Here is a 209,441-nt window from a genome sequence, read left to right on the forward strand (position 1 = left end):
TTATCGGCTGGATCGTCGACCTGTTCCTGATTCCGGCGATGGATCGCGAGGCCGACCTGCGTTTTACCGCGGGCGACACCGACTACAACGTGGCCTGGATTCTGCTGACCTTCCTCGGCATTTTCGGTGTACACCGCATGTACCAGGGCAAGTGGATCACCGGAATCCTCTACCTGTTTACCGGCGGCCTGTTCCTGCTCGGCGTGCTGTATGACTTCTGGACGCTGAACTCTCAGGTATCGATCAAGAACGCTGAACGCGCCTGAATCTCAGGCACGAAAAAGCCCGCTTAATTGCGGGCTTTTTGGTTTCTGGCTGATCCTAGAACCTGTTTTTAACGACGCAGGGCCGACGCGCAGCAGATCGTAAGCAGGTTCTCAGGCCTGGTAGCTGATATGCCCGTCTACCAGGGTGTAGCGCACGGCGCTGGGCAGGCAGTGACCGATAAACGGGCAGTTGGCCCCTTTCGAGTACCAGCTTTCACCGGCCAGGGTCGAAGCCTGCGGATCAAACAGCAGCAGGTCGGCGGGCGCGCCTACGCTCAGGGTGCCGGCAGACAGGCGCAGCGCTTGCGCCGGGCCGCTGCTCAGGCGCGCGAGCAGGGTGGGTAGGTCGAGCAAGCCATCTTGCACCAGGCTCATGGCCAGCGGCAGCAGCAGTTGCACGCTGCTGATGCCCGGCTCGGTGGCACCGAAGGGTGCCAGCTTGGCGTCACGCTCATGGGGCTGGTGGTGGCTGGAGATGGCCGAGATCACCCCGCTTTTTACCGCCGCGCGCAGGCCGTCGCGGTCGGCAGCGGTACGCAGCGGCGGCTGCACGTGATAGAGGCTGGAGAAGTCGATCAGCGCCTCGTCGGTGAGGATCAGCTGATACAGGGCCACATCGGCGGTTACCGGCAGGCCGCGGGCCTGGGCACTGGCGATCAGCTGGGCACCGCGGGCGCTGGTCAGCTGGCTGAAGTGCGCGCGCACGCCGGTCTGCTCGACCAGCAGCAGGTCACGGGCCAGGGCCACGGTTTCGGCGCTTTCCGGAATGCCCGGCAGGCCGAGGAAGCTGGCGGTGGCACCTTCATGGGCCAGGCCGCCTTCGGCCAGATCAAAGTCCTGGGAGTGGAAAATCACCGTCAGATCGAAGGTGGCTGCGTATTCCAGGGCGCGGCGCAGGGTGCGGTTATTGCGAAAGCTGTCCAGGCCGTTGCCGAAGGCCACGCAGCCGGCGTCGCGCAGGGCCACCAGTTCGGCCAGCTGCTCGCCTTCCAGGCCTTTGCTCAGTGCGCCAATCGGGAACACCTTGGTATGCCCGGCTTCGCGGGCGCGGTCGAGAATCAGCTCGGCCACCGCCGGGGTGTCCAGCACCGGTTTGGTAAAGGGTGGGCAGCACAGGCTGGTGACGCCGCCGGCCGCTGCCGCCAGGGTTTCCGTGGCGATGCTGCCCTTGCGGCTGTAACCCGGCTCGCGCAGGGCAACGTTAAGGTCGACCAGGCCGGGTGCGGCGACCAGGCCTTGGGCGTTGATGCTCTGTTCGGCGACGAAGCCGGCCGGAGCCTGGCCGATGGCGACAATCTTGCCGCCTTCGCTATAGATATCGGCGAGCTGATCGAAACCGCTGCTGGGGTCGATGACACGGGCACCGAGGATTGCGATACGCATCAGTTCTGCTCCTCGGCGTCGAGTTGGCGTTGGGCGTTCTGCCCGCTCATGGCCATGGACAGCACCGCCATGCGCACGGCGATGCCGTAGGTGACCTGGTTGAGAATTACCGACTGCGGGCCGTCGGCCACTGCCGATTCGATCTCCACGCCGCGGTTGATCGGGCCCGGGTGCATCACCAGGGCATCCGGCTTGGCCAGCTTGAGGCGCTGTTCGGTCAGGCCGAACAGGCGATAGAACTCGCCCTCACTGGGTAGCAGGCCACCGGTCATGCGCTCGCGCTGCAGGCGCAACATGATCACCACGTCGACATCCTTGAGGCCCGCGGTCATGTCGCTGTAGACCGTCACGCCGTACTGCTCGATACCCACCGGCAGCAGGGTTTTCGGCGCGATCACGCGGATATCCGGGCAGCCCAGGGTTTTCAGCGCGAGCATGTTCGAACGTGCTACTCGTGAATGCAGGATATCGCCGACGATCGCCACCGATAGGTTCTCGAAGCTGCCTTTGTGCCGGCGAATCGTCAGCATATCGAGCATGCCCTGGGTCGGGTGGGCATGACGGCCGTCGCCGCCGTTGATAATTGCCAGGTTCGGGCAGACGTGCTCGGCGATAAAGTGCGCGGCACCGGAGTCGGCATGGCGCACGACGAAGATATCGGCGGCCATGGCTTCGAGGTTGCGCAGGGTGTCGAACAGGGTCTCGCCCTTGCTGGTGGAGCTGGTCGACACGTTGAGGGTGATCACGTCCGCCGACAGGCGCTGGGCCGCCAGCTCGAAGGTGGTGCGGGTGCGTGTGGAATTCTCGAAGAACACGTTGCACACGGTCTTGCCGCGCAGCAGCGGGACTTTTTTCACCGCCCGTGCGCCGACCTCAAGGAAGGAGTCGGCGGTGTCGAGGATTTCCGTCAGCAACTCGCGGGGCAGGCCGTCGAGGGACAGAAAGTGGCGCAGTTGGCCTTGGTCATTCAGCTGCAGCGGGCGCTTGGCGGCTATGGTCGTCATCTGGCGAGTCTCAGTGGGCAAGCGTCTGGAGTTCGAGGGTCAACGGCGTGGGGCCGGACAATTTTACCCGCTGCTCGCCGTCCAGCGACAGGGTCGCACCGACCACGTCCGGGCGGATTGGCAGTTCGCGGGCGTTGAGGTCGAGCAGGCTGACCAGGGTTACGCTGGCCGGGCGGCCGTAATCGAACAGTTCATTGAGGGCGGCACGGATGGTGCGGCCGCTCATCAGCACATCATCGATCAGCACCAGGTGCTGGCCTTCGATCTCGAATGGCAGCTCGGACGGTTGCACCTGCGGGTGCAGGCCGTTCTGGGTGAAGTCGTCACGGTAGAAGGACACATCGAGAATGCCCAGTGCGTCGTCGCGGCCCAGGGCTTCGAGCAGCGCCTGGGCGACCCAGACGCCGCCAGTGCGGATGCCGATAAAGCGCGGTTCGCTGATCTGCCGCTGGTTCAAGTGGCGGGTCAGGGCGGCGGCCATTTGTGGTAGCAGTTCGGCCGGGTTGGGTAAGCTCATGGCAACACTCCAGATGCGGACTCGCGGGCGTTCAGCCCGAACAATTTTCTTCTAGCCAACCCTGTAGCAGGAGAGCCGCGGCCAAAGCGTCGACCGGGCGCTCGCGGTAGCCGCTGTTCTGCCCTTGTTGCAGGCGCTGGCCTTTGGCCTCGTAGGTGGTCAGGCGTTCGTCGTGCGTGTGCACGGGCAGGTTGAAGCGGCCGTTAAGGCGACGGGCGAATTTTTCCGCGCGTTCGCTCATCTCGCTTTTCGTGCCGTCCATATTCAGCGGCAGGCCGACGACTATGGCGTCCGGTTGCCATTCCTTGATCAGCGCTTCGACCTTCTGCCAGTCCGGCACGCCGTTCTGCGCCTTGAGGATGCACAGCTCGCGAGCCTGGCCGGTGATCACCTGGCCGACCGCAACGCCGATCTGTTTGCTGCCGTAGTCGAAGCCCAGCAGTAGGCGCGGCGGTTTTGCTTCGCCCATCAGGCGTGCCCGGCTTGTGAGGTGAGCAGGCTGAGATTGATGCCCAGGCGTGCGGCGGCGGCATTCAGGCGCTGGTCGAAGGGCAGGTCGAAGAGGATGGCGTTGTCCGCCGGGCAGGTCAGCCAGGCGTTGTCGGCCAGTTCGGCCTCCAGCTGACCGGCTTCCCAGCCGGCATAGCCGAGGGTGATCAGGTATTTCTCCGGGCCGCTACCATCGGCGATGGCGAACAGCACATCCTGGGAGGTCGACAGGCCCAGTTCGCCCAGCTCCAGGGTGGCCTGGAACTGCGGACCGCTGGGGTGCAGAACGAAGCCTCGGTCACTCTGTACCGGGCCGCCGGAAAAGATCGGCAGGCTTTGGCACAGCGCCGGCGGCTCTTCGTCCGGGCGCAGCTGCTCTAGCACGTCGGCCAGGTTGAGGCCGTTGGGTTTGTTGATGACCAGGCCCATGGCACCGTGTTCGTTGTGGTCGATCAGGTAGGTCACGGTCTGGGCAAAATGCGGATCGGCCATGTGTGGCATGGCGATCAGGAGGTGATGCTTGAGGTAACTCGGGCTGGCGTCTTTCATGGCGTTAGTTTCAGGCTTCGCGGCAGTCGCTTCAAGCACCACGCGCACGGCGCTAGAAAAAACGCGGGTGCTTCAGTTGCTGGAAAGGCGGTCACCACGCTCGAAGCGCCAGGTGCGAATGATTTCCAGGCGGTCGACATCGGCCAGGTCGCCGGTAAAGGGGGCGAACGGTGCGGCCAGGCGCACGATGCGCTGGGCGGCCTGATCGAGCAGGCGCTGGCCCGAAGATTCCAGCACCAGCACCTCGTAGAGGGTGCCGTCGCGGTTGATCGACACCAGCAGGCGCAGGTTGCCGTAGATACCCTGGCGGCGTGCTTCGTCCGGGTAGTTGAGGTTGCCGATGCGTTCGACCTTCTTGCGCCACTCATCCTTGTACCAGGCACCCTTGTCGCGCATGGTCGAGGCGGCGTTGAGGCGGTGGATCTTCGGGCGTTTGGCGTACTGCTGGACTTCCATGGCCAGCTCGGCTTCCAGGCTGGCGATCTCCGATGACAGTTGTGCGCTGTCGAATACCGGTGCCGGACGGGTCTGCGGCGTTGGTTTGACCTCCTCGCGCTTGACCGGGGTCTTCTGCTGCTGCGGGGCGCGGGTGGCGACTGCGGCTTTCGGTGCTTGCTGGCGTACGGCCGGCTGCTGGGGGGCGGCGGGTGGGGTGACGCGCTTGACTTCGGTGTCCTGAAACAGTGCCTGCTCGGTGGTCTTGGGTGCGGCTTTGTGTTCCAGGGTGCCGCTGCCCTGCTGATTGTCCTGGGCGAGGAAGTCGGCCTCCTTGGGCTTTTCTTCGCTCTTGAAAGTCGACAGGGTGATTTCCAGGGTCTTGCTGATCTGGTTGGGTTCGCTGAGGGTGAAGCCCAGGCCGAGGATCAGCGCGGCATGCAGGGCCGCGGCGAGAAACAGGGTGAAGCCCAGCCGGTCCGCCGGACGTACGCCGGCGCTGGAGAGTTCAGGTGGGTGGGCTGCTGCGTTCATCGTGTTTCAGGTCTGCTGGGGTTGCGCGCAGTCTGACGGTTTGGGGCCGCCAGCTGCAAGCGACAAGCTCGAAGCTGTTACGTGCTTCAAGCTTTCGCCTTGGCCTGCAACTTGCCTTCGATGGCATCCATCAGGCGCTCGCCAATACGGGTGTCGTAGGCTGCGTCGATCTCGCGGATACAGGTCGGGCTGGTGACGTTGATCTCGGTCAGGTGCTCGCCGATCACGTCCAGACCGACGAACAGCAGGCCTTTCTCGCGCAGGGTCGGGCCCACTGCGGCGGCGATTTCGCGGTCGCGCTCGCTTAGCGGGCGGGCTTCGCCGCGACCGCCGGCGGCCAGGTTGCCGCGGGTTTCGCCGGCGGCCGGTATGCGCGCCAGGCAGTAGGGTACCGGTTCGCCGTCGATCATCAGGATGCGCTTGTCGCCATCCTTGATCCCCGGCAGATAACCCTGGGCCATGATCTGCTGCTGGCCATGGTTGGTCAGGGCCTCGAGGATCACCGACAGGTTGGGGTCGCCTTCGCGGTGGCGAAAGATCATCGAACCGCCCATGCCATCGAGGGGTTTGAGAATGATGTCACGGTGCTCCTGGGCAAACTCGCGCAGAATGTCGGCCCGGCGACTGACCAGGGTCGGCGGTGTGTACTGGGGAAACTGGGTGGCAAAGTATTTTTCATTGCAGTCGCGCAGGCTCTGTGGGCGGTTGACCACCAAGACGCCAGCCTGTTCGGCTTGTTCCAACAAGTAGGTCGAGTACACGAACTCGTTGTCGAAGGGTGGATCCTTGCGCATCAGGATCACATCGAGCTCGGCGAGGGGCAGATCCTGCTCCGTGCCCAGTTCGAACCAGCGCTGCGGGTCGTTGAATACACTAAGCTGTGAGAGGCGCGCGCGCGCTTCACCTTTTTTCTGGTAAAGATCCTTCTGCTCCATATAGAAGAGCGACCAGCCGCGCGCTTGGGCAGCCAGCAGCATGGCCAGCGAACTGTCCTTCTTGAAGGCGATCTGGCTGATGGGGTCCATGACTATGCCGAGGCGGACGCTCATGGCAGTGTTCTCCGTAAAATGGCAGCGAATAACGTGATGTGGCGTCAGGGTGGCGCTGACAAGTCGGGTGGTCAAGGAAAAAACCTTGGCCCCGAGCGGCTTATAGATTGCATCTGGAGAGTGTGCTAAAAAGGCCCGACGATTGGGTTGTAGCCCGTCGGTGACAGGGCCTCAGGCGCACTGATATAACGCAAAATAACGACTCACCGAGGCGATGGTAGGGCAATCATGGAACAGCATTCCGAGGGTTTGAGGGTGATGGTGATCGACGATTCGAAAACGATTCGTCGTACCGCGGAAACCCTGCTGAAAAAGGTGGGCTGCGAGGTAATTACCGCAGTTGACGGCTTCGATGCCTTGGCAAAGATCGCCGATACCCATCCGAATATCATTTTTGTCGACATTATGATGCCGCGGCTCGATGGCTATCAGACCTGTGCCTTGATCAAGAACAACAGCGCTTTCAAATCCACCCCGGTGATCATGCTGTCCTCCAAGGACGGTCTGTTCGACAAGGCCAAAGGCCGCATCGTCGGCTCCGATCAGTACCTGACCAAGCCCTTCAGCAAAGAAGAGTTGCTCGGTGCGATCAAGGCTCACGTACCGGACTTTATCCCGGTGGAGCAAGCCTCCTGACGTCTGCGGCATCGCCCCGGACGCCTATTTAAAGTATTAGGAAACACCATGGCTCGAATTCTGATTGTTGATGACTCGCCGACCGAAATGTACAAGCTGACCGCCATGCTGGAAAAGCACGGGCATCAGGTACTCAAGGCGGAAAACGGTGCGGACGGCGTGGCGCTTGCTCGCCAGGAAAAACCGGACGCGGTGCTGATGGATATCGTCATGCCGGGCCTCAATGGTTTCCAGGCGACCCGCCAGCTGACCAAGGATGCCGAGACCAGCCATATTCCGGTGATCATCGTCACCACCAAGGATCAGGAAACCGACAAGGTCTGGGGCAAGCGCCAGGGCGCGAAGGATTATCTGACCACGCCGGTCGACGAAGACACCCTGGTGAAAACCCTGAATGCGGTATTGGCCGGCTAAACACCGTGTCAGTCCGCAATTAAAAAAGAATAAGGCCGCAACAGGCATGTCGGACGCGCAAACACCTTTCCAAACCCTTCTCGATATCGACCAGCTCTGTCGCGCGCTGGCGGCCGGGCTGCCTTCGCAGCAGGCGCTGGTGCAGACCTGGAGCGGTATCGGTTTTCGTATGGGCGAGCGGTTCTTCGTCGCGCCCATGGGCGAAGTCGGCGAAGTGCTGCACGAGCCGCGTTATACCCTGTTGCCCGGCGTGAAGAGCTGGGTCAAGGGCGTGGCCAACGTGCGCGGCCGCCTGTTGCCGGTCATGGATCTATGCGGCTTCTTCGGCCATGAACTGTCACCGCTGCGCAAGAAGCGGCGGGTACTGGTGGTCGATCACCAGGATGTCTTCGCCGGCCTTACGGTCGACGAAGTGTTCGGCATGCAGCATTTTCCAGTGGATACCTTCTCCGAGCGGCTGCCACCGCTGGAGGCATCCATCTCTCCTTTCATTCATGGAGTCTTCCAACGTGAACAGCCCTGGTTGGTGTTCAGCCCACACGCGCTGGCCCAGAACCCGGGTTTTCTCGATGTGGCGTATTAACAGTTTATCGGTGGGGTCGGCATTGCCGGCCTTTTGGCGTTACATGGGAACCGTAGTGCGGTCGGTCCAGGCGGGGGCCAGTAAATGAAAAAACTAAACACAGGTAATTTGTTAGCGGGTGCGCGTAGCAGCACGTTGATTGCAGGGCTGTTTATTGTCCTGATCGTTTCGATCGTGTTGTTGTTTGCCAACTTCGCCTATATCAACACCCAGTCCAACTACGACACGGAATATATTGGTCACGCCGGTGAGCTGCGTGTTCTGTCCCAGCGTATTGCGAAAAACTCCACGGAAGCGGCGGCCGGTACGGCCGAGGCGTTCGCCTTGTTGCGTGATGCCCGTAACGACTTCCAGACCCGTTGGGGCTACCTGACCGACGGCAGCGAGGAAAGTGGCCTGCCACCGGCACCCGAATCCCTGCAGCCGCAGATGAACGCGGTGCAGAAGGACTGGGACACGCTGCGGCAGAACACTGACGCCATCCTGGCCAACGAACAGACCGTACTGTCGCTGCACCAGGTAGCCGCCACCCTGGCGGAAACCATTCCGCAGCTGCAGGTCGAGTATGAGGAAGTGGTCGACATCCTGCTGGAAAGCGGTGCGCCGGCGGCCCAGGTTTCGGTAGCCCAGCGCCAGTCGCTGCTGGCCGAACGTATCCTCGGTTCGGTGAACAAGGTACTGGCCGGTGACCAGGACTCGGTGCAAGCCGCCGACATGTTCGGTCGCGACGCCAGCCTGTTCGGTCGCGTACTCAACGCCATGCTCGAAGGCAACGCCGCCATGGAAATCAGCCAGGTGAGCGATGCCGAAGCCCTTGAGCGTCTGGCGGAGATTTCCGAACTGTTCGAGTTCGTTTCCGGTTCGGTGGACGAGATTCTCGAAACCTCGCCTGAACTGTTCCAGGTGCGCGAGTCGGCCAACGTCATCTTTACCGTGTCGCAGACGCTGCTGGACCAGGCCTCGGGACTGGCCTCCGGCTTCGATGACCTGGCCGCCGGTCGGGCGTTGAATACCCTGATCGGTTATGTGCTGGGTGCGCTGGCCCTGGGTTCGATCATCCTCATCGGTCTGGTGATGGTGCGGGAAACCAACCGCCGCCTGGGCGAGACCGCCGAGAAGAACGAACGTAACCAGACTGCGATTCTGCGTCTGCTCGATGAAATCGCCGACCTCGCCGACGGTGACCTGACGGTAGCCGCGACCGTAACCGAAGACTTTACCGGTGCCATCGCCGACTCCATCAACTACTCCATCGACCAGCTGCGCGACCTGGTAGCCACCATCAACCTGACCGCCGTTCAGGTAGCCGGTGCGGCCCAGGAAACCCAGGCCACGGCGATGCACCTGGCTGAGGCTTCCGAGCACCAGGCCCAGGAAATTGCCGGTGCTTCTGCGGCGATCAACGAAATGGCCGTGTCGATTGACCAGGTATCGGCGAACGCCTCGGAGTCCTCCGCGGTAGCGGAGCGTTCCGTAGCCATCGCCAACAAGGGCAACGAAGTGGTGCACAACACCATCACCGGCATGGATAACATCCGTGAGCAGATCCAGGACACCTCGAAGCGGATCAAGCGCCTCGGTGAGTCGTCCCAGGAGATCGGTGACATCGTTAGCCTGATTAACGACATTGCCGACCAGACCAACATCCTCGCCCTGAACGCCGCGATCCAGGCCTCCATGGCCGGTGACGCGGGTCGAGGCTTCGCCGTGGTAGCGGACGAAGTACAACGCCTCGCGGAACGTTCTTCTGCTGCAACCAAGCAGATTGAAGCGCTGGTTAAAACGATTCAGACCGACACCAACGAAGCCGTTATCTCCATGGAGCAGACGACTTCCGAAGTGGTACGCGGTGCCCGCCTGGCGCAGGACGCCGGGGTGGCACTGGAAGAGATCGAGAAGGTATCCAAGACCCTCGCGGCCCTGATCCAGAACATCTCCAACGCTGCCCGTCAGCAGGCTTCGTCGGCCGGCCATATTTCCAACACCATGAACGTGATCCAGGAGATCACCTCGCAGACCTCGTCCGGTACCACGGCTACCGCCAAGAGCATTGGTAACCTGGCCAAGATGGCCAGCGAGATGCGCAAGTCGGTGTCCGGCTTTACCCTGCCGGGCGGAGAACAGGCCTAAGCCGGCGCTGTGCCGCGGCCTGAAAGGGCCAAGGCACGCCGCCCATGGCCGTCAGCGAGGGGCACGACATGCAGTCAGGCGTCTGGGCCTTGCAACAGCTGGTAGACATGTCCGCCACGGAGTTTCGTGACTGGCAGCAGTTGCTCGAGGAGCGTACCGGAGTCGTGCTCAACGAGCGGCGGCGGGCGTTTCTGCAGACCAATCTGACCGCGCGGATGCGTGAGCTGGGCGTAAGCGATTACGCCAGCTACTACCGCCAGGTGACCGATGGTCCCCGCGGTGCGGTGGAATGGTCGACCCTGCTGGACCGCCTGACCGTGCAGGAAACCCGCTTCTTTCGTCATCGACCCTCGTTCGAGGTGCTTGAGCGCTATCTGGCCGAGCGTCTGCAGCAAGGGTTGGGCAAACCCTGGGAAATGTGGAGCGTGGGTTGCTCCAGCGGTGAAGAGCCCTATTCGATGGCGATCAGCGCCGCCGAGGTACTGCGCGACACCGATAAACCCGAACACTATGCGGTAACCGGTACCGATATCAGTCTTAACGCCCTGAGCAAGGCGCGCGATGGCCAATATGGCGCGCGACGGCTGGAACAAATGGATGCAGACCTGTGTCAGCGTTATTTCCTGGCCCAGGCGGACGGTCGTTTCAAAGTGGTAGCGAGTCTGGCAGCACGGGTATGTTGCGCCAGGCTCAATGTGCTGGAGTTGGCGAAAGCGCCGATGTCCGGCATGGACGTTATTTTTTGTCAGAACTTGTTGATCTATTTTCGTCGCTGGCGTCGCCGCGAGATCCTCAACCGCCTGGCCGAGCGCCTGGCACCGGGTGGTCTGCTGGTGGTGGGAGTAGGCGAGATAGCGGGTTGGCAGCATCCGGAGTTGATCCCGGTGGCCGACGAGCGAGTGCTGGCGTTTACCCGCAAGGGATAAGGCAGAGCCAAGTTTATGAGTGGAGTGGCTATGGGTGATCGGCACGATTATGTCGCCCTGGAATGGGTCAAGGGCGAGATCGCGGAAACCCTGAAACAGGCGCGACAGGCTCTGGAGGCGTTCGTCGAGAACCCCCAGGACGCCACGCGCATGCGTTTCTGCCAGACCTATGTGCATCAGGTGCTGGGCACCCTGCAGATGGTCGAGTTTTTCGGCGCGGCTCTGCTCGCCGAGGAAATGGAGCAGCTGACCCAGGCCCTGATCGACGGCCGGGTGACCAACCAGGGTGAAGCCCTGGAAGTGCTGATGCAGGCGATCCTGCAGCTGCCGGTCTACCTCGACCGCATCCAGACCGCGCGCCGCGACCTGCCGATGGTGGTGTTGCCGCTGCTCAACGACCTGCGCGCCGCCCGTGGCGAGAAACTGCTCTCGGAAACCAGCCTGTTCGCCCCGGATATGTCCGGGCGCACGCCGGCGCTGTCCAATGAATCGATCGACCAACTGCGTACCGCCGAGTTGCCGGTACTGCTGCGCAAACTGCGGCAGATGCTGCAGATGGCCCTGGTTGGGGTAATCCGCAACCAGGATCTGCCGACCAACCTGGGCTATATGGCGCGAGTCTTCGCCCGTCTGGAAAACCTCTGCAAGGACTCCCCGCTTGGCCCGCTGTGGCAGATCGCCTCCGGCCTGGTCGAGGGTCTGGCCAATGGCAGTGTGGCCAACGGCAGCTCGGTGCGCACCCTGCTGCGCCAGGTCGATAAAGAACTCAAGCGTCTGCTGGAGCAGGGGGCCGATGGCCTCAACCAGCCGGCTCCCGATGAGCTGAGCAAGAACCTGCTGTTCTATGTAGCCAAGTCGTCGGCTCTGTCGCCACGTGTGCGCGGCTTGAAGGACCAGTACCGTCTCGACGATGCCCTGCCTGACAACGATGTGGTCGACGAAGAGCGCGCCCGCCTGGCCGGTCCCGATCGCGATGCCATGCGTTCGGTGGTTGCCGCCCTGTGCGAGGAGCTGGTGCGGGTCAAGGACAGTCTCGACCTGTTTGTGCGCAGCGATCGCTCCAACGTCGCCGACCTCGACAGCCTGGCCGCGCCGCTCAAGCAGATCGCCGATACCCTGGCGGTGCTGGGCTTCGCTCAGCCGCGCAAGGTAATCGTTGATCAGCTGGACGTGGTCAACGGCCTGGCCAAGGGCCAGGGCGAGCCGAGCGATGCGGTATTGATGGATGTCGCCGGTGCTCTGTTGTATGTCGAGGCGACCCTGGCCGGCATGGTCGGCCCCGCTCAGGACGGCGGCCGCGAAGAGAGTCATCTGCCGACCACCGACGTGGCGCAGATTCACCAGCTGGTTATTAAAGAAGCGCGCAACGGCCTGGAGCAGGCCAAAGACGCGATCATCGAATTTATTGCCTCGCAGTGGAACCACGAACACCTGGCCCGCGTGCCCGAGCTGCTGACCCAGGTTCGCGGCGGTCTGGCGATGATCCCGCTGCAGCGCGCCGCCGATCTGCTCAATGCCTGTAACCGCTATATCCAGGAACAGCTGCTGGCGCGCAAGGCCGTGCCCAACTGGCAGAACCTCGATACCCTGGCCGATGCCATTACCAGCGTCGAGTACTACCTCGAGCGCCTGGCCGAGGACCATGCCACCCAGGGTGACCTGATTCTCGACGTGGCCGAGGAAAGCCTGGAAAGCCTCGGCTACCCCCTGAAGGAAAAGCCGTCGATCCTTGACCGGGTCGAGCCGCCAGTGGAGGGCTTTGCCCCCTTGGCCGACCCGCTCGCCGAGATGGAAGTTCTTGCGGATGAGCCCGAGCTGGTACCGGAATCCGAGCCCGAGCCCGAGCTGATCTCGTTCGAAGAACTGTCGCTCGAATCGCCGCAGGAGTTGGACGAGGGTTTGAGCCTTGAGCTTGAAGACGACTTCAACCCGGCCTTTGCCGAACTGGAGTCGAGCGCCACCGCCGAGGAGCCGGCGGCTCCTGAAGTCGAGCTGGAACTGCTCGACTTCAGCACCACGGTAGAGCCCGAGGCGCTGCCGCTGCTGGAACTGCAGGATGAGCCTGGCCAGCCGGTCAGCACCGACGAGCTGCAGCTGGAGGCCCTGGAGTTCGACCTTGCGGACAACCCGGCCGAGTGGGACGAAGCTGAGCTGGCCAGCCTGGAACTGCCCGAAGTGGACCTGCCGAGCGCACCGCTTGAGGTCGAGGCGTTGCCGGCCGAGGCCGAGCCAGCCCTGTCGATGGCCGATGTAATGGCCGCGCCGGTGCAGGCGATCAATCCGCCCGCCCACGATGTGCCGCCGAGCCTGCTGCCGCCCCCGGCCGATGAAGAGCCTGTCGACGAAGAGTTGATGGAGGTCTTTATCGAGGAAGTCGGCGAGGTGCTGGAAACCATCGCCGAGTACTTCCCGCAGTGGTGCGCCGATAGCGAGAACAAGGAAGCCCTGGCGGAAATCCGCCGTGCGTTCCACACCCTCAAGGGCAGCGGCCGTATGGTTCGGGCGCTGGTGATCGGCGAGCTGGGCTGGTCGATCGAGAACCTGCTCAACCGCGTGCTCGATCGCAGCATCAAACCGGGTGCCGAGGTGCAGCAGGTGATCGCCGATGTGGTGGCCCTGATGCCGGCCCTGGTCGATGAGTTCGCCAACAAGGCCCAGCGTCAGCGCGACGATGTCGACCTGTTGGCCGCTACCGCCCATGCCCTGGCCAAGGGGCAGAACCTCCCAAAAACTGACGCCCCGGTTGCGCAGGTAGCCGAGCCCGAGGGCGACGTCGTAGCTGCCGAAATCGTAGATGCCGAGGTGCAAGGGCACGATAGTGAGCCCCTCGACGGCGAGCCCCTCAATGGTGAGCCTCTCGACCCACAATTGCTGGAGATCTTCCGCAATGAAGCGGAGATGCACCTCGACACCCTGGTGAGCTTCCTTGCCGATTGCGCCCAGGAACTGCCGCAGCCGGTGACCGATGACCTGCAGCGCGCCCTGCATACCCTCAAGGGCAGCGCGTCCATGGCCGGAATCGTGCCGGTGGCGGAAATCGCCTCGCCGCTGGAAAAGCTGGTCAAGGAATTCAAAAGCAACCTGCTGCCCATGGATCTGGCCGAAGCCGAGCTGCTCAGCAGCGCGGAAAAACTCTTCCGCCAGGGCCTGGAACAGCTGGAAAGCCGGCCCCTGGCGGTATTGCCAGGAGCGGCAGCGTTTCTCGAACGTGTGCAGAGGCTACACGACGAACGTCTGGAGAATGCGACTGCCAACCGCCAGGGCGAGCAGGGTGAAAAGCGCGATCCGCAAATGATCAGCATCTTCCTCGCCGAAGGCATGGATATCCTGCTGGATGCCGAGGATCTGCTGCGCAAGTGGCGCGAGCACCCGTCCGAGCGACAGGAACTCAGCGCTCTGCTGGACGAGCTGACGACCCTGGGGCGCGGCGCGGAAATGGCCGAGCTGCCGCAGATCGATGAGCTCTGCGAAGCCCTGCTCGACCTATACAGTGCGGTGGAAGAGGGCCGTCTGGCGGTAAGCGAACGCTTCTTCAATGTGGCCGAACAGGCCCATGAAGTCCTGATCGGCATGATGGATCAGGTTGCCGCCGGCCTGCAGGTCAGTGCCCAGCCCGAAGCCGTAGCTGCTGTGCGCGGCCTTATCGATGAGGCGCTGGACCCACGCACCCTGGCGCTGCTGTCCAGCGATGGTGCGGGGATCGAGATTGTTGAACTGGATGCGGCCACCGCCGCCCTGGAGCTGGCCGAGCCTGCCGATGTCGGTTTCGACGCCGAACTTGAGCTTGAGCCGCAGCCGACGGAAAGCGAGCCGGCCTTGGCGGAGACGCACGCTGCCGATAGCGAATCGGTGCCGCCGCTGGCGAGCGAGGGCAATGTCTATGCAGGCCTGGACGAGGACATGGTGTCGATCTTCCTCGAAGAGGCGGTCGATATCCTCGAGAGTGCCGGCCAGGCCCTGGAACGCTGGCTGGTCGAGCCGGACAACAAGGCTGCGCTGTCCTCCCTGCAACGGGATCTGCATACCCTCAAGGGTGGCGCGCGGATGGCCGAGATCCGCCCGATTGGCGATCTCGCCCACGAACTGGAATCCCTTTACGAAGGCCTGGTGGATCGCCGCTACAGCTTTTCCACTGAGCTGGGCAGCTTGTTGCAGCAGAGCCACGATTGCCTGGCGCGCCTGCTTGAGCAGTTGCAGAGCCGGGCCCCGATGCAGCAACCGCTGGAGCTGATCGAGAGCATTCGTGCCTTTCGTCAGCGCGGCGGGCAAAGCTTGCCGGTTATTCCGGCGGCCGCTGAAACTGATTTCGAAGCCGAAGCCGAAGCCGAAGCCGAAGCCGAAGCCGAAGCCGAAGCCGAAGCCGAAGCCGAAGCCGAAGCCGAAGCCGAAGCCGAAGCCGAAGCCGAAGCCGAGCCGGACGATAGGCAGGCGGACACGGATGGCGAGCTGCCCCTGGTAGATTTTGACGCGCCGCTCGACGAGTCTGCGCTGCTGGAAGATCTGCAGCTGGAGCCCGAAGCGGAGCTGGCTGACACTCTTGCCGAAGCCGAAGCCGAAGCCGAAGCCGAAGCCGAAGCCGAAGCCGAAGCCGAAGCCGTACCCGAACCGGTCGATCCGCCTGCGCCCCTTGCCGCCGCGCCGGTGGCTCCGGTGGATGAGCGCGATCCCGAACTGGTGGAAATCTTCCTTGAGGAAGGTTTCGACATTATCGACAGTGCCGGCGCGGCCTTGCTTCGCTGGATGGACGACACCGATAACAGCCTGGAGCTGGAATCCCTGCAGCGCGACCTGCACACCCTCAAGGGTGGTGCGCGGATGGCCGAGATCCGCGAGATCGGCGACCTGGCCCATGAGCTGGAGTTTCTCTACGAAGGCCTGGGCGATGGCCGGCTGCGCGCCAGCGCGGATCTGTTCAGCCTGCTGCAGAGCTGCCATGACAGCCTGGCGGAAATGCTCGAAGCGGTGCGCGACCAGCGTCCAGTGGCCGATGGTCAGGCGCTGATTGCCACCATCAAGCGCTTTCGGGCCAACCCCGATGAGCAGCTGAGCATACCGTCGGCGGTGCAGCTCAAGGCGGCTGAAGCCGCCCAGGATGACGACACCGAGTCGGATATCCTCGATATCTTCCTGGAAGAAGGCGATGACCTGCTGGAGGCCATGGAGGTCGCCATTGGCCGCTGGGAGGCCGACCGCGACAACGGGGCCTCCATCGACGACCTGCTGCGCATTCTCCATACCCTCAAGGGCGGTGCCCGGCTGGCCGGGCAGAAACGCCTGGGCGACCTGACCCACAATCTCGAACAGCATTTGACCGAGGCGCAGCAGCACGGCGCGCCCTGGCCGCAGAGCTTGTTCGTCGACCTGCAGTCCGGTTTCGAGGGTCTGCAGCTGGAGCTCGATGGCCTGCGCCAGCGCCTGAGCGACAGTCTCGCTGCCGATACGGCTAGTCCCGAGCCGGCGGCCAGCAGTGCGCCAGCGGCAGTACAGCGGGCTCCGGCGCTAAGTTCGCCAATTGTCGCGGCCAGCAGCATGCCGGCCCAGGAACTGGTGGCCAAGGTGCTACCGTTCGTCCGCCGCGCCGAAGAAGCCGCCCAGGAGGCCGCCTCGCGGCGCGCGCCGCAGGAGCTGGTCAAGGTGCCGGCCGAACTGCTCGAAGGCCTGGTCAACCTGGCCGGCGAGACGTCGATCTTCCGCGGCCGGGTCGAGCAACAGGTCAGCGACTTCGGTTTCACCCTGAGCGAGATGGAAGCCACCATCGACCGCGTGCGCGATCAATTGCGCCGCCTCGATACCGAAACCCAGGCGCAGATCCTCAGCCGTATTCAGGCCGAGGCCGAACGCGTCGGTTATGAAGATTTCGATCCCCTGGAAATGGACCGTCACTCGCAGTTGCAGCAGCTCTCGCGCGCACTGTTCGAGTCGGCGTCCGACTTGCTCGACCTGAAGGAAACCCTGGCCGCGCGTAACCGCGATGCGGAAACCCTGTTGCTGCAGCAGGCACGGGTCAACTCCGAACTGCAGGAAGGCCTGATGCGTACCCGCATGGTGCCTTTCGACCGGCTGGTGCCGCGTCTGCGTCGTATCGTCCGGCAGATTTCCGGCGAGCTGGGCAAGCAGGTGGAATTCGTCGTCGGCAACGCCGAAGGCGAAATGGACCGTACCGTACTGGAGCGTATCGTCGCGCCGCTGGAGCATATGCTGCGCAACGCCGTCGACCACGGTATCGAGAGCGGCGAGGCACGTCGTGCCGCCGGCAAGCCGGAGCAGGGCACCATTCGCCTGAACCTCGGCCGTGAGGGCGGTGATATCGTCCTCACCCTGTCAGACGATGGCGGCGGTATTCGTCTCGAAGCGGTCAAGCGCAAGGCCATCGAGCGCGGCCTGATGGACACCGACTCCGACCTCAGCGACTACGAGATTCTGCAGTTTATTCTCGAGGCCGGTTTCTCCACCGCCGAGAAGGTCACGCAGATCTCCGGCCGTGGTGTTGGCATGGACGTGGTGCACTCCGAGGTCAAGCAGCTCGGCGGTTCGATGAGCATCGAATCGCTGCCCGGCAGCGGCACCACCTTCACCATTCGCCTGCCGTTTACCGTATCGGTCAACCGCGCGCTGATGGTGCTGTCCGGCGAAGACCTCTACGCCATTCCGCTAAACACCATCGAAGGTATCGTGCGGGTCTCCCCGTACGAACTGGAAGCCTACTACGCCCCCGACGCGCCGCGTTTCGAGTACGCCGGGCAGGCCTACGAGCTACGTTACCTGGGCGACCTGCTGAACAACGGTCAGCAACCCAAACTGGTTGGTCAAAGCCTGCCGCTGCCGGTGATCCTGGTGCGTTCCAAGGAGCACGCTGTAGCCGTGCAGGTCGACTCCCTGGCCGGTTCGCGGGAAATCGTGGTGAAGAGCCTCGGTCCGCAGTTTGCCGGGGTGCACGGCATTTCCGGTGCGACCATCCTCGGTGACGGTCGCGTGGTGGTGATTCTCGACCTGCTGGCGACCATCCGCGTGCTGCACGCGCATCTGCTCAACCAGCTGCAACCGCGTCTGCTCAAGCAGTCGGCCACCGCTGCCGAGATCGAGGCGGACCGTCCGACCCTGGTGATGGTGGTGGACGACTCGGTCACCGTGCGCAAGGTCACCAGCCGTCTGCTCGAACGCAACGGGATGAACGTGATGACCGCCAAGGATGGTGTGGATGCCATCTCCCAGCTGCAGGAGCGGCGTCCCGACATCATGCTGCTGGACATCGAAATGCCGCGCATGGACGGCTTCGAGGTGGCGACCCTGGTGCGCCACGACGAGGGCCTGAAGGATCTGCCGATCATCATGATCACCTCGCGTACCGGTGAAAAACACCGCGAGCGGGCCATGGGCATCGGCGTCAACGAGTATCTCGGCAAACCTTATCAAGAGTCCTTGCTGCTTGAAACCATTCAGCAACTGGTGGGCCGCCACCCGGTAAACCGTCCATGACTGAGAAAACTGCAGCACGTATTGCGGTCATCGCCGACACCTCCCTGCAGCGCCATGTACTGCAGCAGGCCTTGACCGGCAGCGGCTATCAGGTGGTGATGAACAGCGACCCAGCGCGTCTGGACGAAGGCATGCTGGGGGCCTGCGAGACCGACCTGTGGCTGGTGGACCTGGCCCAGTCGGACGACCTGCCGCTGGTCGACAGCCTGATGGAGAGCGCCTCGGCCCCGGTGTTGTTTGGCGAAGGCCATGCCCCCGAGCGCCATTCGGAGAATTACCCGCGCTGGGAGCGGCGTCTGTTCGGCAAGCTGAAGAAGCTGGTCGGCGACCCCTCCGCGGCGGTCGGCCCCAGCCTCGAAGCCCTGCTGGCCGAAGCCCAGCGGCCGTCGCGCCTGGACCTGCCGGCGGCCCTGGCCGATACCCCACTGGTGGCCGGCGAACCGGCCCGTCAGGTGTGGTTGCTGGCGGCATCCATGGGTGGCCCGGCGGCGGTGAAAGCCTTCCTCGATGCCTTGCCGGGCGGTTTGCCGGTGGGCTTCGTCTATGCCCAGCATATCGACGCCAGCTTCGAAACGGCCCTGCCGCAGGCGGTTGGCCGGCACAGCCAGTGGCATGTCAATCCGGCCCGGCATGGCGATGCAGTGCGCTGCGGCGAAGTGGTGGTGGTGCCGATCAGTCATGAACTGGGTTTCAGCGATGACGGCCAGATGCAGATATCCGGGCGTGGCTGGCCGGAACCCTACAGCCCGTCCATCGACCAGATGATGCTCAACCTGGCCCAGCATTTTGGCGCGCTCAGCGGCGTAATCGTCTTTAGTGGTATGGGCAGTGACGGCAGTGCCGCCGCCGCCTATGTGCGCCGCCAGGGTGGCTTGATCTGGACCCAGCGCAGCGACAGTTGCGCCTGCCCGAGCATGCCTGACAGCCTGCGCGAAGCTGGCTACAGCAGCCTCAGCGGTGATCCGCGTGAGCTGGCTGAAGCCCTGGTCAATCACCTGGCCGAGCAGTGCCGTTAATCCGGGGCAGTGCCCTGTACAGGATATTTTTATGAGCCAAGCCGTAGTCAGCGAAAATAGCGTCAGCAGCCTGACCGGGCTGCTGATGCCGTTGGCCGATCGTATTCTGCTGCTGCCCAACGTGGCGGTTGCCGAACTGATTCCCTACCGTGCGCCGCAGGTCAGCGAAGGCATGCCGGACTGGTTTCTCGGCCAGATCGCCTGGCGCGACCTGCGCTTGCCCCTGCTGTCCTTTGAGGCGGCCTCGGGTGGCCAGGCGCAGATTGGCGCAGGAGCCCGGGTCGCGGTGATCAACGCCCTGGGCGGGCGGCCGGCGGTGAAGTTTATTGCCCTGCTGGTGCAGGGTATTCCACGTTCGATCAAATTCGGCCCCGAACTGGCCCGTGCCAGTGTGCCGCTGGCACCGCTGGAACTGGATGCGGTCAGCCTGGGCGACGCGGTGCTGAAAGTGCCTGACCTGATTGGTCTCGAGCAGAAGCTGGCGGACGCTGGCCTGATCTAACCCTCTTAGGGTGACACGGGGCCGCCTAGGCACCGGCAAGTCGCCGGCTGCGAACGATCAGGCACGCTCGGCACCTACCTTAAAAATCCCCCCACAGCTGCTGCGCCACGCTGAGTGCCACCACCGGCGCGGTTTCGGTGCGCAGCACCCGTGGGCCCAGGCGGGCGGCGTGAAAGCCGCGGGCCATGGCCTGTTGCACTTCGTCCTCGCTGAGACCGCCCTCGGGGCCGATCAGCATGGCCAGGGAGGCGGGCTGCGGGTGGCTGGCCCAAGGCTCGGCCACCGGATGCAGCACCAGCTTGAGGTCGGCCTCGACCTGTTCGAGCCATTGCTCAAGGGTGATCGGCGGGTTGATCTGCGGCAGTGACGAGCGGCCGCATTGCTCACAGGCGCTGATCGCGATCTGTCGCCAGTGGGCCATGCGCTTGTCGGCGCGTTCGTCCTTGAGGCGCACCTCGCAGCGGGCGCTGACAATCGGGCTGATCTGGCTGGCCCCCAGTTCCGTGGCTTTCTGGATCGCCCAGTCCATGCGCTCGCCGCGGGACAGGCCCTGGCCCAGGTGAATGCTCAGGGGCGACTCGGCCATGCCGGCCAGGGTCTCGCGCAATTCGACCCGCACGTTCTTCTTGCCCACCTCGATCAGCTCGCCCAGGTACTCCTGGCCGCTGCCGTCGAACAGTTGCACCGCATCGCCGACGGCATGCCGCAGCACGCGGCCGATATAGTGGGCCTGGGCCTCCGGCAACTCATGCTGGCCGAGGGACAGGGGGGCATCGATAAAGAAGCGGGATAGGCGCATGGGAGGCAAACCTGGAGCAAAGGCGCAAATTCTAGCTGTAGGGTGCGTTGTGCGCACCGATATCTGTAGGGGGGATGACGTTTTCCCCCGACGGAATATCGCGATTGTGGATGGGTGAAGCGTCAGCTACGCGCCCCGATCCACCCTACATCAGCCCGGGTCGCGAAAACCCGGGTACTGGGTATTACCCTGAGTCACGCTGACCGAGGTGCGGGTGGCGATATCGATGCCTTCGCTGGCCACTTCGGCGAGAAAGTCGATCTGTTCGAGGCTGATCACATAAGGTGGCAACAGATACACCACGCTACCCAGGGGGCGCAGCAGGGCACCGCGTTGCAGGGCATGCTGGTAGACCTTGAGGCCACGGCGCTCCTGCCAGGGATAGGCGGTCTTGCTTGCCTTGTCCTGGACCATCTCGATAGCCAGGGCCATACCGGTCTGCCGAACCTCAGCGACATGGGGGTGGTCGGCCAGATGCGCGGTGGCGCTGGCCATTCGCGCGGACAAGGCCTTGTTGGCCTCGATCACATCGTCCTGCTCGAAGATATCCAGGGTCGCCAGGGCCGCAGCGCAGGCCAGCGGATTGCCGGTGTAGCTGTGCGAGTGGAGAAAGGCGCGCAGGGTGTTGTAGTCGTCGTAGAACGCCTGGTACACCTCGTCGGTGGTCAGGCAGGCGGCCAGCGGCAGATAGCCGCCGGTCAGGGCCTTGGACAGGCAGAGGAAATCCGGACGGATGCCGGCCTGCTCGCAGGCGAACATCGTCCCGGTGCGGCCGAAGCCGACGGCGATCTCGTCGTGGATCAGATGCGCGCCATAGCGATCGCAGGCCTCGCGCAGCAGCCTGAGATAGACCGGGTGGTACATGCGCATGCCGCCGGCACCCTGGATCAGCGGTTCGACTATTACCGCCGCGACTTCATGGCCGTGCTCGGCCAGGGTCTGTTCCATGGCAGCGAACATATTGCGCGAATGTTCTTCCCAGCTTATGCCGTCGGGGCGGAAATAGCAGTCCGGGCTGGGCACCTTGATAGTGTCCAGCAGCAGCGCCTTGTAGGTGTCGGTGAACAGGCCGACATCGCCCACCGACATGGCCGCGATGGTTTCGCCGTGGTAACTGTTGGTCAGGGTGACGAAGCGCTTCTTCGCCGGCTTGCCGACGTTGAGCCAGTAGTGAAAGCTCATCTTCAGCGCGACTTCGATGCAGGACGAGCCGTTGTCGGCGTAGAACACCCGGTCCAGACCCGCCGGGGTCAGCTTGACCAGGCGTTCGGACAGCTCGATCACCGGTTGATGGCTGAAGCCGGCGAGGATCACGTGTTCAAGCTGGTCGACCTGATCCTTGATGCGCTGGTTGATCCGCGGGTTGGCGTGGCCGAACACGTTGACCCACCAGGAGCTGACCGCGTCGAGGTAGCGTTTGCCGTCGAAGTCCTCCAGCCATACCCCTTCGCCGCGCTTGATCGGCACCAGGGGCAATTGCTCGTGGTCCTTCATTTGCGTACAGGGGTGCCAGAGCACCTTCAGGTCACGCTGCATCCACTGGTCGTTCAGGCTCATCGCTCTAGTCATCCCCCGGTTCTCGATCGTCAGCGCCAAGCCTATCAGATGCCCCCAGGCCCATGTACGCCACAGGTGATCGGCTCGCGGGCGCGGAGAAACCGTTTATCCGCTCCGGCAGGCCTGGCCTGAACTTCCTGCGGGTCGGGTGCACTAATTTCGTCGGGATAAAATCAAGGCCACAAACATCGTATTTCCCGATATTTCAAAGTGAAAATTTCCGCTTTTAATCGATAGTTTTGTTGCTAATCTTGCCCGACTTCTGCTCGACCCCTCTCATTTCACGGACAGTTCTTGATGCAATGGCGTAATTCCCCTTCTCGCTACGGTCTGGTCAGCATCCTGATGCACTGGCTGGTGGCGCTGGCCGTATTCGGCCTGTTCGGCCTGGGTTACTGGATGGTGGGGCTGGACTACTACAGCAGCTGGTACAAGACCGCGCCGGATCTGCACAAGAGCATTGGCCTGGTGTTGTTAGCCTTGATGCTGGTGCGCCTGCTGTGGCGCTGGCTGAGCCCGCCACCTCCGGCTTTACCGGATCACGGGCGGATGACTCGCCTGGCCAGCAAGCTGGGCCATGGCTTTCTGTACCTGGGCCTGCTGCTGCTGATGCTGTCCGGCTACCTGATATCCACCGCCGATGGCCGCGCCATCGAGGTGTTCGGCCTGTTCTCGGTGCCGGCCACCCTGACCGCTATCCCGAATCAGGAGGATGTGGCCGGGCTGGTGCACGAGTACCTGGCCTGGGCCCTGGTGATCTTTGCCGGCATCCATGCCCTGGCGGCTCTGAAACACCACTTTATCGACCGTGACCGCACCCTGGTGCGCATGTTCGGCCGCTGACCCGGCCCCGCTTCAGCTCGTGTGGAATGGTCCACGCGGGCACCTGTACAACCTCACAAGGAGTATGCCCATGTTGAAGAACACCCTCGCGGCCCTGGCCCTCGGTACCGCACTGATCGGCGCAGGCCAGGCCATGGCGGCCGACTACGCCATCGACAAGCAAGGCCAGCACGCCTTCGTCAATTTCAAGATCAGCCACCTGGGCTACAGCTGGCTGTACGGCACCTTCAAGGACTTCGACGGCAGCTTCAGCTTTGACGAGAAGAACCCGGAAGCGAGCAAGGTCAGCGTGACCCTGAACACCGCCAGCGTCGACACCAACCATGCCGAGCGCGACAAGCATATCCGTAGCGATGATTTCCTCAGCGTCGGCAAGCACCCGACTGCGACCTTCGAGTCGACCGCAGTCAAGAGCACCGGTGAAGGCGCAGCCGATATTACCGGCAACCTGACCCTCAATGGCGTGACCAAGCCGGTGGTGATCGCGGCCAAGTTTATCGGCCAGGGCACCGACCCATGGGGCGGCTACCGTGCCGGTTTCGAAGGCAGCACCACCCTGCAGCTGAAGGACTTCGGCATCACCAAGGACCTCGGCCCGGCTTCGGAAAGCGTCGAGCTGATCATCTCGGTTGAAGGTGTACGCCAGTAGGATGGGTTAGCTGCGCAGCGGCGTAACCCATCGCCGCTGCAGATGCTGCACCCACAAAAACGCCGCCCATTGGGCGGCGTTTTTGTGTGCGGCTAGCTGACTATGACTCTTCGCGGTTACGCGTCAGCAGGGCCGGCTTCTCGCCCCGCGGACGGGCACTCGCCAGTTCGTCGAGTTGCTCCGGGGTGGGCAAACGATCCAGGCGCGAGCCCTTGTGCACGATCACCGGTTGCTTGTCCCGCGGGCTCTTCACCGCCGCTTCCTGGCGCGGCAGTTCGTCGCGATTCAGCGAGGTGGTGCGAGTGTCACGCGGCGGCCGCGCACGGCCGGAGCCATTACGCCCCTGACCGCCTTGGCCGCCAGACCCAGCGCCCTGACGACGGCCTTGGCCGCCGGCAGCGCCGGCACCTGCACCATTGCTGCGTGGAGGCTTGGCTGGGCGTGCGCCCTGGCCGACACCATTGCTGGCGCTCGGGCCGCTGGCCACTGCAGGCGCACCGGGCCGACGGCCACGGTTCTGCTGCTTGTTCTGGTGCGGGCTTACATAGTCGACACGGTTGCCGAAATTATCGATTTCATCGTCGCGGAACTCGTCCGGCGCGCGGTCCGGAGGTAACGCGGGTACTGCGGGCGCGGCGGCGCGAGCCGAACCGCGTGGCTGTTGGCTGCGGCCGCCCTGGGGTTTGGCGGCGCGGCTGCTGTGTTCCTTGCCGCTGTCCTTGCCCTTGTCCTTGCGCCCGCCGCCGTGGCGTTCGCCGTCCGGCTTGGCCCCGCGGGGTTGCCGCGGCTTCTGCGGCTCGCGCACTTCCGGGCGCTCGGCCTCGACGGTGCTGGCATCGAAGCCAAGCAGGTCGCCGTCACCGATCTTCTGCTTGGTCATCCGCTCGATGCCCTTGAGCAGCTTCTCTTCATCCGGTGCAACCAGGGAGATCGCTTCGCCGCTACGGCCCGCACGGCCGGTACGGCCGATACGGTGTACGTAGTCTTCTTCGATATTCGGCAGTTCGAAGTTGACCACATGGGGCAGCTGGTCGATATCCAGGCCGCGGGCGGCGATATCGGTGGCGACCAGGATGCGCATCTTGCCGGCCTTGAAGTCGGCCAGGGCTTTGGTGCGGGCGTTCTGGCTCTTGTTGCCGTGGATCGCCACGGCCGGCAGGCTGTGCTTGTCGAGGTATTCGGCCAGACGGTTGGCACCGTGCTTGGTACGGGTGAACACCAGCACCTGTTCCCAGGCCCCGGCGGTGATCAGGTGGGCGAGCAGGGCGCGCTTGTGGCTGGCCTGGATGCGGAATACCCGTTGCTCGATGCGCTCGACCGTGGTGTTCGGCGGCGTCACTTCGATGCGCTCGGGGTTGTGCAGCAGCTTGCCGGCCAGGTCAGTGATGTCCTTGGAGAAGGTCGCCGAGAACAGCAGGTTCTGGCGCTTAGCCGGCAGCTTGGCGAGGACCTTCTTGACGTCATGCACGAAGCCCATGTCGAGCATGCGGTCGGCTTCGTCCAGGACCAGGATTTCAACGTGGGACAGATCCACGGCGCGCTGCCCGACCAGGTCGAGCAAGCGGCCCGGGCAGGCCACCAGGACGTCGACGCCCTTGGCCATGGCCTGCACCTGGGGGTTCATGCCGACACCGCCGAAGATGCAGGTGCTGACGAATTTCAGGTCGCGGGCATACAGCTTGAAGCTCTCATGCACCTGGGCGGCCAGTTCGCGGGTTGGAGTCAATACCAGCACGCGGGGCTGTTTCGGGCCGTGACGCTGCTCGCGATCCGGATGGCCGTTGGGGAACAGCCGCTCGAGGATCGGCAGGGCGAAACCGCCTGTCTTACCTGTACCCGTCTGGGCAGCAACCATCAGGTCACGGCCTTGCAACACGGCGGGGATAGCCCGCTGTTGCACCGGAGTGGGTTGGGTGTAGCCGGCGGATTCGACCGCACGGACTAATGCCTCGGAGAGACCGAGGGAGGCAAAGGACATGTGTAATCCTGTCTAGTGAGGGCGTCGCCCTATGGGGTGTATTGCCTGGCTTGAATCACGCTTGGGGGGCGCAATCCCGTCCGGTACTGCTGGCCTCTGGGGGCTAGCATCCGGGCGCAAGCCTGGCGGGAAGGCCCGAGTATAACAGAGCCGTCCGTCTGTGCGAGTTTCCGCCTGCTCGGCGGTCGCGGGCCGGCCTGAAGCCTGTTGGCCGGTCCGCGCGGGTCGTTGCTCAGCCAGCGACCCGGTAGCAGGGCATATAGGCACTGTTGCCGGGCAGCTTCATGCGGTGCTGGTCGACGAAGGCCTGCAGCAGCTGACCCAGGGGCTGGAGAATCTCGGAATCGCCGGTGATCTCGTAGGGGCCGTGCTTTTCAATGCGACGGATGCCCTGATCCTTGACGTTGCCCGCAACAATGCCGGAGAACGCCCGGCGCAGCTGGGCCGCCAGCTCATGCACCGGCTGCTGGCGGGTCAGTTTGAGGCTGGCCATATTCTCGTGGGTCGGCTCGAAGGGGTGCTGGAAGCTCTCGTCGATCTTCAGCAGCCAGTTGAAGTGGAAGGCGTCGTTGTGCTCGCGGCGGAACTGGGTGACTGCCTTGATGCCTGCGGCCATCTCCCGTGCTACCTGGCTGGGGTCGTTGAGAATGATCTTGCAGCGCTGCTGGGCCTGCTCGCCCAAAGTGGCCCCGACAAAGTCGTGCAGCTGCTGGAGGTAGGGCGCGGCGCTTTTCGGGCCGGTCAGCAGCAGCGGGAAGGGGATGTGCTGGTTGTCCGGGTGCATCAGAATGCCGAGGAAATACAGCAGCTCCTCGGCCGTGCCAGCACCGCCGGGGAAGATGATGATGCCGTGGCCGACACGGACGAAGGCCTCCAGGCGCTTCTCGATATCCGGCAGGATCACCAGTTCGTTGACGATCGGGTTGGGCGCTTCGGCGGCAATGATGCCCGGCTCGGTCAAGCCCAGGTAACGCCCGCCGGTATTACGCTGCTTGGCATGGGAGATGGTCGCACCCTTCATCGGCCCCTTCATCACTCCGGGGCCGCAGCCGGTGCAGATATCCAGGCCGCGCAGGCCCAGTTCATGGCCGACCACCTTGGTGTATTTGTACTCTTCGGTGCTGATCGAGTGGCCGCCCCAGCACACCACCATCTTCGGCTCGACACCGGCGCGCAGGGTGCGGGCGTTGCGCAGCAGATGGAAAACGTAGTCGGTGATGCCCTGGGAACTGCTGAAATCCACGCGCTGGTTTTCCAGCTCGCTCTGGGTGTAGACGATATCGCGCAGGGCGCTGAACAGCATCTCGCGGGTGCTGGCGATCATCTCGCCATCGACGAAGGCGTCGGCCGGCGCGTTGAACAGCTCCAGGCGGATGCCGCGATCCTGCTGCAGGATGCGGATCTCGAAGTCCGGGTAGGCTTCCAGAATGGTCTTGGCGTTATCGCTGTGCGAACCGGTGTTGAGGATGGCCAGGGCACACTGGCGAAACAGTGCATAGACGCTGCCGGAGCCGGTCTCGCGCAGCTGCTGCACTTCGCGCTGGGAGAGGGTTTCCAGGCTGCCCTTGGGGGTCACGGTGGCGTTGGTGGTTTTACGTGTGGCCATTGCGGCGCTCCATGGTTGTGTTGCCAGCCATACATGGCTAAGCGCTTGAGCAAATTATCGACGTGGCGCGTTCGCTTGGTGTCTGTCGAGTTCAGGCGGGCGTAGCAAAAATGCCAGGGGCTGAGAGGGTTATATCAAGCAAATGAGGCCAGCAGTCGGCCGATGTAAGCAGTTTGAGTGGAGACCGGTCAATCGCCACGATCTGGCACAGAGGAATGCTGTCAGCGAAAAAGCGCTCCCGGATTGCAATCGGGCTACCAGAGCGGGGCGCTTGCGCCTTGCTCTGCCGTTGTAGCCCGGATGCAGTCAGGGGCGTCCAGCGCAAGCATCCACCAATAAGCGTTGTTGCTTAGCGTGGCAGCTTGAGGTTGTTCCAGATCGCCAGGCTCGGCTCTACCAGGTTCATGCTGTAGAAGTGCAGCCCCGGTGCACCGCCCTGCAGCAGGCGTTCGCACATCTCGCTGACCACTTGCTCGCCGTAGGCGCGGATGCTGTCGCTGTCGTCGCCATAGGCTTCCAGCTGCTTGCGCACCCAGCGTGGGATCTCGGCACCACAGGCATCGGAGAAACGTGCCAGCTTGCTGTAGTTGGTGATCGGCATGATGCCTGGCACCACCGGGATATCCACGCCCAGCTTGCGCACGCGCTCGACGAAGTAGAAGTAGCTGTCGGCGTTGAAGAAGTACTGGGTGATGGCGCTGCTGGCACCGGCCTTGGCCTTGCGTACGAAGTTGGCGATATCGTCCTCGAAGTTGCGCGCCTGCGGATGCATCTCCGGGTAGGCGGCGATTTCGATATGGAAGTGGTCGCCAGTCTCTTCGCGGATAAAGCTGACCAGCTCGTTGGCGTAGCGCAGTTCGCCGCTGGCCATGCCCATGCCGGACGGCAGATCGCCACGCAGCGCGACGATGCGGTTGATCCCGGCGTTCTGGTACAGGTTGAGCAGCTCGCGCAGCTCGGCCTTGGAATCGCCAACGCAGGACAGGTGCGGCGCAGTGCTCACACCGATATCGTTATTCAGCTGCAACACGGTGTTCAGGGTGCGATCACGGGTGGAGCCGCCGGCACCGTAGGTGCAGGAAAAGAAGTCCGGCTTGTAGGTCGCCAGCTGGCGCGCCACATTCATCAGTTTTTCGTGCCCGGCTTCGGTCTTGGTGGGGAAGAATTCGAAGCTGTAACGGCGTTCTTGGCTCATAAAGCGTTTCCAGGTGTGTAGGGTGGGTTAGCGACGCTGGCCGCTGCGGCAATGTGCACAACGGTCATTGCGCGGCGCGTAACCCACCGAGCGGTAGCCGGGCCGACGGTAAACGTCTGTCGGCATCGATGGTGGGTTACGCCGCTGCGCGGCTAACCCACCCTACGGTCTGTGCTTAGTAGCGGTAAGCGTGCGGCTTGAACGGGCCTTCGACGGTCACACCGATGTAGTCGGCCTGGGTCTTGGTCAGCTGGGTGACGACGCCGCCGAAGCCTTTGACCATTTCCAGGGCCACTTCTTCGTCGAGCTTCTTCGGCAGCACTTCCACGGTCAGGCGCTCGGCTTTCTGCGCGGCAGGCAGGTCAGCGTACTTCTGGCCGAACAGGAAGATCTGCGCCAGCACCTGGTTGGCGAACGAACCGTCCATGATCCGGCTTGGGTGGCCAGTGGCGTTGCCCAGGTTAACCAGGCGGCCTTCGGCCAGCAGGATCAGGTAGTCATCGTTGTGCGGATCGAAGCTGCCGGCACCGGTGCGGTGGATCTTGTGCACCTGTGGCTTCACTTCTTCCCACGCCCAGTTCTTGCGCATGAAAGCGGTGTCGATTTCGTTGTCGAAGTGACCGATGTTGCACACCACGGCGCGCTTTTTCAGGGCCTTGAGCATGTTGGCGTCGCAGACGTTGACGTTACCGGTAGTGGTGACGATCAGGTCGATCTTGCCCAGCAGCTGGGTGTCGATGCTGGCGGTGGTGCCGTCGTTGATACCGTCCTTGAACGGCGAAACCACTTCGTAGCCGTCCATGCAGGCCTGCATGGCGCAGATTGGGTCAACTTCGGTCACGCGTACGATCATGCCTTCCTGACGCAGCGACTGCGCCGAGCCCTTGCCCACGTCGCCGTAGCCGATAACCAGCGCTTGCTTGCCGGACAGCAGGTGGTCGGTGCCGCGCTTGATGGCGTCGCTCAGGCTGTGACGGCAGCCGTACTTGTTGTCGTTCTTGCTCTTGGTCACCGAGTCGTTGACGTTGATCGCCGGGATCTTCAGTTCGCCCTTGGCCAGCATGTCCAGCAGGCGGTGTACACCGGTGGTGGTTTCTTCGGTGACGCCGTGGATGCGCTCGAGCATCTGCGGGTATTTCTTGTGCAGGATCTCGGTCAGGTCGCCGCCGTCGTCGAGGATCATGTTGGCGTCCCACGGCTTACCGTCCTTGAGGATGGTCTGCTCAATGCACCACTCGTACTCTTCTTCGGTCTCGCCCTTCCAGGCGAATACCGGGATACCGGCGGCAGCGATGGCAGCAGCGGCCTGATCCTGGGTCGAGAAGATGTTGCACGACGACCAGCGCACTTCGGCACCCAGGGCGGTCAGGGTTTCGATCAGCACGGCGGTCTGGATGGTCATGTGGATGCAGCCGATGATCTTCGCGCCCTTGAGCGGCTGCTCGCCGGCGTATTTGCGGCGCAGACCCATCAGGGCTGGCATTTCGGATTCGGCAATGATGGTTTCGCGACGGCCCCAGGCAGCCAGGGAAATGTCGGCGACTTTGAAGTCGGTGAAATCGGCAGGCGTCAGTACAGCGCTCATAAATGAGTTCTCCATTCGTTTGTGTCGAATGGGCGCCGTTGATGCGTATGGTTAACGCCCCATCCGAGCCTGACAAAACTCCGGTCTTCAGAGTTTGCTGCAGCGCCCCTCGGACAGGTGGCGGGAGCGACCGGGCGGTGCCGGTCGAGTGAAACGGGGGTGATTATAGCCGTGCTGGCGCTTAAGCCAAAGGCTTTCCGTCGCCCCATGCGGGCGCTGGTGGTAGCCTTGCGGCATCGCCCCGTCACGGACCCGCCATGGCCAATCACAAAATCGAGATTCGCCGACGCAATGTCGAGAAAATCCTCCTGTCCGCCGAGAAGGTGTTCGCCGAGAAGGGTTATGGCGGCACGTCCATGGGCGATATCGCCGAAGAAGTCGAGTTGCCGCGCTCCAACCTGCACTACTACTTCAACACCAAGGACGACCTCTACCGTGCGGTATTGCTCGACCTGCTCGAGGTGTGGAAGCAGGACGCCCTGTGTTTCGAGATGTACGACGATCCGCGAGTGGTGCTCAGCACCTATATCCGCGCCAAGATGAACCATTCGCGCAGCCGTCCGCACGGCTCCAAGGTCTGGGCCGACGAGATCATCCATGGTGCGCCGATGCTCGGCGCAAGCCTCGACGATAGCCTCTACAGCTGGGCCAAGATGAAGGAGGCGAAGATCCGCCAGTGGATCGAGGACAAACGTATCCTCGCCGTCGAGCCATCCGCCTTGCTGTATATGATCTGGGCCTCGACTCAGCACTACGCCGATTTCAGCCATCAGGTGGCGATTCTCAATGATCACCAGGCGCTGTCCGAACTGCAGTTCGAGCGGGCGGTGCAGACGGTGACCAGTGTGATATTGCGTGGGATTGGGTTGGAGCCCTGAAAGCCTGATCGCGGGCAAGCCCGCTCCTACAACAACTCTGCACCTGTAGGAGCGGCGGTGACGCCTAGTTCTTGCCAGTGATAGATTCCGGCGAATTGCCGGGCTAGGACGCTACGCGATACGGATTGCGCGGGTCGTGGTTCCAGTCGAGGAAGGGCTTGCCGGTGTCCTGGGGCACCATTTCGATGCAGTTCTCTACCGGGCAGGTGATCTGGCACAGGTTGCAGCCCACGCACTCTTCGTCGATCACCTCGTACTTATGGGTGCCGTCGGCCTGGGTCAGGCTGGCGATGGCCTGGTGCGAGGTGTCTTCGCAGGCGATATGGCAGCGGCCGCAGCCGATGCAGGCGTCCTGGTCGATCTTGGCGATCACCTGATAGTTGATATCCAGGTACTTCCAGTCGGTGGTATTGCCCACCGCTTTGCCTGAGAAGTCCGCGAGGCTCTGGTAGCCCTGACTGTCCATCCAGCGCGACAGGCCGTCCTTCATCTCTTCGACGATGCGAAAGCCATGCAGCATGGCCGCCGTGCACACCTGCACCGCGCCGCAACCCAGCGCGACGAATTCTGCCGCGTCGCGCCAACTGCCGATGCCGCCGATGCCGCAGATCGGCAGGCCACGGGTTTCGGGGTCGCGAGCGATCTCGGCGACCATGTTCAGGGCGATGGGTTTGACCGCCGAGCCGCAATAACCGCCGTGGGTGCTTTGATTGCCGACTATGGGGTGGGCGACCATGCGATCGAGGTTGACGCTGGTTATCGAGTTGATGGTGTTGATCAGCGACACCGCATCGGCTCCGCCGCGATGGGCGGCGCGGGCGGACAAGCGTACGTCGGTGATGTTCGGCGTGAGTTTGACGATCACCGGCAGCGAGCAGTAGGTCTTGCACCAGCGGGTGACCATCTCCACGTATTCCGGCACCTGGCCGACCGCCGCGCCCATGCCGCGTTCGGGCATGCCGTGGGGGCAGCCGAAGTTCAGCTCGATACCGTCGCAACCGGTGGCCTCCACCAGCGGCAGGATGGCTTTCCAGGACTCTTCGACGCAGGGCACCATCAAGGAAACGATCATTGCGCGGTCCGGCCAGTCCTTCTTCACCTGGGTGATTTCGCGCAGGTTGATTTCCAGTGAGCGGTCGGTGATCAGCTCAATGTTGTTGATGCCCTGGACCTGGCGGTTGGGGCCGAAGTGCGCGGAATAGCGCGACGACACGTTGACCGCCGCCGGGTCTTCGCCAAGGGTCTTCCAGACCACCCCGCCCCAGCCGGCCTCGAAGGCGCGGACCACGTTGTAGGCCTTGTCGGTGGGCGGCGCGCTGGCCAGCCAGAAGGGGTTGGGTGCCTTGATACCGGCGAATTCGATGGATAGATCGGCCATTTATGCGGCCTCCACGTTGAGCATCAGATGAGAGTGGATGGCCTCGGCGGCCAGCTTGCCGTGCTGCACGGCCTGCACGGTGAGGTCCTGGCCCAGGGCCGTGCAGTCGCCGCCGGCATACACGCCGGGCACGCTGGTCTGCAGCTGGGCGTCGACCCAGATGCGTTCGCCTTCGCGCTTCAGTTCACTGGCCAGTGGGTCGCTCAGGGCCTGGCCGTCGAAGGCCTGGCCGATGGCGCTGAAGATGGCGTCGGCGGCCAGCTCGAAGGTCTGCCCGGTGCTCTGCAGGCGGCCGTTTTCCACGCGGGTGCGGGCGAAGCGCATGCCGCGCACCTGGCCCAGGTCATCGAGCAGCACGGCGTCCGGCTGCGCCCAGGTCAGCAGGCGTACCTGATTGGCCTTGGCGATGTCCTGTTCATGTTCGGTGGCACCCATTTCCTCGAAGCCACGGCGATAGACCAGGTTGACGTCGCGGGCACCGAGCTTGCTCATCTGCACGGCCATGTCGATGGCGGTATTGCCGGCACCGAGGACGATGCAGCGCTCGGCCACGGGCAGCTGGGTCAGGTCGTCGCTCTGCCGTAGCTCGCGGATGTAATCAGTGGCAGGCAGCAGCCCCGGTGCCTCTTCGCCCGGCAGGCCGAGGCGCTTGCTGGCAGCCAGGCCGATGCCGAGGAACACCGCGTCGAACTGCTGGTGCAGCTCGCTCAGGCTGAGGTCGTCACCCAGCTTGTGGCCGTGGCGGATCTCGATGCCGCCGATCTGCAGCAGAAAATCCACTTCGCGTTGGGCGAAATCGTCGACCAGCTTGTAGGCGGCGATGCCGTATTCATTAAGGCCGCCGGCTTTCTCGCGGGCCTCGAAGATCACCACCTCGTGACCATGCATGGCCAGGCGATGGGCGCAGGACAGCCCCGCCGGGCCGGCACCGACCACGGCGATGCGTTTGCCGCTGGCCGGGGGGCGTTTAAAGGGGTGCTCGCTGAACTGCGCGTTATCGATGGCATGGCGCTGCAGCAGGCCGATCAGCACTGGCGCGCACTCCTGCGCGTTGTTACGCACGCAGGCTTGCTGGCAGAGGATTTCGGTGGGGCAAACGCGGGCGCAGCTGCCGCCGAGTATGTTCGCTGAGAGAATGGTCTGCGCCGCGCCCTGAAGGTTCTCATGGCTGATATTGCGGATAAACGAGGGGATGTCGATCTCGCTGGGGCAGGCGTTGACGCAGGGTGCGTCGTAGCAATACAGGCAGCGCGCGCTTTCCAGGGCGGCCTGGCGGGCGGTGAGTGGCGGGGCCAGATCGCTGAAACGATCGGCCAGTTCGGCTGCGCCGGCATCCGGTCGCGGCAAATGGCTGAGGGTGTCTATCACGGTTATTGCCTCACGGTTTTGTGGCTTTTATTGGGCAGTTAACAGCGGATAAGCGGCCGTCCGGCCTCTGTGGGCCGGTGCGGCTAAGTCATGCGTGGTGCCTGTGCGCGGGTTTAGCGCTCGACGGCCGTCGGCCGGTTCTGTTCGGCGCGTTTGCTCAGCAGGTCGAACACCGCCGGGTAGGCCGGTCGCTCGACGTAGCGGCCGGCCCCGCGCTCGGCGCGCAGCTCGCCGTCGGCCCAGACCAGCTTGCCCTGGCTGATGGTGTGGCTGGGCACGCCGCGCACCGTCTTGCCTTCGAAGATGTTGAAGTCGACCTGCTGGTGATGCGTTTTGGCCGAGATGGTCCTTGTGCCCTGCGGGTCCCAGAGCACCAGGTCGGCATCGGCCCCGGCGCGCAGCGCGCCCTTGCGCGGGAACAGGTTGAAGATCTTCGCGGTGTTGGTGCTGGTCAGGGCGACGAAGTCATTGATCGACAGCTTGCCGCTGTTGACCCCTTCGTCCCACAGCACGGCCATGCGGTCTTCGATGCCTGCCGTGCCGTTGGGGATCTTGCTGAAGTCGTCGCGGCCGGCGGCTTTCTGTTCGGCGCAGAAGCAGCAGTGGTCGGTGGCGGTGGTGTGCAGGTTGCCCGACTGCAGGCCGCGCCACAGCGCGTCCTGATGGCCGCGCGGGCGGAACGGCGGGCTCATCACGTAACCGGCGGCGGTCTGCCAGTCCGGGTGGCGGTAGACGCTGTCATCCAGCAGCAGATGGCCGGCCAGCACCTCGCCGTACACCGGCTGGCCCTTGGCCCGGGCGTAGGTGATCTCATCCAGGGCCTCTTGGGTCGAGACATGCACCAGGTACAGCGGCGTGCCCAGGGTTTCGGCAATACGAATGGCGCGGCTGGCGGCTTCGCCTTCAACCTGGGAGGGGCGCGACAGCGGGTGCGCTTCCGGCCCGGTCAGGCCCTGAGCCAGGAGTTTCTGTTGCAGGTGATAGACCAGCTCGCCATTTTCCGCGTGCACGGTGGGTACCGCGCCCAGCTGCAGGCAGCGCTCGAAGCTGGCCACCAGGGTGTCGTCGGCGGCCATGATGGCGTTCTTGTAGGCCATGAAGTGCTTGAAGCTGTTGATGCCGTACTTGGCCACCAGCTCGCCCATTTCGGCGGCGACCTGCTCGCTCCACCAGGTGATGGCGACGTGGAAGCCATAGTCGGAGGCGGATTTTTCCGCCCAACCGCGCCAGGTATGGAAGGCTTCGAGCAGCGACTGCTGCGGGTTGGGGATGACGAAGTCGATGATCGAGGTGGTGCCGCCGGCCAGGCCAGCGGCGGTGCCGCTGAAGAAGTCCTCGCTGGCCACCGTGCCCATAAAGGGCAATTGCATATGGGTGTGCGGGTCGATGCCGCCGGGCATCAGGTACTGGCCGCTGCCGTCGAGCACCTGACAGCCCGCGGGGGCGTCGAGGTTGTCGCCGATGGCCTGGATCAGGCCGTCTGCACAGAGCAGATCGGCGCGGTAGCTTTCCTCATGGGTGACCAGGGTGGCACCACGGATCAACAGCGACATAGCGAGTTCCTCTCAGGCTGACCGGTGCGTGCCGGTTCTTGGTGTTATGGCCTGTCAGGCGAGGGGCTGTATTCCTGTCATGCCTGACAGGAATTGAATCTAGTCGCTGCTTGTAGATTGATCAAGATTATTTTTTAGCGGCTATTTGTGTTTATAAGTTGTTGAAATTAAACATAAAAAACTAAAAATCTGCAAAATGGTGCAGGCCCTCACCATTTTGACGCACTTGACAAGAACCAAATATGGTCAAGATTTCCTATGCAAAATCAGGCGTTTGAACCAGGTGGCGAGCAGGCGGTGGCGGTAGAAAAAATAGTGGCCTGCACCACTTTGAATCCTGACTGGGTAGACAGGCTTGCGTGCTGGGTCGAGATCGACCCGGCAGAGCAGGTGATGCAAACCCGCTTGGTTTATTGAAAGCCTTATAAAACAATGGATTAGCCGTTTTTATTATGCGTAACAGATAAGTTGAACAGGATCCCGGCACGCTTATTGATAGCCGTCGCTACCAAGCTGGCCGGTCCTGAGATGGAAATGTACTCCGGCCATCGCGAACGGCCGTTTGGCAGTGCAACCACTGCCCGGCGGCGGTTAATCCCGATGAGCGAATAATCAGAACAATGACTGGAGAGGCCCATGCAACAGAGCAGATCGCAAGTGACCGAGCGCGATGGCTTGTACGAACTGGCCGCTGGCCCCGACGTACTCGACAGCCCGCGCTATAACCACGACATCGCCCCGACCAAGGTGCATGAGCGCACCTGGAACAAGTGGCATATCACCGCGCTGTGGGTCGGCATGTCGATCTGCGTGCCGACCTACACCCTGGGCGGCGTACTCACTGCCTACTTCGGCCTGTCGGTGGGCGAGGCGCTGCTGGCGATTCTGCTGGCCAATATCGTGGTGCTGGTGCCGCTGACGCTGAACGCCTTCCCCGGCACCAAGTACGGCATCCCCTTTCCGGTGCTGCTGCGCTCCTCGTTCGGCGTGATCGGCTCCAATGTGCCCTGCCTGATCCGGGCGGTGGTCGCCTGCGGCTGGTTCGGCATCCAGACCATGTTCGGCGGCCTGGCCATCCACCTGCTGCTCGGCTCGATCTTCGAGGGCTGGAAGAGCCTGGGCGGTACCGGCGAGGTGATCGGTTTCATGATTTTCTGGACCCTCAACCTGTGGGTGGTGCTGCGCGGTGCCGAGTCGATCAAGTGGTTGGAAACCCTCTCCGCGCCGCTGCTGGTGCTGGTCGGTGCCGGCCTGCTGGTGTGGGCGCTGCCCAATGTGTCGATGAGCGAATTGCTGGCGCAGCCGGCCAATCGCCCCGAGGGTGCCAGCGTCACCGGTTACTTTCTCGCCGGCCTGACTGCCATGGTTGGCTTCTGGGCCACCTTGTCGCTGAACATCCCCGACTTCAGCCGCTACGCGAAAAGTCAGAAGGACCAGATCATCGGCCAGGTGATTGGCCTGCCGCTGACCATGTTCCTGTTCGCCGCCCTCGGCGTGGTGATGACCGCTGCCTCGGCCTCCCTGGTGGGGCAGACGGTGTCCGATCCGGTCAGCCTGATCGGCCATATCCAGAGCCCCGGCTGGGTCGCTCTGGCCATGGCGCTGATCATCGTCGCCACGCTGTCGACCAACACCGCAGCGAATATCGTCTCGCCCACCAATGACTTCCAGAACATCGCGCCCAAGCTGATCAACCGCACCAAGGCGGTGCTGCTCACCGGTCTGATCGGTCTCGGCCTGATGGGCCATGAGCTGCTGAAGAAACTCGGTCTGCTGGTCTCTGACCTGAGCCTGGAAAGCGTCTATTCCAACTGGTTGCTGGGTTATTCCAGCCTGCTCGGACCGATTGCCGGGATCATGGTGGTGGACTACTTCCTGATCAAGAAACAGCGCCTCGACCTGGCCGGCCTGTACCGCGATGACGTCTACCCGGCGTGGAACTGGATCGGTTTTGCCGCCTTCGCCGTGCCGGTGGCGCTGACCCTGCTGTCGCTCGGCAGCAGCGCCTTTAGCTGGTTCTACGACTACGGCTGGTTTACCGGCTCCTTCCTGGGCGGGCTGATCTATTTCGGTCTGTGCAGCCTGCGTAGCGCCCAGCCTGTGGCGGCCAAGGCACCGGTTTAAGGCAAAGCCCGTACCTGTAGGAGCGGGCTTGCCCGCGATGCGATCAGCAGACGCGCCCCGATGCCGCGGGCGTGTCACAGACAACTAGAAAGGCCCAAGGAGATCACCATGAACACTGCCGTTGACGTCCTGCAATCCAGCCAGCCACACATCAACAGCGAGCGCCTGTGGCAATCGCTGATGGAGATGGCGCAGCTCGGGGCCACCGTCAAAGGCGGGGTCTGCCGCCTGGCGTTGACCGACCTCGACCGCCAGGCCCGCGACCTGTTCGTGCGCTGGTGCGAGGAGGCCGGCTGCACCGTGACGGTCGATGGCGTCGGCAATATCTTTGCCCGCCGTCCAGGGCGTAACGCCGCGTTGCCGCCGGTGATGACCGGCAGCCATATCGACACCCAGCCCACCGGCGGCAAGTTCGACGGCTGCTTCGGCGTGCTGGCCGGCGTCGAGGTACTGCGCACCCTCAATGACCTGGGCGTGCAGACCGAGGCACCGCTGGAAGTGGTGGTGTGGACCAACGAGGAGGGCTCGCGCTTCGCTCCCTGCATGATGGGTTCCGGGGTATTCGCCGAGAAATTCACCCTGGAGGAAACCCTGGCCAAGCGCGACGCCGAGGGTGTCAGCGTCGGTGAGGCGTTGAATGCCATCGGCTACGCCGGCACTCGCGCGGTGACCGGCCATGCGGTGGGTGCCTATTTCGAGGCGCATATCGAGCAGGGGCCAATTCTCGAAGACCAGGGCAAGACCATTGGCGTGGTGCTCGGTGCGCTCGGGCAGAAGTGGTTCGATCTGAATCTCAAGGGCGTCGAGGCCCATGCCGGGCCGACGCCGATGCACCTGCGCAAGGATGCCCTGGTCGGTGCCGCGGCCGTGGTCGCGGCGGTCAATCGGGTTGCGCTGGAGCACCAGCCCCACGCCTGTGGCACGGTCGGTTGCCTGCAGGCCTATCCCGGCTCGCGCAACGTGATACCGGGCGAGGTGCGCATGACCCTGGACTTCCGTCATCTCGAGCCGGCGCGGCTGGATTCGATGATCAAAGAGGTGCGCGGGGTGATCGAGGCGACCTGCGCCCAGCATGGCCTGAGTTTCGAGCTGACACCGACCGCGGATTTCCCGCCGCTGTATTTCGATCAGGGCTGCGTCGAAGCGGTGCGTGGCGCGGCAGCGGGGCTGGGGCTGTCGCATATGGACATCGTCAGCGGTGCCGGGCATGACGCGATCTTCCTCGCCGAGCTGGGCCCGGCGGGGATGATCTTCGTGCCCTGCGAGGGCGGCATCAGCCACAACGAGATCGAGAATGCTGCGCCGGATGATCTCGCCGCCGGCTGTGCAGTGCTGCTGCGGGCGATGCTGGCGGCCAGTGCGGCGTTGGCCAAGGGAAAACTGGCGGCATGATTGGCAGAATCGCCGCCGCATTGCCGGCGACAGTCATGGACGTGGGCTAAGGTGGCAGGCCAAGCTTCGGCTTCTTTGTCCAAACCTCGGGAGTTGCCATGACTGTTGCCTACTGGTGTGTGTTGATCGCGCTGTTTCTGCCTTACCTGTCCACTGCCACCGCCAAGGCTGTCAGCGGCGGTTTCAGCCCGCGGCACAACCACGATCCGCGGGCGCTACTGGATAACCTCAGTGGCTTTGGCCGACGCGCCAACAATGCCCAGCTCAACAGCTTCGAAGTTACTCCGGCATTCTCCGCCGCGGTGATCATCGCCCACCTGGCCGGCGGGGCCGAGCAGTCGCTGATCGATCAACTGGCGATGGCCTTTGTCGTCAGCCGTATCCTCTATCTCATCTGCTACCTGGCCGACTGGGCGACGCTGCGGTCCCTGGTGTGGTTCGTCAATATGGGCCTGATTATCAGTCTGTTTGTAGTCTCCGCATAACGTCTGCGCTGCATAGCCCGCACAGGTTCTGTTCTCTGCGGCAAAACACCACGCTTGGCCGCAGGGCAGCGGGTGACGATACTGTCGCTCGTTATCCACCCGGTTGTTGGCTCTGAAGGTGTTATGAAGTTTAAAACCCTATCCCTCGTTGTGCTGGTGCTGGCCGTAAGTGGCTGTGGCGGCGTTGACCCTAATTCGCCGCAAGGCCAGCGTCAGGCCATCTTCAAGCAGATGCTCAAGGTCAGCGAAGACCTCGGCGGCATGCTGCGCGGGCGGATTGCCTTCAAGGCGCAAGCCTTTGTCGATGGTGCTGCCGAGCTCGATCAATTGACCCGCACGCCCTGGCAGCACTTCCCCCAGGTGCGTGAATACGGTGATGAAAGCCGCGCCAAGGATGACGTCTGGCAGCGCCAGGCGCGTTTTCAGGAGCTGGCCCAGGCGATGGAAGCCAGCACCGCTGCGCTGGTGGCAGCCACTGCCGTGCAACCCTTGACCCCCGAGGCGCTGGCCGCGCCGATGCAACGGGTCGAGGACAGCTGCAAGGCCTGCCATGAAGAGTTTCGCGCGTTTTAGGCGCTTGCTGGGTTGCGCCTCATGGGCACGGTGAGGGGCTAAGGCCTCCTCACAAAGCTGCCCAGTGATTGAGCGGGGCTGTGCCTTTCTGTCGCTTAGATGAGGCGGTGTGGCAGGCGCTTCGGGATATCTCAGGGACGCTCAAGCGACTTCATATAGTCGGTATATTGCGGCAGAACCTGCCGTGTTGTGCTGTCCCGTATTTCGCCAATTCTCGTCCAGAGCCTGTCGGCCAGTTCAGGATGCTCGGCGACAAACCCGTGGCTGAGCATCAAGAAATATCTTTTGGTGCTAAGTGGCGGGTAGATCTTTTCAACCTGCTGCATGCCCGTGGCTTCCAGGTAGAGGTCGGCGACCAGATCCTGGTGGGCAACTGCCGTAATCCGGCCCAGTTTAAGTTTGCTGAAATTCTGTTCTGTGGTGCGTGCCTCTTCGACCGCTACGCCCATTTTTCTCAGGTCATTGGCTATGGAGTAGCCATTGTTGGCTCCAATGAAGAGGTCGGTGCCGCTGAGGCGATGGCCATCCCAGTGCAGGTCGGCCCCTTTACGTCGGTAGAGGAAATAACTCAAGACGGCGATTCGCTTCTCCTCATCCAGCTCGCCATCCTTCATCGGATACTGGCCGTTGGGCATGCGTTCGGTATTAAACGAAAACATGAAGGCACCGTCGATTTCGCCAAGCTTGAGATTTTCCATTACACGTCGATTGGGCATGCGCAGAAATTCAAGGTTGATGCCGATGTCTGTAGCGGCCTGGCGAATAATGTCCATGGCAACACCAGAGGGCTGTGTGTCATGCCGAATCAGGTAGGGCGGTGCCTCTGCGTCGGAGTAACCCAGGCGCATGGTCATGCTCTCAGCGTGAGCGCTGGCTGCGTACAGGGCGGCAATGAGCATAATCCAAGGAGTTCTGGCTCTTGGCATATCAGGTCATGCACCACGCGTGGTTATGTCTCATCAAGGCTTAGTCGCTGAGCTGAAGGTAGCGCTGGCTGAGATCGGTCTCTTGGCGCAAGCGTTGGTCGCGTAATGCCTGCCAGAAGCGTTGTGCCTGCTGCGGGTATTGGCGGGTGAACTGATGTGATAACGGCAGATACCAGTCGGCTTGCAGTAAAGGCAATGGCAGCATCTTCAGGTCGGACTGCAGCCCCAGCTTGCGGATGTGTGTATTGCCGATATGGCGCTCGATCACATAGCCATCCAGGCGTCCAAGAGTCACCAGCTGCAAGGCTTTTTCCGCGCTGGGATTGACCTTGGCCTGCACGCCAAGGGCTCGCAGGCGCTGGCTGGCGATATAGCCAAGGGGGGCGCTCAGGCCATACTGCAAGCCCTTGAACTGCTGGCCATTCCACTGCAATAGGCTGTCGGTACTGATGATGATCGGATAGTCGACTTGCCAGAGCCGATAATCACGATCCACGGCTTCTTGGCGCTCAGGGTCGCGACCAGGAAACTGACCCCAGACATCGCGATCCGCCTGCCAGATGGCGGCAAAAATGCCATCGCTCTGGCCGCTTTGCAGCTGCAGGATGCAGCGTTTCCAGGGGCGGCGTTGAAGCTCTAGACGCAGGCCAGCCTGCTGAGCGGCCGATTGGACCAGCTCCACGATCAAGCCAGGTTTGGCTTGCTTGTAATCGGACCAGAAGGGCGTGGAGTCTTCGTTCTCGTAGCAGATACGCAGCAACGATTGCTCGGCCAAGACGAACGTCGGCATGAGGGTCAGAAACAAGGTCGGCAGCAATGATAGGCGCATGGCTTTGCTCTGCAGGTGCTCGGTCGACAGCCGAGGATGTTTCTGTTGATCATTTAATCAGTCTATCCGGCGTTGGCGCGAGCGTCTGCCCGCACGTCATATATATCCTGAGCGTTTTAAAAGGCATTCTTGATGCCAGCACGTCACGGTGGCGGAGAAATACCTGCAACGCTGAGCGCGACGGGTGCTGACCCCGCTTGCTGCAGGTCGAGGCATACGCCACAGCTGCGATCCACCCAGTGCGCCCTTCGGTACTTCTCTTACACTGCGCCATAAAAAAGCCCCGCACGAGGCGAGGCTTTGGGTCTTGCGACGGGGAATTACAGGCCGGCGGCGGCGCGCAGGTCGGCGACCTTGTCGGTCTTTTCCCAGGTGAAGGTGGTGAAGCTGTCGTCGCCGACAGTCTTCTGCTCCGGGGTGCGGCCGAAATGGCCGTAGGCCGCGGTTTCCTGGTACATCGGGTGGAGCAGGTCGAGCATCTTGGTGATGGCGTACGGGCGCAGGTCAAACACCTCGCGCACCAGCTTGATGATCTTGTCTTCGGCGATCTTGTGGGTGCCGAAGGTGTTGATCGAGATCGAGGTCGGCTGGGCCACGCCGATGGCGTAGGACACCTGGATTTCGCAACGCTCGGCCAGGCCGGCGGCCACGATGTTCTTCGCCACATAACGACCGGCATAGGCGGCCGAACGGTCAACCTTGGATGGGTCCTTGCCGGAGAACGCGCCGCCACCGTGGCGGGCCATGCCGCCGTAGCTGTCGACGATGATCTTGCGCCCGGTCAGGCCGCAGTCGCCCACGGGGCCGCCGATCACGAAGTTGCCGGTCGGGTTGATGTGGTACTGGGTGCCTTTGTGCAGCAGATCGGCCGGCAGGGCGTGCTTGATGATCAGCTCCATCACCCCTTCACGCAGATCAGCCAGCGACACTTCCGGATTGTGCTGAGTGGACAGCACCACGGCGTCGATGCCGACCACCTTGCCGTTCTCATACTGGCAGGTGACCTGGGATTTCGCGTCCGGGCGCAGCCACGGCAGCAGGCCGGACTTGCGCGCTTCGGCCTGGCGCTGCACCAGCGCGTGGGAGAAGCGGATCGGTGCCGGCATCAGCACGTCGGTTTCGTTGCTGGCGTAGCCGAACATCAGGCCCTGGTCGCCCGCACCCTGGTCTTCCGGCTTGGCGCGGTCGACGCCCTGGTTGATGTCCGGGGACTGCTTGCCAATGATGTTCAGCACGCCGCAGGTGGCACCGTCGAAGCCGACGTCGGAGTTGGTGTAGCCGATGTCGCAGATCACGTCGCGGACGATCTGTTCAAGGTCGACCCAGGCGCTGGTGGTGACTTCACCGGCAACGATGGCCACGCCAGTCTTGACCAGGGTTTCCACGGCCACGCGGGCGTGCTTGTCCTGGGCGATGATGGCGTCCAGCACCGCATCGGAGATCTGGTCGGCAATCTTGTCCGGATGGCCTTCGGAGACGGACTCGGAGGTAAAGAGGGAGTATTCGCTCATCGATCGGTTTTCCTATTGTGTACCGCTGACGGTGGCCCTCAGGCCGCTGTTTTCATGGGGGTTGGCAAAGTGCCGTACCTGAATCTGGAAGCCGTTGCGCAGGCCGACATACAGGCTCTCGCTCGGCGTGAGGCCCGCGGCGACCGCCCAGCGGGCCAGGTCGTCCTGTTCGAAGCCCAGCCACAGGTCGCCGCAGGCCTGCTTGGCCCAGCTCTGGTTGTGGCTGCATAAATCGGTGATCAGCAGGCTGCCGCCCGGTTTGACCCGCCGGGCCAGCTGCTTCAGCGCCTCGGCCGGGGCGGCGAAATGGTGCAGGACCATATTCAGCACCAGGCAGTCGGCGGCTGGATAGTCATCATGTAAGGCGTCGGCCAAGTGCAATTCGACATTGTCCAGGCCGTCCTGCTGGCAGCGCTGGCGGGTCAGTTCGAGCATCGCCGGGCTGTTGTCCAGGGCGGTGACGTGGCTGAAGCGCCTGGCCAGCTCGGGCAGAAAGCCGCCGTCGCCGGGGCCGATTTCCAGGGCCGTGGCGCTGGCGGCAAAGTTCAGCGAGTCGAGCAGGCTGAGCAGACTGTCACGGTACTGCGGCAGGCCGGCGATCAGGTCCTGCTGAGCCTGGAAGCTGGCCGCGCAACGGGCGAAGAAGTCCTGGCTGGCAGCGGCGCGCTGGCTGTGCACCTCGGCAATCCGCCCGCGCACCTCGGTGGGCAGAGGCAGGCGGTCCACTTCTTCGAGCAGGGCCGCGTGCAGGCTGCCGCCGAGCTGCTCGTTATGGGCCAGGGCGCGGCGGTAGAAAATCGCATTGCCTTCGCGCCGGGTGGCCACCAGGCCGGCCTGGGCAAGTACCTTGAGGTGATGGCTGATGCCTGATTGACCAATGGCAAAGATCTGCGCCAGTTCCAGCACGCCGAAGGAGTCGTTGCTCAGTGCGCGCAGCACATTCAGGCGCAGCGAATCGCCGCCGGCCTTGCACAGAGCGGCGAGGGCGTCGACGGGTTCGAAGGTCGGAAGGGTGGCGCGCATATTCATAGGCTGGGCAGTCTAGTCGGTCATTTTTCATCCAGCAATACCAATATCAAAAAGTTTTGATATTGGTATTGCTGGGCCGAAGGCCAGAAAACCTTGGCTCTGCGACTATCTGTCATTGCCCCAATGGGCTCCGCTGGGCGAAAATGGCCGCCTTTTTCGACCCCCAGTTGCCCAAGCAGCCCGTAGGAGATTCAGTGATGCCCAGCCGTCGTGAGCGAGCCAATGCCATTCGTGCCCTGAGCATGGATGCCGTGCAGAAAGCCAACAGCGGCCACCCCGGAGCCCCGATGGGCATGGCGGATATCGCCGAAGTCCTGTGGCGCGACTACCTCAAGCACAATCCGAGCAACCCGAGTTTTGCCGACCGCGACCGCTTTGTGCTGTCCAACGGCCACGGCTCGATGCTGATCTACTCGCTGCTGCACCTCACCGGCTATGACCTGGGCATCGAAGACCTGAAAAACTTCCGCCAACTGCACAGCCGCACCCCGGGCCACCCGGAATACGGCTACACCCCGGGCGTGGAAACCACCACCGGTCCGCTCGGCCAGGGTATCGCCAACGCCGTGGGCTTTGCCCTGGCGGAGAAGGTGCTGGGCGCGCAGTTCAACCGCGACGGCCACCAGATCGTTGACCACTTCACCTACGCCTTCCTCGGCGACGGTTGCATGATGGAAGGCATCAGCCATGAAGTCTGCTCCCTGGCCGGCACCCTGGGCCTGGGCAAGCTGATCGCCTTCTATGACGACAACGGCATCTCCATCGACGGCGAAGTCGAGGGCTGGTTTACCGATGACACGCCGAAACGCTTCGAGGCCTACGGCTGGCAGGTGATCCGCAATGTCGACGGCCATGACGCCGAAGAACTCAAGATCGCCATCGACACCGCGCGCAAGACCAGCGACCAGCCGACCCTGATCTGCTGCAAGACCACCATCGGTTTCGGTTCGCCGAACAAGCAAGGCAAGGAAGAGTGCCACGGCGCGCCGCTGGGCAATGACGAAATCGCCCTGACCCGCGCCACCCTGGGCTGGAACTATGGCCCCTTCGAAATCCCCGCTGAGATCTACGCCGAGTGGGACGCCAAGGCCGCCGGTGCCGCTGCCGAAGCCGAGTGGGACCAGCGCTTCGCCGCCTACGCCGCCGCATACCCCACGCTTGCCAGCGAGTTCAAACGCCGCATCGCTGGTGAGCTGCCGGCCGATTTCGCCGAGAAAGCCGCCGCCTATATCCAGGAAGTCGCCGAGAAGGGCGAAACCATTGCCAGCCGCAAGGCCAGCCAGAACACTCTGAACGCTTTCGGCCCGCTGCTGCCGGAATTCCTGGGCGGCTCGGCGGACCTGGCCGGTTCCAACCTGACCCTGTGGAAAGGCTGCAAGGGCGTATCGGCCGAAGATGCTTCCGGCAACTATATGTTCTACGGCGTGCGCGAGTTCGGCATGAGCGCGATCATGAACGGCGTGGCCCTGCATGGCGGCTTCGTGCCCTACGGCGCGACCTTCCTGATCTTCATGGAATACGCGCGCAATGCCGTGCGCATGTCCGCGTTGATGAAAAAGCGCGTGCTCTATGTATTCACCCACGACTCCATCGGCCTCGGTGAAGACGGCCCGACCCACCAGCCGATCGAGCAACTGGCCAGCCTGCGTGGCACGCCGAACCTCGACACCTGGCGCCCATGCGACGCCGTGGAATCGGCGGTGGCCTGGAAATACGCGATCGAGCGCAACGACGGCCCGTCCGCGCTGGTGTTCAGCCGGCAGAACCTGCCGCACCAGTCGCGTGATGCCCAGCAGCTGGCCGATGTGGCTCGCGGCGGCTACGTGCTCAAGGACTGCAATGGCGAGCCGGAACTGATCCTGATCGCCACCGGTTCGGAAATCGGCCTGGCCGTAGCGGCCTACGACAAGTTGACCGCTGAAGGCCGCCAGGTGCGTGTGGTCTCGATGCCGTCCACCAGCGTGTTCGACCAGCAGGACGCCGGCTACAAGCAGGCCGTGCTGCCGGTGCAAGTGGGTGCGCGGATCGCCATCGAAGCCTCCCATGCCGACTACTGGTACAAGTACGTCGGTCTGGAAGGCCGCATCATCGGCATGACCACCTTCGGCGAGTCGGCCCCGGCCCCGGCGCTGTTCGAGGAATTCGGCTTTACCGTTGAAAACATCCTGGAAACCGCCGCCGAATTGTTGGACGCCTGACTCCGTAGGATGGTGTTGAGCGAAGCGATACCCATCAATCGGCTGTGATGGGTATCGCAAAGCTCCACCCATCCTACGACCGTTACCCATCGAGATCGCCATGTCCAAGCGCCCCTACAGAATCGCCCTCAACGGTTACGGCCGTATCGGCCGCTGCGTGCTACGTGCGCTGCATGAGCGCGGTGCCGGAGCGAGCCTGGAAATCGTTGCGCTGAATGATCTGGCCGACCAGGCCAGCATCGAATACCTGACCCGCTTCGACTCCACCCACGGGCGTTTTCCCGGCGAGGTGCGGGTCGACGGCGATTGCCTGCATATCAATGGTGACTGCGTAAAGGTGCTGCGCCAGGCCACGCCGGAAGCCATCGACTGGGCCGCGCTGGATATCGACCTGCTGCTCGAATGCTCCGGCCAGTACACCAGCCGCGCCGATGCCCGGCGCTTTATCGATGCCGGCGCACCGCGACTATTGCTGTCGCAACCTATGGCCAGCGAGGCGGATATCGACGCCACCGTGGTTTACGGGGTCAATCAGGATTGCCTGAGCGGCCGCGAGCTGCTGGTGTCCAACGCCTCCTGCACCACCAATTGCGGCGTGCCGTTGCTCAAGTTGCTGAATGAGACAGTGGGGATCGACTACGTGTCGATCACCACCATCCACTCGGCGATGAACGATCAGCCGGTGATCGATGCCTATCACCATGAGGATTTGCGCCGTACGCGTTCGGCCTTCCAGTCGGTGATTCCGGTGTCCACTGGTCTGGCCCGCGGTATCGAACGCCTGTTGCCGGAACTAAGCGGGCGTATCCAGGCCAAAGCTATTCGCGTGCCGACGGTAAATGTCTCGTGCCTGGATATCACCCTGCAGACCGCCCGCGATACGTCGGCGGCCGAGATCAATGCGGTGCTGCGCCAGGCGGCCGAGAGCGGCCCGCTTAAAGGTCTGCTGGCTTACACCGAGCTGCCCCACGCCAGCTGCGATTTCAACCACGACCCGCATTCGGCGATTGTCGATGGCAGCCAGACCCGGGTTTCCGGGCCGCGCCTGGTCAACCTGCTGGCCTGGTTCGACAATGAGTGGGGCTTTGCCAACCGCATGCTCGATGTGGCCGAACACTTTCTTTCCCTGACTACTTCTGCTGCCGTGAAGGACTGATTTAATGACCGTTCTGAAGATGACCGACCTCGACCTCGCCGGTAAGCGCGTGCTGATCCGCGAAGACCTCAACGTGCCGGTAAAAGACGGCGTGGTGAAGAGCGACGCGCGCATCCTCGCCTCCCTGCCGACCATCAAGCTGGCGTTGGAAAAGGGCGCAGCCGTAATGGTCTGTTCGCACCTGGGTCGCCCGAGCGAAGGCGAATTCAGCGCAGAGAACAGCCTCAAGCCGGTGGCCGACTACCTGAGCAAGGCCCTGGGCCGCGACGTACCGCTGGTAGCGGATTACCTGAGCGGCGTTGAGCTCAAGGCCGGTGAGATCGTGCTGTTCGAGAACGTGCGCTTTAACAAGGGCGAGAAGAAAAACAGCGATGAGCTGGCCCAGCAATACGCCGCCCTGTGCGACGTGTTCGTCATGGACGCCTTCGGCACCGCCCACCGCGCCGAGGGTTCGACCCATGGCGTGGCCAAGTTCGCCAAAGTCGCCTGCGCAGGCCCGCTGCTGGCGGCCGAGCTGGACGCCCTGGGCAAGGCCCTGGGTAACCCGGCCAAGCCAATGGCCGCGATCGTCGCCGGCTCCAAGGTGTCGACCAAGCTCGACGTACTCAACAGCCTGAGCCAGATCTGCGACCAGCTGATCGTCGGCGGCGGCATCGCCAACACCTTCCTCGCCGCCGCCGGCTTCCCGGTGGGCAAGTCGCTGTACGAAGCCGATCTGCTCGACACCGCCAAGGCCATAGCGGCCAAGGTCAGCGTGCCGTTGCCGGTCGATGTGGTTGTCGCCAAAGCCTTCGCTGAAGACGCCGAAGCCACCGTCAAGCTGGTAGCCGATGTGGCTGAAGACGACATGATCCTGGATATCGGCCCGCAGACCGCCGCGCAGTTCGCCGAGTTGCTGAAATCCTCGAAGACCATTCTGTGGAACGGTCCGGTCGGCGTGTTCGAATTCGACCAGTTCGGCAACGGCACCAAGGTGCTGGCTCAGGCCATCGCCGAAAGCCCGGCGTTCTCCATCGCCGGCGGTGGCGACACCCTGGCGGCCATCGACAAATACGCCGTGGCCGACAAGATTTCCTATATATCCACCGGTGGTGGCGCGTTCCTCGAATTCGTCGAAGGCAAGGTGCTGCCGGCTGTGGAAGTGCTGGAACAGCGCGCCAAGGTGTAGGGTGGGTTAGTCGCGTAGCGGCGTAACCCGCCACTGGATATTAAGGCCACCCGGATTTCATCCGGGCTACGGGTTGAATACAGGCCGGGTTCACCCCCGGTCTGAATGACTTGAATAGCGCCTGCCCCTGCGGCAGGCTTGCACGATTAACGAGCCCCACCGGGAGAAAGAACACCATGGCACTTATCAGCATGCGCCAGATGCTCGACCACGCCGCCGAATTCGGCTACGGCGTGCCGGCCTTCAACGTCAACAACCTCGAGCAGATGCGCGCGATCATGGAAGCGGCCGACAAGACCGATTCTCCGGTGATCGTCCAGGCTTCCGCCGGTGCCCGCAAGTACGCCGGCGCACCCTTCCTGCGTCACCTGATCCTGGCGGCCATCGAAGAATTCCCGCATATCCCGGTGTGCATGCACCAGGACCACGGCACCAGCCCTGACGTCTGCCAGCGCTCGATCCAGCTGGGCTTCAGCTCGGTGATGATGGACGGCTCGCTGAAAGAAGACGGCAAGACCCCGGCCGACTACGATTACAACGTCGCCGTGACCCAGCAGACCGTGGCCTTCGCCCACGCCTGCGGCGTGTCCGTGGAAGGTGAGCTGGGTTGCCTGGGCAGCCTGGAAACCGGCATGGCCGGCGAAGAAGACGGTGTTGGCGCGGAAGGCGTGCTGGATCACAGCCAGATGCTGACCGACCCGGAAGAAGCCGCCGACTTCGTCAAGCGTACTCAGGTGGATGCCCTGGCCATTGCCATCGGCACCAGCCACGGTGCCTACAAGTTCACCAAGCCACCCACCGGTGACATCCTCGCCATCGACCGCATCAAGGAAATCCACAAGCGCATCCCCAATACCCACCTGGTGATGCACGGTTCTTCTTCGGTGCCGCAAGAGTGGCTGGCGATCATCAACCAGTACGGCGGTGACATCAAAGAAACCTACGGCGTGCCGGTTGAGGAAATCGTCGAAGGCATCAAGTACGGCGTGCGCAAGGTCAACATCGATACCGACCTGCGTCTGGCGTCCACCGGTGCCATGCGCCGCCTGATGGCCACCAACCCGAGCGAGTTCGACCCGCGCAAGTTCTTCGGTGCCACCGTTACCGCCATGCGCGACATCTGCATCGCCCGTTACGAAGCCTTCGGCACCGCCGGCAACGCCTCGAAGATCAAGCCGATCTCCCTGGAAGGCATGTTCCAGCGTTATGCCAAGGGTGAGCTGGCCGCCAAGGTCAACTGATCCCGGCGCAGCACCTGCACGTCTCAAGAAAACGCCGCGTCTCCTCCAGGGGACGCGGCGTTTTTCTGTCTGTGGCAGCGCCTCAGGGCACGGTGCTGAGCAGGGGGCGGTGCTCGATGCTCAGTTTGTCGAAATGCGCCGCGCCGGCTTCGGTTTCATAGCCGCTGTTGTCCTGGGGGTAGACCCCGGCCTTGAAATACAGCGGTTTGCTCGCCCAGGCCGAGTCGAGCCGGGTGCTCCACTTGACCCCGTTGAGGTTGATTGCCAGGGTTCCTTTAGGCGTCAGATGCAGGACGTAGGTGAAGCGCTGGTTCAGCGAGATGCCGCTGGCCAGGGTCACGACCTGGATCGTTGCCTCGGGACTGAGACGCACCTTGGCGACGATATTGCCGCTGGCGGAATAGTCCTTGTACTGATACTCCAGCTTGACCAGTGGCTTGGAGCTTTTGTAAGCGTGGATCTGGCCAATCACCAGTTTGCCGGTGGAGGGCACCTGGCTGACGATCAGCGCGGCGCGCAGGAAATGATCCGCGCTGGGGTAGATCCAGTTGCGCAGGCTGCCGTCGGGGTACGTTTCGCGCAGCTCGCTGCGGGGGTACTTCGCGGTTTCGGTGGTGCTGCCGTTGACAGGGGCCCAGAAGAAGATCGCGCCGTTCTTGGACTGGAAATAGTGATCCTGGTAACCGCCGACCAGCAATGGGGTTTCGATGGTGGTGGCGGGAACGCCGACGGGGATGCTCAGATTCCACGTGTCGAGGTCGATCATGCTTGATGCTCCTGAAAGGCAGAGGCTTCAGTCAGTCGAGGGCACAACTCATCCGGGAGTTAGTAAGGGCTACTTGGCGTTCCAGCGGGTGACACAGGCGAACTAGAAGGGGGCAGGTGTTGCCCTTGTCGGGAGGCGGGGCTGCCTTCGCGACACCTGTATAACGGCAGAAGTTCAGAATGGATGACAACCGTTCGTCGTGTAATTGACGCCAATATTTTGTCTTTGCGGTGTTCGAGCCATTCTGTCGCCCAAAATCGTCGGTGCCAGGCCGCCGATCATGGCCCACGAATCCCAGCAGGCGCTGCGGGAGGGGCCCCAGGGGCACCAGGTAAAACCCTGTAAAACACCCAGGCCACGCTGGCCGACGGGCTGCGCCATACTCGCTGCACTGTCGTCCCGGGAAACCTCCACCCATGTCCAGCAAGCCACGCCTGTTGCTCGCCTTCGTCCTCGCTGTATTGTTGGCCACTCTGCTTGCTTCGATCTTTCAGACTCAGAGCAACCTCGCCGCCCTGCAGGCGCTTGGCGCGCCCATGCCGCTGGGCGTGCGCCTGGCTACCACCTGCCTGGACCTGTTCGGCTTCGCTCCGACCTTCGCCCTGCTGGCCGCCTTTGGTTTCGTCTTCGCCCTACCGTTGGCGGCGTGGAGCGCGCGCCGTCTGCCGTCCCTGCGCTGGGCGATCTTCGTTCTGGCCGGTGCCGCGGCGATCTGGACGGCACTGGCCCTGGCCAATGCGCTGGCACCGATGCCGACGCTGATCGCCGCCGACCGCAACCTGTTCGGCACCCTGGGGCTGATGGCCAGTGGCAGCGCAGGCGCGCTGCTGTTCGGTCTGCTCGGCCGGCGGGTGCGTTATCGAGCGCAATCGACGCCTTCCGCCTCCCTATGACAAGGCCCTGCCCATGTTGAGAACCACCCTGGTGCTGCTTGGCACCCTGGCCGCCAGCGCGCTGGCGCTGGCCCAGGATTACCGTATCGAAACTGTCACCGCCGGCCTCGAACACCCCTGGTCCCTGGCCTTTTTGCCGGACGGGCGGATGCTGGTGACTGAACGAGTCGGTCGCCTGCGGATTATCGCCAAGGACGGCAGCCTCGATCCCGAGCCGGTCGCCGGCGTGCCCGAGGCGTTCGTGGCTGCCCAGGCGGGGCTGATGGAGGTGCTGCTCGATCCCGATTTCGCCGGTAATCAATGGGTTTATCTGAGCTACGCTTATGGCACCGAGCAGGCCAACAACACCCGTCTGGCCCGCGGTCGTCTGGTGGAGGGGCGCTTACAGGACGTCGAGGTGCTGTTTAGCGCCCTGCCGGCCAAGGCCGGGGCGGCTCACTATGGTGGGCGCATGGCCTTTCTCCCGGACCAGACCCTGGTGCTGACCCTGGGCGATGGCTTCGACTGGCGCGAGCAGGCGCAGAACCCGGCCAACCACCTGGGCAAGATCGTGCGGCTCCATCGCGACGGCAGCGTGCCGGCGGACAACCCTCTGGTCGGGCAGGCCGGGGCGGCAGCGGAGATCTACAGCCTGGGCCATCGCAATGTCCAGGGCATCTACTACGATGCCCGCCTGCAGCGGCTCTACAGTCACGAGCATGGCCCCCGCGGCGGCGACGAGCTGAACCTGATCGAGCCCGGCCACAACTATGGCTGGCCGCTGATCACCTATGGGGTTGATTACACCGGCGCGCAGATTTCGCCCTATACCGAGCTGCCCGGCCTGCAGCAGCCGCTGCTGCACTGGACGCCTTCGGTGGCCCCGTCGAGCCTGACCCAGTACCGCGGCGCGCTGTTCCCGGAATGGCAGGGCGACCTGTTTGCCTCGACTCTGGCCGAACGCAGCGTACGGCGCATTCGCATGTTGGATGGCAAGCTGGCGGGCGAGGAGGTGCTGTTCGAAGAGCTGGATGAGCGGATTCGCGATGTGCGCAGCGGCCCGGACGGTGCGCTCTATCTGCTCACCGACAATGCTGAGGGGCGGGTGCTGCGGGTAGTGCCGGCCGATTAGATTGGCCATACTCTGCGCCCCCAGGATTTGCCCCTAGACACCATGACTCCGCTGAAATACCTGCAAGGCTACCCCGTCGAACTTCAGGACAAGATCCGTCAGCTGATTGCCGAACAGCGCCTGGGCGATTACCTGGCGCGTTCCTACGGCGGCAAGCATGACATCCAGAGCGACAAGGCCCTGTATGCCTATATCCAGGGCCTCAAGCAGGAGCACCTGCGCAATGCCCCGGCCATCGACAAGGTGCTGTATGACAACCGTCTCGACCTGACCCACCGCGCCCTCGGCCTGCATACGGCGATCTCGCGGGTGCAGGGCGGCAAGCTCAAGGCGAAGAAGGAGATTCGCGTCGCCTCGCTGTTTCGCGAGGCCGCGCCGGAGTTTCTGCAGATGATCGTGGTGCACGAGCTGGCGCATTTGAAAGAGGCCGAACACAACAAGGCCTTCTACAAACTCTGCGAATACATGCTGCCGGGCTACCACCAGCTGGAATTCGACCTGCGCGTCTACCTGACCTGGCGCGAGCTGCCCTAGGGGGCGGTGTCGATCATTCGGCACTTCGTAGGGTGCGCCGTGCGCACCGCCCAGGCTGAAGGTTATTGGTGCACAACGCGCAGACTGCGGGCCCCTGGTGCGCACAGCGCACCCTACGGTGAGGCGCACCGGCAGCCGGTGCGCGGGCGCTTAGTCGCGCAGCAGCAGGTTGAGCTGGTCAACCACCTCGGCCCAGTCCGCGTCCTCGAGAATTTCCTCGCGCAGAAAGTCTGCCTGGGGCTTGTCCCAGAAGGGCGCGTCGGCCAGTTGGCAGCCTTGCGGCAGCGGCGAATGCTGTTTGATAAAGCGATCGATGGCGGCCGGGTCGTCGGTCAGGCCGAGTTGCTTGAACAGTGCGGACAGGCTGTGGGTGGGCGCTTGCATGCTGGTCTCCCTGGATAAGTCGGGGATGATTCCCTGAGCCTTAACTGATAACACCTTTAGTCGACCGACAGAAGCTCGAACAGTTGCACGCCGCTGGCGATCTGCAGGGTTACCTGGTCGCCGCAGCCCTTGCCGAGCAGGGCGCGGCCCAGGGGTGCCAGTGGGCCGATGACCTGCACGCTGTGGCCGTCCTGCTGCAGTTTTATCGCTGCGCCGTCCGGGCCAAGGAACAGGCACTGGCGCTTGTCGTCTTCGTCGGCCAGCCAGACCAGTGCGCCGAGCTGTACGCCCAGGCGCTCGTCGAAGGGGCGCAGGACCAGCTGCTTCCAGGTACTCAGAGTGTGGCGGATGGCCTGCGCGCGGCGGGCCTGGCCGGTGGCCAGGTAGGAGGCCTCCAGGCCCAGGGTGTCGTACTTGTTCTCGGCGATGTTTTCTTCATCGGTGGCCGCCTCGTAGGCGGTCTGGGCCGCCTGCTGCGCCTGGCTCAGGGCGGTTTCGAGATGGGCGATGACCTGATGCAGCAACTGCGCTTTGTTTAGGGTCGGCATGTTCTTGGCTGAGGCTGGGTGAAGGGGCGAGATTAGCGGAAAAGCGCCCCCTCGGGTGGTTACGCGATGCCCGAGTAGGATGGCGTTGAGTGTAGCGATACCCATCGACGGGCATGGCTGCTCTCAGGCCTGCCCATCTTTGCGCAAGTGGGCGGCCAGGGTGCGCAGCGGCCCGAGCTGACGACAGATCAGCGCCAGCTGGGTCTGCACCAGGCGCTGCTGGTCGTCCAGGCTGTCGTCGGGCTGCTCCAGGCGACTGGCCAGCTGCTCTTCCGCATCGCTGTGAATCGCCACCGGGCGTCCTTCGTTCAGGCACTGGGCGATCTCGTCGAGGCTGGCGGCCAGGTGCCCGGCCCCTAGTAGCAGTGGGTTGTCGCTGCCTTCCAGACGGGTTTCGCCGCGGTGCGCGCCGAGCCCGGAGAGATAACTCAGGAGGGTGTGCGACAGCACCAGAAAACGGAAACCGATATCGGCCTCCTTACGGAAGTGCCCGGGCTCCATCAGCATATTGCCCAGGGTGGTCGACAGGGTCGCATCGGCGTTGTGCGCGTTGCGCCGCGCCAGGCGATAGGCCAGGTCGTCGCGTTTGCCGCTGGCGTACTGGGCGATGATCTGCTGCAGGTAGCGGCTGTTGCAGCTCAGGGTATTGGCCAGCAGGCGGTTGAGTCGGCGGCCCTGCCAGTCCGGCAGGATCAGGAATACCGCCAGGCCGGCGATCAGGCTGCCCAGCAGGGTATCCACCAGGCGCGGAATAAACAGGCCGTAACCGTCGCCCACCTGGTTGAAGCAGAACAGCACCAGCAGGGTGATGGCCGCCGTGGCCAGGGTGTAACGGCTGCTGCGCAGGGCGAAGAAGGCCACCCCGGCCACCACCGCGAACAAGGCCTGCACCAGCGGGTTGGGGAACAGGTCGAACAGCGCCCAGCCGAGCAGCAGGCCAAGCACCGTGCCGCTGATCCGTTGCACCAGCTTGAGTCGGGTCGCGCCGTAGTTCGGCTGACAGACGAACAGGGTGGTCAGCAGGATCCAGTAGCCCTGGGTCGGGTGGATCCAGTGCAGCAGGCCGTAGCCGAGGGTCAGGGCGCAGGACAGGCGCAGGGCATGGCGGAACAGCAGTGAGGTCGGCGTCAGTTGCAGGCGCAGCCGCTCCCAGACGTCCTTGAGCGATTGCGGCTCGCGGTCGAGCAGGCTGCTGTCCTGCTCCTCGGCCAGGGCATCGGGGCTGCTGGCGTTGCTCAGCAGCCCATCGAGGCTGCGCAGGTTGCCGGCCAGGGCCGCGAGGGAGCGCAGCAGGTGCCGCCAGGCCGGGTTGCTTTGCACCCGCAGGTGCTCCAGGGAGTCGTGCAGGTCGATGAGGGCCTGGCTGCACAGCGAGCGGTATTCGAACGGCTGGCGCAGTTCGATGGCCTGGGCCAGCCGTTGGCAGGCCTGGCCGTGCAGGCGCAGCAGGCGCTGGCAGCGGAACAGCACATCGCTGTGGAAGAAGGCTTCGGCCAGTTCGTTGTAGGGGTAGTGCGAGGAGCTGGCGCGCTCGTGCAGATCCTGGGCGAGGAAATACAGCTTGAGGTAGCGGCTGACCTTGGGCCCGGGGCGACCATTGCCGACCCGGTGCAGGATCACCTCCTTGCAGGCATTGAGCGCGGCGACGACCCGGCCGTTCTGCCTGGCCAGGGCCAGTCGCCGTTCCTCCACATCCAGCTGGCGCAGCGGCTCGAACAGCGCGGCCTTGAGCTTGAGGTACAGGCCCAGCTCGCGAAACAGCCGGGCCAGGCTGTGCTGCACCGGCTGGTTGGCGAACAGCGCATTCCAGATCACCGACAGCAGGCCGTACCAGGCCGCACCCGCCACCAGCAGCAGGGGTTCCAGCCAGAGTCCGGCACTGCCGCCGCGCTGCTCCACGCCGATCATGCTGTACACCGCCAGGATCAGGGTCGCCGAACCCAGGGTGGCGTAGCGTTCGCCCAAGGCCCCGAGCATGGTCAGGGAAAAGCTGGCCAGGGCCAGGGCACTGACGAACAACCAGGGGTAGGGGAACAGGAACTCCACCGCATAGGCCGCGGCGCTGAAACAGCCCAGGGTGACCAGTAGTGCCACTAGGCGGCCCTGCCAGCTGTCGTCGGTCTCGGCCAGGGCGCTGGCGATAACCCCGAGGAACAGCGGAATCAGGGCATGCATCCAGCCTTGCGCCCAGCACAGCAACAGCGCGCCACTGAGGGCGATAAACACCCGCAGGCTGTAGCTGAACTTGTCCAGGGCCCAGAGGCGGCGCAGGGAGTGGCTGAGGGGGCTGGACGGCATGGGCTGGGGTCTTGTTCAGCGGGAATAGCCAGCAGCCTAACGGACTCCGCGTGGTGGCGGCAGCCCCCGCTGACGCTGTCGGACAAATTTGGTCGCCAGGGGCCATGGTCTATCCTCTTAACAGGTAGCCGGATCGCAGTCTGTGCACGTCGACCATCCCGGCTGCCGGGAGCGCCTCGTGAAACAGGTTCTACGCTGTTGTGCGCTGGTTCTGGCCGGGCTGCTGAGCCCGGGCGCTGGGCTGGCGTCTCCGGCACCGGTGCTGGAGTTGCGGGTCGAGGGAGCCATCGGGCCGGCCAGCGCCGACTATGTGGTGCGTGGCCTGGCCCGTGCCCAGGAGCGGGGCGCGCAGCTGGTAGTGCTGAACATGGACACCCCCGGTGGCCTGGATACCTCCATGCGCGCGATCATCAAGGCGATCCTCGCCAGCCCGGTGCCGGTGGCCAGCTATGTCGCCCCCAGCGGGGCCCGGGCCGCCAGTGCCGGGACCTATATCCTCTATGCCAGTCATATCGCCGCCATGGCTCCGGGTACCAACCTGGGCGCGGCCACCCCGGTGGCCATTGGCATGCCGGGCGCGCCGAGCGGAAAACCCGCCGACGAGGGCAAGAAGCCGCAGGAGGAGGGCAAGCAGGAGAGCCCGGCGGACGCCATGAGTGCCAAGCAGATCAACGATGCCTCGGCCTATATCCGTGGCCTGGCGCAACTGCGCGGCCGCAATGTCGAATGGGCCGAGCAGGCGGTGCGCCAGGCGAGCAGCCTGTCCGCCGAGGAGGCGCTGCAGCGCAAGGTGGTCGACTACCTGGCCAGCGACCTGGCCGACCTGCTGCGTCAGCTGCAGGGCAAGAACTTCCAGGCGGCCAATATGGACGTGCGCCTGGAAACCGTCGGTGCCCCGCTGATCAGCCTCGAGCCGGACTGGCGCACCCGCCTGCTGGCGGTGATCACCAACCCCAGCGTGGCATTGATCCTGATGATGATCGGGGTCTACGGGCTGATCTTCGAATTCTCCAACCCGGGTAGCGGAGTCGGCGGCGTGCTGGGCGGCATCAGCCTGATTCTCGGCCTCTATGCCCTGCAGCTGCTGCCGGTGAACTATGCCGGGGCCGCGCTGATTCTGCTCGGCATCGGCTTTATGGCGGCGGAGGCCTTCCTGCCCAGTTTCGGCATCTTGGGCATCGGCGGGGTGGCGGCCTTCGTCTTCGGCGCGCTGATCCTGATCGACACCGATGTGCCGGGCTTCGGCATTCCCCTGGCGCTGATCATCGGCCTGGCCCTGAGCAGCGTGCTGTTGATCGGGCTGATCGTTGGCATGGCCCTGCGTGCCCGTGGGCGACTGCAGGTCAGTGGCGATCAGCCGCTGCTGGGCAGCCGGACCGCGATCCTGGCGGTGCAGGCGGACGACCCCTGCGGTGGCTGGGTGCTGCTGCAGGGCGAGCGCTGGCAGGTACAGAGCGACACGCCGCTGGTGCCCGGCCAGCAGGTGCAGGTACAGGCGCGCAACGGCGTACGACTGGACGTGACCGCGGCTGATCGGCCGCCGCGGCAAGGAGAGTAATCATGGCTTACGAATTGGGTTTTCTACCGCTGCTGGTCATCCTGATGGCCCTGCTGGTTTCGGCGTTCCGCATCCTGCGCGAGTACGAGCGTGGCGTGGTGTTCCAGCTCGGTCGCTTCTGGAAGGTCAAGGGCCCGGGGCTGATCCTGGTGATCCCCGGCATTCAGCAGATGGTGCGGGTGGATCTGCGCACCATAGTGCTGGACGTGCCGACCCAGGACGTGATTTCCCGCGACAACGTCTCGGTCAAGGTCAATGCGGTGGTCTACTTCCGCGTGCTCGACCCGCAGAAGGCCATTATTCAGGTCGAGGACTACCACAGCGCCACCAGCCAGCTGGCCCAGACCACATTGCGCGCGGTGCTCGGCAAGCATGAGCTGGACGAGATGCTGGCCGAGCGCGAGCGCCTCAATGTCGATATCCAGCAGGTGCTGGACGCGCAGACCGACGCCTGGGGCATCAAGGTGGCCAATGTCGAGATCAAGCATGTCGATCTGGACGAATCGATGATCCGTGCCATCGCCAAGCAGGCCGAGGCCGAACGCGAGCGGCGGGCCAAGGTGATCCATGCCGAGGGCGAGCTGCAGGCCTCGGAAAAACTGATGCAGGCCGCCGAGATGCTCGGCCGCCAGTCCGGGGCCATGCAACTGCGCTATATGCAGACCCTGAGCAATATCGCCGGCGACAAGAGCTCGACCATCGTCTTTCCGCTGCCGATTGAACTGCTGCAGGGCATTGCCGAGGTGAAGAAGTAGGCGGCCAAGTGTTGCATGCGACTAGGGTGCGCCGCGCGCACCGCTGCTGATCACGGACTCGTGGCAATGCTCTATATCTGGGATCAGGGGTTGTGCCAGCGTAACCGGCCCCGCCGGTCTGCTGCGAAACGGCGGCTTTCAGTTGAATTCCCTGAAAGCCGTAGCCAATTCAGGTCGGTTTGCGCCGCAGGTTTTCTAGACTTCCAGATAAATCCGTTTGATGGAGGTGGTTATGCGCATTGGTGTACCCAAGGAAATCAAGAATCACGAATACCGCGTTGGCCTGACCCCGCAATCGGTGGTCGAACTGGCTGCCCTGGGGCATCAGGTCTGGGTCGAGACCCTGGCCGGCGCGGCCATCGGCTTCAGCGACGGCGACTACCAGCAGGCGGGCGCGCAGATCGCCCGGGATGCCGCCGAGGTATTTGCCGAAGCCGAACTGATCGTCAAGGTCAAGGAACCCCTGGCGGTCGAGCGCGCCCGGCTGCGTCCCGAACATTGTCTGTTCACCTACCTGCACCTGGCCCCGGACCGGGCCCAGACCGAGGAGCTAATGGCCAGCGGAGCCCTCTGCATCGCCTATGAGACGGTCACCGATGGTCACGGCCGGCTGCCACTGTTGGCCCCGATGTCCGAGGTGGCCGGGCGCATGTCGATCCAGGCCGGTGCCGGTTGTCTGGAAAAGGCCCGCGGCGGCCGTGGCGTGCTGCTTGGCGGGGTGCCCGGGGTGGCACCGGGCAAGGTGGTGATACTCGGCGGCGGGGTGGTCGGCAGCAATGCCCTGGCCATGGCGGTTGGCCTGGGGGCCGATGTCAGGGTGCTGGACAAGAACGTCGATGCCCTGCGTCGTCTGGATGCCCAGTACGGCAACCGCATCACCACCCTTTATTCGACACGCGCGGCGCTGCGTGAGCAGGTGCTGGCCGCCGATCTGGTGATCGGCGGGGTGCTGATCCCCGGAGCCGCTGCACCCAAGCTGATCAGTGCCGAAATGATCCGGCAGATGCAACCCGGCGCGGTGCTGGTGGACGTGGCGATCGACCAGGGCGGTTGCGCCGAAACCTCGAAAGCCACTACCCATGCCGACCCCACCTATGTGGTCGACGAGGTGGTGCATTACTGCGTGGCCAATATGCCCGGTGCGGTGGCGCGCACCTCGACCCTGGCGCTGAACAACGCCACCCTGCCGTTCGTTATCGCCCTGGCCGGGAAGGGCCCTCGGCGCGCCCTGGAGGAGGACCCGCACCTGCTGGCGGGGCTGAATGTGGCCCGCGGTGCGATCACCTGCGCCAGCGTGGCCGAAGCCCATGGCCTGGCCTATCAGCCTGCGAGTGGGGTGCTGGCGAGTCTCTAGCAAGACGGCGTGCTGCTCGAGTACGCCCTACACGCTGCCCCGCAGGGTGAGCCGCGCGCACCGGTCGCTCTGGGTGGGCTAGGCTGTAGACACCCACAGTCGAGCCGGGAGGCCCCATGCGCAAGTCGTCTATCAGTCGTCGCCAGCTGCTGGTCGGACTCGGCGGCACGACCCTGCTGCTGAGTTCGCCGCTGCTTCTGGCCCAGCGCTTGCTGACCCCGCCGCAGGCCCTGGGGCCCTTCTACCCGGATCAGTTACCGCTGGACCGCGACAACGACCTGTTGCAGGTCGAGGGCCATGCCGAGCTGGCCGAGGGTATTCGTGTGCAGCTGCACGGGCAGATTCTCGATGCCCGTGGCGCGCCGCTCGAGGGCGCGCTGGTGGAGATCTGGCAGGTCGATGCCCGCGGCATCTACCTGCACAGCCGTGGTGGCGACCGGGCGCGGCGTGACAGTAATTTCCAGGGCTATGGTCGCTTCACCACCGGCCGTGATGGCCGTTACCGCTTTCGCACCATTCGCCCGGTGGCCTATCCGGGGCGCACGCCACATATCCACTTCGCCGTGACCCTGCCGGGGCAGCCGCGCTTTGCCACTCAGTGCTATATCCGCGGCGAGCCGCGCAACCAGCGTGACGGCGTGCTCAACGCCATCCGCGAGCCGGCCCTGCGTGAGCTGCTGGTGGTGCCCTTTGTCCCGGTTACGGGGGCGCGTAAGCCCGAGCAGGTGGCGCGTTTCGATATCGTCCTGGGGCTGACACCGGCCTCCTGATAGCGCCCATGGTACTTGCGCCTCAGGCCGACTACGCTGAAGGAACATCCCCCTGCCATGAGGCATCTCCCGTGACTGCAGTCAAGTTTCGCGGGTGGCTCTGTCTGCTGCTGGTTTGCTGCCTGCCCCAGCAGCTCTCGGCCCAGCCCCAGCCTCTGCACCTGTACACCGAAGAGTACCCGCCAATCAATTTCAGCCTGAATGGCCAGCCCACCGGCCTGGCCACCGAGATGGTGCGCGCGATCATGCGCCGCACCGGACAGAATGCGCCGATCAGCCTGGTGCCCTGGGCTCGCGGTTACCAGCTGGCGCTGACCCGGCCCAATACCGGGTTGTTCGTGACCATGCGCACCTCGGAGCGCGAACGGCTGTTCAAATGGGTCGGCCCGCTGACGCGCAATGTCACCGGCTTCTATGCCCTGCGCAGCGCCGGGCTGAGTATCGAGCGCCTGGAGCAGGCCCGCGAGCTTGGCGAGATCGCCGTACCGCGTGACTGGTACAGCCATCAGCGCTTGCAGGCCGAGGGCTTCCGTAACCTGACCCCGGTCACTGGGGCGAGCCAGGTGGTGAGCATGCTCAAGCGTGGCCGGGTCAAGCTGATGGTGCTGGACAACCTCAGCCTCAGCACCTTGCTGGCTCAGGGCGATATCCGTGCCGATGAGGTGCAGTTGCTGTTTACCCTGATGTACAGCGACAGTTATATCGCCTTCTCGATGCAGACCGATGCGGCGCTGATAAGGCGCTGGCAACGCGAGCTGGACGGGATGAAGGCCGACGGCAGCTTTGCCGCCATCTACCGCAAATGGCTACCTGGCGAACCGCTGCCGGACAGCGTCGAGCCCTAGGGTCTGTTGCCGTTTGCTCGGGGTACGGCGGTATCAAACCCCTGAGGTCGCAGCCTTGCCTGGCGCGGCCACTCGTCGCTTGCGGCGTCAGTGGCTAGACGTATTGCGCCGCCGCATAGCCCGAGGCCCAGGCCCACTGGAAGTTGAAGCCGCCCAGATGGCCGGTTACATCCAGCACCTCGCCGACGAAATACAGCCCCGGGGATTTCAGCGATTCCATGGTCTTGGATGACACCTCGCGGGTGTCCACCCCGCCCAGGGTCACCTCGGCGGTGCGGTAGCCCTCGGTGCCGGCCGGCACCAGTTGCCAGTCGGACAGCTGTTCGGCAATCGCCTTGAGCTCGCCGGGCGTGTACTGCTTGATCGGCTTGTTGACGAACCAGCCGTCGGCCAGCAATCCGGCCATCTTCTTGGTAAACAGCTCCGCCAGCAGGGTTTTCAGCTCGCTGTTAGGTCGCTCGCGCTGCTGTTCGGCCAGCCACTCGGGCAGGTCGATATGCGGCAGCAGGTCGATATGCACTGTGTCGCCGGGCTGCCAGAACGAGGAGATCTGCAGGATCGCCGGACCCGACAGGCCGCGGTGGGTGAACAGGATATTCTCGCGGAAGCTCTGGCCGTTGCAGCTGACCAGGCAGTCCTCCACCGAGGTGCCGGACAGCTCGCTGCACAGCGCCTTGAGTTGCGGGTCGGTAATGCTGAACGGCACCAGGCCGGCACGGGTCGGCAGCAGCTGGTGGCCGAACTGCCTGGCCACCTGATAGCCGAAGCCGGTCGCACCCAGGGTCGGGATCGACAGGCCGCCGGTGGCGATCACCAGCGACTCGCAGCGCACCGCGCCGGCGCTGGTCTGCAGCTGGTAGCCGCTGTCCAGTTTGCCGATCTCGCTGACCGAGGTGTCCAGACGCAGCTCGACGCCGGCCTGCGCGCATTCGCTCAGCAGCATTTCGAGGATGTCGCTGGCCTTGTTATCGCAGAACAGCTGGCCGAGCTTTTTCTCGTGATAAGGCACGCCGTGCTTGCCCACCAGGCCGATAAAGTCCCACTGGGTATAACGGGCCAGGGCGGATTTGCAGAAATGCGGGTTTTCCGAGAGAAAATTGCTCGGCTCGCAGTACATATTGGTGAAATTGCAGCGCCCACCGCCGGACATCAGGATCTTCTTGCCGGCCTTGTTGGCGTGATCCAGCAGCAGCACCCGGCGGCCACGCCCGGCGGCGGTCAGTGCACACATCAAACCGGCCGCGCCGGCACCGATAATCACAACCTGCGTCACAAGCACAGCATTTTCCTCTGAACACCACAGGCCGCCGCGGGGGCTGCCAGACAGCGCGCATCTTACCTGAAGGGGCCGGGTGACGGCGTGGCAGGCCGCCAGGCAATTTCGCTGCGAGGCCCGCCACCACTGTCTTGTCGGCCAATAAGCGCGCACACTGCGCCGGTAGCCAATACTAATTCGAACAAAAGGGCCCTACCCGATGACACTTGCACTGACCCCCCTGATTTCCCTGATTGCCGGCATCCTGATCCTGGTCATGCCACGGCTGTTGAACTACATCGTGGCCATCTACCTGATCATGATCGGCCTGGTTGGCATTTTTGGTGGCAACCTCAACCTGACTCTCTAACAGGCTGTTGAAAAACCACCTGCGTTGCCGGTAGGGCATTAGCAACAGAGTCGGACGATAAAACCGCTTTATTGAATGGGTTTGGCCTGGGCGTTCCGCCTGGGTTTTCCACGATTCTGTACCCGTGAACCGCGCGCAACAAAGCCCAACAGGCAGTGGCATGCCGGGTTGGGCTTTGTCGTTTTTAGCGGCCGGTAACCGCTTACTGCCAGCAGTTGCGCCCGCGCCCGGCCTTTTTGGCCTGGTACAGGCGCATGTCGGCCTGGTGCAGGGCGCTTTCCAGATCGTTCGGCGCGCCCTGGAAGATCCCGGCGCTAAAGGACAGCGGCGGTGCGCCCGTGGCGTATTTCAGGCCGGCACACTGGCTGCGCAGCTGATCCAGGGTGGCGCTCAGGGCGGCATCGTCCTGCTGGCTGAGCAGGGCGAACTCCTCGCCGCCCAGGCGGCCGAGCAGGGCGTCGGGAAAGGCCGCGGAGAAGGCCCGGGCGAAGGCGATCAGCGCCGCGTCGCCGCTGCCGTGGCCGTGCTCGTCGTTGATCCGCTTGAAGTGATCCAGGTCGATCATCGCCACGCTGAGGTCGCGCCCACCGCTTCTGGCCTGAGCGAACAGCTGCTGGCCGTGTTCGTAGAAGGCGCGGCGGTTGTTCAATCCGGTGAGGGCATCGAACTGCGCGGCCTGGCGCAGGGCCAGCAGCAGGTCGCGGCGCTCCAGGGTCGACATCACCCGGCAGTTGAGTTCTTCCGGGCAGAAGGGCTTGCGCAGGAAATCGTCGGCACCGTGCTTGATAAACATGGCGCTGAGCGAGCCCTTGGTGTCAGCCGAGAGGCCGAGAATGATCAGCTCGTGGCGCTTCATCTTCTGCCGCAGCAGCTTGACCAGCTCGAAGCCGCTCATGCCCGGCATACTGTGGTCCACCAGCAGCAGGTCGATATCCGGCTGCTCCTTGAGAATGCGCAGGGCCTCGTCACCGTCGCAGGCGTCGATGATCTGGTAGCGGTGCGGGGTCAGCACGTTGCGGATGTAATGGCGGGTGGCTTCGCTGTCCTCGGCGATGAGGATCTTCACCTGGCTGTTGTTTTCCAGGCGGTGCAGCAGGCGGAAGGCGTATTCGTAGGAGTGCTGGCTTTCCTTGAGCACATAGTCGACCACGCCCTTGAGCAGCATCTGGTCGCGGCGCTGTTCGTTGTAGCTGCCGCTCAGCACGATGCAGGGCAGGTGATAGCTCATGACCAGGTCGACGATCTCGCCGTCGGGTGCGTCCGGCAGATTGAGGTCGACGATGGCGGCGAAGAACAGCCCGGCCGAGGTCTCCAGCATCACCCGGGCTTCGTCCAGGCTGGCGCAGAAGATCGGCTGCAGGCCGCTTTCCTTGCGGAACAGGTGCTCGAGGATCTTCAGCACAAGGGGGCTGTCTTCGACCACCAGAATATTGCGCACGGGCTGCTCCTCTATGCGGGCCGCGCTGGGGGCGGCCGTCCCGTCTGAACTATAGGGTACGAATGCGCAGCGAACGGCCCTTGACCTTGCCTTCACTGAGGCACTTGAGCGCCTGCATGGCCACGCTGCGCTCAACGGCTACATAGGCCTGAAAGTCGAAGATGGCGATCTTGCCGACCTGCGCGCCGGTGATGCCGGCCTCGCCAGTCAGGGCACCGAGGATATCGCCGGGGCGCAGTTTGTCCTTACGCCCGGCCCCGATGCACAGGGTGATCATCGGCGGCTGCAACGGCGCGCCGCCCTTGGCCTTGAGGCTGCTCAGCGGATGCCAGTTGAGCGGAGCCCTTTGCAGGGTTTCGATGGCCTGGGCGCGATGGCCTTCGGCCGGGGCCACCAGGCTCATGGCCAGGCCTTTTTCGCCGGCACGACCGGTACGGCCGACGCGGTGAATATGGATTTCCGAATCCCGCGCCAGTTCGACGTTGATCACCATGTCCAGGGCGTCGATGTCCAGGCCGCGGGCGGCCACATCGGTGGCCACCAGCACCGACAGGCTGCGGTTGGCGAACATCGCCAGCACCTGATCACGGTCGCGTTGTTCCAGGTCACCGTTCAGCGCGGCGGCCGAGATGCCTTTGGCGGTCAGGTGGTCGACCACTTCCTGGCATTGTTGCTTGGTAAAGCAGAAGGCCACGCAGGACTGCGGGCGGTAGCAGTTGAGCAGCTTGACCACCGCGTCCATGCGCTCTTCCGGGGCGATCTCGTAGAAGCGCTGCTCGATCTGCGTATCGTCGTGCATGGCCTCGGCTTTGACCTGCTGCGGGTCGCGCATAAAGCTGGCGCTGAGCTGCTTGATCCCGGCCGGGTAGGTGGCGGAGAACAGCAGGGTCTGCCGGCGGCTTGGGGTCTGGCCGATGATCTCGGCGATGCTGTCGTAGAAGCCCATGTCGAGCATGCGGTCGGCTTCGTCGAGCACCAGGGTGTTGAGGCCGTCGAGCTTCAGGGTGCCCTTGCTCAGGTGCTGCTGGATGCGCCCCGGGGTGCCGACGATGATCTGCGCGCCGTGTTCCAGCGAGCCGATCTGCGGGCCGAAGGGCACGCCGCCACACAGGGTAAGAATCTTGATGTTGTCAGCCGAGCGGGCCAGACGGCGCAGCTCCTTGGCCACCTGGTCAGCCAGTTCGCGGGTCGGGCAGATGACCAGCGCCTGGCAGCCGAAGTAACGCGGATTGAGCGGATTGAGCAGGCCGATACCGAAGGCCGCGGTCTTGCCGCTGCCGGTCTTGGCCTGGGCGATCAGGTCCATGCCCTTGAGCATCACCGGCAGGCTCTGGGCCTGGATCGGGGTCATCTCCGTGTAGCCGAGGGACTCGAGATTGGCCAGCATGGCGGCGGAAAGCGGCAGAGAGGAGAACGCGGTGTTGGTCACGGTACAGGCCTGATAAGCAAAATGGCGCGCAGTGTAGCAGGCGCGCGGCCCATACAGGCGTTACTGCGACCGGGGGCTGGCCAGTTGCCCTGGGGGCGCATGGCACCCCCGCTGTTTATCCACCTAGCCCGCGCGTTGCGCCGTGCCGCGGACCGGCGCGCCGCCGGCCACGTAGTAGGGCGCGGTGCTGCGCGGCAGGGGCGCACGGCCGCGGATTTTGTCGGCGATCTTCTCGGCCATCATTATGGTTGGCGCGTTCAGGTTGCCGGTGGTGATCAGCGGCATGATCGACGCGTCGACCACCCGCAGCCCCTGCATACCATGGACCCGGCCCTGGCCATCGACCACCGCCATGTCGTCCTCGCCCATCTTGCACGAGCAGGAGGGGTGGAAGGCGGTTTCCGCATGCTCGCGAATAAAGTTGTCCAGCTCGGCGTCACTCTGCACCTCCTTGCCCGGGCTGAGTTCGCGGCCGCGGAACGGATCGAGGGCCGACTGCGCCATGATCTCGCGGGTGATGCGGATACCGTCGCGGAATTCCTGCCAGTCCTGGGCATGGCTCATATAGTTGAACAGGATGCTCGGGTGCTGGCGTGGGTCCTTCGATTTGACCTGGACGCGGCCGCGGCTGGGCGAACGCATGGAGCCCATATGTGCCTGGAAGCCGTGTTCCTTGACCGCGTTGCTGCCGTTGTAATTGATCGCCACCGGCAGGAAGTGGTACTGGATATTCGGCCATTCGAACTCGGCGCGGGTGCGGATAAAGCCGCCGGCCTCGAACTGGTTGCTGGCCCCCAGGCCCTTGCCGCGAAACAGCCAGTTGGCCCCGATGGCCGGCTGGTTCCACCATTGCAGGGCCGGGTAGAGCGACACCGGCTGCTTGCAGGCGTACTGCAGGTACAGCTCCAGGTGGTCCTGCAGGTTCTGGCCGACGCCGGGCAGTTCGTGCACCAGGGGGATGTCCAGCTCGCGCAGCAGGGCGGCCGGACCAACGCCGGAGCGCTGGAGGATCTGCGGCGAGGCGATCGCGCCGCTGCACAGCAGCACTTCGCGGCGGGCGTTGACGATCACCGGGGTGTCGTCCTCGCCCTGCAGGTAGGCCACGCCGATGGCGCGCTTGCCGCTGAACAGGATGCGGTCGGTGAGGGCGTGGGTGACGATGGTCAGGTTCGGTCGGCCACGGGCCTGGTCGAGGTAGCCGCGGGCGGTGCTGGAGCGCCGACCCTGGGGCGTGACGGTGCGGTCCATGGGGCCGAAGCCTTCCTGTTGGTAACCGTTGAGGTCATCGGTGCGCGGATAACCGGCCTGCACGCCGGCCTCGACCATGGCGTGGAACAGCGGGTTATTGCCGTTCTTCGGCGTGGTGACCGACACCGGGCCCTCGCCGCCGTGGTAGGCATTGGCCCCGATGTCGCGGGTCTCTGCCTTTCTGAAATAGGGCAGGCAGTCCAGATAGCTCCAGTCTTCCAGGCCCTTTTCCTTGGCCCAGCCGTCGTAGTCCATGGCGTTGCCGCGGATATAGCACATGCCGTTGATCAGCGACGAGCCGCCCAGGCCCTTGCCACGCCCGCATTCCATGCGGCGGTTGTTCATATGGGGCTCGGGGTCGGTCTCGTAGGCCCAGTTGTAGCGCCGGCCCTGCAGCGGGTAGGCCAGGGCGGCGGGCATCTGGGTGCGAAAATCGAGGCGGTAGTCCGGGCCGCCGGCTTCCAGCAGCAGCACGCTGACGCCTTCGTCCTCGGTCAGGCGGGTGGCCAGCACGTTACCGGCCGAGCCGGCACCGATGATGATGTAATCGAATTCTTGGGGCATAAAAGCTCCTGTAGCCCGGAGGCAATCCGGGAAAAACGCGGTGACTGTTCCCGGATTGCATCCGGGCTACGGGGCGGCAGATTTTGTAGGAGCGGGCCATGCCCGCGATAGCGTTTCGCGGGCATGGCCCGCTCCTACGTACGTCGAGGCTCAGAAACCCGAGGTGTAACCGCCCAGTTCGACCTGTACCGACTTGATACGGGTGTAATGCGCCAGGGTGGTCAGGCCGTTTTCGCGGCCGACGCCGGATTGCTTGTAGCCGCCCACCGGCATTTCCGCCGGCGATTCACCCCAGGTGTTGATCCAGCAGATGCCGGCTTCCAGCTGGTGGATGACCCGGTGCGCGCGAGCCAGGTCGCGGGTCACCACGCCAGCCGCCAGGCCGTAGTCGGTGTCGTTGGCGCGGCGGATCACTTCCTCTTCGCTGTCGTAGACCAGGATGCTCATCACCGGGCCGAAGATCTCTTCGCGAACGATGGTCATCTGATCCGTGCAGTCGGTGAATACGGTCGGGGCGACATAGGCACCCTTGGCGTACGTGCCCTCGGTCACGCGCTGGCCGCCGATCAGCAGGCGTGCACCTTCCGTGCGGCCCTTGTCGATATAGCCGAGCACGCTGTCCATATGGGCGAAGCTGGTTAGCGGACCGAAGTTGGTGGCCTCGTCCTCGGGGTTGCCCAGGCGGATGCGCTTGACCCGCTCCAGCACCTTGGTCTCGAAGCGCGCCTGCAGCATGCGCGGGATAAAGACCCGGGTGCCGTTGGTGCAGACCTGGCCCGAGCTGTAGAAGTTGGCCATCACCGCGATATCGGCGGCGCGGTCGAGGTCGGCGTCTTCGAAGATGATCAGCGGCGACTTGCCGCCCAGCTCCATGGTCACTTCCTTGAGGCTGGAGCTGGAGGCGCTGGCCATGACCTTCTTGCCGGTGGTGGTGCCGCCGGTAAAGGAGATCTTCTCGATGCCCGGATGCTCGGTCAGCCAATGGCCGACCTCACGGCCGCTGCCGGTGAGCACGTTGAACACGCCATCGGGCAGGCCGGCCTCGGTGTAGATCTCGGCCAGCTTCAAGGTGGTCAGCGAGGTGACTTCGCTGGGCTTGAAGATCATCGCGTTGCCGGCGGCCAGGGCCGGGGCGGACTTCCACAGGGCGATCTGGATCGGATAATTCCACGCGCCGATACCGGCGACCACGCCCAGGGGCTCGCGGCGGGTGTAGACGAAGCTGGTGTCGCGCAGCGGGATCTGCTCGCCTTCGATGGCCGGGATCAGGCCGGCGTAGTACTCCAGCACGTCGGCCCCGGTGACGATATCGACATAGCGGGTCTCCGACAGCGGCTTGCCGGTGTCGAGGGTTTCCAGCGCGGCCAGCTCATCGTTGCGCTCACGCAGGATGTCGACCGCCTTGCGCAGGATGCGCGAGCGCTGCATGGCGGTCATCGCTGCCCAGACCTTCTGCCCGGCGGCGGCGCTGCTCACGGCCAGTTCGACATCGGCCTGGCTGGCGCGCTGCAGGGTGGCCAGGACTTCGCCGTTGGCCGGATTGATCGACTCGAAGGTGCCGCTGCTGCTGGCTGCCACATAGCGGCCGCCAATATAGAGCTTCTGTTCGCCGAATCGGGCCATGGAGAGTTCCTCGTCTGTGATGGTCGACGCGAGCCGCTTGGCGCGGGTCGTCGGTGGAGGCAATTATAGACGCCAGGCTAAATTATCTTAGTTGAACGTTCAATCAATAAAAACGACAGGGCGCAGCCAAACACGACATCGACTGCATCTCAGCGAGGTGAAAGGTTGAGCCGGCGAATGCCTTTTCTGGCAGATCAGCGGTGGAAAGGAGTCATGAGGGCACAGGCTGCGTGCCTCTCCTAGGGTGCGCCGTGCGCACCGGGCATTCGACTGGGTAACGGGCTAACCAAGGCGTTCGGTGGTGGACAAGCCCCGCGTTGTCCACCCTGGGAGGTCAGCCCGCCTTGGCCAACTGCAGGTCGAGGTATTCGTAGGCGATCTGCAGGGCCTGACGGGTGTCGAAGCCTTCCCCGGACAGCGCCCCGCGCAGCCACAGGCCGTCGATCAGTGCGGCCAGGCCACGGGCGGCGGTACGCGCCTGTTCCTGCGGCAACACTCGGTGGAGCTGCCCGCACAGGTTGGAATACAGGCGATGGTCGTTGACCCGCTGCAGGCGGCGCAGCGTCGGCTGGTGCATGCTGGTTGCCCAGAAGGCCAGCCAGGTCTTCATCGCCGGGCCGCTGACCTGGCTGTCGTCGAAGTTGCCTTCGATAATCGCCCGCAGATGGGCCCGCGGATTGTCATCCGTGAGGGCAGCGCGACGTTGCCGTACCGCGTCGCTGAGGGCCTGCATCAGATGACGCATGGTGGCGTCGAGCAGGCCGTTCTTGTCCTTGAAATAGTGGCTGATGATGCCGTTGGACACCCCGGCAATCCGCGCGATATAGGCGATGCTGGCATCGCCCATGCCAACCTGGTCGACCGCTTCGAGGGTGGCCGCGATCAATTGTGAGCGGCGGATCGGTTGCATTCCGACCTTGGGCATCTGCTTCTCCGTCGATTAGGGGTAACCCCTGGGTGGGCGCAGTCTAGGCCGATCTTTATTGATCGATCAAACAAACATGGCCTGGTACTCACCACCAGCCGTTGTCGCCCAGCACCTTGTTCTTGTAGAAATCGAGGTTGGCGCGCACCGCGAAGACCGCGCTGACGCCATAGCCGAGGGCGTTGGCGATCCGGCTGTAGCCGAAATAGTCGAGACCCATGCCCAGCCCTATCACCACCACGGCGCAGGCCAGAAACAGGCTCAGGCCCTTCTTCCACATGCCTTTGATGGCGTAGTAGATCGGCCCGAAAAAGAACCCGTAGACGTTGAAACCTGAGGCTTTGCGCCGTTCCTTGGGCTCCAGCTGCTTGAGCTTGTCGAGCTTGACCCCGCCGGCATGGTGGATGGCCTTGAAGCGTGCCTTCCAGGTGTCGGAGACGTCCAGGGCGTCGATCGCCTCGTCGCTGACGTCTTCTTCCAGGGTGCCGATGGCGGCGTTGGGCGTGGCATAGGGGTTGTGTGGGGGCATGCGGGTAACTTCCATGTAGTTAAAGTCGGGCGGGTCCGTGGAGCGACGCTATCCACTTTCTCCCCGGCTGTCCATGCGACGCCCCGGGATCTTCACCGAGTCTCCATGTTCGCTCCATAAAGCCACCACCTGCGCCGCCCAGACTCTGCCTACCTAAACCGTAGCGGAGAGTTGCCTGATGAATCGCATTCTGGGTTTCAAGCTGGGTGCTATCGCCCTGCTGATTGTGTTGTTGCTGGTGCCGCTGTCGATGATCGGCGGGCTGGTGAGCGAGCGGCAGTATCAGCGCGCCGAGGTGCTGCAGGACATCGCGCGCAGTTCCAGTTACCGCCAGCAGCTCACCGGACCGATCCTGGTGCTGCCCTACACCAAGGTGTGGAACCAGTGGAAAACCCACGCCAAGACCGGTGAGCGTTACCTGGAAGAGCAGAAGAGTCGCGGCCGTCTGTACTTTCTGCCGGAGCGTTTTGTGCTCAACGGCCAGGTCGCCACAGAGGAGCGGTCGCGCGGTATCTACAAGGCGCTGCTGTACCGCAGCGATAACCAGATCAGTGGCGCATTCAAGTTGCCGGCGCGCCTGGGGCTGGGCGAAGAGCTGGGTCTGTACCGGTTCGAGCGGCCCTTTCTCTCGGTCGGTATCAGCGATATCCGCGGCATCAGCAATGACCTGCAGCTGCGCTTCAACGGCATGAACCTGAGCTTTGCCCCCGGCAGCGCCGAGGAGCGCTTCGGTGCAGGCGTGCATGCACCGCTGCCGGCGCTGGATACCCAGGGCGGGCAAAGCCTGGAGTTCGCCTTCGACCTCAAACTGCAGGGCACCGAGCAGCTCAGCATCACCCCGGTGGGCCGCGACAGCCGGGTCGAGCTGAGCTCCGGCTGGCCGCACCCGAGCTTTGTCGGCGAATACCTGCCGAGCAGCCGTGAGGTCACGGCCAAGGGCTTCAAGGCGCAGTGGCAGACCAGCTTCTTCGCCACCAACCTGGAGGAGGCGCTGGCCGCTTGCGTGGCTGGGGACAGCTGCAATGCGCTGACGGCGCGCAACTTCGGCGTGAGCTTTGTCGACCCGGTGGACCAGTACCTGAAAACCGAGCGGGCGATCAAATATGCCCTGCTGTTTATCGGCCTGACCTTCGCCGTATTCTTCCTCTTCGAAGTGCTCAAGCGCATGGCCGTGCACCCGGTGCAGTACGCCCTGGTGGGCATGTCGCTGGCGCTGTTCTACCTGTTGCTGCTGTCGCTGTCCGAGCACCTGAGCTTTGCCCTGGCCTACGCCATAGCGGCGACCGCCTGCGTGCTGCTGATCGGTTTCTACGTCAGTTACGTGCTGCACAGCGCCCTGCGCGGCGCGGCCTTCGCCACCTTGCTGGCGCTGCTCTACGCGATGTTGTTCGGCCTGCTCGGGGCCGAGGACTACGCCCTGCTGATGGGCTCGGTGCTGGTGTTCGGGGTGCTCGCCGGGGTGATGGTGCTGACCCGCAAACTCGACTGGTACGGCGTCGGCCGTCTGCCGCTGGCCAACCCGGCCAGCGCCCTTTGACGGACAGCGGCGCAGGCTCGGCCTGCGCCGCGTGGGGAGATAAAGATGATGCGTGTACTTATGCAGTTCTCGGCCTGTTTCGCCCTGGGCCTGGCGGTGGCCTTTATGGTGCTGCTGGGACTGATGTTCTGCGCTCAGTTCGACCTGATCCAGGGCCTGCAACTGACCGGCCAGCCCCTGGCGCAACTGAGCCTGGCACTGCTGCCGGAGGCCTTCTGGGAAAGCCTGACCGGGTTGGCCGATGCGGCGCAAAACCGCCATGTGCAGTCCTTTCTCAGCCTGTGCATGGCCCTTGGGCAGGTCGGCTTACTGTTGGCCGCCGGCTTCTTCCGCCTGTGGTATGGGCGATGAGTGGGCATGTCGGTTTGCGCGAGGATGCGCAGGCGGGGCACAAGCTGGCGTTGCTGATCGCGGCGTTGTTTCCGCGGGGTACCGCCCCGCAGCAGCCGGCCGCAGGGTGTCGCGGGGCCGCCTGGGCTGTGCGCACGACCGGTAAGCGGGGGCTGTTTCCGGTGCATGGGGCAGCGGACGGCCGAAGCCCCGGTTGAACACCAGGCGCGCCATCGGCGAGCGCAGGTGTGGTGCGCACGGTGTTCAGCGGAATGCGATACCAGGCCCTGTATTCGGGGTCGACGCCGGCCGCCGCCAGGGGCTGATCCCAGCGGGTGCCGTCGCGTACGCCGGTACACTGCGGGTGTTCCACAGGTGCAGGCCCCAGCCCACGTAGGCGTTGTCATTGCGTTGGTAATACAGCAGGGCCTCGTCGGGGCCGGGTTCGAGCGGCTCGGCAGCGGCCGTGCTGGCCAGGCCTCCGAGCAGCAGGGTGAGCAGATAGCGCGGCACTCCGGCTCTGTGCATGGCGTGTCCTGAGTTTTTTGTTGTCAGGCGATGCCGTGCGTGGCAAGTGCCGCGGCACATTCTCTGCGTGGCCATTTCCGGGGGGCGTAGAGCTGCGCAGGAGAGGGGCTTAATGGCGGTTTGCCCTGGCTAATACCGCCTTGGGCGAGTCGTCGAGGCCGCTCGTGGCATCTCGCGCCGGCACCCGGCGGCTTCTTAGACTAAAGTCATCTCGCTTTCGGCCAGTTGCTGGTGGGCTTGCAAGTGCCTGTCAGCGCGACATAAAGAAGGTCGCGTGAAGCGCTGTCAGATGGCTAAGACCAAGGTCTAGCTGTCGATTCGGGTGGCCTGCTGCTAGCTTGAAGGTGCATGAGAATAACAATAACCGGAGGAGTTTATGACTTCTGATCAAGCTAACGCTGCAGCGTACTGGAAGGCGAATGTTCGGCTGATTACCTGGAGCCTGATTGTCTGGGCCCTGGTGTCTTACGGCTTCGCCATACTTCTTCGACCGATGCTGGCAGGTATTTCTGTCGGCGGTACCGACCTTGGCTTCTGGTTCGCCCAGCAAGGTTCGATCATCACCTTTGTCGTGATCATTTTCTTCTACGCCTGGAAAATGAACAGACTCGATAAAAAATTCGGTGTCGAGGAATAATCCATGAGCCAGTTTGTAATCAATATGCTGTTCGTGGGCGCGTCCTTCGCGCTCTACTTCGGCATCGCTGTCTGGGCCCGTGCAGGCTCGACCAAAGAGTTCTACGTCGCTGGCGGTGGTGTTCACCCGGTCACCAACGGTATGGCCACTGCAGCCGACTGGATGTCCGCGGCTTCTTTTATTTCCATGGCCGGTCTGATCGCTGCCGGTGGTTATGCCAACTCAACCTTCCTGATGGGCTGGACCGGCGGCTATGTGCTGCTGGCCATGCTGCTGGCACCGTACCTGCGCAAATTCGGCAAGTTCACTGTGCCGGACTTTATCGGTGATCGCTTCTACAGCAACGGTGCACGTCTGGCTGCAGTGGTCTGCCTGATCATCATCTGCGTCACCTACGTGATCGGTCAGATGGCCGGTGCTGGTGTGGCGTTCTCGCGCTTCCTCGAAGTGAGCAACTCTACCGGTATCTGGATCGCTGCTGGCGTGGTGTTCTGCTACGCGGTGTTCGGCGGGATGAAGGGCATTACCTACACCCAGGTTGCTCAGTACGTGGTGTTGATCATCGCTTACACCATTCCGGCGGTATTTATCTCCCTGCAACTGACCGGCAACCCGATTCCGATGTTCGGCATGTTCAGCGAGCACACTGAGTCAGGTGTACCGCTGCTGCAGAAACTCAATGAAGTCGTAGCGGGCCTGGGCTTTACCGACTACACCGCCGATGTCAGCAACAAGCTGAACATGGTGCTCTTCACCCTGTCGCTGATGATTGGTACGGCCGGTCTGCCGCACGTAATCATTCGCTTCTTCACCGTGCCGAAAGTCGCCGACGCTCGTTGGTCGGCTGGCTGGACTCTGGTGTTTATCTCCCTGCTCTATCTCACCGCGCCTGCTGTGGCGTCCATGGCGCGTCTGAACCTGCTGACCACTGTCTATCCGCAGGGTGCCGAGGCTCCAGCGCTGGCGTATGAAGAGCGTCCGGAGTGGGTGAAGACCTGGGAAACCACCGGTCTGATCAAGTGGGAAGACAAGAACACTGACGGTCGCATCCAGCTGTATAACGATGTCGCCCCTGCCTTCACTCCGACCGCCGAAGCTCGTGGCTGGAAGGGCAACGAGTTGACCGTTAACAACGACATTCTGGTACTGGCCAACCCGGAAATTGCCAACCTGCCGAGCTGGGTTATTGGTCTGATTGCGGCGGGTGCCATTGCTGCGGCGCTGTCCACTGCTGCCGGTCTGTTGCTGGCTATTTCCTCGGCGGTGAGTCATGACCTGATCAAGAACATGATCAATCCCAAGATCAGCGAGAAGGGGGAAATGCGCGCTGCGCGGATTTCCATGGCTATTGCCATCCTGCTGGCCACCTGGCTGGGGCTCAATCCACCAGGCTTTGCGGCGCAGGTGGTGGCGTTGGCCTTCGGTATTGCCGCGGCCACGCTGTTCCCGGCGCTGATGATGGGGATCTTCTCCAAGCGGGTAAACGACAAGGGCGCGATTGCCGGCATGCTGGTCGGCCTGGTGTTCACCGTCGTCTACATCTTCCTGTACCTGGGCTGGTTCTTCATTCCGGGCACCGCGACCTTCGCCAACACCCCGGACAACTGGATGTTCGGCATCTCGCCGCTGTCCATCGGTACCGTCGGTGCTGTGATCAACTTCGCGGTCGCCTATGCCGTGTCGCTGGTCAGCGTCGCGCCGCCGAAGGAGATTCAGGACCTGGTGGAAAGCGTACGTACTCCCAAAGGTGCTGGTGGCGCGTTGAGCCACTGAGCATAATCACCCCCGGTCATCTTTGATCAGGGTCTTGCCAGCGGGCCTCCTTGGGAGGCCCGTTTTATTTTCAGCTACCCATGGCACCCTCCTTTCCGGCGTGTCGCGGGCTGCGTTATCAACTGCGCCACGCAGTTTTTATTATCGGGAGTCAGTACATGTTGTGGACAATACTTGCCATCGTGGTATCGGGGCTGGGGGCGGCTGGTATTGCCATGCTGCTGCGCAAACTGACGGGCAACCGCTTGCCGAAGTGGATCATTCCCGCGTTTGGCGGTTTGGGCATGCTGAGCTATCAGATTTACTATGAGTACTCCTGGTTCGAACACCAGCTGCAGCGTCAGCCGGCTGAGTCGGTGCTGGTGGCCAGTGAAACCGGTGAGGTGTTCTGGCGACCCTGGACGTTCTACTGGCCGATGACCAAGGCCTTTACCGTGCTCGATAGCAAGAGTCTGCAGCGCCAGGAAGCGGACGGTAGTGTGATCGTCGCCTTCAACCTGTACCGCTTTGAAAAGCAGCATGTCGATCGTGTCACCCATCAGCCCCATCTGCTTAATTGCGCCACGGCGGAGCTGCTGCCTCTGGATGCAGAGAAAAAGCCGCTGCTGGATCAGCTGAAGCGCATTGCCAAGGATGATGAGCTCTACCGGCAGGTTTGCCAGTAGCCAATGAATTGAGATGGAACCCTGATCCGCAGTGCGGATTCAGGGTTTTGCCATAACAGCCTGCCTCCACTTGAAGTCGCAGGCGCTGGCATAGACCCAGATCAATGCGCCCGCCCGGCCGGCTCTCTAGAATCCCATCCCCCTTGGATTTCCGAGCCCGCGGTTTATGGCCACCTCCACCTATAGTCCCCCCGAACTGCTGTCCCCTGCCGGCACCCTGAAGAACATGCGCTACGCCTTCGCCTATGGCGCGGATGCCGTGTATGCCGGGCAGCCGCGTTACAGTCTGCGGGTACGCAACAACGAATTCGACCACGCCAACCTGGAAGCGGGTATCCGCGAGGCCCACGCCCAGGGCAAGCAGTTCTATGTGGTGGTCAATATCGCGCCGCATAACGCCAAGCTGAAGACCTTTCTGCGTGACCTGCTGCCCGTGGTGCTGATGGGCCCGGATGCGCTGATCATGTCCGATCCAGGCTTGATCATGCTGGTGCGCGAGCACTTCCCGCAGATGCCGATTCATCTGTCGGTGCAGGCCAACGCGGTGAACTGGGCCAGTGTCAAGTTCTGGCAGCAGCAGGGCTTGAGCCGAGTGATCCTGTCGCGCGAATTGTCCCTGGAGGAGATCGCCGAGATCCGCAGCGAAGTGCCGGGTATGGAGCTGGAGGTCTTCGTCCACGGCGCGCTGTGCATGGCCTATTCCGGGCGCTGCCTGCTGTCGGGCTATATCAACAAGCGCGATCCCAACCAGGGCAGCTGCACCAATGCCTGTCGCTGGCAGTACCAGGCCGAGGCGGGCCGCGAGAACGAGCTGGGTGAGATCGTGCAGATTGTCGAGCCGACCCTGGGCGTTGGCGCGCCCACCGAGCAGGTCTTTCTGCTGGAGGACGCCAGTCGCCCCGGCGAGCAGATGGCCGCCTACGAGGACGAGCACGGCACCTACATCATGAACTCCAAGGACCTGCGCGCGGTGCAGCATGTCGAGCGGTTGGTGAAGATGGGGGTGCACTCGCTGAAGATCGAGGGGCGCACCAAATCCCACTACTACGTGGCGCGCACCGCCCAGGTGTACCGCAAGGCCATCGACGATGCCGTGGCCGGCAGGCCGTTCGACAAGAGCCTGATGAACACCCTGGAGTCCCTGGCCCACCGAGGCTACACCGAGGGCTTTCTACGCCGCCATGTGCACGACGAATATCAGAACTATGAGCGCGGCAGCTCGGTTTCCGAACAGCAGCAGTTTGTCGGCGAGCTGACCGGCGAACGCCGCGGTGAACTGGCCGAGGTGCGGGTGAAGAACCGCTTCGCCGTCGGCGATGGCCTGGAGCTGATGACGCCCCAGGGCAATCTGCGCTTTACCCTCGCGCAGCTGGAAAACCGTCAGGGCCAGGCCATGCCGGTAGCCCCCGGCGACGGCCATGTGCTGTACCTGCCGGTGCCGGCGGATGTGCAGCTGGAATATGGTCTGCTGATGCGGGATTTGTAGCCGCCCGCTGCGGCGCTGCTATTGCGCTGTTGTAGGAGCACGCCATGCGTGCGATTTTTTCGCGGGCATGGCCCGCTCCTACGGGAGGCTTGTTAAGCAGGACTCTTACATCGAATGGGCGAGCTGGCGCCGCCGGCTGTTGAGCTGTTGCAGCAGCGCCGGCAGGCTATCGAGGCCCTGCTGGCGGGCCTTGCTGAACAGGATCCGGGCCAGCTCGGCGGTGGCCAGGGCGTCGGCGCTGGCCCGGTGGCCTTCACGCTGCAGACTGCGCTCATCGAACTCGGCCGGCTCGCTGAGCAGGCGCAGGCGTTCCATAGGCCAGGTGGGCAGTATCCATCTGATTGAGCGGCGCAAACTTCTGCAGGAACTCCATGGTGCCGTGGATGTTCTGCAATACGGCCGTTTTACCTGCCTGGGCGAATGCGTCCGCTATGCTCATGTGCAGCTTGGACGGTTCACTGGAGGGGTATGGGCGGCCTAGGCCGTGCGGATTCCCATTGAACGTAAGTCTAGGCGTTCTCCTCGGCAACGTATTTGGCTGACTTTGGTGACGCAATCCCTGTCGCCAATCATGGCGAAGTGCTTTCCCCGTCACCTGCTAGAGTTATCTGCAGCACAACTGGAGACGCGCATGTATTCCGCTATCTTGCTCGCGTTGCTGTTGAGCGCTGCAGCGTACACCTATGCCGAAGACCCGCTGCAGTCCGCCTTGAGCGAGCTGCAACCCAGCTCTTTGTCGGCCAGTGAACAGCGTGCCGAGCTGGCCTGGTTCGTCGAAGCGAGCAAACCCTTTCAGGGTGTGCAGGTGCGGGTGATTGCCGAGCGCATCCATACCCATTGGTACGAAGCCAACGTCTTGGCACCGCTGTTCAGCCAGCTCACCGGTATCCGTGTGATCCATGAGATCAGCGACGAAGACGATGTGGTGAACAAGCTGCGCACCCAGCAGGCAACCGGCCTGGCGCTGTACGACGCCTATGTCAGTGACAGCGATCTGCTCGGCCAGCATTTTCGCGACAACCGGGTGTTGGTGCTCAGCGACTTTATGGTCGGCGAAGGTGCCAGCGTGACCCTGCCGACGCTTGATCTTGCGGACTTTATTGGCCTGCCCTTCGTTACCGCGCCGGACGGTAAGCTCTATCAACTGCCCGATCAGCAATTCGCCAACCTCTATTGGTACCGTCAGGATTGGTTCGCCCGCCCGGAACTGCGCAAGGCCTTCCGCGAGCGCTACGGCTATGAGCTGGACGTGCCGCAGAACTGGTCCGCTTACGAGGACATCGCCGCGTTCTTTAGCGAGCAGGTCAAGGAAATCGACGGTCAGCGGGTTTACGGTCATATGGATTACGGCGGCTTCGACCCCTCGCTCGGCTGGCGCCTGTCGGACGCGTGGCTGGGCATGGCCGGCGTCGGCGACATCGGCCTGCCCAACGGTCTGCCGGTTGACGACTGGGGCATCCGCGTCGAGGATTGCCGCCCGGTCGGCGCGAGTATGGCCCGCGGCGGCGCTCTCGACAGTCCGGCGGCGGTCTATGCGCTGCAACACTACATCGATTGGCTGCAACGCTACGCCCCCGCCGATGCCAGGCAAATGAGTTTCAACCAGCACACCAATGTCGCGGCGCAAGGCCATATTGCCCAGCAGATCTTCTGGTACACCGCCTTTATCGCCGATTACGCCCGGGCGGGCTCGGCGGTGGTGGATGGCGACGGTAAGCCGAAGTGGCGGGTCGCGCCTTCGCCGCGCGGTGCCTATTGGCGCGAGGGGATGAAATCCGGCTACCAGGATGTCGGTGCCTGGACCCTGTTCAAGGCGACGCCGCTGCGCCAACGTCAGGCCGCCTGGCTGTATGCGCAGTTCGTGGTGTCGAAGAGCGTGTCGCTGCGCAAGACTCTGGTCGGCCTGACGCCGATCCGCCACTCCGATATCGAGTCGCCGGCCCTGCTCGCCGCCGCGCCCCGGCTCGGCGGGCTGATCGAGTTCTACCGCAGCTCCGCCGCCCAGCGCTGGACGCCGACCGGTGCCAATGTGCCGGACTACAGCGGCATGGCCAACCAATGGTGGCGCCAGTTGCACCCTGCGGTGGCCGGCCAGCTAAGCGCGGCTCAGGCCCTGCAGAACCTGGCGGCCGCCTTCGACCGCCATTTGCAGCAGATCGGCCAACGCCAGCAGCATATCTGCGCACCGAGGCTGAATCCGCCGCGCGCGCCCATCGAGTGGTTGCAACAGGCTGGCGCGCCCTGGCCGGCCTTGACCGACGAAAGGCCCGCTGGGCGGACCCTGCCCTATGAGGAGGCCCTGCGTGCCTGGGACTAGCGGCTGCTTCGCACTACTGCGGGCGCGCAGCGTCCTGGCCTGGCTCTGGGGCGGGCTATTGCTGGCGCTGCTGTGCAGCTTGCCGTTGCGTGCCGAAGTACAGCTGTACGCCTGGGAACGTCCGCCCTTGGTCCAGCAAACCGCCTCGGGTAAGGCCGAGGGCCTGGTGCCCGAGTTGGCCGAAGAGCTGTTCCGCCGCGCGCAAACCCCTTATCTGCTGCGTTTCATGCCGTTGCAGCGGGCGTTGCGCCAGGTGCAGCAGCAACCGGACAGCTGCGTGCTGCTAGTCGAACGCCAGCAGGAGCGCGAGCCGGGCTACGTCTGGATAGGTCCGGTACTGATTTCGCGCCTCGGCCTCTATGCCCGCGCCGATGACGACTTGCAGTTGTTCAGCCTGGAGCAGGCGCGCGGCCTGAGCATCCTCAGCCACCAGGGCTCGGGGGCGGGCAAGTACCTGCAAGGCATCGGCCTCGATGTGCACTATTCGAATAACGAAGCGCTCAATCTGCGCATGCTGCAGCGTCAGCGTTCGCGCTTATGGGCCACCAGCTCGGCGGTGGTGCGCGCCCAGCGGGATGGCCCCGCGCCGCGTGAGGTATTGCCTTTTTTGACCTTGATGGAAGACATCGCCTGCCATCCGCAGCTCGACCCGGCGCTGTTGCGGCACCTGCAAGCCGAACTGCGACAGATGTATGGCGACGGTTGGGTACAGGCATTGTACGGGCGCTATGGCATGCAGTTGGACTGACGCCTAGGCCGGTAACGGCGCGGCGAACTGGTCGAAGTGCGGGTAAAGAACCGCTTTGCCGTCGGCGATGGCCTGGAGCTGATGACGCCCCAAGGCAATCTGCGCTTTACCCTCGCACAGCTGGAAAACCGCCAGGGCCAGGCCATGCCGGTAGCCCCCGGCGACGGCCATGTGCTGTACCTGCCGGTGCTGGCGGATGTGCAGCTGGAATATGGGCTGCTGATGCGGGATTTGTAGGAGCACGCTGCAGCGCTCCGGCGATGCTTTTGAGCTGTTGTAGGAGCACGCCATGCGAGCGATTTTTTTTCGCGGGCATGGCCCGCTCCTACGGGAGGCTTGTTAAGCAGGACTCTTATATCGAATGGGCGAGCTGGCGCCGCCGGCTATTGAGCTGTTGCAGCAGCGCCGGCAGGCTATCGAGGCCCTGCTGACGGGCCTTGCTGAACAGGATCAGGGCCAGTTCGGCGGTGGCCAGGGCGTCGGCGCTGGCGTGGTGGCGTTGTTGCACCTGCAGGCCGAAATACTGGGTCCAGTCGTCCAGGCCGGCGTGGTTCAGCTTGGCCTGGGGACAGACCAGTGGGGCGATCTCGGCGACATCGAAGAAGGCATGGCGCAGGCGGTAGCCCAGGCTCTGCTTGAGCGCGCGGGCCAGCATGCGCTGGTCGAATTCGGCGTGGAAGGCCAGCAGCGGGCTGTCGCCGACAAACTCCATAAAACTCAGCAGGGCCTCGACCGGTTCGATGCCGTTAGCGATCTCGCTGGGGGCGATGCCATGGATCAGGGTGCTGGCGCTGGCCCGGTGGCCGTCACGTTGCAGGGTGCACTCGAACTGCCGGCTAAGGTCGATGCCGCCATTCTCGATCACCACCGCGCCGATCGACAGCACCTGGTCGCGGCGCATGTTCAGGCCGCTGGTCTCCAGGTCGAGGACGACGAAGCGTTGCTGGCGCAGGCTGCGTTCATCGAACTCGGCTGGCTCGCTGAGCAGGCGCAGGCGTTCCAGTTGGCTGTGGCTCAGGGCCGGGCCGCGCCCGGTAAACCAGGTGAACTTGCTCATAGCTGATACCTCAGCGCCAGGCTGCTTTGCAGGCGCTGTGCCTGGCGGAAGGATTCACGCAGGATACGCCGGTCCAGATGATTGAGATGATCCGGATCGACGCGGTTGGAATAGGGTTGGCCATCGCGTGCCTGCAGCTGATGCTGCTGCATGCGCGCCTGCTGGATGTAGTGGTAGGCCTCTTCGTAGGCCGCGCCGTCCTGGGCTTCGATCACGCCCTGGCTGCTCAGTGCACGCAGGCGCTCCAGGGTGTTGCAGGCTTCCACGCCATGGGCCAGGGCCAGCAGGCGGGCACCGTCGACAAAGGGCGTGAGGCCCTGCACCTTGAGGTCCAGGGTGTCTTTCTCGGCCCCTTTGCGGGCCACCACGAAATCGCGAAACATGCCGACCGGCGGGCGCTGGCGCAGGGCGTTCTCGGCCATCATGCGCTGGAACAGGATATTACCGGCCACCTGCTGGAGCAGACCCTGGCGCAATTGCTCGCAGCCCTGGGGTTCACCCCAGACCGCGCGCAGGTCGAAGTAGATGCAGGAGCTGAGCAGGTTTTCCGGCGTGGCTTCATGGACAAAGCTGCTGAAGCGTTTCGCCCACTCCTGGCGCGACAGGCACAGCTCTGGGTTGCCGGCCATGATATTGCCCTTGCACAGGGTAAAGTCGCACTGCGCCAGGCGCAGGTTGATCTCATGGGCCAGCGGCAGCAGGCGGCCGCGAATGGCGGCGGCCTCGGCGGCGTCGGCCGCTTCGAAGAGGATGCCGTTGTCCTGATCGGTGTACAGGGTTTGCTCGCTGCGCCCTTCGCTGCCGAATACCAGCCAGGTAAACGGCACGCCCGGGTCGCCCAGGTCTTCCAGGGTCAGCTCGATCACCCGGCACACGGTGTGATCGTTGAGCAGGGTAATCAGTTGGGTGATCTGCGTTGAGCTGGCTCCGTGGGCAAGCATGCTGTCGACCAGTTGGCGCACATCGCTGCGCAGCGCCGCCAGGGTCTCGACCCGGCCGGCGTGGCGAATGGTGCGCGCCAGGTGCACCAGATCGACGCGCTGCAGGCTGAACAGATCACGCTCGGAAATCACCCCGCACAGCTGGTCATGCTCGACCAGGCAGACGTGGGCGATATGCCGCTCGGTCATGGCCATCGCCGCATCGAAGGCGCTGGCATCCGGCGGCAGATGGAAGGGTGACTGGGTCATCAGACGGTCGATGGGCTGGGTCAGGTCGACGCCGTCTGCTACCACGCGGCGCAGGTCGCGCAGGGTAAATATGCCGAGCGGTTTCAGCTTGGGGTCAACGATCACGATGCTGCCGACCTGCTGCTCGTGCATCAACTTGACCGCATCGCGCAGCGGCATGTCCGGGCCGCAGCTGATCGGGTTGCGCATCGCCAGCACGCCCAGGCGGGTGTCCAGGGAGTATTGCGCGCCGAGGGTTTCCACCGCGCGCATCTGCACCTGTTGGTTGACCTGGTCGAGCAGGCTGCTGACCCCGCGCAGGGCGAAGTCGCGCAGCGGGTTGGACAGGGAGAACAGCTTGATAAATGCGGCTTTGCCCAGCAGCAGGCAGAAGGTGTCTTCGGCGGCCAGGTGCTCGGTGCGGGTGGCGCGTTCGCCGATCAGCGCGGCCAGGGGGAAGCATTCGCCGCTGGTGATCTCGAAGGTGGTCTCGGTGCCACGGCGTGCAGAGTGCGGGCGTTCGCCATGCACGCGACCCTGTTTGACGATATAGAAGTGCTCGACCGGGCCGTCGCTCGGCTTGATGATGGTTTCACCTTCGCCATAGAAGCGCAGCTGGCAGTTCTCCACCAGATAGGCCAGATGGGCAGTGTCCATCTGATTGAACGGCGGAAACTTCTGCAGGAACTCCATGGTGCCATGGATGTTCTGCAATACGGCCGTTTTACCTGCCTGGGCGAATGCGTCCGCTGTGCTCATGTGCGGTCTCGGGAGTTTGCTGTATAGGAATAATCGGCCGCTTCTGTCACCTGGGCCATTGGACATAAGTCTAGCCGCGGGCGCAGCACGATTTTGTAGTGTGTGCTGCGCGCACCAGCAATTTGCTGCCGGAGTTGGTGCGCACAGCTCACCCTACACCTTGCGGCCATTTGCTATGGGCTTATCGGCATAAAAAACCGCCCCGAAGGGCGGTTTTCTGTGTGGCTACAGCTGCGAATTACAGGCCGTTGGCGGCCTTGAATTCGCGGCGGCGGCGATGCAGGACTGGCTCGGTGTAGCCGTTCGGCTGCTTGGTACCTTCGACGACCAGTTCCAGGGCGGCCTGGAAGGCGATGTTGCTGTCGAAGTTCGGTGCCAGCGGACGGTACAGCGGGTCGCTGGCGTTCTGACGATCCACTACCGGGGCCATGCGCTTGAGGCTGGCAACGATCTGCTCTTCAGTGGCGATGCCATGACGCAACCAGTTGGCCAGCAGCTGGCTGGAAATGCGCAGGGTGGCGCGGTCTTCCATCAGGCCGACGTCGTTGATGTCCGGCACCTTGGAGCAGCCAACGCCCTGGTCAATCCAGCGCACCACGTAACCGAGGATGCCCTGGGAGTTGTTGTCCAGTTCGTTCTGGATTTCCTCGGCCGACCAGTTGGTGTCTTGAGCCAGCGGAATGCTCAGGATGTCGTCGACAGAGGCCGGCACGCGCTTGGCCAGTTCGGCCTGACGGGCGAACACATCAACCTTGTGGTAATGCAGGGCGTGCAGCGCGGCGGCGGTCGGCGAGGGTACCCAGGCGGTGTTGGCACCGGCCAGCGGGTGAGCGATCTTCTGCTCAACCATTGCCGCCATCAGGTCAGGCATGGCCCACATGCCCTTGCCGATTTGTGCACGGCCCTGCAGGCCAGTGGCCAGGCCGACGTCGACGTTGTTGTTCTCGTAAGCGCCGATCCACTTTTCGCTCTTCATGGCAGCCTTGCGCACCATGGCACCGGCTTCCATGGAGGTGTGGATCTCGTCACCGGTACGGTCGAGGAAGCCGGTATTGATAAACACCACGCGCTCGCTGGCGGCCTTGATGCAGGCTTTCAGGTTGACGGTGGTGCGGCGCTCTTCGTCCATGATGCCGACTTTCAGGGTGTTGCGTGGCAGGCCCAGGACGTCTTCGACGCGGCCGAAGATCTCGGTGGTGAAGGCGACTTCTTCCGGACCGTGCATCTTCGGTTTAACGATGTAGACCGAGCCGGTGCGGGTGTTCTTGCGGCTGGTGTTGCCATTGAGGTTGTGCACGGCGATCAGGCTGGTAAACAGGGCGTCCTGGATGCCTTCTGGAATCTCGTTGCCCTGGGCATCGAGGATCGCCGGGTTGGTCATCAGGTGACCGACGTTGCGAATGAACAGCAGGCTGCGCCCGTGCAGGGTCAGCTCAGAACCGTCCGCTTTGGTGTAGACGCGGTCCGGGTTCATGGTGCGGGTAAAGGTGCTGCCGCCCTTGGCCACTTCTTCGGCGAGGTCGCCTTTCATCAGGCCAAGCCAGTTCTTGTACACCACCACTTTGTCGTCGGCATCGACGGCGGCGACCGAGTCTTCGCAGTCCATGATGGTGGTCAGCGCAGCTTCCATCAGCACGTCTTTAACACCGGCGGCGTCGGTCTGGCCGACCGGGGTGCTGGCGTCGATCTGAATTTCGAAATGCAGGCCGTTGTGCTTGAGCAGCACAGCGATAGGCGCGTCGCTTGCGCCCTGGAAGCCCACCAGTTGCGCGTCGTCACGCAGGCCGCTGTTGCTGCCGCCTTTGAGGCTGACAACCAGCTTGCCGGCTTCGATGCGGTAAGCGGTGGAGTCGACGTGGGAGCCGGCTGCCAGCGGCGCGGCTTCGTCGAGGAAGGCGCGGGCGAAGGCAATCACCTTGTCGCCGCGAACCTTGTTGTAGCCACGGCCTTTCTCGGCACCGCCTTCTTCGCTGATCACGTCGGTGCCGTACAGGGCATCGTACAGCGAGCCCCAGCGGGCGTTGGAGGCGTTGAGGGCGAAACGCGCGTTCATCACAGGCACAACCAGCTGTGGGCCGGCCAGACGGGCGATTTCTTCGTCGACGTTCTGCGTGGTGGCCTGGAAGTCAGCAGGCTCCGGCAGCAGGTAACCGATTTCTGCAAGGAAGGCCTTGTAGGCGACCGGGTCATGGGCCTGGCCTTGACGCGCCTGGTGCCAGGCGTCGATCTGCGCCTGGAGCTGGTCGCGCTTGGCGAGCAGGGCACGGTTTTTCGGGGCCAGGTCATTGATGACCGCCTCGGCACCCTCCCAGAATTTCTCGGCAGCGATGCCGGTACCGGGGATGGCTTCGTTGTTCACGAAGTCGAACAGTACTTTGGCAACCTGCAGGCTGCCTACTTGAACGCGTTCAGTCATCACTTGCCTCACTCTGCTCAGCTCTACTCAATAGCCGCGTCGGACATGGGAATTAAGTCATGTAGTCCGAGGCGCGGCATACTACATCAAGATCCGGGGAAAATCAGTGGGTGCGCGTCGCTCGGCGACCAAGAAGTGCTTTGCGGTCACTACATGCAGTGATTTGTCGCGTTAAATTTCGAATATTGTTTCATATAAGTTAAAAAACAGTACACAACTTATTGTCGGGTGCGTTCGGCTCCAGCCTCGGGCGCTCTGGCTATACTGCTGCGGCCCTTCTCTGGAGTGCTGACCCATGCCCATACAGGCGGCCACTGCGGCCGATCTCGACGAACTGGCCGCGCTGTTTACCGGTTATCTCACCTTCTATGAGGTGGCCAAGCCCCTGACGGCGGTACGGGACTTTCTCGCCGCCCGTCTGCGTTGCGGCGACTCGACCCTTCTGCTGGCCCGGGATGACCAGGGCGTGGCCTGCGGCTTCGTCCAGCTCTACCCGTTTTATTCCTCCCTGGCGCTGGAACCGGCCTGGTTGTTGAGCGATCTTTATGTGAGCGAGGCGGCGCGTCGCCAGGGTGTCGGCGAGGCGCTGATGAATGCCGCCCGGGCGCATGCCGAGGCCAGCGGTGCCTGCGGTTTGCAGTTGGAGACGGCAAAGAGCAATCTGCCAGGACAGGCCCTCTACGAACGCCTCGGTTATATCCGCGATCAGGCGTTTTACACCTACTGGCTAGGCTTGCCCTGAGCGGCCAGCGAACAAGGAGTTGCATATGGATCATCTGGTATTGACGGTAATCGCCCAGGATCAGCCCGGCCTGGTCGAGCGTATCGCCCAGTGCATCAGCGAGCACGGCGGTAACTGGCTGGAAAGCCGCATGTCGCGCATGGCCGGGCAGTTCGCCGGGATCCTGCGGGTCGATGTGCCGCTGGATGCGCACTCCGGGTTGGTCACGGCGCTGGAGGAGTTGCAGGCCCATGGCATCCGTGTGCAGATCGCTGCAGGCGGTACCGCGCCGGCGACCGTCTGGCAGGCCATTCGCCTGGAGCTGGTGGGCAATGACCGTCCGGGCATCGTGCGCGACATCACCCGTCTGCTCAGTAGCCATGGGGTCAACCTGGAAAGCCTGAACACCGAAGTGGTCCCCGCACCCATGAGCGGCGAGCTGCTGTTCCAGGCCCAGGCTGTGCTGGGCGTACCGCAGAGCCTGAGCCTGGAGCAGCTGCAGACGCACCTGGAAACCCTGGCCGATGACCTGATGGTGGAGTTAAAGCTGCAGACCGAGGACTAACATCGAGTGTTATCCACGCTCCATGTGGATAACTCTGTGGGTAGCATGAGGAGCCCCGGAGCACGACCTAGTGCCCCGGGGCTTTTTGCTAAGTGCTTATTTTTTAAGCACTTAGCAACTGGTTGTGCACAGAGGCCGGGGATGCTTCTGTGGATAAGCCGGGGGCAACTGGCTGCAGCGCAGGCGCTGCGCCCGCTGCATGGGATTGGTTGTTTTTTAGGCGATGCCCTGATGCCCTTGGCTCGCCGCTAAGGGTGGATGGCCGGACTTTGTAGGGTGCGCCGTGCGCACCGAGAATCCGCCGCTGAAGTTGAAGTTCGACCCAGAGTTGGTGCGCACGGCGCACCCTACCCATGCCCCTGATACCGCCATACGGCATTCCGCCGTTTTTATACCGCCTGACGTTTGCGTAGGCTGAGCCAGGCATCCAGGCTGTAGAGCGCCAGGCCGGCCCAGATGCAGATAAAGGCCAGCAGGGTGCTGGGGGCGAAATGCTCGTCGAACAGGAAGATCGCCTGCAGCAGTACCAGGGTCGGCGCGAGGTACTGCAGAAAGCCCAGGGTGGTGTAGGGCAGATGGCGGGCGGCGGCGTTGAAGCACACCAGCGGCACCAGGGTGATCGGCCCGGCGGCGATCAACCAGAGCGCCTCCGGGGTGCTCCAGAAGTCGGCCTGGGTGCTCATCGCCGCGGGGTTCAGCAGCAACCAGCCAAGTGCCAGCGGCAGCAACAGCCAGGTTTCCACCACCAGGCCGGGCAGGGCGGCGACCGGTGCCTGTTTACGGATCAGTCCATAGAAACCGAAGGTCAGCGCCAGCACCAGGGACACCCAGGGCAGGCTGCCCAGTTGCCACACCTGCTGCGCCACGCCAAGGGCGGCCAGGCCTACCGCCAGCCATTGCAGGCGGCGCAGGCGCTCGCCGAGAATCAGCATGCCCAGCAGCACATTGACCAGCGGGTTGATGTAGTAGCCCAGGCTGGCTTCGAGCATGCGCTCGTTATTCACCGCCCACACATACACCAGCCAGTTGCTGGCGATCAGCACACCGCTCAGGGCCAGCACGGCGAAGCGCCTGGGGTTGCTCCGTAGTTCGCGCAGCCAGCCGGGATGCTTCCATACCAGTAGCAACAGCGCGCCGAACAGCGCCGACCAGAGTGCGCGATGGACGATGATTTCCAGCGCCGGCACGCCCTGAATGGCTTTGAAATAGAGCGGGAACAGGCCCCAGATAATGTAGGCGGTCAGGCCGAGAATATACCCGCGGCGCGGGTTGGCGGTGGCCATGGAGGGTCCTTGCTTAGGCTGCTAACTAAAGACCTAGGATTCTAGTCGGGGCGGCGCGGGCTTGTCTGGGCGGGCAGGTTTTTCTTCAATGCCATAAGCCAGTTAGCTGTAACAAAGACGTTACGGCTAAACGGGCAACTGTAGTGCTCAGCCCTGTAGCCCGGACTGCGCTGCGCCTATCCAGGCTACGGAGTGCATGGGCCTAGGGCTTTTGGTGCGCGCGGCGCACCCTACACGTCAGGCCTGTAGCCCGGATGCAATCCGGGGCACCATTCGCGGATTGCCTCCGGGCTACCCAGGGTGTGTCAAAACAGCCTTAGCGGCTCTTCATCCAGGGCCGACAGTTGCTCGCGCAGGATCAGGATCTGCTCGCCCCAGTAACGCTCGCTGCCGAACCAGGGAAAGCTGATGGGGAACGCCGGATCGTCCCAGCGCCGCGCCAGCCAAGCGCTGTAATGCATCAGGCGCAGGCTGCGCAGGCCTTCGATCAGTGGCAGTTCGCGTGGGTTGAAGTCGTGAAATTCCTGGTAACCGTCCATCAGCTCGGATAGTTGGCCGAGACGCTCGTGGCGCTCGCCCGCCAGCATCATCCACAGGTCCTGCACCGCCGGGCCCATGCGGCAATCATCGAGGTCGACCATATGGAAGGTGTCGTCGCGGCATAGCAGGTTGCCGGGGTGGCAGTCGCCATGCAGGCGGATGGCTTTTACCGGGTTGGCGGCGAACAGCGCATCCAGGCGTTTGAGCAGGTCGCGGGCCACCGATTCGTAGGCCGGCAGCAGGCTGCGTGGAATAAAGTTGCCATCGAGCAGGGTGGCCAGGGATTCGTGGCCAAAGTTACTGACCTGCAAGGCTTCGCGATGGGCGAAGGGGCGCAGCGAGCCCACCGCATGCAGACGGCCGAGCAGCTGGCCGAGGCGATACAGTTGGTCGAGGTTGCCCGGCTCCGGTGCGCGGCCGCCACGGCGGGGGAACAGGGCGAAGCGAAAGCCGGCGTGCTCGAACAGGGTTTCGCCATCGCGCACCAGGGGCGCGACCACCGGCACTTCGCACTCGGCCAGTTCGAAGGTGAAACTGTGCTCTTCGCGAATCGCCGCGTCAGACCAGCGATCCGGGCGGTAGAACTTGGCGATCAGCGGCGTCTCATCCTCGATGCCCACCTGATAGACGCGGTTCTCGTAACTGTTGAGGGCCAGCACGCGGGCGTCGCTGAGGTAGCCGATGCTCTCCACGGCATCCAGCACCAGGTCGGGTGTGAGTGCGGCAAAGGGATGGGACATGGGCGACTCCGGAACAATTGGCCGCAGAGTGTAGCGCTTCTGCATGGCCGGGCGGGATTTGGGCGTGCCGTAGGATGCGGTTGAGCGTAGCGATACCCATCACCGCGAATCGGGGTGTCAGTCACCTGGCTTTGGCGTGCGCGCCAGGCAGTACACATCGACCCGGGCCGCGCCGGCTTTGTTTAATAGACGCGCCAGGCTCTCGGCGGTTGCACCGGTGGTCAGCACATCATCGACCAGGGCTATATGCCGGCCGGCGACTGCGCTTTCCGATGCCAGGGCAAAAGCCTTGCGCAGGTTGCGTTTGCGCGTGGCGGCATCCAGTTGCTGCTGCGCCGGCGTATCGAGCACCCGCTGCAGCCAGGCGTCCTGTCTGGGCAGTTGCAGGGCGGTGCTCAGCCATTGGCCGAGCATCGCCGCCTGGTTAAAGCCGCGCTGGCGTTGCCTGCGGCTTGCCAGGGGCACGGGCAGCAATAGGTCGGGGCGCGGCAGCCCCTCATCGAAGGCGTGCACTAAATGCTGTGACAAAAGCTCGCCGAGCAGACGTCCCAATGGCCACCTGGCCTGGTGCTTGAATCGGGTTATCAGGCTGTCGATGGGAAATGCGTAGCGCCAGGGCACCTCGACCTTGCTAAAGCTCGGTGGCTTCTTCAGGCAGGCTCCGCACACCAGACCGTGGCTGGGTAGCGGCAGGGCGCAGACCTGACAATGCCCGCCCAGCCAGGGCAGCTCGGCCTCGCAGCTGGTGCAGATGGCCAGCGCGCCGTCTGCGGCTTCGTCGCAGAGCAGGCAGTGCTGTTTGTTTTTTAACCAGTTGTAAACCTGGTTGGTCTTGCTGGGTTGACAGCGCATAAGCCTTCCATAACTATGCCGAACATCCGTGTGCGTCTGCTGAATCTAGCAGGGCGCAGCCAACAATAAGGAATTACCGATGAGCGCAACCACCGCCGCCAACCTGCGTCACGACTGGACCCTCGCCGAGGTCAAGGCGCTCTTCGAGCAACCCTTCAACGACCTGCTGTTCCAGGCGCAGACCGTGCACCGTGCGCACTTCGATGCCAACCGCGTACAGGTCTCGACCCTGCTGTCGATCAAGACCGGTGCCTGCCCGGAAGACTGCAAGTACTGCCCGCAATCCGGCCACTACAACACCGGTCTGGAAAAGGAAAAACTGCTGGAAGTGCAGAAGGTGCTGGAGGCGGCCGCCGAGGCCAAGGCCATCGGTTCCACCCGTTTCTGCATGGGCGCGGCGTGGAAGCATCCCTCGGCCAAGGACATGCCCTATGTGCTGAAGATGGTCGAAGGGGTCAAGGCCCTGGGCCTGGAAACCTGCATGACCCTGGGCAAGCTCGATAAGGAGCAGACCGCGGCCCTGGCTGCCGCCGGTCTGGACTACTACAACCACAACCTGGACACCTCGCCGGAGTTCTACGGCAATATCATCACCACCCGCACCTACGCTGACCGCCTGGAAACCCTGGCCTATGTGCGTGACTCGGGGATGAAGATCTGCTCCGGCGGCATCCTCGGCATGGGCGAGTCGCTGGACGACCGCGCCGGCCTGCTGATCCAACTGGCCAACCTGCCAGAGCATCCGGAGTCGGTGCCGATCAACATGCTGGTGAAAGTGCAGGGCACACCGCTGGCCGACGAGCAGGATGTCGATCCGTTCGACTTTATCCGCATGCTCGCCGTGGCACGAATTATGATGCCGCAGTCCCACGTGCGCCTGTCCGCTGGCCGTGAGGCGATGAACGAGCAGATGCAGGCCCTGGCGTTCTTTGCCGGTGCCAACTCGATCTTCTACGGCGAGAAACTGCTGACCACCGCCAATCCGCAAGCCAATCAGGACATGCAACTGTTCGCCCGCCTCGGTATCAAGCCGGAAGAGCGCCAGGAGCATGCCGACGAAGTGCACCAGGCCGCCATCGAGCAGGCCCTGGTCGAACAGCGCGATTCCAAGCTGTTCTATAACGCCGCGGTCTGATTTCCCCAGGTAGGAGCGGGCCATGCCCGCGAAGGCTGCGAGCACTTCGCGGGAATGGAACTAGGCGTCCCCTCCCTCGCTCCTACATCGCTGCTTTTTCCGAGGCTTGCATGCCCTTCGATCTTGCCACTCGCCTCGCCGAGCGCCGCGCCGCCAACCTCTATCGCCAACGCCCCCTGCTTGAATCACCGCAGGGGCCGCTGGTTCAGGTCGATGGCCGGCAGCTGCTGGCCTTCTGTTCCAACGACTACCTGGGCCTGGCCAATCACCCCCAGGTGATCGAGGCCTGGCGCGCCGGTGCGCAGAAATGGGGTGTGGGCGGCGGCGCATCGCATCTGGTGATCGGCCACAGCACCCCGCATCACCAGTTGGAAGAAGCCCTCGCCGAATTTACCGGGCGGCCACGCGCGCTGCTGTTTTCCACCGGCTATATGGCCAACCTCGGCGCGGTCACCGCGCTGGTCGGGCAGGGCGATAGCGTGCTGGAGGACCGGCTTAACCACGCCTCCCTGCTGGACGCCGGCCTGCTCAGCGGCGCGCGCTTTTCCCGCTATCTGCATAACGATGCGGTCAGCCTGGCCAACCGCCTGCGCAAAGTGACTGGAAACACTCTGATCGTTACTGATGGCGTATTCAGCATGGATGGCGATCTGGCCGATCTGCCGGCGCTGTGCGCCGAAGCGCGCCGCGCCAATGCCTGGGTGATGGTCGACGACGCCCACGGTTTCGGCCCGCTGGGTGCTACCGGCGGCGGCATCGTCGAGCACTTCGGCCTGGGCGTCGACGATGTGCAGGTGCTGGTCGGCACCCTGGGCAAGGCCTTCGGCACCGCCGGGGCCTTTGTCGCCGGTAGCGAGGAACTGATCGAGACCCTGGTGCAGTTCGCCCGGCCCTATATCTACACCACCAGCCAGCCGCCGGCCCTGGCCTGCGCCACCCTGAAGAGCCTGGAACTGCTGCGCAGCGAGCACTGGCGGCGCGAACATCTAGATGCCCTGATCAAGCGCTTCCGCGAAGGCGCTCAGGCGATCGGCTTGGAGTTGATGGACAGCGCCACGCCGATCCAGCCGATCCTGATCGGCGACAGCGGTCGCGCCATGCAGCTGTCGCAAATGCTGCGTGAACGCGGCCTGCTGGTCACCGCGATTCGTCCGCCCACCGTGCCGGCTGGTAGCGCCCGCCTGCGGGTGACCCTGTCCGCTGCCCATAGCCTGGAGCAGTTGGAATCGCTGCTGGAAGCCCTGGCCGAGTGCTGGCCGTTGCTGGCTGACGAGGGCGCAGGTCATGCGTGATCGGCTGATTCTGCTGCCCGGTTGGGGCCTCGGCACCGTTCCTCTTGAGCCTCTGGCAGGTGCCTTGCGCGGCCTCGATCCACGTCTGCAGGTGCAGATCGAACCGCTGCCCTTATTGGATTCCAGTGATCCGGTCGACTGGCTGGATGAGCTGGACGCCAACCTGCCACAGGACGCCTGGTTTGGCGGTTGGTCCCTCGGTGGCATGTTGGCGGCCGAACTGGCGGCGCGCCGGGGCGAACGTTGCAGCGGCTTGCTGACGCTGGCCAGCAATCTGCGTTTTGTCGCCGAGCCAGGCTGGCCCGCAGCCATGCCAGCAGAGACCTTTAAGGCCTTCCGTCAGGGCTGCGCCGCCGATGCGGCCGCGACCCTGAAGCGTTTTGCCCTGCTCTGCGCCCAGGGTGCGGCGGATGCCCGCGGCCTGTCGCGGCAGTTGCTCGGCGCGGCTCCGCTGGCGCAATCCGAGACTCTGCTGGCCGGGCTGGATCTGCTCGCTGTCCTGGATACCCGGGCTGCAGTGCAGGCCTTTGCCGGCCCGCAGCTGCATCTGTTTGCAGGTGCCGATGCCCTGGTTCCTGCGGGGGCCGCGCCGGCGCTGCTCGAACTGTTGCCCGATGTGGAAATTGGCTTAATTGATCACGCCAGCCACGCCTTCGCCCTGGAGCGCCCCCATGAAGTGGCGGCGGCGATCCAGGCCTTTCTGCATGAGGCTGGCGATGATTGAGACGATTCGTAGGGTGTGCCGTGCGCACCGCATCAATCTCCGTTATGGCAGCACCCTGCGTGCGTGGTGGATCTATGGTGCGCACGGCGCACCCTACGTCGAGGCCAGCCAATGAGTGAAGCCTTCCAGGCTGGCGGCCTGCCGGACAAACGCCAGGTGGCCGCCTCGTTCTCCCGCGCGGCGCAAAGCTATGACAGTGTCGCGGCCTTGCAGCGCAGTGTCGGCCAGCAGTTGCTGGCCCGGTTGCCCGCTGCCATTACTCCTGAGCGTTGGCTGGATCTGGGCTGCGGCACTGGCCATTTCAGCCGCGCCCTGGGTGAACGTTTTCCGGCCAGCCAGGGCGTGGCCCTGGATATCGCCGAAGGCATGCTGCGCCACGCCCGGCCACTGGGCGGCGCGCAACAGTTTATTGCCGGCGATGCCGAGCGCCTGCCGCTGCGCGATGCATCCTGCGACCTGCTGTTTTCCAGCCTGGCCTTGCAGTGGTGTGCAGATTTTTCCGCCGTACTGAGCGAATCCGAACGCGTGCTCAAGCCGGGTGGCGTGCTGGCCTTTAGCAGTCTGTGTGTCGGCACCCTGCAGGAGCTGCGTGACAGCTGGCAGGCGGTGGATGGCTTTGTTCACGTCAATCGCTTTCGCCACTTCGAGGATTATCAGCGCCTGTGCGACGGCAGCGGCCTGACGCGTTTGAGTCTGCAGACCGCCCCGGAAACCCTGTACTACCCGGACGTACGCAGCCTGACCCATGAGCTGAAAGCCCTGGGTGCCCACAACCTCAACCCCGGCCGGCCGGGTGGTTTGACCGGGCGCGCGCGGATGCTGGCGCTGCTCAATGCCTATGAGCGGTTCCGCCAGCCCCGAGGCCTGCCGGCGACCTATCAGGTGGTCTACGGCGTACTGCGTAAGGACATTTCCTAGATGAACACTGCTTTTTTCGTTACCGGTATCGATACCCCTATCCTGGCTACAGCGCCGGCAAAACCTGTCGCGATGGAGTTGCTATGAGCGCAGCCTTTTTCGTCACCGGTACCGATACGGAAATCGGTAAAACCACCATCGCCGCCGGCCTGCTGCATGCGGCGCGGCTGGCCGGGCTGTCCACAGCGGCGGCCAAACCGGTGGCTTCCGGCTGCGTGCGCACGGCGGATGGCCTGCGCAATGATGATGCCCTGGCGCTGCTGGGCGAATGCACCCTGGCGCTGCGTTATGAAGAGGTCAATCCGCTGGCATTCGAGCCAGCCATCGCTCCGCACCTGGCCGCCCGCGAAGCCGGTGTATTGCTGGATGTTGCGGCGCTGCACGGGCCGGTGCAGGCGATTCTGGGCAAACATGCGGACCTGACCCTGGTCGAAGGTGCGGGCGGCTGGCGGGTGCCCCTGGCCGGGCAGGCGACACTCTCGGACCTGGCGATAGCGCTGCAGTTGCCGGTGATTCTGGTGGTCGGGGTGCGTCTGGGCTGCATCAATCAGGCTGTGCTCACGGCCGAAGCCATTATCCGTGATGGTCTGCCCCTGGCCGGCTGGGTGGCCAATCTGGTCGACCCGCACACCTCGCGGCTACACGACAATCTGGCGACTCTGGCCGAGCGCCTGCCGGCACCCTGTCTGGGCTATGTACCGCGCCTGGAGCAGGCCACGCCGGCCGCGGTTTCCGACTATCTGAACCTGGACATTCTGGACCTCGCGCTATAAGCGGGCTTACTGCCATAGCCTTTTGCTTGTACGTTTTTCCAGCCGCATCTGCTTCAATGCAGAATGTCAGTGTGTTGTGATCGCAGGAGTCTGGGCATGGAAATTTCGGGGAACGCCTTCAATTCGGGCATCAGTACCATTCAATCTGGCCAGCGCCGGGTCGACCAGGCCGCGGCCGATATTGCCAGCAATGCCGCCACGCCACCGCTGCAGCCAAGCTCCACGCCGCCGGCCAATCAGGTCAACCCCGCGCCCAGCTCGGCCGAGCAGTCGCGTCCCGATCTGGCGGAAAGCCTGGTGGCGCTGCGTCAGGGCCAGAACGAGGCAGCCGCCGGGGCCAAGCTGGTGAAAACGGCCGATGAAGTGCTGGGCACCCTGATCGATACCAGCGCCTGAGTCACTTGCCTCGGCCGGTTCAGGGCAATCCTGTTGATCGGTGCGTGGGGCGAGGAGTGATACATGCAGATTGGCGGCGCATCGTCCTATTTCGCGCCAGCAGCAGCCCCCCTGCCGGCCGGCCCTGCCACGCCCGCGGGTCCTCCCGATACCGCCACTGATAGCAGCCGCGCCGCCCAGGCACAGGTAAACGCTGCTCAGCCCCTGGCCGATGAGCAATCGGCATCTGCCCGTGAAGAAGCCGATAAGCCCGCCGACTCCGCGGCCAATGCCGATAAAGGCAAAAGCCGCGCAGGTGAACCCAGCCCGCAGCAGGAGCGCCTCGAGCAACTGGAAATTGCCAAGCTGGTGGGCCGCGACCAGGAGGTGCGCGCCCATGAACAGGCCCACTCGGCCGTGGGCGGAAGCTACGCTGGTGCGCCGACCTACACCTTTACGCGTGGCCCGGATGGCAAACGCTATGCCGTGGGCGGCGAAGTCAGCATCGATGTGGGCGCGGTGCCGAACAATCCCGAAGCCACCCTGCGCAAGATGGAAATCGTTCTGCGCGCCGCCCTGGCCCCGGCGGAGCCTTCCGCCCAGGATCTGCGCGTTGCCTCCCAGGCCCAGGCGCAGATGACCCAGGCCCGTGTCGAACTGGCCGAGCAGCGCCGCACTGAAGCACAGTCAGCTCGCGAGTCCAGCGCCGAGGACGCAGAGCCGGGCGAGGAGGCGGTCGACCGGGAGGAATCCGCCGCATCGTCCCGGCAAGAACGGCCAGCGCCACCTAGTCTTGATCTGTATCGGCAACTCGGCGGCTTGGGCGAAGCGACCCCGGCGATAGATCTGCTTGCATAATCGAAGGGCGGGGTGCTTGACATTAAATAGGCATAAACGTATGTTTCAAACGCTTGTTTGATTCGCTCGATTGCCAAGGGGCATGCGAGCGCCGGGATTGCTCCCGAAAACGACCGAATATCCGGTCACCTACACACTAAGAATCCACCGCAGAGGTTAACCGCTATGCCTGATTACAAGGCCCCCTTGCGCGATATCCGTTTCGTACGCGACGAACTGCTCGGCTACGAAGCGCATTATCAGAGCCTGCCTGGCTGCCAGGACGCTACTCCGGACATGGTCAGCGCCATCCTTGAGGAAGGTGCCAAGTTCTGTGAGCAGGTGCTGTCGCCGCTGAACCGTGTAGGTGACACTGAAGGTTGCACCTGGTCCCCGGAAGGCGTGAAAACCCCTACCGGCTTCAAAGAAGCCTATCAGCAGTACGTTGAAGGTGGCTGGCCGAGCCTGGCCCACGACGTTGACCATGGCGGCCAGGGCCTGCCCGAGTCCCTGGGTCTGGTGCTGAGCGAAATGGTTGGCTCCTCCAACTGGTCCTGGGGCATGTACCCGGGCCTGTCGCACGGTGCGATGAACACCATCGCCGAGCACGGCACCGACGAGCAGAAGCACACCTACCTGACCAAGCTGGTATCCGGCGAGTGGACCGGCACCATGTGCCTGACCGAACCGCATTGCGGCACCGACCTGGGCATGCTGCGTACCAAGGCCGAGCCTCAGGCTGATGGTTCGTACAAGGTTTCCGGTACCAAGATCTTTATCTCCGCTGGTGAACACGACATGGCCGATAACATCGTCCACATCGTGCTGGCCCGCCTGCCCGACGCGCCGCAAGGCACCAAAGGCATCTCGCTGTTTATCGTGCCGAAGTTCTCGGTCAACGCTGACGGCAACATCGGTGCGCGCAACGCCGTTTCCTGTGGCTCGCTCGAGCACAAGATGGGTATCCACGGTAATGCCACCTGCGTGATGAACTTCGACGGTGCTACCGGTTACCTGATCGGCCCGGCCAACAAAGGTCTGAACTGCATGTTCACCTTTATGAACACGGCTCGCCTGGGTACTGCACTGCAAGGTCTGGCTCACGCCGAAATCGGTTTCCAGGGTGGTCTGAAGTACGCTCGCGAGCGTCTGCAGATGCGTTCCCTGACTGGCCCGAAAGCCCCGGACAAAGCGGCCGACCCGATCATCGTCCACCCGGACGTGCGTCGCATGTTGCTGACCATGAAGGCCTTCGCCGAAGGCAACCGCGCGATGGTGTACTTCACCGCCAAGCAGGTCGACATCGTCAAGTACAGCAAAGACGAAGCCGAAAAGAAGCAAGCCGACGCGCTGCTGGCTTTCCTCACTCCGATCGCCAAAGCCTTCATGACCGAAGTTGGCTTCGAAGCCGCCAACCACGGCGTACAGATCTATGGCGGCCACGGCTTTATCGCCGAGTGGGGCATGGAGCAGAACGTTCGCGACAGCCGTATCTCCATGCTGTACGAAGGCACCACCGGTATCCAGGCACTCGACCTGCTGGGCCGTAAAGTGCTGCAGACTCAAGGCGAAGCGCTGAAAGGCTTCACCAAGATCGTGCACAAGTTCTGCCAGGCCAACGAAGGTAACGACGCTGTCAAAGCGCTGGTTGCACCGCTGGCCAAGCTGAACAAGGAGTGGGGCGACATCACCATGAAAGTGGGCATGGCTGCCATGAAGGACCGTGAAGAAGTCGGTGCCGCTTCGGTGGATTACCTGATGTACTCCGGTTACGTCTGCCTGGCTTACTTCTGGGCTGACATGGCTCGCCTGGCTGCCGAGAAGATCGCTGCTGGCGCTGAAGACGAGGCTTTCTACAAGGCCAAGCTGCAGACCGCCAACTTCTACTTCGCGCGCATCCTGCCGCGCACCCGTGCGCACGTTGAAGCCATGCTGTCTGGTGCCAACAACCTGATGGACATGGCCGAAGAAGACTTCGCCCTGGGCTACTAAGCCTTAGTCCTTTCCAGGTCTGAAAAACCGCTGCCCCTTGGGGTGGCGGTTTTTTTATGCCCGCCATCCCTGGCGGTCACCCTTCGGGCCGTCGCTGCGCGACGTTAAAAAACTGTTGCAGACAGTTTTTTATTTGGGCACATAAACAGTCTTAAACAGCTTGTCGATTTGCCTGCGAGGTACCGTGCGCAACGCGCTCGTTACAGGCAAACTGCGTGGCGTTATCCACTTTTCGCCGCCGAGCGGAGCCCGTCTTGTCGCGTTTTGCTGCTGTGCGCTTTGGCCATTTTCTGCCTTCGCTGCTGCTTCTGTTCGGCGGCTTGCTGTTGGCGCGCCTGGCGGTGCTGAGCGAGTTCTTCACCTCGCTGTTCAATGTGCTGCCCACCCTGCTGCTGTTGCTCGGTGGCGCGTTCTGTTTGGTGTATGGCCGTCAGCGCGAGGTGTTTCTGCTGCTGACGCTGTACCTCGGCTACTTTCTGCTGGATACCCAGGTCGATCATTTCCGCGCCACGGGGCAGGTGCGCAGCGATGCGGCGCTGATCTTCCATCTGTGCAGCCTGTTGCTGCCGCTGCTCTATAGCCTGTATGCAGCCTGGCAGGAACGCACCCATCTGCTGCAGGACCTGATCGCCCGTGCCGCCGTTCTGCTGGCGGTCGGTGCGGTGGCGGTGGGCCTGGCGCAGCGCTTTCCCGAGGCGTTGCTGCACTGGTTGTCGCTGGTGCGCTGGCCGGCGTTGCAGGTCGAGTGGCTGGCGTTGATCCAGCTGGCCTATCCGGTATTTGTCCTCGGTCTGATTCTGCTGGCAGTGCAGTACCTGCGCGCGCCACGGCCGCTGCACGCGGCGCAGCTGTTGGGGCTGTGCGGGCTGCTGTGGATGCTGCCGAACACCTTTATCCTGCCCAATGCGCTGAATGTGATGAGCAGCCAGATCATGTTGATCCTGGTCGCCGCGGTGGCGCATGAGGCTTATCAGATGGCCTTCCGTGACGAACTCACCGGCCTGCCGGGGCGGCGCGCCTTGAATGAACGCCTGCAGCGCCTGGGTCGCAGCTATGTGATCGCCATGGCCGACGTCGATCACTTCAAGAAATTCAACGACACCCACGGTCACGATGTCGGCGATCAGGTGCTGCGCCTGGTCGCCGCTCAGCTGCGCAAGATCGGCGGCGGGGGCAAGGCCTACCGCTATGGCGGCGAGGAATTCACCCTGGTATTTCCCGGCAAGACCCTCGACGAGTGCCTGCCGCACCTTGAGGTGGTGCGCCAGGTCATCGAGACCTATCGCATCCAGCTGCGCGACAAGCAGCAGCGCCCGCAGGACGACAAGCAGGGCCGGACGCGGCGGGCCGGCGGCGCGGCCAGTCAGGTGTCGGTGACGGTCAGCATGGGCGTGGCCGAGCGCGGGCTGGAACAGCGCAGCCCGGAAGAGGTGCTCAAGGCTGCCGACCAGGCGCTGTATAACGCCAAGAGTGCCGGGCGTAACTGCGTGCGCAGTCATGGCCAGCGGCGCGGGGCGGTCAGGTTGGAAGCTTCGCGCAACTGAGGCTGCCGGCTAATGACAGTGTATTCAGCATCTGCACTGTGATTGTTGGTGCGCTGTATCAGCCGTAGCGTAGAGGGCTAATCCACGCTCTAGCTGACGGAGATGCCAGCATGCCCGAGTACAAAGCCCCCCTGCGCGATATGCACTTTCTGATCGACGAGGTCTTCGACTTTCATGCCGGCTACGCCGCGATGGGGGCCAGCGACGCCACCCCGGATATGGTCAGCGCAATCCTCGCCGAGGGTGCGAAGTTCTGTGAGCAGGTGCTGGCCCCGTTGAATCGCTCCGGCGATGAAGAGGAGTGCCAGATCAACGACGGCGTGGTGACTACACCCAAGGGCTTCAAGGAAGCCTTTGCCCAGTACGTTGAGGGCGGCTGGAATGGCCTGGCGGCGGACCCGGCCTACGGCGGCCAGGGTCTGCCGCATTCCCTTGGTCTGCTGATCAGCGAAATGGTCGGCGCGAGCAACACCTCCTGGGGCATGTACCCCGGCCTGACCCACGGCGCGATGTCGGCGATTCACGCCCACGGCACGCAAGCGCAGAAGCAGACCTACCTGAGCAAGCTCACCGAAGGTCGCTGGACCGGCACCATGTGCCTGACCGAAGCCCACTGCGGCACTGACCTGGGCCTGATCAAGACCCGCGCCGTGCCCCAGGCCGACGGCAGCTACGCGGTCAGCGGCAGCAAGATCTTTATCTCCGCCGGCGAGCACGATATGAGCGAGAACATCGTGCATCTGGTGCTGGCCAAGCTGCCCGACGCGCCGGCCGGCACCAAGGGCATCTCGCTGTTTATCGTGCCCAAGTTCCTGCCCAACGCTGAAGGTCAGGCCGGCGCACGCAATGGCGTCAGCTGCGGCTCGATCGAACACAAGATGGGCATCAAGGCCTCGGCCACCTGCGTGATGAATTTCGACAGCGCCACCGGCTACCTGATCGGCGAGGCCAACAAGGGCCTCAACTGCATGTTCACCATGATGAACCACGCACGCCTGGGCACCGGCATGCAGGGCCTGTGTCTGGGTGAAACCAGCTTCCAGGGTGCGATCAAGTACGCCACCGAGCGCCTGCAGATGCGCGCGCTGACCGGGCCGAAGGCACCGGATAAAGTTGCTGACCCGATCATCGTGCACCCTGATGTGCGGCGCATGCTGCTGACCATGAAGGCGTTTAACGAAGGCAACCGTGCCCTGGCCTATTTCACCGCGCAGCTGATCGATCAGGCGCACCGCGGTGACAGCGCCGAGCAGCGTGAAGAGGCCGAGAACCTGCTGGCCTTCCTCACGCCGATCTGCAAAGCCTTTATGACCGAGACCGGCCTGGAGGTGACCAACCATGGCATGCAGGTATTCGGCGGCCACGGTTTTATCCGCGAGTGGGGCATGGAGCAGCTGGTCCGTGACTGCCGCATTGCGCCTATCTATGAAGGCACCAACGGCATCCAGGCCCTCGACCTGCTCGGGCGCAAGGTGCTCGGCAGCCAGGGCAAGCTGCTGCGCGGCTTTACCAAGATCGTCCACAAGTTCTGTGAGGCCCAGGCCGAGCACCCGCAGCTCAAGGGCTATGTCGCTCAACTGGCGACGCTGAATCAGCAGTGGGGCGCGCTGACCCAGAAGATCGGCATGGCGGCGATGAAGAACCCGGATGAAGTCGGTGCGGCGTCGATGGATTACCTGATGTACTCCGGTTACGTCATCCTGGCGTACTTCTGGCTGCGCATGGCCCTGGTGGCCGAGCAGAAGCTGGCGGCGGGCGCGGCTGATGCTGCGTTCTACCAGGCCAAGCTGGCCACCTGCGAGTTCTACTTCAAGCGCCTGTTGCCGCGCACCGCCACCCACCTGGCCGGTGCCGAGGCAGGCAGCGAATGCCTGATGCGTTTGCCGGCCGAACACTTCGCCCTCTGACAGGCGGTTGTAACCCAGGCAAAGCCCGCCATCCGGCGGGTTTTGCCGTTATTAAGGCGCTCGTTAGCCTAACAAACGAATGGTGACCTTCTGGTCACTACGCGACGCTATGTGTCTAAAAAGTTGTTCGGTTAGACTCGGCGCACATCTCTACACCTACTGCTTCACATCTGCTGCTCGTTCGAGGAATTGCCCCATGGCTGACTACAAAGCTCCCCTGCGCGATATGCGCTTCGTGCTCAATGAAGTGTTTGAAGTTTCCAAGCTGTGGGCCCAGTTGCCGGCCCTGGCTGAAGTGGTCGATGAAGACACTGCAGCGGCCATTCTCGAAGAAGCCGGCAAGGTCACCGGCGGCGTGATCGCCCCGCTGAACCGCAGCGGCGACGAAGAAGGCTGCTCCTGGGAAGGTGGCGCGGTGAAAACCCCGGCCGGCTTCCCGGATGCCTACAAAACCTACGCCGAAGGTGGCTGGGTGGGCGTCGGTGGTGATCCGGTATTTGGCGGCATGGGCATGCCCAAGGCGATCTCGGCTCAGGTCGAGGAAATGGTCAACTCGGCCAACCTGTCGTTCGGTCTGTACCCGATGCTGACCGCCGGTGCCTGCCTGTCGATCAACGCCCACGCCAGCGAAGAGCTGAAAGAAAAATACCTGCCGAACATGTACTCGGGCGTCTGGGCCGGTTCCATGTGCCTGACCGAGCCGCACGCCGGCACCGACTTAGGGATTATCCGCACCAAGGCCGAGCCCCAGGCCGATGGCAGCTTCAAGATTTCCGGTACCAAGATCTTCATCACCGGTGGTGAGCACGACCTCACCGAAAACATCATCCACCTGGTACTGGCCAAGCTGCCGGACGCCCCGGCGGGCCCGAAAGGCATCTCGCTGTTCCTGGTGCCGAAGATCATGGTCAACGCCGACGGTTCCCTGGGCGAGAAGAACAGCCTGTCCTGCGGTTCCATCGAGCACAAGATGGGCATCAAGGCCTCGGCCACCTGCGTGATGAACTTCGACGGTGCCACCGGCTGGATCGTCGATGCGCCGAACAAGGGCCTCGCCGCCATGTTCACCATGATGAACTACGAGCGTCTGGGCGTTGGCATCCAGGGCCTGTCCCTGGGCGAGCGCAGCTACCAGAACGCCGTGGAATACGCCCGCGACCGTATCCAGAGCCGTGCGCCGACCGGCCCGGTGGCCAAGGACAAGGCCGCTGACCCGATCATCGTGCACCCGGACGTGCGCCGCATGCTGCTGACCATGAAAGCGCTGAACGAGGGCGGTCGTGCCTTCTCCAGCTACGTGGCCATGCAGCTCGACACCGCCAAGTACAGTGAAGACGCCGCTACCCGCAAGCGCGCGGAAGAGCTGGTGGCCCTGCTGACGCCGGTGGCCAAGGCCTTCCTCACCGATATGGCGCTGGAAACCACCGTACATGGCCAGCAGATCTTCGGCGGCCACGGCTTTATCCGCGAGTGGGGCCAGGAGCAGCTGATCCGCGACTGCCGCATCACCCAGATCTACGAAGGCACCAACGGTATCCAGGCGCTCGATCTGGTCGGCCGTAAAGTGGTTGGCAGCGGCGGTGCGTTCTACAAGCACTTCGCCGAAGAGATCAAGGCCTTCACCGATTCCGCCGACAGTAGCCTGGCCGAATTTATCGAGCCGCTGAAAGGTGCCATCGCCAACCTGGAACTGATGACCAGCGATCTGCTGGAACGCGCCAAGGCCAACCCGAACGAAGTCGGTGCCGCCTCGGTCGAGTACCTGCAGGTGTTCGGTTACACCGCCTACGCCTACATGTGGGCCTTGATGGCACGCACCGCACTGGCCAAGCAGGATCAGGACGAGTTCTACGTGAGCAAACTGGGCACCGCGCGTTTCTTCTTCGCCCGCCTGCTGCCGCGTATTCACTCGCTGACTGCATCGGTCAAGGCTGGTAGCGAGTCGCTGTACCTGCTGGACGCCGCGCAGTTCTAACGGCGTTTGCAGTAAACAAAGCCCCGGCCTAAACAGCCGGGGCTTTTTTGTGCCGCCCCGGTTCTGAAGGCGCGCAAACCTGCTGTTGTAGGGGGCACCGTGCGCACCAGGGTCCCTTAGGCTGCTGCGGTGCGCACGGCGCACCCTACAAATCTCGCCAATGCTTATACGCCAGTCGGAAGGTTCCAGGCCCGTGCCGTGTGGCTGTTGATAATACGGATGCTCATCCAGTTTGTTATTTATGTATATACATTTGTGCGTTATGTCTGCACACAGGCTGTGAGCCGAGCTTTGCCGTTCGTCTGCTGCTGGGCTTTGCTGTTGACCAGCATGCGCCGCCTATCTCGGTGGTTTATGTGTCTATGCCTTAGCGCGGGCATATGACGCTAATAGAGCGGCAGTGATTTTTGGCTGACGAACGGGGTTGACGACTGCATGGTCGAATTCTATTGTATATACAAGTCCGCTCAAGGAGAGCCTCATGTCCCTGTCCGCCCCGCGCCTGCTTTGGCGCGAGCTCTGTCTTTTTGATGGCCTGACCACGCTGGCCGAGCCGATCAATCTGCTGGTGGCGGATGGCAAGGTGGCGGGCTTGTGGCCGACCCGCGCGTTTCCCGAGGCGTTGGCCGAGGGGGCCATTGAGGCCGGGCGCGGCGGGGTGATGACCCCGGGGCTGGTGGATTGCCACAGCCACCTAGTGTACGCCGGCAACCGCGCCGGCGAGTTCGAGCAGCGCCTCGAGGGTGCCAGCTACGCCGAGATCGCCAAGGCCGGCGGCGGCATTCTCAGTACCGTGCGCGCCACCCGTGCCGCCAGCGAGGATGAGCTGCTGGCGCAGAGCCTGCCGCGCTTGCAGGCGTTGCTGGACGATGGCGTCACCACCCTGGAAATCAAATCCGGCTACGGCCTGAGCACCGCCGATGAATTGAAGATGCTGCGCGTTGCGCGCCGCCTTGGCGAGTTGCTGCCGTTGCGCACCACCACCACCCTGCTCGGTGCCCATGCCTTGCCGCCGGAGTTCGCCGGCGACAGCGATGGCTATATCGCCCTGGTCTGCAACGAGATGATCCCGGCGGCCGTTGCCGAAGGTCTGGTCGATGCGGTGGACGTGTTCTGCGAAAACATCGCCTTCAGCCCGGCGCAGTGCGAGCTGGTATTTAAGGCTGCGCAACGCCACGGCCTGCCGATCAAGGTGCACGCCGAGCAGCTGTCCAATCAGGGGGGCAGCACCCTGGCCGCACGCTATCGGGGCCTCTCGGCCGACCATATCGAGTTTCTCGACGAGCCAGGGGTGCAAGCCATGGCCGCCGCCGGCACGGTCGCCGTGCTGCTGCCCGGGGCCTTTTATACCCTGCGTGAAACCCAGTTGCCGCCCATCGCACTGCTGCGTCAGCACAAAGTGCCGATGGCCCTGGCCAGCGATGCCAACCCCGGCACCTCGCCGATCTGCTTTCCGACCCTGATCCTTAACCAGGCCTGCACCCTGTTCCGTTTGACCCCGCGCGAAGCCCTGGCCGGGATGACCGCCCATGCCGCCCGAGCGCTCGGCCGCCCGGATCTCGGCCGGGTCGAGGCTGGGGCACCCGCCGACCTGTGCCTGTGGGATGTACAGCAACCCGCCGAGCTGGCCTATGCGATACAGCCGGGGCGGCTGCGTCAGCGCATCTTCAACGGCGTCATTAGTTACAGCAAAGAGGCCTATACCCATGCACGCTGATCGCAACTCCATGGAGCTCTGGCAGGGCCGCGTCGACCCGGAAGCCGGCAGCCCGCGCTGGCACCAGCGCATTCAGGCGCTCAGTGCCGACAGCCAGCCCGGCGTGGCCCTGCTCGGTTTCGCCAGCGACGAAGGGGTGCGGCGCAACCATGGCCGCGTCGGCGCGGTAAATGGTCCGCTGGCGATGCGCAAGGCGTTGGCCAACCTGGCCTGGCATCGCCAGGGCGCGGCCTATGACGCCGGTGATGTGCTGTGCGCCGATGGCGATCTGGAGAGCGCCCAGGCGCGCCTCGGCCATAACGTCTGCGCGCTGCTGGATGCCGGGCACCTGCCCATCGTGCTGGGCGGCGGCCATGAAGTGGCCTTCGGCAGCTGGCAGGGTATCGCCGAGCATCTGGCCGGCGCTGCTGCGCCGCGGATGGCCGCCCCACGGATGGCCGCCCCGCGTATAGGCATTATCAATTTCGACGCGCACTTCGATCTGCGCGACCCGGCTCACGCCCGTTCTTCCGGCACGCCGTTCGCCCAGATCGCCGAGCAGTGCGCCGCCCGTGGCTGGCCGTTCACCTATGCCTGCCTGGGCGTCAGTCGCGCCAGCAACACCCGCGCGTTGTTCCAGCGCGCCGCCGAGTTGAACGTGCTGGTGCGTGAAGACCGCGAGATCAGGGAAGGCAGTTTGCCGGCCATCAGCGCCGAACTGTCGGCCTTTATCGCCGGTTGCGACGCGATCTATCTGACCATCGATATCGACGTGCTGCCGGCCTGCGAAGCCCCCGGCGTCAGCGCCCCGGCAGCGCGAGGCGTGCCGCTGGCGCTGCTCGAACCGCTGCTGGAGACCGTGCGCGACAGCGGCAAGTTGCGCCTGATGGACCTGGCCGAACTCAATCCTGAATACGACATCGACAGCCGCACCGCCAAGGTCGCGGCGCGGTTGATTCATCTGCTGACCCTGACCTCCTGAATTTATCCAGAACCTCATACCTAACAAAAATAGGAGGCCAGTAATGAGCCTTTTCCGTGACACCGAAATCCGCGCCGCCCGTGGCACCACGCTGACCGCCAAGAGCTGGCTGACCGAAGCGCCGCTGCGCATGCTGATGAACAACCTCGACCCGGAAGTGGCCGAGAACCCCAAGGAACTGGTGGTGTATGGCGGCATCGGCCGCGCCGCGCGCAACTGGGAGTGCTACGACAAGATCGTCGAAGTGCTGACCCGCCTGGAAGACAACCAGACCCTGCTGATCCAGTCCGGCAAGCCGGTCGGCGTGTTCGAGACCCATAAGGACGCGCCGCGGGTGCTGCTGGCCAACTCCAACCTGGTGCCGCACTGGGCCACCTGGGAGCACTTCAACGAACTGGATGCCAAGGGCCTGGCCATGTACGGCCAGATGACCGCAGGCTCCTGGATCTATATCGGCAGCCAGGGCATCGTCCAGGGCACCTATGAAACCTTCGTCGAGGCCGGTCGCCAGCATTACGGCGGCAACCTCAAAGGTAAGTGGGTGCTGACCGCGGGTCTCGGCGGCATGGGCGGCGCGCAGCCTCTGGCGGCGACCCTGGCCGGTGCCTGCTCGCTGAATATCGAGTGTCAGCAGAGCCGTATCGATTTCCGCCTGAAGACCCGTTACGTCGACGAGCAGGCCAGCGATCTGGACGACGCCCTGGTGCGTATCGACAAGTACTGCCGTGAAGGCAAGGCGGTGTCCATCGCCCTGTGTGGCAACGCCGCCGAAATACTGCCGGAGCTGGTCAAGCGCGGCGTGCGCCCGGACATGGTCACCGACCAGACCAGCGCCCACGACCCGCGCCACGGCTACCTGCCGATTGGCTGGAGCTGGGACGAATACGTGGCCCGCGGCAAGACCGAGGAAGCGGTGGTGGTCAAGGCCGCCAAGCAGTCCATGGCCGTACACGTGCGCGCCATGCTGGCCTTCCAGCAGATGGGCGTGCCGACCTTCGACTACGGCAACAATATCCGCCAGATGGCGAAGGAGGAGGGCGTCGATAACGCCTTCGACTTCCCCGGTTTCGTTCCGGCCTATATCCGTCCACTGTTCTGCCAGGGCATCGGCCCGTTCCGCTGGGTGGCGCTGTCCGGCGACCCCGAGGACATCTACAAGACCGACGCCAAGGTCAAGGAACTGATCCCGGGCGACGCCCACCTGCACAACTGGCTGGACATGGCCCGTGAGCGCATCAGCTTCCAGGGCCTGCCGGCGCGGATCTGCTGGGTTGGCCTGAAAGACCGCGCACGCCTGGCTCAAGCCTTCAACGACATGGTCGCCAGCGGCGAGTTGAAGGCACCGATCGTGATCGGTCGCGATCATCTGGACTCCGGCTCGGTGGCCAGCCCCAACCGTGAAACCGAGGCCATGCAGGACGGCTCCGACGCCGTGTCCGACTGGCCGCTGCTGAATGCTTTGCTGAACACCGCCGGCGGCGCGACCTGGGTGTCGCTGCACCACGGCGGCGGCGTCGGGATGGGTTACTCGCAGCACTCCGGCGTGGTGATCGTCGCCGACGGCACGCCAGAAGCCCGCGCCCGTCTCGGCCGCGTGCTGCGCAACGACCCGGGCACTGGGGTGATGCGTCATGCCGATGCCGGTTATGAAATTGCTATCGACTGCGCCGAAGAGCAAGGTCTCGACCTGCCGATGATCGCCGCTAGCCAAGGAGCCAACGCATGAGCCTGTTTACCCTGACCCCCGGTCAACTGACCCTGGCCCAGCTGCGCGCCGCCTATCAGGCTCCGCTGCAGTTACAGCTGGACGCCAGCGCCCACGCCGCCATCGAGGCCAGTGTGGCCTGCGTCAACGGCATCATTGCCGAAGGCCGTACCGCCTATGGCATCAACACCGGCTTCGGCCTGCTGGCCTCGACCCGCATCGCCAACGAGGATCTGGAAAAACTCCAGCGCTCCCTGGTGCTGTCCCATGCTGCCGGTATCGGTGCGCCGCTGGACGACGCCATGGTGCGCCTGATCATGCTGCTCAAGGTCAACAGCCTGTCGCGCGGCTTCTCGGGCATTCGCCGGCAGGTGATCGAGGCGCTGATCGCTCTGATCAACGCCGAGGTCTATCCGCATATTCCGCTCAAGGGTTCGGTCGGTGCCTCCGGCGACCTCGCGCCGCTGGCGCATATGTCGCTGGTGCTGCTCGGTGAAAGCCAGGCGCGTTATCGCGGTGAGTGGCTGCCGGCAACCGAGGCGCTGGCCATCGCTGGTTTGCAGCCGATGACCCTGGCGGCCAAGGAAGGACTGGCCCTGCTCAACGGCACCCAGGTGTCCACGGCCTACGCCTTGCGCGGCTTGTTCGAGGCCGAGGACCTGTTTGCGGCGGCCAGCGTTTGCGGCGGCCTGACCGTCGAGGCGGCGCTGGGCTCGCGTGCGCCCTTTGATGCGCGCATCCATGCTGCGCGTGGTCAGCGTGGGCAGATTGATGCCTCCGCTATCTATCGTCACCTGCTCGGCGACAGCAGCGAAGTGGGGCGTTCCCACGAAGCCTGCGACAAGGTGCAGGACCCGTATTCGCTGCGCTGCCAGCCACAGGTGATGGGTGCCTGCCTGACTCAGCTGCGTCAGGCCGCCGAGGTACTGGCGTTGGAAGCCAACGCGGTCTCCGACAATCCGCTGGTGTTCGCCGCTGAGGGCGATGTGATTTCCGGCGGCAACTTCCACGCCGAGCCGGTGGCCATGGCTGCCGACAACATCGCCCTGGCCATCGCCGAAATCGGCGCGCTGAGCGAGCGTCGCACCTCGTTGATGATGGACAAGCATATGTCGCAGCTGCCGCCGTTTCTGGTGGCCATTGGCGGGGTCAACTCCGGCTTTATGATCGCCCAGGTCACCGCCGCCGCATTGGCCAGCGAGAACAAGGCCCTGGCCCATCCGCACAGCGTCGACAGCCTGCCGACCTCGGCCAATCAGGAAGACCACGTGTCCATGGCCCCGGCCGCCGGCAAGCGCCTGTGGGAAATGGCCGCCAACACCCGCGGCGTGCTGGCCATCGAATGGCTGGGGGCCTGCCAGGGCCTGGACTTTCGCGAAGGTCTGAAAAGCTCGCCGCTGCTGGAACAGGCCCGTCAGGCCCTGCGTGCGCAGGTGCCCTACTACGTGGAAGACCGCTTCTTCGCCCCGGATATCGAGGCCGCCAATGCTCTGCTCGCCGAGCGCGTGCTGAGTCCGTTGTTGCCGAACGGCATGTTGCCGTCGTTGGGGTGAGTGGCGTCCTTTGCCGTCTGTGGATGGGCTATTCGTAGGGTGGAAAACCGCGCAGCGTTTCCCACCGGGAACTGGTGGACAAGCTTCGCGTTGTCCACCCTACGGTTGAAGGCAGCATCGGCTGTACCCTGCGCAACGCCGCTCTGACGGGGCGGTGCGCACGGCGCACCCTACGCGGCAAGGCTGATGCCGGCTATCATCCGCCCACGGGTTTATATCCAAGGAGCCGCAGTGAGCAGTACAACCCCGCGCTACAAGGCGATTGAAGAGTTTCTGCTGGAGCGCATCCACAGTGGCGCGTACCCGGTCAATCACCAGATCCCGGCCGAAGAGCAGCTGGCGCGGGATTTCTCTGTCAGCCGGATGACCGCCAACAAGGCCATCCGCGACCTGGTGCAGAAAGGCTATCTGATACGCCAGGCGGGGCTGGGCACCTTTGTCACCGACCGCAAGGCCGAGTCCTCGCTGCATGAGGTGCTCAATATCGCCACGGAAGTGCGTGGCCGTGGCCATGCCTACAGCAATGACGTGATTCGCTGCGAGGCCCTGGCGGCGGATGACGAGGTGGCGTTGCGCCTGGGGTTGCGTCTGGGTGCCGAGGTGTTCCACAGCATCCTGGTGCACCGCGAGGATGGCGTGCCGATCCAGCTGGAAGACCGCTTCGTCAACCCGCGCTGGGTGCCGCATTACCTGGACAGTGATTTTTCCCGGCAGACCCCCAACGAGGTGCTGGTCAGCAGCTGCCCGATTTCCGATGTCGAGCATGTGGTGGAGGCGGTGCAGGTGGACGCACAGGTGGCTGCCTGGCTGGAGATAGACCGCGCCGCGCCTTGTCTGAGCGTAATCCGCCGCACCTGGTCGGATGAGCATCTGATCAGCTACGCCCGGCTGATTCACCCGGGCGATCGTTACAAGCTGCGCTCGACCCTTAATCGTCGCCGCTGATTTTTCGGCTCAGTTGCCGTTAAGCTGCTCGGCCAGGCTAGGGTCGTCGATATAGCGGTTGCGCGTGCCTTGCAGCGACTCGATCCGGTCGTTGCGGGCGCGCTCTTCGGCATCCGGCGGGTCCATCTGGTGCCACTTCTTGTACATCTGCAGCTGGCCGACGATGGGCAGGCCGTACTCGCTATGCATATAGAAGATTGCCCGGGCGATATTGCCCTTGGCTTCATCGCGCGGCTCCACCAGCTGGAAGCTGGTTTTCATGTCGCAGCCAATATCGGCGAACTTGCTCGGCAGGCTGTCGTCCAGTTCACCGAACTGCGCATTGCGCCGCGCCAGCTCGACGGGGCTCAGGGCCGGGTAGAGGTTGTGCAGGTCGGCGGCAATATAGACGTAGCGCGGGTTCATGATCTTGCACTGGCGGTCGGTGATGCAGCGCAGGGCGCTTTTCAGTTGTTTAGTGCTGTAGATCGGACTGGCCTTGAACTGGCCGCTTTCGCCGGCGAAGGCTTGACCGCAATACAGCGAGGTGCCGCCTTGGCTGTAGAGCTGGTTCCAGAAGATCCGGGTGGCCGCCTTGGTCCCGGCAATCTGGTTCTGGCCGTTGGCCAGGGTGGGTAGGCTGAAGAGGGTTGCCAGGCAACCGAGGGCAATAATAACTGCACGCATACTGTGGCCCCATTGGTCGTTTTCTAGAACGGTCTGTTGTTTTTGTCAGACAATTTCAGTCTAGCAAGACCTGCGTCACAAAACATAGCCAACCCTAGACTGGGAAAGCTTATGTGTAAGCCATGGCTTACACATGCTGCCGTTTATCGCCACTGTTGGTACGTTGGTACAAAGGACTAATCTGCTGCCCATGGACGTCGCGCAGGAAGCGCAGATTAGCCAACAGGGACACGCTGGAAGCTGCCAGGATGGCCGGCGGATCATGGATGTCAGGACTCAAGTCTGCAAAGCCCCGCAATCGCGGGGTTTTCTTTTTTCTGCGCCCGGCAGACGGCTTAGCTGCCGGTCGACACGCTGAATACCGCACTGGCGCGGGCGATACGTTCGCCCGCCACGGCAAAGTAGCAATTGGCGAAGGCCAGGCGCTTGCCGACCTTCTGCACCTCGGTTGCAACCTCTATCCAGTCACCCAGACGTGCCGCGCCGGCGTAATCGATGCTCAGGCTGGCAGTGACCATTGGCGTGGGCGGGTCTTCGGCGAACGCCGTGTTGTAGCCTAGGGGCCTGTCGGGCTTGACCGTTCGTAGCGAGGGAAAGTCCGGTTCGAGTCAGTTTTGTTGGTCTTTCGAGGCGAATAGCGAGCTATTTAACGAGAAAGAGCAGCAAAAATGGCCGAGTCCGGCTTTTCCGCAGTAGAGCAGCGTTAAGCCCGACAGGCTCCTATGGCAATGTCGGCCAGGCTGCTCAGTACGCCGCCATGCACCAGGCCGCGGGCGTTGCAGTGCTTGGCCTCGGCGCGCAGGCCGATGACCAGGCCGGCATCGGTCTGCTGGTTATGGATTGGCCCCAGCAGGTCGAGAAAGGGACTGCTTCTGAACAGTGGGGTAAAGCCTGGCGGGATCATGCTCATCGATCAATGCTCCTCTGGCTCTGGCGCAGGCAGCTCTTGCGCTATGAAGTGGCTGTGCTCAGGCGACCTGGTGCTGCGCCGGCAACTGGGCGAACCAGTCCAGGGTTTCATCCCACAACTGCTGCGCGGCCGGGCGGAAGTAACCCATATGCCCGATGGCCCCCAGGCCGCTGGCATGGGAATCGATGGTTCGGGCCTGGTAGGGCGCGCCGCGGTAGGCGGCCATAAAGGCATCGCGCGAGGCCGGCGGTGCCCACAGGTCGTCGAGGGCGTTGGCGGCGATGATCGGCGTGCCGACCTGGGCGAAGCGCTCGGCCAGGCCGGGCATCTGCGGGTCTTCGAAGAAGTAGCGTGGGTAGCGGCACCAGCGTTTCCACTGCCGGTACACCCCCAGCGGCAGGTCTTCGCCCATGCCCAGACGACTCCAGCCCAGATAGCCCTGAACACGGGTCATCAGCGGGCCGATCAGCCGCCACATGGCCAGCACCCTGATCTGTTCGGCCCTGGGCATCCAGCCATGCCAGCCGGCACCGGTGCCGAAGGTGTAGAAACCCTGTACCCGCGCGTGGTTGGGCAGCAGGCCGAAGGCATGCCCACCGAAGGAATGACCGACCATATACAGCGGGCGCTGGGGGTGGCTGTGCTGATCGACGGCGGCGGCCAGATCGAGGTGGGCCCAGTCCAGGTAGTCCATGTCGAAGCCGCGCAGGCTGGCCGGTTTCGATTGGCCGACGCCGCGGTAGTCCAGAGTCAGGGTGCTGTAGCCGCGCTGCGCGGCGTATTCGGCGAAGCGTCGATAGAACCCCTGGGGCACGCCGGTGGCACCGGCGATCAGCAGCTGCGCGACCGGCTCGGGAGCGTGATAGAGGGTGGCGGTTAGCGGGTAGCCGTCCAGTGCCGGCAGTTCCAGGGTTTCGCTGAGAATGCTGGGAGTACTCATGCGCGGGCTCCTTGCGGGTGCTGGCTGCGGGTCAGATTGAACAGGGCTTCGGCGGCGCGCTTGAGAGGTTCGCTGCTGCCGGCGACGCGGGCCTGGAGCAGGCCTCCTTCGTAGAGGGCGACGAACAGCGCGGCGAGGTTATCGGCCTGCTCGCTGGGGTAACCGTATTGATGCAATTGCTGGCTCAAGGCTTGGCGCACCTTGGCGAAGCTGCGCTGCAGGGCGGCGCGAATCTCCACATCCTCGGGGCCGCTCTCCAGGGCGATGGTGGCCAGCGGGCAGCCGCGTTCGAACTGGCTGTTTTCCAGCTGCTGCAGCGCCCCCTGCAACCAGTGATGCAACGCCTTGAGCGGATCGGCCTGCTGGCTAAAGAGCTGGGCGAACAGGCCGTCGATGCGCTGGCTGATATGTTCGATGGCCGCCACCGCCAGCTCGCTCTTGCCGCCGGGGAAGTGGTGGTAGAGGCTGCCCTTGGGCGCGCCGGCCTGCGCCAGCAGTTCATTCAGGCCAACGCCGTGCAAGCCCTTGCGTTGCAGGGCATCGGCCATGGCGGTGATCAGTTTGTCGCGGGTCGAGATCTTTTTCATGGGCGAATATATAGACCGGTCGGTCTATTCTGCCAAGGGTTTTTTTGCCCCATCAGTCTGCTGGATAAGTCGTTATGGCCCCGCACGCGTCTGCGTCCTGGTTATTCGCCGAGTGACCGGCTGTCGCGGCGTTGCCGGCCTGGCCGCAGCGACCGCCATTTGCGCCACTGGACATTCCCCGCGCGGGTTTTCCGCTACCATCGATTTATCTCCCAGATGCCGATAAGGATTTCCCCATGTCCGTCTCCGCCCTGATTGTCCTGGCCGTTGTGGTTGCCCTGATCTTTTATGTGATCGGCGTCTACAACCAGCTGGTGGCGCTGCGCAATCGCTTCCAGAACGGCTTCGCGCAGATCGAGGTGCAGCTCAAGCGCCGCCATGACCTGATCCCCAACCTGGTGGAAACCGCCAAGGGCTATATGGCCCACGAGCGCGAGACCCTGGAAGCGGTGATTGCCGCGCGCAACAATGCGGTCAGCGGACTCAAGGCTGCCGCGGCGCAACCCGGCAATGCCCAGCGCATGGCGCAGCTGGGCGGCGCGGAAGGCTTGCTGAACAGCGCCCTGGGCCGCCTCAACGTGACCCTGGAGGCCTACCCGGAGCTCAAGGCCTCGGCCAATATGCAGCAGCTCAGCGAAGAGCTGAGCAGCACCGAGAACAAGGTGGCCTTCGCCCGCCAGGCCTTCAACGATGCGGTGATGGCCTACAACACTTACAAGCAGGCATTCCCCCCGGTGCTGCTGGCGGCCACCTTCGGTCACGGTCAGGACGCCAGTCTGCTGGAGTTCGCCGATAGCGCGGCGATTCAGGAAGCGCCCAAGGTGGCGTTCTAGCGTCGCTGCCCCGCGCCTCAGTCAATGGATCGCGCGATGAATTTCTTCGAACAACAGGATCGGGCCCGGCGCATCAGCGGCCGTCTGCTGCTTCTGCTGGTGCTGGCGGTGGCCAGCCTGATTGCCCTGACCAGCCTGGTGCTGGGGGCGATCTGGCAGCTGTTCGGGCAGAACCACAGTGCCAGTCTGCTCAATGGCCCGGGCAGCCTGTTGCCCAGTGGTCCGCTGGTGGCCATGGTGGCCGTGGCGGTGATCGCCGTGGTGCTGCTTGGCAGCCTGTACAAGAGCCTGCAGCTGAACCGTGGCGGCCAGGCCGTCGCCGAGCGCCTGGGCGGGCGGCTGATCAACCTGGCCCCGCAGAACTTCGAGGAGCGTCGCCTGCTCAATGTGGTCGAGGAAATGGCCATCGCCTCGGGCACCCCGGTGCCGCCGGTGTATGTGCTCGACGATGCCGGGATCAATGCCTTCGCCGCCGGGCTGACACCCCAGGATGCGGTGATCGGGATTACCCGCGGGGCCATCAGCCTGCTGTCGCGCGAGGAGTTGCAGGGAGTGATTGCCCACGAATTCAGCCATGTCTTTCATGGCGATATGCGCCTCAACACGCGCCTGGTGGCCGTGCTGCACGGCATCCTCCTGCTCGGCCTGATCGGTGGTTTTCTGCTGCGCAGCAGCGGCCGCTCGCGGAGCCGGTCGAGCCGCGACAATTCAGTGGCGCTGGTCCTCGCCGTCGGCGCGAGCCTGTGGCTGCTGGGCTATGCGGGGACCTTCTTCGGCAACCTGATCAAGGCCGCAGTCAGCCGCCAGCGCGAGTTTCTCGCCGATGCCTCGGCGGTGCAGTTCACCCGCAACCCGGACGGCATCGCCGGGGCGCTGAAGAAGATCGGCGGCAACCTGTATGGCTCGCAGTTGCAGGCCGGGCACGCCGCCGAGTTTAGCCATATGTATTTCGCCGCCGGCATCAGCCAGGCGCTGGAGGGGCTGCTCGCCACCCATCCGCCGCTGGACGAGCGGATTCGCCGCGTCAGCCCAGGCTGGGACGGCCGCTATCCGCAGGTCGATGCGCTCAGCCTGGCGGGCTCCACGGCCACCCCGGACCAGGTCGCGGCCGCACAGGGTTGGAATGAGGCCTTGCAGCGACTGAGCCCCGCAGGCGCGGCGTTCGCCCCGGCTGCGGCGGCGCAGGCGATAAGCGCCATCGGCGATCCCCGAGGCCCCCACCTGAGCCAGGCCCGGGACGTACTGCAGCGTCTCGACCCCTTGCTGAGCCAGGCCGCGCACAGTTGCTGCTCGGCCCAGGCGCTGATCTACGGTCTGCTGCTGGACCACGACAGCGCCGCCTGCGCGCGCCAGCTGCAGCTGTTGCAGCCACATATCGCCGCGGAAGTGGAGGCGGCGCTGCAGACCCTGCGTAAGCCGTTGCAGCATCTGCAACCGGGATTGCGCCTGCCTCTGCTGGACCTGGCCATGCCGGCACTCAAACAGTTGGGTAAGGAGGCCTTCGCCGCGTTCAAGGGCAATCTGGCGCTGCTGATCCGGGCCGATGGCAAGGTCGCGCTGCTGGAGTGGAGTCTGCTGCGGATTATCGAACGCAATGTCGAGGCCGGGCGGACCCAGGTCGGCCGTTATCACCTGGCCGACCTGGCCGATGAGACCGCGGTGCTGCTGTCTTGCCTGGCCCGCGCCGGCGAGGTGGATGCTGCCGCGGCGGCTGCCGCTTTCGCCCACGCCTACGCAGGGTTGCCGTTCGCACCAGTGCCGTTGCTGGCGGCCGAGCGCAGTGATCTCAAGGCGCTGGAAGCAGCCCTCGGCCGCCTGAGTCAGCTGTGGCCGCTGCAGAAGCCGCAACTGCTCAAGGCCATGGCCCGGGGGATCGAACACGACGGCCGGATCACTGCCGAGGAGGCTGAGTTGATGCGCGCGGTGGCCGATATTCTCGACTGTCCGATGCCGCCGCTGCTAAGCCAGGGCTGACCGTCCGGCGGCCGATGGCTTGACCCGCCCCGGCAATCGGCGGACTGTTAAGCCCGTCAGCTGACGCTAGCCCCCCGTAGGGTGCGCCGTGCGCACCAGGCCCTCCGTCTGGACCAACGAGCCATAAGAAACACCATCGCGGCCTTGCGCCCCTTTGCTTACTGCCTCCTGACCGCAATTGTCACGCCGGCGCGTAACCGGCAAGGAGCATCCTGTGACCCTCTTCCAACCCCTCACCGAAGGGCTGTTCGATCCACGCCTGCAGCTGGAGGCGGAAATCCGCGAGTACCGTGCGCGCCCTTACAGGACCTGCCTGGGCACGCCGGATATCCACGCCGAGATCCTCCAGACCATCGCCGCCATCGAGCGATTGGCCGGGCAGTTGCATCAGTCGCCGGTGAGTCGCCCAGGCTCCTAGAGATGCCGCGCCACCCAGGCGGCATAGGCGTCGATAAACTTCTGCAGAAACGGTTTGATGCCGTCGCCGAGCCGGCCGTCTTCCTCGAAGAAGCTGCCGGCACCGCCGAGGTAGGCTTCCGGCTGCTGCATCATATGGACGTCGAGAAACACCATGGACTGGCGCAGGTGGTGGTTGGCCGCGAAACCGCCGATGGCTCCCGGCGAGGCGCTCAGTACGGCTCCGGGTTTGCCGCTGAAGGCGCTCTTGCCGTAGGGCCGCGAGCCGACATCGATGGCGTTCGTCATCGGTGCCGGCACCGAGCGGTTGTACTCCGGGGTGACAAACAGCAGGGCGTCGGCCGCCTGTAGTTGGCTACGGAAGTCGCTATAGGCGGCGGGCGGGCTGTCCTGGTCGATGTCTTCGTTGTACAGCGGCAGCTCGCCGATCTCGACGATCTTCAGCTGCAGCGAGGGCGGGGCGAGTTCGATCAGGGCCAATGCCAGTTTGCGATTGATCGAGGCCTGGCGCAGGCTGCCGACCAGCACGGCGACGTTGTAGGTCTTGTTCATGACAACTCCTTGCGGGTTGAGCGAAGGGACTGAGAACTATAGACCGCCACACCTACTGCGCCGTTCGGCTTCACCCGGCGAAGGCCGCCAGCAGATCCTCGCTCAGGGCCAGCTGGACATCGTCCGGGTGCTGGCCGCGGTGCCGTTCTCGTCGCGCAGGGGAATGCGGGTGACCACGAAATGTTCGCTGCCGAAGGCCATCAGGTCGAGCATGCTTGGCTGGCCGCTTTCCACCACCTCGCGCAGGCGGCTGGCCGGCAGCACCTCTTCGATCTCCTTGCCAAGCACGCTGCGCGGATCTTCGATGCTGACCTTCTCGGCATACTTGTCGTTGATCCAGACAATCCGCGCCTGGCGGTTGACCGCGATGGTGCCCTCGCACTGGGCGTTGAGGTGGTCGAACAGCAGGGGCATGGCCACGGCGCGAAAGCGTTCGAGGGAGACGCCGACGATCAGGCCGTGCTGATCGAGGTCGTCGCGAGAGATGGCCACGGCCCAGGGGTTCCGTCGCAGCAAAGGCCCCGATTATGCTCAGGTGCGCTGGCCAGCGGCAAGCCGCACTCTGCTGCCATGGCACATGCCGTTAGTCCGGAAAAATCGACCGTTCATGCGCTGGCCTTACGCCATCAGCTCGTAGGCCTGTGTCCACCTGGCAAAACTGGTTAGAGTCGGGACAGTGCCGTGTCTAAGCGGCCCTTTGCCAGCGGGATCGCCATGTTTTTCAAGCCATCTGCTCGAAGTCAGCCACCTGACAGCAGCGGCAACGCTGCGTTGCAGGATATCGGCCAGCACTCGCTGATGCGCATGGTGTTCGCCACCACAGGTATCACCCTCGGGCTGTTCAGCGTGCTGCAGTTTGTCGGCGGTAACTACTCGTTTGCCGGCCTTGAGCTGGCGCTGACCCTGCTGCTGTTCTGGGGCGCGTGGCGGATCGTCGGCGTGCGCAATCTGTTGCCCTGGATCTACCTCTACCTGCTGCCGACCTTCAGTTTTCTGCTGTACATCATGGTCATGCCGCAGGCCTCGCAGACGGCGTTCGTCTGGGTCTACATCATCCCCGTGCTGGCCTACCTGCTGCTCGGGCGAGTTCGCGGCGGCCTGCTGACCCTGCCCTTTGTGCTGCTGGCCACGCCGCTGTACCTGTACAAGTACCAGGTGGTGCTCGATAGCAGCGGCTTGATCGATCTGGGCAATGCGCTGTTCTGCGGCTTGCTGATCATGGTCTTTATGCACCTCTACGAAACCCGCCGCGCCGCCGCGCACCAGCAGCTGCAACGCATTGCGCGCACCGATGCGCTGACCGGTGTGGCCAACCGCGGCAGTTTCCAGCAAGCCTTGGAACAGAGCATCCGCGAAGCCGAGCGCAGCCAGAGCCGGCTGGTGCTGGTGATCATGGATGTCGACCACTTCAAGGCGGTGAATGATCGCTGGGGCCACGATGCCGGCGACCAGGCCCTGCGCCAGATCTGCAACAGCCTGGGCAAACGTCTGCGGGTGACCGACAGCCTCGGCCGCCTGGGCGGCGAAGAGTTCGGCATGCTGCTGCGCAGTACCGACCGCTGCGGGGCCGAGCCCCTGGTCGAAGCCCTGCGCCAGCAGATCAATGCCAGCCCGCTGCAATACGCCGGGCAGAGCATTCCCCTGTCCGCCACCTTCGGCCTAGCCGAATGGCCCGTGGACGGCCGCAGCGCCGACGAACTCTACCGCTGCGCCGACCGCCGCCTGTACCGCGGCAAGCAACAGGGCCGCGACCGGCTGGTGAGTCGCGACCAGGAGCTGGGCGAGGGTTGTCTTGAATAATTGGGGCGCGCCGGCAGTTACTGACCGCCCCGGGCGAGGTGCATTTGTAACGCGGGAAATGGCCGCCGAGAATGCTCGTAGCGGCTAAAAAGCTCAGAAATGAGCGGATGGCTTGGTCGTTTTTGGTCGAGTCGTTGCTTTTAAAATCGGGAAACGCTGAAGCCGGCCGAAAATACCGGGCTACTTCAGAGCATCCAGAGATGGCTACGCAAGTAGCACATTAGAGGGCTGGGTTCTACCCGCGATAGCGCCAACTAGCGGGCCACCAAAAAAGGAAGCCATACTCAGCACTACCGTGCGGCCATCGAAAATAATTCCTTCAGTCAGCACCAGTGGGATTTTCATGCCCACAATACAAACTGCGCCGAACAGTAGACCGGCACAGACTTTACCCAGCCGTTCATATTCCTCTAGATACCGCATGATCATTCGGTAATGTCAGTTGCGCAAGCTCCAAGTATTTACGTGGTTATTAAAATTCCTACTTTTCAAGGATCAGCTCCACACGGCGGTTACTCGCTCGTCCCTCGACGGTGTCATTTGTGCTCAATGGGCGTGTGTCTGCGTAACCGACAGCACTCAGCCGCTGGTTGGGTATGCTGTTCGCTTCTAGATAGCGAACCACGCTGCCTGCTCGCGCACCGGACAGTTCCCAGTTGGAGGGGTATCGCAAACTGCGAATAGGCACGTTATCGGTATGTCCGACAATGGTTATGCGATGCTCACCCTGGCGAAGAACAGGCAGCAGTTTGCGCAGTACTGCCAAGCCTTCAAGGCTCAAATCCGCTTGGCCAGGCGCAAAAATGATTTCACTGCTGATGCGAAAGCTCACGCTTTGCTCGTTAACAATGACCTCAATGTCATCGCCCAGAGCGCTTGTATCAAGACCTGACAGTGGGTCAGCTTGCGGCGCTGTTTCGATAGGTGCCGGAATCGGAGGCGTTAGCACCTGCAGCGGGTCAGGGCGGTTGCTCAACAGGCTGGCCATTGGGCTTGCGGACTTTGATCCGTGGTTGTTACCTGCAAACGTCAGCATAACCACGAGCAACACCAGCATCAGGGTGAGCAGATCGAGGTAAACGGTTAACCAGCCTTCTTCCTCACTGTTTTCATAAACGACATGTGTGGCCTGTTGACGCCGCAGTCGATGCCGACTGATGTCGTTGGAGCGGTTTGCGCGCTGCAGTTCGAGCTGAAGAAGACTCAGCTGCTTTTCAAGCAGTTTCCTGCGTTGTAATTCATCCTCAGCGTGGGCGTCGGTCATTTTGCGCCTCATCATTACGCTGACCGGACTTTCCCTTGCTTCCGTCGTTGATTTCATCCTGATAATGGGCCATGAACGATTTGAGCATTTCGCGCATCAGGGCCGGACTGCACTTGCGATTCATCATCGAAATTCCCTGCATGATCGTGTTCATCAGCACCACGCGGTCTTCTGTGCGGCGCTCTAATTTGACTGCCACTGGTTTGAATATGAGGTTGGCGAGCAAAACACCATAGAACGTCGTAATCAGAGCAATCGCCATTTGTTGGCCGATGCTGGTGATATCACCGTCGCCCAGCAGGAACATCAGATTAACCAGGCCGACCAGCGTACCGACCATGCCGAATGCCGGTGCATAGCCCGCCATAATCCTAAAAAGCTGTGCTTCGGCGTGCTCTCTTGCACGAAGACGCGCAATTCGCCATTGCAGTAGGTCCATCACGTCTTCCTCAGGCGTCATGTCCACTACCAGCTGCACGCCGGTCTTAAGGAATGGATTAGCCACTTGTTCCAAAGCATTTTCGACTGCTTTCAGATCGCCAGACATCCAGATGCGGTAAAGCTTGATCAGCTCCTCAATGTCGTGTTTTGCATAGAGGCGTTCGTTGCGCATAACTGTCGCAAGCAAGCTGAAGATGCGCACGACCTCGCGCAATGGGTAGCTTATAAAGGTGGCCGCCAGTGTTCCAAACAACACAATGCCTAAGCCCGGTAGATTAAGAAAAAGCGATGGGTCTTCCGTAGAGAAAATCAGAACAGTGGCGAGTAGCAGAATGCCCGAAAGCATGCCAATAAGCGTGGAGGGGTTCATGCAAACTCCGTACGGAACTGTGGAAACAAGGTGCCCATAGCAATCAGTCTAGTGACAGGTGTATCAGAATGGATAGTAGCCAAACTGCCTAGTGAATCGCCCCTAGTTTCGTCGACACTCGACGGCCGCTTATGGCGCGCCGGTAGTTACTAACCGCCACGGGCGAGGTACATTTGTAATGCGGGAGATGGCCGTCGGGAATGCTCGCAGCGGCTAAAAAGCTCAGAAATGAGCGGATGACTTGGTCGTTTTTGGTCGAATCGTCGCTTCTAAAATCGGGAAACGCTGAAGCCGGCCGCAAATACCGGGCTATTTCAGAGCATCCAGAGATGGCTACGCAAGTAGCACGTTAGAGAGCTTCACCGCTCACGACAAGCCATGGTCCTCTAAGGCCCCACGACTTTCAGAAAACTCCTCGCGGATACGCAATATGTCTGGAAGGACGCGTTGGAATGGCTCAATCAGGGCTGGATCGAAATGGCTGCCCGCCTGGCTTTCGATGAAGCTAACCGCCTCCTCCACGCTCCATGCACGCTTGTATGGGCGCACGGTAGTCAGCGCATCAAATACGTCGGCCAATGCCACAATGCGTGCCATCAGGGGGATTTCCTCACCCTTGAGACCTGCAGGATAACCACTGCCGTCCCATTTCTCGTGGTGACAGAGTGCAATCATTCGAGCGGTCTGCAGCAACTCGTCGCTGTGCTGCCCGATGATATCCGCGCCGATCTCAGGGTGCCGCCGCATGATCGCCCACTCGTTATCATCGAGCTTGCCCTGTTTGAGAAGAATGTGATCGGGGATACCGATCTTTCCTAGGTCGTGCATGGGCGAAGCGTTATAGAGCATTTCCACGCTTTTCTCACCCAGACCGGCCGCCGCGGCAATCAGGCGACAGAAGTGACTCATGCGAATAATGTGGTTGCCTGTTTCGTTATCGCGAAACTCGGCCGCCCGCCCCAGACGGCGAATGATTTGCTGGCGTGTATTGAGCAACTCGGCGGTGCGGTCATAGACCTGCCTTGCCAGCTCGCGGTTCTGGTCATAAAGAGCAAGGTGAGTACGCACCCGCGCCAGCACGATAGCCGGGCTGACTGGCTTGGTGATGTAATCCACCGCACCTAGTTCCAGTCCAAGCTTCTCATCCTCCATCTCACTCATGGCAGTGACGAAGATCACTGGGATGTCGCGCGTATCGGGATTGGCCTTTAACTGTCGACAGACATCATAGCCATCAACTCCGGGCATCATTACATCGAGCAGGATCAGGTCCGGCGGGTTGGTCGAATTGGCGATATCTAGAGCTTTTTCGCCGTTGAGTGCCACCCGAGTGCGGTAATAGGGCGATAACACTGCGCTCAGAATATCGATATTGTCAGCCACATCGTCGACCAACAGGATGGTGCTCTGTTTGATGCTCGTATTCATAAGATCTCTCGAGTGGGCATTGCTGAAATTCACGACTGCCCATCCTGAGCCGCCAGCTCGTGCTGCAACTTGAGCAACACCAGCAAAGCTTCCTCGAACTGGTAACGACTGATCAGCCGCTCTAGTTCAGCGGCCACCTCTTGCTGGCCAATGCCGATCAAACTACCTAGCTGCTCGCTCATACAACGCACAGAGTCACTGTCATCCTCTCGCAGCAGTTGTTCAAGACGGGCAAGACCCGCCTTAAGTAACTGTCTGTCCACTTCAGGATCAAATGCAACGGTTGTATCGTGAGTGCTGCTCGCAGCTTGTTCATATAAAGCCTGAGTAATTTGACCGATTAGCATCTGCAATTCGGAATCCAGCGTCTTCATGGCCACTGCTGCATCCTCATCACGCTCGTGACGTAGACATGCTTCCAGTTCAGTCGCATTGGAGGCGAGAGTAAGCGCACCGATATTTCCTGCCAGCCCCTTGAGTGAATGTGCAAAACGCACGGCGGACTCGCGGTCGCCGGCGGTCAGTGCCGCCTCAATCTGTGACTTGCAGTCGGCCTGCGTTTCACAGAAGCGACGAAGCAACTTGCGCAGCAGCGTTTTATCACCGCCCAGACGCTGTAAAGCGGCCTCCAACTGCAGACCTCTAATGGCAGGCAATTGCATGACCTGCAATTCATCGACAAGCAGTTCAACCTTGGGCCCGCTGGGCTTGATCCAGCGCTCTAGAGTGATGAATAGCTGGTTAACGTCTATCGGCTTGGCGATATGATCGTTCATGCCCACCTTGAGGCACTTTTCCTTATCGCCTGCCATAGCGTTGGCCGTCATCGCAAGAATCGGCAAGTCAGCAAACTCTCGCTGGGCGCGCAAACGCCGGGTGGCTTCAAAACCATCCATCACAGGCATCTGACAATCCATGAGGACGCCGTCGTAACGCTGGTGAGCCAACATCGACAGTGCTTCGGCACCATTGCTAGCGACCGCCACTTTAATGCCGGCGCGACTAAGCAGCTCCAAGGCCATTTCCTGGTTGACCACATTGTCCTCAACCAGCAACAACGAGGCCCCGCGTAGAGCTTCCTTGGCAACCTTTACCTCCAGCAGCAATTCTTTCTTACGCGGACGGGACAAGGCTACCTTGCCAAAAGCATTGAGAATACTGTCGAGCAGTGTCGAAGGTGTGATGGGTTTGATCAGAACATCGGCCACTGGTGCGCCTTCAAGGCGCTCCATCAGCTCATCGCGACTGTAGGCACTGACCATAACGAAGAACGGTGGAGCAGTCAGTTTTGGATCCTGACGTATCTCGCGGATTGCCGTCACGCCATCCATACCCGGCATCATCCAATCCATAATCACTAGCCGGAACGGCTGCCCGGCAGCTTCGGCATTACGCAGATGCTCGATGGCATCGAGAGCATTAGCGGCAGTGGCAACCTTGAACTTCAGCGAATGCAACATACTGGAGAAAATCTCACGGGCGCTGGCATTGTCATCCACAACCAGAATCGGCATGCCGAGCACATTGTCGCAACTGATCAGAAGTTCGCGCTGCTCACGCTGTAATTGGAACGGCAGTCTGAAGGAGAAAGTGCTGCCTACTCCAAGCACCGAATCGACACTAATTTCCCCACCCATCAGATCGACCAGACGCTTACATATAGTCAGGCCAAGACCAGTACCGCCGTACTTACGTGATGTAGAGCTATCCGCCTGGGCGAACGCCTGGAACAAGCGACTGCACTGCTCTTCGTTAAGGCCGATCCCGGTATCTTCGACTTCGAACAGTAACCAGGCCTTGCCTTGCCGATCACCTTCGGCCAGCTGCATCTGCTCGCTGCGGATTTTCAGGGTAATTTCACCCTGCTCAGTGAACTTGACAGCATTACTCAGCAGGTTATTAAGCACCTGCCCCAGGCGCAGTGGATCGCCGACCAGACCGCCGGGCACATCCGTACCGATGTCAAACAGCAGCTCCAAGCCTTTCTCTTGGGCTTTGAGCGTCGCCATATCGACCAGGCTGCCGAGTACGTCCTCTAGATAGAAATCGGTACTCTCCAGCCCCATCCTCCCAGCCTCGATCTTCGAGAAATCTAGGATGTCATTGATGATACCGAGTAGCCCTTGGGCCGCAGCGTAAATTTTCTCCAGGTAGCTGCGCTGCTGTTTTTCCAGCTGACTGTCCAGTACCAGATGGGCCATACCCATGATCACGTTCATCGGCGTACGGATTTCGTGGCTCATGTTGGCCAGAAAATCAGATTTCAGCCGGGTGGCTTCTTCCGCCAGATCCTTGGCCTGGGCCTGGGCTTGCTCGGCATCCTTCTGGGCAGAAATATCGATCAGAGTTCCCACTAGCCCCGCCACCTGACCATCGCTATCGCGAAAACCAGCGATTGTATAGATGTGAGGGTGCAGACTGCCGTCGGCATAAGGAATGCGCATCTCCGAGGAATACTGCCCCCCTTCGCGCATAATGCGCTCGTTAGCCGCCTGATAGATCGAGCGATCATCCGCAGGCAGTTGCAGGAACTGCAACACTGTTTTGCCCAACAGCTCTTCGCGCTGCACATCAAATACATCAAGAAAAGCCTGATTGAAGTCGATATAGCGCGCCAAGGCATCCTTGACGAAGACCGGATAAGGTAGGGTGTCGAGCAGAACACGCTGGAATTGCAATTGATCGGAGATTGTCTTCTCGTACAGCTTGCGCTCGCTGATATCACGTACGCTAACGCAAGCAGAGGGTGCACGGCCGGCCACTGGTGGTAAACGCGTTAACCCAAGCTCCACAGGAAATTCGAGGCCGTACCGGTTCACAGCACGGAAGTCACCAGCAACGCTGCCCATGGCGCGCTGAGCAGTGCTGGCCATGAATCGCTCGCGCATCTGCGCATGCTTGGGGCGAATGTCCTCTGGCACCAGCTCGTCGATACTCAATCCAAGTAGCTCGCCCTGGGTGTAGGCGAACTGCTCGTGAGCTTTAGGGTTGGCAATCACGATATTGCCACTATCGTCTACGATGAGCATGCCGTCTGGCGCGAACTCAATAATCTGTCGGTACCAGCTTTCCGCCTCACTGAACTGGCGACGCTGCAACTCCAGCTCAAGCTTCAGCTCCTGAAAACGTATCAGGGCGCGACTAAGATCGCCAACCTCGGACAGTTCACTACTGTAGGCATACTGTATGTCGGGTTCACCATGCAGCAGATGCTGGGTACTTTCGGTCAACTCGACCAGTGGCTGCAGTATCCGTCGATGATAGAAACGTCGTAGCACAATCAGCACCAGCAGTAGACAGAGCACCAGCATTGAGGCGGCAAAGGCCGTAGCGTAGGTAATCTGCCGATCTAGTTCGTTTATGCGCACAGCGGCTTGACGATGCACCGAGACTTCCAGTTCCTGCAGCGGACCAATCTCTCGCTTAATTGCATTCTGGTACTGCATGCTGAAAACCAACTCAATCGCCTCAGCCCATCGTCCTTCGTGGGCTAGGGAAAACGCATTAAGGTGAATTTCATCCAGACGAGAAGCCTGCAGCCTGGCCTCCATCAGCAGCTCAATTTCGCGTGAGCTGAGCTGATAATTGAAAAAGCTTTGCAAGAGCTGATCATCGCTTTGCTGATCATCCCTCAGAGCAAAATAATCGCGCTGAAATTGCTCGTCCTTGGTCATGACAAAACTACGAACTGAACGGGTCAGTTCATAGGTCGAAATTTGCAGATGCTTTGCCGTATCGCTGGCCTCATGCAAGCGATCCAACTCGACCCGATGCTGTTTGGACAGGTTAAAGGTCAAGATCACACTGGCAGTCGTCAGAAGCAGAAAAACAGCCAACACCCAGTTGATCAGATTACTGAACTTAACGAGCTTCACAGAGGGATTCCTTGTTGACTGCATTTAGCGGACAAAGCACCAGAGGGGCACTTTACGATGACATCATATTGCTACTACCGCATCAGCAGTTAGACATTGCTGCAAAAACATTAGGTGAATCGCGCCTGGTTTTGTAGATCACAACAAGTGGCTGCTTTTGGCCCAGAGTGTGTAAAAACGCCCGGCACCCTACCCACGCTAAGCAGAATGATGACGACCAGTGCGACATCTTAGATGCGACCGGTTGGCGTCTGATCGCCAAAGGTGGTGTCGAGACGCCTGTTGCGCCATCTAGTGCGCTCGCACGGATAGGGTGCGTGAAAGTAGCTCATGCCGTGGGGTGCCCTTTGTGCTTACGCCGCATACCATGCCGCGCCGTCGAACCAATGGGCTGCGCGGGACAGCCACCCTGGGCCATGGGAGGGGGTGTCGGACGCTTGCTTACAGCGGCCACACGATCAGCAGCATCGGTACCGTCACCGCAATCACGATGATTTCCAGCGGCAGCCCAAGCTTCCAGTAGTCGCCGAAGCGGAAGCCGCCCGGGCCGAGGATCAGGGTGTTGTTCTGATGGCCGATCGGCGTGAGGAAGGCGCATGAGGCACCAATGGCCACCGCCATCAGGAAGGAGTCCGGGCTTACCCCCAGCGTGGCAGCCGTGCCGATTGCAATCGGGCACATCACCGCGGCAGTGGCAGCGTTGTTCATCAGGTCCGAGAGAAACATCGTCACCACCAGGATCAATACCAGGCCGACGATGGCGTGGCCCTGCGCGACGTTGTCGATGAGCACGCGGGCGATGATATCGGCCGTGCCGGTGGTTTGCAGGGCTCCGGCCACCGGGATCAGCGCGGCCAGCAGGACGATCACCGGCCAGTCGATGGTCTCGTACACTTTGCGCGGTGGGACCGTGCGCAGCGCCATCGAGGCCAGCACGCCCATGGCAAAGGAGATGGCCGCAGGCAGCAGCCCGGCCGCGGCGCTACCAACGGCAAGGAGCATGATCAGGCTGGATTGCCAGAGCTTGCGCTTGTTGGGGATGCGCAATTCCCGCTGGGCCAGCGGCACGCAGCCATTGTCTGCGGCGAACTCGGCAACCGACTCGGGCGGCCCCTGCATCAACAGCAGATCGCCGGACTGCAGGTCGATGGAGCGCAGGCGCTTCATCGACCGCCGGCCCTCGCGCGATAGCGCCAGCAGATTGATGCCGTATCGCGTCCTCAGCAGGATATCGCTGGCGGAGCGGCCGGATAGTGGCGAGCTGGGCAAGACGACGAGCTCCATCAACACCACCTCGCCGGATTTTGCCGGTGCAGCGACCTCGCTATAGGCTTCCTCCGTGTGATCCTTGGCCGAGTTCTTGCCCTTTTCCTTGCTGTCGTCCTCTGTCGTTGCCGCGCCGCGGCTGGCCTGGTTTTCTTCAGGCTCCTCGGGGGGCTGCGCTTGCTCCGGTTTGACCGACTCCTCGAGCGTGAGCTGCAGAGTCGACAGCACATCGGTTAGCGAGTCGGCCTCTGCCTCGATCATCAGAATGTCACCGGCGTGCACCCGTCGGCCCGGATTGGCGGCGATAAGCCGGACCTCGTGTTGCACGATACCGATGATCTGCGCATCGATGTCAGCCAGCACGGCCTCGATTTCGCGCAAGCTCATGCCCTCGGCCTTACTGTCTTCCTTCACCCTGACCTCAGTGATGTAGGCACCGGATTCGAAGCCCTCAACACCCGATTGTTTGCGCGCCGGAACGAAGCGCCAGCCGACCAGCGCAACGAACAACACGCCGGCCACTGCGACGGTCAGACCGATGGGCGTGAAGTCGAACATGCCAAAGCCGCCCATGCCCGCTTCGGCGCGAAAGCCGGACACGATGAGGTTGGGGGGAGTGCCGATCAGTGTGGTCATGCCGCCGAGAATGGTGCCGAAGGCCAGCGGCATGAGCACCTGTCCGGGCGTGAGATCAAGCCGTTGCGCCACCTGAATGGCCACCGGCATCAGCAGTGCCATGGCCCCGACGTTGTTCATGAAGCCGGACAGAATGGCACCCAGCGCCATCAAGGCGGCCAGTGTCACCAGACGCCCTGCGTTGGCCGGCAAGACGGCGCGCGTCAGCGCATCGACCGCCCCCGAACTCTGCAAACCGTGGCTGAGCACCAGCACACAGGCCACCGTGATCACCGCCGGATGACCGAAGCCCAAGAACGCCTCGGCGGGCTCGATCAGTCCCGTCAGGACGCAGGCGAGTAGCGCACCGGTTGCCACCATGTCGTGACGCCAGCGTCCCCATAAGAACATGGCCACCGTGGCCGCGAGTATCGCCAGAATGGCCCATTGATCGTTGGTCATGTACGCCTGCATGGTCGATGTGGTGAATAGTAAGGGGGTGGGGCGCTGCCAGTGCGCCACCCTGCGCCTTGCGATAGCCCCCTGGGAGCAAGCGGATCGTCTTGTTCAACGGCATCAGGCTCTCACATTTCATTTCCCCGGGACTACAGCCATGCCTTCAGTGGGCATGCTGTGCAATTCCCGGCAGGGCAACGGATCACCGCGGCCACAGCACAGGCCGCACGAACGCCCGCCACGCCTTCGCCGAATGGATAGAGATAGCCGTAGCGTACCCATCTGCGGGCCAATTGGTCGTAGCTGAAAAACATCGCCGCAAAGGCTTCGACGTCCTCTCGTTTCTGCAGCGCCAGCAGGCACATGGAGACGGCAACAAAACCAGGGGCGATTCAGATGCACTCCTAGAAAGGCGAAGAGCAGAGCTGGAGATGCTTCATGGCGAGGCAGGGTGGTTGGCGGTAGGGTCTGTCGCGCTGATCTAGAGGGCGGGTCGCAGGTGAAACCAAGTGGTGACCAATACGGTGACCAAAAAGTGATTTATAGCGCAGAAAAGAAAAAGGCCAGTCCGAAGACTGGCCTAACTCTTTGATTTGAATGGTGGGCCCACACGGACTCGAACCGTGGACCAAAGGATTATGAGTTGCCTAGAAACGCTGCAAACCCAGTGAAATCGTGCGTAGCTTAGTGCAGGTACAGTGAGCTCAACGTACCAGTGGTTACTGGTGTTGAGCGTAATTTGGCGAAATGGGTAGAAGCTGAGTGCTGTACCACTAGTGTACTGGCGTTGAGATGTTTTCAGCCAAGTACACGAAACGGCCAGAGATGGCTTCTGATTAGCCTACCAGTTGGGCTGGCTTCGATTGACAATTTTGGCTTGCGCGTGTTAGAAATCAGTTTCCTTTACGCGATAAAAGCTAGTAAGTCTAACCTTACGTGGCTTAGTCGGGCGTTACGCCAGACTCAAATGAATTGCTTGGTTTTATTCCGCAGAGAATATCTGCGGTCCTACATTCGCAGGCTCATTCCGGCCCGCAGATATTCTCTGCGGCTTTCCGAGGTAAAGGAACCTTTTTTACGCGCAGCAGTGCTCGACACCTTCTCCCGATTCCTTAATTAGCAACCTTATAATTATTAGCCGCATGGATCTGCGAAAGAAAATTCTTGAGGATCTAGAACCCAGTGCGGCGAGAGTGGTTTTTTCACAAAAGCCGCTGGTGTTGCTGTGTGGTGGGAAAGTTGAAGGTGAAAGTCTGGCCAAATTGGGCACTAAAGACGAGTCATTTCTATCGCGCCTCTCCAGTAGGCTGTCAAGGCTGAATCCATTTGGCGTTGATGCCAGTTCTAAGTCACCCAATCATGCTGCTGCTTCTTCGGCAAGGTCTATTCGGCATCAGTTCTTCAATTTTCGTCCTGATTTCAGAATTTTTAGGCCAGAAGAAATAACTAATTGGCAGCATGATGGTGTTTTCAAGAATCTCATGGATTTTGAGTCAGAATTAGCTGGCATGTGTTCTCTAGTGGTGGTTGTGCTTGAAAGTGAGGGCGCTATTGCTGAGCTGGGGGCGTTCTCACAACTTTCTGACTTCAAGGGGAAGTTGATTGCCATAGTTTCTAGCGAGCATACGAAGGAGGATTCTTTCATTAGCTTAGGGATACTGCGGCATGTGGCTGATGAGCATCCTACTAGTGTTAAGCTTTACCCTTGGGATATTAAGTTCCCCGAAAAGGTAACCTCTGATTTGATTCAGGGTATGATGGATGACATAAAGGAAGAGCTGGCTTTATTAAAAGACTCGCGGCGGCTAAGTTTGAGTAGTGGGGCTCATATGATTGTTATTATATATGAGCTTGTAAGTCTGTTCGTCGCGCTGAAGGAGGTGGAGATTTTAGAAGCCATGCAAGCTCTAGGCTGCGAGGTGAAGCGAGAGCATGTGAGGCGGAAATTGTTTTTGTTGGAGTATTTTGGTTACATTGATCGTATTGCCTACAGTGATGCACAGTTTTACACTTCGAGAGTTAGTAGCGAAGAATTCCATAGGGTCCGCTTTGCGTTGAAGTCAAAGGGGGCATTTAATCCGGTGAGGATAAGACTAGACTTGCTGAGCTATTATAGGACTACGGCTTCTGAGAAGAATAGGTTTAGAGCCATACGCCAAGCAAAAATTGCGGGGGAGATATGAAATATCCAAATCTTCTTCAGAAAATCGCGTCTGCCTTAGCGCTCTCGGAACGCGAGTTGATGCTGCTGGTAGCTAAAGCGCCATATTCGTACAAGACATATAAGGTCGATAAGAAAACTACTGGTAAGCGAGTTATTTCTCAGCCGGCTAGAGAAACTAAGTATCTGCAGCGTATATTGGTCGATAGTGTGTTTTCGGAGCTTCCGGTTCATGAGTGTGCAACAGCATATTCTCGCGGTTCAAGCATCAAGAAGAATGCGGATAAGCATAGGTTAAATCAGTATTTTTCTAAATTCGATTTTAAGAATTTTTTCGGATCAATAACCGAAGGTGACTTGGTCAGACACTTTACCAAGCATCTTTCTGAAGTGGTTGCGCCGGATAGTTATAAGGTCCTGTCAAGAATTTCCTGCATTAACCATAAGGACTCGGCTGGGTTGGTGCTTAGTGTGGGGGCTCCAAGTTCTCCTTTGCTGTCTAACTCTATAATGTATGAATTTGATTGTATGATGCATGCTTGGTGTGAGGGGCGAGGCCTTGTGTACACAAGATATGCGGATGACTTGACCTTTTCGACGAATGAAAAAGGTCTGTGCTTTGAAATTGAGCGTGCAATTCTGGAGGTTTTGAATGGGATCGAATATCCTCGGCTAAGTTTAAATGACTCCAAAACTATTCATGTATCCAAAAAAGGTAGTAGGAGAATTACAGGTATAGTCGTTAACAATGGGGGGCAGCTTTCGCTCGGTCGTGATAAGAAGCGTTTAATCAGTGCAATGATACATGGGTTCATGCAGGGTAGGCTTGATGCCGTGGATGTACCAAAACTTCAGGGCCTATTAGGCTTTGCTGAGGATGTGGAACCGTTGTTTTGCTCTAGAATGAGAGCGAAATACGGGATAAAAGTCATGTCTGAATTGTTTCAGTATAGAACCAAGAAAGATAATTGATAAATTATTTTTCTTGGTTCTATTTTATTGTTTTTACTTGCTGCCCTGCTCAGATTTATTAGCTGTGTTCATGCGCTTAGATTCGTTGAACCAGTTTGCATGTTCAGTCGACACATGCTCTTCTACACGCTCTGCGAGCATAACTATACTGTCGGCTTCTGATAGGGATTTATAGGGGCCTGCTGCAGATAGAAAAAGATATTTTTCATGTTTTAATCTCTCTGCTGTAGCTCTGTAAGTTACCCATAGTGTTGAGTATTGATTCATCTGCTGGACAGCCTCTAGAACGGCAATCAAAACGCCCGAAATTGATGTGTAGAGTGCTACGCAGGCTGGTGGTAAAAGACTCCCTGCAGGAATAATTACAGCTAGGGTTACTTGGGCTATTTTCAGTCTTTTGTACCATGACTGGCAGCTTAGGCTCTTTGTGTCATACCAATTTAATTGGTCTTCTAATCGGAACCAGGCGGCGCTCTTCGCGATGTTTTCAGATGTCGGGGTGATAGTATTGGTGAGGCTGGAGCCGTTTCTTTTAAACATATCGCTTGTCCTGTTCATGTTCTTAACCTTCAGAAATCCTGAGCTAACCGGATAGTACCGAAAGTAGGTGTAATTGGACGAAAGAATTCTGGCGGATAAATCCACCCCGCAATCAGCGGGGCAGAGGTGTTGTCAATAGGTCGCTGCTGGGATGGCGTGAAAAACGTTGGGTATCGTGGTGCAGCGTTTCAATCACCTCGGCCAGCCCGGTGCGGCGTAGACCCTGCTCGGCATCTGCGCGCAGTTCATCGAGCCATGGGGAGTGCCCGGAGTAGTGTGGCCATAGCTCATGGTCGGCTTCCAGTGGGTGAGGGCGGCACCTGTCCAGCCAGTTGGGGATAAGTCCTTTATGGTGGCTCAGCTGATACAGGGAAGCCGCATCCAGCTGCGAGCGCCGCATGATGGCACCATGGTGATGGGCGATAGCCAACACCTGCAGAAGATGAATCAGGCTGGGCCAATGCTTGAGGTCTCCCCCTTCGGTGAGGTGATAAAAGCGTCTGCACACCGAATGGTCTTCATCCATCTGCTCCAAAACTAGAGAGTAATAGCCCGCTGAGTCCGGCCCGATTTCGTGGGCGTCGGGCATTAGCAGATGCAGTTTGAACTCGAAATTGGCGTCAGGTGTGCGGTGTTCTTGAAACCATTGATGCAGTTCCCCCGGCGCTTTGTAGCTGAAGAGGTGCAGATGGGCTGAATCGCTTTGCCCGGTCAGCCAGCCTTCTTCGAGCGCGAAATGCAGGTTGAGCCAATCCAGATGTGCCTGCCGCAAGGCCAGCTTGAGCTGATCGGCACTCGACCACTGGTAAGCCGAAAGCTGCAGCGTCTCCGGTAGCAGAGCATTGATCTCAGTGCGGGCCACACTATGGGCCTCAAAAGTCGCCAGCACGCGTGCGGCCTGCTGGCGTACCGGGTTACGCCTTTCACTGAGCCAGGCAAACAAGCGCTGCAGCAGGTCAATCCAGTCCTTGGGGTTCATGCGGCAGCTCCTGCGCTAGCGGGTGAATCGTATGTTCATGCCGAGGCCCTTCTGCCGCGCTTGGCCTTGGGCGCTGCGGCGCGTTGGGCTTGGATGCGCTCCAGCAGCACGCTGGTCGGTTCGTCGTTTGGGTCTTGCGGCACCAGTTCGCCTCTGTGCGAAAAGGAGGCGGATTTATTTTTTCTTCAGTCATTCCTCATCGAAGTAGTCGCTATCTAGTTTCGGCAATTTAAGCAGGCGTGAGGTCACGCCAACTTCATAATCCATCATCAGGTTGACCAGTCGACTGCCATCAACCAGCACTATGCCTTCCACGGAGCGGGCAAAGTCTGCTGCCTGGGCAGTGAAGCCTGAAGTGGTGATAAACACGCCACGCTTGGCCTTTTGACCTGCAAGAGCGCCATAGAAGGCCTGCAAATCTGGTCGGCCAACCGTGCCTTGCCAGCGTTTGGCTTGGACGTAGACTTTTTCCAGGCCGAGCTTGTCTAGCGAGATCACACCGTCGATCCCGCCATCGCCACTGCCACCAACGCGCTGCAGATCGTTGCGGCTAGTGCCGTAGCCAAGGCTATGCAGCACATCCAGCACGATGACTTCAAAGCGGTTAGGGCTGACCTGCAGAAGGTTATCCAGCACATCCGCAGCCGTTGCCTCGCGTAACTCACGCAGGGCCAGCTCCAGGCGGTCGTCAGGGCTGACAGTGGCGGAGCTGGCTGCAGGCGCGGGCCGCTCTTGTCCATCGAGGGGGATGGCGTCAGTCGGGCTCTTGAGTTCTACGTTCATAAAGCCAATGGCGAGTTGTTCGACTTTATCTGCAGCCAGAGGGTAGGGGTGTTGCGCGGCATAGGTAATGCCTGCGTCGGTCAGCTTCCAATAACCACGTTTGGCGCTGCTGGACAGGCCGGCACGTTTTAGCCGGTCATGAGCCCAGCCCGCCCGGTTTTTGTATACGGCCTGGCCACTCGCAATCAGCTCCTGTCGCTGTTCTTCCGACAAGCGCAACGCATCAGCCGCGGCTTCATGGGAGTCACGTGCTGTTGCGCCTTCGGGTGTGGCGGCCAGATAGCGCAGGATCGGTTCAATAAACTGGTCGTAGGTTGGGACGGACATTGCAGCTCCAGGCGCAGGGGGCATGACAAGTATTTCAGTTATTTTTACTAGGTTGAATTGCTTGTTTTTTAGCGCTGGCTAAGTCAACGAAATACTGTCCAAATGTGAGGGCTGCAGCAATGATGGCGCATATAAAAAATATGCCTGTCATGGCCGTTTGTTTTATTAGCTCTACATTGATTGAACTTGCAGAGAAGTAAGAAGATAACGCTGCCCCCGCTAGCGTGAATGTGATCCATGAAATAAAGCTTAGTCTTTCATCTTTGAGATAGAGGGCTTTGTTCTCTCTGCTAAGCGTGCGACTTCTACCTATTAAAAGAAGATGGGTGATGTGTAATACCCCTGATGCTAATAGGAGTATCGGAACTAGATAAAGTACATCTTCTATATTGTTTAATGTTGATCTAATTGTTGATATTTGGTCGTCACGGTTTTCTATTTTTACTGAATCCATGCTGGAGAGAGAAACTTGTATGGCATACAGCGTTCCAGCCCAGCAGCCGACAAACGTAGATGTAAAGGTGTATATAGCGGTTTTTATTTTTTTGATTATGGGGATCACCGTGGAGCTCTCCTGATACTTTGTCTCAAAGGATTTGCATGGTTCGACATTTGGGAAAAGCCGAACATCCCCAAAACTGCTGCCCCAATTTCGGCCCTGATTTCACGGTGCGAATCAGCAGCGCGCTCCCACATTTCGGGCATTGCCGTTCGGCTGTCGGATCACTACGGCGCTTAAGGTTTTGCACATGCTCGCGCTGGGTGGCGAGGGTCGGTGCGCGGCGGCCGGTTTGCAGGGCGTGCAGCATGGCGTCGACTTCAGCCGCGCTAAATACCGGCTGCTGGAATGATTTGATATAGCGGATAAAGCCAATGCCCTGGGTCACGTTGGCCGGCACCTCGGTTTTGAAGGTGCTGCCGCCGACAAAGGTGATCACCGAGTGCAGGTGCTCGGGATCAACGCCAAGGGTGGCTTCCAGCGCCTTGAGGTGCTTGTAGTTCTGTCGCAGCGGGTTCTGGAATTTGAAGGTGCGCTTGTAGAGCTTCTGCGTCCACTGCGCCTGCTTTTCGCTGCCGAAGATCCAGCCGCTCATATTCTTCGTTTCCAGCACGAAGATGCCATAGGGCGAGAGGAATACGTGGTCGATCTGCGTGGTGCCGTCAGGTGTGTTCAGGGTGACATTGTGCAGGCGGCGGTAGGTCTGCTTATCCAGCTGCCAATGGGCAAATAGCCGCACCAGGAGTTCGCCAATATGGCCCTTGGCCCAAGGCGACTTGAGCAAGCCGATCAGCAGCATCAGCGGGATAAACCAGCCCAGCGTGCCCCAGACCTGCGCGATGACGGGGGTGAAGTCCATTTCCCAACCTTCAGAAATCCTGAGTTAACCGGATCTTACCGAAATTTGGCGTAATGGCACGATAGTATTGCAGCCGTTAAACACGTGCTGCACTCGACGTGAGATCCACGCTGGAGCATTTCCCGAGTTATTTACTCGGTAGCGAGCACTGCTCCCAACACCGCAGCGCTGTGATGCAGCCTTTCTCCATCAGGTCGCTCATATGCCAGAGACCATTGCTTTGGACACCCTGGCTACGACCTGATATTGGGCGGTGCTGATAAGGGTCTAATTAATAGTAAGGAGAGTCCGAGTTGAGCGAGAAAGAAGAGCCCCTGCAAAACACCCAAGGTGCAGACCCTAAGGTTGGTGTCAGATTTTCCGGGAACTTGGAAGATCATCCCACAGTGAAAATGATGGCCAAGGTAGGCCGGTCTTGGGAAGAGAGTCCGTCGATGAAGGCAATTGCAGCCGCAGCCAGGACTTGGGAAGAGAGTCCGTCGATGAGGGCAATTGCAGCCGCAGCCAGGACTTGGGAAGAGAGTCCGTCGATGAAGGCAATTGCAGCTGCAGCCAGGACTTGGGACGAGAATCCGTCGATGAAGGCAATTGCAGCCGCAGCCAGGACTTGGGGAGAGAATCCGTCGATGAAGGCAATTGCAGCCGCAGCCAGGACTTGGGAAGAGAGCCCGTCGATGAAGGCAATTGCAGCTGCAGCTAGGACTTGGGAAGAGAGTCCGTCGATGAAGGCAATTGCAGCTGCAGCCAGGACTTGGGAAGAGAATCCGTCGATGAAGGCAATTGCAGCCGCAGCAAGGGCTTGGGAAGAGAGCCCGTCGATGAAGGCAATTGCAGCTGCAGCTAGGGTCTTAGATAAGTGGGATATACCCGGGGGACTTACTGTTGACGGGGTAATGGATGAGCTAGCAGCGCGACGCATCGACCCGGAACAGCCTGTAGCAGTGTCAGCACATCCACAACAGGTAGGTGAATTTCAAAGTTCAATAGCTTTAGGGGGCACTTTTTTTTGTGAGGTGCAAACTGAAGCGACAGCAGGAAAATCACTCGCGACCATTCCAACTTGGATTCTACTGGTGTGGCTATATGTGCTGGTCCCGTCGCTATGTTTGTTAGTTGAGTGGGAAGCCGCCCGAGCCAGTTTGGTCGATCTGAACGCTCGTTTGCCGCAAACTGAGTCCGTTTCCGGGGTTCGGAACTTCATCCGTACCGAGCTTGCCGGCAAACCCGGTGATGTTCGTTTAGTGATGGGAAAAGACGTTAACTTGCGAGACGGTCCTGGCATGACGGCCGATGTGATCATGCAGCTTCCCCGGTATGCGCCAGTAGTTGTTCTCGGTAAAGAGGATCGAACCTGGCTTTTTGTGTCATACGAGCATGAGGGCTACTCGATTGATGGGTATGTCTCCACCAAGTTCTTGAGAAAGGTGCGGAAGTGAACACATAAGAGCACTTCCATGCGAGCTTTTCCTTGAATTGAGCCACTAGAGTGGTGCCCGTGAGCCAAGGGGCAGGCGTGCCTGATCTCCAAATGCCGGACACCGGCCATGATGAGGGCTAATTGCTCACAGCAAGCACCTGTAGACCCCATGGGTGATCTACAGGTGTAGTCGCCATCAGAGCATGACCAGCTGCAGGCTTTGTGTTTCTAGTACGGGCGTGAGGTTAGCCACTGCCAAGAGCGAGGTTGTACTGAGCCGAGGCATCGCCTATTTATCGCTCATTATCTAATCAAGCCTGGCCGCTGCAGCGGCAACATGGCCTGCCAATGCTGCAACAAATGCCTTTAAACCAGTCATTGCGGACATTTCAGAATATTCGCCGCTAGTAGCCGAAGTCCGTGGTGACGTGAGCAGGGCAGCAGTAGTGTAAAGCTGTTCTTGCACAAGCTTTTGGCACAAAATGTCGTATCGCTTGAGGTAGGACGCCCCTTGGAATTCCGGGAATACTGGAAAGTGCGGTGAAGCATCCCGAACTGCGCTCCTGGACTTTTCAGCATCCTCAACCATCATCAGCCAGCCCACGAAAGGACGCGGCTGCTTCCCAAAGGCCTCTTCTCGGTAGGCTGTCCATAAATCATGGGCCGTGCCTATTGCCTCTTCAGTACGGTTGTTAAAGTTGTTGCCAAAAGACGGGCCTACCTGACTTTTCAACTCAACAGCTGCAATGAGTTCTCCCTTATATGTAACCAAGAGATCCCAGAGTTTGGTCGGCCGGAAATACCCCGGTAAGGTCAGTACGCCTTTCTTCAGATGAATATCAGCATGAGCAAGGCCATTGGCCCTCACAATGTCGAGAATCAGATCAATGAAACCATCCATGTTCTTACCGTCTGTGACGCCTGCGCGCTCACCTTGGTCGGCTCTGCCTGTCTCAATTTGTCTCAGCCTGGCTGCTTCGCGGTTTCCCCAAAAAGCCATAACAGCTTGGCGAGCTTTGTTTTCGTAGTCGACGAGATCCAGAGCCATCTATTTTCCATTGCCTCCTATGGCATTGATTTCTTCTTCACTAAGCTGATAGAGCTTGAATACGGCTTGGTTGCAGGCAGCTATGTCCAATTTCTTTGCGGCGTCAGCTAGCTCAGTCCTTAGTGCTTCTGGCACATCAGACCAATGGGGAATACGGATTCTTCGTAGGTATTGCGCCTGGAAACGAAGAAAACCGCCTCTCATTTTCGTCGAGTATGTCGCCACGAAAAGTCGGGTAACTGTAGAGAGCAACACAGCCTGAAGCGCTCGCAAATCCCAGGTGTCTGAAGTGACCACGTACAGGTTGTGGTGGGGGTAAAGTTGACCGTCCTCGAAAACAACATGCGCCTCACCTTTGATGTCAGGAATCAGCAGTTTTGGCCTAGAGGCAAGCGATGGGGTGATGCGGTCAATCGTACGATACCAGCCAGTGGGAGACTTCTTTGCACAGTGGCGTCCTGCGATGGTCTCGCGGCGTTCTTCCAGGTAGCGCCTAAGTCGCGGGTAGTCATGCAGATCTACCAAGCCACCAGCATCTTTGAATGGGTTAATGACCCCCTGGCCGCGCCACACAACCTCACCTGACATGATGTCCCTGGTCGTGACTAGTGGAACCTTGCGATCAGGTTCGACATCAAGCGTCGCGAAATCTCCGATAAAAGCTTTGTCAGCACCGGTAGCAACGCCAATTCCGACTTTACAGCCAGTCTCTTCCAGGCTTGGAAACTGTTGCTCAAGGCGGCGAATCAGGGCCATTTGATCTGGCGACTCTAGCAGCCAAGGCTCTGAGCCATTAGCCACACACGCGACCTCTCTCACCGATGTCACATCATTCGACAAGGACTTCACAAGGAGCTTTTCAGCCAAGGCTTTTAGATAGGCACTGTCGATATCGGGGCTGTGTGCAACGCGGGTTGTACTTGGTTTTTCTCGACTGATAACCGTGATGGCCGGGTAAGCGATTACATCCGAGAGAAATGCCGGCGTGTCAGTCATATCGACGTAAATTTTCAGATGAAAGTGCTTGGCCACTAGTCCTCTGAGTGGCCCACCGTAGCGGTTCTTCATCCACCGATCAGCGCAAATGAAGCTGAGGCAGCCAGCTTTCGATAGCAGCGACAGGGAGCGTTCAATGAACGGGATATACAAGTCAGCCCGGTCATACAGGGTCGTATACCGGCGCCGGTACTCAGCTAGCAGCGGTGCAGGAATAAGCTCCTGGCGTACGTAAGGTGGATTCCCGACTACGAAGTCGAACTGCCCGTCCACCGTAGTTAGCAGGAAGTCACCTTGAGAAAGCCAACGATCAGCAAGCTCGGTTGCCGTGTCACGCCTCAGACCCTCTCGCAGGAGCAGTTCAATGACCGCCCTACAGGCCGAACTGTAGGTCTCACGGTGCAACTCGACTGCCCGAATCGCATCAGCTAGGTCGCTAAGCGCATCGCCATCAGGCTCGTAGGTACGCCAAGCAGCCAGCAGCCGGCGGATCAAAGGCAGTAAGAAATCACCACCGCCAAATGACGGTTCTAAGATACGCATTCTATGAAGTGGCTGGTCTACGGTGTACCCAGCCAGGTCGAGAATGAACTCTACAACCTCCGAGCGAGTAAAAATCGCCCCTCGTTCTTCATGGCCACCATCAGATGCAAGCGCCTCACTAGCGGCGCTAATCGGACAGTACGGCAATGGTGTAGCCATGCTCGACAATGAAGACATCAATGAAAACCTCTTGGCGAGACCGGCAACACACCAGTCAGGTGTTTAGCGCTGCATTTTCCCATAGCGCGCCATGGTTTGCCTCCTACCATCCGTGCTTTGGCTTGTGCAGCCATCAAAAGATCAGGCGAAACCTGCCGGCTTTAAATCCTTCATGGGTATGTGGAGGGCTAGGGGCTCCGGGGCGAGCGTAGGCTGTGCGGTTTGCTAACTGATGAGCGGCCAGTTGGGCATGATTCAGTTGTAGTCACGCATTTGGAGGCGTCTATTGCTGTGAGCCGAATAACTCGTTTAATCGGCTCACCGGGTGAGCCGATTAAACTCGGCGCTACTGTGGCTCTTCATTTTCGCGCCCGCGAAAATTCTGTGTGCTGCAGATGTACGTAGGTGAACCAATGGACATTGGCGACGCTTTGACGTGCTTGCTGGTGATAGCCGGTGCGGCAAGTCACCCTGACCGCTGCTCGATAAGGATGTCCTCAATCGTCCGTTCATGGCAGGCCTTAGCCAGCTTCAAGTCATAGCCTGCCGCTTCCAGCAGCCGAACCAGCACCGAGACACTCATATCGCCTTTGGCCAATGTTTCCATGCGCGCAACAGTGGAGCGTGATACCCCTGCGCTGCTGGCCAATGCCTCTTGGCTCAGCTTGGCATCACCGCGTGCCTGTTTCAGCATTTCGGAAACATCGTAGAGAGAGGTCATTTGTAGCCCTCGGGCATCAAAAATAGATCTAATGCCTGAAGATGTAGCTCTTGGGCTACATTTATACAAATGCTGCCAGGCTTGAGCTGTGGCTCGCGGGCTACAAAATGCACGTGTTAGTTATCATTTGTGGCTTCAAGGCCACAAACCAGCCGGCATGACGAGGCCCATGGCTGCGCCCTAGGGTTGGAGCGGGGTGAGGCGATCGCTGTCCTCAGTCCATGGACTGAGGACAGTCTGCTTACCGGGCTGCTCTGAATCGCCCCGTGCTTGGTGCTCTGGTGTTAAGCGAGGTTCGTTACTCGGTGACCACAAGGTTGTAGACTCGGCTTGCTCTGCGCCCAGTGCATTGGGTGCCGTACGTACCAGCGGACATGTGCACTTCATAGGTGCCGGCCTTGAGCGGTGTACCGGTGATAAGGCCATGCGAGTCGCGATCTTGGTGCTCGACCCAAAGCCCTTCAGGCAGGGCGTAGTCATCATTCACATAGATGCCATGAACGGGCGTCGAGGTGTTGATTACTTCGAGTTGTACGCTATAGGGCTCGCCCACTGCGGCTACAGGTAGGCTCTCGGGTAGTAGCGTGGGCTCGGGCTGCATGGCACAGCCCGCCGCCGTGTTTCCAAAGATACCTGCTTCGCAGCCAGCGAGCGGTAGCGTTAAGCAGAGGGCAAAAAATAGTTTCCGCAGCATATGAGAGTCCTTCCTGGTCATGGTATTCGGCTGAATACGATCCCGCCGAATACGTCCTTGAGGAGCTGTCCATGGGCAACAATAAGTCCGAGTTAGTTGGGTCGTAAGTCTGCCCGCAATCTGAAAACTGACAGCTAAATTGTGCAGGTCGTTAGCGAGGCAGTGGTGTGGCATTTTTTGGCGTTAACACTATTACTCCATTCACTACCTCGACGCTCAGCTCGTCGCCAAGCCCCAACCCCATGTTTTCAAGAAGCTCTGGCGGAAGATCTACTATCACGTCTCCGCTTCCGTCTCCCGCGTCTTGGCATGTGACTTTAAACGATCCACTTTCTTTCATGATGGTTAGCCTTGGGGCTTTAGTGTTTGGTGAAGTGCACCGTTCAAAGTGTTGCTGCATGCTCTACGCGCGCCATGGGTTAGCAGCTATTCGGCCGCGTTCCTGTCTAGCGCAAGCAGTGCTGGCTGTGGCGGTTGAGGGGCTGAATCGGTGGCTTTCTCTTGGCGTCGGCGAGCCAGCTCTTCCTATTGCTTGGGTGCCGTGTACTGGCTCGGCGCTGTTCCCTGCAACACCATTTGGAATGACTTTGAATTTTAGCCGCTAAAATAATCAGGCGACTGATCTGCGATCATGATTCACGAGTCTGGCCAGTTCGTCGTCCATTTCAGTCAGACCGAAAACCCGGATTCGGTTTGGCGTTACTCGGCACTGACAGTCGGGTCTCCACTGCCTTCTTCGAGCTCCAGCGCCTTGTTGTAGTCGTGCGGCAGAGTAATGAGTTTGGGCACATCAAAAACGTATCCTGCAGCGATCATTTCTGCTTCGATTTCTTCTGTGATGAACAAGGGTTCCGTAATTTCATGCGTGCTCATGAGTCTTTCTTTTAAGTCGTGGCATTGACGAATGTGGCGGCTAAATTCAGGTGGCTCGATTTTAGCCGCTAAAGTTTTCAGGTGGCCGAGCCGCGATCACGATTCACGAACTCAGCTATCTTGTCATCCATGTCGTCATCGTCATGCCCCGCAGCTGACAGGCTGTTCCCGTCGAATGAAGGCTCTCCCTGGATGGTCGATGCGAGTTGACCACCGATAGTCTGGCTGGCTTTCTCCTGGAAGTTGTTGGCGGCTTCGCTGGCTTTTTCCTTGATCAGGCTGCCTGCCCCTTTGGCCAATTCAGAAGCCGCTCCCGCTGCCACGCTGGCAGCCTTTTGCATCATGCCGCCGGATTGGTTGCTGGAGTCGATGCCCATTGCGGCTCGAAGTGGCGAACCTGAATCTGAACCTTTCTCTGATGAGCCAGCTCCCAGCGATGGCATACCAGAACCGCCATCTGCCGACCCTTGTGCTTTTTGAATGGCAGCCTTGATGGCTGATGCGCCACCAGAGATATTCTGAGCACCGCTCATAACGGCTGAACCAGCCATGCTTGCGGCACCCGCAGCTGTGCCCGCAGCGCCAAGGGCGGCTCCTGCAATAGCTCCCGCACCGAATCCACCAGCTCCTCCTCCGCCACCACCGCCACTGATGATGCCGGCTACCATTTTCGGAACCTGGCCGGTAAGGGTCAGCAGCGCTAAACAGAACACCATCATCACGCCGAGTTCTTCAAAGTTGAGTGTTGCCTTGTTCATTTTCTCGTAGAAACTGGTCAGCAGATTGTTACCGACCCCGACCAGAAGGATCATTACCAGCAGTTCAACGGCCACGCCGAGGACGGTTTTGAAATAGTTGATGGCCATGTCCGAAGTCCACTTGGATCCACCAAAGCCCAGGAGGAAGATGCCGGCGTACATCAAGATCCAGCCAGAGATCAGAAGCAGCAGCATGTTCACGGCGATGGTGGCGAGCGCCAACATAATGCCAGCGCTGAGCACCACCCCGACAAAACTGTCTATCGGGCTCCAGCCAGACAGGTTGGAAATGGCCTGTTTCCAGATCATGAAACCTATATCGACCACCTCCGATGGCGACAGACCCGCCGTGCCGGCAGCGTTGTCACCGATCTGACGCAGGGAACTGATGATGGTCTCCGCAAAGTATGGGCCGTTCTGCAGCAGCCAGTAGAAGAAGCCAAAGAACAGGGTGAAGCGAATAAATTCGCTGAAGAAGTCACCGATGTCCGCTTTACGCAGAGCCAGCATACCCATCGTCCAGGTAAAGCTGATGGTGCCCAGCGTCCAAAACAACCAGGTGGCTGCAGCCATTATTACGCCTTGCCAGGCAGCCGCGCGGTTGACGAACTCCTGCACTACTCGATCCAGTACACCTATCTGGGTGGCTGGGTCGTGGAATGTCAGTTCAGCCGATGCGCCGGCCGAGTAGAGGGACAAAAGTACGCTAAGCAGCAGAATGCTTTTAATGGTCTTCATGACATCACCACTTCTTCGGGTTGGCTGGCAGGGTGTCGGGGCCCCGTGGCTCCGTTGAGGCACGGTGTGCACACTCCTGCCTCTGCTGCTGGCTCTGTGGATCAGCGCAGTCCAGGGGGGATGGCTCGCAACCAGCCAGGGTGACGGCGAGCAGCGCAATGGCGAGGGGAATGGCTTTGGTCATGGCGCTCTCCTCACCACTTCTTCGGATTAGCTGGCAGCGATTCCGGCCCGCGAGCGGCAGTAGATGCCTCATGCGCAGCCAGCTCCTTAGCGGCCTGGTCAGCGTCTGCCTGACCGCGAACAGCCAGCGCATTCTGCTGGGCAAGCATCAGACCGCGAATCTGTAGAAGCTGGTTCGATTGGTGGCTGGCTAGCTGGTTGGCATATTGAATAGCTTTGACCTGGCCATCGGCGGTGGAAGCAGCCGATTGCAGACGCTCCAGCTGACGGGCGTCTGCAACCATATTGTCCTGCTGCTGAGCGATTGCCCTGAACAAGGCATCGTTGGCCTGCTTCTGCGAGGCAGAGGCCAGACGACGATTGGCTGACATCGCTTCACGCTCACTTGGGGTACAACCTCCACCGCTGAAGCATGGCGAGCTGCGGTAGTAGGCGGCATCCTGGTACTTGGCCAAATAGGCGTCTAGGCTGCCGGCCTTGCGCTGGTAGTACGCCAGCATGTCCTGCGCCTCAATCAACTTATTGATCGTGTGGCTGGCCTGATCCCAGATATAGGCCGCAGGCGCGGCGGTGTTCTGCAGCTGATTTTCATACTGCTGCAGCTGGGTCGAATACTGCTCGACCTGCTTGGCGTATTGCTCAACCTGCTTGAGCGTCTGCGCAACGCTCTCAATAGCCGTCAGCACGTTCTGGGTCAGGTTGCCCCCATCGATCACAGGAATACCTGCGTAGGCCGGCTGACCGCTTAGCGAACAAAACGCCAACGCGATAAAGCCAATTTTTTTAGCCGCTAAAATTTTCACATCACTCTCCCTGTACTTTGATTACTAGGTCCAACATTGCTTGCTGCGTCTGCTGAATCCTCGACAGAACAACCTCAATAGTTCTGCGCATCTGCACCCCGTCGAAACCGGCAAAGCGCTCATCGTTGGTCAGCCACATCTTGAGCAAGCCACCCAACCGCCCCTGATCGCCGTTGATCTTCGCCAGCTCAAGAATCATCTTGCTGTCGAGAATGCTGGGGGGCTGATGCCCCATCCCCAGGCAGCGCAATAGCGACGACATGCTGTGCCCTGTCTGCTGAGCTAGCGCATCAATCTGTGCTTTCTCATCTGGCGTAACCCATACGTTTATGGGCGTGGTTTCCTTCCTAGTTATCACTCGCTGTTCAGTCATCAACTGCTCCTGTAGCGGCGGCAGCCGCTTGCCCCACAGAGCAAGACACCCGTTGAGCGCGTAGCGCGAATAAGGGTGCAGTGAAGAAACTGTGCCGGCTTGCCGGTACAGGTACTTCACCTGTCTTGCCCTGCATTTCATGCCGATTGAAGGCCTGTAGGAGTGACCAATTAATCGCCTCTGCACCGTTCAACGATGGGTTAACGCCAAGTGAACGGAAGTTGAACGGTTCAGTTGGTGTTTGAACGCCTATATGGGGGTTGATGTTCATGGCAGCAGTCCCTTAGTGGGCCTTGCGCTAAACGCATAGGTATCTACGTCGGCTTCAAGTGTTTCCCTAGTCGGGTGCTCGCTGCTGCTTGCTGACGCAGGGTTATCGACCAGTTGGCGCGCATACCGTCGGAAGGCCTGATAGGTAAACGATATTCGTCCTTCGTCGAATAACGTCTTCCAGATAGCCAGTAGCGACCAACCGTCTGTGTAGGCCTGCTGGATTTCCTTTCTCAGGGAAAGGAATGTGCTGCGATTGCGTGCGGCTGTACTGGCTGCCGACTTATTTTGTATGCGCTCGGCTATGCGTTCGGAGAGTGTTCCCATGGGCAATATCTCGCTGTGCTCGTAGAGCTAGACCCGCATCTTTTGCAGATCCCTCAAGTGTCAATGAATGCGAAATTTGGACGATGTATTAATCGGGTTTGGAGGCTTTGATGGGGGGCTATCCGGCTATGTGCCTTGTCGTTGATCCTTGGGGGATATGGCTGTTGAGTTGTGTCTGATTTCCGTAGCCCGCAAATTGGCGATGGACGCCCCAAGTGACGGGGTGAACCGACCAGCCAAGTAGTGATTGATCAGTCCATGCAGCCAGCGTATCGATGTTGTTTTGATGGCCCCGGCCATCATTGAGGCAGTAAGTTCGTCGAGTAGCGCCTGGCGATCAGGTTCGGGAATCTTAGCCAGGGCCATCTTCAGCGCAGGCCTATCCTCTTTTGGAATACTGCGGTGAAAACTCATGGTGAATCCGATCTGCGGTTCTTCAGGAGCTTTCTGCTTTGTTGTTGTAGTTCTTTTATGTTTTTTTAGTATTTGTTCTTTATTAGTATTTATTAGTGTCGGATTCTCCGGGGGCGGGATATCCAGGGCCGGAAAATCCGTGTTCGGGTTTTCCGCACACGGTGTACTTTGCTCCAGTTGGCATGGCGTGTCCGAGATCTGCCAGATGGAGTGGCTGAATCGTCCTGACTCGTCACTCAGCTGCTCGATAGAAAGGTATCCCGCATCCTCTAGCTCCTTAAGTCCTGCCCTGGTTGCATCTCGGCCGCATTTCTTCTGCTTAGTCAGGTAGGCAAGACTGAGGCGGAAACTCGGTGGCAACGATAGCAAGAACACAAGTTGGCCTAACGCCTTCCATGAAAGCTGTTTGTCTCGGATCAAGTCATTGGGCAGTGTTGTGAAGCAACGAGACACCTTGCGGCGGAGGATGATGTTCTCTGTCATGGCCCCCTACGCCTCGTCGATCATTCGAGCTATTGAGGCTGTTTTGAAGTAAACCCTGCGGCCAATTTTAATTCTGCATTCATGTAGTTTTCTCGCAAGTTCGTTATCTCCACAGAGAGTTATGCGTAGGCCGCCCTTGCTTCTCAGGAGTATCTCTGCGAGCTGTTCAAGTGATAGGAGTGGGGCGCAGTTGTAACGCTGCAGTAAGAGTTCTTCGGTGGTCATTTTGCTCTCCGAAAACTAAGTTGGTTCGGAGATATTTTGACTGTAAATTGATGGTTTGTAGTAATTGAGCGAAATTTTGCGATAGTTTCTTGGTGTTTAGCTAAACTTTATTAGGTAATAGGAAGTTATGTCCTAATTTGTTTTTTAAATTAGGATTTTTTGTCCTAATTGCTCTTGTTGCGTCGGTACGCCGCTTTTGTGGTGGATGCGATCCATTTATTTTTCTGATGAATAAGTGGGTGGTTGAAAAGTTGGTAAATGGTTGCGGGTGGACTGTTGTTAGGCGTATGTCCAAGAAAAAACCGGCGCTTGGCCGGTATTAGGGTTAGGTAATAACCATGGAGTTAGGTTGGACCTGCTGGGTGGCGTGAGGCTCATGATTTTTCTGAAAGCCTGTCCAGTTTTGCCACTAGATCCTCTGCCCTCAGATGCGTGTAGCGCTTTAGCATCTGCATTGATTTGTGCCCACTGATGGCGGACACCTCCTGGTCGGATAGGCCGCCCTCGACTAGCCGGCTTACAGCCTCATGCCGCAGGTCATGGAAGCGCAGATCAGGCATGCCCAGCTTGGTCTTCAGTAAGCCCCAGGTCTTGGTGAAGGCGTAGGGGCTGCGCTTACCGTTCTTGCCTGGTTCACCAAAGAACACCAGGTCACAGTCAATCGGGCGTACAGGGTTGTTCAGCGCTGCCTGAAAGGTCTCAGTGGCCCATTTGCTGAGTGGGACGGTGCGTGCGCTGTCGTTCTTGGTGTCGGAGAGGCGCACCACGCGCTTTTTCATATCGACCTGGTGCCTGCGCAGGGATGTGATCTCTGACGAGCGCATGCCGGTTTCCAGGGCGATGCGGACGATCCAGCCCAGCATAGGGTTGCTGTGATTGTTTACCGCCGTCAGCAGGCGGCGTTCTTCTTCTGCAGACAAGCGACGGTCGCGGCCTTCGCCGGGGCTGGGTTTGCGGATGTTCAGCACCGGGTTGAAGCTGAGGCCCAGGCCCCATTCCTGAATCGCCACGGTGAACAGGTGGCTGAGTAGGGCCAGCTCCAGGCGCACGGTGTTGTTGCTGGTGGGCTTGCCGCGATTGGTGATCGAGGCCAGGCGGGTATCGCGGTAGCTGGCGATGATCTCGGCCGAGAGGGCGGCCATGGAGTATTTGCCCAGGTGGCTGATCAGCTGTTGGGCTTTGGTAGTCTCGGCGCGCTGGGTGGTCGGCTTCTTGGTCGGGCTGATTTCGCTGAGGTAACGTTTCAGCGCCATTTCCAAGGTCATGCGTTCGGAGCCGCTGCGCTGGATGTACACGCCCCTGACCATTTCGTCTTCGGTGCGGCGTGCCCAGTCTTCGGCATCGCGCTTGGTGCGGAAGGTTTTGGTGTTGGTCGGCCAGCCGGTTTTGCGCACCAGGGCCTTCCATGTGCCGGCATCCGTTTTGACGATGGTGGCCATTTTTTCTACTCCAAAGACGTACCGCTGTACCGGCACTGTACTGAATTTGTACCTTTGGACTATAGGACTGGTAAAGCTGTTTCTCTTGCGGACATGAAAAAGCCGCGCAGTGCGCGGCTTTGGAGTTGGTGGGCCCACACGGACTCGAACCGTGGACCAAAGGATTATGAGTCCTCTGCTCTAACCAACTGAGCTATGGGCCCCAGAAGCGGGCGGATTATACCGGGGCCTTCTCGGCAGCGCCAACCGAACGGCGCGGTTCGAGGAAGTTTTGCGCGAAGGTGTCGGCGGGGATGGCGCGGCTGATCACGAAGCCTTGAATCTGTTCGCAGCCTTCGGCGGCGAGGAACAGTTCCTGGGCCTTGGTTTCCACCCCTTCGGCGATCACGGTGAGTTGCATGCTGCGGCCCAGGGCGATGATGGCGCGGGCGATGGCGACGTCGTTGGGGTCGTTGGGCAGGCCGCGGACGAAGGACTGATCGATTTTCAGGGTATCGACCGGCAGGCGCTTGAGGTAGCTGAGCGAAGAGTAGCCGGTGCCGAAGTCGTCGATGGCCAGCTGCACGCCCAGGTTCTTCAGCTGGTGGAGCAGTTTCAGGGCGTCTTCGGTCTGATTCATGATGAAGCTTTCGGTAATTTCCAGTTGCAGCAGGGTGGGCGTCAGGGCGTTTTCCGCGAGCAGGCTGGAGATGCGCGCGAGCAGGTTGGGCTGGCGCAGCTGGATGCCGGTGAGATTGACGGAGATCGGGCCGAAGGGGGCGTGCTGGCGCTGCCAGTGTTGCATCTGTTGGCAGGCCTGCTGCAGGACCCAGTCGCCGAGGCTGATGATCAGGCCGGTTTCTTCGGCCAGGGGGATAAAGCGGTCCGGCGGTATTTCGCCGAACAGCGGGTGGTGCCAGCGCAGCAGGGCTTCGGCACCGACCAGGCGGTTGCTGAGCAGGCTGAGTTTGGGTTGGTAGTAGAGCTGCAGCTCGTCGCGCTCCAGGGCGCGGCGCAGCTCGCGTTCCAGGGCCATGCGTTCGGTGGCCTGGAAGGTCAGGTCGCGGGTATAGATTTCCACCCGGTTGCGTCCGCGGGCCTTGGAGCGGTACATCGCGGCATCGGCATTCTTCACCAGGGTGGCGACGTCGTTGCCGTCGTCGGGGTAGCGGCTGATGCCGATGCTGGCGCTGATAAACAGTTCCTGTTCGTCGACCTCGAACGGTTGGTTGAAGCATTCGAGAAGCTTGTGCGCGACCCGCTCGGCGTCGCTCAGGTGTTGCAGCCCGGGCAGCAGGATGATGAATTCGTCACCGCCCAGGCGGGCCACGGTGTCGATATCGCGCAGGTGGGCTTTCAGGCGTTCGGCGATGCTCTTGAGCAGTTGGTCGCCGACCGGGTGGCCGAGGCTGTCGTTGATGTGCTTGAAGCGGTCGAGGTCGATAAACAGGACGGCCCCCAGGTGCTTTTCGCTTTGCGCATCTTCGAGGGCGCTGCGCAGGCGGGCCTCGAACAGCATGCGGTTGGGCAGGCCGGTCAGCGGGTCGTGATGGGCCTGGTGGTCGAGGCGGGCCTGGGCATGTTTGAGTGAGCTGATATCGGCGAACACGCCGACAAAATGGCTGATGTTGTTCTGCGCGTCGCGGACCGCGCTGATGGTCAGCCATTCGGGGTAGAGCTCGCCATTCTTGCGCTTGTTCCAAATCTCGCCCTGCCAGTGCCCTGAGGCGCTGAGGTTATGCCACATGGCGGCGTAAAACGCGCTGTCGTGGTTGCCCGAGGCGAGCAGGCGTGGCGAGCGGCCGAGGGCTTCGGCTTCGCTGTAGCCGGTGATGGTGGTGAAGGCGCGGTTGACCGCGGTGATGCGCTGGTCCAGGTCGGTGATCATCACGCCTTCGGCCGTGCTTTCGAATACGGTGGCGGCCTGTTGCAGGCGTTCCTGCATCAGCACCCGCTCGGTAATGTCGCGGGCGATGCTCAGCATGCAGATTTCGCCTTCGATCGGTATCGGCTGTACCGACATTTCGCAGGTGCGCAGTTTGCCGTCCTTGGTGCGGATCGGGGCGCAGAAATTGCTGACAAAACCCTTTTCGCGGACCTCGGCGACCATCCGCTCGCGGTCTTCGGGGTTGGCCCAGATGCCGAGCTTGACGGTGGATTGCTCGGCGGCCTCGGCGGCGCTGTAACCGGTGATGCGGCTAAAGCCTTCGTTGACGTCCAGCATCTTGCCGTCGCTCAGGCGGGTAATCAGCAGGCCATCGGGGGAGGCATGGAAGGCCTTGGCGAACTTGGTTTCCGAGAGTTGCAGGCGCTGTTGGGTGTCTTTCAGTTCGCTGATGTCGCGTACCACCACCACCAGGTTGGCGGTGTTTTCGATGCCGATTTTCTGGGCCGATATCAGGCCGATAAACTGGCTGCCATCGCGGCGACGAAACGGCGTTTCGATGTTGTGCACCTTGCCTTCGCGCAGTTTCTGCAGAATGCGCGGGCCGGCCCCGGGCTCTGTCCACAGGCCCAGTTCGGTGCTGGTATGGCCGACGGCCTCGGCCGCGCTGAAGCCGAACTGTTGTTCGAAGGTGTGGTTGACCGTGACCAGCATGCCGCTGTCGATATTGATCAGGGCAATGATGTCGGGGCAGTTGTGGAATACCGAGGCGAACTTCTGCTCGGAGAGGGCCAGGGCCTGCTCGGTCTGTTTCGCTTCGGTGATGTCGATCATCAGCCCGCGCAGAATGGGTTCCTGGCCCGGCGGCTGTTCGGTGGGCAGGGTGATGATATCGCGTATCCAGACCACACGTCCGTCGGCGGCGAACATGCGGTAGTCCATGCTGTGGTCGCGCCCGGCCAGGGTCTGTTCGCGGCAGTAGGCCAGGGTCTGTTCGGCGTCGTCCGGGTGTAGCGCGCGCTGCAGAAAATCCGTCTGCAGCCAGTCCTGTAGCGGGTAGCCGAGCAGCTTGGCGGCCTGGGGGGCGACATAGGTAAAGCAGAAATCGCGCTGGCGCATCTCCCAGGCTACCGCATTGAGGCCTTCGACCAGGCCGCGATAGTGCTGTTCGCTGCTGCGTAGCTCGGCTTCGAGGATGATGCGGTTGTGCATCTCGCTGCGCAGGCGACGGTTGATACGCAGGATGCTGGCGATGATCAGCAGGGCGACGAGCAGGCCCGGCAGGCCATACAGCAGCAGGCTGCGCCAGATGGGGCGACGGTCGACCAGGTCGCCGACCCAGTGCTCCTGAATGGCGCTCATCTGCTCCGGAGTCAGTTCGGCGAAGACCTTGTCGAGGATGCCGGCGAGTATCGCCTGTTCTTTTGGCACCGCCATGGCCAGCTGGTAGCGGTAGGGCGTTTCGCCATTGATATACAGACCGTCAAGTTTGAGCTGGCGCAGGTTCCAGGCGCTCGAGGCAAGGTCGCCGACCATGGCGTCGGCCTCGCCGGTGGCCAGGGCCTGGAGTGCGGCAGCGACACTGGGGCGCGGCCAGAGCTGGAGATGCGGGTGCAGATTGCGCAGCAGCTCATGGGGGGCGTAGTCCTGCACGACAGCGATCTTGAGTCCGTCGAGGTCCTTGAGGTTGCGCGGTTGCGGGCCTTTTTCATGGGTCAGGATGACGATGGGGAAGTCGAGATAGGGGCGGGTAAAGGTCAGGTATTCCTGGCGCTCGGGGGTCGACATCACCCCGGGGAGAATATCCAGTTGCCCGGCCTTGGCCTGATTAATGACCTCGCTCCAGCTGCTGGGCGGGATGGGCTGCAGTTTGATCTGCAGGCGCTGTTCGATCAGCCGCACATAGTCGGCGGAGAGGCCCAGGTAGCGGTCTTGCTCGTCACGAAACTCGAAGGGTGGCCAGGCCCCGTCGACACCCAGGCGCAGCTCTGGATGGGCCGCGAGCCAGGCCTGCTCTTCGGCACTCAGTTCGAGGCCGATGGCGGGCGCAGTCCATAGAGCCAGACACAACAAGAGAGTGGCCGCAACGCGCTGCATGGGCGTGCTCGTTTTCAGGGACGGTACCTAGCAGTGTAGACCGGCAAATGGACGCTTGGTAGCGCTGCCATAATGCAAAACCCCCAGCAGGGCCGGGGGTTTTGTGTGTTACTCGTCGAGGAAGGAGCGTAGATGCTCGCTTCTCGTCGGGTGGCGCAGCTTGCGCAGCGCCTTGGCTTCGATCTGCCGGATCCGCTCGCGGGTTACATCGAACTGTTTACCGACTTCCTCGAGGGTGTGGTCGGTATTCATGTCGATGCCGAAACGCATGCGCAGAACCTTGGCTTCACGTGCCGTGAGGCCGGAAAGCACTTCGCGTGTTGCTTCTTTAAGGCTCTCAACGGTGGCGACATCGATTGGCGACTGCATGGTCGAGTCTTCGATGAAGTCACCCAGATGGGAGTCTTCGTCATCACCGATCGGGGTTTCCATGGAGATCGGCTCTTTGGCGATCTTCAATACCTTACGGATCTTGTCCTCAGGCATTTCCATGCGTTCACCCAGCTCTTCCGGGGTCGGCTCGCGACCCATTTCCTGCAGCATCTGCCGGGAAATACGGTTGAGCTTGTTGATCGTCTCGATCATGTGCACCGGAATACGGATGGTGCGTGCCTGGTCGGCGATCGAGCGAGTGATCGCCTGACGGATCCACCAGGTTGCATAGGTCGAGAACTTGTAACCGCGACGGTATTCGAACTTGTCCACCGCCTTCATCAGGCCGATGTTGCCTTCCTGAATCAGGTCGAGGAACTGCAGGCCACGGTTGGTGTACTTCTTGGCGATCGAGATAACCAGGCGCAGGTTGGCTTCAACCATCTCTTTCTTCGCGCGGCGGGCCTTGGCCTCGCCGATCGACATGCGACGGTTAATGTCCTTGATTTCCGCCAGGGTCAGCTCGCATTCGGCTTCCAGGGCAGACAGCTTTTGCTGGCAGCGCTGGATATCACCCTGCAGGTTACCGATGGCTTCGGCGTACTTGGCTTTGCCTTTGGCCAGGCCAGTGGACCACTCGGGGTCGATTTCATTGCCTGGGAACAGGCGCAGGAAATCGGCACGTGGCATACGTGCATCACGTACGCAAAGCTGCATGATGGCGCGTTCCTGAGCGCGCAGACGCTCAAGGGACCCGCGTACGCGGACCACCAGGGCCTCGTACTGCTTGGGCACCAGCTTGATCGGCATAAACAGCTCGGCCATTTCTTTCAGCGCGGCGATGCCTTGCTTGCTGCCACGGCCATGCTTTTTAAGGGCTTTCTTGGCCAGGTCGAGCGCGTCGCCAATCGCGGTGAAGCGGCGCAGGGCCTCTTCAGGATCCGGACCGCCGTCGCCTTCCTCTTCCTCGTCGTCGCTGTCGTCGCCGTCTTCTTCATCGTCCTTGTCGTCAGCGGCGTCGCCATCCTTTGCAGGGATGGGGGCGGCGGCTTCGGCGGGTACGATGCCGTCATCCGGATCGATATAGCCACTGAGCACTTCAACCAGGCGGCCACCTTCGGTGGTCACACGGGTGTATTCGCCGAGAATGCTGTCGACAGTGCCGGGGAAATGAGCGATAGCGCCCATGACCTCGCGAATGCCTTCCTCAATGCGTTTGGCGATTTCGATCTCGCCTTCGCGGGTCAGCAATTCCACGGTGCCCATTTCACGCATGTACATGCGCACTGGGTCCGTCGTGCGGCCGATATCGGTCTCCACCGCTGCCAGCGCTGCAGCGGCTTCTTCAGCGGCTGCCTCGTCGGTATCGGCGTCGGCCAACATAAGGGCGTCCGCATCCGGAGCACTCTCGTGTACGGGGATCCCCATGTCGTTGATCATGCGGATGATGTCTTCCACCTGCTCCGGATCAGAAATATCTTCCGGCAGGTGGTCGTTGACCTCTGCGTAAGTCAGATACTTCTGCTCACGACCCAGGGTGATCAACTCTTTGATACGAGACTGCTGTTGCGCTTTTCCGGACATAACACCCTATCCACTGAAGGTCTTGGCGGGCAAAAAACAAGCCGCGGATTATACCCGAGTAACACCCCTAAGCGCCAGTTGGGCTCGGGATTACTGGTGATGCATTACGGCTCAGCAAGCTGCGCAGCTGGTCTTTCTCGTCTGCACTCAACTCACTTTGACGGGCTTTGCGCAGCAAATGTTCCAGACTGCGCTCGCGTTGGCGGGCTACTAGACTAGTTATAGTGTCAAAAAACTGTTGTTCAAGGTTATCCGCCGAAATTAGCCATTCCTTTTCCGCCAGGGCGCGCAGCAGACGGCCCTGTTCGGTGCCATGCCAGCGGGCGATCAGTTGCAGTGAGCGCAGGTTGGGGTTTTTCTGCAGTGCACCGAGCAGGGCGACCAGCAGCTGGGCATAGGTGTCGTCTTCGGCGGCGAAGTGGCTGACATCTTCGACCTTCTGCGCCAGTTGCGGGTGGTGCAAAAGGGTGCGCAAAGCGCTCAGGTGTGGCGATTCGACGCTGACGGCGGTGCGTGGCGCGCGCGGGGCGAACTCGCCCTGGCCCTTCTTGTTCCACTTGCCGCCTTCTTTCTTCCAGTTGCCTTTGCCTTTTCCGCTGTTGTGTTCGAATTGCGGCGCGGGGCTTGGGTTTTCGTATTCGTTGCGGCTCGGCTCGACATCGTAGTAGGCGCTGTCGGGAATCTCGGGGTAATCCGGATAATGGCTGGGCGCGGGTGGTGCGCTGTTGGTCGGGGCGCTGCTGCGGCCGGCTGGCGCGGTCTGGCCGGGAGCTTCGCCGGTCAGGCCGGTGATTTCGCTCAGGCGCTGGCGCATCAGGGCGCGCAGGTTGTTGCCGGGGATCTTGTCGATCAGCGGCGCGGCCAGGGTCATCAGGTGCGCCTTGCCTTCCAGGGAGCGTGGGTCGGCCTCTTCGCTCAGTTGCTGGAAGAAGTAATCGGCCAGCGGCTGGGCGTGCTGGTTGATCCGCGCGCGGAAGGCGTCGGTGCCTTCGCTGCGCACCAGGGTGTCCGGGTCTTCGCCGTCGGGCAGGAATAGAAAGCGCGCGCGGCGGCCGTCCTGCAGGCTCGACAGGGTGGCTTCGAGGGCGCGCCAGGCGGCGTTACGCCCGGCGGCGTCGCCATCGAAGCAGAACAATACGCTGGGTACGACGCGAAACAGGCGCTTGAGGTGCTCTTCGCTGGTGGCGGTGCCGAGGGTGGCGACGGCGTTGCGCAGGCCCTGCTGGGCCAGGGCGATCACGTCCATATAGCCCTCGACTACCATGATCTCGTCGAGGTCGCGGTTGTGCTTGCGTGCCTCGAACAGCCCGTAGAGCTCCTGGCCTTTGTGGAACACCGGGGTTTCCGGGGAGTTCAGGTATTTCGGCTTCTCGTCGCCCAGCACCCGGCCGCCAAAGGCGATCACCCGGCCGCGGCTGTCACGGATGGGGAACATGATGCGGTCGCGGAAGCGATCGTAGCGCTTGCCGCTTTCGGCGTTTTCCACCAGCAGGCCGGCGTCGATCATCGCCTTCTGCTGCAGGCTGTCGCTGGCCAGGTGCTTGAGCAGGTTGTCCCAGCCGGGCGGGGCGAAGCCCATGCCGAAGTCGCGGGCGATTTCGCCGGACAGGCCGCGGCCTTTCAGGTAGTCGATGGCGGCCTTGCGCTGCGGGTGGCTTTTCAGCGCCTGCTTGTAGAATTCGGCGGCGGCAGTCAGCAGCGGGTACAGCGGCGAGTCGGTGGGCTGGCGCGGCTTGTTGTTGCGTCCGCCTTCCTCGCGGGGCACTTCCATGCCGGCGCGCTTGGCCAGGTCCTCGATCGCCTGGGGGAAATCCAGTTGGTCGTGGTCCATGACAAAACCCAGGGCGTTGCCGCCGGCACCGCAGCCAAAGCAGTAATAGAACTGTTTGTCCGGGCTGACGCTGAACGAGGGGGTCTTTTCTTTATGGAAGGGGCAGCAGGCGGTGTAATTCTTGCCAGCCTTTTTCAGCTGGATGCGCGAACTGACCACGTCGACGATATCGGTGCGGTTGAGCAGGTCATCGATAAAAGACTGTGGGATCAGGCCGGCCATAGGTGCTCAGAGTACTGCCGTGCAGGCATGTGCGACAGGTATGGGCGGAAACTAAAAGACTCCGATCGTCACCCGGAGGTGGCGCGGAGTCCTGAAGCGAAACCCGGCCGAGGCCGGATGTCGGGCGTTACTTGTACTGAATTAGTACAGGCGAACGCTGCGGCGCTGCTCGCGCTGCACTTTCTTGGCGTGACGCTTAACAGCGGCTGCTGCCTTGCGCTTACGCTCGGAAGTCGGCTTTTCGTAGAATTCACGGCTGCGAACTTCAGCCAGAACACCGGCTTTTTCGCAGGAGCGCTTGAAACGACGCAGAGCGACGTCGAAGGGTTCGTTCTCTTTAACTTTGACGGCTGGCATCCAGGGCTTACCTTCTTTATTACCGGGGGTAACGTTGCTCCTGGCAGATGGCGCTGGAGAACGTAGGTTTTTAAGGGTTGCGGATGTTACCGTCTCATCGCGCGGAATGCAAAGCCTCTGATCGAAAAGCGCTGGTCGGCTCGCCTCGGGGCCTATTATTATGCGCGCCTTCTGCTGTTTAGCCCCTCGAAATCAAGGCGTTGCCCATGCTGGTACTGGGATTGGAAACCTCCTGCGACGAGACCGGTGTCGCGCTCTACGACAGCGAGCGCGGCCTGCTGGCCGATGCCCTGTTTAGCCAGATCGACCTGCACCGGGTGTACGGCGGCGTGGTTCCCGAGCTGGCCTCGCGCGACCACGTCAAACGCATGCTGCCTTTGATCCGCCAGGTGCTGGATGAGGCGGGCAAGAGCAAATCCGATATCGATGCGATTGCCTATACCGCAGGTCCAGGCCTGGTCGGCGCGCTGCTGGTGGGGGCGTCCTGTGCCCAGGCCCTGGCCTTTGCCTGGGACATTCCGGCCCTGGGTGTACACCATATGGAAGGCCACCTGCTGGCCCCCATGCTGGAAGAAAATCCGCCGGCTTTTCCGTTCGTCGCCTTGTTGGTCTCAGGTGGCCATACCCAGCTGGTGCGGGTCGATGGCATCGGCCAGTACCAGTTGCTCGGCGAGTCCCTGGACGACGCCGCTGGCGAGGCATTCGACAAGACCGCCAAGCTGATGGGTCTGCAGTATCCGGGCGGCCCGGAAATCGCGCGGCTGGCGGAAAACGGCACGCCGGGGCGCTTCAAGTTCCCGCGGCCAATGACCGATCGCCCTGGGCTGGAGTTCAGCTTCAGCGGCCTCAAGACCTTTACCCTGAATACCTGGCAGCAGTGCCGGGCTGAGGGCGATGAGGGCGAGCAGACCCGTTGCGATATTGCTCTGGCGTTTCAGCAGGCGGTGGTCGACACCCTGACTATCAAGTGCAAGCGTGCTCTCAAACAGACCGGTTTGCGCAATCTGGTGATCGCCGGCGGCGTGAGCGCCAACAAGGCGCTGCGCCTGTCCCTGGAAGGCATGCTCGGCGAACTGAAGGGGGAAGTGTTCTATGCCCGTCCGGCCTTCTGCACCGACAATGGCGCGATGATCGCCTACGCCGGCTGTCAGCGGCTGCTGGCTGGGCAGCATGAAGACCTGAGCATCAAGGTGCAGGCGCGCTGGCCAATGGAGCAGTTGCCGGCGCTTTAGCATGAGCCGGGCTCAGTCTGGCTATTTAGAAATGCCGCTCACGGCCGGCGAACAGATCGCGTAAATTGCTGCGGTGCCGCCAGACGATCAGGCCGGTGAGTACGCTCACCGGTACCAGCGCCGCCGGTTGTTGCCAGGCCAGCAGCGGCAGGGTCAGGGGCGTAGCTATTAGCGCCGCCAGCGAGCTAGTGCGCGTCATGACGAAGGTCAGCAGCCAGGCGCAGATGGCCAGCAGCGCAGCGGGCGGGTAGAGTCCCAGCAGCATGCCGGCGGCGGTGGCGACACCCTTGCCGCCGCGGAAGCGGAAATACACCGGGTAGAGGTGGCCGATGATGGCTGCCAGCCCTATCCAGGCCTGCTGTTGCAGGTCGAAGCCGAGCAGGGCGGCGATCAGCACGGGCAGTAGGCCCTTGAGCAGGTCGCCGAGCAGAGTCAGGACGGCGGCACGCTTGCCCGCCAGCCGTAGCATATTGGTGGCACCGGGGTTGCCCGAGCCACTGGCGCGCGGATCCGGCCCGCCGGCCAGGCGGCTAAGCAGGATGGCGAAGGACAGCGAGCCGAGCAGGTAGGCGAGGAGCGCCAACAGCCAAAACATGGTATCCATTCCGGGGCAAGGGAGCCCCGATTCTAACTAGGTGCGCCAGTATTGTCGTGCCGCGGAGAGCGTGCTTGGACACAGTTTTTATCGAGGGTCTGGAAGTCGATACGGTGATCGGTGCCTACGACTGGGAACGTACCATTCGCCAGTGTTTGCGCCTGGACCTGTACCTGGGTTGGGACAATCGCCCGGCGGCGGCCGGCGATGAGCTGGACAAGGCGCTGGACTACGCGGCTGTGGCCACGCGGGTGCAGGCCTTTGCCAGTGAGGCGCAGTTCATTCTGGTGGAGACCTTCGCGGAGCGCCTGGCCGAGCTGCTGATGGCGGAATTCCAGATTCCCTGGCTGCGGATCAAGCTGACCAAGCCCGGCGCGGTGCCGGCGGCCAGTGGTGGGGTCGGTGTGGAGATCGAGCGCGGATGTCGCTAACACCGGTTCTGTTGGGCCTGGGCAGCAATGTCGAGCGCGATGTGCATCTGCGTGCCGGCCTCGATGCGCTCGCTGGCCTGCTCAGCGAGATGCGCTGCTCGCCAGTCTTCGAAAGCCAGGCGGTGGGCATCAAGAGCGGGCCCTTCTTCAACCTGGTGGTGGCGGGCTACAGCGACTTGCCGCTGGGCGAACTGGACCGCCGATTGAAATTCATCGAAGCCGACAACGGTCGCTATGCGCCCGAGCGCAAGGGTCTGCCGCTGGATATCGACGTGCTGCTGTATGGTGACCTGGTCGGCAACTTCGATGGCCTGATCCTGCCGCGGGCGGAAATCCTCAGGAACGCCTTCGTGCTCTGGCCGCTTTCGCTGCTGGTGCCGGAGCGTTTGCACCCCGGCGAGCAGCGCAGTTTCGCCGAGCTGTGGCAGACGGCGCAGATCGACCAGCAGCTGTGGCCGGTAGCGTTCCAGTGGCGTGACGCCGAGTTGACCCCGGCGGCGTTACTTCAGGTCCACCCCGTCACCTAGCAGGCGGGGCCGTTCGCTAAAGCGCGGCGTCCGCCTTGTAGGCATTGAGCGCCTGCAGGCGTTGGCGATTGAGCGCCTCACCCAGTTCCGCCCCCTGAAAGCCCTGCTCCAGCAGCGGCTGCACCGCCACCGCGCGGGCCGCGAGCATGGCTCCGCGCAGGTAGTCGGCCTGGGGGTAGTCGCGTTGTTCCAGGCCCAGGCGGCCGCGGGCGTCCATCTCGCAGGCGGCAATAAATTCCTCGAAGCGCTGCGGTCGGCGGAATACGTCGAAGCTCTGCAGCAGCTTGAACAGGGTCGATGCCTTCAGCTCCAGGGCGCGATGGCCATGAGTATGGAATTCGCCGACCTGCAGGGCCAGTTCCTGGCAATCCTTGGGAGCCTTGCAGCGCTGGTTGATCGCACGGATCAGCTTGAGGCCCTTGTGTTCATGGGCAATATGCCGCGGCCATTCGGCCTCGGGTGTCAGGCCCTTGCCGACATCGTGCAGCAGGCAGGCCCAGCGTACGGTCAATGGTTGCTGGTGTTCGGCGCACTGGCGCAGCACGCTGAGCACATGCACGCCGGTGTCGATTTCCGGGTGATGGGCGGCCGGCTGGGGCACGCCGAACAGGGTGTCGACTTCCGGTAGCAGCACCGCGAGCGCGCCGCAGTCGCGCAGCACCTGGATAAAGACATCCGGGCGCGGCTCCAGCAAGGCGCGGGAGATTTCCTTCCAGCTACGCTCGGGCGTCAGCGCGTTCAGCTCCCCGGACTCGCTCAGTTGACGCATCAGTTCCAGGGTCTCGGGCGCAATGCTAAAGCCCTGGGGCGCATAGCGTGCGGCGAAGCGGGCGACGCGCAACACCCGCAGCGGGTCTTCGGCAAAGGCTGGGGAGACATGGCGCAGCAGCTTGGCCGTCAGATCACGCTGACCGCCGTAGGGATCGATCAGCCTGCCCTGGTCGTCTTCGGCCATGGCGTTGACGGTCAGGTCGCGGCGGATCAGGTCTTCTTCGAGGGTCACGTCCGGGCTGGCGAAGAAGGTAAAGCCGCCATAGCCGCGGCCGCTCTTGCGCTCGGTGCGGGCCAGGGCATATTCCTCGCCGCTTTGCGGATGCAGAAACACCGGAAAGTCCGCCCCCACCGGGCGATAGCCCAACTCCAGCATCTGCTCGGCGCTGGCACCTACTACCACCCAGTCGATCTCGCTGACCTCGCGGCCCAACAGGCGATCACGCACCGCGCCGCCCACTTTGTATATCTGCATCATGGTTCCTCCGCTAAGTGGGGAGGATAACGGTTGGCCGCTAACGAGGGGTAGCCTGGATGCCGGCCTGGGGCTTGCCAGCCTGTACCCGAATTGCAGCCGGTCTACGGGCTGGCGACGGGGATCTGCTGCAACAGCGCCTGGGTGGCGCGCTCAAGCAGTTCGGCGCTGTCTCGTTGCGGGCTCAGGCCGGTGCTGGTCAGGCCCTCCCAGAGTATGTGCTGCTCCGGGGTGGTCAGGCGGATACGCAGGGTGCCGGTGCTGTCGCGCAGGCGATGAAGCGCCTGGTAGGGGCCCAGGGGTGTTGGCGGGGCAGTCTCGAGGTGGAAGTCCAGGGGGCTGTCCTGCACGGCGAGCCAGTAATAGACCAGGATCTGTGCTTTATGGCTGGCGTGATAGCCACGCTGGGTGAGGCCTTCGCGCAGCAACTGGTCGAGCTGGCGGTAACGCTCGGCGAAGGGTAACGGGCCGTTGACCGCCTGTTCGGCGGCGATCAGCTTGAAACTCCGGCTTTGTGTCAGCTCGGCGCTGGCCGGGTTGATTACCTGGACGCGGGGTGGCTGGCTGCTGCAGGTGGCCAGGGCCAGGCACAGCAGTAGAACGATAAACAGGCGCATAAGGACATTCCCAGAGAGACCAGGGTCTGTCGCGGTTCGCGACGAAACGGCAACGGACCCTAGCGTTCATGCTGGGCGGCATGGGCGTGGGGCGCAACCGATCAAATGGGCGGCATGATCAGGTCCAGGCGCGGGTAATCGCCGTCATGTTCCACTTCGTTCTTCGGTGGTACGTGCTGGGTGTTGATCAGCTTGTCGTCCTGCATGATCTGCAGGTGGATATCGAAGCCCCACAGACGGTGCAGGTGCTTGAGCACTTCGTCGGTGGAGTTGCCCAGGGGTTTACGGTCGTGCTGTTGGTGGCGCAGGGTCAGGGAGCGGTCGCCGCGGCGGTCGATACTCCAGATCTGCACATTGGGTTCGCGGTTGCCCAGGTTGTACTGCGCGGCCAGGGTTTCGCGAATCTGCTGGTAGCCGGGCTCGTCGTGGATCGCCGGGACATACAGCTCGTCCTTCTGGTCGTCATCGAGAATGCTGAACAGCTTGAGGTCGCGGATCACCTTGGGCGACAGGTACTGCAGGATAAAACTCTCGTCCTTGAAACTCTTCATGGCGAACTTGAGGGTGCTCAGCCAGTCGCTGCCGGCGATATCGGGGAACCAGCGGCGGTCTTCCTCGGTGGGTTCCTCGCAGATGCGGCGGATGTCGCGGTACATGGCGAAGCCCAGGGTGTAGGGGTTGATGCCGCTGTAATAGGGGCTATCGAACGGCGGCTGGTAAATCACGCTGGTATGCGACTGGAGGAACTCGATCATAAAGCCGTCGGTGACCAGGCCCTCGTCGTACAGATCGTTCATCAGGGTGTAGTGCCAGAAGGTGGCCCACCCCTCGTTCATCACCTGGGTCTGGCGCTGCGGGTAGAAGTACTGGGCGATCTTGCGCACGATGCGGATCACCTCGCGCTGCCAGGGTTCCAGCAGTGGGGCGTGTTTCTCGAGGAAATACAGGATGTTTTCCTGCGGCTCGGCGGGGAAGCGCTTGTTGTCCTGCTCGCCACCCTTGCTGGCGCTCTTGGGGATGGTGCGCCAGAGGTCGTTGATCTGTTTCTGCAGGTGTTCCTCGCGGTCCTTCATGCGCCGCCGCTCTTCCTCGGCGGAGATCGGGTAGGGACGCTTGTAGCGGTCGACCCCGTAGTTCATCAGGGCATGGCAGGAGTCGAGCAGGTCTTCCACTGCGTCGATGCCGTGGCGTTCCTCACATTGCATGATGTACTGCTTGGCGAACACCAGGTAGTCGATGATCGAACTGGCATCGGTCCAGGTGCGGAACAGGTAATTGCCCTTGAAGAAGCTGTTGTGGCCGTAGCAGGCGTGGGCGATCACCAGTGCCTGCATGCACATGGTGTTCTCTTCCATCAGGTAGGCGATGCAGGGATCGGAGTTGATCACGATCTCGTAAGCCAGGCCCATCTGCCCGCGCTTGTAACCCTTCTCGGTGGCCAGGAAGTGTTTGCCGTAGGACCAGTGATGATAACCCAGGGGCATGCCCACCGAGGCGTAGGCATCCATCATCTGCTCGGCGGTGATCACCTCGATCTGGTTGGGGTAGGTGTCCAGCGCGTAGCGTTCGGCGATGCGGCCGATTTCGCGGTCGTAGGCGCGGACCAGTTCAAAGGTCCACTCCGAGCCGGTGGACAGCGGCTGGCGCTTTTTCTCGGTTGCGGTCATGGCACGGCCCTCAGGTCGTCATTCGGCGCTGGAACAGTTCACGGAACACCGGGTAGATATCGCCGGCCGACACCAGCTGCTGCTGGGCAAAGGTATCGGCAAAGCTCTCGGCCACCTGTTCGTATTCGTACCACAGCGCCTGGTGTTCGCGCGGGGTGATCTCGACGTAGGTGAAGTACTGCACGAACGGCATGATCTGTTTGATCAATATATCGCGGCACACCGGCGAGTCGTCATTCCAGTTGTCGCCATCCGACGCCTGGGCGGCATAGATATTCCACTCGTTTATCGGGTAGCGCGCGGCCATGATTTCCTGCATCAGCTTGAGGGCGCTGGAGACGATGGTGCCGCCGGTCTCGCGGGAGTAGAAGAACTCCTCCTCATCCACTTCCTTGGCGCTGGTGTGATGGCGGATGAACACGACGTCGATCTTGTCGTAGTTACGCTTGAGGAACAGGTACAAGAGGATAAAGAAGCGCTTGGCGATGTCCTTGGTCGACTGGGTCATGGAGCCGGAAACGTCCATCAGGCAGAACATCACCGCCTTGGAACTGGGGTTGGGCTGCTTGACCAGCAGGTTGTATTTGAGGTCGAAGGTGTCGAGGAAGGGCACCCGCTTGATCCGCGCGCGCAGTTTGACGATTTCCTCTTCGAGGGCCTGGATATCGCCGAAGTTGTCCGGTTGTTCCACGCGCAGACGTTGCAGTTCGCTTTCCGCGGTTTTCAGCCTGGCCCGGCTGCTGCCGGACAGGGCGATACGCCGGGCGTGAGCCGAGCGCAGGGTGCGGACGATATTGATCCGTGACGGGTTGCCCTCGTTGCTGATACCGGCGCGTACATGTTTGAAGGTGTCGCTGCCGGTCAGGTGGCGTTTGACCAGGTTGGGCAGCTCCAGATCCTCGAACATAAAGTCGAGGAATTCCTCTTGGGTGATCTGAAACACGAACTCGTCCATGCCTTCGCCGGAGTTGCTCGCCTTGCCTGCGCCCTGACCGCCGCCACCGCCTTGCGGGCGGGCGATCTTCTCGCCGGTGGTGAATTCGCGGTTGCCGGGGTGCACGGTGGTCTGACGGCCGCCACGGCCGTGGTGCAGCACTGGCTCGTCGATATCGCGGCCGGGAATGCTGATCTGTTCGCCGTGCTCCATATCAGTGATGGAACGACGGCTAACGGCTTCCTCCACCGCCTTCTTGATATGGTCACGGTAACGCCGCAGGAAGCGCTGGCGGTTGACCGTGCTCTTGTTCTTGCCATTCAGACGTCGATCGATCACATGGCTCATAACTGCCCTCCGTGCGCTGCAGGCTTCAGGCGCAGCCGGCACAGGGTGGCGTTTGTCGCGCACCCTGCGCCTGCTGGCGGCCTGTCGCGTCAGGCCGCGTTATTGCGATTTACGAACCCGCAGATACCACTCGGACAGCAGGCGCACCTGCTTGTCGGTGTAACCGCGCTCGACCATGCGAGTGACGAAGTCGTTGTGTTTCTGTTGATCCTCCTTGCTCGCTTTGGCATTGAAGCTGATGACCGGCAGCAGGTCTTCGGTGTTGGAGAACATCTTCTTCTCGATGACCACGCGCAGCTTCTCGTAGCTGAGCCAGGTCGGGTTCTTGCCGTTGTTGTTGGCTCGGGCGCGCAACACGAAGTTGACGATCTCGTTGCGGAAATCCTTGGGGTTGCTGATGCCGGCCGGTTTCTCGATCTTTTCCAGCTCCTCGTTGAGGGCCACGCGGTTGAGGATCTCGCCGGTTTCCGGGTCGCGGTATTCCTGGTCCTGAATCCAGAAGTCGGCGTACAGCACATAGCGGTCGAAGATGTTCTGCCCGTACTCGCTGTAGGACTCCAGGTAGGCGGTCTGAATTTCCTTGCCGATAAACTCGATATAGCGCGGTGCCAGGTATTCCTTGATAAAACGCAGGTAGCGCTCGCGGGTCTCGGCGGGGAACTGTTCCTGCTCGATCTGCTGCTCGAGTACATAGAGCAGGTGCACTGGGTTAGCGGCGATCTCGTGGGGGTCGAAGTTGAACACCTTGGACAGGATCTTGAAGGCGAAGCGGGTCGACAGGCCGTTCATGCCCTCGTCGACGCCGGCGGTGTCGCGGTATTCCTGAATCGACTTGGCCTTGGGGTCGGTGTCCTTCAGGTTTTCGCCGTCATAGACGCGCATCTTCGAGTAGACGTTGGAGTTTTCCGGTTCCTTGAGCCGGCTCAGTACCGAGAACTGGGCGAGCATCTTCAGGGTATCCGGCGCACAGTGGGCGTTGGACAGGGAGCTGTTGGCCAGCAGCTTGTCGTAGATCTTGATCTCGTCGGTGACGCGTAGGCAGTAGGGCACCTTGACGATATAGATACGGTCGATAAAGGCTTCGTTGTTCTTGTTGTTGCGGAAGCTGTGCCATTCCGATTCGTTGGAGTGGGCCAGCAGGATGCCGTTGTAGGGAATCGCACCAAGGCCTTCGGTGCTGTTGTAGTTACCTTCCTGGGTGGCGGTCAGCAGCGGGTGCAGCACCTTGATCGGTGCCTTGAACATTTCGACGAACTCCATCAGGCCCTGGTTGGCCCTGCACAACGCCCCCGAATAGCTGTAGGCGTCGGCATCGTTCTGCGGGAATTCCTCCAGCTTGCGGATATCCACCTTGCCCACCAGCGAGGAGATGTCCTGGTTGTTCTCATCCCCTGGCTCGGTCTTGGCCACGGCGATCTGGTTGAGGATCGAGGGGAACAGTTTGACCACGCGGAATTGGCTGATATCGCCGCCGAACTCCTGCAGGCGTTTGGTCGCCCAAGGCGACATGATGCTGCTCAGGTAGCGTCGCGAGATGCCGTACTCCTCTTCGAGGATGGCACCGTCTTCGGCATCGCTGAACAGGCCCAGGGGCGACTCGAACACAGGCGAGCCCTTGATCGCATAGAAGGGCACCTTCTCCATCAGGTGCTTGAGCTTTTCCGCCAGGGAGGACTTGCCGCCGCCGACCGGGCCGAGCAGGTAGAGGATCTGCTTCTTCTCCTCCAGTCCCTGAGCGGCATGGCGGAAGTAGGAGACGATCTGGTCGATGCACTCCTCCATGCCATGGAAGTCGGCAAAGGCCGGGTAACGGCGGATCACCTTGTTGGAGAAGATCCTGGAAAGCCGTGGGTCGGTCGAGGTGTCGAGTAGTTCAGGCTCACCAATGGCCAGTAGCAGGCGTTCGGCTGCCGAGGCGTAGGCGCTGCGATCCTGCTTGCACAGTTCGAGGTACTCCTGGAGGCTCAGTTCCTCCTGCCGAGTGGCTTCGAAACGTTGCTGGAAGTGGCTGAAAATACTCATGACTTCACCTCGCTCGATGCTGGGAGCCGGTGCCATATCGGTCGTACGGGGCTATTGGTCGGCTGACGCGTCAGCCGAGAAGAGTCCCCCAGTACAGCAAAAGTCTACCGATGGCCCGGGTGCCGGTTGGCCGGCGCTACCTTTTTTTGGATGGCCTGAGCTAAAGGATAGTTCGGTTTCGGCGAGAGAAAGGCGCGCTTAACGATAACAGGATATTACCGTTGGTCGGGATGCTCGGCAGGCCAGAGCGGGCGCGGCCTGCCGGGGGCGGAAAAAAATGGCCGGCAGCCATTTTTAACGTCGTGCAGCGACGGCCCGCTGGGTAGCCGCCAGGGAAGGCAGGCTATTAAACAATCATTCCGCGTCGCCCTGGGCGGTGTCCGCGGGGAAGGTGGCGCGCCACAGTTCAAAACCGCCGTCCAGGCTGTAGACCTCGCTGAAGCCCTGGCCCACCAGATAGGCCGCGGCACTCTGGCTGGAGTTGCCGTGGTAGCAGGCGACGATCAGTGGCGCGTCGAGGTCGGCCTTGGCGATAAAGTCGTGCAGCGAGTGGTTGTCCAGGTGCAGCGAACCACTGATATGACCGGCGGCAAAAGTCTGCGGGTCGCGGATGTCGACCACTACCGCGCCTTGCTGGCGCAGGGCCTGGGCCTGCTCGGGGGGAATGCGTTTGAACTCGCTCATGCTTGCTCCTTACAGTCGCAGCGCTGTTGTTCGCCGCTGTCGATATTCACCAGGGTCATCTGCCCGCCCCAGACGCAGCCGGTATCCAGTGCCAGCACCTTGGGTTCCGAGCATTGGCCTTCCAGCGCGGCCCAGTGGCCGAAGATGATGCGGTGGTTGCGGGTCTTGCGCTGCTTGTAGCTGAACCAGGGCGCGTAGCCCGCGGGGGCGCTGCCCACGCCTTCCTTGCTGCTCAGGTCGAGGGTGCCGTCGGCCTTGCAGAAGCGCATGCGGGTGAAATAGTTGGTGATCACCCGCAGGCGCGCCACGCCGTGAAGGTTCTTGTCCCATTTGACCGGTTCGTTGCCGTACATGCCATCAAGAAACAGCGGCAGGCGCGCGTCGTCGCGCAGCGCTTCCTCGACTTCGGCCGCGCGCCTGAGGGCCTTGTGCAGTGTCCACTGCGGCGGGATGCCGGCATGCACCAGGGCGGTGTCGCGTTCGGCGTCGTAATGCAGCAGCTTCTGCCGGCGCAGCCAGTCGAGCAGGTCGGCGGCATCCGGGGCGTCGAGGATCTCGCGCAGGGTGTCGCCTTTCTTCAGGCGCTCGATATTGTGCGCCACGGCCAGCAGGTGCAGGTCGTGGTTGCCCAGCACGCAGGTCAGGGCGTCGCGCATGCCATAGAGAAAGCGCAGGGTTTCCAGGGACTGCGGGCCGCGGTTGACCAGATCGCCGACCAGCCACAGCTGGTCCTGCGCGGGATCGAAGGCCACCCGCTCAAGCAGGCATTGCAGGGGTTTCAGGCAGCCTTGCAGGTCGCCGACGGCATAAGTCGCCATCAGTGCAGTGAGCCTGGCACCGCCAGGCGGAAAGGGGCAATGGTGGCATCGAAGTGTTTGCCGTCTTCGGCGAGCATCTGGTAGCTGCCCTGCATGGTGCCGACGCGGCTGCTCATTACCGTGCCGCTGCTATAGGTGTGGCTGTGGCCCGGTTCGATTAACGGCTGTTGGCCGATCACGCCGGCACCGCGCACTTCCTGCACGCGGCCGTCACCGTTGGTGATGATCCAGTGGCGCGAGAGCAGCTTGGCAGGCACCTGGCCGTTGTTGGTGACGGTAACGGTGTAGGCGAAGGCAAAGCGGTTCTGTTCCGGCTGCGACTGCTCCGGCAGATAGCGGGTGACGACGCTGACGTCGACCTGATAACGGGGATCGCTCATAAGAGGGGCTCGCTGGGCTGCATGGCCAATTGGTCCGCGAGGCGGACAAAGGCGGCCAGGTCCAGTTGTTCGGGGCGCAGGCTGCCGTCTACTTCGGCGGCTTCGATGGCGCTGGCTGGCAGCAGGGCCTTGAGGGTGTTGCGCAAAGTCTTACGGCGTTGGTTGAAGGCTTCGCGCACCACTCGTTCGAGCAGGTGATGGTCCTTGGCCGGGTGCGGCAGCACCTCGTGGGGTACCAGGCGGACGATCGCCGAGTCGACCTTGGGCGGTGGGTTGAAGGCACCGGGGCCGACATTGAACAGATGCTCCACGCGGCAGTGGTACTGCACCATGATCGACAGGCGGCCCCAGTCGCCGCCACCCGGTGTGGCGGCCAGGCGCTCGACCACTTCCTTCTGCAGCATAAAATGCATGTCGCGGATCAGTACGGCATTGTTCAGCAGGTGGAAGATCAGCGGCGTGGAGATGTTGTACGGCAGGTTGCCTACCACCCGCAGACTGCGCGGCGCGGCCTGCAACTGGTTGAAGTCGAATTTTAGCGCGTCGCCCTGGTTCAGGCGAAAGCGCGGGTTGCTGCCGAACTGGTGCTGCAGGATCGGGATCAGGTCGCGGTCCAGTTCGATTACGTCGAGCTGCGCGCCGCTGTCGAGCAGGCCTTCGGTCAGTGCGCCCTGGCCCGGGCCGATCTCCAGCATATGCTCGCCTTCGCGGGCATGGATGGCGCGCAGGATGCGGTGGATCACCCCGGCGTCATGCAGGAAGTTCTGGCCAAAGCGCTTGCGCGCGCGGTGTTGGTATTCGGACATCGAGGGCAGCTCCAGGCCTCAAGCTGCAAGCTTAAAGCGCAAACAAAGAGCGGCAGTTTAACAGCATTGGCGGCGCAAGCCGTAGCGCCGCCAATCCTCAGGCGCGGCTGGCAGCCATCTGGTAGGCGGTTTCCAGGGCCACTTGCAGGCTGCCGCTGTCGATCCGGCCAGTACCGGCCAGGTCCAGGGCGGTGCCGTGATCCACCGAGGTGCGGATGATCGGCAGGCCCAGGGTGACATTGACCGCCGCGCCGAAGCCCTTGTACTTGAGCACCGGCAGGCCTTGATCGTGGTACATGGCCAGCACCGCATCGCAGTGTTCCAGGTGCTTGGGGGTGAACAGGGTGTCGGCCGGCAGCGGGCCGATCAGCTCGATACCTTCGCCGCGAAGCTGCTCGAGAGTCGGTTCGATGATCTCGATTTCTTCCCGGCCCAGATGGCCGCCTTCGCCGGCATGGGGGTTGAGGCCGCAAACCAGGATGCGCGGCCGGGGGATGCCGAATTTCGTGCGCAGGTCATGGTCGAGAATCCGCGTGACCCGCGCCAGGCGCTCGGGGGTGATGGCGGCGGCGACGTCCTTGAGTGGCAGATGGGTGGTCACCAGGGCTACGCGCAGGCCGTGGGTGGCCAGCATCATCACCACCTGCTCGGTTGCGGTCAGCTCGGCGAGAAATTCGGTATGGCCGGAGAAGGCGATGCCGGCCTGGTTGATCACGCCCTTGTGCACCGGGGCGGTGATCATTCCGGCAAAGTGCCCGTCGAGGCAGCCCTGACCGGCGCGGCTCAGGGTTTCCAGCACATAGGCGGCGTTGCTCTGGTCCAGTTGCCCGGCCTGCACCGGCGTGCCCAGTGGGGTATCCCAGACATACAGGCTGGCGGGGGGGGCGGGTTGCTGCGGCCAGTTGCCGGGGCCGACGTCCAGCAGCTGAATGTTCAGGCCCAGCTGCTGCGCGCGCTCGGCCAGCAGGGTGCGGCTGGCAATGGCGACAAGCGCATGCGGCTGGGCAGCGCGCGCCAGCAGCAGGCACAGGTCGGGGCCAATGCCGGCGGGCTCGCCGGGGGTTAATGCGAAAAGGCGGGGTGTGGTCATCGGCTGGCTCTCGCGGGGTAATCCGTCAACGGGGTTGGAGCGACGCTTGATGGTAGCGTCGGGGCGCTAATAAAGGACGAAAAAAAGCCCGACTCGCGCATTGCGCTGAGTCGGGCTGGGTCACTTGAGAGCTGGCCGCTTAGAGCTTGCTCTCGACATAGGCTTCATCGCGGATCTGGCGCAGCCAGATCTGCAGCTCTTCGTCGTACTTGCGGTTGCGCAGCAGGGTCAGGGCCTGTTGCTCGCGGTACTGGGCGCTGCTGTCGGTGGCGCGGCGGCCCATGACTTCCAGCACGTGCCAGCCGAAGGGGCTCTGGAACGGCTTGGACAGTTCACCGGCCGGAGTGTTGTTCATCACTTCGCGGAACTCGGGAACCAGGGCGTTGGGGTCGATCCAGTTGAGCACACCGCCGTTAAGGGCTGAGCCCGGATCTTCGGAGAAGCTCTTGGCCAGCTCGCTGAAATCTTCGCCGGCCTGGATGCGCTGATACAGACGCTCGATCAGGCGTTTGGTTTCGGCTTCGCTGCGGATCTCGCTGGGCTTGATCAGGATATGGCGGACATTGACCTCGTCGCGTACCTGGCTGTCGCCGCCGCGCTTCTCCAGCACCTTGAGCAGGATAAAGCCGCCCGGGGTGCGCATCGGTTCGGTGACATCACCCGCCGACAGGCTGGTCAGCATGGTGTCGAACGGCGGTGGCAGCTGGCCGGCCTTGCGCCAGCCCATTTCGCCGCCTTCCAGGGCGGTTTCGCTGGCCGAACGGGCAATGGCCAGCTGGGCGAAGTCGGCCCCTTGCTGCAATTGCTCGTACAGCTCGCGAGCCTGGCGCTCGGCCGCCTGGATGTCCTGTGAGGACGCGCCTTCGCTGACCGGAATCAGGATGTTGGCCAGACGGAATTCTTCCGAAAGCTGCATCTTGCCCATGTCCGAGGCGAGGAAGTTCTGCACTTCCTGATCGGTCACCTGGATGCGCTCGGCGACGCGGCGCTGGCGCACGCGGTTGATGATCATCTCGCGGCGTACCTGGTCGCGGGCATCAACATAGGACAGACCGTCGGCCGCCAGGGCCGCGCGGAACTGCTCGATATTCATGCCGTTGCGCTGGGCAATGGTGCCGATGGCCTGGTTCAGCTCTTCATCGGTGATGCGAATGCCGGAGCGTTCGCCGATCTGCAGCTGGATATTCTCGATAATCAGACGTTCCAGCACCTGCTGGCTGAGCACGTGCTCGGGCGGCAGGGCCGCGCCGCGCTGGGCGATGGTTTGCTGCACCTCGCGCAGGCGGGCGTCGAGCTGGCTCTGCATCACCACGTCGTTGTCGACAATCGCTACTACGCGGTTGAGCGGTTGTACTTCGGCTTGCGCCACAGCACCCAGAAACAGCGCGCCCAACAGCAGCGGGCGCATGCAATCAGAAAGCTTTGTCTTCACGTTCACGATAACCTTGAATGCCTTCGTCGAGGAAAGTCTCGACCTTATTACCCACTACACCGCCCAGACCCTTGAGTACGATCTGCAGGAAGATGCCGCGATCCGGTTCGTCGTTAAGCGAGGGATTCAGGCTGACTTCGTCGTAGTCGATCCAGTAACGGTTGATCAGGCGCAGTTTCCAGCAGCAGCTGTCGTACTCGAAGCCGGCGAAGGCCTCCAGGGTACGGTCGCGGCCGTAGTCATACTGCCAGCGGGAAATCACGCTCCACTGCGGCACGATCGGCCAGATGACCGAGAAATCGTGCTGACTGATCTTGTAGTAGTCCTTGATGTAGTTGGGAGAACCTTCGGTGCCGTAGTCGCCGTTGCCTACTACCCAGTTACCACTGGCCTGGTCGTAGCGCACGGTGTCATTGCGGTAGCGATACCCGGCGTTAACGATCTTGTTCGGATTGTCTTCGGGCTGGTAATGGAACATCGCGCTACCCGAGCGGGTGCTGTGAGTATCCGGGTCCCAGTTGAAGTCCGAGCTCAGGCGCCAGTCGCGGTTGAAGCGATACATATACTGCAGCGCATAAGGCGACTGCGAGGCCTGCGAGTCCGAGCGGGTACGGTAGTCGATGCCGGGCATCTGAACCTTGCGGTCTTCGAAGTAGAATGCCTGGCCGATGCTGAAGCGCTGGCGCTCGAAGCCGTTGTTTTCGATCCAGCGATTGGTTACGCCCAGCGAAAGCTTGTTCTCGTCGCCGATACGGTCCTTGCCGGAGAAGCGGTTCTCGCGGAACAGCGAGGCATAGTTGAAAGTGCTTTCGCTGGTGTCGAACACCGGGATATCGGTCTGGTCTTCCTCGGGAACATTGAGGTAGAACAGGCGCGGTTCCAGGGTCTGGCGGTAGTTCTTGCCGAACCACTGGGTGTCGCGGTCGAAGTACAGGCCGCTGTCCAGGCTGAACATGCCGACGCCACGGCTTTGGCTGCTCTTGTAGCTCTGTTCGGCCAGCAGGCTGTTCTTGCCCTGGCTGTCCAGACTCAGGTCGTAGTTGGTGTGCAGGTACTTGACCTTGGGCGTAAGGAAACCCCAGCTCCAGTTCAGCGGCAGGCTGACAGCGGGTTCAACATGTACACGCTCGCCATTGGCGCGGGCCAAACCACTCAAACGGTCGTCGTACCAGCGGAATTCATCAGTTCCGGTATTGCCATCTTCATCGGTGAAAAAGCCGCTGCGAAGGTTGCGATCAAAGCGCACATATTCTGTGCCGTACGTAAAGTTCAGCCCCGCCGGCTCGAAGGGCAGCTTGCCGTCCAGGGTCAGCTGCGGCAGGCGGTTGTAAGGCGTGACGTCGGTAATATTGGCCAGTTCGTAGGCGTGGGCGTTGAGGCGCGCCGTGTAGCCGTTGCCACGATAGGTCAGGGTGCCGCGCTGGTCGACATAGCTGGTGGAGCCAATGCCGAGGTCGGTATTCAGATCCTGGAAGTAATAAGGATCGCTGATGTCGGTGTAGTCGACTTCGGCCAGCAGGCGCGAGTCCAGGCCTGTCTTGTGCTGCCAGCTGTACATCCAGCGCTGGTCTTCGTACTCGGACTGCAGCTTGCGATCGTCGTTGCTGTCGTCGAGGTAGGCCGCGCCGAACTGGCCTTCGCTGCTCTTGGTCAGGTAGCGGAACTCACCTTCCATCAACAGACCGCGGTCGGTCATATAAGTCGGGTAGAGCGTGGCATCGTAGTTCGGTGCCAGGTTGAAGTAGTACGGGGTCTGCAGGCTCAGGCCATTGTCGCTGGAGCTGCTGAGGCTCGGCGGCAGGAAGCCGGACTGGCGGCGATCGTCGATCGGGAAATAGATATAGGGGGTGTAGAACACTGGAATGTTCTTCACCCGCAGGGTCACGTTGGTCGCGGTGCCGAAACCGGTAGCCGGGTTCAGGGTGACGTTGTTGCCCTTCAGGTGCCAGGCGTTGCTGCCCGGTTCGCAGCTGGTGTAGGTGCCGTCTTTCAGGCGGATAACGGCGCTTTCTTCGCGCTTGGCGTAGAGCGCGCTGCCGCGGGTATGGCTCTTGTGCAGCACATACTCGGCGTTCTCGACCTTGGCTTCGCCGTTGTCCAGTTGCAGCTCGGCGCGGTCGCCGACCACCAGCATGCCCTGGTCGCGCAGGCGCACGTTACCGATCAGTTCGCCGCGGTTTTCCGCCTGATGCAGGTTGGCTTCGTCGGCTTCGATCTGCATGCCGGCCTGGCGTAACACCACATCGCCGGCCAGAGTGGCGACTTGCTCTTCCTGCTCATAGCGCGAAGCCTTGGCCGAAACGAACATCGGCGCTTCGTCCATCGGCGTGGTGTCGTCCATGCCGGGCCGCTGGGGCTCGACATAGGCACCGGCGCAGTACGGGCCGGCTTCGGCCAGCTGCGCCGCGCTGAGGTTTTCTCGCGGCACCCAGTCAAGGTGGCTATAGTCGGCACTGCGCGAGGCCAGACCTTTACCGCGGCTTTCGGTGACCAGAGTCGTTTTGGCGACTTCTTCCTGGGCCTGGCCGCCGCTACTGGCGTCAGCACCGGCTACCGTCGCACGCGGCGCGGGTCGTGCCGGCAAGGCTGCCGCACTGGCTTTAGGCGCGCACGCCCAACCGCCAGAGGCGGAAACCTGGCAGTCATACTGCTCGGCCGCGAATGCGAAGGGAACGGCTACGGGCTGCAGCGCCAGAAGGCTGCCAGTGACCAGTAGAGGGAATTTTTTACGAAACGCGGGGTATTTTACTGCCATCTTATTTTTTCCGGGCTTCCTGCGCGCCATTGGCCCTGAGGCCGCACGCCTCTCGATGGGCTTGAAAAGATGCTGGATAATAAAGCATGACCCGCGCAACGGCTAGCGCCGTCGGAGACCCTTGCAATGCCTGATCAAGATGTACGCCTGAAACACCTGGAAAACTGGCTCGAACCGCAACTGGCTGCGCTGTTTGCGGCGAACGACTGGGGTGCTGTACCCGCGGCCACGCTGACCTCTGCCAGCAGCGACGCCAGTTTCCGGCGTTATTTTCGCTGGCAGGACGGCGAGCGCAGCCTGATCGTGATGGATGCGCCACCGCCGCAGGAAAACTGCGCGCCCTTCGTCAACATCGCCGCCCTGCTGGCCGAGGCGGGCCTCAATGTGCCGCAGATTCTTGCCGCCGACCTGGAGCATGGCTTTCTTTTGCTCAACGACCTGGGCCGGCAGACCTACCTGGATGTGATCACCGCGGAGAATGCCGACCCCCTGTTCTCCGACGCCCTGCAGGCGCTGCTGGCCCTGCAGCAGTTGCCGCTGGACCGCGGGCTGCCGAGTTACGACGAGGCCTTGCTACGCCGCGAACTGCAGCTGTTCCCCGAGTGGTACGTGCAGCGCCATCTGGAGATCGAGTTCGACGAGGCTCAGCAGGCGGCCTGGCAGCGGGTCAGCCAGTTGCTGATCGACAGCGCCTTGGCTCAGCCGAAGGTGCTGGTGCATCGCGACTATATGCCGCGCAATCTGATGCACAGCGCGCCCAACCCAGGCGTGCTGGATTTTCAGGATGCGGTCTACGGCCCGGTGACCTATGACGTCACCAGCCTGTTCAAGGATGCCTTCCTGAGCTGGCCCGAGGCGCGGGTGCGCGGCTGGCTGGAAAATTACTGGCAACAGGCGCGGGCTGCGGGTGTCCCGGTGCAGGCTGACTTTGAGGACTTCCTGCGCGCCAGCGATCTGATGGGCGTGCAGCGTCACCTCAAGGTAATCGGGATATTCGCGCGTATCTGCCATCGCGACGGCAAGCCCAGATACCTGGGCGATGTGCCGCGTTTCTTTAGCTATATAGAAGCAGTGCTGGCGCGGCGGCCGGAATTGGCCGAACTGGGCGAATTGCTGGCCAGCCTGCCGCGTGTCGCCCAGGTGCCTGCATGAAGGCGATGATCCTGGCGGCCGGCAAAGGCGAGCGCCTGCGCCCGTTGACCCTGCATACGCCCAAACCCCTGGTGCAAGCCGGCGGCGTGCCGCTGATCGAGTACCACCTGCGCGGCCTGGCCGCAGCGGGTTTTACCGAGGTGGTGATCAACCATGCCTGGCTTGGCCAGCAGATCGAGGACCATCTGGGCGACGGTGCACGCTTCGGCCTGAGCATTGCCTATTCGGCCGAGGGCGAGCCGCTGGAAACCGGCGGCGGCATTTTCCAGGCCCTGCCGCTGCTGGGCGATCAGCCCTTTGTCCTGGTCAATGGCGATATCTTTACCGACTACCCTTTCGCCGAGTTGCGCCGCCCGCTCGCCGACCTGGCCCACCTGGTGCTGGTGGATAACCCGGGGCATCACCAGGCAGGGGATTTCTGCCTGCGCGACGGTCAGGTTGGCGATGCCGAGTCAGGCCAGGACCAGCCGTGCCTGACCTACAGCGGCATCGCGGTGCTGTCGCCTGCCTTGTTTAGCGGTTGCCAGGCCGGTGCCTTCAAATTGGCCCCCTTGCTGCGTGCCGCCATGGCCCGTGGGCAGGTCAGTGGCGAAAGCTTCGCCGGGTGCTGGGTGGATGTTGGCACCCATGAGCGCCTGGCCGAAGTCGAGCAACTGCTCGCGGCGAGGCGCTGAGATGCTCTGGCCGGTCACCGTGCTGGGGGCTGTCGCGGGCCTGGCGCTAGCCAGCATTCCCGGGGCTCTGCTGGGCGGTTTGCTCGGCCAGGTGCTGGACCGGCGCATGCGCCTGAGCAATTGGGCGGCCCTGCGCGAGCGTCTCGGTGGCAAGGCCGCACCGCGTGATGACGAGCTGCTGTTTATCCTTCTCGGCCGCCTGGCCAAGTGCGAGGGGCGGGTGTTGCAGGTGCATATCCAGCAGACCCGTGCGGAAATGCAGCGCCTGGGCCTGGATGCCGAGGCGCAGCGTCGGGCCATTGCCGCCTTTGCCCGGGGCAAGACCGGGCGCGATAACCTGCGTGCGCCGCTGCGGCGTCAGCGCGCCCATAGCGACGCGTTACTGCGTGCCTGCTGGCGTATGGCCTGGGTCGACGGTCGGGTCGGCCAGGCCGAGCGCGAGCTGATTCTGCTATGGGGCAAATGGCTGGACGTGCCCGCGGCCGCTCAGCAAGTGCTGAGCGATGCCTATGCGCCGCGCCAGCAGGGGCCGCTGGCGTCGACGCTCGGCAGCGGTTACCAACAGGCCCTGACATTGCTGGGGGTTGCGATCGACGCAGAACCGGCGCAGATCAAGAAAGCCTATCGCCGCCTGTTAAGCCGCCATCACCCGGACAAACTGGCCGGCAGCGGCGCAACCCCGGAGCGGGTGCGCGAAGCCACCGAGCGCACCCGTGAACTGCATCAGGCCTATGACCTGATTCGCCAGCGTCAGGGCTTTCGCTAGCCGGCAGCGCCCTCACTTGGCCTGAATCTTTAGCGTCAGCCAGCCCCTTATGCGGCGGTACAGCTGTTCCTGTTCCGCCTCGAGATTGCCGGGCAGGGCCTTCATCGCGATCTGGATATAGCTCGGGTGCTTCTGCCGCTTGCTCGCCTGCATGCGCCGGCTGGCGGCCTGGCGGTCGAGCAGTTGGTCCTTGTAGTAGAAGTCGCCGGTGGCCAGTTGCAGTTGCGGGATCAGCTCATCCAGCGGCGGGCTATAGCCGGCGGGCACGTTGGCGGCCACCACCAGCAGATTGCGCACTTCGGCCGGCTGGCGCTCGGCCAGGTAGCGGGCGGCCCAGTAGGCACCGCTGCCATGGCCGAGCAAAACGATGCTTCTGGCCTGCTGTTGGGTGGCAAAGGCGATGGCCGACTCGATCCGTGCCAGCACCCGTTCGGTGTGGGCTTTTTGCTGCTCTTGCGCCGTGGGCGGGGCGTCTACCGCTGGGGTCGGAGCGGGCTCTTCGGCGCTGGCTGGCGCGCTGTCCGGTGCCTCGCCCTGCGCGGTATCGACGCTGACCGGCGCAGGCTCGGCGACCAGTTCGGTGCTGCGCGGCGCAGGCATGTCGCTGTTGGGGTCCGGCAGGCTCAGGCTCAGGCTGTGCCAGCTGGCATTGGGCAATTTGCGCCGCAGCGGACCGACACTCTGGGCGCTGTCGGGGTTGCCATCGTCCCCCGGCAGGAGGATCACCACGCCACTGGGCTCGCCGACATTGGCCGGCAGCCAGAGGGTGAGAAAGCGCTCATCTGCCGCCTGCAGGTGCTGCTGCTCCTTGGTCTGCAGGCGCTGTTCGAGGGCCAGGGCCTCGACCTCGCTGCGCTCGGCCAGGGGCGGGCGCTGCAGCTCCTCGGTTGTCGGGTCCGGCTGCTCGCCGCCGCTTGCGTCCGGGGCGGCCTGCTGGGCCAGCAGCGGTGTGGCGAGCAGCGTCAGCAGCAGGGTCGAGGTAACCGTCAGGCTGGGGATCAGGCGGGGCATCGGGCATTCCTCGATAAGGCTGGGCCACCAGAGCCTAATCCCTGGGCGTGTCTTTGTCAGGTGTGGGGTGGTCTTAGCAGGCGAAGACTGGAGTAATGTAGGGCACAGAGGGGCTCAAGCCCCCTGGTGGTCAATTTTCAGGAGTGTCCCGGCGTTGTCACGCATTTTGCTTTTTCTCTTTTTGTGGCCCGCGGCGCTCTGGGCGGACAGCTCGGTGTTGCCGCTGCGTCCGGCTTTTAACGCCGAGCAGCGCAGCTGGTTGCAGGCCCATGACGAGCTGCGCGTGGGGCTGATCATGCAGGCCCCCTGGGCTCAGTTCGACCGACGTCAGCAGCGTCTGTCCGGGGCCAATGTCGAGCTGATGAGCCGCCTGCTGCAGGGCATGGGGGTAAAGCCGCAATGGCTGCGCTTTACCGATCAGAATGAGCTGGAGGCGGCTCTGCAGCGCGGCGAGGTGGACCTGGCCCCAGGGCTGCAGCAGACGCCTAAGGGCTTGCGCCGCTGGCTGTATTCGGACCCCTATATGCGCGTGCCGCACCTGGTGGTGGGCGAGCGGCGCGGCAGCAGCGCGGTGGACCTGGACCGGGTGGGTCGCGACGAGAAGGTCGCCCTGCGTTCGCCCAGTGCGGTGGTGGAGTACCTGCGCAACACCCACGGCAATCTGGAGTTGCGGGCGGTGGGTAGCGAGCGCAGCGCGCTGAATCTGCTGCTGCGCCAGGAGGTCAGCTATGCGGTGGTGGATGAGGCGCGCCTGAGTCTGTTGCTGCGCGAGCCGCAATTCGCCGGCCTGAGCATCGTCGGCGATATCGGCCTGCCGCAGCTGTTGCGTATTGCCAGCCGGCGCGATGCACCGATCCTTGCCGAGATCGTCGAGCAGACCCTGCAGGCCCTGCCCGGAGGCGAACTGGAGCGTTTGCAGGAGCGCTGGTTTCCGCTCAATACCCGCCAGCTTGGCAACCCTCTGGCGTTCTGGAAGGGCCTGGCCCTGCTGCTCGGTATCGGCGGGCTGGCGGCCTGCGCAATCATCCTGCATCTGCGTCAGCAGCGCCGTAGCCTGGAGCGTCAGCTGCTTGCTGCACGTACCGTACTGAGCCAGCGCGAGACGGCCGAGCAGGCCCTGCGCCTTAGCCAGTTCTCCATCGACCACAGCACCGTGGGCATCCTCTGGGTCAACTGGGACAGTCATGTGCGCTATGCCAACCTGGCCGCCGAACGCATGCTCGGTTATGCCGTGGGGGCGCTGGTAGACCTGCCGCTGGCGCGCCTGGAACCCAGTCTGGATATGGACCGCTGGCTCAGCCTGTGGCGCCAGGCCCGTGGCAGCGGTGAGGCTCTGCCGGGGTTCGAGATCGACTGTCAGCGCGCCGATGGTAGCCGCTTGCCGGTGGATATTTCCCTGAGTTTTCTACGCTTCGACCAGTCCGAATACCTGGTGGTGTTTCTCACCGACGTCACCGAACGGCGGCGTACCCAGGCCGCCCTGCAGGAGAGCGAGGCGCGCCTCAAGGGCATCGCCGGCAATGTCCCGGGCCTGGTGTTTCGCCTGGAGCGGGCCAGCGCCGAACAGGCGGTGGAGTTCGCCTATATCAGCGAAGCCAGTCAGGAACTGGTGGGTTACCCCGCCGCCGAACTGCAGCGCGCCGACCGAGGTATTCGCAGCCTGGTGCACCCCGAGGATCAGGCCAGCTATCGCCGCACCCAGGATGCCGCTCTGCTTGGCGACAGCGACTGGCAATGGCAGGGGCGCATCCTCACTCGCGCCGGGCAACTGCGCTGGGCCGATATCAAGGCCACCGCTCGCCGCCTGGGTGCCGGGCGGGTGGTGTGGGACGGGATCGTCTGGGACATCACCGAGAACAAGCAGGTGGAGCTGGAACTGGCCGACTCCCGCGCCCGCCTGCGCGAACTGGCCGCCCACCTGGAGAGCGTGCGTGAGGAGGAAAAGGCGCGTATCGCCCGCGAGGTGCACGACGAGCTGGGCCAGGTGCTCACCGTGCTCAAGCTGGAAACCGCCATGTGCGAGCTGGCCTTCGCTGGCCAGGTCGAGGGCCTGGATGAGCGTCTGGGCAGCATGAAGAAACTGATCGCCCAGCTGTTCCAGTTGGTGCGCGATGTGGCCACCGCCCTGCGCCCGCCGATTCTCGATGCCGGTATCGCCTCCGCTATCGAGTGGCAGGTGCGGCGTTTCGAAGCGCGTACGCAGATCCCTTGCCTGGTGGAGGTGCCGGACAACCTGCCGCCGCTCAGCGACGCCAAGGCCATCGGCCTGTTCCGTATTCTTCAGGAGGCCCTGACCAATGTGATGCGTCACGCCGGTGCCCATAGCGTGCAGGTCTACCTGCGGGTCGAGGAGGGCGAGTTGTGCCTGTGCGTGATCGACGACGGCAAGGGCTTTGCCCCCGAGCAGCGCAAGGCGGGGCAGTCCTTCGGTCTGGTCGGCATGCAGGAGCGGGTTTTTATGCTCGGCGGCCGTTTGCAGATTGACAGCCAGCCTGGGGAGGGGACTACGCTGTTGGCGCGAGTGGCCCTGGATGAAGAGGTAATGACGTGATTCGGGTATTGGTGGCAGAGGACCACGCCATCGTGCGTGAGGGCATCAAGCAGCTGATCGGTATGGCGCGCGACCTCGAAGTGGTGGGGGAGGCGAGCAATGGCGAGCAGCTGCTGGAAACCCTGCGCAAGGTCGAGTGCGACGTGGTCCTGCTGGATATCTCCATGCCCGGGGTCAATGGCCTCGAGGCCATTCCGCGGATCCGCGCCCTGACCCGGCCGCCGGCGATTCTGGTGCTGTCCATGCACGACGAGGCGCAGATGGCCGCCCGCGCCCTGAAGATCGGGGCCGCCGGCTACGCCACCAAGGACAGCGACCCGGCGCTGCTGATCGCGGCGATCCGCAAGGTGGCCGGCGGCGGGCGCTATATCGACCCCGAACTGGCCGACCGCATGGTCTTCGAGGTCGGCCTGACCGATTCGCGGCCGCCCCATGCGCAGCTGTCCGAGCGCGAGTTCTCGGTGTTCGAGCGCCTGGTGCGTGGCGAGGGGGTCAACGACATCGCCCTGCACCTGGCGGTCAGCAACAAGACCGTGAGCACCCACAAGGCGCGCCTGATGCAGAAGCTCGGCCTCCATTCGGTGGCCGATCTGGTGCGCTATGCCATGGAGCACAAGCTTCTCTAGGCACCTGCCTGGGTGTCTGCTGGCGGCGGCAATGGCCCAGTAAAGTCCTCGGGCTTGTAGGGCAATCCCTACGCAAAGTTCTCCGCTCGCCTGATACAAGGTTGTCATCCCGCCCGATTCTGCCGGCCGTGCATCGCCCCTAGTCTTGTACTCAACAGCGTGCAGACAACAACAAAGGGTGTGGCGATGACCGGGTCTCAGGCAAGCGATGTGTTGGTGAGCTTTCGTGGCGTGCAGAAGAGCTACGACGGCGAAAACCTGATCGTCAAGGATCTCAATCTGGATATCCGCAAGGGCGAGTTCCTCACCCTGCTGGGGCCTTCCGGTTCGGGCAAGACCACCAGCCTGATGATGCTGGCCGGGTTCGAAACCCCCACCGCCGGCGAAATCCTCCTCGACGGCCGCTCCCTCAATCACCTGCCGCCGCACAAGCGCGACATCGGCATGGTGTTCCAGAACTACGCCCTGTTCCCCCATATGACCGTGGCCGAAAACCTCGCCTTCCCCCTGAGCGTGCGCGGCATGTCGCGCACCGACAGCACCGAGCGGGTGAAGAAGGCGCTGGCCATGGTCCAGCTGGACAGTTTCCGCAATCGCTATCCGGCGCAGCTCTCCGGCGGCCAGCAGCAGCGCGTGGCCCTGGCCCGCGCCCTGGTGTTCGAACCGCAGCTGGTGCTGATGGACGAACCGCTCGGCGCGCTGGACAAGCAGCTGCGCGAGCATATGCAGATGGAGATCAAGCATATCCATCAGCGCCTGGGCGTGACCGTGGTCTACGTGACCCACGACCAGGGTGAGGCGCTGACCATGTCCGACCGGGTGGCGGTGTTCCACCAGGGCGAGATCCAGCAGATTGCCCCGCCGCGTGACCTCTACGAGGCACCGAAGAACACCTTCGTGGCCAATTTTATCGGCGAGAACAATCGTATCAGCGGCCAGCTGCTCAGCCGCGAAGGTGAGCGCTGCACGGTCGGCTTGAGTCGCGGCGAGAAGGTCGAGGCGCTGGCAGTCAATGTCGGTGCGCCCGGCGAGCCGGTGACCCTGTCGATCCGTCCCGAGCGCGTGCGCCTCAATGGTGCCAGCGAGCAGTGCGCCAACCGCTTTTCCGGGCGGGTCGCCGAATTCATCTACCTGGGCGATCACGTGCGCATCCGTATGGAGGTGTGTGGCAAGCCCGATTTCTTCGTCAAACAGCCGATCGCCGAGCTCGATCCCGCCATGGGCGTGGGCGATGTGGTGCCGCTTGGCTGGCATGTGGAACACGTCCGCGCCCTCGATCCGCTGCTGGCGGAGTGAGTGCTTTAGTGCCCTAGAGCCTGTTTACCAACCCTGCACAGTGGAGAGAACAACAATGAGCAAACTGCACAGCAACCTTCGTCTCGGCACCCTGGCACTCGGCCTGGCCTGCGCCGGCCAGGCGGCCGCCGCCGACCTGACGGTGATTTCCTTCGGTGGTGCCAACAAGGAGGCGCAGGCCAAGGCCTTCTACCAGCCGTGGGAAGCGGCCGGAAAAGGCAAGGTCATCGCCGGCGAATACAACGGTGAGATGGCCAAGGTCAAAGCCATGGTCGACACCAACAGCGTGTCGTGGAACCTGGTGGAAGTGGAGTCGCCGGAGCTGGCGCGCGGCTGTGACGAAGGCCTGTTCGAGGAACTCGACCCGGCCCTGTTCGGCGATGCCGCCAACTTTATCGACGGTGCCGTGCAGCCATGCGGCGTGGGCTTCTTCGTCTGGTCGACGGTGCTCGCCTACAACGCCGACAAGCTGGCCAGCGCCCCGACCGGCTGGGCCGATTTCTGGGACGTAGCCACGTTCCCGGGCAAGCGCGGCCTGCGCAAGGGTGCCAAGTACACCCTGGAGTTCGCTCTGATGGCTGACGGCGTGGCACCGAAAGATGTGTATGGCGTGCTCGCCACCCAAGAAGGCCAGGACCGTGCGTTCAAGAAGCTCGACCAGATCAAGCCGCACATTCAGTGGTGGGAGGCCGGCGCTCAGCCGCCGCAGTTCCTCGCCTCCGGCGACGTGGTCATGAGCTCCGCCTACAACGGCCGCATCGCTGCCGTGCAGAAGGAGAGCAACCTGAAAGTGGTATGGAACGGCGGCGTCTACGACTTCGATTCCTGGGCCATCCCGAAAGGTGCCAAGGATCTCGATGCGGCCAAGGCCTTCGCCGCCTTCACCGTGCAGCCTGAGCAGCAGAAAGTCTACTCGTCGAATATCGCCTACGGCCCGGCCAACAAGACCGCCGTGGCGCTCCTCGACAAGGGCCTGCTGGCGGACATGCCGACCACCCCGGAAAACATCGCCGGCCAGGTCGCCATGGACGTGGAGTTCTGGGCCGATTTCGGCGAACAGCTGGAACAGCGCTTCAACGCCTGGGCCGCCAAGTAAGTTGCTAACACCCCCTCTCCTGCGGGAGAGGGTCTGGGGATGGGGGCTGGCACCTTGGGCGCACCCTCATCTCTTTTTTCCTGCCGCCTCGCGCGGCCAGATTTAGCGGAGCTAGCAATGGCTGAAACCGTCCCCCTCAGCGAATTCGCCGGGCTCACCCTGAAGCAGAAGTTGGCTCGTGCCGAGCGGATCAACCGCCTTAAGGCGCAGGGCCTGATCCTGCCGCTGCTGGTGTTCCTCGTGGTCGTGTTCATCCTGCCGATCGGCATCCTGCTCTACAAAAGCGTGGAAAACCCCGAAGTGGTGCGCAGCCTGCCGCGTACAGTGGCGGCGATCGCCACCTGGGATGGCCGCGGCCTGCCGGAAGAGGCGGCCTACAAGGCCCTCAGCCTCGACCTGGCGGAGGCGCGCAAGCAGCAGACCATAGGCGATCTGTCCAAGCGCCTGAACATGGAGTTGGCCGGTTACCGCAGCCTGATGGCCAAGACCGGACGTGCGCTGCCATTCAAGCAGGAACCGGCCTCCTACAAGGATGCCCTGGAGGGCCTCGACGAACGCTGGGGCGACCCGGCCTATTGGCAGGTGATCCGCCGCAACGACAGCGCCTTCACCTCCTACTACCTGCTGGCGGCCCTCGACCACCGCATCGATGACATCGGCGAGCTGGCACCGGCCACCCCGGATCAGGCCATCTACCTGGACATCTTCGCCCGTACCTTCTGGATGGGCCTGGTGATCACCGCCCTCTGCCTGGTGCTGGCCTATCCGCTGGCCTACCTGCTGGCCAACCTGCCGACCCGTACCAGCAATCTGCTGATGATCCTGGTGCTGCTGCCGTTCTGGACCTCGATCCTGGTTCGGGTGGCGGCGTGGATCGTGTTGCTGCAGTCGGGCGGCCTGATCAATAGCGCGCTGATGGCCATGGGCATTATCGACCAGCCGCTGCAGCTGGTGTTCAACCGTACCGGGGTCTATGTGGCGATGGTGCACATCATGCTGCCGTTTATGATTCTGCCGATCTACAGCGTGATGAAGGGCATCTCACCGAGCTATATGCGTGCGGCGATTTCCCTCGGCTGCCATCCCTTCGCCAGCTTCTGGCGAGTGTACTTCCCGCAGACCCTGGCCGGCGTCGGTGCCGGCTGCCTGTTGGTGTTCATCCTGTCCATCGGCTACTACATCACCCCGGCCCTGCTGGGCAGCCCGAGCGACCAGATGATCAGCTACTTCGTCGCCTTCTACACCAACACCACCATCAACTGGGGCATGGCCACGGCCCTCGGCGGGCTGCTGCTGCTGGCCACCATGCTGCTCTATGTGGTTTACAGCTGGCTGGTGGGCGCTAGCCGCCTGCGTCTGGGTTGATCAGGAGAACATCGAGATGCTGAGTCCCTACAAATCGCCGATCGAACGTGCCTGGTTCTGGGCCCACCGCAGCCTTTGCGCGCTGGTGTTGCTGTTCCTGATCCTACCGGTGCTGGTGATCATTCCGCTGTCGTTCAACTCCGGTAGTTTTCTGGTCTATCCGCTGCAGGGCTTTTCCATGCGCTGGTACGAAGACTTCTTTACCTCTGCCGAGTGGATGCGCTCGTTGACCAACAGCATGATCGTGGCACCCGCCGCCACAGCGCTGGCCATGGTCTTCGGCACCCTGGCGGCCATCGGCCTGACCCGTGGCGAGTTCCGCGGCAAGGCCCTGGTGATGAGCCTGGTGATCTCGCCCATGGTGGCACCGGTAGTCATAGTCGGGGTGGCCAGCTACCTGTTCTTCGCCCCCATGGGGTTGGGTAACAGCTACCTGGGGCTGATCCTGGTGCATGCGGTACTCGGCGTGCCGTTCGTCATCATCACCGTGTCGGCGACCCTGCAAGGCTTCAACTACAACTTGGTGCGCGCCGCCGCCAGCCTGGGTGCCTCACCACTCACCGCGTTCCGCCGGGTGACCCTGCCGCTGATCGCCCCCGGAGTGATTTCCGGTGCGCTGTTCGCCTTCGCCACCTCCTTCGACGAGGTGGTGGTGACCCTGTTTCTCGCCGGCCCCGAGCAGGCCACCCTGCCACGGCAGATGTTCAGTGGTATCCGCGAAAACCTCAGCCCGACCATCGCCGCCGCGGCGACCCTGCTGATCGGCTTCTCCATCGTCATGCTGCTGACCCTGGAGTGGCTGCGCGGGCGCAGCGAGAAGATGCGCACCCAGCAACCCACCTGATTCGCCGGATAACCAGAGAGCGCTATGAGCCTGCAACTCAACGACCCCAGCCTGCTGCGTCAGCAGGCCTATGTGAATGGCCAGTGGTGCGACGCCGACAGCGGCGCGCGTACCGACATACTCAACCCGGCCAACGGCGAGCTGATCGGCAGCGTGCCGAATATGGGCCGCGCGGAAACCCGTCGCGCCATCGCGGCCGCGCAAGCTGCCCAGCCGGTCTGGCGCGCGCTGACCGCCAAGGAGCGGGCAAATCGTCTGCGCCAGTGGTTCAACCTGATCATGGCCAGCCAGGAAGACCTGGCGCGGATCATGACCGCCGAACAAGGCAAGCCCCTGGCCGAAGCCCGTGGCGAGATCGCCTACGCCGCCTCCTTTATCGAATGGTTCGCCGAGGAAGCCAAGCGCGCCTATGGCGACGTGATCCCCGGCCATGCCACGGACAAGCGCATCCTGGTGCAGAAGGAAGCCGTCGGCGTCACCGCCGCCATCACGCCGTGGAATTTCCCCAGCGCGATGATCACCCGCAAGGCCGGCCCGGCCCTGGCGGCCGGCTGCGCCATGGTCCTCAAACCGGCACCGCAAACGCCGTTCTCGGCCCTGGCCCTGGTTGCGCTGGCCGAGCGCGCCGGCATTCCTGCTGGGCTGCTGAGTGTGATCCCCGCTGACGTGGACGCCAGCCGCGAGGTGGGCGGCGAGCTGTGTGACAACCCCATCGTGCGCAAGCTGTCCTTTACCGGCTCCACCGGCGTCGGCATCAAGCTAATGCAGCAGTGCGCGCCGACCCTGAAGAAGCTCTCCCTGGAGCTGGGCGGCAACGCGCCCTTTATCGTGTTTGACGACGCCGACCTGGATGCAGCAGTCGAAGGGGCGATCATCTCCAAATACCGCAACGCCGGGCAGACCTGCGTGTGCGCCAACCGCCTGTATGTACAGGCCGGCGTGTATGACGCCTTCGCCGCCAAGCTGCAGGCCGCGGTGGCCAAGCTCAAGGTCGGCAACGGCATGCTTGAGGGCATCACCACCGGCCCGCTGATCAATGCCGAGGCCGTGGCCAAGGTCCAGCGCCACCTGCATGACGCCCTGGAAAAGGGCGCGACCCTGCTGACCGGCGGCAACAGCCTGGGCGGTAACTTCTTCGAACCCACCATCGTCAGCGGCGTGACGGCTGATATGGCGGTGGCCCGGGAAGAAACCTTCGGCCCGCTGGCCCCGCTGTTCCGTTTCGAGGACGAGGCCGAGGTGATTCGTCAGGCCAACGACACCGAATTCGGCCTGGCCGCCTACTTCTACGCCCGCGACCTGGGCCGGGTGTTCCGCGTGGCCGAGGCCCTGGAGTACGGCATGGTCGGCATCAACACCGGGGTGATCTCCACCGAGGTGGCACCGTTCGGCGGCATGAAGGCCTCCGGCCTGGGCCGCGAAGGCTCCAAGTACGGATTAGATGAATACCTGGAAATCAAATACCTGTGCCTGGGCGTTTAGTCGCCGCCACGCTGGACCCCTTAGGGCGCGCGGGGCCGCCTAGGCCGTGCGCACCTTAGTGTTTCCCCTTGGTGCGCACGGCGTACCCTACCGTTCACGTTTCGTCTGAGGACACTATGAGCAAGACCAACGAATCCCTGATGCAACGCCGCATGGCCGCCGTTCCGCGCGGCGTGGGCCAGATCCACCCGATCTTCGCCGACAAGGCTGCGAACGCCACCGTGACCGACGTCGAAGGTCGCGAGTTTATCGACTTCGCCGGCGGTATCGCGGTGCTCAACACCGGCCACCTGCATCCGAAGGTGATTGCCGCGGTGCAGGAGCAGCTGACCAAGCTGACTCACACCTGCTTCCAGGTGCTGGCCTACGAGCCTTACGTTGAGCTGTGCGAGAAGGTTGCCGCGCGCGTACCGGGCGACTTCGCCAAGAAGACCCTGCTGGTGACCACCGGCTCCGAAGCGGTGGAAAACGCGGTGAAGATCGCCCGCGCCGCCACCGGTCGCGCTGGTGTAATCGCCTTCACCGGCGGCTACCACGGTCGCACCATGATGACCCTGGGCCTGACCGGCAAGGTCGTGCCCTACTCGGCCGGCATGGGTCTGATGCCCGGCGGTATCTTCCGCGCCCAGTACCCGTGCGAGCTGCACGGCGTCAGCACGGATGACGCGATCGCCAGTATCGAGCGCATCTTCAAGAACGATGCCGAGCCGCGCGATATCGCCGCAATCATCATCGAGCCGGTGCAGGGCGAGGGCGGTTTCTACGTCGCGCCGAAAGATTTTATGAAGCGCCTGCGCGCGCTGTGTGATCAGCACGGCATCCTGCTGATCGCCGACGAAGTGCAGACCGGTGCCGGCCGTACCGGCACCTTCTTCGCCATGGAGCAGATGGGCGTCGCCGCCGATCTGACCACCTTCGCCAAGTCCATCGCCGGTGGTTTCCCGGTGGCTGGCGTGTGCGGCAAGGCCGAATACATGGACGCCATCGCCCCGGGCGGCCTGGGCGGCACCTACGCCGGCAGCCCGATTGCCTGCGCCGCCGCCCTGGCGGTGATGGAAGTGTTCGAGGAAGAGAAGTTGCTGGAGCGCTGCAAGGCCGTCGGCGAGCGTCTGGTCACCGGTCTCAAGGCCATCCAAGCCAAGCACAAGAGCATCGGTGAGGTGCGCGCCCTCGGTGCCATGATCGCCATGGAGCTGTGCGAAGACGGCGACGTGCACAAACCCAACGCCGCCCTGACCGGGCAGATCGTCGCCAAGGCCCGCGACAAGGGCCTGATCCTGCTGTCCTGCGGCACCTACGGCAACGTGCTGCGCGTGCTGGTACCGCTGACCGCCGAAGATGCGCTGCTGGACAAGGGCCTGGCGATCATCGCCGAGTGCTTCGACGAGCTGGCCTGACTCCGGAATTGCGCCGCGTGCCTCGGTGCGCGCGGCGCACCCTACAGCCGTCGACCATCGTCCCAGCGACGACAGAGAATGCCCTCGGGTACAATGCGCCACTTTCGTGAACGCCACCGAGGTGCGCCATGCAACCCTTCGCCATCGCCCCGTCGATCCTCTCCGCCGATTTCGCCCGCCTGGGCGAGGAAGTGGACAAGGTGCTCGCCGCGGGTGCCGACATCGTCCACTTCGATGTGATGGACAACCACTATGTGCCCAACCTGACCATCGGCCCGATGGTCTGCGCGGCGCTGCGCAAGTACGGCATCACCGCACCCATCGACGCGCACCTGATGGTCAAGCCGGTGGACCGCATCATCGGCGACTTTATCGAGGCCGGTGCCAGCTATATCACCTTCCACCCCGAGGCCAGTGAGCATATCGACCGCTCCCTGCAGCTGATCAAGGCGGGCGGGGCCAAGGCCGGTCTGGTGTTCAACCCGGCCACGCCGCTGGATGTGCTCAAGCACGTGATGGACAAGGTCGACATGATCCTGCTGATGAGCGTCAACCCGGGTTTCGGCGGGCAGAAATTTATCCCCCATACCCTGGAAAAACTCAAAGAAGCCCGCGCCCTGATCGACGCTTCCGGTCGCGAGATTCGCCTGGAAATCGACGGCGGGGTCAATGTGCAGAACATCCGTGAAATCGCCGCGGCCGGTGCCGACACCTTTGTCGCCGGCTCGGCGATCTTCGGCCAGCCGGACTACAAGACCGTGATCGACGCCATGCGCGCCGAACTGGCCCAGGTTCGCGGGTGAGCATGCTGCGCGAGCTGTTCCAGGGTGAACTGCCAAGCCTGGTGATGTTCGATCTGGACGGCACCCTGGTGGACTCGGTGCCGGATCTGGCTGCCGCCATCGACCAGACTCTGGTGCTGCTCGGTCTGCCGGCGGCGGGTATCGAGCAGGTGCGCGACTGGGTCGGCAATGGTGCGCGAGTGCTGGTGCGCCGCGCCCTGGCCGGCGGTCTGCAGCATGAACATATAGATGACGCGCGGGCCGAGCAGGCGCTGGAGCTGTTTATGCAGCTCTACGCCACCAGCCACGGGCTGACCCGGGTCTATCCCGGGGTGCGCGAAGCCCTCGACTGGCTGCGCGAGCAGAAGGTCGAGCTGGCCATCGTCACCAACAAACCCGAGCGTTTTGTCGCACCGCTGCTGGATGAAAAAGGCCTGGGTGGTTATTTTCGCTGGATTATCGGCGGCGACACCCTGCCGCAGCAGAAGCCCGACCCGGCGGCGCTGCGCCATGTGCTGCAACTGGCGCGGATCGAGGCCGGAGAGGCGCTGTTTATCGGCGACTCGCGCAGCGATGTGCTGGCCGCCAAAGCCGCCGGCGTAGCCTGCGTGGCGCTGACCTATGGCTACAACCATGGCCGACCGATTGCCGAGGAAAACCCGGCGCGGGTGCTGGATAACCTGCGCGAGTTGTTGCCGGCCGCCGCCCTCGGCGGGTGATTGGCGCAAAGCCCTGCTTTGCGGGGCTTGCCGGGTTGATTCGGCCTCTGGCCTGCGCTAGTGTGGCCGGACTTTACTCCCGCCTAAGAGAGCTCCGTGGTGGTTACCTGCACGCGCTGGTCCGCAAGAACCGGTATGAAAATCATCAAGGCCCTGGCCCGTTGGCGCTGGCGCCTCTGACCTGATCTTGGCCGCATAGTCGGCGCGTTTGCACACGACCGTTTAAACCTCAAGCCACGAGGCTGATCATGACCCGCGAAGAATTCCTGCGTTTAGCCGCTGCCGGCTATAACCGCATTCCTGTTGCCTGCGAAACCCTGGTGGATTTCGACACCCCGCTGTCGATCTACCTGAAACTGGCCGACGAGGCCAACACCTACCTGCTCGAATCCGTCCAGGGCGGCGAGAAGTGGGGGCGTTACTCCATCATCGGTCTGCCGGCCCGTACCGTGCTGCGGGCTTATGGCCATGAAGTGCTGATCAGCGTCGACGGCGTCGAGGTCGAGCGCCACCAGTGTGAGGACCCGCTGGCCTTCGTCGAGCAGTTCCAGGCGCGCTACAAGGTGCCAACCCTGCCGGGTCTGCCGCGCTTCAACGGCGGCCTGGTGGGTTACTTCGGTTATGACAGCGTGCGTTATGTCGAGCCCAAGCTGGCCAAGGGCGTTAACCCCGATGCCCTGGGCACGCCCGATATTCTGCTGATGGTGTCCGATGCCGTGGTGGTGTTCGACAACCTGGCGGGCAAGATGCACGCCATCGTCCTCGCCGACCCGGCCCAGGCCGACGCGCTGGAACAGGGCCAGGCGCGCCTGCAGGAGATCCTGCACAAGCTGCGTCAGCCGATTACCCCGCGCCTGGGCGTGGACCTGGCTGCACCGGCAGGTGCCGAACCGGACTTCGTTTCCAGTTTCAAACGCGATGACTACGAAGATGCGGTCAGGGCGATCAAGGAGTACATCCTCGCTGGCGACTGCATGCAGGTGGTGATCTCCCAGCGCATGTCGATCCCGTTCAAGGCCGCGCCCATCGATCTGTACCGCGCGCTGCGCTGCATCAATCCGACACCCTATATGTACTTCTTCAACTTCGGCGATTTCCACGTGGTCGGCAGCTCGCCGGAAGTGCTGGTGCGCCTGGAAGACGGCCTGGTGACGGTGCGGCCGATTGCCGGCACCCGTCCGCGCGGCGCGACCGAGGAGGCCGACCTGGCCCTGGAAGAGGATCTGCTGTCGGATGCCAAGGAAGTCGCCGAGCACCTGATGCTGATCGATCTGGGCCGCAACGATGTCGGCCGGGTTGCCAGCACTGGCAGCGTCAAACTCACCGAGAAGATGGTGATTGAGCGCTATTCCAACGTCATGCATATCGTCTCCAACGTCACCGGCCAGTTGAAGGAAGGCCTGACGGCGATGGACGCCCTGCGCGCCATTCTGCCGGCCGGCACCCTGTCGGGCGCGCCGAAGATTCGCGCCATGGAAATCATCGATGAGCTTGAGCCAGTCAAGCGTGGCGTCTATGGCGGTGCGGTGGGCTATCTGGCCTGGAACGGCAATATGGACACCGCCATCGCCATCCGCACCGCGGTGATCAAGGACGGTGAACTGCATGTGCAGGCCGGTGCCGGCATCGTTGCCGACTCGGTGCCGGCCCTGGAATGGGAGGAAACGCTGAACAAGCGTCGCGCCATGTTCCGTGCTGTGGCCCTGGCCGAGCAAACCGTCCCTGACCTGTCCAAGCGCTGAGGAGTCCCGCCATGCTTTTGATGATCGATAACTACGACTCCTTTACCTACAACGTGGTGCAGTACCTGGGTGAACTGGGGGCTGACGTGCATGTGATCCGCAATGACGAACTGTCGATTGCCGAGATTGAGGCTCTGCAGCCCGAACGTATCGTGGTGTCACCGGGCCCCTGCACGCCGACCGAGGCCGGGGTGTCCATTGAGGCCATCCTGCACTTTGCCGGCAAGCTGCCGATTCTCGGCGTGTGCCTCGGCCACCAGAGCATTGGTCAGGCCTTCGGTGGCGATGTGGTGCGCGCCCGTCAGGTGATGCACGGCAAGACCAGCCCGGTGTTCCACAAGGATCTGGGTATGTTCGCCGGCCTGAATAATCCGCTGACCGTGACCCGCTATCATTCCCTGGTGGTCAAGCGTGAAACCCTGCCGGCCTGCCTGGAAGTCACCGCATGGACTCAGCACGAGGACGGCTCGGTGGACGAAATTATGGGCCTGCGCCACAAGATCCTGCATATCGAGGGCGTGCAGTTTCACCCCGAGTCGATCCTCACCGAGCAGGGTCATGAACTCTTTGCCAACTTCCTCAAGCAACAAGGAGGCGTGCGCCAATGAATATCAAGGAAGCCCTTAACCGGGTGGTCAACCAGCTCGACCTGAACACCGCCGAGATGCAGGACGTGATGCGCGAGATCATGACCGGCCAGTGCACCGACGCGCAGATCGGTGCCTTTCTGATGGGCCTGCGCATGAAGAGCGAGACCATCGACGAGATAGTCGGTGCCGCGCAGCTGATGCGTGAACTGGCCGCGCCGGTGCAGATCGACGCCGCTCATCTGGTCGACACCTGCGGCACCGGTGGCGATGGCATGAATATCTTCAACGTCTCCACCGCCGCGGCCTTTGTGGTTGCCGCCGCCGGTGGCCAGGTTGCCAAGCACGGCAATCGCGCGGTATCCGGCAAGAGCGGTAGCGCCGATCTGCTGGAAACCGCCGGGGTCTATCTCAACCTGGCCCCCGAGCAGGTGGCGCGCTGCGTGGAAAGCGTCGGCGTCGGCTTTATGTTCGCCCCTGCTCACCATGGTGCGATGAAGTACGCCATCGGCCCGCGCCGCGAACTGGGTCTGCGCACCATCTTCAATATGCTCGGGCCGATGACCAACCCGGCTGGGGTCAAACATCAGGTGCTCGGCGTATTCAGCAAGGCGCTGTGCCGGCCTCTGGCCGAAGTGCTGCAGCGTCTGGGCAGCGAGCATGTGCTGGTGGTGCACGCCCAGGACGGCCTGGATGAGATCAGCCTGGCCGCACCGACCTTCGTTGCCGAACTGAAGGATGGCGTGGTGAGCGAGTACAGCATTCAGCCGGAGGACTTCGGCATCAAGAGCCAGAGCCTGATCGGCCTGACCGTGGAGGATGCCGCCGAGTCCCTGGCGCTGATCCGCGATGCCCTGACCAAGCGCAAGACCGAGCAGGGGCAGAAGGCGGCGGACCTGATCGCCCTGAATGCCGGTGCGGCGATCTACGCTGCCGATCTGGCTGCTACCCTCAAGGAGGGTGTGCAGCGCGCCCATGATGCCCTGCATACCGGCCTGGCCTGGGAAAAACTGCAGGAACTGGTGTCCTTTACCGCGGTTTACAAGCAGGAGAATGCAGGGTGAGTATTCCAACGGTTCTGGAAAAAATCCTGGCGCGCAAGGTCGAGGAAGTCGCCGCCCGCCGCGCCACCGTCAGCCTGGCCGAACTCGAGCAGCAGGCCCGTAGCGCCGATGCCCCGCGCGGCTTCGCCAATGCCCTGCTGGCCCAGGCCAAGCGCAAACAGCCGGCGGTAATCGCCGAAATCAAGAAGGCCTCGCCGAGCAAAGGCGTACTGCGTGAGCACTTCGTGCCCGCCGAGATTGCCCGGAGTTATGCCGCCGGTGGGGCTACCTGCCTGTCGGTGCTGACCGATGTGGATTTCTTCCAGGGCGCTGACAGCTACCTGCAGGAAGCCCGTTCGGCCTGCTCGCTGCCGGTGATCCGCAAGGACTTTATGATCGACCCCTACCAGATAGTCGAAGCCCGCGCCCTGGGGGCCGACTGCGTGCTGCTGATCGTCTCGGCCCTGGATGACGGGCAGATGGCCGAGCTGGCAGCGACCGCCAAGGCCTTCGATCTGGATGTACTGGTGGAGGTACACGATGGCGACGAACTGGAACGGGCGCTGAAGACCCTCGACACGCCGCTGCTGGGCATCAACAACCGTAACCTGCACACCTTCGAGCTGAATCTGGAGACCACCCTGGATCTGCTGCCAAGGATTCCCCGCGATCGCCTGGTAGTGACCGAGAGCGGCATCCTCAATCGCGCCGATGTCGAGCTGATGGAAATCAGCGAGGTGTATGCCTTTCTGGTCGGCGAAGCCTTTATGCGTGCCGATAACCCAGGGGCGGAGCTGGAGCGACTGTTCTTTCCAGAGCGCAAGCGGGCAGTCGCCTCGCCCGACGTGGACTGACGCAACAGACATAAAAAAGCCGACGCATGCGTCGGCTTTTTTATGTCTCTAGCATGCTGCTTAGCGCGTGCCAAACACCACCATGGTCTTGCCCTTGACGTTGACCAGGCCCTGTTCTTCCAGGGCCTTGAGCACGCGGCCGACCATCTCGCGGGAGCAGCCGACGATGCGGCCGATTTCCTGGCGGGTAATCTTGATCTGCATGCCATCCGGGTGGGTCATGGCATCGGGTTGCTTGCACAGGTCGAGCAGGGTGCGAGCGACGCGACCGGTGACGTCGAGGAAGGCCAGGTCGCCGACCTTGCGCGTGGTGTTGCGCAGGCGTTCGGCCATCTGGCTGCCGAGGGCGTAGAGGATATCCGGATCCTGCTGGGTCAGTTCGCGGAACTTGGCGTAGCTCAGCTCCGCCACTTCACACTCGGTCTTGGCCCGTACCCAGGCGCTGCGTTCCTTCTCGGTGCCGTCCTTTTCGAACAGGCCCATCTCGCCGAAGAAGTCCCCCGAGTTGAGGTAGGCGATGATCATTTCGCGGCCATCATCGTCTTCGATCAGGATGGTGACCGACCCCTTGACGATAAAGAACAGGGTTTCGCAACGATCGCCGGCATAGATGATGGTGCTTTTTGCCGTATAGCGGCGGCGGTGACAGTGTGCGAGGAGTTTGTCGAGATTCTTTATTTTTGGTGTAAGGGTAATTGCGACCATGCCCGAGTCCCGAAATTTATAAGGTAAGCCTTTGTCCGACAGGCAGATTTTTTTTTTAGTTATCCATTCAAGTGTGCCAGTAAACCGGCGTCAGCTTAACAGAGCTTGTCTGCACAGGGCTTGTTTTGCGACGTAGCTAACATCTGGCCGGGAACTCTTGGGTCCCTTGCCGGTATCGGGTTGCGAAAAGTGCTGTGCTAAGCTGCCTCCCTTTTTAACAGCGGAGCCTGAGTAATGAAAGCGCGCATTCAGTGGGCCGGTGAAGCCCTGTTTATCGGCGAGTCGGGCAGTGGCCATGCAGTGGTGATGGATGGCCCGCCGGAGAGCGGTGGCCGCAATCTGGGTGTGCGCCCCATGGAGATGCTGCTGATCGGCCTGGGTGGCTGCAGCAACTTCGATGTGGTCAGCATCCTGAAAAAATCCCGCCAGGCGGTGGAAAGCTGCGAGGCCTTTGTCGAGGCCGAGCGCGCCACTGAAGAGCCCAAGGTGTTTACCAAGATCCACCTGCACTTCGTGGTCAAGGGCCGCGGCCTGAAAGAGGCCCAGGTCAAGCGGGCGGTGGAGCTGTCGGCGGAGAAATACTGCTCGGCCTCGATCATGCTCGGCCGTGCCGGCGTCGAGATCAGCCACGATTACGAGATAGTCGAACTGGGCGCTTAAGCCTAAGCCGGCGCGAAACCGCTAAAAGGAAGGGCACCCGCGGGTGCCCTTCTTTATGTCTACAAACCCCTGTTGGGTCAGAGCCGATAGGTGCTTTTGGTCATCACCTTGGCCAGCAGGCTCATGCCGAACTTCACCGGTGCCGGGAAGCGCAGGCCGCCGGCCTCAAGGGCGCTGGTGGCGTGCTGCTCTTCGTCCGTGCGCATCTGTTCGAGGATGGCGCGGGACTTCAGGTCCCCCTCGGGGATCTGCTGCAGGTGTTCGTCGAGGTGCTTGACCACCTGGTCTTCGGTGGCGGCGACAAAACCCAGGCTGACCTTGTCGCTGATCAGGCCGGCAGCTGCGCCCACGCCAAAGGACAAACCATAGAACAGCGGGTTGAGAATGCTTGGCTGGCTGCCGAGCTGGCGGATGCGCTGCTCGCACCAGGCCAGGTGATCGATTTCCTCGTCGGCGGCATGTTCCATGGCCTTGCGCACCTGGGGCAACTTGGCGGTCAGGGCCTGGCCCTGGTACAGCGCCTGGGCGCAGACCTCGCCGGTGTGGTTGATGCGCATCAGGCCGGCGACATGTTGGGCCTGCAGTTCATCCAGTTCGGCTTCGGGCTGGACAATGGCCGGCGATGGCCTGCCGGGCTGGCCGCTGAACGGCAGCAGGGTGCGCAGGGCGGCATCGGCCTGCAGCAGTAGACGATCGACAGGTGAGAAATGACGTTCGTTGGCCATGGGGACCTCCGGCGCTGAAAACCCAGGCAGTTTACTCCAATCCGCTGGATAAGGTTTGACCCGGATCAGCTCTGCGCGTCCCGCTGTTGTGCATCAGCCCGGCGGCCAGGTCATCTGGCGCTGACCAAGTACGTGCATATGGATGTGGTGCACGGTCTGGCCGCCCAGGTCATTGCAGTTCATCACCACGCGAAAGCCTTCCTCGCAGCCTTGCTCCCTGGCCAGGCGTTGGGCGGTAAAGAGGATATGCCCGGCCAGCAGCTTGTCAGCTTCGCTCAGGTCATTGAGGGTGCTGATATGTTTTTTCGGGATAACCAGAAAGTGCACCGGTGCCTGTGGGCCGATATCGTGGAAGGCGATCACCTGGTCATCTTCATAAAGCTTGCGTGCGGGGATTTCCCCGGCGACGATTCTGCAGAACAGACAGTCCATGGACAGTCTCCTGGCCTGTTGAAAGAGCCCCGAGTTTAACGGGGCCCAGTGCTGCCCGACCAGTGGACAAGGGGTGTGTGTGAAGAACGATATCCATGATCTGGGCCTGGTGCTCGATTCCAAGGCCAGGCTGATCCTGATCGAGTCCTGGGACGAGCCGCGGGTGTTGCAAACCCTCACCGGCCTGGCGCTGCGCCGCGGCCTGGGGCTGCAGGTCTGGTCGGTGACCGAGGGCCTGCAGCGCCTCGGTTTTGCCGGCGATAGCCAGACCGACGCCGAGACCCTGGAGCCGGAAGCGGCGTTGCGCCTGATCAAGGCGGATTCGCAGCCGACCCTCTATGTCATGTGCGACCTGCATCCCTTTCTGGAGGACAACCCCAGGCTGGTGCGCCTGCTCAAGGAGGTCGCCATGCGCGAGCCGCCCGGCGGCCCGACCCTGGTGCTGGTCTCCCACGCTTGCAAGTTGCCGCCGGAGGTGCAGCGCTATGCTTCGCGCTTCAGCCTGGCGCTGCCCAGCGAAGACGAGTTGCTGGCGATTGTCCGTGACGAGGCCAGCGCCTGGAGTGCGCGCAATCGCAATGCTCGGGTGCGTACCGATAACCGTACCCTGCAGCAGGTGGTGAAGAACCTGCGCGGCCTCAGCCATGCCGAGGCTCGCGCCCTGGCGCGCAATGTAATCTGCGATGACGGTGCCATTACCCAGGAAGATATTCCCGAGCTCAACAAGACCAAGTTCCAGCTGCTCGACCTGGAAGGCGTGCTGAGCTTCGAGTACGACACCGCACGCTTCGCCGAGGTGGGTGGGCTGGGCAACCTCAAGCGCTGGCTGGCCGAGCGCCAGGGCATCTTCCTCGAGGGCAAGGGCAGCGATCTGCCCAAAGGCGTACTGCTGGTCGGCGTGCAGGGCGGCGGCAAGAGCCTGGCGGCCAAGGCCGTGGCCGGGCTCTGGGGGCTGCCGTTGTTGCGCCTGGACTTTGCCTGTCTGTACAACAAGTTCTTCGGCGAGACTGAGCGCAATCTGCGTGACGCCCTCAAGCTGGCCGAGCAGATGGCCCCCTGTGTGCTGTGGATCGACGAGATCGAGAAGGGCCTGGCCAGCGGCGATCACGACGGTGGCGTCAGCCAGCGGGTGCTCGGCACCCTGTTGACCTGGATGGCCGAGCGCAAGGCTCCGGTGTTCATGGTGGCCACGGCCAACGTGATCGCGCGGCTGCCGCCCGAGCTGGTGCGCAAGGGCCGTTTCGATGAGCTGTTTTTCGTCGACCTGCCCGATTCCGCGGTGCGTGCCGAGATCTTCCGCATTCACCTGGTGCGCCGGGAACTGGAACCGAACAGCTTTGATCTGGCGCTACTGGCGCAGGCCAGCGCCGGGTTTTCCGGGGCGGAGATCGAGCAGGTGGTGGTCAGCGCCCTGTATGCCGCGCAGGCGCAGCAGCAGCCGGTCGATCAGGCATTGCTACTGCACGCCATCCAGAGCACCGCGCCGCTGTCGGTGATCATGGCCGAGGATCTCGCGGCCCTGCGCACCTGGGCGGATGGTCGTACGGTGAGTGCCGGTTAGCCGGCCATGGCAGCGGTCGTTGCAGATGGCGGATGGATTGTTCGGGTGTAGTAGGGGGGAGCGATGGGGCCGTTGTGGCCCCATGCGGTTGGCGATCAAAGGCCTGCGTCGGCATAGCCCATATAGGCCGGTAGGGCGATGGCGGCAATGATGCTGATCAGGATAACGGCCAGCCAGAGTGCCGCCAGAACCTTGACCGCGGTGCTGTTAGGCGGTGGCGGTGGGCCGAAGCGATTGGCCTCGGTGCTGCCGGGGATGATAAACAGCAGCAGGGAGAACACCCCGCCCACCACCGGCACCAGGCTCAACAGCAGCACCCAGCCGGACCAGCCGATATCGTGCAGGCGCTGCACGCCAAACATGATACCGGCCACCATTACGGCGATACCCGCCAGGGCTACCAGCAGGCCGCCCAGAATCTCCGACACGGCGAAGAAGCCGGCCGCCACTGCGAACACGGGCATGCAGGCGAGCAGCAGGCCCATCGACCAGGCCAGGTAACGCAGGCGACCGATTCGCCCGTCGGTGGTAAACACCTTCAGCTCGCCGAACTCCGGCAGGCTCTCGGCAACTGCCGCCTTGGGTGTGGCATAGGGCGTCGTGGCAGGGCCGGCATCGGCCGCTGTGCTGTCGCCAAACATGGCCTGACGGGCGATAAATTTCTCAATGATGATGCCGCAGGCGCTGCATTCGGCCGACTTGGCCTGCTGGTGGCCGCACTTGGGGCAGGTCATCTCGTTGGCTGGCGCAGGCGTGCTGCTGGTAGGCGGGTGATTATCGTTGTCTACCAGGCTCAGGCCCGCCACCAGGTCCTGTTCCTTGCGCACCTTGGCACCGGCGCGTTGCAGAGCGCTGAGGTACTGATCAGCCTCGCTTTCGCTCAGGTTGCGCTTGATCTCGATGGCGCTGCCGCTAAAGAGCGCATTGATACGCGCGCCGTCGCTTTTAAACAGGCGTGAGAGGTTGTCCTTGACGGTTTCCAGGGCCACGTCGGGCATCAGCTCGCCGCTGAAGACAATCTTGAAACGGGCTTGATTCATATCGGCTTCCTTGTCGGTGCCTGGGAGGGTTTCGCTACAGACTAGCTGGCCCACAGCCCAGTGAACAAGCAGCCTGAGCTGTAAATATGGGCATCCATCACACTCTGCCTGCGGCCTCAAACCGGCCGACGCGCGGCCGGCTTTCGCACCTGAGGCGACTGAGGGGCGGCGGGCCTTATCGTGGCCAGCGTTGCTGCAGCTGCTGGGCCTGCTGGCAGGCGGCACGGTATTCGCTGTCCAGGCGTGCGATCAACTGCTCGACGCTCGGCAGGTCGCCGATCCCGCCAACGCCCTGGCCGGCAGACCACACGGTTTTCCAGGCCTTGGCTTCCTCATCCATCGGCTTGAGCTTCTCGCCGTAATTGATCTCGCCCTTGTTCTGCAGCTGCTTGAGGTCGTAGCCGGCCAGCTCCAGGCTCTGGCGCATAAAGCTCGCCGGTACCCCGGAGACGGCCGGGGTATGAATGATGTCGGCGGCCTGGGCGTCGAGCAGCATCTGCTTGTAGGCCTCTGATGCGGCATTTTCCTGGGTGGCGATCAGCCGGGTGCCGAGGTAGGCCAGATCCGCCCCCAGCAGTTGGGCGGCAAGTACTTCGTGCCCCCGGTTAAGGCAGCCGGCCAGCAGCAGTGTCTTGTCGAAGAACTGGCGAATTTCCGCGATCAGGGCGAAGGGGCTCCAGGTGCCGGCATGTCCGCCTGCGCCTGCGGCCACCGCGATCAGGCCGTCGACCCCCGCGGCGGCGGCCTTCTCGGCGTGGCGGCGGGTGGTGACGTCGTGAAACACCAGGCCGCCATAGCTGTGCACCGCATCCACCACTTCCTTCGCCGCCCCCAGGCTGGTAATCACGATAGGCACGCGGTGCTCGACGCAGATGGCCAGGTCCGCCTGCAGACGCGGATTGCTGCCATGTACGATCAGGTTCACCGCATAGGGCGCGCACTGCGCGTCCAGACCGGCCTCGATCTCTTCCAGCCAGGCCTTGAAACCGCTGCTTTCACGCTGGTTGAGGGCCGGGAAGCTGCCGACTATGCCGCCGCGGCAACAGGCAAGTACCAGTTGCGGGTTGGAGACCAGAAACATCGGCGCGGCGACTACCGGCAGGCGCAGGCGTTGTTCGAGCAGGGCAGGTAGGGACATGGAGATTTCCTATGGGCAGGGAAGTGGTTGGCGTGCTGCGTACGGCATGCCGTCAGAAGGGTTTGACCACCACCAGAATCACGATGGCCAGCAGCGCCAGGACCGGGGCCTCGTTGAACCAGCGGTAGAACACGTGGCTGCGACGGTTCTCGCCGCGGGCGAAGGCCTTGAGCTGGGCACCGCACATCAGCTGATAAGCCACCAGCACGAGCACCAGGCTGAGCTTGGCGTGCATCCAGCCCTGGCTGAAGTAATACGCGGGATTGAGGCTGAGCAGCCACAGGCCGAGGCCGATGGTGGCGATCATCGAGGGCCACATGATGCCGCGGTACAGCTTGCGCTCCATGATGCAGAAGCGTTCGCGGCTGGCGGAGTCTTCGCTCATGGCGTGGTAGACGAATAGGCGTGGCAAATAGAACAGCCCGGCGAACCAGCAGACCATGGCAATAATGTGCAGGGCTTTGAGCCACAGATAGAGCATTGTTCGATCCTGGGGAAATAAAGTGCCCCGATAGTAGTGCTCACCGCACTATCCGTCATCCTGGCGGTTGGCCCCTGGCCGAAGCGGCCTTATCATCGGCAGCTTTCCAATGACGTTATTGCAAGGGGCAAGTGATGATCAAGGTCGGAATCGTCGGCGGCACGGGTTATACCGGTGTCGAGCTGTTGCGTTTGCTGGCGCAGCACCCGCAGGCGCAGGTGCAGGTGATTACCTCGCGCTCCGAGGCGGGCATGCGCGTCGACGAGATGTACCCGAACCTGCGCGGTCATTACGACGGCCTGGCCTTCAGCGTGCCGGACGTGGCGACCCTGGGCGCGTGCGATGTGGTGTTCTTCGCCACGCCCCATGGCGTCGCCCATGCCCTGGCGGGTGAACTGCTGGCGGCGGGGACCAAGGTGATCGACCTGTCCGCCGACTTCCGTCTGCAGGATGCCGACGAATGGGCCCGCTGGTACGGCCAGCCCCACGGCGCACCGGACCTGCTGCCGGAAGCGGTGTACGGCCTGCCGGAAGTCAATCGCGAAGCGATCAGGCAGGCGCGCCTGATCGCCGTGCCCGGTTGCTACCCGACCGCTGCGCAGCTGGGCCTGATCCCGTTGCTGGAAGCCGGTCTGGCCGATGCCTCGAGCCTGATTGCCGACTGCAAGTCCGGGGTCAGCGGTGCCGGGCGCGGTGCCAGCGTCGGCTCGCTGTTCAGCGAAGCCGGCGAAAGCATGAAGGCCTATGGCGTCAAGGGTCATCGCCATCTGCCGGAGATTCGCCAGGGTTTGCGTCGCGCCGCTGGCAGCGACGTGGGTTTGACCTTTGTGCCGCACCTGACGCCGATGATCCGCGGTATCCACGCCACCCTCTATGCGGCGGTGGTGGATCGCTCGGTGGATCTGCAGGCCCTGTATGAGCAGCGTTACGCCGATGAGCCCTTCGTCGATGTAATGCCCGCAGGCAGCCACCCGGAAACCCGCAGTGTGCGGGGTGCCAACGTTTGCCGGATTGCCGTACACCGTCCCCAGGACGGCGATCTGGTGGTGGTGCTGTCGGTGATCGATAACCTGGTCAAGGGCGCTTCGGGGCAGGCAGTGCAGAATATGAACATTCTCTTCGGCGTGGATGAGCGCCTCGGTCTGTCCCACGCAGCCATGTTGCCCTGATGGCGGGGTGGGAGGTCCGCCCCAGCAATCCTGGGCAGGCCAGGCGTGTGCGGCTGGCCCTGTGGCTGTTGCTGCTGGCCGTGCCGCTGGCGTTCTATGCTGGCGGCTGGTGGCAGGCGCGGACGACCCAGGGACTGGTCGACGGTCAGCAACCCTTGCAGGCCCGCATCCTTGAGCAGGATCAGGAGCTGGACACGCTGCGTCAGCGCCTGGCTGTCGTCAGCAGCGGAGAACAGGTTGCCCAGCAAGCCAATGAGCAGAGTCGTCTGACCATCAAGCTGCTGGAAGAGCAGATCTACAAGCAACAGCAGGATCTGGCGTTCTATAAGGGCGTTCTCGCCCCTGCCACTCGTCGCGAAGGGCTGCGTATCAAGACCTTTGAGGTGCAGGCTACGGACAGCCCCGGGCTGTTCCGCTACAAGATACTGCTGAGCCGGGTCGGCAAGAGCGACAAGCCGCTACAAGGGCAGTTGCGGGTCACCGTGACAGGGCAGCGTGCCGGCAAGGAGGTCGCCTTGGAACTGGCCGCCTTGACCGAGGGGCTGGCCGATGCCTTGCCTGGCCAGGCCATCCCTTTCGCATTCAAGCATTTTCAGGCGATTCCCGAAGCGGGTCGTTTTGCCGAGCTGAGGCTGCCCGAGGGTTTTGTGCCGCGCGAGGTCAAGGTGGCGGCCGAAGTGCAGGGTGAAAAGCCGCTGCTGCGTACATTCAAATGGGGCGAAGAGGAGTAATTCTTCCTGATGTGGAATAAAGAAAAGAGCAAGACCGATCTGCAACGCTTTAACGGCAAGACCAGTTTGATTGCCGTGGGGGCCGAGTTGCAGGGTAACCTGCGTTTTCAGGGCGCGGTGCAGGTCGATGGCAAGGTCAGCGGCAACCTGCTGGCCAGCGAAGGCATGGTACGGGTCAGTGTGCAGGGGCAGGTTGAAGGCGAGGTCCGCGCCCCCCATGTACTGATTGACGGTGAGGTGATCGGCGATGTCCATGCCAGCGCTCATCTGGAGCTGGGGGCTCGGGCCCGGGTGCGCGGCAATCTCTATTACGGTCTGATGGAAATGGCCATGGGCGCGCAGATCGAAGGGCGGCTCTGTCACCTGAGCGACGAGATGCGACCGCTGGAGTTACCGGAAAACCTCGATTTGGTAGAATAGTTGACCGCTTTTCTCAGGTAAGCGGATAATGCCAGCCACAACGCAGTATGAGTATGGCGCTTAGCGCCGGGAGTTAGTCAGCATGAGCGTCGAAACCTTCACCCCTACGGCCTTGGTCTTCACTCAGGGCGCGGCGAACAAGGTGAAGAACCTGGTCGATGAAGAGGGCAATCCGCGCCTGAAGTTGCGCGTATTCGTCACGGGGGGCGGCTGTTCTGGTTTCCAGTATGGTTTTACCTTCGATGAAGAAGTGGCCGAGGACGACACCATAGTCGAGCGCGAAGGCGTGAGCCTGGTGGTTGACCCGATGAGTTTCCAGTATCTGGCCGGTGCCGAAGTCGATTATCAGGAAGGCCTGGAAGGCTCGCGTTTCGTGATCAAGAATCCGAATGCTGCCACCACCTGCGGTTGCGGCTCCTCGTTTTCGATCTGATCAGGACCGCTCTTCAACACAACGCCGTGCCCATGCACGGCGTTGTCGTTTATGGCCTCAGGCGGGGTAGATGGCACCGAGAATGCGCAGGCCTTGCGCGCCCGTGACGCTGGGGCGGTTGGCCGGGATGCCTTCCAGGCAGCAATGCGCCAGCCAGGCAAAGGCCATGGCTTCGACCCAGTCGGCGGGTACACCATGGGCGTCGGTGCTGCTGACGCGGCTGTCCGGCAGCAGGGTGGACAGACGCTGCATCAGCGTCAGGTTGCGTGCGCCGCCACCGCATACCAGAAGCTCGTCGGTATGCTCCTGGGCGGCTTGTAGGGCCGCGACAATGCTTTGCGCGGTCAGCTCGAGCAGGGTTGCCTGTACGTCTTCGGCGGTATAGCGGGGAAGAGCTGCCAGGTGCAGGTCCAGCCAGGGCAGATTGAATAGCTCGCGCCCGGTACTTTTCGGTCCCTGGGTCTGGAAAAAGGCATCGCCGAGCAGAGCTTGCAGCAATGTCGCCTGTACCTGGCCGGTTGCCGCCCATTGACCGTCCTGGTCGTAGTCTGCGCCCTTGTGGCGTTGAATCCAGGCATCCAGCAGGGCATTGCCAGGGCCGCAATCGAAACCGTGCACTGGCTTGTCGATGTCGAGCAGGCTCAGGTTGCTGAAACCGCCGATATTGAGAATTGCCCGGCGACTCTGCGCCTGGGCGAACAGGGCCTCATGGAAGGCCGGTACCAGCGGTGCGCCTTGCCCGCCGGCAGCCAGATCGCGGCGACGGAAGTCGCTGACCACACAGATGCCCGTCAACTCGGCCAGCAGAGCTGCATTGCTTATCTGAATGGTGAAGCCTCGGGCAGGCTCGTGGCGAACGGTCTGGCCGTGACTGCCTATCGCGCGTATGGCTTGCGGGGTAAGTTCGTGCTGCAGGAGCAGGTCGGCGATGCCTTGTGCGGCAAGCCGTGCCCACTGCTGTTCGGCAATGGCGGCGCGGGCTAGCTCATCGGGCCCGGGGCTGCACAGGGCCAGCAGTTCGCCGCGCAGCGCTGTCGGCATCGGCAGATAGCGGGTGTCAAGCAGGGTGGTGGTATGGTCTTGTCGGATCAGGGCGATGTCCAGGCCGTCCAGGCTGGTTCCGGACATCACACCGAGGTAGAGAGGCATTGTGTTCAGCGCTGGTTGAGGGCGAGCGCTGTGGATTTTTCCTTGTCCATCTGGGCCATCAAGGGTTTGCTCAGCTGCATAAAGCGAGCTTTCTCGCTGCTGGCAATGGGGTCGGCCATCGGCAGCTTCTGGCTCAGCGGGTCGACGTGAACGCCATTGATCTGGAATTCATAGTGCAGGTGCGGCCCGGTGGACAGCCCGGTTGTGCCGATATAACCAATGATCTGCCCCTGCTTGACGTTCGAACCGTTGCGAACACCTTTGGCGAAGCCTTGCATATGCGCATACAGGGTGCGGTAGCGTTGGCCATGCTGAATGATCACGGCATTGCCATAGCCGCCATGACGGCCAGCCAGGGTCACGCGGCCATCGCCCGCGGCCTTGATTGGCGTGCCGCGTGGTGCGGCATAGTCGACACCCTTGTGCGCGCGGATCTTGTTCAGTACGGGGTGGCGGCGGCCAGTGGAGAAGCGTGAGCTGATGCGGGCAAAGTCCACCGGGGTGCGGATAAAGGCCTTGCGCATGCTCTCGCCATTGGCGCTGTAGTAGCTGGTGGTGCCTTGCTTGCTGGTGTAGCGCACGGCGGTGTAGGTCTTGCCGCGGTTGGTGAAGCGGGCGGAAAGAATATTGCCGGTGCCGACCCGCTTGCCGTTGACCACTTTCTCTTCGTAGATCAACTCGAATTCGTCGCCTTCGCGAATATCCATCGCAAAGTCGATGTCATAGCCAAAGACGTTGGCCAGTTCCATGGTCAGGGCGTGGGACAGGCCTGCGCGCTTGGCTGAGAGGAACAGGGAGCTGCGGATTACGCCGTGTGTGTAGGTGCTCTGGACCTCGGGTTTGACCAGTTCGCGCTCGAAGCTGTAACCCTTCTCGGTTTTCGCCAGAGCGATGCTTTCCAGGTCGCTGAGCTTGCTGTTGAGGCGTTCAAGCTGCCCTTCGGCATCCAGTTGAAAGTCCAGTTGCTGGCCCACTTTCAGGCGGGTGAATTGCTTGGCCTCTTTGCTGCTGCTCAATACCTGATGCAACGTGGTCGCAGGCAGGCCTACCTTGGCAAAAATGGTGGACAGGGTATCGCCCGGACTGACCTGAATACTGCGTTGTAGCGGATCTGTCTCTGCTACGGGCTCGATCGGCTGCGCTTGTTCCTGCGCCGTTTCGGCCTGGCGGGTGGTGGTGTCTGCCGTGCTGGTGAAGGGTGATGCGTTCTGCTGGAGGGACAGTCTACCGCTGGATTGGGACTCGTCCGCCTGCTCGCTGAACTCGGAGCCGGTTTCCAGCTCGAGATTGATAAAGGTTTTCTTGGCTTCTACTTCGCGGGAGGGAAACACCAGCAGGGCCAGGCTGAGCAAGGCGGCGACACCGCTGGCGGCCAGGATATGGCTCTTGGGGTAAAGCGGAGGGGCTTTGGTCGTATGGGTCATAGGTGGCTTTTGACTTTTAAAAATGAGAAGAAATAGATAAAGAAAATGATGAATATGCACTAACTGTATAAAATATAACCAAATCGTGTGCTAGGCAACCCCGGTTGTCGCTGAGTGCTCTTAAACTGTGCGGGCGGTTGGCAAAACTTGTGATTTGTCTGCGATCTTGTATGGTTGGTTCCCTTTCGTTTTTGAGTGGTCGTGAGTCCTGTCATGAAGTCGGTTGAAGAGCAGTTGGCGCTGATCAAGCGCGGTGCGGAAGAGGTTCTGGTCGAGGCCGAACTGGTTGAGAAGCTCAAGCGTGGTCAGCCGCTGCGTATCAAGGCAGGCTTTGATCCGACGGCCCCGGATTTGCACCTGGGGCATACCGTCCTTATTAACAAGCTGCGTCAGTTCCAGGAGCTGGGGCATCAGGTGATATTCCTGATCGGCGATTTTACCGGAATGATCGGTGATCCCAGTGGCAAGAGCGCCACTCGCCCGCCTCTGACTCGCGAGCAGGTGCTTGAGAACGCGGAGACTTATAAAACCCAGGTGTTCAAGATTCTCGACCCGGCGAAAACCGAGGTTGCCTTCAACTCCACCTGGATGGATAAGATGGGGCCGGCCGATTTCATTCGTCTGACCTCGCAGTACACCGTCGCACGCATGCTTGAGCGCGATGACTTCAGCAAGCGCTATTCGACCAACCAGCCAATCGCTATTCACGAGTTCCTCTATCCGCTGGTGCAGGGTTATGACTCGGTCGCCTTGCATGCGGATGTCGAGTTGGGCGGCACTGACCAGAAATTCAATCTGCTGATGGGGCGCGAGCTGCAGCGTGGCTACGGGCAGCCGTCGCAGTGCATCGTCACCATGCCGTTGCTGGAAGGTCTGGATGGCGTGAAGAAGATGTCCAAATCCCTGGGCAACTACATCGGTATCCAGGAAGCGCCGGGCGTCATGTACAACAAGCTGGTATCCATGCCAGATGCCCTGATGTGGCGCTACTTCGAATTGCTTAGCTTCCGCTCCATGGAAGAGATCGAGCAGTTCAAGCGGGATGTCGAGCAAGGGGCCAACCCGCGTGATATCAAGATCAAGTTGGCCGAAGAGATTGTCGCCCGCTTTCATGGTGAAGAAGCCGCGCTCAATGCCCATCGCTCGGCAGGCAACCGCATGAAGGAAGGCGAGCTGCCCGAGGATCTGCCAGAGATCGAGGTGCTGTCTGTCGAGGATATGCCGATTGCAGCACTGCTTAATAAAGCCGGCCTGGTGAAGAATGCCGCCATGGCGCGTGATCTGCTGGGCTCCGGCAGTGTGCGTGTGGATGGCGAGGTGGTCGATCGCTCCTTTATATATAAGGTCGGTGCGGTGCACGTCTGTCAGGCCGGCAAGAAGGCGTTCGCGCGTATCACGCTTAAGGCCGAATAACTTGCGTGGTGCTTGTGCGACAAGGCCGTTGAAGCGTCAGCTTCAACGGCCTTGTCGTTTCTGCGGGCGGTGCGTATCGAGTGCTGGTGTGGTTACAGCCCTTGATTTCGTGGTTGTTGAAACAAAAGCATAACAATCGGTTGACCTGGCTTCGCTTGCCCCTATAATGCGCACCTCTTCCGGCGCAGATCTCTCGGAAAACTTATTTTAAAACAATAAGTTAGCTTTAAAAGAGAGGTTGCAAAGCAGCGAAAGCTGTGTAGAATGCGCCGGGCTGACAGGGTGGTGGTTTGATCCTGTTGGTGGCTTCGATCAGGTAGATCGGTAGCGGTTGAAGAGGTGGTTGACAGCGGTTTGAAACGCTGTAGAATTCGCCTCCCGCTAACGAGAAGCTGGATGTTGGTCGGGGATGCAAGTAGTTGAGTAGAAAGAACTTCTTCGGAAAGAACTTCGAAAAACAGCTTGACGCAAGATGAGGCTG

Annotated in this window: 184 protein-coding genes, 1 tRNA gene, 4 pseudogenes and 1 riboswitch (1 of these 190 only partly in view); of the genes and pseudogenes, 91 read left to right on the top strand and 98 right to left on the bottom strand. The window is 62.2% G+C overall.

The window, feature by feature from the left end; translation table 11 throughout:
• On the top strand, positions 1-266 hold the 3' portion of the coding sequence (locus tag WMW70_RS16940) for a TM2 domain-containing protein (RefSeq protein WP_341438633.1). The gene continues 133 nt to the left of window position 1, outside the view; 266 of the gene's 399 nt are visible here — the last part of the coding sequence; its start codon lies beyond the left edge, outside the window; its stop codon occupies positions 264-266.
• Between the two features lie 111 nt (positions 267-377).
• Here the strand turns inward: WMW70_RS16940 and WMW70_RS16945 are convergent, their stop codons facing one another.
• From WMW70_RS16945 to gshB, 7 genes are all read right to left on the bottom strand, one after another.
• Positions 378-1,649 (bottom strand): dihydroorotase, encoded by a 1,272-nt coding sequence (locus WMW70_RS16945; RefSeq protein ID WP_341438634.1) that lies wholly within the window; start codon positions 1,647-1,649, stop codon positions 378-380.
• Positions 1,649-2,653, bottom strand: a complete 1,005-nt coding sequence (locus tag WMW70_RS16950; RefSeq protein WP_341438635.1) for an aspartate carbamoyltransferase catalytic subunit — start codon at positions 2,651-2,653, stop codon at positions 1,649-1,651. The genes WMW70_RS16945 and WMW70_RS16950 overlap by 1 nt, the downstream gene beginning before the upstream one ends.
• 10 nt (positions 2,654-2,663) lie before the next feature.
• A complete protein-coding gene (gene pyrR, locus WMW70_RS16955) occupies positions 2,664-3,170 on the bottom strand; it encodes a bifunctional pyr operon transcriptional regulator/uracil phosphoribosyltransferase PyrR (protein WP_341438636.1) in 507 nt (168 codons plus the stop codon).
• Between the two features lie 31 nt (positions 3,171-3,201).
• Positions 3,202-3,639, bottom strand: coding sequence for a Holliday junction resolvase RuvX (ruvX, locus tag WMW70_RS16960; RefSeq protein WP_341438637.1), 438 nt, complete (start codon positions 3,637-3,639; stop codon positions 3,202-3,204).
• Positions 3,639-4,208, bottom strand: a complete 570-nt coding sequence (locus tag WMW70_RS16965; RefSeq protein ID WP_341438638.1) for a YqgE/AlgH family protein — start codon at positions 4,206-4,208, stop codon at positions 3,639-3,641. Before WMW70_RS16965 ends, ruvX begins: the two co-directional genes overlap by 1 nt.
• Positions 4,209-4,280: 72 nt before the next feature.
• Positions 4,281-5,177: an energy transducer TonB gene (locus WMW70_RS16970; protein ID WP_325503637.1), complete on the bottom strand. Its 897-nt coding sequence runs from the start codon at positions 5,175-5,177 to the stop codon at positions 4,281-4,283.
• 86 nt (positions 5,178-5,263) lie between these two features.
• Positions 5,264-6,226, bottom strand: coding sequence for a glutathione synthase (gene gshB / locus WMW70_RS16975; protein ID WP_341438639.1), 963 nt, complete (start codon positions 6,224-6,226; stop codon positions 5,264-5,266).
• A 228-nt stretch (positions 6,227-6,454) separates the two neighbouring features.
• On the opposite strand from gshB, the gene pilG reads away from it, so the two are divergent.
• The 8 genes from pilG (at position 6,455) to WMW70_RS17015 (ending at position 19,909) form a co-directional block, all read left to right on the top strand.
• Positions 6,455-6,862: a twitching motility response regulator PilG gene (gene pilG / locus WMW70_RS16980; protein WP_090446514.1), complete on the top strand. Its 408-nt coding sequence runs from the start codon at positions 6,455-6,457 to the stop codon at positions 6,860-6,862.
• Between the two features lie 48 nt (positions 6,863-6,910).
• Positions 6,911-7,276 (top strand): twitching motility response regulator PilH, encoded by a 366-nt coding sequence (pilH, locus tag WMW70_RS16985; protein ID WP_341438640.1) that lies wholly within the window; start codon positions 6,911-6,913, stop codon positions 7,274-7,276.
• A gap of 46 nt (positions 7,277-7,322) precedes the next feature.
• Complete coding sequence (locus WMW70_RS16990; protein WP_341438641.1) at positions 7,323-7,859, top strand: chemotaxis protein CheW; 537 nt, start codon at positions 7,323-7,325, stop codon at positions 7,857-7,859.
• A gap of 84 nt (positions 7,860-7,943) precedes the next feature.
• Complete coding sequence (locus WMW70_RS16995; RefSeq protein ID WP_341438642.1) at positions 7,944-9,989, top strand: methyl-accepting chemotaxis protein; 2,046 nt, start codon at positions 7,944-7,946, stop codon at positions 9,987-9,989.
• 68 nt (positions 9,990-10,057) lie between these two features.
• The gene (locus tag WMW70_RS17000; protein WP_341438802.1) at positions 10,058-10,915 is read left to right on the top strand and encodes a protein-glutamate O-methyltransferase; all 858 of its coding nucleotides are present in this window, start codon (positions 10,058-10,060) and stop codon (positions 10,913-10,915) included.
• Between the two features lie 30 nt (positions 10,916-10,945).
• Positions 10,946-18,391 (top strand): Hpt domain-containing protein, encoded by a 7,446-nt coding sequence (locus tag WMW70_RS17005; RefSeq protein ID WP_341438643.1) that lies wholly within the window; start codon positions 10,946-10,948, stop codon positions 18,389-18,391.
• Positions 18,388-19,407 (top strand): chemotaxis protein CheB, encoded by a 1,020-nt coding sequence (locus tag WMW70_RS17010; protein WP_341438644.1) that lies wholly within the window; start codon positions 18,388-18,390, stop codon positions 19,405-19,407. Before WMW70_RS17005 ends, WMW70_RS17010 begins: the two co-directional genes overlap by 4 nt.
• A 31-nt stretch (positions 19,408-19,438) precedes the next feature.
• Positions 19,439-19,909 carry a chemotaxis protein CheW gene (locus WMW70_RS17015; RefSeq protein WP_341438645.1) on the top strand — a complete coding sequence of 157 codons (471 nt, stop codon included), beginning with the start codon at positions 19,439-19,441 and terminating at the stop codon, positions 19,907-19,909.
• 79 nt (positions 19,910-19,988) lie between these two features.
• Here WMW70_RS17015 and WMW70_RS17020 read toward each other — a convergent pair whose 3' ends face one another.
• Both WMW70_RS17020 and WMW70_RS17025 read right to left on the bottom strand, forming a co-directional pair.
• Positions 19,989-20,708, bottom strand: coding sequence for a 16S rRNA (uracil(1498)-N(3))-methyltransferase (locus WMW70_RS17020; RefSeq protein ID WP_341438646.1), 720 nt, complete (start codon positions 20,706-20,708; stop codon positions 19,989-19,991).
• Between the two features lie 150 nt (positions 20,709-20,858).
• Positions 20,859-22,265: an adenosylmethionine--8-amino-7-oxononanoate transaminase gene (locus WMW70_RS17025; RefSeq protein WP_341438647.1), complete on the bottom strand. Its 1,407-nt coding sequence runs from the start codon at positions 22,263-22,265 to the stop codon at positions 20,859-20,861.
• Positions 22,266-22,562: 297 nt separating this feature from the next.
• Between WMW70_RS17025 and WMW70_RS17030 the strand changes: the two genes are divergently transcribed.
• Together WMW70_RS17030 and WMW70_RS17035 are read left to right on the top strand one after the other, a co-directional pair.
• Positions 22,563-23,108: a cytochrome b gene (locus WMW70_RS17030; RefSeq protein WP_341438648.1), complete on the top strand. Its 546-nt coding sequence runs from the start codon at positions 22,563-22,565 to the stop codon at positions 23,106-23,108.
• A gap of 70 nt (positions 23,109-23,178) precedes the next feature.
• The gene (locus WMW70_RS17035) at positions 23,179-23,757 is read left to right on the top strand and encodes a YceI family protein (RefSeq protein ID WP_341438649.1); all 579 of its coding nucleotides are present in this window, start codon (positions 23,179-23,181) and stop codon (positions 23,755-23,757) included.
• A 100-nt stretch (positions 23,758-23,857) separates the two neighbouring features.
• On the opposite strand, the gene WMW70_RS17040 is transcribed toward WMW70_RS17035, so the two are convergent.
• From WMW70_RS17040 to ahcY, 4 genes are all read right to left on the bottom strand, one after another.
• On the bottom strand, positions 23,858-25,735 hold the full coding sequence (locus WMW70_RS17040; RefSeq protein ID WP_341438650.1) for a DEAD/DEAH box helicase: 1,878 nt from the start codon (positions 25,733-25,735) through the stop codon (positions 23,858-23,860).
• A 232-nt stretch (positions 25,736-25,967) separates the two neighbouring features.
• Complete coding sequence (gene ppnN, locus WMW70_RS17045; RefSeq protein ID WP_341438651.1) at positions 25,968-27,341, bottom strand: nucleotide 5'-monophosphate nucleosidase PpnN; 1,374 nt, start codon at positions 27,339-27,341, stop codon at positions 25,968-25,970.
• 349 nt (positions 27,342-27,690) lie between these two features.
• Positions 27,691-28,536, bottom strand: coding sequence for a methylenetetrahydrofolate reductase [NAD(P)H] (gene metF, locus WMW70_RS17050; protein WP_341438652.1), 846 nt, complete (start codon positions 28,534-28,536; stop codon positions 27,691-27,693).
• 175 nt (positions 28,537-28,711) lie between these two features.
• Positions 28,712-30,121 (bottom strand): adenosylhomocysteinase, encoded by a 1,410-nt coding sequence (gene ahcY / locus WMW70_RS17055; protein WP_341438653.1) that lies wholly within the window; start codon positions 30,119-30,121, stop codon positions 28,712-28,714.
• Between the two features lie 23 nt (positions 30,122-30,144).
• A riboswitch (S-adenosyl-L-homocysteine riboswitch) is annotated at positions 30,145-30,238 on the bottom strand.
• 140 nt (positions 30,239-30,378) lie between these two features.
• Here ahcY and WMW70_RS17060 point away from each other — a divergent pair.
• Entirely contained in the window at positions 30,379-30,999 is a 621-nt protein-coding gene (locus tag WMW70_RS17060) for a TetR/AcrR family transcriptional regulator (protein ID WP_341438654.1), read from the top strand.
• Positions 31,000-31,102: 103 nt separating this feature from the next.
• On the opposite strand, the gene preA is transcribed toward WMW70_RS17060, so the two are convergent.
• The 3 genes from preA to hydA form a co-directional block, all read right to left on the bottom strand.
• Positions 31,103-32,377: an NAD-dependent dihydropyrimidine dehydrogenase subunit PreA gene (gene preA, locus WMW70_RS17065; RefSeq protein WP_341438655.1), complete on the bottom strand. Its 1,275-nt coding sequence runs from the start codon at positions 32,375-32,377 to the stop codon at positions 31,103-31,105.
• Complete coding sequence (locus WMW70_RS17070) at positions 32,378-33,745, bottom strand: NAD(P)-dependent oxidoreductase (protein ID WP_341438656.1); 1,368 nt, start codon at positions 33,743-33,745, stop codon at positions 32,378-32,380.
• Between the two features lie 113 nt (positions 33,746-33,858).
• Positions 33,859-35,298: a dihydropyrimidinase gene (gene hydA / locus WMW70_RS17075; RefSeq protein WP_341438657.1), complete on the bottom strand. Its 1,440-nt coding sequence runs from the start codon at positions 35,296-35,298 to the stop codon at positions 33,859-33,861.
• A 258-nt stretch (positions 35,299-35,556) separates the two neighbouring features.
• Between hydA and WMW70_RS17080 the strand changes: the two genes are divergently transcribed.
• The 5 genes from WMW70_RS17080 to WMW70_RS17100 all read left to right on the top strand — a co-directional run bounded on the left by WMW70_RS17080 (position 35,557) and on the right by WMW70_RS17100 (position 39,872).
• Positions 35,557-35,715: a hypothetical protein gene (locus WMW70_RS17080; RefSeq protein ID WP_341438658.1), complete on the top strand. Its 159-nt coding sequence runs from the start codon at positions 35,557-35,559 to the stop codon at positions 35,713-35,715.
• A gap of 219 nt (positions 35,716-35,934) precedes the next feature.
• Entirely contained in the window at positions 35,935-37,422 is a 1,488-nt protein-coding gene (locus WMW70_RS17085) for an NCS1 family nucleobase:cation symporter-1 (RefSeq protein WP_341438659.1), read from the top strand.
• Positions 37,423-37,530: 108 nt separating this feature from the next.
• On the top strand, positions 37,531-38,814 hold the full coding sequence (locus WMW70_RS17090; protein WP_341438660.1) for a Zn-dependent hydrolase: 1,284 nt from the start codon (positions 37,531-37,533) through the stop codon (positions 38,812-38,814).
• 98 nt (positions 38,815-38,912) lie between these two features.
• On the top strand, positions 38,913-39,299 hold the full coding sequence (locus WMW70_RS17095) for an MAPEG family protein (RefSeq protein ID WP_341438661.1): 387 nt from the start codon (positions 38,913-38,915) through the stop codon (positions 39,297-39,299).
• 123 nt (positions 39,300-39,422) lie between these two features.
• Entirely contained in the window at positions 39,423-39,872 is a 450-nt protein-coding gene (locus WMW70_RS17100; protein WP_341438662.1) for a c-type cytochrome, read from the top strand.
• Positions 39,873-40,003: 131 nt separating this feature from the next.
• On the opposite strand, the gene WMW70_RS17105 is transcribed toward WMW70_RS17100, so the two are convergent.
• The 4 genes from WMW70_RS17105 to WMW70_RS17120 form a co-directional block, all read right to left on the bottom strand.
• Positions 40,004-40,798 (bottom strand): substrate-binding periplasmic protein, encoded by a 795-nt coding sequence (locus WMW70_RS17105; protein WP_341438663.1) that lies wholly within the window; start codon positions 40,796-40,798, stop codon positions 40,004-40,006.
• A gap of 40 nt (positions 40,799-40,838) precedes the next feature.
• Positions 40,839-41,627, bottom strand: a complete 789-nt coding sequence (locus WMW70_RS17110) for a substrate-binding periplasmic protein (protein ID WP_341438664.1) — start codon at positions 41,625-41,627, stop codon at positions 40,839-40,841.
• Between the two features lie 320 nt (positions 41,628-41,947).
• Positions 41,948-43,138, bottom strand: a complete 1,191-nt coding sequence (gene metK / locus WMW70_RS17115) for a methionine adenosyltransferase (RefSeq protein WP_341438665.1) — start codon at positions 43,136-43,138, stop codon at positions 41,948-41,950.
• A 12-nt stretch (positions 43,139-43,150) separates the two neighbouring features.
• Complete coding sequence (locus WMW70_RS17120) at positions 43,151-44,167, bottom strand: ArsR/SmtB family transcription factor (RefSeq protein ID WP_341438666.1); 1,017 nt, start codon at positions 44,165-44,167, stop codon at positions 43,151-43,153.
• A 197-nt stretch (positions 44,168-44,364) separates the two neighbouring features.
• Here WMW70_RS17120 and tkt point away from each other — a divergent pair, with 197 nt between their 5' ends.
• From tkt to fba, 4 genes are all read left to right on the top strand, one after another.
• Positions 44,365-46,365 (top strand): transketolase, encoded by a 2,001-nt coding sequence (gene tkt, locus WMW70_RS17125; RefSeq protein WP_341438667.1) that lies wholly within the window; start codon positions 44,365-44,367, stop codon positions 46,363-46,365.
• A gap of 100 nt (positions 46,366-46,465) precedes the next feature.
• Positions 46,466-47,521: an erythrose-4-phosphate dehydrogenase gene (gene epd / locus WMW70_RS17130; protein WP_341438668.1), complete on the top strand. Its 1,056-nt coding sequence runs from the start codon at positions 46,466-46,468 to the stop codon at positions 47,519-47,521.
• 4 nt (positions 47,522-47,525) lie between these two features.
• Positions 47,526-48,689, top strand: coding sequence for a phosphoglycerate kinase (locus WMW70_RS17135; RefSeq protein WP_341438669.1), 1,164 nt, complete (start codon positions 47,526-47,528; stop codon positions 48,687-48,689).
• A gap of 176 nt (positions 48,690-48,865) precedes the next feature.
• Positions 48,866-49,930 carry a class II fructose-bisphosphate aldolase gene (fba, locus tag WMW70_RS17140; RefSeq protein ID WP_296222065.1) on the top strand — a complete coding sequence of 355 codons (1,065 nt, stop codon included), beginning with the start codon at positions 48,866-48,868 and terminating at the stop codon, positions 49,928-49,930.
• 82 nt (positions 49,931-50,012) lie between these two features.
• On the opposite strand, the gene WMW70_RS17145 is transcribed toward fba, so the two are convergent.
• Entirely contained in the window at positions 50,013-50,696 is a 684-nt protein-coding gene (locus tag WMW70_RS17145) for a polysaccharide lyase family 7 protein (protein ID WP_341438670.1), read from the bottom strand.
• Positions 50,697-51,112: 416 nt separating this feature from the next.
• Between WMW70_RS17145 and WMW70_RS17150 the strand changes: the two genes are divergently transcribed.
• Genes WMW70_RS17150 through WMW70_RS17160 form a run of 3 tightly spaced genes read left to right on the top strand, consistent with a single transcriptional unit; the run spans position 51,113 to position 53,234 of the window.
• Entirely contained in the window at positions 51,113-51,589 is a 477-nt protein-coding gene (locus tag WMW70_RS17150) for a hypothetical protein (RefSeq protein WP_341438671.1), read from the top strand.
• 13 nt (positions 51,590-51,602) lie between these two features.
• Positions 51,603-52,700, top strand: a complete 1,098-nt coding sequence (locus WMW70_RS17155; protein WP_341438672.1) for a PQQ-dependent sugar dehydrogenase — start codon at positions 51,603-51,605, stop codon at positions 52,698-52,700.
• A 42-nt stretch (positions 52,701-52,742) separates the two neighbouring features.
• A complete protein-coding gene (locus WMW70_RS17160; RefSeq protein ID WP_341438673.1) occupies positions 52,743-53,234 on the top strand; it encodes a M48 family metallopeptidase in 492 nt (163 codons plus the stop codon).
• Between the two features lie 150 nt (positions 53,235-53,384).
• Here WMW70_RS17160 and WMW70_RS17165 read toward each other — a convergent pair whose 3' ends face one another.
• From WMW70_RS17165 to yccS, 3 genes are all read right to left on the bottom strand, one after another.
• The gene (locus WMW70_RS17165; RefSeq protein ID WP_341438674.1) at positions 53,385-53,618 is read right to left on the bottom strand and encodes a DUF2789 domain-containing protein; all 234 of its coding nucleotides are present in this window, start codon (positions 53,616-53,618) and stop codon (positions 53,385-53,387) included.
• A 56-nt stretch (positions 53,619-53,674) separates the two neighbouring features.
• The gene (locus WMW70_RS17170; RefSeq protein ID WP_341438675.1) at positions 53,675-54,166 is read right to left on the bottom strand and encodes a GreA/GreB family elongation factor; all 492 of its coding nucleotides are present in this window, start codon (positions 54,164-54,166) and stop codon (positions 53,675-53,677) included.
• A 123-nt stretch (positions 54,167-54,289) separates the two neighbouring features.
• A complete protein-coding gene (gene yccS, locus WMW70_RS17175) occupies positions 54,290-56,464 on the bottom strand; it encodes a YccS family putative transporter (protein ID WP_341438676.1) in 2,175 nt (724 codons plus the stop codon).
• 178 nt (positions 56,465-56,642) lie between these two features.
• Here yccS and WMW70_RS17180 point away from each other — a divergent pair, with 178 nt between their 5' ends.
• The 5 genes from WMW70_RS17180 to WMW70_RS17200 all read left to right on the top strand — a co-directional run bounded on the left by WMW70_RS17180 (position 56,643) and on the right by WMW70_RS17200 (position 61,746).
• Entirely contained in the window at positions 56,643-58,022 is a 1,380-nt protein-coding gene (locus WMW70_RS17180; protein ID WP_445942156.1) for an NfeD family protein, read from the top strand.
• 2 nt (positions 58,023-58,024) lie between these two features.
• On the top strand, positions 58,025-58,777 hold the full coding sequence (locus WMW70_RS17185) for a slipin family protein (RefSeq protein ID WP_341438677.1): 753 nt from the start codon (positions 58,025-58,027) through the stop codon (positions 58,775-58,777).
• 232 nt (positions 58,778-59,009) lie between these two features.
• Positions 59,010-60,131: an alanine dehydrogenase gene (gene ald, locus WMW70_RS17190; protein ID WP_341438678.1), complete on the top strand. Its 1,122-nt coding sequence runs from the start codon at positions 59,010-59,012 to the stop codon at positions 60,129-60,131.
• Positions 60,132-60,247: 116 nt separating this feature from the next.
• Positions 60,248-60,901, top strand: a complete 654-nt coding sequence (locus tag WMW70_RS17195; RefSeq protein WP_341438679.1) for a protocatechuate 3,4-dioxygenase — start codon at positions 60,248-60,250, stop codon at positions 60,899-60,901.
• 71 nt (positions 60,902-60,972) lie between these two features.
• Entirely contained in the window at positions 60,973-61,746 is a 774-nt protein-coding gene (locus WMW70_RS17200; protein ID WP_341438680.1) for a substrate-binding periplasmic protein, read from the top strand.
• A gap of 94 nt (positions 61,747-61,840) precedes the next feature.
• Here the strand turns inward: WMW70_RS17200 and WMW70_RS17205 are convergent, their stop codons facing one another.
• Positions 61,841-63,025 (bottom strand): NAD(P)/FAD-dependent oxidoreductase, encoded by a 1,185-nt coding sequence (locus WMW70_RS17205; protein ID WP_341438681.1) that lies wholly within the window; start codon positions 63,023-63,025, stop codon positions 61,841-61,843.
• Between the two features lie 196 nt (positions 63,026-63,221).
• On the opposite strand from WMW70_RS17205, the gene WMW70_RS17210 reads away from it, so the two are divergent.
• Complete coding sequence (locus WMW70_RS17210; RefSeq protein WP_325503544.1) at positions 63,222-63,371, top strand: DUF3096 domain-containing protein; 150 nt, start codon at positions 63,222-63,224, stop codon at positions 63,369-63,371.
• Positions 63,372-63,573: 202 nt separating this feature from the next.
• On the opposite strand, the gene WMW70_RS17215 is transcribed toward WMW70_RS17210, so the two are convergent.
• The 6 genes from WMW70_RS17215 to WMW70_RS17240 all read right to left on the bottom strand — a co-directional run bounded on the left by WMW70_RS17215 (position 63,574) and on the right by WMW70_RS17240 (position 71,127).
• Positions 63,574-64,809 carry a diguanylate cyclase domain-containing protein gene (locus WMW70_RS17215; RefSeq protein ID WP_341438682.1) on the bottom strand — a complete coding sequence of 412 codons (1,236 nt, stop codon included), beginning with the start codon at positions 64,807-64,809 and terminating at the stop codon, positions 63,574-63,576.
• Positions 64,810-64,858: 49 nt separating this feature from the next.
• On the bottom strand, positions 64,859-66,238 hold the full coding sequence (dbpA, locus tag WMW70_RS17220; RefSeq protein ID WP_341438683.1) for an ATP-dependent RNA helicase DbpA: 1,380 nt from the start codon (positions 66,236-66,238) through the stop codon (positions 64,859-64,861).
• 123 nt (positions 66,239-66,361) lie between these two features.
• Positions 66,362-68,050: a choline dehydrogenase gene (gene betA / locus WMW70_RS17225; RefSeq protein ID WP_341438684.1), complete on the bottom strand. Its 1,689-nt coding sequence runs from the start codon at positions 68,048-68,050 to the stop codon at positions 66,362-66,364.
• Between the two features lie 150 nt (positions 68,051-68,200).
• The gene (gene betB / locus WMW70_RS17230) at positions 68,201-69,673 is read right to left on the bottom strand and encodes a betaine-aldehyde dehydrogenase (protein WP_341438685.1); all 1,473 of its coding nucleotides are present in this window, start codon (positions 69,671-69,673) and stop codon (positions 68,201-68,203) included.
• A 334-nt stretch (positions 69,674-70,007) separates the two neighbouring features.
• Entirely contained in the window at positions 70,008-70,598 is a 591-nt protein-coding gene (gene betI, locus WMW70_RS17235) for a transcriptional regulator BetI (RefSeq protein WP_341438686.1), read from the bottom strand.
• A gap of 88 nt (positions 70,599-70,686) precedes the next feature.
• A complete protein-coding gene (locus WMW70_RS17240; RefSeq protein ID WP_341438687.1) occupies positions 70,687-71,127 on the bottom strand; it encodes a DUF2628 domain-containing protein in 441 nt (146 codons plus the stop codon).
• A gap of 178 nt (positions 71,128-71,305) precedes the next feature.
• Between WMW70_RS17240 and creD the strand changes: the two genes are divergently transcribed.
• Positions 71,306-72,664, top strand: coding sequence for a cell envelope integrity protein CreD (gene creD, locus WMW70_RS17245; RefSeq protein WP_341438688.1), 1,359 nt, complete (start codon positions 71,306-71,308; stop codon positions 72,662-72,664).
• 45 nt (positions 72,665-72,709) lie between these two features.
• Positions 72,710-73,015, top strand: coding sequence for a hypothetical protein (locus WMW70_RS17250; RefSeq protein ID WP_445942157.1), 306 nt, complete (start codon positions 72,710-72,712; stop codon positions 73,013-73,015).
• Between the two features lie 243 nt (positions 73,016-73,258).
• Here WMW70_RS17250 and WMW70_RS17255 read toward each other — a convergent pair whose 3' ends face one another.
• Positions 73,259-73,522, bottom strand: a complete 264-nt coding sequence (locus tag WMW70_RS17255) for a hypothetical protein (RefSeq protein WP_341438689.1) — start codon at positions 73,520-73,522, stop codon at positions 73,259-73,261.
• 376 nt (positions 73,523-73,898) lie between these two features.
• On the opposite strand from WMW70_RS17255, the gene WMW70_RS17260 reads away from it, so the two are divergent.
• From WMW70_RS17260 to trhP, 4 genes are all read left to right on the top strand, one after another.
• On the top strand, positions 73,899-74,159 hold the full coding sequence (locus WMW70_RS17260; protein ID WP_341438690.1) for a DUF4212 domain-containing protein: 261 nt from the start codon (positions 73,899-73,901) through the stop codon (positions 74,157-74,159).
• Positions 74,160-74,162: 3 nt separating this feature from the next.
• Positions 74,163-75,932 carry a sodium:solute symporter family protein gene (locus WMW70_RS17265; protein ID WP_341438691.1) on the top strand — a complete coding sequence of 590 codons (1,770 nt, stop codon included), beginning with the start codon at positions 74,163-74,165 and terminating at the stop codon, positions 75,930-75,932.
• A 158-nt stretch (positions 75,933-76,090) separates the two neighbouring features.
• Positions 76,091-76,597, top strand: a complete 507-nt coding sequence (locus WMW70_RS17270; protein WP_341438692.1) for a hypothetical protein — start codon at positions 76,091-76,093, stop codon at positions 76,595-76,597.
• 166 nt (positions 76,598-76,763) lie between these two features.
• A complete protein-coding gene (gene trhP, locus WMW70_RS17275; RefSeq protein ID WP_341438693.1) occupies positions 76,764-78,083 on the top strand; it encodes a prephenate-dependent tRNA uridine(34) hydroxylase TrhP in 1,320 nt (439 codons plus the stop codon).
• 105 nt (positions 78,084-78,188) lie between these two features.
• Here the strand turns inward: trhP and WMW70_RS17280 are convergent.
• Positions 78,189-78,332, bottom strand: a pseudogene (locus tag WMW70_RS17280) (3'-5' exonuclease); the annotation flags it as partial.
• A 382-nt stretch (positions 78,333-78,714) separates the two neighbouring features.
• Between WMW70_RS17280 and WMW70_RS17285 the strand changes: the two are divergent.
• The 3 genes and pseudogenes from WMW70_RS17285 to WMW70_RS17295 all read left to right on the top strand — a co-directional run.
• A complete protein-coding gene (locus WMW70_RS17285) occupies positions 78,715-80,400 on the top strand; it encodes an ABC transporter substrate-binding protein (protein WP_341438694.1) in 1,686 nt (561 codons plus the stop codon).
• Positions 80,387-81,148 carry a substrate-binding periplasmic protein gene (locus WMW70_RS17290; protein WP_341438695.1) on the top strand — a complete coding sequence of 254 codons (762 nt, stop codon included), beginning with the start codon at positions 80,387-80,389 and terminating at the stop codon, positions 81,146-81,148. Before WMW70_RS17285 ends, WMW70_RS17290 begins: the two co-directional genes overlap by 14 nt.
• Positions 81,149-81,163: 15 nt before the next feature.
• Positions 81,164-81,385: pseudogene (locus tag WMW70_RS17295) on the top strand (U32 family peptidase C-terminal domain-containing protein); the annotation flags it as partial.
• Positions 81,386-81,500: 115 nt separating this feature from the next.
• Here the strand turns inward: WMW70_RS17295 and WMW70_RS17300 are convergent.
• The 3 genes from WMW70_RS17300 to WMW70_RS17310 form a co-directional block, all read right to left on the bottom strand.
• On the bottom strand, positions 81,501-82,205 hold the full coding sequence (locus tag WMW70_RS17300) for a 3'-5' exonuclease (protein ID WP_341438696.1): 705 nt from the start codon (positions 82,203-82,205) through the stop codon (positions 81,501-81,503).
• Positions 82,202-84,133, bottom strand: coding sequence for a putative nucleotidyltransferase substrate binding domain-containing protein (locus WMW70_RS17305; protein WP_341438697.1), 1,932 nt, complete (start codon positions 84,131-84,133; stop codon positions 82,202-82,204). Before WMW70_RS17305 ends, WMW70_RS17300 begins: the two co-directional genes overlap by 4 nt.
• 238 nt (positions 84,134-84,371) lie before the next feature.
• Positions 84,372-86,549: a malate synthase G gene (locus WMW70_RS17310; RefSeq protein WP_341438698.1), complete on the bottom strand. Its 2,178-nt coding sequence runs from the start codon at positions 86,547-86,549 to the stop codon at positions 84,372-84,374.
• A gap of 295 nt (positions 86,550-86,844) precedes the next feature.
• Here WMW70_RS17310 and WMW70_RS17315 point away from each other — a divergent pair, with 295 nt between their 5' ends.
• Positions 86,845-87,291, top strand: a complete 447-nt coding sequence (locus WMW70_RS17315; RefSeq protein ID WP_341438699.1) for a GNAT family N-acetyltransferase — start codon at positions 86,845-86,847, stop codon at positions 87,289-87,291.
• Positions 87,292-87,316: 25 nt separating this feature from the next.
• Positions 87,317-87,835: a glycine cleavage system protein R gene (locus WMW70_RS17320; RefSeq protein ID WP_341438700.1), complete on the top strand. Its 519-nt coding sequence runs from the start codon at positions 87,317-87,319 to the stop codon at positions 87,833-87,835.
• 389 nt (positions 87,836-88,224) lie between these two features.
• Here WMW70_RS17320 and rarD read toward each other — a convergent pair whose 3' ends face one another.
• The 3 genes from rarD to WMW70_RS17335 form a co-directional block, all read right to left on the bottom strand.
• Complete coding sequence (rarD, locus tag WMW70_RS17325) at positions 88,225-89,118, bottom strand: EamA family transporter RarD (RefSeq protein WP_341438701.1); 894 nt, start codon at positions 89,116-89,118, stop codon at positions 88,225-88,227.
• A gap of 305 nt (positions 89,119-89,423) precedes the next feature.
• Positions 89,424-90,398, bottom strand: a complete 975-nt coding sequence (locus WMW70_RS17330; protein WP_341438702.1) for a serine/threonine protein kinase — start codon at positions 90,396-90,398, stop codon at positions 89,424-89,426.
• A gap of 117 nt (positions 90,399-90,515) precedes the next feature.
• Positions 90,516-91,250 carry a ComF family protein gene (locus WMW70_RS17335; RefSeq protein ID WP_341438703.1) on the bottom strand — a complete coding sequence of 245 codons (735 nt, stop codon included), beginning with the start codon at positions 91,248-91,250 and terminating at the stop codon, positions 90,516-90,518.
• Between the two features lie 79 nt (positions 91,251-91,329).
• Here WMW70_RS17335 and bioB point away from each other — a divergent pair, with 79 nt between their 5' ends.
• From bioB to hutC, 16 genes are all read left to right on the top strand, one after another.
• Entirely contained in the window at positions 91,330-92,385 is a 1,056-nt protein-coding gene (gene bioB, locus WMW70_RS17340) for a biotin synthase BioB (protein ID WP_341438704.1), read from the top strand.
• Positions 92,386-92,495: 110 nt separating this feature from the next.
• Positions 92,496-93,677: an 8-amino-7-oxononanoate synthase gene (bioF, locus tag WMW70_RS17345; protein WP_341438705.1), complete on the top strand. Its 1,182-nt coding sequence runs from the start codon at positions 92,496-92,498 to the stop codon at positions 93,675-93,677.
• Positions 93,670-94,401, top strand: a complete 732-nt coding sequence (locus WMW70_RS17350) for an alpha/beta fold hydrolase (RefSeq protein ID WP_341438706.1) — start codon at positions 93,670-93,672, stop codon at positions 94,399-94,401. Before bioF ends, WMW70_RS17350 begins: the two co-directional genes overlap by 8 nt.
• Positions 94,402-94,512: 111 nt before the next feature.
• A complete protein-coding gene (gene bioC / locus WMW70_RS17355; protein ID WP_341438707.1) occupies positions 94,513-95,319 on the top strand; it encodes a malonyl-ACP O-methyltransferase BioC in 807 nt (268 codons plus the stop codon).
• Positions 95,320-95,402: 83 nt separating this feature from the next.
• Positions 95,403-96,092, top strand: coding sequence for a dethiobiotin synthase (gene bioD / locus WMW70_RS17360; RefSeq protein WP_341438708.1), 690 nt, complete (start codon positions 95,403-95,405; stop codon positions 96,090-96,092).
• Between the two features lie 96 nt (positions 96,093-96,188).
• The gene (locus WMW70_RS17365) at positions 96,189-96,488 is read left to right on the top strand and encodes a hypothetical protein (protein WP_341438709.1); all 300 of its coding nucleotides are present in this window, start codon (positions 96,189-96,191) and stop codon (positions 96,486-96,488) included.
• 63 nt (positions 96,489-96,551) lie between these two features.
• Positions 96,552-97,325 (top strand): putative metalloprotease CJM1_0395 family protein, encoded by a 774-nt coding sequence (locus WMW70_RS17370; RefSeq protein WP_341438710.1) that lies wholly within the window; start codon positions 96,552-96,554, stop codon positions 97,323-97,325.
• A 165-nt stretch (positions 97,326-97,490) separates the two neighbouring features.
• Complete coding sequence (locus WMW70_RS17375) at positions 97,491-99,296, top strand: phenylacyl-CoA dehydrogenase (protein ID WP_341438711.1); 1,806 nt, start codon at positions 97,491-97,493, stop codon at positions 99,294-99,296.
• 254 nt (positions 99,297-99,550) lie between these two features.
• On the top strand, positions 99,551-100,840 hold the full coding sequence (locus WMW70_RS17380; protein ID WP_341438712.1) for a GGDEF domain-containing protein: 1,290 nt from the start codon (positions 99,551-99,553) through the stop codon (positions 100,838-100,840).
• Between the two features lie 110 nt (positions 100,841-100,950).
• Positions 100,951-102,747, top strand: coding sequence for an acyl-CoA dehydrogenase C-terminal domain-containing protein (locus WMW70_RS17385; RefSeq protein ID WP_341438713.1), 1,797 nt, complete (start codon positions 100,951-100,953; stop codon positions 102,745-102,747).
• Positions 102,748-102,943: 196 nt separating this feature from the next.
• Positions 102,944-104,722 (top strand): acyl-CoA dehydrogenase C-terminal domain-containing protein, encoded by a 1,779-nt coding sequence (locus WMW70_RS17390; RefSeq protein ID WP_341438714.1) that lies wholly within the window; start codon positions 102,944-102,946, stop codon positions 104,720-104,722.
• A 481-nt stretch (positions 104,723-105,203) separates the two neighbouring features.
• The gene (gene hutI / locus WMW70_RS17395) at positions 105,204-106,439 is read left to right on the top strand and encodes an imidazolonepropionase (protein WP_341438715.1); all 1,236 of its coding nucleotides are present in this window, start codon (positions 105,204-105,206) and stop codon (positions 106,437-106,439) included.
• Positions 106,429-107,400 (top strand): formimidoylglutamase, encoded by a 972-nt coding sequence (gene hutG, locus WMW70_RS17400; RefSeq protein WP_341438716.1) that lies wholly within the window; start codon positions 106,429-106,431, stop codon positions 107,398-107,400. Before hutI ends, hutG begins: the two co-directional genes overlap by 11 nt.
• Positions 107,401-107,443: 43 nt before the next feature.
• A complete protein-coding gene (gene hutU, locus WMW70_RS17405) occupies positions 107,444-109,126 on the top strand; it encodes a urocanate hydratase (RefSeq protein ID WP_341438717.1) in 1,683 nt (560 codons plus the stop codon).
• The gene (gene hutH / locus WMW70_RS17410) at positions 109,123-110,658 is read left to right on the top strand and encodes a histidine ammonia-lyase (RefSeq protein WP_341438718.1); all 1,536 of its coding nucleotides are present in this window, start codon (positions 109,123-109,125) and stop codon (positions 110,656-110,658) included. Before hutU ends, hutH begins: the two co-directional genes overlap by 4 nt.
• Positions 110,659-110,889: 231 nt before the next feature.
• Complete coding sequence (hutC, locus tag WMW70_RS17415) at positions 110,890-111,603, top strand: histidine utilization repressor (RefSeq protein WP_341438719.1); 714 nt, start codon at positions 110,890-110,892, stop codon at positions 111,601-111,603.
• Between the two features lie 9 nt (positions 111,604-111,612).
• Here hutC and WMW70_RS17420 read toward each other — a convergent pair whose 3' ends face one another.
• The 5 genes from WMW70_RS17420 to WMW70_RS17440 all read right to left on the bottom strand — a co-directional run bounded on the left by WMW70_RS17420 (position 111,613) and on the right by WMW70_RS17440 (position 114,706).
• Positions 111,613-112,269: an endonuclease I family protein gene (locus tag WMW70_RS17420; RefSeq protein ID WP_341438720.1), complete on the bottom strand. Its 657-nt coding sequence runs from the start codon at positions 112,267-112,269 to the stop codon at positions 111,613-111,615.
• 335 nt (positions 112,270-112,604) lie between these two features.
• Positions 112,605-112,787, bottom strand: a complete 183-nt coding sequence (locus tag WMW70_RS17425) for a PaaI family thioesterase (protein ID WP_341438721.1) — start codon at positions 112,785-112,787, stop codon at positions 112,605-112,607.
• Between the two features lie 185 nt (positions 112,788-112,972).
• Positions 112,973-113,179 (bottom strand): PaaI family thioesterase, encoded by a 207-nt coding sequence (locus WMW70_RS17430; protein WP_341438722.1) that lies wholly within the window; start codon positions 113,177-113,179, stop codon positions 112,973-112,975.
• Between the two features lie 58 nt (positions 113,180-113,237).
• Entirely contained in the window at positions 113,238-114,119 is an 882-nt protein-coding gene (locus tag WMW70_RS17435) for an alpha/beta hydrolase family protein (protein WP_341438723.1), read from the bottom strand.
• A complete protein-coding gene (locus WMW70_RS17440; RefSeq protein WP_341438724.1) occupies positions 114,116-114,706 on the bottom strand; it encodes a TetR/AcrR family transcriptional regulator in 591 nt (196 codons plus the stop codon). The genes WMW70_RS17435 and WMW70_RS17440 overlap by 4 nt, the downstream gene beginning before the upstream one ends.
• A gap of 236 nt (positions 114,707-114,942) precedes the next feature.
• On the opposite strand from WMW70_RS17440, the gene WMW70_RS17445 reads away from it, so the two are divergent.
• From WMW70_RS17445 to WMW70_RS17455, 3 genes are all read left to right on the top strand, one after another.
• Complete coding sequence (locus tag WMW70_RS17445; RefSeq protein WP_341438725.1) at positions 114,943-115,539, top strand: LemA family protein; 597 nt, start codon at positions 114,943-114,945, stop codon at positions 115,537-115,539.
• A gap of 36 nt (positions 115,540-115,575) precedes the next feature.
• Positions 115,576-117,513, top strand: a complete 1,938-nt coding sequence (locus WMW70_RS17450; RefSeq protein ID WP_341438726.1) for a M48 family metallopeptidase — start codon at positions 115,576-115,578, stop codon at positions 117,511-117,513.
• Between the two features lie 214 nt (positions 117,514-117,727).
• Positions 117,728-117,931: a hypothetical protein gene (locus WMW70_RS17455; RefSeq protein ID WP_341438727.1), complete on the top strand. Its 204-nt coding sequence runs from the start codon at positions 117,728-117,730 to the stop codon at positions 117,929-117,931.
• On the opposite strand, the gene WMW70_RS17460 is transcribed toward WMW70_RS17455, so the two are convergent.
• Complete coding sequence (locus tag WMW70_RS17460) at positions 117,928-118,482, bottom strand: NADPH-dependent FMN reductase (RefSeq protein ID WP_341438728.1); 555 nt, start codon at positions 118,480-118,482, stop codon at positions 117,928-117,930. The genes WMW70_RS17455 and WMW70_RS17460 overlap by 4 nt on opposite strands.
• Before the next feature lie 138 nt (positions 118,483-118,620).
• Positions 118,621-118,974: pseudogene (locus WMW70_RS17465) on the bottom strand (PAS domain-containing protein); the annotation flags it as partial.
• 222 nt (positions 118,975-119,196) lie between these two features.
• Here WMW70_RS17465 and WMW70_RS17470 point away from each other — a divergent pair.
• A complete protein-coding gene (locus WMW70_RS17470; protein WP_341438805.1) occupies positions 119,197-120,282 on the top strand; it encodes a GGDEF domain-containing protein in 1,086 nt (361 codons plus the stop codon).
• A 204-nt stretch (positions 120,283-120,486) separates the two neighbouring features.
• Here WMW70_RS17470 and WMW70_RS17475 read toward each other — a convergent pair whose 3' ends face one another.
• The 6 genes from WMW70_RS17475 to WMW70_RS17500 form a co-directional block, all read right to left on the bottom strand.
• Positions 120,487-120,711: a LytS/YhcK type 5TM receptor domain-containing protein gene (locus tag WMW70_RS17475; protein ID WP_341438729.1), complete on the bottom strand. Its 225-nt coding sequence runs from the start codon at positions 120,709-120,711 to the stop codon at positions 120,487-120,489.
• A gap of 52 nt (positions 120,712-120,763) precedes the next feature.
• Positions 120,764-121,546 carry an OmpA/MotB family protein gene (locus tag WMW70_RS17480; protein ID WP_341438730.1) on the bottom strand — a complete coding sequence of 261 codons (783 nt, stop codon included), beginning with the start codon at positions 121,544-121,546 and terminating at the stop codon, positions 120,764-120,766.
• Positions 121,527-122,357: a motility protein A gene (locus WMW70_RS17485; RefSeq protein WP_341438731.1), complete on the bottom strand. Its 831-nt coding sequence runs from the start codon at positions 122,355-122,357 to the stop codon at positions 121,527-121,529. The genes WMW70_RS17480 and WMW70_RS17485 overlap by 20 nt, the downstream gene beginning before the upstream one ends.
• Before the next feature lie 366 nt (positions 122,358-122,723).
• Complete coding sequence (locus WMW70_RS17490; protein WP_341438732.1) at positions 122,724-123,785, bottom strand: two-component system response regulator; 1,062 nt, start codon at positions 123,783-123,785, stop codon at positions 122,724-122,726.
• Positions 123,786-123,814: 29 nt separating this feature from the next.
• Positions 123,815-127,660 carry a response regulator gene (locus WMW70_RS17495; protein ID WP_341438733.1) on the bottom strand — a complete coding sequence of 1,282 codons (3,846 nt, stop codon included), beginning with the start codon at positions 127,658-127,660 and terminating at the stop codon, positions 123,815-123,817.
• 441 nt (positions 127,661-128,101) lie between these two features.
• Positions 128,102-130,003: an SLC13 family permease gene (locus tag WMW70_RS17500; RefSeq protein WP_341438734.1), complete on the bottom strand. Its 1,902-nt coding sequence runs from the start codon at positions 130,001-130,003 to the stop codon at positions 128,102-128,104.
• Between the two features lie 1,136 nt (positions 130,004-131,139).
• On the opposite strand from WMW70_RS17500, the gene WMW70_RS17505 reads away from it, so the two are divergent.
• Positions 131,140-132,180, top strand: coding sequence for a retron St85 family effector protein (locus WMW70_RS17505; protein WP_341438735.1), 1,041 nt, complete (start codon positions 131,140-131,142; stop codon positions 132,178-132,180).
• A complete protein-coding gene (locus tag WMW70_RS17510; protein ID WP_341438736.1) occupies positions 132,177-133,130 on the top strand; it encodes a retron St85 family RNA-directed DNA polymerase in 954 nt (317 codons plus the stop codon). The genes WMW70_RS17505 and WMW70_RS17510 overlap by 4 nt, the downstream gene beginning before the upstream one ends.
• 33 nt (positions 133,131-133,163) lie before the next feature.
• Here the strand turns inward: WMW70_RS17510 and WMW70_RS17515 are convergent, their stop codons facing one another.
• The 5 genes from WMW70_RS17515 to WMW70_RS17535 form a co-directional block, all read right to left on the bottom strand.
• Positions 133,164-133,688 (bottom strand): DUF4231 domain-containing protein, encoded by a 525-nt coding sequence (locus WMW70_RS17515; protein ID WP_341438737.1) that lies wholly within the window; start codon positions 133,686-133,688, stop codon positions 133,164-133,166.
• A gap of 94 nt (positions 133,689-133,782) precedes the next feature.
• Positions 133,783-134,649 carry a hypothetical protein gene (locus WMW70_RS17520; protein WP_341438738.1) on the bottom strand — a complete coding sequence of 289 codons (867 nt, stop codon included), beginning with the start codon at positions 134,647-134,649 and terminating at the stop codon, positions 133,783-133,785.
• A gap of 189 nt (positions 134,650-134,838) precedes the next feature.
• Complete coding sequence (locus WMW70_RS17525; RefSeq protein ID WP_341438739.1) at positions 134,839-135,759, bottom strand: restriction endonuclease; 921 nt, start codon at positions 135,757-135,759, stop codon at positions 134,839-134,841.
• Between the two features lie 34 nt (positions 135,760-135,793).
• A complete protein-coding gene (locus WMW70_RS17530; protein ID WP_341438740.1) occupies positions 135,794-136,321 on the bottom strand; it encodes a hypothetical protein in 528 nt (175 codons plus the stop codon).
• A 25-nt stretch (positions 136,322-136,346) separates the two neighbouring features.
• On the bottom strand, positions 136,347-137,117 hold the full coding sequence (locus WMW70_RS17535; protein ID WP_341438741.1) for a nuclease-related domain-containing protein: 771 nt from the start codon (positions 137,115-137,117) through the stop codon (positions 136,347-136,349).
• Positions 137,118-137,410: 293 nt separating this feature from the next.
• On the opposite strand from WMW70_RS17535, the gene WMW70_RS17540 reads away from it, so the two are divergent.
• Positions 137,411-138,553: an SH3 domain-containing protein gene (locus WMW70_RS17540; RefSeq protein WP_341438742.1), complete on the top strand. Its 1,143-nt coding sequence runs from the start codon at positions 137,411-137,413 to the stop codon at positions 138,551-138,553.
• A 288-nt stretch (positions 138,554-138,841) separates the two neighbouring features.
• Here WMW70_RS17540 and WMW70_RS17545 read toward each other — a convergent pair whose 3' ends face one another.
• The 19 genes from WMW70_RS17545 to rpsU form a co-directional block, all read right to left on the bottom strand.
• Positions 138,842-139,582 carry a PaeR7I family type II restriction endonuclease gene (locus WMW70_RS17545; protein WP_341438743.1) on the bottom strand — a complete coding sequence of 247 codons (741 nt, stop codon included), beginning with the start codon at positions 139,580-139,582 and terminating at the stop codon, positions 138,842-138,844.
• The gene (locus WMW70_RS17550) at positions 139,583-141,298 is read right to left on the bottom strand and encodes an Eco57I restriction-modification methylase domain-containing protein (protein WP_341438744.1); all 1,716 of its coding nucleotides are present in this window, start codon (positions 141,296-141,298) and stop codon (positions 139,583-139,585) included.
• Positions 141,299-141,746: 448 nt separating this feature from the next.
• Positions 141,747-142,001, bottom strand: a complete 255-nt coding sequence (locus WMW70_RS17555; protein ID WP_341438745.1) for a helix-turn-helix transcriptional regulator — start codon at positions 141,999-142,001, stop codon at positions 141,747-141,749.
• 298 nt (positions 142,002-142,299) lie between these two features.
• Positions 142,300-142,695, bottom strand: coding sequence for a putative Ig domain-containing protein (locus WMW70_RS17560; protein ID WP_341438746.1), 396 nt, complete (start codon positions 142,693-142,695; stop codon positions 142,300-142,302).
• 151 nt (positions 142,696-142,846) lie between these two features.
• On the bottom strand, positions 142,847-143,095 hold the full coding sequence (locus WMW70_RS22155) for an AbrB/MazE/SpoVT family DNA-binding domain-containing protein (protein WP_445942158.1): 249 nt from the start codon (positions 143,093-143,095) through the stop codon (positions 142,847-142,849).
• Between the two features lie 299 nt (positions 143,096-143,394).
• Entirely contained in the window at positions 143,395-143,568 is a 174-nt protein-coding gene (locus WMW70_RS17565; protein WP_341438747.1) for a hypothetical protein, read from the bottom strand.
• Between the two features lie 77 nt (positions 143,569-143,645).
• Positions 143,646-145,064: a P-type conjugative transfer protein TrbL gene (gene trbL / locus WMW70_RS17570; RefSeq protein ID WP_341438748.1), complete on the bottom strand. Its 1,419-nt coding sequence runs from the start codon at positions 145,062-145,064 to the stop codon at positions 143,646-143,648.
• Positions 145,065-145,068: 4 nt separating this feature from the next.
• Positions 145,069-145,248: a hypothetical protein gene (locus WMW70_RS17575; protein ID WP_341438749.1), complete on the bottom strand. Its 180-nt coding sequence runs from the start codon at positions 145,246-145,248 to the stop codon at positions 145,069-145,071.
• A 10-nt stretch (positions 145,249-145,258) separates the two neighbouring features.
• On the bottom strand, positions 145,259-146,050 hold the full coding sequence (gene trbJ, locus WMW70_RS17580; RefSeq protein ID WP_445942159.1) for a P-type conjugative transfer protein TrbJ: 792 nt from the start codon (positions 146,048-146,050) through the stop codon (positions 145,259-145,261).
• Position 146,051: 1 nt separating this feature from the next.
• The gene (locus tag WMW70_RS17585) at positions 146,052-146,543 is read right to left on the bottom strand and encodes a plasmid mobilization protein (RefSeq protein WP_341438750.1); all 492 of its coding nucleotides are present in this window, start codon (positions 146,541-146,543) and stop codon (positions 146,052-146,054) included.
• 147 nt (positions 146,544-146,690) lie between these two features.
• The gene (locus WMW70_RS22160) at positions 146,691-147,020 is read right to left on the bottom strand and encodes a TraK family protein (protein WP_445942160.1); all 330 of its coding nucleotides are present in this window, start codon (positions 147,018-147,020) and stop codon (positions 146,691-146,693) included.
• Between the two features lie 126 nt (positions 147,021-147,146).
• Positions 147,147-147,917: a hypothetical protein gene (locus tag WMW70_RS17590; RefSeq protein WP_341438751.1), complete on the bottom strand. Its 771-nt coding sequence runs from the start codon at positions 147,915-147,917 to the stop codon at positions 147,147-147,149.
• A 6-nt stretch (positions 147,918-147,923) separates the two neighbouring features.
• On the bottom strand, positions 147,924-148,142 hold the full coding sequence (locus tag WMW70_RS17595) for a DNA-binding protein (protein ID WP_341438752.1): 219 nt from the start codon (positions 148,140-148,142) through the stop codon (positions 147,924-147,926).
• A gap of 374 nt (positions 148,143-148,516) precedes the next feature.
• Positions 148,517-149,581 carry a tyrosine-type recombinase/integrase gene (locus WMW70_RS17600; protein WP_341438807.1) on the bottom strand — a complete coding sequence of 355 codons (1,065 nt, stop codon included), beginning with the start codon at positions 149,579-149,581 and terminating at the stop codon, positions 148,517-148,519.
• 126 nt (positions 149,582-149,707) lie between these two features.
• Positions 149,708-149,784: transfer RNA gene (locus WMW70_RS17605), tRNA-Ile, on the bottom strand.
• A gap of 14 nt (positions 149,785-149,798) precedes the next feature.
• On the bottom strand, positions 149,799-153,542 hold the full coding sequence (locus WMW70_RS17610) for an EAL domain-containing protein (protein WP_341438753.1): 3,744 nt from the start codon (positions 153,540-153,542) through the stop codon (positions 149,799-149,801).
• Positions 153,543-153,650: 108 nt separating this feature from the next.
• On the bottom strand, positions 153,651-155,498 hold the full coding sequence (gene rpoD, locus WMW70_RS17615) for an RNA polymerase sigma factor RpoD (RefSeq protein WP_341438754.1): 1,848 nt from the start codon (positions 155,496-155,498) through the stop codon (positions 153,651-153,653).
• A 67-nt stretch (positions 155,499-155,565) separates the two neighbouring features.
• Positions 155,566-157,551, bottom strand: a complete 1,986-nt coding sequence (gene dnaG / locus WMW70_RS17620) for a DNA primase (RefSeq protein WP_341438755.1) — start codon at positions 157,549-157,551, stop codon at positions 155,566-155,568.
• 141 nt (positions 157,552-157,692) lie between these two features.
• On the bottom strand, positions 157,693-157,908 hold the full coding sequence (gene rpsU, locus WMW70_RS17625) for a 30S ribosomal protein S21 (protein WP_003296736.1): 216 nt from the start codon (positions 157,906-157,908) through the stop codon (positions 157,693-157,695).
• Between the two features lie 206 nt (positions 157,909-158,114).
• Between rpsU and tsaD the strand changes: the two genes are divergently transcribed.
• Positions 158,115-159,140, top strand: a complete 1,026-nt coding sequence (gene tsaD / locus WMW70_RS17630) for a tRNA (adenosine(37)-N6)-threonylcarbamoyltransferase complex transferase subunit TsaD (protein WP_341438756.1) — start codon at positions 158,115-158,117, stop codon at positions 159,138-159,140.
• 25 nt (positions 159,141-159,165) lie between these two features.
• On the opposite strand, the gene plsY is transcribed toward tsaD, so the two are convergent.
• On the bottom strand, positions 159,166-159,735 hold the full coding sequence (gene plsY / locus WMW70_RS17635) for a glycerol-3-phosphate 1-O-acyltransferase PlsY (RefSeq protein WP_341438757.1): 570 nt from the start codon (positions 159,733-159,735) through the stop codon (positions 159,166-159,168).
• 74 nt (positions 159,736-159,809) lie between these two features.
• Between plsY and folB the strand changes: the two genes are divergently transcribed.
• Together folB and folK are read left to right on the top strand one after the other, a co-directional pair.
• On the top strand, positions 159,810-160,166 hold the full coding sequence (gene folB, locus WMW70_RS17640; protein WP_325503374.1) for a dihydroneopterin aldolase: 357 nt from the start codon (positions 159,810-159,812) through the stop codon (positions 160,164-160,166).
• A complete protein-coding gene (gene folK / locus WMW70_RS17645; protein ID WP_341438758.1) occupies positions 160,157-160,693 on the top strand; it encodes a 2-amino-4-hydroxy-6-hydroxymethyldihydropteridine diphosphokinase in 537 nt (178 codons plus the stop codon). Before folB ends, folK begins: the two co-directional genes overlap by 10 nt.
• Positions 160,694-160,709: 16 nt before the next feature.
• Here the strand turns inward: folK and WMW70_RS17650 are convergent, their stop codons facing one another.
• The 12 genes from WMW70_RS17650 to WMW70_RS17705 form a co-directional block, all read right to left on the bottom strand.
• The gene (locus WMW70_RS17650; RefSeq protein ID WP_341438808.1) at positions 160,710-161,939 is read right to left on the bottom strand and encodes a multifunctional CCA addition/repair protein; all 1,230 of its coding nucleotides are present in this window, start codon (positions 161,937-161,939) and stop codon (positions 160,710-160,712) included.
• A 104-nt stretch (positions 161,940-162,043) separates the two neighbouring features.
• Entirely contained in the window at positions 162,044-162,556 is a 513-nt protein-coding gene (locus WMW70_RS17655) for a hypothetical protein (protein ID WP_341438759.1), read from the bottom strand.
• Between the two features lie 101 nt (positions 162,557-162,657).
• Positions 162,658-164,223, bottom strand: coding sequence for a SpoVR family protein (locus WMW70_RS17660; RefSeq protein WP_341438760.1), 1,566 nt, complete (start codon positions 164,221-164,223; stop codon positions 162,658-162,660).
• Positions 164,224-164,233: 10 nt separating this feature from the next.
• The gene (locus WMW70_RS17665) at positions 164,234-165,505 is read right to left on the bottom strand and encodes a YeaH/YhbH family protein (RefSeq protein ID WP_341438761.1); all 1,272 of its coding nucleotides are present in this window, start codon (positions 165,503-165,505) and stop codon (positions 164,234-164,236) included.
• A 99-nt stretch (positions 165,506-165,604) separates the two neighbouring features.
• Positions 165,605-167,527, bottom strand: a complete 1,923-nt coding sequence (locus WMW70_RS17670; RefSeq protein ID WP_341438762.1) for a PrkA family serine protein kinase — start codon at positions 167,525-167,527, stop codon at positions 165,605-165,607.
• A 354-nt stretch (positions 167,528-167,881) separates the two neighbouring features.
• On the bottom strand, positions 167,882-168,211 hold the full coding sequence (gene glpE / locus WMW70_RS17675; RefSeq protein WP_341438763.1) for a thiosulfate sulfurtransferase GlpE: 330 nt from the start codon (positions 168,209-168,211) through the stop codon (positions 167,882-167,884).
• A complete protein-coding gene (locus WMW70_RS17680) occupies positions 168,208-169,029 on the bottom strand; it encodes a symmetrical bis(5'-nucleosyl)-tetraphosphatase (protein WP_341438764.1) in 822 nt (273 codons plus the stop codon). Before WMW70_RS17680 ends, glpE begins: the two co-directional genes overlap by 4 nt.
• Positions 169,029-169,409 (bottom strand): Co2+/Mg2+ efflux protein ApaG, encoded by a 381-nt coding sequence (gene apaG / locus WMW70_RS17685; RefSeq protein WP_341438765.1) that lies wholly within the window; start codon positions 169,407-169,409, stop codon positions 169,029-169,031. Before apaG ends, WMW70_RS17680 begins: the two co-directional genes overlap by 1 nt.
• Positions 169,406-170,215, bottom strand: a complete 810-nt coding sequence (rsmA, locus tag WMW70_RS17690) for a 16S rRNA (adenine(1518)-N(6)/adenine(1519)-N(6))-dimethyltransferase RsmA (RefSeq protein ID WP_341438766.1) — start codon at positions 170,213-170,215, stop codon at positions 169,406-169,408. The genes apaG and rsmA overlap by 4 nt, the downstream gene beginning before the upstream one ends.
• Positions 170,216-170,312: 97 nt before the next feature.
• Positions 170,313-171,305, bottom strand: a complete 993-nt coding sequence (gene pdxA / locus WMW70_RS17695) for a 4-hydroxythreonine-4-phosphate dehydrogenase PdxA (RefSeq protein ID WP_341438767.1) — start codon at positions 171,303-171,305, stop codon at positions 170,313-170,315.
• 139 nt (positions 171,306-171,444) lie between these two features.
• A complete protein-coding gene (locus tag WMW70_RS17700; protein ID WP_445942161.1) occupies positions 171,445-172,713 on the bottom strand; it encodes a peptidylprolyl isomerase in 1,269 nt (422 codons plus the stop codon).
• Positions 172,714-172,717: 4 nt separating this feature from the next.
• The gene (locus tag WMW70_RS17705) at positions 172,718-175,492 is read right to left on the bottom strand and encodes an LPS-assembly protein LptD (protein WP_341438769.1); all 2,775 of its coding nucleotides are present in this window, start codon (positions 175,490-175,492) and stop codon (positions 172,718-172,720) included.
• Positions 175,493-175,618: 126 nt separating this feature from the next.
• On the opposite strand from WMW70_RS17705, the gene WMW70_RS17710 reads away from it, so the two are divergent.
• From WMW70_RS17710 to WMW70_RS17720, 3 genes are read left to right on the top strand one after another with little or no spacing between them, the layout of a single operon-like run.
• On the top strand, positions 175,619-176,644 hold the full coding sequence (locus tag WMW70_RS17710; RefSeq protein WP_341438770.1) for an aminoglycoside phosphotransferase family protein: 1,026 nt from the start codon (positions 175,619-175,621) through the stop codon (positions 176,642-176,644).
• Positions 176,641-177,318: an N-acetylmuramate alpha-1-phosphate uridylyltransferase MurU gene (gene murU / locus WMW70_RS17715; RefSeq protein WP_341438771.1), complete on the top strand. Its 678-nt coding sequence runs from the start codon at positions 176,641-176,643 to the stop codon at positions 177,316-177,318. The genes WMW70_RS17710 and murU overlap by 4 nt, the downstream gene beginning before the upstream one ends.
• 1 nt (position 177,319) lies before the next feature.
• A complete protein-coding gene (locus tag WMW70_RS17720; protein ID WP_341438809.1) occupies positions 177,320-178,084 on the top strand; it encodes a DnaJ domain-containing protein in 765 nt (254 codons plus the stop codon).
• A 12-nt stretch (positions 178,085-178,096) separates the two neighbouring features.
• Here the strand turns inward: WMW70_RS17720 and WMW70_RS17725 are convergent, their stop codons facing one another.
• Complete coding sequence (locus tag WMW70_RS17725) at positions 178,097-179,095, bottom strand: alpha/beta hydrolase family protein (RefSeq protein WP_341438772.1); 999 nt, start codon at positions 179,093-179,095, stop codon at positions 178,097-178,099.
• A gap of 154 nt (positions 179,096-179,249) precedes the next feature.
• Between WMW70_RS17725 and WMW70_RS17730 the strand changes: the two genes are divergently transcribed.
• The 14 genes and pseudogenes from WMW70_RS17730 to trpC all read left to right on the top strand — a co-directional run bounded on the left by WMW70_RS17730 (position 179,250) and on the right by trpC (position 195,479).
• The gene (locus WMW70_RS17730) at positions 179,250-181,646 is read left to right on the top strand and encodes a PAS domain-containing sensor histidine kinase (RefSeq protein ID WP_445942162.1); all 2,397 of its coding nucleotides are present in this window, start codon (positions 179,250-179,252) and stop codon (positions 181,644-181,646) included.
• Positions 181,643-182,272, top strand: a complete 630-nt coding sequence (locus tag WMW70_RS17735) for a response regulator transcription factor (protein ID WP_341438773.1) — start codon at positions 181,643-181,645, stop codon at positions 182,270-182,272. Before WMW70_RS17730 ends, WMW70_RS17735 begins: the two co-directional genes overlap by 4 nt.
• Positions 182,273-182,458: 186 nt before the next feature.
• Positions 182,459-183,568: an ABC transporter ATP-binding protein gene (locus tag WMW70_RS17740; protein ID WP_341438774.1), complete on the top strand. Its 1,110-nt coding sequence runs from the start codon at positions 182,459-182,461 to the stop codon at positions 183,566-183,568.
• Positions 183,569-183,623: 55 nt separating this feature from the next.
• Positions 183,624-184,664 carry an ABC transporter substrate-binding protein gene (locus WMW70_RS17745; RefSeq protein ID WP_341438775.1) on the top strand — a complete coding sequence of 347 codons (1,041 nt, stop codon included), beginning with the start codon at positions 183,624-183,626 and terminating at the stop codon, positions 184,662-184,664.
• A 117-nt stretch (positions 184,665-184,781) separates the two neighbouring features.
• Positions 184,782-186,029, top strand: a complete 1,248-nt coding sequence (locus WMW70_RS17750; protein WP_341438776.1) for an ABC transporter permease — start codon at positions 184,782-184,784, stop codon at positions 186,027-186,029.
• Positions 186,030-186,045: 16 nt separating this feature from the next.
• Positions 186,046-186,873 carry an ABC transporter permease gene (locus tag WMW70_RS17755; protein ID WP_341438777.1) on the top strand — a complete coding sequence of 276 codons (828 nt, stop codon included), beginning with the start codon at positions 186,046-186,048 and terminating at the stop codon, positions 186,871-186,873.
• A gap of 30 nt (positions 186,874-186,903) precedes the next feature.
• On the top strand, positions 186,904-188,355 hold the full coding sequence (gabD, locus tag WMW70_RS17760; RefSeq protein WP_341438811.1) for an NADP-dependent succinate-semialdehyde dehydrogenase: 1,452 nt from the start codon (positions 186,904-186,906) through the stop codon (positions 188,353-188,355).
• Positions 188,356-188,471: 116 nt separating this feature from the next.
• A complete protein-coding gene (gene gabT / locus WMW70_RS17765) occupies positions 188,472-189,752 on the top strand; it encodes a 4-aminobutyrate--2-oxoglutarate transaminase (RefSeq protein ID WP_341438778.1) in 1,281 nt (426 codons plus the stop codon).
• 128 nt (positions 189,753-189,880) lie between these two features.
• Positions 189,881-190,555 carry a ribulose-phosphate 3-epimerase gene (rpe, locus tag WMW70_RS17770; protein WP_325503330.1) on the top strand — a complete coding sequence of 225 codons (675 nt, stop codon included), beginning with the start codon at positions 189,881-189,883 and terminating at the stop codon, positions 190,553-190,555.
• Positions 190,552-191,433, top strand: a pseudogene (locus WMW70_RS17775) (phosphoglycolate phosphatase). Before rpe ends, WMW70_RS17775 begins: the two are co-directional and overlap by 4 nt.
• 68 nt (positions 191,434-191,501) lie before the next feature.
• Positions 191,502-192,995: an anthranilate synthase component I gene (gene trpE, locus WMW70_RS17780; RefSeq protein ID WP_341438779.1), complete on the top strand. Its 1,494-nt coding sequence runs from the start codon at positions 191,502-191,504 to the stop codon at positions 192,993-192,995.
• Positions 192,996-193,006: 11 nt separating this feature from the next.
• Positions 193,007-193,603, top strand: coding sequence for an aminodeoxychorismate/anthranilate synthase component II (locus tag WMW70_RS17785; RefSeq protein ID WP_341438780.1), 597 nt, complete (start codon positions 193,007-193,009; stop codon positions 193,601-193,603).
• Complete coding sequence (trpD, locus tag WMW70_RS17790) at positions 193,600-194,646, top strand: anthranilate phosphoribosyltransferase (protein WP_341438781.1); 1,047 nt, start codon at positions 193,600-193,602, stop codon at positions 194,644-194,646. Before WMW70_RS17785 ends, trpD begins: the two co-directional genes overlap by 4 nt.
• A complete protein-coding gene (gene trpC / locus WMW70_RS17795; protein WP_341438782.1) occupies positions 194,643-195,479 on the top strand; it encodes an indole-3-glycerol phosphate synthase TrpC in 837 nt (278 codons plus the stop codon). The genes trpD and trpC overlap by 4 nt, the downstream gene beginning before the upstream one ends.
• 60 nt (positions 195,480-195,539) lie before the next feature.
• Here the strand turns inward: trpC and crp are convergent, their stop codons facing one another.
• Positions 195,540-196,184: a cAMP-activated global transcriptional regulator CRP gene (gene crp / locus WMW70_RS17800; RefSeq protein ID WP_136664372.1), complete on the bottom strand. Its 645-nt coding sequence runs from the start codon at positions 196,182-196,184 to the stop codon at positions 195,540-195,542.
• A 234-nt stretch (positions 196,185-196,418) separates the two neighbouring features.
• Here crp and WMW70_RS17805 point away from each other — a divergent pair, with 234 nt between their 5' ends.
• Positions 196,419-196,844 carry an OsmC family protein gene (locus tag WMW70_RS17805; RefSeq protein ID WP_341438783.1) on the top strand — a complete coding sequence of 142 codons (426 nt, stop codon included), beginning with the start codon at positions 196,419-196,421 and terminating at the stop codon, positions 196,842-196,844.
• Positions 196,845-196,921: 77 nt separating this feature from the next.
• Here the strand turns inward: WMW70_RS17805 and coq7 are convergent, their stop codons facing one another.
• Together coq7 and WMW70_RS17815 are read right to left on the bottom strand one after the other, a co-directional pair.
• Positions 196,922-197,569 carry a 2-polyprenyl-3-methyl-6-methoxy-1,4-benzoquinone monooxygenase gene (gene coq7 / locus WMW70_RS17810; protein WP_325503314.1) on the bottom strand — a complete coding sequence of 216 codons (648 nt, stop codon included), beginning with the start codon at positions 197,567-197,569 and terminating at the stop codon, positions 196,922-196,924.
• Between the two features lie 93 nt (positions 197,570-197,662).
• Positions 197,663-198,001 carry a histidine triad nucleotide-binding protein gene (locus tag WMW70_RS17815; protein WP_341438784.1) on the bottom strand — a complete coding sequence of 113 codons (339 nt, stop codon included), beginning with the start codon at positions 197,999-198,001 and terminating at the stop codon, positions 197,663-197,665.
• Between the two features lie 79 nt (positions 198,002-198,080).
• On the opposite strand from WMW70_RS17815, the gene WMW70_RS17820 reads away from it, so the two are divergent.
• Positions 198,081-199,562 (top strand): AAA family ATPase, encoded by a 1,482-nt coding sequence (locus tag WMW70_RS17820; protein WP_341438785.1) that lies wholly within the window; start codon positions 198,081-198,083, stop codon positions 199,560-199,562.
• Positions 199,563-199,657: 95 nt separating this feature from the next.
• Here the strand turns inward: WMW70_RS17820 and WMW70_RS17825 are convergent, their stop codons facing one another.
• From WMW70_RS17825 to hemJ, 3 genes are all read right to left on the bottom strand, one after another.
• A complete protein-coding gene (locus WMW70_RS17825) occupies positions 199,658-200,602 on the bottom strand; it encodes a DUF805 domain-containing protein (RefSeq protein WP_341438786.1) in 945 nt (314 codons plus the stop codon).
• Between the two features lie 175 nt (positions 200,603-200,777).
• Entirely contained in the window at positions 200,778-201,740 is a 963-nt protein-coding gene (locus WMW70_RS17830; RefSeq protein WP_341438787.1) for an NAD(P)H-dependent flavin oxidoreductase, read from the bottom strand.
• A gap of 52 nt (positions 201,741-201,792) precedes the next feature.
• Positions 201,793-202,221, bottom strand: coding sequence for a protoporphyrinogen oxidase HemJ (gene hemJ, locus WMW70_RS17835; RefSeq protein ID WP_341438788.1), 429 nt, complete (start codon positions 202,219-202,221; stop codon positions 201,793-201,795).
• A 134-nt stretch (positions 202,222-202,355) separates the two neighbouring features.
• On the opposite strand from hemJ, the gene argC reads away from it, so the two are divergent.
• The 4 genes from argC (at position 202,356) to erpA (ending at position 204,974) form a co-directional block, all read left to right on the top strand.
• A complete protein-coding gene (gene argC / locus WMW70_RS17840) occupies positions 202,356-203,390 on the top strand; it encodes an N-acetyl-gamma-glutamyl-phosphate reductase (RefSeq protein ID WP_341438789.1) in 1,035 nt (344 codons plus the stop codon).
• A 47-nt stretch (positions 203,391-203,437) separates the two neighbouring features.
• The gene (locus WMW70_RS17845) at positions 203,438-204,121 is read left to right on the top strand and encodes a DUF6776 family protein (RefSeq protein ID WP_341438790.1); all 684 of its coding nucleotides are present in this window, start codon (positions 203,438-203,440) and stop codon (positions 204,119-204,121) included.
• Positions 204,122-204,130: 9 nt separating this feature from the next.
• On the top strand, positions 204,131-204,541 hold the full coding sequence (locus tag WMW70_RS17850; RefSeq protein WP_341438791.1) for a bactofilin family protein: 411 nt from the start codon (positions 204,131-204,133) through the stop codon (positions 204,539-204,541).
• Positions 204,542-204,623: 82 nt separating this feature from the next.
• Positions 204,624-204,974: an iron-sulfur cluster insertion protein ErpA gene (gene erpA / locus WMW70_RS17855; RefSeq protein WP_325503296.1), complete on the top strand. Its 351-nt coding sequence runs from the start codon at positions 204,624-204,626 to the stop codon at positions 204,972-204,974.
• A gap of 57 nt (positions 204,975-205,031) precedes the next feature.
• On the opposite strand, the gene WMW70_RS17860 is transcribed toward erpA, so the two are convergent.
• Positions 205,032-206,123, bottom strand: a complete 1,092-nt coding sequence (locus tag WMW70_RS17860; RefSeq protein ID WP_341438792.1) for an anhydro-N-acetylmuramic acid kinase — start codon at positions 206,121-206,123, stop codon at positions 205,032-205,034.
• A gap of 5 nt (positions 206,124-206,128) precedes the next feature.
• Positions 206,129-207,547 carry a peptidoglycan DD-metalloendopeptidase family protein gene (locus WMW70_RS17865; RefSeq protein ID WP_341438793.1) on the bottom strand — a complete coding sequence of 473 codons (1,419 nt, stop codon included), beginning with the start codon at positions 207,545-207,547 and terminating at the stop codon, positions 206,129-206,131.
• A 213-nt stretch (positions 207,548-207,760) separates the two neighbouring features.
• Here WMW70_RS17865 and tyrS point away from each other — a divergent pair, with 213 nt between their 5' ends.
• Entirely contained in the window at positions 207,761-208,960 is a 1,200-nt protein-coding gene (gene tyrS, locus WMW70_RS17870; protein ID WP_341438794.1) for a tyrosine--tRNA ligase, read from the top strand.
• Positions 208,961-209,441 lie beyond the last annotated feature (481 nt).

The organism is Pseudomonas sp. XK-1 (assembly GCF_038069885.1).
Taxonomy (GTDB): domain Bacteria; phylum Pseudomonadota; class Gammaproteobacteria; order Pseudomonadales; family Pseudomonadaceae; genus Aquipseudomonas.

Coding starts and splice junctions, on each gene's coding strand:
- WMW70_RS16945 (WP_341438634.1), bottom strand. CDS start 1,649: ATGCGTATCGCAATCCTCGGTGCCCGTGTCATCGACCCCAGCAGCGGT.
- WMW70_RS16950 (WP_341438635.1), bottom strand. CDS start 2,653: ATGACGACCATAGCCGCCAAGCGCCCGCTGCAGCTGAATGACCAAGGC.
- pyrR (WP_341438636.1), bottom strand. CDS start 3,170: ATGAGCTTACCCAACCCGGCCGAACTGCTACCACAAATGGCCGCCGCC.
- ruvX (WP_341438637.1), bottom strand. CDS start 3,639: ATGGGCGAAGCAAAACCGCCGCGCCTACTGCTGGGCTTCGACTACGGC.
- WMW70_RS16965 (WP_341438638.1), bottom strand. CDS start 4,208: ATGAAAGACGCCAGCCCGAGTTACCTCAAGCATCACCTCCTGATCGCC.
- WMW70_RS16970 (WP_325503637.1), bottom strand. CDS start 5,177: ATGAACGCAGCAGCCCACCCACCTGAACTCTCCAGCGCCGGCGTACGT.
- gshB (WP_341438639.1), bottom strand. CDS start 6,226: ATGAGCGTCCGCCTCGGCATAGTCATGGACCCCATCAGCCAGATCGCC.
- pilG (WP_090446514.1), top strand. CDS start 6,455: ATGGAACAGCATTCCGAGGGTTTGAGGGTGATGGTGATCGACGATTCG.
- pilH (WP_341438640.1), top strand. CDS start 6,911: ATGGCTCGAATTCTGATTGTTGATGACTCGCCGACCGAAATGTACAAG.
- WMW70_RS16990 (WP_341438641.1), top strand. CDS start 7,323: ATGTCGGACGCGCAAACACCTTTCCAAACCCTTCTCGATATCGACCAG.
- WMW70_RS16995 (WP_341438642.1), top strand. CDS start 7,944: ATGAAAAAACTAAACACAGGTAATTTGTTAGCGGGTGCGCGTAGCAGC.
- WMW70_RS17000 (WP_341438802.1), top strand. CDS start 10,058: ATGCAGTCAGGCGTCTGGGCCTTGCAACAGCTGGTAGACATGTCCGCC.
- WMW70_RS17005 (WP_341438643.1), top strand. CDS start 10,946: ATGGGTGATCGGCACGATTATGTCGCCCTGGAATGGGTCAAGGGCGAG.
- WMW70_RS17010 (WP_341438644.1), top strand. CDS start 18,388: ATGACTGAGAAAACTGCAGCACGTATTGCGGTCATCGCCGACACCTCC.
- WMW70_RS17015 (WP_341438645.1), top strand. CDS start 19,439: ATGAGCCAAGCCGTAGTCAGCGAAAATAGCGTCAGCAGCCTGACCGGG.
- WMW70_RS17020 (WP_341438646.1), bottom strand. CDS start 20,708: ATGCGCCTATCCCGCTTCTTTATCGATGCCCCCCTGTCCCTCGGCCAG.
- WMW70_RS17025 (WP_341438647.1), bottom strand. CDS start 22,265: ATGAGCCTGAACGACCAGTGGATGCAGCGTGACCTGAAGGTGCTCTGG.
- WMW70_RS17030 (WP_341438648.1), top strand. CDS start 22,563: ATGCAATGGCGTAATTCCCCTTCTCGCTACGGTCTGGTCAGCATCCTG.
- WMW70_RS17035 (WP_341438649.1), top strand. CDS start 23,179: ATGTTGAAGAACACCCTCGCGGCCCTGGCCCTCGGTACCGCACTGATC.
- WMW70_RS17040 (WP_341438650.1), bottom strand. CDS start 25,735: ATGTCCTTTGCCTCCCTCGGTCTCTCCGAGGCATTAGTCCGTGCGGTC.
- ppnN (WP_341438651.1), bottom strand. CDS start 27,341: ATGGCCACACGTAAAACCACCAACGCCACCGTGACCCCCAAGGGCAGC.
- metF (WP_341438652.1), bottom strand. CDS start 28,536: ATGAGCCAAGAACGCCGTTACAGCTTCGAATTCTTCCCCACCAAGACC.
- ahcY (WP_341438653.1), bottom strand. CDS start 30,121: ATGAGCGCTGTACTGACGCCTGCCGATTTCACCGACTTCAAAGTCGCC.
- WMW70_RS17060 (WP_341438654.1), top strand. CDS start 30,379: ATGGCCAATCACAAAATCGAGATTCGCCGACGCAATGTCGAGAAAATC.
- preA (WP_341438655.1), bottom strand. CDS start 32,377: ATGGCCGATCTATCCATCGAATTCGCCGGTATCAAGGCACCCAACCCC.
- hydA (WP_341438657.1), bottom strand. CDS start 35,298: ATGTCGCTGTTGATCCGTGGTGCCACCCTGGTCACCCATGAGGAAAGC.
- WMW70_RS17080 (WP_341438658.1), top strand. CDS start 35,557: ATGCAAAATCAGGCGTTTGAACCAGGTGGCGAGCAGGCGGTGGCGGTA.
- WMW70_RS17085 (WP_341438659.1), top strand. CDS start 35,935: ATGCAACAGAGCAGATCGCAAGTGACCGAGCGCGATGGCTTGTACGAA.
- WMW70_RS17090 (WP_341438660.1), top strand. CDS start 37,531: ATGAACACTGCCGTTGACGTCCTGCAATCCAGCCAGCCACACATCAAC.
- WMW70_RS17095 (WP_341438661.1), top strand. CDS start 38,913: ATGACTGTTGCCTACTGGTGTGTGTTGATCGCGCTGTTTCTGCCTTAC.
- WMW70_RS17100 (WP_341438662.1), top strand. CDS start 39,423: ATGAAGTTTAAAACCCTATCCCTCGTTGTGCTGGTGCTGGCCGTAAGT.
- WMW70_RS17105 (WP_341438663.1), bottom strand. CDS start 40,798: ATGCCAAGAGCCAGAACTCCTTGGATTATGCTCATTGCCGCCCTGTAC.
- WMW70_RS17110 (WP_341438664.1), bottom strand. CDS start 41,627: ATGCGCCTATCATTGCTGCCGACCTTGTTTCTGACCCTCATGCCGACG.
- metK (WP_341438665.1), bottom strand. CDS start 43,138: ATGAGCGAATACTCCCTCTTTACCTCCGAGTCCGTCTCCGAAGGCCAT.
- WMW70_RS17120 (WP_341438666.1), bottom strand. CDS start 44,167: ATGAATATGCGCGCCACCCTTCCGACCTTCGAACCCGTCGACGCCCTC.
- tkt (WP_341438667.1), top strand. CDS start 44,365: ATGCCCAGCCGTCGTGAGCGAGCCAATGCCATTCGTGCCCTGAGCATG.
- epd (WP_341438668.1), top strand. CDS start 46,466: ATGTCCAAGCGCCCCTACAGAATCGCCCTCAACGGTTACGGCCGTATC.
- WMW70_RS17135 (WP_341438669.1), top strand. CDS start 47,526: ATGACCGTTCTGAAGATGACCGACCTCGACCTCGCCGGTAAGCGCGTG.
- fba (WP_296222065.1), top strand. CDS start 48,866: ATGGCACTTATCAGCATGCGCCAGATGCTCGACCACGCCGCCGAATTC.
- WMW70_RS17145 (WP_341438670.1), bottom strand. CDS start 50,696: ATGATCGACCTCGACACGTGGAATCTGAGCATCCCCGTCGGCGTTCCC.
- WMW70_RS17150 (WP_341438671.1), top strand. CDS start 51,113: ATGTCCAGCAAGCCACGCCTGTTGCTCGCCTTCGTCCTCGCTGTATTG.
- WMW70_RS17155 (WP_341438672.1), top strand. CDS start 51,603: ATGTTGAGAACCACCCTGGTGCTGCTTGGCACCCTGGCCGCCAGCGCG.
- WMW70_RS17160 (WP_341438673.1), top strand. CDS start 52,743: ATGACTCCGCTGAAATACCTGCAAGGCTACCCCGTCGAACTTCAGGAC.
- WMW70_RS17165 (WP_341438674.1), bottom strand. CDS start 53,618: ATGCAAGCGCCCACCCACAGCCTGTCCGCACTGTTCAAGCAACTCGGC.
- WMW70_RS17170 (WP_341438675.1), bottom strand. CDS start 54,166: ATGCCGACCCTAAACAAAGCGCAGTTGCTGCATCAGGTCATCGCCCAT.
- yccS (WP_341438676.1), bottom strand. CDS start 56,464: ATGCCGTCCAGCCCCCTCAGCCACTCCCTGCGCCGCCTCTGGGCCCTG.
- WMW70_RS17185 (WP_341438677.1), top strand. CDS start 58,025: ATGGCTTACGAATTGGGTTTTCTACCGCTGCTGGTCATCCTGATGGCC.
- ald (WP_341438678.1), top strand. CDS start 59,010: ATGCGCATTGGTGTACCCAAGGAAATCAAGAATCACGAATACCGCGTT.
- WMW70_RS17195 (WP_341438679.1), top strand. CDS start 60,248: ATGCGCAAGTCGTCTATCAGTCGTCGCCAGCTGCTGGTCGGACTCGGC.
- WMW70_RS17210 (WP_325503544.1), top strand. CDS start 63,222: ATGACACTTGCACTGACCCCCCTGATTTCCCTGATTGCCGGCATCCTG.
- betA (WP_341438684.1), bottom strand. CDS start 68,050: ATGCCCCAAGAATTCGATTACATCATCATCGGTGCCGGCTCGGCCGGT.
- betB (WP_341438685.1), bottom strand. CDS start 69,673: ATGGCCCGATTCGGCGAACAGAAGCTCTATATTGGCGGCCGCTATGTG.
- betI (WP_341438686.1), bottom strand. CDS start 70,598: ATGCCCAAGGTCGGAATGCAACCGATCCGCCGCTCACAATTGATCGCG.
- WMW70_RS17240 (WP_341438687.1), bottom strand. CDS start 71,127: ATGCCCCCACACAACCCCTATGCCACGCCCAACGCCGCCATCGGCACC.
- creD (WP_341438688.1), top strand. CDS start 71,306: ATGAATCGCATTCTGGGTTTCAAGCTGGGTGCTATCGCCCTGCTGATT.
- WMW70_RS17250 (WP_445942157.1), top strand. CDS start 72,710: ATGATGCGTGTACTTATGCAGTTCTCGGCCTGTTTCGCCCTGGGCCTG.
- WMW70_RS17255 (WP_341438689.1), bottom strand. CDS start 73,522: ATGCACAGAGCCGGAGTGCCGCGCTATCTGCTCACCCTGCTGCTCGGA.
- WMW70_RS17260 (WP_341438690.1), top strand. CDS start 73,899: ATGACTTCTGATCAAGCTAACGCTGCAGCGTACTGGAAGGCGAATGTT.
- WMW70_RS17265 (WP_341438691.1), top strand. CDS start 74,163: ATGAGCCAGTTTGTAATCAATATGCTGTTCGTGGGCGCGTCCTTCGCG.
- WMW70_RS17270 (WP_341438692.1), top strand. CDS start 76,091: ATGTTGTGGACAATACTTGCCATCGTGGTATCGGGGCTGGGGGCGGCT.
- trhP (WP_341438693.1), top strand. CDS start 76,764: ATGGCCACCTCCACCTATAGTCCCCCCGAACTGCTGTCCCCTGCCGGC.
- WMW70_RS17285 (WP_341438694.1), top strand. CDS start 78,715: ATGTATTCCGCTATCTTGCTCGCGTTGCTGTTGAGCGCTGCAGCGTAC.
- WMW70_RS17300 (WP_341438696.1), bottom strand. CDS start 82,205: ATGAGCAAGTTCACCTGGTTTACCGGGCGCGGCCCGGCCCTGAGCCAC.
- WMW70_RS17305 (WP_341438697.1), bottom strand. CDS start 84,133: ATGAGCACAGCGGACGCATTCGCCCAGGCAGGTAAAACGGCCGTATTG.
- WMW70_RS17310 (WP_341438698.1), bottom strand. CDS start 86,549: ATGACTGAACGCGTTCAAGTAGGCAGCCTGCAGGTTGCCAAAGTACTG.
- WMW70_RS17315 (WP_341438699.1), top strand. CDS start 86,845: ATGCCCATACAGGCGGCCACTGCGGCCGATCTCGACGAACTGGCCGCG.
- WMW70_RS17320 (WP_341438700.1), top strand. CDS start 87,317: ATGGATCATCTGGTATTGACGGTAATCGCCCAGGATCAGCCCGGCCTG.
- rarD (WP_341438701.1), bottom strand. CDS start 89,118: ATGGCCACCGCCAACCCGCGCCGCGGGTATATTCTCGGCCTGACCGCC.
- WMW70_RS17330 (WP_341438702.1), bottom strand. CDS start 90,398: ATGTCCCATCCCTTTGCCGCACTCACACCCGACCTGGTGCTGGATGCC.
- WMW70_RS17335 (WP_341438703.1), bottom strand. CDS start 91,250: ATGCGCTGTCAACCCAGCAAGACCAACCAGGTTTACAACTGGTTAAAA.
- bioB (WP_341438704.1), top strand. CDS start 91,330: ATGAGCGCAACCACCGCCGCCAACCTGCGTCACGACTGGACCCTCGCC.
- bioF (WP_341438705.1), top strand. CDS start 92,496: ATGCCCTTCGATCTTGCCACTCGCCTCGCCGAGCGCCGCGCCGCCAAC.
- WMW70_RS17350 (WP_341438706.1), top strand. CDS start 93,670: ATGCGTGATCGGCTGATTCTGCTGCCCGGTTGGGGCCTCGGCACCGTT.
- bioC (WP_341438707.1), top strand. CDS start 94,513: ATGAGTGAAGCCTTCCAGGCTGGCGGCCTGCCGGACAAACGCCAGGTG.
- bioD (WP_341438708.1), top strand. CDS start 95,403: ATGAGCGCAGCCTTTTTCGTCACCGGTACCGATACGGAAATCGGTAAA.
- WMW70_RS17365 (WP_341438709.1), top strand. CDS start 96,189: ATGGAAATTTCGGGGAACGCCTTCAATTCGGGCATCAGTACCATTCAA.
- WMW70_RS17370 (WP_341438710.1), top strand. CDS start 96,552: ATGCAGATTGGCGGCGCATCGTCCTATTTCGCGCCAGCAGCAGCCCCC.
- WMW70_RS17375 (WP_341438711.1), top strand. CDS start 97,491: ATGCCTGATTACAAGGCCCCCTTGCGCGATATCCGTTTCGTACGCGAC.
- WMW70_RS17385 (WP_341438713.1), top strand. CDS start 100,951: ATGCCCGAGTACAAAGCCCCCCTGCGCGATATGCACTTTCTGATCGAC.
- WMW70_RS17390 (WP_341438714.1), top strand. CDS start 102,944: ATGGCTGACTACAAAGCTCCCCTGCGCGATATGCGCTTCGTGCTCAAT.
- hutI (WP_341438715.1), top strand. CDS start 105,204: ATGTCCCTGTCCGCCCCGCGCCTGCTTTGGCGCGAGCTCTGTCTTTTT.
- hutG (WP_341438716.1), top strand. CDS start 106,429: ATGCACGCTGATCGCAACTCCATGGAGCTCTGGCAGGGCCGCGTCGAC.
- hutU (WP_341438717.1), top strand. CDS start 107,444: ATGAGCCTTTTCCGTGACACCGAAATCCGCGCCGCCCGTGGCACCACG.
- hutH (WP_341438718.1), top strand. CDS start 109,123: ATGAGCCTGTTTACCCTGACCCCCGGTCAACTGACCCTGGCCCAGCTG.
- WMW70_RS17420 (WP_341438720.1), bottom strand. CDS start 112,269: ATGCGTGCAGTTATTATTGCCCTCGGTTGCCTGGCAACCCTCTTCAGC.
- WMW70_RS17425 (WP_341438721.1), bottom strand. CDS start 112,787: ATGGTCACTGCCAGCCTGAGCATCGATTACGCCGGCGCGGCACGTCTG.
- WMW70_RS17430 (WP_341438722.1), bottom strand. CDS start 113,179: ATGAGCATGATCCCGCCAGGCTTTACCCCACTGTTCAGAAGCAGTCCC.
- WMW70_RS17435 (WP_341438723.1), bottom strand. CDS start 114,119: ATGAGTACTCCCAGCATTCTCAGCGAAACCCTGGAACTGCCGGCACTG.
- WMW70_RS17440 (WP_341438724.1), bottom strand. CDS start 114,706: ATGAAAAAGATCTCGACCCGCGACAAACTGATCACCGCCATGGCCGAT.
- WMW70_RS17445 (WP_341438725.1), top strand. CDS start 114,943: ATGTCCGTCTCCGCCCTGATTGTCCTGGCCGTTGTGGTTGCCCTGATC.
- WMW70_RS17450 (WP_341438726.1), top strand. CDS start 115,576: ATGAATTTCTTCGAACAACAGGATCGGGCCCGGCGCATCAGCGGCCGT.
- WMW70_RS17460 (WP_341438728.1), bottom strand. CDS start 118,482: ATGAACAAGACCTACAACGTCGCCGTGCTGGTCGGCAGCCTGCGCCAG.
- WMW70_RS17470 (WP_341438805.1), top strand. CDS start 119,197: ATGTTTTTCAAGCCATCTGCTCGAAGTCAGCCACCTGACAGCAGCGGC.
- WMW70_RS17475 (WP_341438729.1), bottom strand. CDS start 120,711: ATGATCATGCGGTATCTAGAGGAATATGAACGGCTGGGTAAAGTCTGT.
- WMW70_RS17480 (WP_341438730.1), bottom strand. CDS start 121,546: ATGACCGACGCCCACGCTGAGGATGAATTACAACGCAGGAAACTGCTT.
- WMW70_RS17485 (WP_341438731.1), bottom strand. CDS start 122,357: ATGAACCCCTCCACGCTTATTGGCATGCTTTCGGGCATTCTGCTACTC.
- WMW70_RS17490 (WP_341438732.1), bottom strand. CDS start 123,785: ATGAATACGAGCATCAAACAGAGCACCATCCTGTTGGTCGACGATGTG.
- WMW70_RS17500 (WP_341438734.1), bottom strand. CDS start 130,003: ATGACCAACGATCAATGGGCCATTCTGGCGATACTCGCGGCCACGGTG.
- WMW70_RS17505 (WP_341438735.1), top strand. CDS start 131,140: ATGGATCTGCGAAAGAAAATTCTTGAGGATCTAGAACCCAGTGCGGCG.
- WMW70_RS17510 (WP_341438736.1), top strand. CDS start 132,177: ATGAAATATCCAAATCTTCTTCAGAAAATCGCGTCTGCCTTAGCGCTC.
- WMW70_RS17515 (WP_341438737.1), bottom strand. CDS start 133,688: ATGAACAGGACAAGCGATATGTTTAAAAGAAACGGCTCCAGCCTCACC.
- WMW70_RS17520 (WP_341438738.1), bottom strand. CDS start 134,649: ATGAACCCCAAGGACTGGATTGACCTGCTGCAGCGCTTGTTTGCCTGG.
- WMW70_RS17525 (WP_341438739.1), bottom strand. CDS start 135,759: ATGTCCGTCCCAACCTACGACCAGTTTATTGAACCGATCCTGCGCTAT.
- WMW70_RS17535 (WP_341438741.1), bottom strand. CDS start 137,117: ATGGACTTCACCCCCGTCATCGCGCAGGTCTGGGGCACGCTGGGCTGG.
- WMW70_RS17545 (WP_341438743.1), bottom strand. CDS start 139,582: ATGGCTCTGGATCTCGTCGACTACGAAAACAAAGCTCGCCAAGCTGTT.
- WMW70_RS17550 (WP_341438744.1), bottom strand. CDS start 141,298: ATGTCTTCATTGTCGAGCATGGCTACACCATTGCCGTACTGTCCGATT.
- WMW70_RS17555 (WP_341438745.1), bottom strand. CDS start 142,001: ATGACCTCTCTCTACGATGTTTCCGAAATGCTGAAACAGGCACGCGGT.
- WMW70_RS17560 (WP_341438746.1), bottom strand. CDS start 142,695: ATGCTGCGGAAACTATTTTTTGCCCTCTGCTTAACGCTACCGCTCGCT.
- WMW70_RS22155 (WP_445942158.1), bottom strand. CDS start 143,095: ATGCAGCAACACTTTGAACGGTGCACTTCACCAAACACTAAAGCCCCA.
- WMW70_RS17565 (WP_341438747.1), bottom strand. CDS start 143,568: ATGAGCACGCATGAAATTACGGAACCCTTGTTCATCACAGAAGAAATC.
- trbL (WP_341438748.1), bottom strand. CDS start 145,064: ATGAAGACCATTAAAAGCATTCTGCTGCTTAGCGTACTTTTGTCCCTC.
- WMW70_RS17575 (WP_341438749.1), bottom strand. CDS start 145,248: ATGACCAAAGCCATTCCCCTCGCCATTGCGCTGCTCGCCGTCACCCTG.
- WMW70_RS22160 (WP_445942160.1), bottom strand. CDS start 147,020: ATGGGAACACTCTCCGAACGCATAGCCGAGCGCATACAAAATAAGTCG.
- WMW70_RS17590 (WP_341438751.1), bottom strand. CDS start 147,917: ATGACAGAGAACATCATCCTCCGCCGCAAGGTGTCTCGTTGCTTCACA.
- WMW70_RS17595 (WP_341438752.1), bottom strand. CDS start 148,142: ATGACCACCGAAGAACTCTTACTGCAGCGTTACAACTGCGCCCCACTC.
- WMW70_RS17600 (WP_341438807.1), bottom strand. CDS start 149,581: ATGGCCACCATCGTCAAAACGGATGCCGGCACATGGAAGGCCCTGGTG.
- WMW70_RS17610 (WP_341438753.1), bottom strand. CDS start 153,542: ATGCAGCGCGTTGCGGCCACTCTCTTGTTGTGTCTGGCTCTATGGACT.
- rpoD (WP_341438754.1), bottom strand. CDS start 155,498: ATGTCCGGAAAAGCGCAACAGCAGTCTCGTATCAAAGAGTTGATCACC.
- dnaG (WP_341438755.1), bottom strand. CDS start 157,551: ATGGCCGGCCTGATCCCACAGTCTTTTATCGATGACCTGCTCAACCGC.
- rpsU (WP_003296736.1), bottom strand. CDS start 157,908: ATGCCAGCCGTCAAAGTTAAAGAGAACGAACCCTTCGACGTCGCTCTG.
- tsaD (WP_341438756.1), top strand. CDS start 158,115: ATGCTGGTACTGGGATTGGAAACCTCCTGCGACGAGACCGGTGTCGCG.
- plsY (WP_341438757.1), bottom strand. CDS start 159,735: ATGTTTTGGCTGTTGGCGCTCCTCGCCTACCTGCTCGGCTCGCTGTCC.
- folK (WP_341438758.1), top strand. CDS start 160,157: ATGTCGCTAACACCGGTTCTGTTGGGCCTGGGCAGCAATGTCGAGCGC.
- WMW70_RS17650 (WP_341438808.1), bottom strand. CDS start 161,939: ATGCAGATATACAAAGTGGGCGGCGCGGTGCGTGATCGCCTGTTGGGC.
- WMW70_RS17655 (WP_341438759.1), bottom strand. CDS start 162,556: ATGCGCCTGTTTATCGTTCTACTGCTGTGCCTGGCCCTGGCCACCTGC.
- WMW70_RS17660 (WP_341438760.1), bottom strand. CDS start 164,223: ATGACCGCAACCGAGAAAAAGCGCCAGCCGCTGTCCACCGGCTCGGAG.
- WMW70_RS17665 (WP_341438761.1), bottom strand. CDS start 165,505: ATGAGCCATGTGATCGATCGACGTCTGAATGGCAAGAACAAGAGCACG.
- WMW70_RS17670 (WP_341438762.1), bottom strand. CDS start 167,527: ATGAGTATTTTCAGCCACTTCCAGCAACGTTTCGAAGCCACTCGGCAG.
- glpE (WP_341438763.1), bottom strand. CDS start 168,211: ATGAGCGAGTTCAAACGCATTCCCCCCGAGCAGGCCCAGGCCCTGCGC.
- WMW70_RS17680 (WP_341438764.1), bottom strand. CDS start 169,029: ATGGCGACTTATGCCGTCGGCGACCTGCAAGGCTGCCTGAAACCCCTG.
- apaG (WP_341438765.1), bottom strand. CDS start 169,409: ATGAGCGATCCCCGTTATCAGGTCGACGTCAGCGTCGTCACCCGCTAT.
- rsmA (WP_341438766.1), bottom strand. CDS start 170,215: ATGTCCGAATACCAACACCGCGCGCGCAAGCGCTTTGGCCAGAACTTC.
- pdxA (WP_341438767.1), bottom strand. CDS start 171,305: ATGACCACACCCCGCCTTTTCGCATTAACCCCCGGCGAGCCCGCCGGC.
- WMW70_RS17700 (WP_445942161.1), bottom strand. CDS start 172,713: ATGCGCCCGCTGCTGTTGGGCGCGCTGTTTCTGGGTGCTGTGGCGCAA.
- WMW70_RS17705 (WP_341438769.1), bottom strand. CDS start 175,492: ATGGCAGTAAAATACCCCGCGTTTCGTAAAAAATTCCCTCTACTGGTC.
- WMW70_RS17710 (WP_341438770.1), top strand. CDS start 175,619: ATGCCTGATCAAGATGTACGCCTGAAACACCTGGAAAACTGGCTCGAA.
- murU (WP_341438771.1), top strand. CDS start 176,641: ATGAAGGCGATGATCCTGGCGGCCGGCAAAGGCGAGCGCCTGCGCCCG.
- WMW70_RS17720 (WP_341438809.1), top strand. CDS start 177,320: ATGCTCTGGCCGGTCACCGTGCTGGGGGCTGTCGCGGGCCTGGCGCTA.
- WMW70_RS17725 (WP_341438772.1), bottom strand. CDS start 179,095: ATGCCCCGCCTGATCCCCAGCCTGACGGTTACCTCGACCCTGCTGCTG.
- WMW70_RS17740 (WP_341438774.1), top strand. CDS start 182,459: ATGACCGGGTCTCAGGCAAGCGATGTGTTGGTGAGCTTTCGTGGCGTG.
- WMW70_RS17745 (WP_341438775.1), top strand. CDS start 183,624: ATGAGCAAACTGCACAGCAACCTTCGTCTCGGCACCCTGGCACTCGGC.
- WMW70_RS17750 (WP_341438776.1), top strand. CDS start 184,782: ATGGCTGAAACCGTCCCCCTCAGCGAATTCGCCGGGCTCACCCTGAAG.
- WMW70_RS17755 (WP_341438777.1), top strand. CDS start 186,046: ATGCTGAGTCCCTACAAATCGCCGATCGAACGTGCCTGGTTCTGGGCC.
- gabT (WP_341438778.1), top strand. CDS start 188,472: ATGAGCAAGACCAACGAATCCCTGATGCAACGCCGCATGGCCGCCGTT.
- rpe (WP_325503330.1), top strand. CDS start 189,881: ATGCAACCCTTCGCCATCGCCCCGTCGATCCTCTCCGCCGATTTCGCC.
- trpE (WP_341438779.1), top strand. CDS start 191,502: ATGACCCGCGAAGAATTCCTGCGTTTAGCCGCTGCCGGCTATAACCGC.
- WMW70_RS17785 (WP_341438780.1), top strand. CDS start 193,007: ATGCTTTTGATGATCGATAACTACGACTCCTTTACCTACAACGTGGTG.
- trpD (WP_341438781.1), top strand. CDS start 193,600: ATGAATATCAAGGAAGCCCTTAACCGGGTGGTCAACCAGCTCGACCTG.
- crp (WP_136664372.1), bottom strand. CDS start 196,184: ATGGTCGCAATTACCCTTACACCAAAAATAAAGAATCTCGACAAACTC.
- WMW70_RS17805 (WP_341438783.1), top strand. CDS start 196,419: ATGAAAGCGCGCATTCAGTGGGCCGGTGAAGCCCTGTTTATCGGCGAG.
- coq7 (WP_325503314.1), bottom strand. CDS start 197,569: ATGGCCAACGAACGTCATTTCTCACCTGTCGATCGTCTACTGCTGCAG.
- WMW70_RS17815 (WP_341438784.1), bottom strand. CDS start 198,001: ATGGACTGTCTGTTCTGCAGAATCGTCGCCGGGGAAATCCCCGCACGC.
- WMW70_RS17825 (WP_341438786.1), bottom strand. CDS start 200,602: ATGAATCAAGCCCGTTTCAAGATTGTCTTCAGCGGCGAGCTGATGCCC.
- WMW70_RS17830 (WP_341438787.1), bottom strand. CDS start 201,740: ATGTCCCTACCTGCCCTGCTCGAACAACGCCTGCGCCTGCCGGTAGTC.
- hemJ (WP_341438788.1), bottom strand. CDS start 202,221: ATGCTCTATCTGTGGCTCAAAGCCCTGCACATTATTGCCATGGTCTGC.
- argC (WP_341438789.1), top strand. CDS start 202,356: ATGATCAAGGTCGGAATCGTCGGCGGCACGGGTTATACCGGTGTCGAG.
- WMW70_RS17850 (WP_341438791.1), top strand. CDS start 204,131: ATGTGGAATAAAGAAAAGAGCAAGACCGATCTGCAACGCTTTAACGGC.
- erpA (WP_325503296.1), top strand. CDS start 204,624: ATGAGCGTCGAAACCTTCACCCCTACGGCCTTGGTCTTCACTCAGGGC.
- WMW70_RS17860 (WP_341438792.1), bottom strand. CDS start 206,123: ATGCCTCTCTACCTCGGTGTGATGTCCGGAACCAGCCTGGACGGCCTG.
- WMW70_RS17865 (WP_341438793.1), bottom strand. CDS start 207,547: ATGACCCATACGACCAAAGCCCCTCCGCTTTACCCCAAGAGCCATATC.
- tyrS (WP_341438794.1), top strand. CDS start 207,761: ATGAAGTCGGTTGAAGAGCAGTTGGCGCTGATCAAGCGCGGTGCGGAA.